General features: G+C 40.4%; 196 protein-coding genes, 2 tRNA genes, 1 pseudogene and 1 CRISPR repeat array (2 of these 200 only partly in view). Of the genes and pseudogenes, 100 read left to right on the top strand and 99 right to left on the bottom strand.

What is annotated here, in order from left to right; genetic code table 11:
- The 5 genes from FHX64_RS08975 to FHX64_RS08955 form a co-directional block, all read left to right on the top strand.
- Positions 1–783 carry the 3' portion of a metallophosphoesterase family protein gene (locus FHX64_RS08975; RefSeq protein WP_183413433.1) on the top strand. It extends 33 nt beyond the left edge of the window, so the window shows 783 of its 816 coding nt (coding positions 34–816); its start codon lies beyond the left edge, outside the window; it ends in the stop codon at positions 781–783.
- 129 nt (positions 784–912) lie between these two features.
- On the top strand, positions 913–1,623 hold the full coding sequence (gene pyrH, locus FHX64_RS08970; RefSeq protein WP_183413432.1) for a UMP kinase: 711 nt from the start codon (positions 913–915) through the stop codon (positions 1,621–1,623).
- Positions 1,624–1,688: 65 nt separating this feature from the next.
- A complete protein-coding gene (gene panC, locus FHX64_RS08965; protein ID WP_183413431.1) occupies positions 1,689–2,531 on the top strand; it encodes a pantoate--beta-alanine ligase in 843 nt (280 codons plus the stop codon).
- A 43-nt stretch (positions 2,532–2,574) separates the two neighbouring features.
- Positions 2,575–2,925, top strand: a complete 351-nt coding sequence (gene panD, locus FHX64_RS08960; protein WP_183413430.1) for an aspartate 1-decarboxylase — start codon at positions 2,575–2,577, stop codon at positions 2,923–2,925.
- Positions 2,926–2,941: 16 nt separating this feature from the next.
- The gene (locus FHX64_RS08955) at positions 2,942–3,385 is read left to right on the top strand and encodes an alanyl-tRNA editing protein (RefSeq protein ID WP_183413429.1); all 444 of its coding nucleotides are present in this window, start codon (positions 2,942–2,944) and stop codon (positions 3,383–3,385) included.
- 671 nt (positions 3,386–4,056) lie between these two features.
- Here FHX64_RS08955 and FHX64_RS08950 read toward each other — a convergent pair.
- Both FHX64_RS08950 and FHX64_RS08945 read right to left on the bottom strand, forming a co-directional pair.
- Complete coding sequence (locus FHX64_RS08950) at positions 4,057–5,220, bottom strand: IS4 family transposase (RefSeq protein ID WP_183412237.1); 1,164 nt, start codon at positions 5,218–5,220, stop codon at positions 4,057–4,059.
- A 741-nt stretch (positions 5,221–5,961) separates the two neighbouring features.
- Positions 5,962–6,852, bottom strand: coding sequence for a glycosyltransferase family 2 protein (locus tag FHX64_RS08945; protein WP_183413428.1), 891 nt, complete (start codon positions 6,850–6,852; stop codon positions 5,962–5,964).
- 268 nt (positions 6,853–7,120) lie between these two features.
- Here FHX64_RS08945 and FHX64_RS08940 point away from each other — a divergent pair, with 268 nt between their 5' ends.
- The 4 genes from FHX64_RS08940 (at position 7,121) to FHX64_RS08925 (ending at position 11,205) form a co-directional block, all read left to right on the top strand.
- Positions 7,121–8,008, top strand: coding sequence for a LysR family transcriptional regulator (locus FHX64_RS08940; RefSeq protein ID WP_183413427.1), 888 nt, complete (start codon positions 7,121–7,123; stop codon positions 8,006–8,008).
- 72 nt (positions 8,009–8,080) lie between these two features.
- Positions 8,081–9,109: a YeiH family protein gene (locus FHX64_RS08935; RefSeq protein WP_183413426.1), complete on the top strand. Its 1,029-nt coding sequence runs from the start codon at positions 8,081–8,083 to the stop codon at positions 9,107–9,109.
- Positions 9,110–9,225: 116 nt separating this feature from the next.
- Complete coding sequence (phoB, locus tag FHX64_RS08930; RefSeq protein WP_183413425.1) at positions 9,226–9,906, top strand: two-component system response regulator PhoB; 681 nt, start codon at positions 9,226–9,228, stop codon at positions 9,904–9,906.
- A gap of 39 nt (positions 9,907–9,945) precedes the next feature.
- Complete coding sequence (locus tag FHX64_RS08925; RefSeq protein ID WP_183413424.1) at positions 9,946–11,205, top strand: sensor histidine kinase; 1,260 nt, start codon at positions 9,946–9,948, stop codon at positions 11,203–11,205.
- A gap of 34 nt (positions 11,206–11,239) precedes the next feature.
- Here FHX64_RS08925 and FHX64_RS08920 read toward each other — a convergent pair whose 3' ends face one another.
- Together FHX64_RS08920 and FHX64_RS08915 are read right to left on the bottom strand one after the other, a co-directional pair.
- On the bottom strand, positions 11,240–12,064 hold the full coding sequence (locus FHX64_RS08920; protein WP_246392358.1) for a TIGR02757 family protein: 825 nt from the start codon (positions 12,062–12,064) through the stop codon (positions 11,240–11,242).
- A gap of 4 nt (positions 12,065–12,068) precedes the next feature.
- The gene (locus FHX64_RS08915) at positions 12,069–13,130 is read right to left on the bottom strand and encodes an SGNH/GDSL hydrolase family protein (protein WP_183413423.1); all 1,062 of its coding nucleotides are present in this window, start codon (positions 13,128–13,130) and stop codon (positions 12,069–12,071) included.
- A gap of 546 nt (positions 13,131–13,676) precedes the next feature.
- Between FHX64_RS08915 and cls the strand changes: the two genes are divergently transcribed.
- The 4 genes from cls to murC all read left to right on the top strand — a co-directional run bounded on the left by cls (position 13,677) and on the right by murC (position 18,237).
- The gene (gene cls, locus FHX64_RS08910) at positions 13,677–15,119 is read left to right on the top strand and encodes a cardiolipin synthase (protein WP_183413422.1); all 1,443 of its coding nucleotides are present in this window, start codon (positions 13,677–13,679) and stop codon (positions 15,117–15,119) included.
- A gap of 105 nt (positions 15,120–15,224) precedes the next feature.
- Positions 15,225–16,229, top strand: a complete 1,005-nt coding sequence (locus FHX64_RS08905) for an NAD-dependent epimerase/dehydratase family protein (protein WP_183413421.1) — start codon at positions 15,225–15,227, stop codon at positions 16,227–16,229.
- Between the two features lie 95 nt (positions 16,230–16,324).
- Positions 16,325–16,828, top strand: a complete 504-nt coding sequence (locus FHX64_RS08900; RefSeq protein ID WP_183413420.1) for a DUF4251 domain-containing protein — start codon at positions 16,325–16,327, stop codon at positions 16,826–16,828.
- 20 nt (positions 16,829–16,848) lie between these two features.
- Positions 16,849–18,237 carry a UDP-N-acetylmuramate--L-alanine ligase gene (gene murC, locus FHX64_RS08895; RefSeq protein ID WP_183413419.1) on the top strand — a complete coding sequence of 463 codons (1,389 nt, stop codon included), beginning with the start codon at positions 16,849–16,851 and terminating at the stop codon, positions 18,235–18,237.
- 27 nt (positions 18,238–18,264) lie between these two features.
- On the opposite strand, the gene FHX64_RS08890 is transcribed toward murC, so the two are convergent.
- The 4 genes from FHX64_RS08890 to FHX64_RS08875 all read right to left on the bottom strand — a co-directional run bounded on the left by FHX64_RS08890 (position 18,265) and on the right by FHX64_RS08875 (position 21,719).
- A complete protein-coding gene (locus tag FHX64_RS08890; RefSeq protein ID WP_183413418.1) occupies positions 18,265–19,218 on the bottom strand; it encodes a DUF4435 domain-containing protein in 954 nt (317 codons plus the stop codon).
- Between the two features lie 3 nt (positions 19,219–19,221).
- A complete protein-coding gene (locus FHX64_RS08885; protein WP_183413417.1) occupies positions 19,222–20,055 on the bottom strand; it encodes an AAA family ATPase in 834 nt (277 codons plus the stop codon).
- Positions 20,056–20,202: 147 nt separating this feature from the next.
- The gene (locus tag FHX64_RS08880) at positions 20,203–20,802 is read right to left on the bottom strand and encodes an exosortase/archaeosortase family protein (protein WP_183413416.1); all 600 of its coding nucleotides are present in this window, start codon (positions 20,800–20,802) and stop codon (positions 20,203–20,205) included.
- An 8-nt stretch (positions 20,803–20,810) separates the two neighbouring features.
- The gene (locus tag FHX64_RS08875; protein WP_183413415.1) at positions 20,811–21,719 is read right to left on the bottom strand and encodes an ATP-binding cassette domain-containing protein; all 909 of its coding nucleotides are present in this window, start codon (positions 21,717–21,719) and stop codon (positions 20,811–20,813) included.
- 162 nt (positions 21,720–21,881) lie between these two features.
- Between FHX64_RS08875 and FHX64_RS08870 the strand changes: the two genes are divergently transcribed.
- A complete protein-coding gene (locus tag FHX64_RS08870; RefSeq protein WP_183413414.1) occupies positions 21,882–22,796 on the top strand; it encodes a YitT family protein in 915 nt (304 codons plus the stop codon).
- Positions 22,797–22,893: 97 nt separating this feature from the next.
- Here FHX64_RS08870 and FHX64_RS08865 read toward each other — a convergent pair whose 3' ends face one another.
- The 3 genes from FHX64_RS08865 to FHX64_RS08855 all read right to left on the bottom strand — a co-directional run bounded on the left by FHX64_RS08865 (position 22,894) and on the right by FHX64_RS08855 (position 27,612).
- Positions 22,894–24,282: an aminopeptidase P family protein gene (locus tag FHX64_RS08865; RefSeq protein WP_183413413.1), complete on the bottom strand. Its 1,389-nt coding sequence runs from the start codon at positions 24,280–24,282 to the stop codon at positions 22,894–22,896.
- Between the two features lie 114 nt (positions 24,283–24,396).
- Complete coding sequence (gene hypD / locus FHX64_RS08860) at positions 24,397–26,760, bottom strand: trans-4-hydroxy-L-proline dehydratase (protein WP_183413412.1); 2,364 nt, start codon at positions 26,758–26,760, stop codon at positions 24,397–24,399.
- Between the two features lie 57 nt (positions 26,761–26,817).
- Entirely contained in the window at positions 26,818–27,612 is a 795-nt protein-coding gene (locus FHX64_RS08855) for a glycyl-radical enzyme activating protein (RefSeq protein ID WP_221202173.1), read from the bottom strand.
- A gap of 907 nt (positions 27,613–28,519) precedes the next feature.
- Between FHX64_RS08855 and FHX64_RS08850 the strand changes: the two genes are divergently transcribed.
- The 6 genes from FHX64_RS08850 to FHX64_RS08825 all read left to right on the top strand — a co-directional run bounded on the left by FHX64_RS08850 (position 28,520) and on the right by FHX64_RS08825 (position 33,467).
- A complete protein-coding gene (locus tag FHX64_RS08850) occupies positions 28,520–29,791 on the top strand; it encodes an IS256 family transposase (protein WP_246392280.1) in 1,272 nt (423 codons plus the stop codon).
- A 518-nt stretch (positions 29,792–30,309) separates the two neighbouring features.
- Positions 30,310–30,612: an ArsR/SmtB family transcription factor gene (locus FHX64_RS08845; RefSeq protein WP_183413411.1), complete on the top strand. Its 303-nt coding sequence runs from the start codon at positions 30,310–30,312 to the stop codon at positions 30,610–30,612.
- A 21-nt stretch (positions 30,613–30,633) separates the two neighbouring features.
- On the top strand, positions 30,634–30,876 hold the full coding sequence (locus FHX64_RS08840) for a thioredoxin family protein (protein WP_246392356.1): 243 nt from the start codon (positions 30,634–30,636) through the stop codon (positions 30,874–30,876).
- Between the two features lie 18 nt (positions 30,877–30,894).
- Positions 30,895–31,923 carry a permease gene (locus tag FHX64_RS08835; RefSeq protein WP_183413410.1) on the top strand — a complete coding sequence of 343 codons (1,029 nt, stop codon included), beginning with the start codon at positions 30,895–30,897 and terminating at the stop codon, positions 31,921–31,923.
- A 62-nt stretch (positions 31,924–31,985) separates the two neighbouring features.
- Positions 31,986–32,900, top strand: coding sequence for a cation diffusion facilitator family transporter (locus FHX64_RS08830; protein ID WP_183413409.1), 915 nt, complete (start codon positions 31,986–31,988; stop codon positions 32,898–32,900).
- Between the two features lie 117 nt (positions 32,901–33,017).
- Positions 33,018–33,467 carry an OsmC family protein gene (locus tag FHX64_RS08825; protein ID WP_183413408.1) on the top strand — a complete coding sequence of 150 codons (450 nt, stop codon included), beginning with the start codon at positions 33,018–33,020 and terminating at the stop codon, positions 33,465–33,467.
- 87 nt (positions 33,468–33,554) lie between these two features.
- Here the strand turns inward: FHX64_RS08825 and FHX64_RS08820 are convergent, their stop codons facing one another.
- From FHX64_RS08820 to FHX64_RS08810, 3 genes are all read right to left on the bottom strand, one after another.
- Positions 33,555–34,388, bottom strand: a complete 834-nt coding sequence (locus tag FHX64_RS08820) for a SecDF P1 head subdomain-containing protein (RefSeq protein WP_183413407.1) — start codon at positions 34,386–34,388, stop codon at positions 33,555–33,557.
- A 79-nt stretch (positions 34,389–34,467) separates the two neighbouring features.
- A complete protein-coding gene (locus FHX64_RS08815) occupies positions 34,468–34,866 on the bottom strand; it encodes a hypothetical protein (RefSeq protein ID WP_183413406.1) in 399 nt (132 codons plus the stop codon).
- Between the two features lie 108 nt (positions 34,867–34,974).
- The gene (locus FHX64_RS08810) at positions 34,975–36,231 is read right to left on the bottom strand and encodes an aminotransferase class I/II-fold pyridoxal phosphate-dependent enzyme (RefSeq protein WP_183413405.1); all 1,257 of its coding nucleotides are present in this window, start codon (positions 36,229–36,231) and stop codon (positions 34,975–34,977) included.
- A gap of 545 nt (positions 36,232–36,776) precedes the next feature.
- Between FHX64_RS08810 and FHX64_RS08805 the strand changes: the two genes are divergently transcribed.
- Positions 36,777–37,550, top strand: coding sequence for a class I SAM-dependent methyltransferase (locus tag FHX64_RS08805; RefSeq protein ID WP_183413404.1), 774 nt, complete (start codon positions 36,777–36,779; stop codon positions 37,548–37,550).
- A gap of 51 nt (positions 37,551–37,601) precedes the next feature.
- Here FHX64_RS08805 and FHX64_RS08800 read toward each other — a convergent pair whose 3' ends face one another.
- The 3 genes from FHX64_RS08800 to FHX64_RS08790 all read right to left on the bottom strand — a co-directional run bounded on the left by FHX64_RS08800 (position 37,602) and on the right by FHX64_RS08790 (position 41,456).
- Positions 37,602–38,453, bottom strand: a complete 852-nt coding sequence (locus FHX64_RS08800) for a class I SAM-dependent methyltransferase (protein ID WP_183413403.1) — start codon at positions 38,451–38,453, stop codon at positions 37,602–37,604.
- Positions 38,454–38,507: 54 nt separating this feature from the next.
- Positions 38,508–40,325 (bottom strand): MutS-related protein, encoded by a 1,818-nt coding sequence (locus FHX64_RS08795; RefSeq protein WP_183413402.1) that lies wholly within the window; start codon positions 40,323–40,325, stop codon positions 38,508–38,510.
- 327 nt (positions 40,326–40,652) lie between these two features.
- Entirely contained in the window at positions 40,653–41,456 is an 804-nt protein-coding gene (locus FHX64_RS08790; RefSeq protein WP_183413401.1) for a DUF4382 domain-containing protein, read from the bottom strand.
- A gap of 404 nt (positions 41,457–41,860) precedes the next feature.
- On the opposite strand from FHX64_RS08790, the gene FHX64_RS08785 reads away from it, so the two are divergent.
- The gene (locus tag FHX64_RS08785; RefSeq protein WP_183413400.1) at positions 41,861–42,856 is read left to right on the top strand and encodes a GlxA family transcriptional regulator; all 996 of its coding nucleotides are present in this window, start codon (positions 41,861–41,863) and stop codon (positions 42,854–42,856) included.
- Between the two features lie 52 nt (positions 42,857–42,908).
- Here the strand turns inward: FHX64_RS08785 and FHX64_RS08780 are convergent, their stop codons facing one another.
- The 9 genes from FHX64_RS08780 to FHX64_RS08740 all read right to left on the bottom strand — a co-directional run bounded on the left by FHX64_RS08780 (position 42,909) and on the right by FHX64_RS08740 (position 52,798).
- Positions 42,909–43,364: a cupin domain-containing protein gene (locus FHX64_RS08780; protein WP_183413399.1), complete on the bottom strand. Its 456-nt coding sequence runs from the start codon at positions 43,362–43,364 to the stop codon at positions 42,909–42,911.
- Positions 43,365–43,566: 202 nt separating this feature from the next.
- Positions 43,567–44,565 carry a type I glyceraldehyde-3-phosphate dehydrogenase gene (gene gap, locus FHX64_RS08775; protein WP_183413398.1) on the bottom strand — a complete coding sequence of 333 codons (999 nt, stop codon included), beginning with the start codon at positions 44,563–44,565 and terminating at the stop codon, positions 43,567–43,569.
- A 185-nt stretch (positions 44,566–44,750) separates the two neighbouring features.
- Positions 44,751–45,329: a YdeI/OmpD-associated family protein gene (locus FHX64_RS08770; RefSeq protein ID WP_183413397.1), complete on the bottom strand. Its 579-nt coding sequence runs from the start codon at positions 45,327–45,329 to the stop codon at positions 44,751–44,753.
- Between the two features lie 1,069 nt (positions 45,330–46,398).
- Positions 46,399–47,556 (bottom strand): pyridoxal phosphate-dependent aminotransferase, encoded by a 1,158-nt coding sequence (locus FHX64_RS08765; RefSeq protein ID WP_183413396.1) that lies wholly within the window; start codon positions 47,554–47,556, stop codon positions 46,399–46,401.
- Between the two features lie 104 nt (positions 47,557–47,660).
- The gene (locus FHX64_RS08760) at positions 47,661–48,359 is read right to left on the bottom strand and encodes an ABC transporter ATP-binding protein (protein ID WP_183413395.1); all 699 of its coding nucleotides are present in this window, start codon (positions 48,357–48,359) and stop codon (positions 47,661–47,663) included.
- Between the two features lie 15 nt (positions 48,360–48,374).
- A complete protein-coding gene (locus tag FHX64_RS08755) occupies positions 48,375–49,829 on the bottom strand; it encodes a DUF5687 family protein (RefSeq protein ID WP_183413394.1) in 1,455 nt (484 codons plus the stop codon).
- A gap of 106 nt (positions 49,830–49,935) precedes the next feature.
- Positions 49,936–50,295, bottom strand: a complete 360-nt coding sequence (locus tag FHX64_RS08750; RefSeq protein ID WP_221202172.1) for a hypothetical protein — start codon at positions 50,293–50,295, stop codon at positions 49,936–49,938.
- A gap of 1,284 nt (positions 50,296–51,579) precedes the next feature.
- Complete coding sequence (locus tag FHX64_RS08745; RefSeq protein WP_183413392.1) at positions 51,580–52,053, bottom strand: hypothetical protein; 474 nt, start codon at positions 52,051–52,053, stop codon at positions 51,580–51,582.
- 427 nt (positions 52,054–52,480) lie between these two features.
- Positions 52,481–52,798 carry a hypothetical protein gene (locus FHX64_RS08740; protein ID WP_183413391.1) on the bottom strand — a complete coding sequence of 106 codons (318 nt, stop codon included), beginning with the start codon at positions 52,796–52,798 and terminating at the stop codon, positions 52,481–52,483.
- 241 nt (positions 52,799–53,039) lie between these two features.
- Here FHX64_RS08740 and FHX64_RS08735 point away from each other — a divergent pair, with 241 nt between their 5' ends.
- The 4 genes from FHX64_RS08735 (at position 53,040) to dapF (ending at position 57,249) form a co-directional block, all read left to right on the top strand.
- Positions 53,040–53,810, top strand: a complete 771-nt coding sequence (locus FHX64_RS08735; RefSeq protein ID WP_183413390.1) for a methyltransferase domain-containing protein — start codon at positions 53,040–53,042, stop codon at positions 53,808–53,810.
- Between the two features lie 63 nt (positions 53,811–53,873).
- A complete protein-coding gene (locus tag FHX64_RS08730) occupies positions 53,874–54,608 on the top strand; it encodes a lysophospholipid acyltransferase family protein (protein WP_183413389.1) in 735 nt (244 codons plus the stop codon).
- A gap of 145 nt (positions 54,609–54,753) precedes the next feature.
- Positions 54,754–56,229, top strand: a complete 1,476-nt coding sequence (locus tag FHX64_RS08725) for a S41 family peptidase (RefSeq protein WP_183413388.1) — start codon at positions 54,754–54,756, stop codon at positions 56,227–56,229.
- A 141-nt stretch (positions 56,230–56,370) separates the two neighbouring features.
- Complete coding sequence (dapF, locus tag FHX64_RS08720; RefSeq protein WP_183413387.1) at positions 56,371–57,249, top strand: diaminopimelate epimerase; 879 nt, start codon at positions 56,371–56,373, stop codon at positions 57,247–57,249.
- 94 nt (positions 57,250–57,343) lie between these two features.
- On the opposite strand, the gene FHX64_RS08715 is transcribed toward dapF, so the two are convergent.
- Both FHX64_RS08715 and FHX64_RS08710 read right to left on the bottom strand, forming a co-directional pair.
- On the bottom strand, positions 57,344–57,718 hold the full coding sequence (locus tag FHX64_RS08715) for a hypothetical protein (protein ID WP_183413386.1): 375 nt from the start codon (positions 57,716–57,718) through the stop codon (positions 57,344–57,346).
- Positions 57,715–58,260, bottom strand: coding sequence for an RNA polymerase sigma factor (locus FHX64_RS08710; protein WP_183413385.1), 546 nt, complete (start codon positions 58,258–58,260; stop codon positions 57,715–57,717). The genes FHX64_RS08715 and FHX64_RS08710 overlap by 4 nt, the downstream gene beginning before the upstream one ends.
- 259 nt (positions 58,261–58,519) lie before the next feature.
- On the opposite strand from FHX64_RS08710, the gene FHX64_RS08705 reads away from it, so the two are divergent.
- On the top strand, positions 58,520–58,972 hold the full coding sequence (locus FHX64_RS08705) for a DUF6249 domain-containing protein (protein ID WP_183413384.1): 453 nt from the start codon (positions 58,520–58,522) through the stop codon (positions 58,970–58,972).
- A 658-nt stretch (positions 58,973–59,630) separates the two neighbouring features.
- Here the strand turns inward: FHX64_RS08705 and FHX64_RS08700 are convergent.
- From FHX64_RS08700 to FHX64_RS08670, 7 genes are read right to left on the bottom strand one after another with little or no spacing between them, the layout of a single operon-like run.
- Positions 59,631–60,683 (bottom strand): 4Fe-4S dicluster domain-containing protein, encoded by a 1,053-nt coding sequence (locus tag FHX64_RS08700; RefSeq protein WP_183413383.1) that lies wholly within the window; start codon positions 60,681–60,683, stop codon positions 59,631–59,633.
- A gap of 3 nt (positions 60,684–60,686) precedes the next feature.
- The gene (locus FHX64_RS08695) at positions 60,687–60,965 is read right to left on the bottom strand and encodes a hypothetical protein (protein WP_183413382.1); all 279 of its coding nucleotides are present in this window, start codon (positions 60,963–60,965) and stop codon (positions 60,687–60,689) included.
- A 12-nt stretch (positions 60,966–60,977) separates the two neighbouring features.
- Positions 60,978–62,918, bottom strand: coding sequence for a CoB--CoM heterodisulfide reductase iron-sulfur subunit A family protein (locus FHX64_RS08690; RefSeq protein ID WP_183413381.1), 1,941 nt, complete (start codon positions 62,916–62,918; stop codon positions 60,978–60,980).
- Positions 62,915–64,237, bottom strand: a complete 1,323-nt coding sequence (locus tag FHX64_RS08685; RefSeq protein WP_183413380.1) for a CoB--CoM heterodisulfide reductase iron-sulfur subunit A family protein — start codon at positions 64,235–64,237, stop codon at positions 62,915–62,917. The genes FHX64_RS08690 and FHX64_RS08685 overlap by 4 nt, the downstream gene beginning before the upstream one ends.
- A 2-nt stretch (positions 64,238–64,239) precedes the next feature.
- A complete protein-coding gene (locus FHX64_RS08680) occupies positions 64,240–64,632 on the bottom strand; it encodes a hydrogenase iron-sulfur subunit (RefSeq protein ID WP_183413379.1) in 393 nt (130 codons plus the stop codon).
- 7 nt (positions 64,633–64,639) lie between these two features.
- The gene (locus FHX64_RS08675) at positions 64,640–64,888 is read right to left on the bottom strand and encodes a sulfurtransferase TusA family protein (RefSeq protein ID WP_183413378.1); all 249 of its coding nucleotides are present in this window, start codon (positions 64,886–64,888) and stop codon (positions 64,640–64,642) included.
- An 18-nt stretch (positions 64,889–64,906) separates the two neighbouring features.
- A complete protein-coding gene (locus FHX64_RS08670) occupies positions 64,907–65,455 on the bottom strand; it encodes a DsrE/DsrF/DrsH-like family protein (RefSeq protein ID WP_183413377.1) in 549 nt (182 codons plus the stop codon).
- A gap of 224 nt (positions 65,456–65,679) precedes the next feature.
- Between FHX64_RS08670 and FHX64_RS08665 the strand changes: the two genes are divergently transcribed.
- Positions 65,680–66,360, top strand: coding sequence for a Crp/Fnr family transcriptional regulator (locus tag FHX64_RS08665; RefSeq protein ID WP_183413376.1), 681 nt, complete (start codon positions 65,680–65,682; stop codon positions 66,358–66,360).
- Between the two features lie 81 nt (positions 66,361–66,441).
- On the opposite strand, the gene FHX64_RS08660 is transcribed toward FHX64_RS08665, so the two are convergent.
- Genes FHX64_RS08660 through FHX64_RS08640 form a run of 5 tightly spaced genes read right to left on the bottom strand, consistent with a single transcriptional unit; the run spans position 66,442 to position 69,143 of the window.
- Positions 66,442–66,945 carry a 4Fe-4S binding protein gene (locus FHX64_RS08660; protein WP_183413375.1) on the bottom strand — a complete coding sequence of 168 codons (504 nt, stop codon included), beginning with the start codon at positions 66,943–66,945 and terminating at the stop codon, positions 66,442–66,444.
- 8 nt (positions 66,946–66,953) lie between these two features.
- Entirely contained in the window at positions 66,954–67,373 is a 420-nt protein-coding gene (gene trxA, locus FHX64_RS08655; RefSeq protein ID WP_221202171.1) for a thioredoxin, read from the bottom strand.
- Between the two features lie 19 nt (positions 67,374–67,392).
- Positions 67,393–68,337: an NAD(P)/FAD-dependent oxidoreductase gene (locus FHX64_RS08650; protein ID WP_183413374.1), complete on the bottom strand. Its 945-nt coding sequence runs from the start codon at positions 68,335–68,337 to the stop codon at positions 67,393–67,395.
- On the bottom strand, positions 68,334–68,699 hold the full coding sequence (locus FHX64_RS08645; protein WP_183413373.1) for a thioredoxin family protein: 366 nt from the start codon (positions 68,697–68,699) through the stop codon (positions 68,334–68,336). Before FHX64_RS08645 ends, FHX64_RS08650 begins: the two co-directional genes overlap by 4 nt.
- Positions 68,700–68,723: 24 nt before the next feature.
- Positions 68,724–69,143 carry an OsmC family protein gene (locus FHX64_RS08640; RefSeq protein ID WP_183413372.1) on the bottom strand — a complete coding sequence of 140 codons (420 nt, stop codon included), beginning with the start codon at positions 69,141–69,143 and terminating at the stop codon, positions 68,724–68,726.
- A gap of 193 nt (positions 69,144–69,336) precedes the next feature.
- Between FHX64_RS08640 and FHX64_RS08635 the strand changes: the two genes are divergently transcribed.
- A complete protein-coding gene (locus FHX64_RS08635; protein WP_183413371.1) occupies positions 69,337–70,032 on the top strand; it encodes a Crp/Fnr family transcriptional regulator in 696 nt (231 codons plus the stop codon).
- Between the two features lie 9 nt (positions 70,033–70,041).
- On the opposite strand, the gene FHX64_RS08630 is transcribed toward FHX64_RS08635, so the two are convergent.
- Positions 70,042–70,377 carry a winged helix-turn-helix transcriptional regulator gene (locus tag FHX64_RS08630; protein WP_183413370.1) on the bottom strand — a complete coding sequence of 112 codons (336 nt, stop codon included), beginning with the start codon at positions 70,375–70,377 and terminating at the stop codon, positions 70,042–70,044.
- 414 nt (positions 70,378–70,791) lie between these two features.
- Between FHX64_RS08630 and FHX64_RS08625 the strand changes: the two genes are divergently transcribed.
- Positions 70,792–71,229 carry a cupin domain-containing protein gene (locus FHX64_RS08625; RefSeq protein WP_183413369.1) on the top strand — a complete coding sequence of 146 codons (438 nt, stop codon included), beginning with the start codon at positions 70,792–70,794 and terminating at the stop codon, positions 71,227–71,229.
- Positions 71,230–71,335: 106 nt separating this feature from the next.
- Here FHX64_RS08625 and FHX64_RS08620 read toward each other — a convergent pair whose 3' ends face one another.
- From FHX64_RS08620 to FHX64_RS08605, 4 genes are all read right to left on the bottom strand, one after another.
- On the bottom strand, positions 71,336–72,652 hold the full coding sequence (locus tag FHX64_RS08620) for a glycoside hydrolase family 28 protein (RefSeq protein WP_183413368.1): 1,317 nt from the start codon (positions 72,650–72,652) through the stop codon (positions 71,336–71,338).
- 78 nt (positions 72,653–72,730) lie between these two features.
- The gene (locus FHX64_RS08615; protein ID WP_183413367.1) at positions 72,731–73,087 is read right to left on the bottom strand and encodes a P-II family nitrogen regulator; all 357 of its coding nucleotides are present in this window, start codon (positions 73,085–73,087) and stop codon (positions 72,731–72,733) included.
- A gap of 189 nt (positions 73,088–73,276) precedes the next feature.
- On the bottom strand, positions 73,277–74,458 hold the full coding sequence (locus tag FHX64_RS08610; RefSeq protein WP_183413366.1) for an aminotransferase-like domain-containing protein: 1,182 nt from the start codon (positions 74,456–74,458) through the stop codon (positions 73,277–73,279).
- Positions 74,459–74,741: 283 nt separating this feature from the next.
- Positions 74,742–75,665 (bottom strand): hydrogen peroxide-inducible genes activator, encoded by a 924-nt coding sequence (locus FHX64_RS08605; protein ID WP_183413365.1) that lies wholly within the window; start codon positions 75,663–75,665, stop codon positions 74,742–74,744.
- 212 nt (positions 75,666–75,877) lie between these two features.
- Here FHX64_RS08605 and ahpC point away from each other — a divergent pair, with 212 nt between their 5' ends.
- From ahpC to FHX64_RS08590, 3 genes are all read left to right on the top strand, one after another.
- Positions 75,878–76,441 carry an alkyl hydroperoxide reductase subunit C gene (gene ahpC / locus FHX64_RS08600; RefSeq protein WP_183413364.1) on the top strand — a complete coding sequence of 188 codons (564 nt, stop codon included), beginning with the start codon at positions 75,878–75,880 and terminating at the stop codon, positions 76,439–76,441.
- A gap of 256 nt (positions 76,442–76,697) precedes the next feature.
- On the top strand, positions 76,698–77,192 hold the full coding sequence (locus tag FHX64_RS08595) for a TlpA family protein disulfide reductase (RefSeq protein WP_183413363.1): 495 nt from the start codon (positions 76,698–76,700) through the stop codon (positions 77,190–77,192).
- Positions 77,193–78,061: 869 nt separating this feature from the next.
- The gene (locus FHX64_RS08590; protein WP_183413362.1) at positions 78,062–80,668 is read left to right on the top strand and encodes a SusC/RagA family TonB-linked outer membrane protein; all 2,607 of its coding nucleotides are present in this window, start codon (positions 78,062–78,064) and stop codon (positions 80,666–80,668) included.
- Positions 80,669–80,833: 165 nt separating this feature from the next.
- On the opposite strand, the gene FHX64_RS08585 is transcribed toward FHX64_RS08590, so the two are convergent.
- The 3 genes from FHX64_RS08585 to FHX64_RS08575 all read right to left on the bottom strand — a co-directional run bounded on the left by FHX64_RS08585 (position 80,834) and on the right by FHX64_RS08575 (position 82,078).
- The gene (locus tag FHX64_RS08585) at positions 80,834–81,304 is read right to left on the bottom strand and encodes a C-GCAxxG-C-C family protein (protein WP_183413361.1); all 471 of its coding nucleotides are present in this window, start codon (positions 81,302–81,304) and stop codon (positions 80,834–80,836) included.
- A complete protein-coding gene (locus FHX64_RS08580) occupies positions 81,301–81,717 on the bottom strand; it encodes an acyl-CoA thioesterase (RefSeq protein ID WP_183413360.1) in 417 nt (138 codons plus the stop codon). Before FHX64_RS08580 ends, FHX64_RS08585 begins: the two co-directional genes overlap by 4 nt.
- Before the next feature lie 169 nt (positions 81,718–81,886).
- Positions 81,887–82,078: a DUF5320 family protein gene (locus FHX64_RS08575; RefSeq protein ID WP_183413359.1), complete on the bottom strand. Its 192-nt coding sequence runs from the start codon at positions 82,076–82,078 to the stop codon at positions 81,887–81,889.
- Positions 82,079–82,493: 415 nt separating this feature from the next.
- On the opposite strand from FHX64_RS08575, the gene FHX64_RS08570 reads away from it, so the two are divergent.
- The 11 genes from FHX64_RS08570 (at position 82,494) to FHX64_RS08520 (ending at position 97,659) form a co-directional block, all read left to right on the top strand.
- The gene (locus tag FHX64_RS08570; protein WP_183413358.1) at positions 82,494–83,768 is read left to right on the top strand and encodes a carboxypeptidase-like regulatory domain-containing protein; all 1,275 of its coding nucleotides are present in this window, start codon (positions 82,494–82,496) and stop codon (positions 83,766–83,768) included.
- Between the two features lie 63 nt (positions 83,769–83,831).
- Positions 83,832–84,401, top strand: coding sequence for an RNA polymerase sigma-70 factor (locus tag FHX64_RS08565; RefSeq protein ID WP_183413357.1), 570 nt, complete (start codon positions 83,832–83,834; stop codon positions 84,399–84,401).
- Positions 84,398–85,255, top strand: coding sequence for a FecR family protein (locus FHX64_RS08560; protein ID WP_183413356.1), 858 nt, complete (start codon positions 84,398–84,400; stop codon positions 85,253–85,255). Before FHX64_RS08565 ends, FHX64_RS08560 begins: the two co-directional genes overlap by 4 nt.
- Before the next feature lie 38 nt (positions 85,256–85,293).
- Positions 85,294–86,841 carry a carboxypeptidase-like regulatory domain-containing protein gene (locus FHX64_RS08555; protein WP_183413355.1) on the top strand — a complete coding sequence of 516 codons (1,548 nt, stop codon included), beginning with the start codon at positions 85,294–85,296 and terminating at the stop codon, positions 86,839–86,841.
- A gap of 1,110 nt (positions 86,842–87,951) precedes the next feature.
- Positions 87,952–88,566: a hypothetical protein gene (locus FHX64_RS08550; protein ID WP_183413354.1), complete on the top strand. Its 615-nt coding sequence runs from the start codon at positions 87,952–87,954 to the stop codon at positions 88,564–88,566.
- 957 nt (positions 88,567–89,523) lie between these two features.
- The gene (locus FHX64_RS08545; protein WP_183413353.1) at positions 89,524–91,938 is read left to right on the top strand and encodes an outer membrane beta-barrel family protein; all 2,415 of its coding nucleotides are present in this window, start codon (positions 89,524–89,526) and stop codon (positions 91,936–91,938) included.
- Positions 91,939–91,988: 50 nt separating this feature from the next.
- Positions 91,989–94,070 (top strand): outer membrane beta-barrel family protein, encoded by a 2,082-nt coding sequence (locus tag FHX64_RS08540; protein WP_183413352.1) that lies wholly within the window; start codon positions 91,989–91,991, stop codon positions 94,068–94,070.
- Positions 94,071–94,148: 78 nt separating this feature from the next.
- Entirely contained in the window at positions 94,149–94,979 is an 831-nt protein-coding gene (locus FHX64_RS08535; protein ID WP_183411862.1) for an IS5 family transposase, read from the top strand.
- Positions 94,976–95,323: an outer membrane beta-barrel protein gene (locus tag FHX64_RS08530; RefSeq protein WP_183413351.1), complete on the top strand. Its 348-nt coding sequence runs from the start codon at positions 94,976–94,978 to the stop codon at positions 95,321–95,323. Before FHX64_RS08535 ends, FHX64_RS08530 begins: the two co-directional genes overlap by 4 nt.
- A gap of 224 nt (positions 95,324–95,547) precedes the next feature.
- Positions 95,548–96,207, top strand: a complete 660-nt coding sequence (locus FHX64_RS08525; protein ID WP_183413350.1) for a GIN domain-containing protein — start codon at positions 95,548–95,550, stop codon at positions 96,205–96,207.
- Between the two features lie 180 nt (positions 96,208–96,387).
- A complete protein-coding gene (locus tag FHX64_RS08520; protein WP_183413349.1) occupies positions 96,388–97,659 on the top strand; it encodes a M64 family metallopeptidase in 1,272 nt (423 codons plus the stop codon).
- A 16-nt stretch (positions 97,660–97,675) separates the two neighbouring features.
- On the opposite strand, the gene FHX64_RS08515 is transcribed toward FHX64_RS08520, so the two are convergent.
- From FHX64_RS08515 to FHX64_RS08460, 12 genes are all read right to left on the bottom strand, one after another.
- Positions 97,676–99,682 carry an alpha amylase C-terminal domain-containing protein gene (locus tag FHX64_RS08515; RefSeq protein WP_183413348.1) on the bottom strand — a complete coding sequence of 669 codons (2,007 nt, stop codon included), beginning with the start codon at positions 99,680–99,682 and terminating at the stop codon, positions 97,676–97,678.
- Between the two features lie 47 nt (positions 99,683–99,729).
- The gene (locus tag FHX64_RS08510) at positions 99,730–100,182 is read right to left on the bottom strand and encodes a NanQ anomerase/TabA/YiaL family protein (RefSeq protein ID WP_183413347.1); all 453 of its coding nucleotides are present in this window, start codon (positions 100,180–100,182) and stop codon (positions 99,730–99,732) included.
- Between the two features lie 251 nt (positions 100,183–100,433).
- Complete coding sequence (locus FHX64_RS08505; protein WP_183413346.1) at positions 100,434–101,105, bottom strand: DUF2461 domain-containing protein; 672 nt, start codon at positions 101,103–101,105, stop codon at positions 100,434–100,436.
- 42 nt (positions 101,106–101,147) lie between these two features.
- Positions 101,148–101,576, bottom strand: coding sequence for an EamA family transporter (locus FHX64_RS08500; RefSeq protein ID WP_183413345.1), 429 nt, complete (start codon positions 101,574–101,576; stop codon positions 101,148–101,150).
- A gap of 100 nt (positions 101,577–101,676) precedes the next feature.
- Positions 101,677–103,692, bottom strand: coding sequence for a TonB-dependent receptor (locus tag FHX64_RS08495; protein ID WP_183413344.1), 2,016 nt, complete (start codon positions 103,690–103,692; stop codon positions 101,677–101,679).
- Between the two features lie 81 nt (positions 103,693–103,773).
- Positions 103,774–105,006, bottom strand: coding sequence for a nucleoside recognition domain-containing protein (locus tag FHX64_RS08490; RefSeq protein ID WP_183413343.1), 1,233 nt, complete (start codon positions 105,004–105,006; stop codon positions 103,774–103,776).
- A gap of 174 nt (positions 105,007–105,180) precedes the next feature.
- Complete coding sequence (gene aroA / locus FHX64_RS08485; protein WP_183413342.1) at positions 105,181–106,401, bottom strand: 3-phosphoshikimate 1-carboxyvinyltransferase; 1,221 nt, start codon at positions 106,399–106,401, stop codon at positions 105,181–105,183.
- A gap of 63 nt (positions 106,402–106,464) precedes the next feature.
- Complete coding sequence (locus FHX64_RS08480; protein ID WP_183413341.1) at positions 106,465–107,802, bottom strand: DUF6242 domain-containing protein; 1,338 nt, start codon at positions 107,800–107,802, stop codon at positions 106,465–106,467.
- A gap of 225 nt (positions 107,803–108,027) precedes the next feature.
- On the bottom strand, positions 108,028–109,269 hold the full coding sequence (locus tag FHX64_RS08475; protein WP_183413340.1) for a glycoside hydrolase family 27 protein: 1,242 nt from the start codon (positions 109,267–109,269) through the stop codon (positions 108,028–108,030).
- 368 nt (positions 109,270–109,637) lie between these two features.
- Positions 109,638–110,249 (bottom strand): bifunctional nicotinamidase/pyrazinamidase, encoded by a 612-nt coding sequence (gene pncA, locus FHX64_RS08470; protein WP_183413339.1) that lies wholly within the window; start codon positions 110,247–110,249, stop codon positions 109,638–109,640.
- Complete coding sequence (locus tag FHX64_RS08465) at positions 110,246–111,649, bottom strand: nicotinate phosphoribosyltransferase (protein ID WP_183413338.1); 1,404 nt, start codon at positions 111,647–111,649, stop codon at positions 110,246–110,248. The genes pncA and FHX64_RS08465 overlap by 4 nt, the downstream gene beginning before the upstream one ends.
- 12 nt (positions 111,650–111,661) lie before the next feature.
- Positions 111,662–112,363 (bottom strand): aspartate/glutamate racemase family protein, encoded by a 702-nt coding sequence (locus tag FHX64_RS08460; RefSeq protein WP_183413337.1) that lies wholly within the window; start codon positions 112,361–112,363, stop codon positions 111,662–111,664.
- Positions 112,364–112,551: 188 nt separating this feature from the next.
- Between FHX64_RS08460 and FHX64_RS08455 the strand changes: the two genes are divergently transcribed.
- A complete protein-coding gene (locus FHX64_RS08455; protein WP_183411864.1) occupies positions 112,552–112,941 on the top strand; it encodes an ISAon1 family transposase N-terminal region protein in 390 nt (129 codons plus the stop codon).
- A 10-nt stretch (positions 112,942–112,951) separates the two neighbouring features.
- Positions 112,952–113,899, top strand: coding sequence for an ISAon1 family transposase (locus FHX64_RS08450; protein WP_425487950.1), 948 nt, complete (start codon positions 112,952–112,954; stop codon positions 113,897–113,899).
- A 103-nt stretch (positions 113,900–114,002) separates the two neighbouring features.
- On the opposite strand, the gene FHX64_RS08445 is transcribed toward FHX64_RS08450, so the two are convergent.
- From FHX64_RS08445 to FHX64_RS08435, 3 genes are all read right to left on the bottom strand, one after another.
- Positions 114,003–114,075 (bottom strand) — tRNA-Lys (locus FHX64_RS08445).
- A gap of 129 nt (positions 114,076–114,204) precedes the next feature.
- Positions 114,205–114,951 (bottom strand): phosphoglycerol geranylgeranyltransferase, encoded by a 747-nt coding sequence (locus FHX64_RS08440; protein WP_183413336.1) that lies wholly within the window; start codon positions 114,949–114,951, stop codon positions 114,205–114,207.
- A gap of 34 nt (positions 114,952–114,985) precedes the next feature.
- Positions 114,986–115,963 (bottom strand): glycosyltransferase, encoded by a 978-nt coding sequence (locus FHX64_RS08435; RefSeq protein ID WP_183413335.1) that lies wholly within the window; start codon positions 115,961–115,963, stop codon positions 114,986–114,988.
- Positions 115,964–116,317: 354 nt separating this feature from the next.
- Between FHX64_RS08435 and FHX64_RS08430 the strand changes: the two genes are divergently transcribed.
- The gene (locus FHX64_RS08430; RefSeq protein WP_183413334.1) at positions 116,318–117,712 is read left to right on the top strand and encodes a DUF3078 domain-containing protein; all 1,395 of its coding nucleotides are present in this window, start codon (positions 116,318–116,320) and stop codon (positions 117,710–117,712) included.
- Here FHX64_RS08430 and FHX64_RS08425 read toward each other — a convergent pair.
- Positions 117,656–118,234: an HD domain-containing protein gene (locus tag FHX64_RS08425; RefSeq protein ID WP_183413333.1), complete on the bottom strand. Its 579-nt coding sequence runs from the start codon at positions 118,232–118,234 to the stop codon at positions 117,656–117,658. The two genes, FHX64_RS08430 and FHX64_RS08425, sit on opposite strands and share 57 nt — an antisense overlap.
- Positions 118,235–118,372: 138 nt before the next feature.
- On the opposite strand from FHX64_RS08425, the gene FHX64_RS08420 reads away from it, so the two are divergent.
- Both FHX64_RS08420 and FHX64_RS08415 read left to right on the top strand, forming a co-directional pair.
- Entirely contained in the window at positions 118,373–119,224 is an 852-nt protein-coding gene (locus FHX64_RS08420) for a mechanosensitive ion channel family protein (protein WP_183413332.1), read from the top strand.
- A 14-nt stretch (positions 119,225–119,238) separates the two neighbouring features.
- Positions 119,239–121,065: a chloride channel protein gene (locus tag FHX64_RS08415; protein WP_183413331.1), complete on the top strand. Its 1,827-nt coding sequence runs from the start codon at positions 119,239–119,241 to the stop codon at positions 121,063–121,065.
- Positions 121,066–121,150: 85 nt separating this feature from the next.
- Here the strand turns inward: FHX64_RS08415 and FHX64_RS08410 are convergent, their stop codons facing one another.
- From FHX64_RS08410 to FHX64_RS08365, 10 genes are all read right to left on the bottom strand, one after another.
- The gene (locus tag FHX64_RS08410; protein ID WP_183413330.1) at positions 121,151–124,189 is read right to left on the bottom strand and encodes an efflux RND transporter permease subunit; all 3,039 of its coding nucleotides are present in this window, start codon (positions 124,187–124,189) and stop codon (positions 121,151–121,153) included.
- Position 124,190: 1 nt separating this feature from the next.
- Entirely contained in the window at positions 124,191–125,108 is a 918-nt protein-coding gene (locus FHX64_RS08405) for an efflux RND transporter periplasmic adaptor subunit (RefSeq protein WP_183413329.1), read from the bottom strand.
- Positions 125,109–125,154: 46 nt separating this feature from the next.
- The gene (locus tag FHX64_RS08400) at positions 125,155–126,504 is read right to left on the bottom strand and encodes a TolC family protein (protein ID WP_183413328.1); all 1,350 of its coding nucleotides are present in this window, start codon (positions 126,502–126,504) and stop codon (positions 125,155–125,157) included.
- A gap of 4 nt (positions 126,505–126,508) precedes the next feature.
- A complete protein-coding gene (locus FHX64_RS08395) occupies positions 126,509–127,756 on the bottom strand; it encodes a sensor histidine kinase (RefSeq protein ID WP_183413327.1) in 1,248 nt (415 codons plus the stop codon).
- Entirely contained in the window at positions 127,753–128,430 is a 678-nt protein-coding gene (locus tag FHX64_RS08390; RefSeq protein ID WP_183413326.1) for a response regulator transcription factor, read from the bottom strand. The genes FHX64_RS08395 and FHX64_RS08390 overlap by 4 nt, the downstream gene beginning before the upstream one ends.
- A gap of 128 nt (positions 128,431–128,558) precedes the next feature.
- Positions 128,559–130,721, bottom strand: coding sequence for a TonB-dependent receptor (locus tag FHX64_RS08385; RefSeq protein ID WP_183413325.1), 2,163 nt, complete (start codon positions 130,719–130,721; stop codon positions 128,559–128,561).
- Between the two features lie 100 nt (positions 130,722–130,821).
- Positions 130,822–131,682 (bottom strand): patatin-like phospholipase family protein, encoded by an 861-nt coding sequence (locus FHX64_RS08380; RefSeq protein ID WP_183413324.1) that lies wholly within the window; start codon positions 131,680–131,682, stop codon positions 130,822–130,824.
- Between the two features lie 97 nt (positions 131,683–131,779).
- Positions 131,780–132,772 (bottom strand): thioredoxin-disulfide reductase, encoded by a 993-nt coding sequence (gene trxB, locus FHX64_RS08375; RefSeq protein WP_183413323.1) that lies wholly within the window; start codon positions 132,770–132,772, stop codon positions 131,780–131,782.
- 32 nt (positions 132,773–132,804) lie between these two features.
- Positions 132,805–133,710: an MlaD family protein gene (locus FHX64_RS08370; RefSeq protein WP_183413322.1), complete on the bottom strand. Its 906-nt coding sequence runs from the start codon at positions 133,708–133,710 to the stop codon at positions 132,805–132,807.
- Between the two features lie 22 nt (positions 133,711–133,732).
- Entirely contained in the window at positions 133,733–135,013 is a 1,281-nt protein-coding gene (locus tag FHX64_RS08365) for an N-acetylmuramoyl-L-alanine amidase family protein (protein WP_183413321.1), read from the bottom strand.
- 714 nt (positions 135,014–135,727) lie between these two features.
- Here FHX64_RS08365 and FHX64_RS08360 point away from each other — a divergent pair.
- Positions 135,728–136,999, top strand: coding sequence for an IS256 family transposase (locus FHX64_RS08360; RefSeq protein ID WP_246392280.1), 1,272 nt, complete (start codon positions 135,728–135,730; stop codon positions 136,997–136,999).
- A gap of 207 nt (positions 137,000–137,206) precedes the next feature.
- Positions 137,207–138,478: an IS256 family transposase gene (locus tag FHX64_RS08355; RefSeq protein WP_246392280.1), complete on the top strand. Its 1,272-nt coding sequence runs from the start codon at positions 137,207–137,209 to the stop codon at positions 138,476–138,478.
- Positions 138,479–138,887: 409 nt separating this feature from the next.
- Here FHX64_RS08355 and bamJ read toward each other — a convergent pair whose 3' ends face one another.
- Positions 138,888–139,751 carry a BamJ family beta-barrel-assembly machinery protein gene (gene bamJ, locus FHX64_RS08350; RefSeq protein WP_183413320.1) on the bottom strand — a complete coding sequence of 288 codons (864 nt, stop codon included), beginning with the start codon at positions 139,749–139,751 and terminating at the stop codon, positions 138,888–138,890.
- A 242-nt stretch (positions 139,752–139,993) separates the two neighbouring features.
- Positions 139,994–142,855 carry a triple tyrosine motif-containing protein gene (locus FHX64_RS08345; RefSeq protein ID WP_183413319.1) on the bottom strand — a complete coding sequence of 954 codons (2,862 nt, stop codon included), beginning with the start codon at positions 142,853–142,855 and terminating at the stop codon, positions 139,994–139,996.
- Between the two features lie 617 nt (positions 142,856–143,472).
- On the opposite strand from FHX64_RS08345, the gene FHX64_RS08340 reads away from it, so the two are divergent.
- The 8 genes from FHX64_RS08340 to FHX64_RS08305 all read left to right on the top strand — a co-directional run bounded on the left by FHX64_RS08340 (position 143,473) and on the right by FHX64_RS08305 (position 156,369).
- Complete coding sequence (locus FHX64_RS08340) at positions 143,473–146,586, top strand: SusC/RagA family TonB-linked outer membrane protein (RefSeq protein WP_183413318.1); 3,114 nt, start codon at positions 143,473–143,475, stop codon at positions 146,584–146,586.
- 88 nt (positions 146,587–146,674) lie between these two features.
- Complete coding sequence (locus tag FHX64_RS08335; protein WP_183413317.1) at positions 146,675–148,234, top strand: RagB/SusD family nutrient uptake outer membrane protein; 1,560 nt, start codon at positions 146,675–146,677, stop codon at positions 148,232–148,234.
- Positions 148,235–148,512: 278 nt separating this feature from the next.
- Positions 148,513–149,877 carry a glycoside hydrolase family 30 protein gene (locus tag FHX64_RS08330; protein WP_183413316.1) on the top strand — a complete coding sequence of 455 codons (1,365 nt, stop codon included), beginning with the start codon at positions 148,513–148,515 and terminating at the stop codon, positions 149,875–149,877.
- Positions 149,878–149,897: 20 nt separating this feature from the next.
- Positions 149,898–151,349, top strand: a complete 1,452-nt coding sequence (locus tag FHX64_RS08325; RefSeq protein ID WP_183413315.1) for a glycoside hydrolase family 30 protein — start codon at positions 149,898–149,900, stop codon at positions 151,347–151,349.
- A gap of 18 nt (positions 151,350–151,367) precedes the next feature.
- Positions 151,368–152,771 (top strand): glycoside hydrolase family 30 protein, encoded by a 1,404-nt coding sequence (locus FHX64_RS08320; protein ID WP_183413314.1) that lies wholly within the window; start codon positions 151,368–151,370, stop codon positions 152,769–152,771.
- A 97-nt stretch (positions 152,772–152,868) separates the two neighbouring features.
- Complete coding sequence (locus FHX64_RS14265; RefSeq protein ID WP_221202169.1) at positions 152,869–153,948, top strand: glycoside hydrolase family 16 protein; 1,080 nt, start codon at positions 152,869–152,871, stop codon at positions 153,946–153,948.
- A gap of 41 nt (positions 153,949–153,989) precedes the next feature.
- Positions 153,990–155,246: a glycoside hydrolase family 5 protein gene (locus FHX64_RS08310; RefSeq protein ID WP_183413313.1), complete on the top strand. Its 1,257-nt coding sequence runs from the start codon at positions 153,990–153,992 to the stop codon at positions 155,244–155,246.
- 142 nt (positions 155,247–155,388) lie between these two features.
- Entirely contained in the window at positions 155,389–156,369 is a 981-nt protein-coding gene (locus FHX64_RS08305; RefSeq protein ID WP_183413312.1) for a Gfo/Idh/MocA family protein, read from the top strand.
- Positions 156,370–156,372: 3 nt separating this feature from the next.
- Here the strand turns inward: FHX64_RS08305 and FHX64_RS08300 are convergent, their stop codons facing one another.
- Positions 156,373–157,623 (bottom strand): Y-family DNA polymerase, encoded by a 1,251-nt coding sequence (locus FHX64_RS08300; RefSeq protein WP_183413311.1) that lies wholly within the window; start codon positions 157,621–157,623, stop codon positions 156,373–156,375.
- 303 nt (positions 157,624–157,926) lie between these two features.
- Here FHX64_RS08300 and rpmB point away from each other — a divergent pair, with 303 nt between their 5' ends.
- The 3 genes from rpmB to FHX64_RS08285 are packed head-to-tail and all read left to right on the top strand — an operon-like array spanning position 157,927 to position 158,537.
- Positions 157,927–158,166, top strand: a complete 240-nt coding sequence (rpmB, locus tag FHX64_RS08295; RefSeq protein WP_183413310.1) for a 50S ribosomal protein L28 — start codon at positions 157,927–157,929, stop codon at positions 158,164–158,166.
- 18 nt (positions 158,167–158,184) lie between these two features.
- The gene (gene rpmG, locus FHX64_RS08290; RefSeq protein WP_183413309.1) at positions 158,185–158,373 is read left to right on the top strand and encodes a 50S ribosomal protein L33; all 189 of its coding nucleotides are present in this window, start codon (positions 158,185–158,187) and stop codon (positions 158,371–158,373) included.
- Between the two features lie 11 nt (positions 158,374–158,384).
- Positions 158,385–158,537, top strand: coding sequence for a DUF4295 domain-containing protein (locus tag FHX64_RS08285; RefSeq protein ID WP_183413308.1), 153 nt, complete (start codon positions 158,385–158,387; stop codon positions 158,535–158,537).
- Positions 158,538–158,608: 71 nt separating this feature from the next.
- On the opposite strand, the gene FHX64_RS08280 is transcribed toward FHX64_RS08285, so the two are convergent.
- A complete protein-coding gene (locus FHX64_RS08280; RefSeq protein ID WP_183413307.1) occupies positions 158,609–159,721 on the bottom strand; it encodes a universal stress protein in 1,113 nt (370 codons plus the stop codon).
- Positions 159,722–159,895: 174 nt separating this feature from the next.
- Here FHX64_RS08280 and FHX64_RS08275 point away from each other — a divergent pair, with 174 nt between their 5' ends.
- The 8 genes from FHX64_RS08275 to FHX64_RS08240 all read left to right on the top strand — a co-directional run bounded on the left by FHX64_RS08275 (position 159,896) and on the right by FHX64_RS08240 (position 168,371).
- Entirely contained in the window at positions 159,896–160,258 is a 363-nt protein-coding gene (locus FHX64_RS08275; RefSeq protein ID WP_183413306.1) for a DUF3276 family protein, read from the top strand.
- 143 nt (positions 160,259–160,401) lie between these two features.
- Positions 160,402–161,439 (top strand): aminotransferase class V-fold PLP-dependent enzyme, encoded by a 1,038-nt coding sequence (locus FHX64_RS08270; protein WP_183413305.1) that lies wholly within the window; start codon positions 160,402–160,404, stop codon positions 161,437–161,439.
- A 37-nt stretch (positions 161,440–161,476) separates the two neighbouring features.
- Positions 161,477–162,598, top strand: coding sequence for a DNA polymerase III subunit delta' (holB, locus tag FHX64_RS08265; RefSeq protein ID WP_183413304.1), 1,122 nt, complete (start codon positions 161,477–161,479; stop codon positions 162,596–162,598).
- A 90-nt stretch (positions 162,599–162,688) separates the two neighbouring features.
- Entirely contained in the window at positions 162,689–163,831 is a 1,143-nt protein-coding gene (locus FHX64_RS08260) for a PSP1 domain-containing protein (protein WP_183413303.1), read from the top strand.
- Positions 163,794–164,270: a gliding motility lipoprotein GldH gene (locus FHX64_RS08255; RefSeq protein ID WP_183413302.1), complete on the top strand. Its 477-nt coding sequence runs from the start codon at positions 163,794–163,796 to the stop codon at positions 164,268–164,270. Before FHX64_RS08260 ends, FHX64_RS08255 begins: the two co-directional genes overlap by 38 nt.
- A 22-nt stretch (positions 164,271–164,292) precedes the next feature.
- The gene (gene proC / locus FHX64_RS08250) at positions 164,293–165,069 is read left to right on the top strand and encodes a pyrroline-5-carboxylate reductase (RefSeq protein WP_183413574.1); all 777 of its coding nucleotides are present in this window, start codon (positions 164,293–164,295) and stop codon (positions 165,067–165,069) included.
- 139 nt (positions 165,070–165,208) lie between these two features.
- Positions 165,209–165,994 (top strand): polysaccharide biosynthesis/export family protein, encoded by a 786-nt coding sequence (locus tag FHX64_RS08245; protein WP_183413301.1) that lies wholly within the window; start codon positions 165,209–165,211, stop codon positions 165,992–165,994.
- A 37-nt stretch (positions 165,995–166,031) separates the two neighbouring features.
- Positions 166,032–168,371 (top strand): GumC family protein, encoded by a 2,340-nt coding sequence (locus tag FHX64_RS08240; protein WP_183413300.1) that lies wholly within the window; start codon positions 166,032–166,034, stop codon positions 168,369–168,371.
- A gap of 82 nt (positions 168,372–168,453) precedes the next feature.
- Here FHX64_RS08240 and FHX64_RS08235 read toward each other — a convergent pair whose 3' ends face one another.
- Complete coding sequence (locus FHX64_RS08235; RefSeq protein WP_183413299.1) at positions 168,454–169,146, bottom strand: NAD-dependent deacylase; 693 nt, start codon at positions 169,144–169,146, stop codon at positions 168,454–168,456.
- Positions 169,147–169,157: 11 nt separating this feature from the next.
- Positions 169,158–170,309: an acyltransferase gene (locus FHX64_RS08230; protein WP_183413573.1), complete on the bottom strand. Its 1,152-nt coding sequence runs from the start codon at positions 170,307–170,309 to the stop codon at positions 169,158–169,160.
- Positions 170,310–170,490: 181 nt separating this feature from the next.
- Between FHX64_RS08230 and tsaD the strand changes: the two genes are divergently transcribed.
- Positions 170,491–171,513: a tRNA (adenosine(37)-N6)-threonylcarbamoyltransferase complex transferase subunit TsaD gene (tsaD, locus tag FHX64_RS08225; protein ID WP_183413572.1), complete on the top strand. Its 1,023-nt coding sequence runs from the start codon at positions 170,491–170,493 to the stop codon at positions 171,511–171,513.
- A gap of 86 nt (positions 171,514–171,599) precedes the next feature.
- On the opposite strand, the pseudogene nifJ reads toward tsaD, so the two are convergent.
- From nifJ to FHX64_RS08190, 7 genes and pseudogenes are all read right to left on the bottom strand, one after another.
- Positions 171,600–175,151, bottom strand: a pseudogene (nifJ, locus tag FHX64_RS08220) (pyruvate:ferredoxin (flavodoxin) oxidoreductase); the annotation flags it as partial.
- 63 nt (positions 175,152–175,214) lie between these two features.
- Positions 175,215–176,396, bottom strand: coding sequence for an AAA family ATPase (locus FHX64_RS08215; RefSeq protein WP_183413297.1), 1,182 nt, complete (start codon positions 176,394–176,396; stop codon positions 175,215–175,217).
- Positions 176,397–176,603: 207 nt separating this feature from the next.
- Entirely contained in the window at positions 176,604–177,923 is a 1,320-nt protein-coding gene (locus FHX64_RS08210; RefSeq protein ID WP_183413296.1) for a DUF4270 domain-containing protein, read from the bottom strand.
- A 213-nt stretch (positions 177,924–178,136) separates the two neighbouring features.
- Positions 178,137–178,952, bottom strand: a complete 816-nt coding sequence (locus FHX64_RS08205) for a glycogen/starch synthase (protein WP_183413295.1) — start codon at positions 178,950–178,952, stop codon at positions 178,137–178,139.
- 122 nt (positions 178,953–179,074) lie between these two features.
- The gene (locus FHX64_RS08200) at positions 179,075–180,703 is read right to left on the bottom strand and encodes an alkaline phosphatase family protein (protein WP_183413294.1); all 1,629 of its coding nucleotides are present in this window, start codon (positions 180,701–180,703) and stop codon (positions 179,075–179,077) included.
- 39 nt (positions 180,704–180,742) lie between these two features.
- Positions 180,743–181,936 (bottom strand): Lnb N-terminal periplasmic domain-containing protein, encoded by a 1,194-nt coding sequence (locus tag FHX64_RS08195; protein ID WP_183413293.1) that lies wholly within the window; start codon positions 181,934–181,936, stop codon positions 180,743–180,745.
- Between the two features lie 19 nt (positions 181,937–181,955).
- Positions 181,956–183,107, bottom strand: a complete 1,152-nt coding sequence (locus FHX64_RS08190; protein WP_183413292.1) for an iron-containing alcohol dehydrogenase — start codon at positions 183,105–183,107, stop codon at positions 181,956–181,958.
- Positions 183,108–183,290: 183 nt separating this feature from the next.
- Between FHX64_RS08190 and FHX64_RS08185 the strand changes: the two genes are divergently transcribed.
- Both FHX64_RS08185 and FHX64_RS08180 read left to right on the top strand, forming a co-directional pair.
- Positions 183,291–184,307, top strand: coding sequence for a glycoside hydrolase family protein (locus tag FHX64_RS08185; RefSeq protein ID WP_183413291.1), 1,017 nt, complete (start codon positions 183,291–183,293; stop codon positions 184,305–184,307).
- A gap of 191 nt (positions 184,308–184,498) precedes the next feature.
- Positions 184,499–184,984 carry a YajG family lipoprotein gene (locus FHX64_RS08180; RefSeq protein ID WP_183413290.1) on the top strand — a complete coding sequence of 162 codons (486 nt, stop codon included), beginning with the start codon at positions 184,499–184,501 and terminating at the stop codon, positions 184,982–184,984.
- A gap of 67 nt (positions 184,985–185,051) precedes the next feature.
- On the opposite strand, the gene FHX64_RS08175 is transcribed toward FHX64_RS08180, so the two are convergent.
- Positions 185,052–185,123 (bottom strand) — tRNA-Thr (locus FHX64_RS08175).
- 196 nt (positions 185,124–185,319) lie between these two features.
- On the opposite strand from FHX64_RS08175, the gene FHX64_RS08170 reads away from it, so the two are divergent.
- The 8 genes from FHX64_RS08170 to cas13b all read left to right on the top strand — a co-directional run bounded on the left by FHX64_RS08170 (position 185,320) and on the right by cas13b (position 198,906).
- Positions 185,320–186,636: a SpoIID/LytB domain-containing protein gene (locus FHX64_RS08170; RefSeq protein ID WP_183413289.1), complete on the top strand. Its 1,317-nt coding sequence runs from the start codon at positions 185,320–185,322 to the stop codon at positions 186,634–186,636.
- A gap of 39 nt (positions 186,637–186,675) precedes the next feature.
- A complete protein-coding gene (gene tamL, locus FHX64_RS08165) occupies positions 186,676–188,961 on the top strand; it encodes a translocation and assembly module lipoprotein TamL (RefSeq protein WP_183413288.1) in 2,286 nt (761 codons plus the stop codon).
- Between the two features lie 12 nt (positions 188,962–188,973).
- Positions 188,974–191,868 carry a PD-(D/E)XK nuclease family protein gene (locus FHX64_RS08160; RefSeq protein ID WP_183413287.1) on the top strand — a complete coding sequence of 965 codons (2,895 nt, stop codon included), beginning with the start codon at positions 188,974–188,976 and terminating at the stop codon, positions 191,866–191,868.
- A gap of 48 nt (positions 191,869–191,916) precedes the next feature.
- Positions 191,917–192,762, top strand: a complete 846-nt coding sequence (locus FHX64_RS08155) for an NAD(P)-dependent oxidoreductase (protein WP_183413286.1) — start codon at positions 191,917–191,919, stop codon at positions 192,760–192,762.
- Between the two features lie 108 nt (positions 192,763–192,870).
- Positions 192,871–193,302, top strand: a complete 432-nt coding sequence (locus FHX64_RS08150) for a MarR family winged helix-turn-helix transcriptional regulator (protein ID WP_183413285.1) — start codon at positions 192,871–192,873, stop codon at positions 193,300–193,302.
- A gap of 18 nt (positions 193,303–193,320) precedes the next feature.
- Positions 193,321–194,580: an MFS transporter gene (locus FHX64_RS08145; protein WP_183413284.1), complete on the top strand. Its 1,260-nt coding sequence runs from the start codon at positions 193,321–193,323 to the stop codon at positions 194,578–194,580.
- Positions 194,581–194,649: 69 nt separating this feature from the next.
- Entirely contained in the window at positions 194,650–195,210 is a 561-nt protein-coding gene (locus FHX64_RS08140; protein ID WP_183413283.1) for a cysteine hydrolase family protein, read from the top strand.
- Positions 195,211–195,501: 291 nt separating this feature from the next.
- On the top strand, positions 195,502–198,906 hold the full coding sequence (cas13b, locus tag FHX64_RS08135; protein WP_183413282.1) for a type VI-B CRISPR-associated RNA-guided ribonuclease Cas13b: 3,405 nt from the start codon (positions 195,502–195,504) through the stop codon (positions 198,904–198,906).
- Between the two features lie 61 nt (positions 198,907–198,967).
- Positions 198,968–200,056: a CRISPR direct-repeat array (repeat unit 36 nt; unit sequence GTTGTAAATGCTCTTAGTTTGAAGAGTAAAAACAAC).
- Positions 200,057–200,496: 440 nt separating this feature from the next.
- Here the strand turns inward: cas13b and FHX64_RS08130 are convergent.
- Positions 200,497–200,706, bottom strand: a complete 210-nt coding sequence (locus FHX64_RS08130) for a hypothetical protein (RefSeq protein ID WP_183413281.1) — start codon at positions 200,704–200,706, stop codon at positions 200,497–200,499.
- 143 nt (positions 200,707–200,849) lie between these two features.
- Between FHX64_RS08130 and FHX64_RS08125 the strand changes: the two genes are divergently transcribed.
- The 6 genes from FHX64_RS08125 to FHX64_RS08100 all read left to right on the top strand — a co-directional run bounded on the left by FHX64_RS08125 (position 200,850) and on the right by FHX64_RS08100 (position 207,176).
- Entirely contained in the window at positions 200,850–201,473 is a 624-nt protein-coding gene (locus FHX64_RS08125) for a hypothetical protein (RefSeq protein WP_183413280.1), read from the top strand.
- A gap of 75 nt (positions 201,474–201,548) precedes the next feature.
- Positions 201,549–202,193, top strand: a complete 645-nt coding sequence (locus FHX64_RS08120; protein WP_183413279.1) for a class I SAM-dependent methyltransferase — start codon at positions 201,549–201,551, stop codon at positions 202,191–202,193.
- Between the two features lie 53 nt (positions 202,194–202,246).
- Positions 202,247–202,945, top strand: a complete 699-nt coding sequence (locus FHX64_RS08115) for a CPBP family intramembrane glutamic endopeptidase (RefSeq protein WP_183413278.1) — start codon at positions 202,247–202,249, stop codon at positions 202,943–202,945.
- A 64-nt stretch (positions 202,946–203,009) separates the two neighbouring features.
- Positions 203,010–203,612 carry a hypothetical protein gene (locus tag FHX64_RS08110; protein ID WP_183413277.1) on the top strand — a complete coding sequence of 201 codons (603 nt, stop codon included), beginning with the start codon at positions 203,010–203,012 and terminating at the stop codon, positions 203,610–203,612.
- A gap of 230 nt (positions 203,613–203,842) precedes the next feature.
- Positions 203,843–204,550, top strand: coding sequence for a class I SAM-dependent methyltransferase (locus FHX64_RS08105; RefSeq protein WP_183413276.1), 708 nt, complete (start codon positions 203,843–203,845; stop codon positions 204,548–204,550).
- Between the two features lie 85 nt (positions 204,551–204,635).
- A complete protein-coding gene (locus tag FHX64_RS08100; RefSeq protein ID WP_183413275.1) occupies positions 204,636–207,176 on the top strand; it encodes a DUF5686 and carboxypeptidase-like regulatory domain-containing protein in 2,541 nt (846 codons plus the stop codon).
- Positions 207,177–207,319: 143 nt separating this feature from the next.
- On the opposite strand, the gene FHX64_RS08095 is transcribed toward FHX64_RS08100, so the two are convergent.
- The 3 genes from FHX64_RS08095 to sppA all read right to left on the bottom strand — a co-directional run bounded on the left by FHX64_RS08095 (position 207,320) and on the right by sppA (position 211,085).
- Entirely contained in the window at positions 207,320–208,132 is an 813-nt protein-coding gene (locus FHX64_RS08095) for a purine-nucleoside phosphorylase (RefSeq protein WP_183413274.1), read from the bottom strand.
- Complete coding sequence (lpxK, locus tag FHX64_RS08090; protein ID WP_183413273.1) at positions 208,116–209,198, bottom strand: tetraacyldisaccharide 4'-kinase; 1,083 nt, start codon at positions 209,196–209,198, stop codon at positions 208,116–208,118. Before lpxK ends, FHX64_RS08095 begins: the two co-directional genes overlap by 17 nt.
- A gap of 132 nt (positions 209,199–209,330) precedes the next feature.
- A complete protein-coding gene (gene sppA / locus FHX64_RS08085; protein ID WP_183413272.1) occupies positions 209,331–211,085 on the bottom strand; it encodes a signal peptide peptidase SppA in 1,755 nt (584 codons plus the stop codon).
- Positions 211,086–211,518: 433 nt separating this feature from the next.
- Between sppA and FHX64_RS08080 the strand changes: the two genes are divergently transcribed.
- The 8 genes from FHX64_RS08080 to FHX64_RS08045 all read left to right on the top strand — a co-directional run bounded on the left by FHX64_RS08080 (position 211,519) and on the right by FHX64_RS08045 (position 219,668).
- Positions 211,519–212,439: a dimethylarginine dimethylaminohydrolase family protein gene (locus FHX64_RS08080; protein ID WP_183413271.1), complete on the top strand. Its 921-nt coding sequence runs from the start codon at positions 211,519–211,521 to the stop codon at positions 212,437–212,439.
- An 11-nt stretch (positions 212,440–212,450) separates the two neighbouring features.
- On the top strand, positions 212,451–213,374 hold the full coding sequence (ctlX, locus tag FHX64_RS08075; protein ID WP_246392349.1) for a citrulline utilization hydrolase CtlX: 924 nt from the start codon (positions 212,451–212,453) through the stop codon (positions 213,372–213,374).
- A gap of 75 nt (positions 213,375–213,449) precedes the next feature.
- Positions 213,450–214,688 carry an ornithine--oxo-acid transaminase gene (gene rocD, locus FHX64_RS08070; RefSeq protein ID WP_183413270.1) on the top strand — a complete coding sequence of 413 codons (1,239 nt, stop codon included), beginning with the start codon at positions 213,450–213,452 and terminating at the stop codon, positions 214,686–214,688.
- A 305-nt stretch (positions 214,689–214,993) separates the two neighbouring features.
- Positions 214,994–215,350 (top strand): ribosome silencing factor, encoded by a 357-nt coding sequence (gene rsfS / locus FHX64_RS08065; RefSeq protein ID WP_183413269.1) that lies wholly within the window; start codon positions 214,994–214,996, stop codon positions 215,348–215,350.
- Positions 215,351–215,393: 43 nt separating this feature from the next.
- A complete protein-coding gene (ftsH, locus tag FHX64_RS08060) occupies positions 215,394–217,445 on the top strand; it encodes an ATP-dependent zinc metalloprotease FtsH (protein ID WP_183413268.1) in 2,052 nt (683 codons plus the stop codon).
- Complete coding sequence (locus tag FHX64_RS08055; RefSeq protein WP_183413267.1) at positions 217,442–218,095, top strand: LutC/YkgG family protein; 654 nt, start codon at positions 217,442–217,444, stop codon at positions 218,093–218,095. The genes ftsH and FHX64_RS08055 overlap by 4 nt, the downstream gene beginning before the upstream one ends.
- A 22-nt stretch (positions 218,096–218,117) precedes the next feature.
- Positions 218,118–218,927 (top strand): phosphatidate cytidylyltransferase, encoded by an 810-nt coding sequence (locus FHX64_RS08050; RefSeq protein WP_183413266.1) that lies wholly within the window; start codon positions 218,118–218,120, stop codon positions 218,925–218,927.
- Between the two features lie 54 nt (positions 218,928–218,981).
- A complete protein-coding gene (locus FHX64_RS08045) occupies positions 218,982–219,668 on the top strand; it encodes a phosphatidylserine decarboxylase family protein (protein WP_343053508.1) in 687 nt (228 codons plus the stop codon).
- A 4-nt stretch (positions 219,669–219,672) separates the two neighbouring features.
- On the opposite strand, the gene FHX64_RS08040 is transcribed toward FHX64_RS08045, so the two are convergent.
- Entirely contained in the window at positions 219,673–220,356 is a 684-nt protein-coding gene (locus tag FHX64_RS08040; protein ID WP_183413264.1) for a ComF family protein, read from the bottom strand.
- Between the two features lie 10 nt (positions 220,357–220,366).
- Positions 220,367–221,251: a CPBP family intramembrane glutamic endopeptidase gene (locus FHX64_RS08035; protein ID WP_183413263.1), complete on the bottom strand. Its 885-nt coding sequence runs from the start codon at positions 221,249–221,251 to the stop codon at positions 220,367–220,369.
- 277 nt (positions 221,252–221,528) lie between these two features.
- Here FHX64_RS08035 and FHX64_RS08030 point away from each other — a divergent pair, with 277 nt between their 5' ends.
- Positions 221,529–222,368: an ATP-binding cassette domain-containing protein gene (locus tag FHX64_RS08030; RefSeq protein WP_183413262.1), complete on the top strand. Its 840-nt coding sequence runs from the start codon at positions 221,529–221,531 to the stop codon at positions 222,366–222,368.
- Here the strand turns inward: FHX64_RS08030 and FHX64_RS08025 are convergent.
- The 4 genes from FHX64_RS08025 to FHX64_RS08010 form a co-directional block, all read right to left on the bottom strand.
- The gene (locus FHX64_RS08025; RefSeq protein ID WP_183413261.1) at positions 222,360–224,198 is read right to left on the bottom strand and encodes an ABC transporter transmembrane domain-containing protein; all 1,839 of its coding nucleotides are present in this window, start codon (positions 224,196–224,198) and stop codon (positions 222,360–222,362) included. The genes FHX64_RS08030 and FHX64_RS08025 overlap by 9 nt on opposite strands.
- A 44-nt stretch (positions 224,199–224,242) precedes the next feature.
- Complete coding sequence (gene purB / locus FHX64_RS08020) at positions 224,243–225,586, bottom strand: adenylosuccinate lyase (protein WP_183413259.1); 1,344 nt, start codon at positions 225,584–225,586, stop codon at positions 224,243–224,245.
- Positions 225,587–225,599: 13 nt separating this feature from the next.
- Complete coding sequence (gene kdsB / locus FHX64_RS08015; protein ID WP_183413570.1) at positions 225,600–226,355, bottom strand: 3-deoxy-manno-octulosonate cytidylyltransferase; 756 nt, start codon at positions 226,353–226,355, stop codon at positions 225,600–225,602.
- Between the two features lie 96 nt (positions 226,356–226,451).
- On the bottom strand, positions 226,452–226,919 hold the full coding sequence (locus FHX64_RS08010; RefSeq protein ID WP_183413257.1) for an HAD family hydrolase: 468 nt from the start codon (positions 226,917–226,919) through the stop codon (positions 226,452–226,454).
- Positions 226,920–227,352: 433 nt separating this feature from the next.
- Here FHX64_RS08010 and FHX64_RS08005 point away from each other — a divergent pair, with 433 nt between their 5' ends.
- The 4 genes from FHX64_RS08005 to FHX64_RS07990 all read left to right on the top strand — a co-directional run bounded on the left by FHX64_RS08005 (position 227,353) and on the right by FHX64_RS07990 (position 230,597).
- On the top strand, positions 227,353–227,934 hold the full coding sequence (locus FHX64_RS08005; protein WP_183413255.1) for a YceI family protein: 582 nt from the start codon (positions 227,353–227,355) through the stop codon (positions 227,932–227,934).
- A 28-nt stretch (positions 227,935–227,962) separates the two neighbouring features.
- Positions 227,963–229,273, top strand: coding sequence for a hypothetical protein (locus tag FHX64_RS08000; protein WP_183413253.1), 1,311 nt, complete (start codon positions 227,963–227,965; stop codon positions 229,271–229,273).
- Positions 229,274–229,425: 152 nt separating this feature from the next.
- A complete protein-coding gene (locus FHX64_RS07995; RefSeq protein WP_183413252.1) occupies positions 229,426–230,022 on the top strand; it encodes a YceI family protein in 597 nt (198 codons plus the stop codon).
- A 122-nt stretch (positions 230,023–230,144) separates the two neighbouring features.
- The gene (locus tag FHX64_RS07990; protein WP_183413250.1) at positions 230,145–230,597 is read left to right on the top strand and encodes an RrF2 family transcriptional regulator; all 453 of its coding nucleotides are present in this window, start codon (positions 230,145–230,147) and stop codon (positions 230,595–230,597) included.
- Between the two features lie 26 nt (positions 230,598–230,623).
- Here FHX64_RS07990 and FHX64_RS07985 read toward each other — a convergent pair whose 3' ends face one another.
- Positions 230,624–230,686, bottom strand: the 3' end of a protein-coding gene (locus tag FHX64_RS07985) for a MutS-related protein (protein ID WP_183413248.1). 1,257 nt of this gene lie beyond the right edge of the window; only the last 63 of its 1,320 coding nucleotides appear in the window; the start codon falls outside the window, past its right edge — the gene reads right to left on this strand; its stop codon occupies positions 230,624–230,626.

Raw genomic sequence — 230,686 nt, 5'->3', positions numbered from 1 at the left:
GTCATTGTTTATCCGCTTGCCACCTTTGCACAGGAAGCTTCCCATGCGTTTCGGTTTGCCCTGATCACCGATATGCACTTAAAGCAAAATGATCCGAAAAATACGGAAACACTCCGGGAGGCGGTGAAAGATATCAATACGGAGAAAGATCTATCCTTTGTCCTTGTGGCGGGTGACATTGCCGATAAAGGAGATCGTCCTACATTACTTACGGCTAAAAAGCTTTTCGATCAGTTGGATGTACCTTATTATGTTGTTCCGGGAAATCATGACACACGCTATTGCCGCACGGATACAACTACCTTTGATTCTGTATTCGGCTATCATCATTTTGCGTTTACCTTTCAGCATGTCCGTTTTATCGGTTTTAATACGGGACAGGGCAATGGCGTCAATACGGGATGGGTCAGCGATGGAGAGATGCGTTGGATAAAGAGCCAGTTGGAAAAGACGGACAAGACTCAACCACTCTTCTTTGTGACCCATTTCCCGCTCAATCCTTCTGATGTGGGCAACCGGGATGTTTTCCTGAGGATGGTAAAACCGTATAACGTTGAGGCGATACTCGGAGGACATTATCACCGGAATGTTTTTTTTAGCGAAGATGGTATTCCCGATGTGTTGACACGGACTTTACAAAGTAATGCCGTTTTGCCTGCCGGATATTCACGCATCGAAATAGATCACGCCATCCGTTTTTATGAAAAGAAGGTGAATGACAATCTTCCTTTTTTGTGGTTAACTTTGCCTTTCCACGCGGTGTTTGTGCAGCCGGTGAACTAAGAAATCTGAGGAATAGCATTCTCATAAAAGAGTTTCTTTTCATTTTATGCTGTCAGGTTCAATAAAAATAACGAACTTTGCACCGCAATAAATCAAAGCGGATTAACATCCGGCAATAGAATAGTGGATATGGCTACTTATAAACGTATTTTATTGAAAATCAGCGGAGAGTCGTTGATGGGAGAGCAACAGTATGGTATTGATGCCCAACGCTTGCAACAATATGCCGAACAAATCAGAGAGGTAGCTGCTCAGGGCATTCAGGTTGCCATTGTCATCGGCGGAGGAAATATCTTTCGTGGATTGAGTGGTACCAGTAAAGGTTTTGATCGCGTAAAAGGGGATCAGATGGGCATGTTGGCAACTACCATCAATAGTCTTGCATTAAGTTCCGCATTGGCATCACTGAGTGTAAAGACGCGGGTGCTAACGGCAATCCGGATGGAACCCATCGGCGAATTTTACAGCAAACAGAAAGCCATTGAATCTCTTGAAAGAGGTGAGATTGTGTTGCTGGCAGCCGGGACAGGAAATCCGTTCTTTACTACCGATACCGGATCTTCCTTACGGGCCATCGAGATCGAAGCCGACGTAATGCTGAAAGGTACGCGCGTGGATGGAATTTATACGGCAGATCCCGAAAAAGATGCCACTGCGGTGAAGTTTGATGAAATCACGTATGACGAAATTTATAAACGTGGCCTTAAAGTGATGGACCTGACTGCTACTACCATGTGTAAAGAAAATCATTTGCCCATAGTTGTGTTCAATATGGACAAATATGGAAATTTGAAGAAAGTGCTTAATGGTGAATCTATTGGTACTTTAGTGAAAGAGTAACAAATGATTTAATTCCAGCCCGCTACGATAACGATCGGAATGCGGGTATTAAAAAGAAAATCATCATGGAAGTTTTTTTAACCATTGCTGCTTTACAGGCAGCGCTTTCGGAAGCGAAAGCAAAAGGCTTCGGAGTAGGCTTGGTGCCTACAATGGGAGCATTGCATGCAGGACATCTTTCATTGGTGCAACATTGCGTAGCCGACAATGATGTAACTGTGGTTTCTGTGTTCGTGAATCCTACTCAGTTTAACGATAAAAATGACCTACTGAAATATCCGCGCACACTTGATCAGGATGTTGAATTACTTACTCAGGCAGGTTGTACCTATGTTTTCGCTCCTTCCGAAGCGGAAATCTACCCGGAGCCAGATTCACGCCAGTTTGATTTCGGACAATTGGGCGGTGTGATGGAAGGAAAGTTCCGTCCTGGTCATTTTAACGGCGTTGCGCAGGTGGTAACACGATTATTTGACATTGTAAAACCGGATCGGGCTTACTTTGGAGAAAAAGATTTTCAACAACTAGCTATTATCCGTCATTTGGTGAAGCAATTGCAAATTCCGGTGGAAATTACCGGATGTCAGATTGTACGCGAAGCGGATGGGTTGGCTTTAAGCAGCCGTAACAGCCGTTTAACCCCCAAGCAAAGGAGTAATGCTCCCATTATCGCGCAAACACTGTTCGAAAGCCGCAAGTTTGTATCTGACTGGTCGGTCTCTGATGTCAAAAAATGGGTGATCGAGACCATTAACGGAGTGGAAGAAATGAATGTGGAATATTTTGAGATTGTTAATAGTCAAACGCTTCAACCGATTGCCGACTGGAACGAGTGCGATTGCGTGGTGGGTTGTATCGCTGTCTTCTGTGGCGATGTCCGTCTGATTGATAACTTACATTATTTGTAATTTTGCAACGTGATGTTGCCTGTTTATTTAAAAATTTAGTTTCATGCAAATTGAAGTATTAAAATCCAAGATTCATCGTGTGACGGTGACGGATGCCAATCTGAATTATATCGGGAGTATAACGCTTGATGAGGATTTGATGGATGCCGCTAATATGATTGAGTTTGAAAAAGTTCAGGTTCTGAATATTAATAACGGAGCTCGTTTCGAGACGTATATCATTAAAGGGGAACGGGGTAGCGGAACCGTATGTCTTAACGGTGCTGCAGCCCGATTGGTACAACCGGGTGACGTAGTTTTGGTTGTTTCTTTTGCTCAGATGGACTTTGAAGAAGCGAAGACGTTCAAGCCCACGATTATTTTCCCTGATACCGCTACCAATAAACTGGTCTAACCCTTTGGATCTGCCTATGGAAGCTCCGAAGAAACTTTATTATGAGCCTATGCACACAGCCGAGCATATTCTGAACCAGACCATGGTCAGGATGTTTGGTTGTGGACGTTCGCGTAATGCCCATATTGAACGCAAAAAGAGCAAATGCGATTATCTTTTGCCCGAAGCGCCTACCGAAAATCAAATCACAGCTATTGAAAAGCAGGTTAATGCGGTGATTGATTCCCACCTGCCTGTCTCCATTTCTGTTATCCCGAAAGAAGAGGCCTCTTGTTTCCTTGATTTATCAAAATTACCGTCCGATGCAGGTGATACAGTACGGGTAGTTCGTGTTGGCGATTATGATGCATGTGCCTGTATCGGAATGCATGTGGAAAATACTTCCGAGATCGGCAGGTTTGTTATTTTGAGTCATGACTATCAGGATAATATTTGGCGTGTCCGGTTTAAGCTAGAGTGACATCCTTCTCAGGATCAGAATTTTCAGAGATTTAGAATGATCAGAATGTGTCTGTTACTTCTGTCATTCCCTAATTTCTGGGATTTTCCCTCTTTTGATGCAATTTATTCAACGTATATCCCTTCATTAGTTCATGTTATCGCTTTGATCAAACTTCCGTTGAAAAGAGTTGGTTGTTGTTCATCCATTTGAAATTCTAATCTCTCTATTTCACTCGTTTCTTTCTGCCAAAGCAGACGCTCTTAACCTTTATCTTCTGGTAATTTTTTTTGCATTTGCTTATTGAGACAGATTACTTCTGTCTTTCTGAGGAAGCGAAGTCTCCGATACAGAGGGAGGTTTTGTAGTTTCTATTCGTAAGCTTTTAGTGAAAGTTTCTGATATATACCAATATAGTTTTTTCGATCAAAGCTGCTCTTTACCATTATCAAGTCATCTCTTAATGTTTAAAGTTCACCTTTTTCTTCCTGTGTATTGATCTTGACAATGATGGACATAGCATAATCAGGAAACAAGCTATGTCAAAGTTGCTATGACCAGTAGCACGCTTGCTAAGAAGCTCATTTCTGTAACTTGAGTAGACACTTTAGCGTCTACAGTATTCACTGTAAAGATTAGAGTATATACTTTAGAACACTAGTGTCCACTAAAAAAACGGCACTGTATAAATATTAAAAAGCAAATAAACTTGGTTCACTTGAACCGCATCGTTCATTGAAATTGTTGAAGTTAGATTTGTTGAGCAAATCATTTATGTTGGCTTTGTCCGTTAGTGACATGCTGAGAATCTGAAGCATTTCGTAGATGGAGCATTCCATCTTCAAGTCATGATGCACAATAGCTACCAAGCAGTAGGCGGTAATAGCCGAGTAAATCTGGATCCTGACAGCATTCTCAGTTACGCCCCAAAACTTTTGGATATTGAGGTGTTGCTTCATCCACTTGAAAAACAGCTCGATCTGCCATCTGTTCTTGTAAAGCAGCACGACTTGCAAAGCATCAAGACTAAAAGCATTGGTTAGGAATGTAAACACTCGGTCTTGCTCTTCGTCGTAGAAGACAATTCTTCGTATGGGCTTCGGATAATGCCTTTCGCTCATGTAACCAGTGAATGTCACCACGGAATCTGAGAGGATGTTTTTCGGCATCCTTCTCTTCCATCTGACTGCCTTGCACTGTAGATTGTTCTTGGCTCTGACCACAAATAATGACCTGATTTCGTTGATTCTAAACAATCGTTTGAAATCGTTGTACCCGCGGTCAAACACATAAAAAGATCCTGGTTCATAGGGAATCACATCCATCGCGTTTACGTCATTTACCGCAGCAGGAGTGATATGGAAGAACATTGGGATCTGAGTTTCCAGGTCAAACAGGGTATGGATTTTAACTCCACCTTTTGTCTTTCTGAAACGAGCCCATTGATAAATGTTCATACATAAGTCAATGGTCGTTGAATCAAAGGCATAGACTTTACCTCCAAGCTTGAAGATGTTGTCCATACGTTTTGATTGAGCTTTGCCAACCATGTAATAGGCAAACTCTTCAAAAATGCGATAGTCCCGATTGGTATTTGCCTTGGAAAGATTGCTTAGCTTGACATCACTGCCAAAACCCAGATGATATCCTTTACCCCTATGCGCACCGATAGCCATCGCCAAATCTCTCAGACTCCTTCTGTTGCAAAGTTGTCCGAACATGAGAACAAGCAGCTGATTCCAACAGGTAAAAGACTTGATATAGCGGTTTCCTTGGTGCTTGTCTACAATGTGCCTGAATTTATCGGCATTAAGAAACTCGACTAATTGGGCGAAAACGAACTTCTCTTTATGCATATCGTATTGAATATCAATACAAGGATAAATTGAAATCGTCGCACCCAAGAAATCGCTGTAACTATCTAACTTTCAATATTTTCAAAGATCTTTTGCAATTTTTTAGTGGACACCAATGACTTTAGATATTAAAGTAAACACTATAAAATTCCCAAATCCAATCAATAATTCTTTGGTATATATCCAATAGATTATAAATCAATACGCGGTACAAACAATCAACACTGCACAATGCAGAAATATCCTTTAACCGATGTTGGTGAGGTTGTCATTTTGGATATTGAACTAGATTAGAATCGTATAGTAGACAGATAATTTTTCATCCCATAAGATTTGTAATTCAACAGGACATAATTCCACACAATTATATCATGCAGGAGTTGTGTTTAAGCAATATCTGAAAGCAACAAAGGCGGATGATATGCCCTATTTTACAGGATAAGCTTATTTAGATTCAGAAAAATAGAAACGAGTATTATAGTAATACGCGTTATCGTCAGATTGACATTGCCTGTTTGAGTGTTTTCAATAGCCAGTCCTTGTTGACTAATATGCTGGGAAAGCATATAAAGATTATCAAAACCAGCTATATTAGAGAATTTCAGATTGACAGTGGAGTTGATAGGTTGAATTATAAAGTGAATCGTATAGTGCTGAGCGTTGATGGGTTAAAACGATTTGCGTCTCATCTGATTTGTAAAAACGATGAGTGAAACATTAGCAGATCGCTGTTTCTGGTTTCTACGAAAGGCGTCTTTTCAGGCTATTTCCAATTTTTTTTGCGGTATAATGGAGCGAATCTTTTGGTTCGCTACGTTCTCCTTCAAATGGTTTTCCAATAGAGAGGAAATGATAGTAGAAAGTACGCGCTGTCATTTGCCATTTATCCAGAAACTCTTTCTTTCCGTCTTTATTAGCTTCTTGAGGGAGTTTTCCTGTCGACTTTGACATGAAGTGGTACACGCGGCTGGCCGATATTCCTTTGAAAAGTCGTACGCCTGCCTGCCATAGTTTCATCGAAAAGTCCGGATCAGAATACATACCCGGCGAAAATTCGATGCTATATCCTCCTACCAGATGCCAGATATTCCTGTGTACTACGTTTGGAGGCCATGATGCACCGTTCCAGTCGTGAAATTGGAAGGACTTATATTCTTTTAGCAATCGTGCTTCGTCAAAATGGGCAGGAGATGTACCGTAATTTGCCGGAGCAATCATGCAATGACAACGTGTTTTATGTGGTTCGATCAGCGTAGACGAAAAGAAGAAATATTCCGTTTGGCATGCCTGTATTTCATCGTAAAGATATTTATCCCAATCAGGACAAACATACATGTCATCATTCATATAAGCAATATAATCGGTAACGGCTAATGCTGCAGCGGCATTCAGTGCATAACAAACGCCTATGTTCTCGGTGCTGTGAGTGTAGGCGAGCTGTTGTTGCTGCACCCATTCCAGTGTTCCATCATGACCTTCGTTGATATGAATGATGATTTGATGTTCAAATCTGCTGTTTTTCCGGATACTCTCCACACAAAGTTTTAGGAACGGCAGATTATTCCATGAAGGAATCAGAATGGAAAAGAGCGGCTTGCCTGTGACAGGAAAAGATTGCCGGGTAATGTTCATAAGAATAAAGTGTGAGTTGAAATGATATGTTCCGGATTAGCCTTTTTTAGGGAAAGATATTCGACATACATTTTGCGTGTGCAAAACTACAAAAAAGTCGTGATTACCTAAATGCCTTGAAACCGGAGGAATCTTCTCATTTTGAAATTTTACGGACTTCATTTATGCAACAAAAAGGTTACTTTTGTCTTTGTCATTTGTGGAATTCCATTAACTTCTTAAACTACCATCTACTCTTAATGATGCGTTTTTTCTCAAACTGAATGGTATGGACTATCGTGAACGTGTTTTTATGACGGTTGCTGAGCATCTTAGTTTTTCCAATGCTGCTTCCGTGTTGTTCATTTCGCAGCCGGCAGTCACAAAGCATGTGAAAGAACTGGAGCAAAAATTCGGTATTGCGCTGTTTGAGCGAAAGGGAAACCATGTATTCCTGACCAAAGCAGGAGCTTTGCTGTATGATCATTTGCAAAAAATTGATCAATTATATTCTGAATTGAATGATGAAATCAGCTCACTCAAAGGAGAAAGCGAAGGCACATTGCATTTGGGTGCAAGTTCTACGATAGCACAATACGTTCTTCCGAAAATATTGGCCGACTTTCAGCGAAGGCATTCAAAACTGCATATCTCGGTCGTTTCGGGTAACTCTCTGGCCATGGAACGATTGCTTCTCGACCGTGAAATTGATATCGCCCTTGTTGAAAACGGATCGGGGAACGCTGCCTTGCATTATTTACCCTTTATGGAAGATCGTATTGTCCCTGTAGCCGGCACAACCAGTGTTTACGGTAGAAGAGGACGCCTTTCCGTGCAGGATTTGCAATCGGTTCCCCTGATTCTCAGGGAGCAGGGCTCCGGTACGCTGCAAACCCTGATGCAGTCGTTTAATCAATTGGGTATCCAAACAGATCAACTGAATGTATTGATCCGTCTGGACGCAACGGAAGCGATTAAAGATTTCCTACGCCATGCAGAAGGCATTGCTTTTACCTCTGAACGTGCTATTGTGCAGGAGCTTCAATGGGGATTTCTCAGAAAAATAGAGATAAAAAACGTAGTTATCAAACGTTTCTTTCGTATTGCACAATTACCTGAACCAGCGTTTAGTTATCAACATAAATTTATTGATTTTGTTATTAGCTATAACTTGTAGTTATTGATAATAACAAAAAAGAATGGGTTGGATTGCTGTGCAAAAGCTACCTTTGCGCAAAAATTAACAGATATGGAAGCAATTTCAACCCATGCAAAAAAAGCAGTACGTAAGCGTCGTGCTCATTTTTACACAGCCTTGGGGCATGTGTTTGTCATTTCATTAGCCGCTCTGGCAATCGGTCAGATCAAGTGGATCACCGCTGCTGCCATCTCCCCGCTGATCATCGGAACATTGATAGGGATCGTGGTTGGCCCTTATTACCACAAAAGAAAACGAATGGCAAAAGGGATCAATTATGCCGCCAAACAATTATTGCGTTTGGGGATTATCCTTTTTGGGTTTCGTGTCAGTGTCAATGGTATTGCCAGTCTGGGAATACATGGCGTATTGATGGGCGTCATCGTAGTGGCTGGCATTTTCCTCCTCGGGACATGGCTGGGGAAGAAAGTTTTTAAACTGGATAGCGAAACCAGTATGCTAGTATCGTGTGGAAGCGCTGTTTGTGGCGCTGCCGCCGTGTTGGCTTTGGAATCGACCTTACGTTCGGCGCCTACCAAAAGCTCTATTGCCGTAGGAACCGTCATTGTGTTTGGTATTTTGTCGATGTTCCTCTATCCTATTGTCTATCGGTTCGGATGGGTTCCGTTCAATCATTACTGGGAAGGATTTTATGTCGGGGGTACGTTGCATGAAGTTGCCATGGTGGTAGGAGCCGGAAGCGCTATCGCTCCAACGACGTTGAAAGTGGGCGTTGTGGTGAAGATGATTCGGGTGATTTTGCTTGTTCCCCTGTTGTTTGGAGTATCATTATTTGGAATGAAAGGCAAAGGAGGTAAAATTACCGTGCCCTGGTTTGCCTTGGGCTTCCTGGCATGTATCGGTTTGAACTATTATATTCCTTTTCCTCATGTCATTCAACAAATCATCACATGGGTGGATACGCTTTTATTGACAATGGCAATGACCGCACTGGGACTCGAGATGAAATGGAGCAAATTCAAAGAAGCCGGAGGAAAATCGTTTGCTTTGGCAGGAGTGCTTTGGGTTGTACTTATCATTGGCGGTGCATTTCTGGTATGGGGCATCAGCCATTTATAAGAAATCTTTTCATATAGTCCGGACGGCAGAAGATATGCATATTCTTTCTGCCGTTTTTTATTTATAGTTTAAAGATTCTTGGTTATCTTTGCATCAACAAGTTAAACATTATCGGTATGCAAAATACTTACTCGTTACTGGTTGTGGAAGATGAACCTGATTTGTGTGAGATTCTTCAGTTTAACTTGGAAAATGAGGGATACCATGTTGAAGTGGCCTATTCGGCAGAAGAAGCCCTGAAAAAAGATTTAAGCGGCTTTCATCTTTTTCTGCTGGACATCATGATGGGGCAGATGAGCGGACTGAAGCTGGCTCAGATACTCAAAAGCAAGGACGAAACCAAGGATATCCCGATTATTTTCCTGACTGCCCGTGTTACCGAACAGGATATGTTGCGCGGATTTGAAGCCGGTGCTGACGATTATATCGTAAAGCCTTTCTCTGTCAAAGTGGTTGCTGCCCGTGTGAAGGCAGTTATTAACCGTTCCGTGAAAATTTCAGAAGATAACATTGTTACATTCAAAACATTATCCGTTGATCTGACTAGCAAGAAAGTGAAGATTGATGATATCGAAATTGTTTTAACCAAGACGGAATTTGAACTTCTGGGATTGTTTATCCAGAATCCTGCCAAAGTCTTTTCACGGGATGTTATTTTACAGGAAGTATGGGCAGATGATGTTTTCGTGACGGATAGGACGGTTGATGTACACATTACCCGGCTTCGTAAAAAAATTGCTCCTTATGGAAGGAACATTGTGACTCGTTCCGGTTATGGCTATTGCTTTTTGGAATAACTGGTGAAACACTGTTGCCCCGATAAATCTCCTCTATCCTTGAAAAAAAAGATACTTATATATTATCTTCTTCTTTTTCTGGTTTTTGCCATTACGATACTGGCGTTTCAGTATCACCGGGAAAAGCTTTACAAGGCTGACTTGCTGAATACCGTTTTAAATGACACCAATGAAATGGTGTTCCATTCCATTGCTGAACACAAAGGTTCGTTGTCACATCTTGATTCATTAGTTGTGTTGCTACCTTATACTGATCAACGGGTAACAGTTATTAGCTTGAAAGGTAATGTTTTGTATGATAATGTGGTGAAAAATGTATCTCGCATGGAGAACCACTTTGAACGTCCTGAAATTGTCTTAGCCCGCGAACAGGGGAATGGATCCGACATTCGGACGTCACACACGACAGGGAAACGGTATTATTATCACGCGACATTGTTTAGCACCTGCTATGTACGTTCTGCATTACCCTATGATGTAACGGTCTCTTCCTTGTTATCGCCCGATAACCTTTATTTTTATTTTTGGTTGCTGCTAACCTTTGTCGTGACAGCCGTGCTGTTTTATTTCTCCAATCGATTTAATGAGCAATTGCAACAATCACAACTGGAACATGATGCTACTATCCGGCGAAGGTTAACACACCAAGTGGCACACGAGCTGAAGACCCCTTTAAGCAGTATTATCGGTTATATGGAGACGTTGCATGAGAACCCGACGCTTCCTCTTGAACGACAGCAGTTCTTTATTAACCGAAGTTTTGCCCAAGCACAGCGATTGAATCAGTTGTTACAGGATATTCTGTTGCTCAATGAGCTGAATGAAGCTCCCCAAATGGTCGACATGGAAGCAGTCTGCCTGAATCCCCTTGTAGATCAGGTATTGGAAGACGTGGCATTGCGGCTGCAGCAAAAGACCATTCATGTGGAGACGTCATTGGGAGGAGAAATCTGGCTTAAAGGGAACTCCATGCTGCTTTATTCCATCTTTCGTAATCTATTAGACAATGTGATTGCATATGCCGGTGAAGGAGTGTCGGTGCGTATTGCACGTACCGAAGAGAATACATCCCATTTCTTTTTTGTTGTTTCCGATAATGGAACAGGAGTGGCAGAGGAGCATTTACGCCATCTGTTCGATCGTTTCTACCGTGTTGATAAAGGCCGTTCCCGCAAAACCGGCGGAACAGGACTGGGACTTTCTATAGTCAAAAATGCCGTTGAATTGCATCATGGCGTTATTTCAGTCCATAACCGCGTTGGAGGTGGACTTGAATTTCATTTTTCATTGCATAAATAATACATCCTACTCCTGTTGATAGATAGGTCTGGAATTATTTCGTTATGAAAGGTATCCCTTCAAAGGCTTCAATGCCAAACAGGGCATAATCATATTTTATCGGATCTGTGCAATCGAAGGTACGCAGGATGGAGGTTACCTCTTCGACAGCTTTCCAATCGTTTTGTTTCCGGGTAAGAAGTCCAAGCGCCCTTGCAACATTACCTGTGTGTACATCCAGGGGAAGCATCAGTGCTGAAGTTGGAATGTGCTTCCATAATCCGAAGTCAACTTCATTTTCATCGTGCCGCACCATCCAACGAAGGAACATATTAAGTCTCTTGGCGCTTGAATTGGCAGATACATCTGCAATATGCTTGCGGACACGTGGTTCATGTGGGATTGATAAGAAGCGGGTACGAAAAGCCTGTAACGTTCCCTCTATGGCTTCTTCCTGCTGGAATCCTTCATTGAAAACATGCTCCATCCCACCGTGATTTCTATAGATATTTTGCAGAGAATGAATAAAAAACAGGCAGTCGTCCCCATTGAAGGTTCGGTGCACAAACTGTGCAATCCTTGACAGATCGTTGTCCCCGGCATAATATAAAAAATCATGAGGAGCATTATCCATCATCTCTATCAGACGTTTGGCATTCCTGATGATATTTGTCCGTTGCCCCCATGATAACGTCGCCGTGAAGAATGCTGCAATTTCAATATCTTCTTTTTTGGTAAACTGATGTGGCACCTGAATGGGATCAGTTTCGATAAACTCTTGCCGGTTATAGCATGCTACTCTTTCGTCGAGAAAAAGTTTGATTTTCTGCAGGTCGGTGGTTTTGGTCATATGGTTGCTTCTTCGAAATGTTACCATCATGGCGTTACCAGTGCATCAATTTTTTGAGATACTGCGTCAATTCATGTGCCATTAACTGGTGTTGCATTAAAGTGGGATGCGAGGCGCAACCACCGTGATAGCGTTTGCTGAAAAAGAATTTGGAGACTCGTTTATCTCCACTTGCATTCAGCCTTTCAGCTACCATACTGATATATCCTTTCAGCACAGGAGATAATGTTGAGTCTGCCATAGGACTTGAAAGCAATACAATATGAGCTTTTGGATAATCTTTACGCAGGGTATGGATGAAATCGATATAGGCATTGCAAAATTTAGTGGCATCTTGTATTCCGTCGTTTTGTCCAAGACAGATTGTAACGACATCCGGTTGATATTTTTCAAAATTCCATTGGAGTGAATCATCCAGCAGGTCGATTTTGTCAAATATTTGGGGCATGACAAATTTCAAGCCGCAGCAACTATGAATTAATCCTATTCCTGAATAGGAAGTAAGGTGATATTGAGCATCTAATGTTCTGGCTGTAACCGGTCCGTAGCTTAAATAGGAATTGTGCTCGTCGTACCATTCCCCTTTGCCGCAAGGGATTTCACTCTGGTCGCTGCCGGTACCGCATGTGATGGAGTTTCCTATGAATTCGATTTTTCGTTTTGGAGGAACGGGATGTGGCAACAATTCATGGCATGTGGCACCGTTGAATTGTAAATACCCTATATTTGATTCGGTCGTTTTACAGATAATCACCGTGTGGACGGTATCTTTCAGATGATCTCCCACGGAAAGTTCATTTTGGGCGGATGATAATTTGAATCTAGAGTAATGTCCGTCGACAATAAATTGTACATAATTGAAAAAACGGTCATACAAATGTTCGTCAGTCAGGTTGACCGTACAGGCATTCCCCTTAAATCTGAAAATGATTTGAGCTCCGGGAACCCAAAAAGTAGGATGATCGGGATTAGAGAAATCTCCGCGTCCCATATAGAAAAACCGAGGATCAGAAGCTTTGTAAAACGTCATACTTTCGGACGCAAAAGTAAACAATGTGCTGCAAAAAAGAAGCATAGAAAGAAGTAATGCTTTCATGAGATTATAATTTATTTTTGATTACTATTTGTGATTTTGGCTAAGACGCTGAATAATAAACAACCGGAAGTTAAAGAAGTTCCGAAGTTAAGGAACACGAATGCAATGAACAATTGAAAATGAAGATTTGCAGTTAAAAAGTTCTGGAGATAACTATATAATAAATAACAGGTTGGTAGATAATAGAAATCTGAAATTAAGAAAACCACGAAGTTAAAGAAGAACTACCGGGTAATAGTGAGAGTTCTTCTTTAACTTCTGATCTTCCTTTAACTTCTCTAACGTCATGTTTCTTCTAGCGTACAAATGTATAGATGAATATTCTGATTTCATAATATTATTCCTGCAATGAATGATACTTTCTCTTCAGCAAACACAATGTGCGGGAAGAACAGGCTGAACAAAAGGGTAAAACAACCTGCGATAATATTATGAAATAAAGTTCCATTGGAAACTTTCGTCTTTCTCTTATTGAAATTCCATGAAATAACCTTATTTTTGTTGTCACTACATTAGAAGTCAATCTTCTATAACCACAAATCGACCATGTTGTATTTTGATACTGTATCAGGTTGGCTTTTGGTGGCAATTTATCTTTTTACGGTGATACCCACTATCTCAGTGATTTTATTGGAGAACAGAAATCCGGTAAAATCACTTTCCTGGATATTGGTGTTGCTTTTTTTGCCATGGTTGGGCTTTGTTTTGTATCTTTATTTCGGACAGGATTATCGACGGCAGAAAATTGTTTCCAGAAAAAGTATCCGTCGCCTGGGAGAAATACCGAAAATTAGGGCGGAAGAGGCTGATCTGGAAAATAAAACGCTCCCTGTTCATCATCAATTGCTGATTCGTTTGTTACAAAAGAACAGTGATGCTTTCCCTTTTTGCGGTAATAAGCTTGTTGCTTACGGCGATGAGAGAGAAACGTTCAAAAGGCTGTTCAGTGTGATTGCCAATGCCAAACATGAGATTAATGCCGAGTTTTATATTATTGAAAATGATGTCGTCGGGAAGCAATTCCTTAACCTGTTAATGCAAAAGGCGCTTGAAGGGGTTAAGGTGAGATTGATTTTCGATTATGTAGGAAGTTTTCATTTCAAAAGATCCCTGCAACGGACCCTCCGGAAAGCAGGTATTGAGATTTTTCCTTTTCTACCTGTTCATTTTAAGGTTACCTTGCGCCGTAACAGGGTGAATTATCGTAATCACCGTAAGATTATTATTATTGATGGCGAGGTTGGCTTTACAGGCGGCATCAACATGGCAGCCCGTTATCTGGTTGGAAACAAATTGGGACGTTGGCGCGATACTTTTCTCGAAGTTGACGGACCTGCTGTCTATGGATTGCTTAATGCATTCCTTATCGATTGGTATTTTGTGAGTAGGGAGCTGCTGAATATCGAAAATCTGTATAGTAATATTCGAATACACGATAACCTGAATGTTGTACAGATTGTTACGAGCGGGCCTGACTCCGATTGGGAGAGCATTATGCAGGGCATTGTCTCTGCCATCAACACAGCTACAAAATATGTCTATGTGCAGACTCCATACTTTATGCCGACCGAGGTTGTTATTTCCGCTCTTCAGATTGCAGCGATGGGAGGAGTGGATGTGCGCGTGATGCTTCCTGAACGTACCGATACCTGGATGACACAGTCGAGCAGTTATTCCTATATCACGCAATCGCTTGAGGCAGGCGTGAAGATTTACCTTTACCGAAATGCCTTTTTACACAGTAAAACTATTGTTATTGACGATCATTTTTCTACTGTAGGATCAGCTAACATGGATTTTCGTAGTTATGAACAAAACTTTGAGCTCAATGCTTTTGTTTTTGATCACGAAACCGCTGTAACGCTTCGCGAGTTTTTTGTTGCCGATCAGCAACAATGTTCCGAGATCACGCTTGAGCATTGGCAGCAACGTCCTCTTTCCACTCGTATCAAAGAATCTTTCGCACGGTTGTTTAGTCCGCTGTTGTAAGGAAAATTCTTTCTCTCCTGTTTCATTTTGATAAAAAATTGCGGCAAAACCCTGTCGAAAAGATGTACCTTTGCAATACTCAAGTAAAGAATAATTATATTACCTATGAAAGTCCTTTTTATCGGGGGAACCGGCAATATCAGCACGTCTGTTTCTCAGGCAGCTTTAGCTAATCATATCGAACTATTTCATCTTAATCGCGGATCAAAACATATGGATGGCGTCACCTCGCTACGAGCCGATATCCGAGATGTGGAGGCTGTGAAAACAGTGTTGAAATCGCACACGTGGGATTGCGTGGTTGATTGGATAGCTTTTACTCCTGACGAAGTGGAACGCGATTTTCAGCTTTTTCACGGGAAGACACGCCAATATATCTTTATCAGTTCGGCGTCGGCGTATCAAAAACCGCTTTTAATGTCTGTCATTACGGAATCAACTCCGCTGAAAAATCCTTTTTGGGATTATTCCCGGAATAAGATTGCATGTGAGGATTTGCTGGCCAAACATTACCGGGAGGATGATTTTCCGGTAACTATCGTTCGTCCTTCGCATACGTACCGCAATATTATTCCTGCAACATTGGGAGGTTCTGCCGAATATACTGTTGTAGACCGCATCCGGAAAGGTTTACCTATTGTTGTACATGGTGACGGCACCTCACCCTGGACGTTAACGCATGCGGATGATTTCGCCAAAGCTTTTATCGGGCTTATAGGCAATGATTATGCTATTGGGGAAGCGTTTCATATTACCTCCAACGAGGCATTGAGTTGGGATCGCATTCACCATTATCTGGCTGAAGCGGTGGGTTGTGAAGCAAACATTGTACATGCGACTTCCGAAGCTATTGCAGCGATAGCCGATGCAGAAGGGATTCCTACAGTAAGAGGATCATTATTGGGTGACAAGTCCTATCCTGCTGTCTTTGATAACACAAAGATCAAACGGTTTGTCCCTTCGTTTAGGGCTTCCATCCCTTTTGCGCAGGGCATCCGCCAAACGATTGCCTGGTTTGAAGCCGACCCTGCACGTATGATTGTCAATGAGAGATCAAACCACCTGATCGACCGGATTGTAGAGTCTTGCCGGATAAGGGCTGATCAGTAGTTTGTATTTTATCAATAAGTTACATTTGAAATATCACCTGTCATGGAGTGCCATGAATCCCCGTATATTCTTAGTCTAAACAATAAAAATGAAACATGAAAGCAACAATTTTGATGCTGGGCGGCCTGTTGCTTTTTTCTCCTTTTGCAACAGGACAACATAAAACCAGTGTAACGAAAAAAGAAGCAAAGGCGATGCGTATTGAACAGGCAGTGAATCATCGCCATCTAACGATTAGTGTTAATCAGGCTATCCCGATGGGACACCCGTCTATTAACCTGACTTCCGATTATTGGGTGCGATTAAAGAATGATTCCGTCTGGGTTTATTTGCCTTATTATGGCCGTGCTTATTCGGTTCCTTACAATGGAGGTGGGGGATTTGACTTTAAAGGTATACGCAAGAACGATCAAATTACCCAAAAAAAGAAGCAAGGCTATACATGGCAGTTTTCGGTACAGACAACCGAAGATAATTATCAGTTCGACTTGTGGATTTCTCTCGATGGATATGCTTCTATTTCGGTAAACTCCAACAACAGACAACCGATCAGTTATTATGGAGAATGCACTTTGCCTGACAAGGCTTCTACCAGATAAAAATCACTCACAACAAGCAAATGACTTATCAGCACTATTATTTTATTGGAATCGGCGGTATCGGAATGAGCGCTTTGGCTCGTTATTTTCACGCCAAAGGGTGTGATGTCGCCGGCTATGATCGTACAAAGACTCCTCTAACGGAACAACTAGCACAGGAAGGGATTGTCATTCACTATTATGATGATGTGAAGGCAATTCCTTTTCTTTTTCTGGATAAAACAACAACATTGGTTGTCTTTACCCCTGCCATTCCTGCAGAACATTCCGAAAAATGTTTCTTTGAACAGCATGGTTTTACGTTGATGAAACGTGCTGCTGTTCTGGGAGAGATTACACGCAGCCAGAAGGGTGTTTGCATTGCAGGAACTCACGGTAAAACGACAACCTCGACCATGACGGCGCATTTACTACACCAGTCTGGGATTGATTGTAGTGCCTTCCTTGGCGGCATTTCCAAAAACTATGATTCCAATCTTATGTTATCTCCTGATAGCGATTATGTGGTGATTGAGGCTGATGAATTCGACCGTTCTTTTCATCATTTGTCTCCTTATCTGGCTGCTATCACGGCTGCCGATCCCGATCATCTGGATATTTACGGTACTCCTGCCGCTTTCCGTGAAAGTTTTGAACACTTCACTTCCCTTATTCAACCTAATGGGGCTTTGGTGATGAAAAAAGGGCTTCCACTTACTCCTCGTTTGCAAAGCTCAGCCCGTCTCTATACCTATGCGGTAGAAGAAGAGGCCGATTTCTTTGCCGATAATATCCGAATTGATAATGGTGAAATATGGTTTGATTTTCATGCTCCAGGTGAAGTCATTCCTGATATTTTGTTGGGCGTTCCTGTTCCCATCAACATTGAGAATGGCACCGCTGCCATGTCGCTAGCCTGGCTGGCAGGTGCCAAAGCTGAGGAGTTACGTGCGGGAATGGCCTCATATGCTGGCATTCGTCGTCGTTTCGATATTTTATTTAAGAATGAAAAAGTTGTTTTTATCGATGATTATGCGCATCATCCCACTGAATTGAATGCCAGTATCCGCTCTTTGAAAAAAGTTTACAAAGGGCGTACGGTATGTGGCATTTTTCAGCCGCACCTTTATACCCGTACGCGTGATTTTGCAGACGAGTTTGCCAAAGCATTATCCCAATTGGATGAGGTGATTTTACTGGATATCTATCCTGCCCGTGAGTTGCCTATTGAAGGGGTTTCTTCACAAGTTATTTTTGATCAGATTACAGCTCCTCACAAGACTTTATGTTCAAAGGAAGAGTTGTTGCCCTTGTTGGAAAAGAAAGATTCATTTGATGTGTTGGCTACCTTTGGTGCTGGAAATATTGACCAGTTATTACCGGGGATTCAGCAGATGCTGCAAAGACGTTATAAACATGTAGAATGCTAATAAAAAACAATTAGGACTATTCGTATATTACTCAAAAAACTCACGAATTTCTTTCCCAATTTTTTGAATTTCAGGATATTCATCAAACATTATGTGATTTAATAATGCTACTTTAAAACAAACTGTTCTGTCATATAGTTTTTGTATAGCTTTTGTGTCATTGAGCTTCTTTTTTTCTAAACTCAATAATTGTTCATCAACGGCATTCCCTATTACGCAAATAAGATTGTACAAATTGTGTCCACGAACGTATAAATAAGCATTGTCTGAGTGTAATCCCAAATTTTTATAATAGGCTTTTGTATTTTCTATATCAGTGTTCGGATATAGCGTAATAAGTTGTTGAACTTTTTGTTGGTATCTTTTATTAAGTTCTTCAATAATAGCTTGTCCGTTATGATTAATATCATAATTATCAATGCTTTGTTGTAAGGATATTAATCGAATGAATTCAGTTTTTGAAAATAGAGATTTTTCATGTTTAAGAAAATACAGATGCCATATTAAAGTTTCATAAAGAACGTGGGAATACGACAGTAAGAATGCATCAAAGTCAAAAATGTTATTTTTTAGTTGAGTTGCATTTTCACAAATAGCATTTAACTCTTTAGGATAACAATAATGATTTTCAATAGAATATGTATAAGTCTGAAAAATAAAATGGCTAGGATTGATATTTGGTTCTTGCATTAAATAGCGATAATCACTGTCAATGCAGATAAAAAATTGTTTATTCAGATAAGGTACGTATTGCAGGCAGTGATTCACTCCAGTTGCCTCTTTACCTGCAGGAGTCTTCGAATGATATATGAAATTAAACTTCTTTGTGTTAGATGTATAATGATCGAATAATACTTCCCAGAAACTAGCATCGTCAAAATCTTCTACATGTATACTCGCTACGCAATGTAATTGAAGTGCTTCTCCGGCAAAGTGTATGGCCCAATATTGATAATGATTTGCAGGACTAACTGGAATCATATTTTATTTTTGAAATAATTGTTCCATAAAAGTTATTTTATCTCCCCATCCTTTCCCAAAAAGACTTGGAGAATGAGTAGCAATAATTAACTGACAATTTGGATTCAATTCACGTAGTATTTTTATTAAATCTTGTTGCCAACTAATATGTAAAGAAATCTCAGGTTCATCCATTAATAATACATAAGGTCTGTTGTCCATGAGAAATACTTTGAAAAGAATTAACAGCAATTGCTTTTCTCCTGATGAAAGTTGTTCTAAATAAATTGTCCCAGTATCGCTTTTGAAAACAATATTGTTTTTGTCATCTATTTCGATTTGCTTGCCAGTATAATTAAACAACGTATCTATCAATGAAAAAAATCTTTTTATCCTTTCGGTAATTTCTTTTGCTTTGCTGCTGGAAGTCGTTGCCATTAAGCGATAATCATTAAAAGAATGCCCTCCCGTTTGAAGGATAAGTTGTTTAAGTTCAATAGTTAATGGACTTTCGTCTTGTTTGAGCTTATTTTTGTTTACTGGTATATCAAAAGTATTGATGGTGGTAAATAAGCGTTGAACAGAGCTTGTGTTTGTGATAGAATTGTTTTCATAAGTTATTGAAAAATCGTCACATTCAATACTGACTGTTTCGATACCCATTTTTTTTAATGCATTTTTATCAAGAGAAAAAACAGAATTGACTATATTTAATAGAGTTGATTTTCCACTCCCATTAATACCAACCAGAATATTGACATCAGGATGCAAGTTATCCCAAATAACATTGTGTAACCCCCAGAAATTGTGGATTTCTATTTTTTTGATGTGGTAATTTGGTAAAGTATAGTTTTTCATCAGTAAAAATACATTTATAGTACAAATATACTTATTTCAATGAAATATTTCTGTTTTTGTTATGATTATATCTCTAATTTCTGGGATGGAAGAGTAAAACGCTCATCGTCTCTGTTGATGTGTAGATACGTAATTAATTTGTTGTATCTATTGTGAGGCGCTGTTTTTTTTCAGAGGACGAAGACGAAATACTTCCTCCCACAATACCCACAACAGGAAAATAAGGAAATAGAAGGAGTATTTGAAGATAATCTTGTGTGCCAGGTAGAAATAGTGAGGATGATAGGCTAAAACCATTCCGATAGCACTGATGCGGATCACGTTGAAAGTATGCAGGATAGGAAATGCCGCTAAAATGTACCACCATTTATGTTTCCAGGGACCACGACTGAATGCAATGATGCACGTATAGATAAATGCCTGCTTCACGGCGGTACAACCCCACGCTACATCGCTTGCCGTCCCGTTGCTAAAGGTAAACTCGGTTGCATGCCGGATTCCGAAAGGTAGATCAAAGAGTACATAAACGAGGCTTACCACTCTTACCACTTCATGCTGTATTTTTATAAAAGGCCATGAGATGTTATATCCAAAAAGAGATACATAAGAATCATAGTCTCCGTCATGTACGAAGGTTTTCCATGTCCAGTTGGCCAGCATCATGATAACAAAAAACAAAATAACCCCTTGATAAGGAGCTATGCCGTCCCAGCGGTTTCTGAATTTGGTCAATTTGAAGAATGCCATAGTACTTTTTATTTCAATGTCAATTCTTTAAATACTTCTTCCATGCTGTGTTCCTGCTGCTTCAATGTCAGGATCACATATCCGTAGGCTACTGCAAACCGGAATAAATCGGCGCGTACATCTGCAGCGCTTTGTACATGATAGAGCGTCGGGGAGAGTGCTTTGGCATCTGATACGTTATCGATGCTCCGTAATGCCTCTGTGCTGACCGGACGATCAAACTCCACTATTGTTTCATAATGTCCGTCGTTTATATCGTGCGTAAGCATCTGTTCGGTTCCATCGGCTACGATATGTCCCTGATGAATAATGATTACCCTTTGGCAAAGCGCTTTTACCTCTTGCATAATATGCGTTGAAAACAAAACCGTTTTCTCCTGTCCCACCTCCCGGATCAACTGACGGATCTCTTCAAGTTGATTGGGATCAAGTCCGGTAGTCGGTTCATCCAGAATCAATACATTGGGATCATGGATCAATGCCTGAGCAAGTCCTACCCGTTGCCGGTATCCTTTAGATAACTCTCCGATCCGTTTTTTATACTCATGTGTTAATCCGGTTCGCTCAATCATTTCGTCAACACGCGGTTTTGTACGGCGACCCAGATGATACATTCCGGCTACGAAGCGCAGGTATTCTTTTACATACAGATCAGGATAAAGCGGGTTGTGTTCGGGCAAATAGCCAATCATGCGGCGAACTTCCACGTTCATTTCATTCATTCGTTGCCCATTAACTTCGGCAAATCCATGGTCGGCTGCCAGAAATCCCGTAGCAATTTTCATCAATGTTGATTTTCCGGCTCCGTTCGGTCCCAGGAAACCTGCAATTTCTCCCCCGTTCAGGCGAAAGGAGACGTTCTCCAGGGCAGCCTGCTTCCCATAATATTTACTTACCTGATGAATGGCCAAAGACATGATTTACACCTTTAATTGTTGTATCTTTGCAGTCGCAAACAAAACAATCTTAACTTGCTGTTTTACCGAACAAAAGTAGTAATTATTTTGAAGTTTGGTACTTATTTCAGGGATAGGATTAGCAAACGGCTATAAAACAATTTTTGGAAACAGATTTTATTCATGCAACTTCAAAACATTAAAGGAATACGCATCCCGGAGCATGTAAATAAATTACGTCCGACCCGCGAGTCTGTTCGCGATCATTTGCTTATTGTGATTGGTCTGGCTATTTATGCTTTTGCGTGGAAGGGGCTATTGTTGCCCCATCAAATTACGGGTGGTGGTGTTACTGGTATCAGTGCATTGCTTTATTACGCTTTCGGTACCCCGATTTCAATTTCCTATTTTATTCTCAATTCTATTTTATTGGTTATCTCTATTAGATCCATTGGCCTCACTTTTAGTCTGCGTACCATCTTTGGTGTTGGAGTGTTAACCTTGCTTTTTTCGATTATCCCGATTGTTCCCAAAGGAACTTTTATCAATGCGAATGATTCATTCATGGCATGTGTAGTGGGAGGAATTCTTTCGGGGATTGGTATTGGCATGGTTTTTATGTCGAACGGAAGTTCGGGGGGAACCGACATCATTGTAAAGATGCTGCATAAATACCGTAATGTTACCTTGGGTCGCGCCATGGTCTATTGCGACGTATTGATCATCTCTTCGTCCTATCTTATCTTTGGAAGTATCGAAAAGGTGGTGTATGGTCTGGTTACCATGGCGGTCTATTCCATTACGGTGGATACTATGATCAACGGGGTGCGCCAATCGGTACAGTTTTTCATCATCTCCCGCGAATATGAAAAGATTGCCGACCGTATCAATACTGATATTCACCGCGGTGTTACCATTTTGAACGGTGAGGGATGGTACTCGCACGAACCGGTAAAGGTGATTATGCTTATTGCACGCAAAAATCAGTCTCTTGCTATTTTTCGCTTAATCAAAGAGATTGACCCTGATGCTTTTGTCTCCCAGGGATCTGTTATTGGTGTGTACGGGGAAGGCTTTGATGCATTTAAGGTAAAATAGGAAGCTTTTTGTCTCCTGTTTTTTGGACCCCCCTTTTTCCAAATCTCGTCTTTTCCCTCTTTGCAAAGCGACTGATTATGTTTCTTTTTTTATATCACTATTGGTTTCGTATGGCTTCCACCTCTTCCACTGTTTTGGGTTTTACTTTGGTGCCAAGACGGCGAGCTCCGGTTGATGTCATCATGTAATTTTCTTCATTCCGAATGCCCCCAAATGTTCTAAACTTTTGTACTTCCTGCCAATTGATGAATTCCGTAAATTTTTCTTCGTCCTGCCATTTATCCATCAACTCCGGAATGAAATAGATGCCCGGTTCGATGGTAAATACATGCCCTGCCTGTAACGGCTTTGCCAGTCGGAGTGATTTCAAACCAAACTGTGTGCTTTTGGGCTCGCCGTCATAACCCACCCAAACTTCTCCGAGATTTTCCATGTCGTGTACATCAAGCCCCATCATGTGTCCCGTTCCGCAAGGGATGAACAGGGCATGTGCTCCGGCTGCCACGGCTTCATCAGTGTCGCCTTTCATTAGTCCCAGCTCTTTCATGCTTTCGGTAATGGAGCGACAGGCGGCAAGATGCACATTTTTGAAAGGAGCATTGAATGCTAAAGCGTCAATAGCAGCCTGATGTGCCTTCAAACTCATTTCGTAAACCAGTTTCTGCTGGCTTGTGAAAGTTTTATCTACTGGGAAGGTACTTGACAAATCGCCTGCATAATGACTTCCCGCTTCTGCTCCTGCGTCAAGCAGGAAGAGATCGCCACTTTTAAGGATGTTGCCATGATAATGGTTGTGTAACGTCTGCCCATTAATGGTGGCAATGATAGGAAATGATATTTCACAGTTAGCCGAATGGGCGATTTCATAGACCCGTGCAGCAATTTGTGCTTCCGTCATTCCGGGACGGGCTATTTGCATGGCTGCGGTGTGCATATCTACCGATAAATCGACTGCTTTTTCGATTTCAGCTATTTCTTCGTCGGTTTTTATCTCACGCTGGCTAATGACAGCCCGGACTAATTCCAGCGATGCCTTTTGATCAATAGTTTTGGGATGCAAACCCAACAGTTGATGAAATAGCAACATGTGTTCCGAACGATAGGGGGGAAGAAAATGTACTTTATGTCCTTTCCGAATGACTTCTGTGACGACATGTGTCAGTTCTTTCACCGGTCTGACATCTGTAATCCCCCCTAAAGAAGCTCTTTCGGAAATGGTGGGTTGCGGCCCCATCCACACGATATCATCTATGGTATAATCATCCCCAAATATAATCTCCCGATCGTTGTCAATGTCGATTATAGCTACCAACGAGGGAAAATCAATGCCAAAATAGTACAGGAAAGTACTGTCCTGCCGGAAATGATAGCCGTTGTCGGCATAATTCATCGGACTCTCATCGTTTCCGGGAAGCAGTATCACGCCGGATCCGATGATTCCGGCCAATGTCTTGCGTCGTTGAATGTACGTTTCTTTGTTGAACATAATATTTTGTTTTTAGTCCCTTGCGGGAATTGTATTACTGATCACTGAAAATGTATTGACATCTTCCATTGATGTCTTCCTATCTTTAAATTTACGGCAAAGTTTTTTCAAGGATTACATGGCTTCGTGTTCGGTTCGTGCGATGATTTCGTTCTGCAGGTCAGTTCCCAGATCGTTGAAATAATCGCTATATCCGGCTACACGAACAATCAGATCCTGATGCTGCTCCGGGTGTTTCTGTGCATCGCGTAATGTATCCGCATCTACTACGTTGAACTGGATGTGATGCCCGTTCATGCGGAAGTAACTGCGCACCAAACCGGATACCTTGCGGATCGCTGTTTCGTCTTCAAAGAATCCCGGACTGAATTTTTGATTCAACAGCGTACCTCCAGTGTGTAAATGATCGATTTTTGCCGCGGATTTTATAACTGATGTCGGCCCTTTCCTGTCAGCTCCCTGTACCGGTGATATTCCTTCCGAAACAGGCAATCCTGCTTTTCGTCCATCGGCGCTTGCATGCATCACGCTTCCGAAATAAACGTGACTGGTTGTGGGCAACAGGTTTATCCTATATTGCGCGCCGCGCGGACTAATATGACCTTTTACTGCATTATAATAGATCATAAAGACGTCCATGAGCTGGCTGTCGGCAGCGTCATCATCGTTTCCGTATTTTGGCGTTTTGTACAGTAGTTGATAAAGCAACGCGTCATGTCCTTCAAAATTATCTTCCAATGCTTTGACAAACTCTGCCAAAGTTAATGATTTATCAATGAAAACATGTTTGTTCAATGCGGTAAGCGCGTCGGTCATTGTGCCCATTCCCACTCCCTGGATATAGTTGGTGTTATAGCGCGCTCCTCCCTGAATGTAGTCCATTCCGCGTGCTACGCAATTGTCTATGATCAGCGACAGGAAAGGTGTTGGAATATGTGACATGAAAATCTTTTCAATGATATCGTTTCCTGTAATTTTGATGCGGATAAAATGTTCTACCTGTACTCTGAAAGCTTCCAACAGTTGTATATATGCGTCAAATGTCGAAACATCGCCTGTCTTCGGGCCGATTTGTTTTTTGGTACGTGGATCGAACCCATTGTGCAGGGTTATTTCCAAAATCTTCGGCAGATTGAAATAGCCGCAAAGGATATAGCTTTCGGTTCCAAAAGCTCCTGCTTCCACACATCCGCTGCATCCTCCATTCCGTGCATCTGTGATATCTTTTCCCTGAATCACTAATTCCTGGATAATAGCATCGGTATTAAAAATAGAAGGTTGTCCGAAACCTGTTTTTGTGATTTCTATTGCCCGGTCAATAAATTTGTCGGGATTCAGCCTGCTGAGTTGAACCATTGAACTTGGTTGTAGCAATCGCATTTCTTCAATCACATCCAGCAGGATATAGGACATTTCATTCACGGCATCACTTCCGTCCGGTTTCACTCCTCCAAGGTTGATGAGGCAAAAATCCGTGTATGTGCTGCTTTCTTCAGCCGTAACCCCGATTTTTGGAGGAGATGGATGATTGTTGAACTTCACCCAGAAGGATTCGAGCAGTTCTATGGCTTTATCCCGACTAAGTGTCCCCGCTTCGGTTTCCGTTTTATAAAACGGATAAAGATGTTGATCGAGCCGTCCGGGGTTAAACGAATCCCATGGGTTTACTTCGGTAACGACTCCCAAATGAACGAACCAATAGTGTTGCAACACTTCATGAAATGTAGCAGGCGCGTGTGCCGGGACGCGGCGGCAGATACGTGCCATTTCATGCAACTCGTTTCTTCGCTCTGTATTGGCTTCGTTAATTGCCATTTGATCGAGTTTTTCAGCGTGCCGGTTGGCATACACGATCAGTGCATTGGCCGAAATCTTCATCGCTTTCAACTCCTCCAATTTATTGCATGCCTGAGGATCGTTAATGAAGTCGAGCGACTGCATACTCTCTTCCACATCTTCGATAATATCAAGCATTCCTTTACGGAAAATTTGATACCCTGCTACGGTGTGCCCCGGAGCGCGTTGTTCCATAAATTCAGTAAAAATGCCAGCTTCATAAGCATCATGCCATTCGCTACTCATGGCGTTCATAATACGATCGCGATTGGAGCGTCCTTCCCAGAAAGGAATAATGGTTTTAGCGTAAGCTTCGCGTGTCTCTTCATCCACACGAAACCAAACCTTTTCACGGGAGTTCAGAATCTCCAGATCATGTAGTGAGTGAAGGGTGATTTCGGGATATGTTGGCGTCGCTTTTGGCGCAGGTCCCCGTTCTCCTACAATCAGTTCCGGATCATTGATGCAAATGCTTTTATGTAACAATAGATATTCGAATGCTTTTGCCCGTTGTACGGGGATGGAATCGCCAGGTGCCACATGGTCTTTATAAAATTCTGTTATCAACAAAGCTCTCTCGGCGGAGATGCGATTGATGGCATTCAGGCTTTGTTCCCGTAATTGTTTTATTCTTGGAGTCATCGTTTCTTTTTTTATCATTGCATTGTCCGAATCGGTTTCATCGGAGGTATCTTATGCTTATCCTCCGATTTTTACGTCAAATCCGGCTTCTTCAAATCGTTGTTTTGTCGCTTCCAGATCACTTTTATTCATTGATTTGACCCCGGTAAGCATATTCATTATTCCGAACCGTTCATATTTGTGTGTGGCAGTATTATGGTATGGCAACAGATCCACACTTTCCGGTCGATTGGGTATGGAAGATAGGAAACGAATAATCTTTTCAATATTTCCTTCCGTATGCGTGATTTCCGGGACCATAGGGACTCTTACGCGGACTTTTTTCCCGATGGATAGGAGCTGTTTCAGATTTTCAAGAATCGTTTTATTGGAGACGCCGGTATATTTCCGGTGTTGTTCTTCATCCATCAATTTCAGATCGTACAGAAACAGATCTGTCCACTGCATTGTCTCTTCAAACCAGTTCCACTGTGCATACCCCGACGTATCCACTGCGGTATGCATGCCATGCGCTTTACAGGCCGCCAGAGCTTCGTTGAGAAACAGATGCTGCAGCATAGGTTCTCCTCCTGAAAATGTCACTCCGCCGCCCGATTCATCCATGAAAATTTTTTCTTTCAATAGTTCCTTCATCAATGTTTCCACAGACATATTGTTCCCTGCGGTTTCATTTTCAATAAAGGTTTTTTGCCCGATTCGTATGGTCTTTGGAACCGTACATATGTCGCCATTGATGCTTTCGGGGTTGTGGCACCAGATACATGATAGCGGACATCCTTTCATAAAGACTGTTGTCCGTATTCCCGGGCCGTCATGTACCGCAAAGCGTTTAATATCAAATATAATACCCATGATAAGAATGCCCTGAAAAGGCAATACAATGAAAAACTAAAACTGAAAAAGCAATACGAGGAAAAGAATAGATGAAAGAAAGTTTGCAGGAGCTTAAATCATCCAGCATTCGAACAAACCCTTGCCGGATTTATGTAGAAGATTTCCCATGTGTTTGGATGAATAGTGCATGGATTTTGATTTCTTTCTTTGCAAAGGTATGGATATTTGAGAAGAAATAGTTTTGAATGAAAAAGATTTGCTCTTTTTCTATGTTGCTAAATTACCCCAAAAAATGATGAAGTGTTGAAAGTCTTCCTGACAATGGCCATCGCTTTCACATTCAGATCGCTATCCGTGTAGCAGTGTGATAAAAAATCAGATGAGATTGTTGCCATAAGAACTTGTTTTAAGATTACAATAAAAATATAGGCACAATAAAAAACCTGGATTCGGTTGAATATGCTTTGTGGTGTATTCACAATGAGGTATTGTTGACATGATTTAATGTAAATGATGGCCGATTTATGCTGTTTTGTCTGGAAACGGGCTATTGTGGGTAAACAATAAGTTATTGTGTACACACAATGATGTTTTTCATGTCCACAAAAATCCATTTCGTACACGAAATGATGCATATCGTGTACGAAATGACATTTTTCATGTATGAAATGCCTTTTTCGCCTAAAAAATGAGGCATATTGTATGTTAAAAACATTATTTCGTGTACGAAATGCTCCGTTTCGTGTAAGCAATTTTCTGTTTCGTGTACGAAATGAACAAATGTGTGTACGAAATGAAGCGTTGTTTGTCCACAATTGAAGGAATCTGCCCGATATGCAATGTGATATGCAAAAGCCATTGAGACCGTCCAAAAAACTGTGTAAATAGAAATAAATGCTTATTTTTATAACAGAAAAAAAAGGACATGAAAAAGCAGAAATCAGTATTATCAAAATTGAGTGCAGAAGATGAGGCACTTTTCTCCCAGTTACCAACAGATTTTTTCAAGGGTTTCAAGACCATGCAAGACATAAATGGTTTTATGGATAAGCTATTTAAGCGGGGAGTAGAAAAGATGTTAGAAAGTGAGTTGAGCGAACATCTTGGCTACGACAAGCACTCAGTCAAAGGAAATGGCAGTGGGAACTCTCGTAATGGAAAAACCCGCAAGTTAGTAAAGAGCAGTAGTGGAGAAATAATTATAGAGGTTCCCCGCGATCGTCAGGGTGAGTTTAATCCCATCGTTTTGCCCAAGCGTCAAAAAGTAATAGACAAGATAGAAAGCGTTGTGATTTCTTTGTATGCACGAGGCATGTCGACTCGTGACATAGAAGCTCAGATAAAAGACATTTATGGTGTCACTATCAGTTCTTCGTCCATATCCAATATCACAGATCAGGTAATGAGCGATGTAGAAGCCTGGCAAACCCGTCCATTGGATGATACTTATCTGATTGTTTGGTTAGATGGTATTCGTATCAAAGTTCGTTCAGGAGGTAAGATAATAAGTAAAAGCGTTTATCTGATTATCGGTTTAAATACCAATGGACATAGAGAAGTTATTAGTATGTGGATCAATGAAACTGAATCGGCTTCATTTTGGATGAACGTGTTGGATGATTTGAAGAAACGAGGGGTGAAAGATATTTTAATTGCCTGTTCAGATAATCTGAAAGGGCTAACCCAGGCTATTCAGGCTGTGTTTCCGGAAACAGTAACACAATTATGTATTGTTCATCAGATAAGAAACACGATGAACTATATTGGGACAAAGGAAAAACGGAGTTTTATGCATGATCTTCAACAAGTGTATCAGGCCCGAAACTTAGATGCTGCTGGGGAAGCTTTTGCTGAATTGGAAACTAAATGGGGAGAGAAATATCCTTATGCCATTAAATCCTGGATTGCAAATTGGGAAAATCTGACAGCCTATTTTACCTATCCAGCCGAAATACGAAAGATTATCTATACCACTAATGTGATTGAAAATCTAAATCGAAGCATACGCAAATACACCAAAAATAAATTGATGTTTCCTGATGATCAGGCAATGAAAAAAGCAGTGTATCTGGCGATCCAACAAGCCTCAATATCTTGGAGTGCAAAAGTTTCCAACTGGCCATTGATTGCCAATCAGTTTATGATTTTATATCCTGATAGAGCAAATATTAGTGACACTAGTTTAAGAATAAAATAAAAACGGAAGTTTTTTCTTTTCAAACCCCTCAAAAATTTTGAGAGGGGATTCGAAAAGAAAAAATAATAATAAATGAGATAAGAATGCGTTTACACAAATTTTTGGACACTACCAAGCCATTTCTTTTTGTGTCTGAATAACTGTTTGTTATCTAGGAATATATAAAATAGTAATATTTATGCGCTGAAATATTATGGTTATTTATGTATAAATGCAAGCTTGTTGTTGGGTCGTAAGGTAATTATTCCGAATTTTTCCATTCCATCCGATTTTCAATCCACAAAAATCCTATGCTACCTGTTTTTATTTTCAATACACTATGCATAAAGATCAGCCGGGTGAAAATTGCAATCTATTCCATGATTGTTATGAAAATAAGTAGTTCCAAACGCGACATTATCGGGTTCAAATTACGTATCTTCTCTATCTCCGGCTTTTTGACCCGCCCAAGGTAGATTATTTGCAAAAACACTGTATCTTTGTTTCGTTATTTTACGAAATACGAAATGCGATTCATCATGTCACAAGAAACCATTCTTTCCGACCAACAAATCCGTTTGGCACGTTATGCAAAAGCGCTGGGGCATCCCATCCGGGTTTACATTATGGAGTATCTGGTGAAAAATGCTAACCGTTGTTGCTACAGCGGTGATCTTTCGATGGAATTACCAATTGCACGCTCCACGCTGTCGCAGCATTTGAGTGAATTGAAAGATGCCGGCCTGATTCAGGGCGAAATAACTTCTCCTTATATCCGTTACTGCATTCATCAGGAACATTGGGAAGAAGCCCGGCAGCTTTTTGAAGGACTTTTTGTTTAATAATGAAATGATATTACCGTTATGATGGATATTAAAATTTTAGGGACAGGTTGTCCCAAATGTAAAGCGTTGGAAAAGCTGACGCGTGAAGTAGTAGCAAAAGCTTCTATTGAGGCTACAATCTCCAAAGTAGAGAATGTTATTGATATTATGCGTTATAATGTGATGATGACGCCTGCCTTGGTAGTCAATGAAAAGGTATTGATGAAAGGCAGAATTCCTTCTGCGGACGAATTGCAACGATTACTGACCAATATCGCATAACTTCTGTTTGATAGTACGATGCATAAGACAGATTTTGCACGCATTGGATGGATTTCCGGAGGAGTGATCGTTTGGTTGATCGTCTATCATTTTCTGCAACCAGTAGCCGATTGGTTTGTCGATTCTCTTTTGCGGATGACGCCGGGAGCTCGACTGGCTGAAGCAGTACGCTTTTTTGTGTTCGAATATCCCAAAGTGATGATGTTGCTGCTGCTGATCATTTTTTTTGTGGGTATAATCCGTACTTTTTTTACGCCAGAGCGTACGCGTAAAGCTTTGGAAGGCCGCAGAACATTCACAGGTAACATAATGGCGTCATTGCTTGGTGTTGTCACCCCGTTTTGTTCCTGTTCAGCCATTCCTCTGTTTTTGGGTTTTGTAGAGTCGGGAGTTCCGTTAGGAGTTACCTTCTCTTTTCTCATTGCTTCGCCCATGATTAACGAGGTCGCTATCATTTTACTGTATGGCCTCTTTGGCTGGGAAACGGTATTTATTTATATCAGCACCGGACTTGTTATTGCCATGCTGGCGGGAGCGGTCATCGGGTGGTTGAAGTTGGAGAAATGGGTCGAACCATGGGTGTTTGACATTCATCCCGAACAACAAGAGGAAGAAAAAACGTTAGGTATAACTCTTGCTTTGCGTATGCAGGCAGGATGGGATGCCGTGAAAGAAATTATCGGGAAAGTATGGATTTATGTAGCATTGGGAATTGCTGTCGGAGCCGGTGCTCATGGTTATGTTCCTCAGGGATTCATGATTTCACTGATGGGTAGCAGCGCCTGGTATTCGGTCCCTTTATCGGTACTTATCGGTATTCCTTTATACTCCAATGCAGCAGGTATTGTACCCATTGTTTCGGTGTTAATTGAAAAAGGTGCATCACTTGGTACCTCTTTGGCTTTCATGATGTCTGTCATTGCACTATCTTTGCCGGAAATGATTATCCTGCGAAAAGTGCTGAGGCTACCTCTTATTTTTACCTTTATCGGAGTGGTTGGAACCGGCATTATGATTGTGGGTTATCTGTTCAACTGGATCTTTTAGTCCTTGGCTATCATGTAGGAAATGATTTATGACTGATTTACTTTTTCAAATGATGAATTGACATGGAAGAACATCATCATCACCACCATCACCACGAAGCGCCTCAGATCACACATCTTAACAGGGCTTTTATTGTGGGTATTTCTCTGAATATTCTCTATGTATTTGTAGAATTCGGGGCGGGATTCCGTTTTAATTCCCTATCGCTGATTTCCGATGCAGGGCATAACGTGAGCGATGTGGCGGCATTGGCATTGTCATTGCTGGCATTCCGCCTGATGAAAGTGAAAGCAAATGATAAATTTACATACGGTTATCGTAAATCGACCATTTTGGTATCGCTGATCAATTCGGTAGTGCTGTTCATCGTGATCGGAGGGATTATTGCCGAGAGTATTGCCCGTTTGCATCATCCTGTTGTGGTGCCTGGTATGCCTGTATCTATCGTTGCAGGACTGGGAATTGTGATTAATGCCGTGTCGGCTTTGCTTTTCTTTCGCGATAGGGAAAAAGACCTGAATGTGAAAGGGGCTTACCTTCACCTGATGTCTGACGCCATTGTATCCCTTGGTGTCGTTATTTCGGGAGCTTTGATGGTTGTCTGGCATATCTACTGGCTTGATATGGTGATGAGCCTCATTATTGTGGTGGTGATTTTTTATTCCACATGGAATCTTTTCCGCGACAGCCTTTCCCTGACACTCGACGGCGTTCCAAAAGGCGTTGATATGTCCGTTGTTATTGATGCCATGAAAAGCGTCGAAGGCGTTGAGGATGTACATCACGTGCATGTATGGGCGATGAGTACGACACAAAACGCTTTGACTGCCCATGTGCTTGTGCTTTGCAATACAACCATCGAACAACAGGCCACCTTAAAACATGTTATTAAAGAGCGATTGGCATCTGTCAATATTCATCATGCCACGCTTGAATTTGAAACCCTGGAAGAAAAATGCCATGATTTGCACCCGTAAGGCTTCGCATGCGGCAACATCAAGGAGTCGATATGCTTGGAGTTAGATAACCAGGATATATAAACCCGTCATCCGCTCTTTTAGAGATAAACATCCGGGTGACATAAATATGAAATAATGGAAACTACAAACAAACAAATCAGAGTTGTAATTGAGGGGCAGAGTGAAAGTGAAACGAAAATTAATCTGCGCGCCGGGAAGTTTAACCTGATTATTGATGAACCTGCTGCCATGGGTGGTAGTGACGAAGGTCCTACTCCTGTACAGGTTCTGTTAATGTCGCTGGCAGGCTGTCTCAGTATTACCGGTCATGCCGTGGCACAACAACGCGGGATGAAACTCAAAGACCTGAAGATAAAGATCGACGGAACGATGAATCCTTGTGCTTTTATGGGCGTTTCCTTTGAAGAGCGTCCCGGATTTCAGATGATAAATGTTAATGTTGAGGCTGATTTCGAGGGCGCCACGCAGGAAGAGAAAGATGCCTGGCTTGAAGAAACGGAGAAACGCTGTCCTGTGACGGATAATATCAAAGAAAGCACGCACATTACATTGACTTCTAAATAAAGAATTGCCAGGATTCTCTGCGCATTGAAACAAAGAATAACCCGGGGCTTACATTGTCCCGGGTTATGTTTACTTGCACATCAATGTTTACTTGACTACCTGAAGATTTAAAGGTAACACTCCGTTGTCACCAATAGCTTTAAACGACCTGACTTCAGGTTGTTTGAATTTTCCTGAAATGGAACAACGTCCATTGTCAATCTCAGTTTTTATTACCGGAGCATACAGCACCTGGTTGTCTAATACTATGGCAATGGGTTGATGAATGGATGCTTTTGTTGTAGCCTTCCATTTCTCAATTGCTGATTTATGCAAAACAATATTCAGATTGTAGCCTGATACATCTTGCTTGTACTGAATTGTTTTAATGTCATTCTTTGTAATGACAGGTTCTGCAGTAAGTGCATAAAGTGTAACTACGGAATCACGCTTCACGGTTCCCCACACAAAACGGCATTGTTGCACCGTATTATGTGTATTCAAATAATGATCAATTGCGTTAACTTCAGTGTAAGGAGCATACCCTATCCCTCCATCCATCTTGTCTCTTTTTAATAAAGAATCCAGATAACGGTCTCCATGAATAAATTCCAATACATCATTACCCGGGTAGACGGTGTAAAAAGCAAGAACGCCTTTTTGCGTTGCTAGTTGTTCGATGATTTTGATGTCATCATTACCGGGCCATGAAATTTTTATCTCTTTCGTTTTGTCCATTATGCTTACTTTAAAATGATCCGGACAAAAACTATTCAATCTTTTTGAGATAATGTTGGCAGATTGTAAAAGAGCTGTTGGTGTTGCCTGCTTATTCAAGGATCGTATGATGATGTTTTCCGGAGAATGCTTCTGTGCCGGACATCCTAATGCAAATATGCCTGATATGCAAATTGCAATAAATAAATATATTATAGTTTTCATTTGTTTGAATTTTTAAGTTGTAAAATATCTGCCTCTTGCCATGGACAAAAGATTGTAATAATGCGAATATGATAAATGATCAACTTAAAATCGGGACTTCCCCGCTTTCCTTGGGGAATAGATGATTATAAAAGCGGTAAACTAGGGAAAATGGAATTAATCGACGTTCGTTTTGGAGAACGGTGACAACATGACTAGCCTTTTGGTTGTCTGCCTGGCAAATCATTTCCCAATCAGAGAGATTGAGATGCAATTGATCAACAATCTTAATCGCTTTTGGGAAAAATGAAGGCAGTTGAGCGGAATTGACAACAAGTGCATTGACCTGATCCGGATGAATATTCTGCGTTATTGCCTGTTGGTGTGTAGAGGATGCAGCTTCCGATTTATTGGAAAAAGCAACAACAAACAAGAGGAATAGCGCCATCAACACCATTCGCTCTATAAAGTGCATCATATTTTCTCCATCCTTTTGCATGTTGCAAATATACATTGTTTTAATACAATATATATACGATGGCCAAGTGAATGAGCATTATTTCTTGTCCGCTACTCTTCTTGTTTGTGTTTTGCTGAATAGAAAGCATTAGGGATTTGAATCAATAGTCTCTTTGATAATAGCAACGCATTTATCCATTTGTTCCTGCGTATGATAGGATGACATCGACAAGCGCAACCGGGTTCGTTTGCTGGATACAGCAGGGTATGTGACAACGCCGGTATATAATCCTTTGTCATAAATGATTTTGCTTATCTTCCTTAGTTTCTTGTCGCTTCCAATAATTACGGGTATGATCTGTGATTCGGTGCCTCCGGTATCCAGTCCGGCTTCTTTGAGTTTCGACTGCATATAAGAGGTATTTTTCCATAGCTGGTCACGATGCGATTTATCATGCTGATAAAGTTCTATAATCTTCAGGATACCTGCTGCCGTATGGGGGGCTATTGCGCAGGAAAAAACGTAAGAACGGGCAAACATTCTAAGATAGGTGATAAGTTTTTTATCGCCGGCTGCAAAACCGCCTAACGCCCCGAATGACTTACTGAATGTCCCGATAGAAATATCTATTTGATCTTCAAGTCCGAAATGTTCGGCTACTCCTCTTCCGTTTTCTCCAAATATAAGCGTTGAGTGCGCTTCATCTAATAAGATTCTGGCTCCATACTTTTTGCAAACGGCGACGATATCGGGGAGATTTACCATGTCCCCATCCATACTATAGATGCCCTCTATGCAAACAATCGCTCTTTTGGTATTAATACTTTGCAATATTCTTTCAAGATGTTCTGCATTATTGTGGCTGAAAATCTTTATTTCAGCGCCGGCCAACCGTGCTCCATCATGAATGGATGCATGCGAAAGGATATCCAGGACAGCTATATCGCCCGGTTTTAGCAGACACGAAAGTGTTCCCAGATTTGCTCCGTAGCCGGTTGAGAATACTATGGCATCTTCTTTATCTTTGAATCGGGCAATAGCATTCTCTAACTTTTTTGTCAGGTCATAGTATCCGCTGAGCAGAGGGGCTGACACTGCTCCTGTTCCATAGCGAGCCAATGTCTCTTGTACGGTTTTTATTACTTCAGGATGGAACGAATAGCCTAAGTAGTTGTACGAACAAAAGTTCAGAAATTTTCTTTCGTGATCCTGAAAGCGATCGTACGCATTGAATTCAGCAACAGGAGCTGAACTGATAGGGTTGCCGTAAATCATGTACCCTTTTGCAATGGCGTCCTGATAGAAATTCCAGAATGCCTCTTTTACTTCAAATAAATCTTCACCTTTATAACCTGCAAAATCTGCTAAGCTATAATCATCACTGTTAATGTTATTAATGTCCATGTCAATTAAATTTGTTGGTTTTATATTATAAGTGCACGGAAGATTGCTACAATTGAAAATCAGATAAAAACAACAATCAGTAATCTATTAGATGATCGATAGTTTTCGAGACATGAAGTGGTTGATTTGACCATACAAAAGTACATAAGTTTTGATAAATAATATGTGGTTATTTTTATATAACCCAATTGATTATGTTGTTCATTGAATGACTGTTGTGCATGGGAATGATATCCTTAAAGTGCTTGTCTGGATTTTTGTCTGTCGAATATTTCGAAATCGACTGCATTGAGGTTAAATCAATCTGTTGGATAAATATATTCACTGAGAAATTCCTATCTTTGCTCCACTTAAAATAGTTGGATGTTTAAATTTAATGCGGATTTGGTAAAGTAAATAACCTCTGGTATTTTGCCAAAGGTTATCCCTCCTGATTTTAACTCGGCATCTCTTTGTCCGGGTCATTTTTCCTATATCTATTTAATAACAAATTGAGGTTTGGCAAATGTTCTTTGTCATGGGCTCAATATATAAATTTAAACATCATGAGCAACGAAAATAAATCGATTCACGAATTCGACTTCAATTTAATCTGTGAATATTTTTCAGGTATCGAGCGGCAAGGTCCGGGCAGTCCTGAAGCAACCCTTAAAGCATTAAGCTTTATCGAAAATCTTACCGATAAATCGCTTATTGCCGATCTTGGTTGCGGAACCGGAGGCCAAACCATGATGCTGGCACAACATGCTCCCGGATATATTACGGGGATTGATCTGTTCCCTGCTTTTATCGATCTGTTCAATGCGAATGCCTGCAAGTTGAATTTGCAAAGCAGGGTGCAGGGTATTGTCGGATCCATGGATAACCTTCCTTTTCAACGGGAGGAATTAGACCTTATCTGGTCGGAAGGAGCTATTGCCAATATTGGCTTTGAAAAAGGCCTGAATTATTGGAAGGAGTTCCTCAAAACAGATGGCTATATTGCCGTAACATATGAGTCATGGTTTACTGATGAACGTCCCGTTGAAATTGAAAAGTTCTGGGTTGATGCTGTTCCGGAAATTGACACAATAGGGCATAATATTTCAATAATGCAAAAAGCCGGTTATCATCTTGTTGCCGCGTTTACATTGCCTGAAGCGTGCTGGACGGAACATTTCTATCTGCCGCAACGAAAGGCACAGGAAATTTTCCTGAAGAAATATGCAGGGAACCCGATGGCGGAAGACCTTATAGCCTACCAGCAATATGAAGCTCAATTGTATGATAAATACAAGGCTTATTACGGTTATGTGTTCTATATCGGGAAGAAATTGTAGCGGATGAATCAGGAAGGGTTGCCGTGAAAAACAGCGGCAAGCCTTCTTTTATTATGTCGTTGCCAACAGGAATAGTTCTCCGCTGGCAGGCAAAAGATTGTCGGTTCTGTTTGTAAAATACAATTGTTCCATATCTCTGGTGGATATTGTTTTTACCTCTTTAAACCCTGTTTCATGAACTAAAGCTACGATTTCATCAGGTGTAAAGAAGCTGATCATCGGTGTTCCTGCTTCACGGGCGCCTTTCTCTGCTATCTCCTGCATGGGCTTGTCTTCTTCGTCAAGGATTTCCAGAGGTAAATAAAATGTCATGGCAAGTTTTGATCCCGGTGCAAACGCTGCAATTTGTTTCAACAAAATTATAATGGCCTCTTTAGTCAGGTACAAGCTCACTCCCGTGCAGGCAACCACCGCAGGCTTGTCGGGATTGAATCCTGCTTTCAACAGTTGATTTTGCCAGGAAGATATTTCAAAGTCAACGGCCACAAAATGGAGCCATTCAGGGATGCCGAACCCAAGATCAGTTAATCGCTGTTGTTTCCAGGCTTGCGTATCGGGTTGATCAATTTCGTATACCTGAAGTCCGGATGCAATATCAGGCCTGCGTTGGGCGAAGGTGTCGAGTCCTGCTCCGAGAATGACATACTGGCCGATTCCCTCTTTGTTTTCTTCAATAACGAAATCTTCAATAAAGCGGGAGCGGGCTACCATGGATGCCCGTAGCCGTTTTGTAAATTTCATGTCAGGGCGTTGTTGCCAGTCATCAGGCGGCGCTATTAATTGCAGCCCAATATCATCTTCCAGGATATAGGGTTTTGCATCCACCTGCATGTGTAGTGCCCTCCATAAAGCTGTCCGTACCGCTGTATTATCCGGTTCTGGTATTTTTTTGTTTTGTTCCATAGGTCTGTTTTACTTTTATCATGTTTGCTGAAGAACTTCTTTAAATTCGCCATGTCAGCTCTTCTTTTTTTCTTCATAATCAGTAATAATTCCCATTTTCTGCATTAGAAAAGAGGCGTTTAGTTTTTTGCTGATTCCCTTTTTAAGCTTGTAATCGAAAAATAGCTGATCATTGGTAAGTTCTACTTCAAAGCAGGAATTGTTGACGACTCCAGAATATTTTGTTTCCAATTCTCCTATTGACAGGTCATGCGTAGCGATAATGACCATTGCATGCAGGCTGATCAGTTTTTCAAGCAACCCTAATGAGCCTGTTTGTTTGTCTTTTGTGTTGGTTCCCCGTAGTATCTCGTCCAGAATCACCAGGGTGTGGGGATGGGATGCTACATGCTCAAGTATCTCTTTCAGCCGTAGCAGTTCTGCGTAAAAGTAGGATTCATTATTGGATAGCGAATCCTGTATTTTTATACTTGAAAGAATGTCGCAGGGAGTGAACTCAAACTGTTGCGCAATAACCGGCGCTCCATTCATGGCCAGCAATAGATTTACGGCAACAGTGCGCAAGAAAGTGCTTTTTCCTGCCATATTGGCTCCGGTAATAATCAAAACCGAAGGTGTATTGGTAATCCTGAACGTGTTATTAACCCTTACTTTAGGATGCAGCAGGGGATGTCCCATCTCTATTGCTTCGATGACAAAACTGTCTTCACGAATCGTTGGATATGCTGTAGTTTCGCTGTTATTAAAAGCAAAAGTGGCAAAGCTAATCAGGACTTCCATCTCCGAAAGGGATGAAAACCATATCCTGATGCTTTTTTTATGCCTATTTTTCCATGACAAAAGGCGATGATAAGTCTGTATGTCAAGTAGGAATAGTGCATTTAAGATAAAAGATATCAAAAGGTTGTCCCGTATCTCAAGAATGGAAAGAATTCTGAACAATGATTTTAAGGCAATGCTCGCTTTCATTTCGCCTTGCAGTAGTTGTTGCTGTAACTTTTGCAGGTGAGCGGCTGTGAAATGTTCTTCCTCTATGAGTTGGAACAATGCGGTATATTTTACAAAAATGTCGGACACATCCCTGAGGTGCGAATGAGCTTTTGCGATTTTTTTATTTTGCCGGCCCACCACAACCAACGAAACCATGACAGGCCACAAGATCGACGTCCAGGTCAAGAGTTGTACGGCTGCCAGAATAATCCACACTATATTGATACAGGCCAGAATCAATGATAAAGTTCTTATTCTTGTACTGTTTTCATCTGCTGCGTCTATCCATGCTTGCAGGGAAGCGATCTCATGCCCGTTTTCAGGAATGGCTTTCCCGTTTGCCTGCAAGTCATGCATAAAATCGGGTTTTCCACGCAATTCATCAATAGCTTTTTGCTTTGCACGTATGACGGCAGTCTCTTTCTCCGGATTGCAAAGATTCTCTGCCAGCCGCATCCTCCCGATACGTGTAGAGCAGCGGTTGAGATATTGAAACAAAGATCCTTTGCCGAACAGATCAAAATCATTGGCCAGAAATGAATTGATGGGAGTATAGGATTGTCCCGTATCGCGATGAATGTAATCGTGGTCGAGAAAAAGTAGCTCTTCCTTCAGGATTTGGAGCTTAAAAATGACGATTCTTATTTCAGCCTCGAGTTTGGCATGCCTGTTGACAAGCATCGTGAAAGGGGCTAACGATAAGAGCGATAAAACAAGAAAGAGAGAATATCTTCCTGTTGAAAAAAAGAGGATCAGGAATCCGGCAAAAGCTAGAAAAGACAGCAGCCGCATCCATGAGAATTGCTTGCTTTTCCGTTTTAATGCAGTAAGTTCCCTTTCAAGCAACGCTATTTTATGTTGATAATAATCAAATGGTGACATGAATGGTTATGATTGGGTACTCAGAGGAAAATCTGAAGCCCGATAATTCCGTGGAGGATTGCAGACTCTAACTTCCTGTTTCTTCTTTAATTTCGTGCTTTTTTATCAGTCATTCTGTTACTCTGTTATTCAGTTATTTGATTTCCAACCCCGCCCGCTTCGCTCGTCCCCTTTAACCAAAGGGGACAGCACTTGAACATCATGTTTTGGCAACCATGGTAGCCTTAGCTTGTTTGACAGATTACTTCTTCCCTTGTTTTGAAGGGAAGCACCTGCAGGGGGATGGGTTAGATGTTCCTGTAACTTTTGCTTTTCAGATCTTCTTTCCTACTGTGTTATTCTGATCGTATCCAGACTGACATTGCTACCGGACTGTACAGTTGCGGAAGCTGTGTTGGTAACTACCGTCGTATCTGTGGGCATAAACTGTACGGTATAGGTGCCGGGTATCAGACCGGAAATCCGGAAATAATTTTTATTTGTAGTATCTGCCACGGTCCATAGCGTGTCACTGCCGGTTACGACAAATACTTTTGTTAGTAATTTGGCCGGAGTTATATTCCCTTTGATATAGGAGGTAACATCGGCTATATACGATCGCAATGTCGGGTTTAACGTATAGGTATTATTCCCTGTGGAAAAGATAGATTTCCCTACATTAAAATCAATAATGACAGAATAACTGCTTAATGTTGAAGGGGCAGTTTCATCCACATTGATGGTAACCCCCGATTGTATCCCGCCTGAAATTGTTAGTGGTACTATCGTTCCGTTTTTCAATGTACCGTAGTTGTCGCCTCCAAAAACTACATGGATTTGTTTGATCGTGACACTTTTGGATAAAGTGATCTGCGATAACAAGACGCTATTTCCATTCATGAGCGATTTTAAATTATAGACGGAATCGGTGAGCGCCACTTTGGTGATACTTGAATCGGATGCCACATAATCAAGTTCTTTTATGTCAACATTCACTCTGGTGAAGTTTAATTGAAAATCCTGCGTAGCCGGGTCATCTGCCAAAAGAAAAAATACATTCTGTGTAGTAGCCGAGGGAGCCGGCGTGTTAGTACCGCATGACACCAAAGAGATGAAGCCCAAAGTAATAAGAAGGATTTTCCAGGAATTCATTTGATTGTATTTCAGTATTTATTTACGCTGTAAAGTTATCTCCGGCAATCGTCAAGGATCATAAAATATGTGGAAACTACATTAATTGAACTGATCTTCTATCTGTAACACCTTTGCTTGAAATTACCTCCTCATATCGTGTTTGTTGCTGCGGGACGAATCTTACTTGGCATTACCTTATTTTTTCGCAAATATATTGTTTTTTATTTACAAACTATCTGATCATATTTTTTAAGGGGGATGATTAAAAACAGGACGATGGCATGAAGAGAATGTGTCGGGCTGCAACAGTTGTTTTGTATGATTCAAAACGTTTAATATGAAAATTTATGGCTTGAATGTGTGATTTCTTGCAATTTCTGCCAATGAAAATTATCTTTGTCTTTCAATAAAACATTACGATTATGGGAGAAACAAAACATATTGTCATTATTGTACCGCCGATGACTTCTATCCTTGACATTGCAGGTCCGCTCGAAGTTTTTACAAAAACGATCGAGTATATCCATGATAACGTTTCGGCTTCAACGCAATCTTACACAACGCATGTAGTCTCCGCTACTACTTCTACCTATGTTGCAACCACAGCAGGGTTACCTGTTGTGTGTGAAGGCAATTTAAGCTCTATTCATTACGAAATAGATACCGTTATTCTTGCCGGAAAAGGGGATTTGGATCCTGATGATACCGAATTGAAGCCTCTGGTAAACTGGCTAACGGAAAACGCCGGTCATTTCCGTCGTATTTGTTCCATATGTGCCGGGGCTTATATGTTGGCTGAAGCGGGCTTGCTTAATGGACGAAGAGCTACAACCCACTGGAGAAATTGCGATAATATGGCTAAACGCTATCCGGCAATCATAATGGAAAAAGATCCCATTTACATCAAAGACGGAAACATATATACGTCGGCTGGTATTTCTACCGGTATGGATTTGTCGTTGGCATTGGTGGAAGAAGATTTTGGACGCGATATTGCAGTGAACGTAGCCAGAATCCTGGTTTTGTATCTGAAACGCCCTGGCAATCAGTCCCAATTCAGTAATATTTTGATGTATCAAAAAGTCGATTACGAACCTATACAACATATTCAGGAGTGGATCCTTGAACATTTGTATGAAGACCTTTCCGTAGAGATGCTGGCAGAGAAAGCGCTGATGAGTCCGCGAAACTTTGCCCGTGTCTTTTTGCGTGAAACAGGTATCACACCTGCCAAATACATAGAAAAGATGAGGTTGGAAACGGCCCGCCGCCGGTTGGAAGAAACCCGCCTGACGATAGACGAAATATCCAGTGAATGCGGTATAGGGAATGCGGATGGTTTGAGGCGTTTATTCCTGCGTCATATGAAAACTACACCGAGCGATTACCGCAAAAGTTTTTCTACGGCTTTAAACTAAAATCAGGGCTTCACTTAGTGAAACCCTGACTACAAATCATAGCGAATTAAGCCTATTTCCATTTAGCCTGATAGGGAACCTTTTCTCCATCGTCGGTTGTGTATTCTTCCAGTGAGTTTTGTTTCGATTGAATCACGATATAAATCATTTCTTCATTGGATGCGTTGTAAATGCCTCTCACGCCTTTGGGAGCAACACGGATCACACTCCCTTCTTTTATCCCGAAACAATCATCATCCACCTGAAAAGATCCGTATCCTTTCAGGATAATGTAAGTTTCTTCATTTTTTCGGTGTAAGTGAAAATAAGGTTGCTCTGTATGTGCCTGCAAGGAATTGAATGAGATTTCAGTACCGGTAGCCCCGGTAATATTTTTCAAAAAGACCTTGCCTTCAATTTCCTTCTTACTGATAGGGTGGATTAGTGAATAATCCCTGATGCCATTTAACTCGTTCAGATTTACGGCACAATAATTTGAATTTTCTGATATTTTTTCTATTTGTTTCATCTGTATATGATTTTATTGTTGTTGGGTGGAATGAATTCCCGTTAATTGGTGGTTTTGTGATTTCATGTTGCTCAAATCATCTCCATTCTTATTGGTATTGTGAAGCAACATGTTTATCTCATCTGTTACGTTATTTTGTCGGATCATTTTAGTTTGTTAGTCAGAAACTTCTTTCCTGAAGTCCTGGCTACCAAAACTAATATTACAATCCTCCGAAATAAATGGCAGTACGAACCATTTGAGAAACAAAGGACATTTCGTTGTCGTACCAGGAAACGGTTTTCACTAGTTGCTTATCGCCTACGCTAACAACTTTCGTTTGTGTGGCATCGAAGAGAGAACCATAATGCATCCCGATCACGTCGCTTGACACAATAGGATCTTCTGTATATCCGTATGATTCGTTGGACGCTGCTTTCATCGTTGCATTGATCTCATCAACGCTTACCGCTTTGCCCAGCAACGTAAATAACTCTACTACAGAACCTGAATGTACCGGAACACGTTGTGATGAACCATCAAGTTTTCCTTTCAGTTCCGGAATTACCAATCCGATGGCTTTTGCAGCACCGGTAGTGTAGGGGACAATGCTATCTCCTGCTGCACGTGACTTGCGGTAATTCACTTTCGGATCGGGAGTATCCATCAATGGTTGTGAGTTGGTATAAGCATGGATGGTAGTCATTTGTCCGGCTGCGATACCGAAAGTATCGTTCAGTACTTTAGCCATAGGAGCCAGGCAATTGGTAGTACACGAAGCACAACTGATCAGTTTATCCTCCGAATTCAATATGCCATGGTTTACATTAAAGACAATGGTCTTTACATCTTTATCGGAAGGAGCAGAGATAATCACTTTTTTAGCTCCGGCAGTCAAATGGGCAGAAGCTTTTTCACGCGATTCGAAAATGCCGGTACATTCCAGTACCAGATCAACCTGTAAACTGGCCCAAGGTAGTTTTGCCGGATCTCGTTCTGCATAAACTTCAATTTCTTTTCCTTCCACAATCAGTGTCTTATCGGTATGGCTGATTGTTTTTTGGAATGTTCCCTGTACCGAATCATATTTCAGCAGGTAAGCCAGCATCGAAGGCGCACTTAAGTCGTTGATCGCAACAACTTCCAGTTTGTCACTGGCCATAATTTCGCGGAAGGCTAAACGCCCAATCCGACCGAATCCATTGATAGCAACTTTGATCATAACTTTACTTTTTTGTGGTTACTTGTTCGTAATTGTTTTACGCTGCAAAGTTACAATCAAACATGGGTGTCTGAAATGACAATTATCCGTCGATTCCTGCCAGAATGAATAGTTCTGTTTTATGTTTCGTTTTCTAAGTTCAAACTGTCCTTTACTGTCCGATTGGCAATTCCGGCAGGGTGCATTTAATCATTCATTCCCTTTCCATCGAGAATTTGAGGTATCCATTTCTCAATTCTCGACTCCCGTGTTTTCGATTGTTTCGGTGCAGCAAAAAAGAGCAGGTAGGCTCTTTGCCGTCCTGGTGTTAATGCGTCGAAGGCCATCTTCAGGGCAGGTATTTCCTCCAGCTTCTTTTGAAACTCTTCCGGAATTTCGTAATCAGCTGTCTTTTTCAGTTCTACCTTCAGTCCTGCTTTCTCTACTTCAATGGCTTCATAAATATAGGCTTTCAGGATGGATGCCACAGTTGCAATCTCCCGGACACTGGTGAAGCGCACCTGACGCCCTGCCTGGGTGTTCTCTCCTGTCCTGATCAGAATACCGTTGGCATCGTGCAATAAAGCTCCTTTGAAAAACAGGAGCGCACAGTATTCTTTAAATCCCTGTATGATCACAATGTTGCTTTTCTGAAAAGCATAGCAGGGCTTCCCCCATTTCAACTCTTCGGTCAGGCCGCAATCCAGAACAATCGCTCTCAGTTGTTCAAACTCTTCCTGCCACTTTGTGGCTTTACTTAGAAAGATGTCTACTTTAGGATCCATGTTGTTATTTCTTTATTATGCCTTCATCCGGACATTCGGATTTTTTACTGTTTACTGGTTAATTTGTTAGAGTTCTTCTTTAACTTCAGATTTTCATTGTCCGTTGTCAATTAAATCGGTTACTCTGTTATTCAGTTATTCTCTTTCCAACCCCGCCCGCTTCGCTCGTCCCCTTTAACCAAAGGGGACAGCACGTGAATATCATATTTTGGTAACCATGGCAGTTTTAGCTTGTTTGACAGATTAATTCTGCTGTTTTATCAGTCACTCAGTCATTCTATCATTCAGTCATTTGATTGGGGGATGGGTTAGGCATTGTGTTACTTCTTTTCCTTCTTGTATTCTATTTTTCAATTACTCTGTCATTTAAGTAAGATGTCAGGGCTACGCCCCTTTTCCCCAGCATTGTATATTTCGTTCTACCAAGATGTCAGAGCTAACGCTCCTTTAGATTGAAGGTTTGTAACTTCTTTAACTTCAGATTTTCATTATCCATTGTCAATTAAATCGGTTACTCTGTTATTCAGTTATTCTCTTTCCAACCCCGCCCGCTTGGCTCGTCCCCTTTAACCAATGGGGACAGCACGTGAATATCATGTTTTGGTAACCATGGCAGCCTTAGCTTGTTTGACAGATTAATTCTGCTGTTTTATCAGTCACTCAGTCATTCTATCATTCAGTCATTTGATTGGGGGATGGGTTAGGCATTGTATTACTTCTTTTCCTTCTTGTATTCTATTTTTCAATTACTCTGTCATTTAAGTAAGATGTCAGGGCTACGCCCCTTTTCCCCAGCATTGTATATTTCGTTCTACCAAGGTGTCAGAGCTAACGCTCCTTTAGATTGAAGGTTTGTAACTTCTTTAACTTCAGATTTTCATTGTCCGTTGTCAATTAAATTGGTTACTCTGTTATTCAGTTATTCTCTTTCCAACCCCGCCGGCTTCGCTCGTCCCCTTTAACCAAAGGGGACAGCACGTGAATATCATGTTTGGGTAACCATGGCAGCCTTAGCTTGTTTGACAGATGGCAGATTGAAGGACAGAAGGATTGTAACTTCCTTAACTTCTTATTCTTTTGTCTTCAGCTTATGCAGATATTTTTCCAATCGTTCGAGTCCTTCGGCAATGTTTTCAAGCGAATTGGCATAGGAGAAACGGACAAAGCCTTCTCCCCTGGTTCCGAAATCAACGCCTGGAGTGATGCCGACATGTGCATTTTCAAGTACATCAAACGCAAAATGATAGGAATCGTCCGTAAACTTCCGGGCATCTGCCAACACATAAAAAGCGCCCTGCGGTTCGATCTTTATTTCAAAACCAATCTCCCGTAACCGGCGGATCATAAACACTCTTCTTTCATCGTAAACAGTCCGCATCCTGACCACATCGGGATCAGCTTGTTCAAGCGCTGCAATACCTGCGGCCTGAGCCGTGGAAGGAGCACAAATGAAAAGGTTCTGTTGCAGAATCTGCAATGTACGCATATATTGCGGCGGAGCAATCAGGTATCCGAGCCGAAGCCCGGTCATGGCAAACCGCTTCGAAAAACCATTCACCACAAAGGCATTGTCGGTAAACTCAAGAATGGAGCGTGCCCGGCCATTGTAAACAAGCCCATGGTAAATTTCATCGGAGATAACAGGGAAATCCAGTTGAGCCAACGCTTCAAATACTTTATCTTCCACCAATATACCCGAAGGATTCATTGGCGAATTGATAAACAGCGTACGTGTGCGGGGAGTGATCGTTTTTCTCAGCAGATCCATCTCATACTGGAATCCTGTTTCGGCACGCACCTCCACATCAACAGGAACAGCACGGCAGGCTAACACAAAATTGCGGTAACAGGCATAACCCGGATTGGTCATAATCACTTCATCGCCGGCATTGCACAACGCCATAAGAATCATTAGGATGGCAGGCGAACTTCCCGAAGTAACCAACACGCGATCGGGTGTAACGGAAACGCCATATTCTTTCTGATAAAACCGGCAGATGGCTTCCCGTAAATCAGGTGCACCAAGCGAATGGGTATAATGGGTTTTACCTTGTTGTTGAGCCAGGGTGGCTGCAGTGGCAACACATGGGGGAACATCAAAGTCAGGTTCTCCCACTTCAAGATGGATAACGGAGATTCCCTGCTTTTCGAGTTCGGATGCACGCTCCAATACCTCCATTACGATGAAGGGCGTCATCTTTTCGGCATCGGGATTTATGGAAATCATGATGGCTTCGTTTTATAAGCCAAAGTTCGGCAAAAAAGATGAATCTGCCATAGAATACTTTTACCCTGTCCTGTTAGATTTAAAAATTCGATGAGATGGAAAAGTTATTTTTCAAAATACCGGAAAATAGCAGCTATATTCTCCGGGGTATTGTTCTTAACATCTTGAATGATATCTCCTCTTTCCATTAAAAGAATACGCGATGAGACATCGCTTACATAATTCAAATTATGGCTGGATAGTATGATCGTTGTCCCACATTGGGCATTCAACGATTGAAGCAAATGTTTCATCTCAATTTGCGAAGAAGGGTCGAGGAAATTAAAAGGCTCGTCCAGGATTAAGATTTCAGGATGTATCATCATAGCGGCTATAATCCCTATTTTCTGCCTGTTTCCTGATGAAAAATGACGGATATACTTCTTTTGGTTCAGTATCTCTCCACTTGCGAACTTCTCAAACATTGCCACCCGCTCTTTTATTTCATTGTTTTTCAATTTATACACTTTACCGATAAAGCCGAAGTATTCATCCGGTGTAAAGAAATCGATCAGGAAATTGCTGTCGATAAAAGAACCTGTATAGGTTTTCCACTCTTCATCTTTTGACACATCCTTCCCTTTCATCAGCACATTTCCTCTGTCGGCTTCCAGCAGATCAAGCATTAAACGGAACGTCGTGGTTTTCCCCGCTCCGTTATTACCAATCAGTCCTACTATTTCGCCTTTTTCGATTTTTAATTCCGGGATATTTACTGCCGTGTAAACACCGAATTTCTTTGTTAATTTGTTAATTTCTATCATACGGTTGTTGAGTGATTACGTATTTCTAAATCCATTTATATTCTGATATTTGCGGGCTAAAAAGCGGTTGTAGATATTCTTTAACCATAAAGGACTGGTTAATGTAAAGATCAGCCCTGTTATCAGCATGAAATAACAAGCCGCTCTTTCCGATACCAGCCAGTCTATTAGCAACACAATCCCAAAAGATAGCAAAGTAAATCCCATAGATAAAAAAGAATAGATATTTGAGTCGGAAATTTTTCGAAGTGACCCTAAGATATCAAACCGCTGTTTGTTATACACAGCATTTTGAAAAATAAAGAACAACAGAATTCCACATTCAAAGAAAAAAACAGACACCCAAAATAATATTGATATTTTATTGTAATACAATATGATAGATAATATCATACAAAAAGCAGCAAATAGAAGACAAATCACATACTTATTTATCAGGATAAGATAAGGTGTATTCTGGGGAGAGGTGATTAATCTATCAAAGAATGTCGATTCGGTGCTAAACGATAATTCACCCAAAGATGCCCCAACCATTATTAATGGTAAAATTGCAAAACATATTTTTCCTATGAAATGTGTATTATTAAGATTGTAGATAAATAAATAGTAGAATAGAAATAAGAGAGAAATTAAAACAGTTCGTTTTAATTGACTTCGCATCATTTCTTTTAAACAAAGTTTCATAATCTCTCCATTGACACCGAAACTGTCAATCCATTTAAAAGGAAGGGGAATGGCTTGTTTATTTTTACCCGTAAGTTGCGCATAGATTTCATGCTTGCTGCTTCTTAAAAAAGTAACATACAAGACCAATAACAGGAGGAGTATGCCTGCCAATACATACAGCTCATATTTTGAAAATACCAGGTCGATGTTTATTAATAATCCGGATTGAATGGAGATGTAGTAAGCGGCATATCCTAATCCTATAACCAATAAGGCTGGAATAAAACCATAAACAAAAGATCGTTGCACCATAACTATATTCGTGTAACGGATAAGGAAACTGATGGCTGCGCTTATCAGGAAAAAAGAAGATAGCAACAGGCATGTGCCCGATAAATGATGGACAGGATAAAATGTTTTAAACAAGAAAGGAGTCAGTATTACTACCCAAATAAAATTCCAGGCCGACAGCAATTCTTTAACAAACAGGAGAGAAAATATTTTCTTTTGTTTGATAGGCAATGTCACATAAGGCAATATATTAACGTGATTGCTGGCCTTGCTGAAATATTTGAGAATAATCTCCATGACAAACAAGTAGATAAAAAACCGGCTGAAAGTATCCATAGGACTGCTTCCCGGTCTTAATGTGACAAGTGTTTTGTCAAGAAAAAAACCGATAACAACAAGATTGGCGAATAAATAGCAAATGCCTATCAGTGATAAAATCTTTTTGATCAGCTTGGCCTCAAATAAGGGATGCCGCTTAATGGACAAAAAATAAATGCGGAATAGGGTTAGCATGTCCCGAAAATGGTTGTTTGATATAATTTATAAGCTTCTTCTTTATCAATAATTGGCTGTCTCAATTCAAAAACAGCTTCTTCTCCTTCATCGTCCATGGAATAGATTATTCAGCCTTTTGCTTCTTAAATGAAAAAACGATGATCCAGAATAAGATGACACATATACCAAATAAGCTTATTCCTATCCATTTGAAATAAGGAATGTTTGTTCTAAGTGCAACAGCAAGTATGCCGAACATGAGACATGGAACAATAAAACTTAATGCTACATCCCCTGTTTTGGTAAACGTATTACTGTTAATTGCCAGCCCATGTTTTTTCAGGAACAGTTGGCCAAGGATTACCAGAAAATAGGCATCTGATGGCGCTAAAAGTCCTGGGAAATGAGGATAAAATATAACAAGTGCCAGCACAATAACTGATGCCGTAATATTCGTCCAATAATATAAACTTACTTTTTTCATAGCCATATTTGAACTGTTTAATGTACAGAGAAACTACAGGTTAGCGTCTGTCTTGCTTTCCTCCCTTATTAAAATACCGAAGCATACTATATGAAAAAAGAGAAAGGAATAAATCGACAAACCAAATATCATACTCAGCAAAACCGACTTTAAAATGTTTTACGCATATCATAATACTACTTAGTATAAAAAGTATAATTCCATAAACTAGTAAGATTCTGAATATTAATATTTTGGTTGGCACTGTAATATGTCTCCTCCTAAAAAACAGAAAGACAAGGTACCCGATAGCAGAAGATGCCAATAATAAACAGGGTATCATGTTATTATGAAAGGTAAGAGGAGCCTTCAAAAACAACAATGCAATAATCCCAATAATCAGGAATGTATATTCTATTTTGTATTTCATTCGTGTCTTTTTTATACTAGGGATGTAGGGGAACTCGCAGAAAACGTCCTCTACTTGAGTGTAAGTTATTCTAGGACTCATTTCAGAGTTTGAGTTTAGTCCTATTATTGTAAATTAGGAGCATGATTATTGATAAGGCTGCAAAGCCATAGATGACTTTTTCTATAGCCTTATCAATAGATATAATATTGAATATGCTTAATAGTAAAACAATAAATACGATCAAACTTAATATTATCATTGCTACTCTAACTATTTTCATAATCTTCATTTCAAAACGGTTAATACTATTGTTGTTATTTAGTGGAATGCACAAGAAATATTCCTATCATAAAGATTGATCTCATCCTATATCATGGATATGCTTTTCAAAATTGGGATTCAGAGTTCCATAATAAAATCTGATCATTTTTCCGTGAGTTAAATATATAATTTAGAATTCAGCTAAAGGTACAAAATAAAATAATATACAATGCAAAATTCTTCTAATCATGAATTTTGCATTGTGTATTTTAAATATTATATATCATTGTATATTAGCATGCTATAAATAGTCGTCTTAGGGAGAACTTTACAGTAGCAAAAAAGAGGCTATTTTGATTAAAAAGTGGGTTGTTTTTTTGCGTAAAAAGAAGCACAAATTATTATTTTATTGATCATCCAGTAATGCTCTTTCATGACTATTTATTACCCCATTTGATACTATAACACGATAGTATTTTTTCATCCTTGTGTTTACAAAACATTGTTTTACTGATAGAGGGACGTTAGTCATGCGATCTTTATCTGTTATTATTTGTTGTCTTGACGGCAGGGCTAACGCTTTCTGATCTGGTATGGACGATTCTGTCTGCATGTCCCGCCAAATTCCCAATCTAAAAATTATTTATTTCTCCGTCCTCATCCTTTGCAGTCAACTCTGAGTCTGCCATATTATTGATTGTTTCTGCAACCTTTTGCTGCTTAAAATATAATCGTGTTTCTTTACTTATTGCCAAGATGAAAATTATAATAGATACCCATGGAGCATGTTGCCCTAATGTAACCACAAAATCAATTCCAAAAACGATCCAGAATCCAATTTTCTTTTTCTTTACCAAGAATATGTATTCTAAGAGTATGATCATCATGGAAATGCTATATTGACCTATGATATATGCAAAAGTATTTTCCGGATTATCTTTTATATTGACTCTTTCTAAAATTGGGTCGGCAAATCCGGTAAGAAATCCTTTCTCAGGATGCTTCATTAGTACAATATAGACAATAATCAGCATCACTATTATCATTATAAATCTAAATAGTAATAATCCTTTGATGTAATGGACAGTTGTTAGTTTCTTAGTCATAGCTTTACTGCTTTATAAGAGAGTGTTATATTATTAAGTTTTTCCAACCACGGGTGATTACAAATTATCGGCCAATAAAACCAAACTGTATATAAAGCGGGATATGTGTATTTCCCATTATTTATATGCCAGAGCTAACGCTCCTTATTGTTTCTGCACGACGATTGCATTACATAGTCATTGAAGCGTTCCATTTCACATTTTTCCCTTCGCAAATATATTGTTTTTTATTTACAAAACTGCTGATAATATTTAATAGCAGAGCGGGCATCTCCCATCTGGGAAGGTGCATTTTTTGTCATGCAAGTTAGTTGCACATTAAAGATCATCGAAATGCTATGGGAACAATCGATTTTTAGACCCTGTTCTTTGGATTATCTGGAGTAAATGATGCAAAATGCACTATATTAGATGAATAAGATGCATGCTATCTGGATTTGTTTGCAAATAAACTGTCTTCTTTTGCAAAAGAAATGGATTTAATGACAAAAAGATCGTCTTCTTTTGCAAATATATTCTCTTCTTTTGCAAACATATTCTCTTCTTTTGCAAACATATCGTCTTTGTTTGCAAATATATCGTCTTCTTTTGCAAACATATTGTCTTCTTTTGCAAAAAGATCGTCTTCTTTTATCAAAGAAACCGGTTTTTTTGGAAGAAAATGGAGTTTATTCAGTAAAAAATCGGATTTACGGAAGCAAAATGAACCTCTTTTGGCGCCTAAAATGCCATTTTTTACTCCCAAATCGGGTCTGTTTACTCAAAATTTCATTTTGATTCTTTATGAGTATTATATAAAATACACATTGCCATGTGTGTACATTCAATGCTATGCACTAATTAAAATGCGTTCTGTCAACCCTGTGTTTTTAGGGAATAGTGAATTTCATATGATTCTATTTTGTACCTTTATCTGTCCAATCCATTAGACTTATCAACCCAATAGGACAGACGACAAGAGTCGTAGAACCAATAACATAACGATTATGGCTGAATGGGATTCAACACAGTACTTAAAGTTCAACAACGAAAGGACACAGCCGTCTGTTGATTTGGCAAATCATATCATCAAGGAGAAGCCGTTGAAGATGATTGATATCGGTTGCGGGCCGGGCAATAGTACCAATGTGTTGGCACAACGTTTCCCGGATGCATATATCCTTGGCGTGGATAATTCCCCGAATATGATCGAAGCGGCAAAAAAGAACTATCCGAATCTTCATTTCATGTTGTGCGACGCCAGCAAAGAGTTAGGTAGCCTGGAGAGGGACTTTGATGTGGTGTTTTCCAATGCGTGCATACAATGGATTCCCAATCATAAAGTGTTATTGAGCAACATGCTGGGGTTGCTGAAAGATAATGGCGTGCTTGCCATACAAACTCCCATGAATGATGAAGAGCCAATCCATCAGATCATAGGCGAAGTGGCCACAAGCGACAAATGGCGTCACCATTTCCCTAACCCGCGGATATTCTACAACCTGAAGCAGGGTGAATATTATGACCTCTTATCGGATATAGCTTCTGATTTTTCCATGTGGCAAACTACATACTTTCATAAGATGAAATCGCACCATGATATTATGGAATGGTACCGTGGAACCGGATTGCGTCCTTACCTTGATGTGCTGGACGAAGCCGATAGGGTGGCATTTGAAAAGGAGATTTATGATAAGCTTGTCATAGCTTACCCGAAACAGAGAAACGGGGATATTATTTTTCGCTTCCCACGCTTCTTTTTCATTGCCATCAAGTGATTTCTGCACTGAAGCAATTTTGCCATTCCAACGAAAGGAAACTACCAAACAAACAATTTATATATGCAACGAATCATTTCCATCCCGCTTTCATTGATTGCCTACCTTCTCTTCTTTTTCTTTATTTGCCTGTTTCATCCCATCCAGTACCTTTGCCTTCATCTGTTTGGATATGAAGCACACAAACGGAGCGTTGATTTGCTGAATTTCTGCCTGTTGCAAATCCTGTGGGTAACATTTACAACAGCCAAAGCAGAGTTCAAAGCTCAGTTGCCCGAAGGAAAACCCCTTATCTTTGTGGCCAATCACCAGGGATTGTATGATATCATCGGCATAGGTTGGTTTATGCGCAAATACCATCCGAAGTATGTGAGTAAAGTAGAGTTGGGAAAAGGAATCCCCAGTGTTTCGTACAACCTGAATCATGGCGGATCGGTGCTTATCGACCGGAAAGATCCGAAACAGGCTTTGCCGGCTTTGAAGAAAATGGCCGAATACATTCAGGCAAACAATCGTTCGACGGTAATCTATCCCGAAGGCACACGTTCCCGCGATGGAAAGCCAGGCACCTTTGCAGCAAACGGATTGAAGATCTTGTGTAAATATGCTCCGGATGCATGGGTGGTTCCTGTCACCATCAACAATTCATGGAAAGTGTTTCGGTATGGCGGCTTTTTGTTAGGCCTTGGCAACCGGCTCAAATTTACCGTTCATCCGCCCCTTGCAGTAAAGGAATATGATTTCAATACCCTTTTTGAAAAAACCAGGGATGCCATCGTGAGTGAAATTGAACACTGATGAAGGATGGGAATCTTTATTTATGAGAGGCGCGATTTAAAGTTGCACTATTGCTTATGACAGACAGGGTAAACATAAAATTACAATAGTGGAACATAGTATGAAAATAGATCTATTATAAGCAGGATTTTCTAAACATCGCATTATGAAACAAACAAATCAGCAAAACCGGATGATAAAACGGTACTGCATATTATGCGTCATTTTTGTATGTATGTGGAATATTCCCTCTTATGGGCAAATGCTCACCAAAGCACAAATGCTCGCAGATCTTAACTTTCTTCAGGGGCATGTGAATGAGTATTGCTATTTTGTTCCATTATTGGAACAGCGTACAGGGGTTTCTGTTAATGCAGAATTCGATCAATTGAAGCAGACTATCACAGGACCAGAACCGATAGATAAGTTTATTTACACAGTCCGTACAGGATTGAACTTTCTTAATGACTGGCATACCGGCATAGCAAACAAATGGCAAATCTTAATGTGCTGTACTCCGAATTACTATCTCAGTCCATTAAGTAATGCGACAGTGGCTGATACCTTACATGCAACATACTATCAGCGTTTGATAACAGACAGTATCTATGGAAAGGTAAAATGCGGCATCTGGATAAAATACCTCAATGGTAAATATTACAATATACGATCATTTACATATAAAGGCATTCCCGTACAATCAGGAGAAAAAATTAGTGCTATTGATGGAATACCCATCAACCGTTTTATCAATAAATACCGTAATCAGATGCTTTTCCCATTATGGGATCCTGTTCATAAACAATGGTATGAAGAATCGTTTATATACGCATTACCGGAAATGGGGATGCAAAAGTTTTCACTCACCATCGGGAATAAAAAAATAAACATTGACTGTGCTAAACCTATGGATAACCTGCAGAAAATACATGCACAATCTCATGGCCCTAAAATGTTATTGATAAACAATGATATTCTTTACATTGATATGCCATCGATGTTCAATGCCAATTGGTATATCAATGAATTTCTCCATATATACATATCAAGTATAAAGAAGATTATAATTGATATACGTAACAATGGAGGAGGATCAGATGGAGTATGGCAGGATTTGCTGAAAAAGATCATTGACAAACCCCTGAAATACCGCTATTGTGTAGGTATGAAACATAATGCAATCCTGGAAAAGGCAGTCAGTTCATTTGGCACAATCAAAGTAGAAGGAAGCAATGCCATACTTACGCAAGACGTAACGCTACGACCCGATAGCAATAGCGTACATTTCAATGGGAAAATATATGTGCTGCAAAATCAACATGTCTATTCTGCAGCCGCTGCACTATCCTCTGTAGCGCTACAAGAACGTAATATGGTATTAGTAGGAGAACCAATACCTGTTATTGCCGGATACACACTTCCTCCTATCCTGTTTAAATTACCCAATTCCGGTATTGCTTTTGAGCTGGCCTTTTCTGCTGATCTGAGCGGAGGTAAAAAGAATCCATATATGGATAAAGTAGAAGTTCCCGTCAATCTGAGTCTCAAAGAGTATCTTGATATGATTTTCCATAACGATTATCATAGTGATGACTTCCTCCGAAATAAGGATAAGTTGATACAATATGTAAAAGAGCATTAGATATCATTTATCACTATTTTCTCCGAGGACAGAAAGCAAAGATAACCCATTTGGAAATAAAGATACAGAACTTGATCGATTAAAACTGATCGGACGCCCCGGAGTCATCTGATCAGTAAAAATAAAAAACTACACCTACAGATGAAAGATAATTTTTTTGTAAAATCACATGGGCTTGGGAATGAATATCTTGTTTTAGACAGTGATGCAATAACATTCGAGCTGTCGGCTCAGGCTATCCGGAGGCTTTGTAACACCAATTACGGATTGGGCACAGACGGCATCCTGTTAAAAACAAACTCAACCAAAGCAGATGTAGGATTGCTGATTTTCAATCCGGACGGTTCCGAAGCAGAGAAGAGTGGCAATGGTATCCGGATCTTTTGCAAATATGTATTTGATTACAAGATTATTCAAACCCCCGAATTCACGGTAGAGACAAAAGGCGGCATTGTTCACGCCAACATATTGGAAACCCATCAGGGAAAAGCCAAAGTAATCCGTATTGACATTGGAAAAGCCATTTTTCAATCAAAGCTGATCCCCACGCTATACGATACCGAAGAAGTGCAAGATGTAAAAGCCCGGATTCATGGAAAAGAATTTGAAATAAATTGTGTCTCGGTGGGTAATCCCCATTGTGTTATTCTGAAGGAGACACTGGACGCTGCGGAAATAAAAGAGTTCGGAACATATATTGAACATTTTCATATGTTTCCCAATCGCATCAATACACAATTCGTTAAGATCATCAACCGGGAAAGGGCTGAAATATTGATTTGGGAAAGAGGAGCAGGATTTACACTGGCTTCGGGAACATCTTCATGTGCGGTAGCCAGCGTACTGAAAAAGAAAGGACTGATTGATTCGAAAGTCACCGTGCAAATGATCGGAGGAGAACTGACCGTAGAAGTTGATGATGACTTCAATATCCGTTTAACCGGAGAAGTGAGACAGATCTGTGAAGGCATCCTTAATCCGGAACTGTTAGAAGATATACATCTGCCTATCCCAAAATGATGTAGAGGCGGGCATGCAATGATTTGAAAATCTGAAGTTCCGAAGCGAAGGAAGCCGGGGGCAATTTACCATGAAAAAACGCTTCGCCATCCCATTATTCAGCAGATGATTTGCTGTGCCGTTTTTGGCGTAACTTTCTGAAGTAAGCATCCATGCCCAACAAAAGGAGGATCAGGAGTGCTATATAGCTACAGGCCACAAAGAGGGATTTTGCCTCGGATGATACGACAAGATCGGGCATGCTGACATGCATGCTGAACGAAAGGTAATATTTCAGAACATAAACCGTTGCTGCAATCATTGCGGCTGAGATAAAAGAGATCGCGCCCAAACCCATTACAAAAGCACGCTTCTTCCTCTTTTCAGCCTCCATCGTGATCCGGCGCATCATCCGCTGCTCAAATCCATAAGGCAGGTTTGTTGTTTGCCTGTTATGCAATGCGTTTTTAAACGCTTTATTCGAACTCATACATCGTTACTTTTAATCCATCCATACAATTTCTTCCGCACGCGAAACAGTTTTACTTTGGTATTATCCACGCTCAAACCAAGAATAGAGGCTACGTCGCCAACCGATTTCTCATCCAGGTAATACAGCGTGATCAATGCCTTTTCTTCCGGATTCAGATAGTCAATGGCCTTTTCCAGCTTTTGCAGCATCTCTTCGTCATCATTTTCAAAAAAGGCATCCACCGTTTCATCGGGAATATTCCCAAGCATTGCTTCATCTAAAGCGGGAAACACCATTCTCTTTTTCCGTGTTGCCGAAATGGCCGTGTTGTAAGCAATGCGGTACAACCATGTTGAAAAGCTGCAATCGTATTTAAAAGTATCCAGCTTTCTGAAAGCTTTCATAAAGGTATCCTGCGTCAACTCTTCGGCATCCTCATGATTGGAAACCAACTGGATAATCAACGAATAAACAGGCCGGCTATAACGATCGAGGAAGTAGGAAAACAACCGGGTCTCCCCATCGATCATACGTCGTATGTAGTCTGTTTCATCGATCATGCATGCGTTGATAACTTGTTTTTTAAGACCAGATGGAATTCATACTCCCTCTTTACGCATGTGTTGAGTAGCCAAACATGTTCATTCTATCCCGGGATTCCATAACGTAAAGTTAGACGCCATTCTCCGGATTTGGTTACACTCTGAAACTATTCTGCCTGCAAAAAAATATTTTTCATGGCTATTCTGTAACCATTCTCAGGTTACTGCGTCAAACTATGCAAAGAAACAAAATTATTCACCTCAAAAAACAACACTTATGATGGATTTTATTACCATCCCTCTGGTTGTCGGCATGATAACACTGGGAATTTACAAATTATTTGAACTTTTCGTACGGAAAAGAGAACGTCTGATCATGATTGAGAAGATGAGCGATAAACTCAATCCCCCAATGCTTGAAGAACAGACTATGTTTGCACCCAAATTTTTCAACAACATCTCTTTCGGATCATTGAAGATAGGATGCCTGCTCATCGGTGTAGGATTAGGATTGCTGATCGGCTTCTTTATCACCATGTATGCCTTCGGCAGTTACAATTTGCTCTCCGTCAGCTTTATGCCGGGAGACATGGATTGGAACCGCATCAATCAGGTAAAAGAAATGTCAGGCATCGTGTATGGAGCATCCGTATTCATTTTCGGAGGGCTTGGCCTGTTGACTGCCTTCCTCCTGGAAATGAGATACACGGCTAAAAACAAAAAAAATTAAAAGGATCCGGCATCATTACCTGATCCGGTTTGTCAGCAATGAAATTAGAAAAAAGCTATCCATTCCTGTTAAGCTGTAATGCGTTCAAATTAAAAATGATATGATTGCATTAGTAAAAACCTTATTTTGGAAGGAACTAAACCTTAGTAGAAAAATATCACATTAAGGACAGACAAACCTTATTCCCTTATTGATATAATATCTAGAGCCTATAAATATATCTTGAATTAAAAGGCACATCATCGTAGGCATACTTTGAATACTAGAAATAAGGGAATAAGGTCAATTGTTGTGTGGGCTTATTTTCTACTAAGGGGAACCCATACAATAAGGTTCAGGCATAAGTTTGTCAGCAATGAAATTAGAAAAAAGCTATCCATTCCTGTTAAGCTGTAATGCGTTCAAATTAAAAATGATGTGATTGCATTAGTAAAAACCTTATTTTGGAAGGAACTAAACCTTAGTAGAAAAATATCACATTAAGGACAGACAAACCTTATTCCCTTATTGATGATCTGGAGCCTGCAAATATATCTTGAATCAAAGGCACATCATCGTAGGCATACATTATAATGGAGCTCTCCTTTTATAATAAAAAACGCCTCTATGACTTTCTACAGATCATGGAGGCGTTTTGCATATAAAGAGTATGATGCTTCTACTTGGCCAATTCTTCAATTTTAGCGAAATACATGCCAAAAGAGCGGTACAGGAAGTGTGTCCATTTCCCGAAAGGAACAATGATCAATGCCCATTGTCCGAGAATCATCAGGTGGAACAGGTAAATCCAGCTATTGGTTTCGATAAGGTTCAGGTCGATAAACAGGCGAACAACGAAAGCAGTGACTCCCATAAAGAAGAGCCAGATCACAAAGAACCAGTCGGAAGGTTGTGAACGTTTGTTCATCTCTTTATTTTTCTTGATACGGCTCAGCACGAAATCAAATGTCACCACAAAGATGACAATACTTTCCACGTAGCCCAGAATGTTGATAAACAAATTGTTGGTTTCAAACCAATTCAGGAAAACCGTGGTGAAAAGCAAGCTTAGATAACCCAGTACCAGGACAAAGTGTTCAAGCCAGCGGAATTTGTTGTCTTCGCAATCCAATGAACGCTTTTGCGTAAACATATGTACGAACAAATCGGAGATCGCTGTATAGTATGCTTTGAGAGGCGCCTTGATCTTCCGTTTGAGAATGGTGAAATACCACATCCGGATAATATTCGGCAACAAAATAACAGTAAATACGCCTAAAATAGAAAACATCTCGAAATAATGGCCATAATGCATGATGCGGTCGATATGGAAATGCAAACGGGCGGCAAATCCAATCTCAGCAGCAAGGATCAAAATAAAACCAAGTACGGTAAGCGGCCATGATTTATAGAATAGTCCCGATAAGCCTGTCCAGTCATACTTTGCAGTCAACCAACGGCGCAGTGACATCATCAGTTCGCCGGGAGCAGCTTCCTGCGGGCAGTTTGTGGTACATTGTCCACAATAGTAACAAAGCCAGGGTTTCAGTGACGATTTCAGATCGTCTTCAAGCCCTAACACACTGTATCGAACCATTTCGCGGGGAAATGAGTTATCCTCAGAAGAGAGGGAACAGACGGAGGTACATGTTCCACAATTATAGCAAGCATCCAGATCAGAGGCTCCGTATTTTTTGAGTTCTTTCGTCAGTTCCGGTTGTATCAATGCCATGACTTATTTCTTTTTCAATTCATAAAAATAATACTCATCCATATCGTCTAAGCTCTCTACGACAATGTCGCCAAACTTGAATAACACCATCATAAAATAGGTAGTGTCAGGCAAAGACAGCTTTGTTTCGGCGGCTACCTGGGGAATGGTCTTCGGGCCTTCCTTCAACACTTCCATGATTGCCTTGCGGTTTCTGCTATAGATCTTCCGCTCTTCCAGCACCTCGGCAGAGACTTTTCGCTCCTGCTTAATGATATCTATTGTTCTTTCTTTCTTTTCCATTGCATCATCGTTTTATAATTCTGCTAATGCATCAATCATCGCTCCAATCTGTGCGTTGGTATAGCCGGCCAAATCAATGGCATCAGTCGGGCACACAGGAGTACACATGCCACACCCTTTACAGTTAGACTCATTAACCTTGGCCACCAACTTCCCGTCATTATCCACCTGGACAATAGCATCAAAAGGACATGCTTCGGCACATTTGCCACACCATGTACAAGCGCCGGGATTCACCATAGCCAACGTAGGCTCGAGCGCCATTTCACCTTTGGTAAGTACCGAGTTTACTTTTGCAGCAGCAGCCATTGACGAATTCAATGTCTCAAGAATGTTTTTCGGTGCCTGGCAGGTTCCTGCAATCATCACTCCATCAATCACCGTTTCCACCGGTTTCAGTTTCATGTGAATCTCGTTGAAGAAATGATCACGCCCTTCAGGAATCTTCAGCAAATGGCCAAGCTCCTCATTTTCGCGCGGAACCATTGCCGTTACCAATACAACCAGGTCAGCGTCTGTTTCAATTATCTTTCCGGCAGTAAGAATATCCTTGACTTTTACATACGTCTTGTTATTCCTCCGTTCAACCTGAGGAATACTATCAAGCGTAAACTGCAGGAAGACATCGCCCTGACGCGAAGCCTGACCATAAATCAGTTCGGCTTTCCCATAAGTACGAATGCCACGGTTGAAATGATAATTGAGAACATCCTTATATTTATTCTTCACCGTCACACCCGTGTGTGTTGCTGAGGTACAGCAATAACGCGAGCAATATTTATTGTTTCCTTCATCATCATCCTGACGGCTTCCGACACAATAGATATAGGCAATTTTCTTTACCTTCTTTCCTTTGAACACCAATTCTTTATCGTTCAACTCAATCAAACGTTTGAATTGGGGCAACGTAATGACATTCTCGATTTCACCATAGCCATATTCTCCTTTAGGAGGTTCATAAGGATCGAAACCGGTATTGGCAACAAATCCACCGATGTGCAATGTCAGCACTTCTTCTGCTGTCGAGGCAGGTTGAAATGCCGGATTGATTTTTGAACATGCGCCGCATTGGTTACAAAGTGCTTCGTCAATAGCAGGCTGTTGCGGGAATTGTCCCTTTTGTGGAATAAAGATTGCCTTGCGTTGGGTAAGTCCAAAATTAAACTCGTCGGCTGTTGATACCGGACATGCTTTGACAGCGCTTTCTATTTCGCTGGTAGTAGCATTGCCCTGAAAACCACGGGGACGAATCCTGATTTTAATATCAAAATTGCCCACACTGCCGCTTTTCTCGATCAACTCGGCTCCGGTAAACAATTTGATGTTGCTTCTTTTTTGGATTTCGGCAAACAAACCGGCTGTTAAAACATCTCCCTTGTCGTTGTTGGGAGCAACTGTTCCCCATTGAGCCGTACGTCCGCCTACAAAGAATGATTTCTCAATCAGATAGACTTCGGTTCCCATATCTGCTAATCCCAAAGCTGTACGCATTCCCCCGATACCCGCACCAATAACAGCTACAGCATTGGTAGTAGGAATCTTCATGGAGGTCAACGCTTCAGATTCTTTTGCTCTGGCGATGCCGGCTTTGACCAATTGAATGGCTTTCTCGGTAGCGCCTGCGGGATTGTCGGAGTGTGCCCATGAATTTTGTTCACGGATATTTACCTGAACATAATTATACGGGTTCAATCCTGCACGGCTTGCAACCCCACGGAACGTATTCAGGTGGAGTTTTGGCGAGCATGATGCAACCACCATGGCATCCAACCCTTGCGCCTTGATATCGTCTTCCATCATCTTCTGGGAAGAGTCGGCACAGGCAAACAGCGTGTTTTTGACTAAAAACACATCTGCTTCGTCCTTAACGGCTGCTTTGACCTTTTCAATATCTACATAATCGGATATGTTGCCTCCGCAATGGCACACATAAACACCTATCTTTTTCTTCATGACAATCTGGTTAAATAGCTTGATGTTTCAGTAGCTGCGGCGCCTGCCGACATAATCGTATCGGGAATATCCATCGGCCCCGTTGCCGTTCCGGCGACAAATACGCCTTCGATGGAGGTCTGTGCGGGACTTTGAAGCATGTTCGGCTGTTGAACGTAATTGATGGCGTCCAACTCAAGCTTCTCATCTTTGAACGCTTTGACAATAGCCGGATTAGCCAGTAAACCTACCGACAAAACGACCAGGTCGTGTTCTCTTTCAGTGACTTTTCCCGTTGCAATATCTTCGAAACGGAGAATCAGGTTCCCGTTTTCTTTTTCAGTAATCTTTCCTATTTTTCCTTTTACATAGTTAGCCCCCATGTCTTTGGCTTGCAGGTAAAACTCGTTGTAGCCTTTGCCGAAAGCACGGATATTGATGTAATAAAGGGAGATGTCGGCCATAGGCAATGCCCCCATCAGCAATTGTGCCTGCTTGGTGGAGTACATGCAACAAACCTGGGAGCATATCGGATTGCCAACCGTGTGGTCACGTGACCCGGTACAGAAAACATAAGCAATCTTGTCAGGGATTTTTCCGTCTGACGGACGCAATACGTTATTGAAAGGCCGGGTAGGAGCTAACTCACGTTCCATTTGCATGGATGTGATCACGTTTTTATAGCGTCCGTATCCATACCGTTCGATGGAGATCGGATCAAAAAGTTTGAATCCTGTGGCTACAATGATGGATTTAGCGGTGATTTGCAGTTGTTGTTCCTTTTGGGTAAAATCGATACATCCTGACGGGCAGGCTTTCTCGCAAGCACCGCAAAGCATACAGTTGTCAATATCAATCAAAGCAATACGCGGATTGGCAATATTAAAGGGGATATAAACAGCTTTACGGGCTGTCAGATTGAACTGAAACTGATCTTTGGTGATGACCGGACAAACTGCTTCACACTCCTGGCAACCGGTACAATCTTTTTCAACAACATAGCGTGGTTTCTTTTTCAATTGAACCGAAAAATGACGATCGCCATTGCGATGAATCGTCTCTACCTCAGTCAGGGTATGGATGGTGATGTTCGGGTGTCTGGCTGTTTCCGATACTTTCGGAGTAGTGATACAAGCAGCGCAATCCAGTGTGGGGAATACTTTGCTCAACAGGATCATTTTCCCGCCGATTGAAGGTTCTTTTTCCACTAAAAGAACTTTATATCCCATGTCGCCAAGTTTAAGCGCCGATTCAGCCCCTGCAATCCCGGCCCCAATCACCATGACGTCAAAGCGTGTCTCGTCCAGGCAGGTTGCGGCAGCATTCTGATTATCTGTCATAATTAATTATCTTTATTGGCAAGTTCTTTCATGAAATTTTTAATGTGTGCAACGAAAGGATCGGCACACACCGAGCATAGAGCCGCCATTTTCAATTGCGATGGCTTCAGCCCTTTTTCCTTCATCATTTGATGTGTTACCGCAATGATAGCGGATGTCTTATCCACACATGACTCCCCATAAGGGCAATCTGTACCGTCGGCGGCGATAAACACGCCGTCAAATCCTTTTTCATAAGCCTGCATGATCCATCTCGGTTTGATGCCGCTCGAGCAGGGAACACTTATGGTATAAACGGTATTGGGATAGTGTTTTTTTAATAATCCCGCGAGGTCTATCGCGGGATCAGAGATTTTTTCGGTCGAGAAAACCAAAATCTTTGGTTTAGTGCTCATACGTACGTTACTTTTTTAAGAATAAGCGGAACATGCCATCTTCGTCAATCGAACCCAGATATTCGAAGCTTTGTTTCTTAGCCCACTTTGGAATATCGCTCTTGGTTCCTTCGTCAGCCGAAAGGATTTCCATAACTTGTCCGGCCTGAATATCACCAATGGCTTTTTTTGCTGCCAAAAGCGGACCCGGGCAGGCTGTCCCACGTGCATCAACTACTTTGTCACTCTTCAGTGCTTTTAATTCTTCTACTGTCATAGCTTTATCTCCTTGTTTTTAAATGAATAACTGTATTTTGCTTTCTTGTGCATCCGAAAGATAGGTGCCAACTCCCACGTAGGATAAATAAGGATAGTCGATCATTTCATCTTTTTTGAATCCCATCAGATCCATACTCATTTGGCAAATGGCAATTTCAACGCCCAGCTCTCCGGCTGTTTCTATCAATGACTCCAGCGAGGCAACATTTTTCTTTTTCATCACCGATTTCAGCATGTTGGTTCCCATGCCACACATGTTCAGTTTTGAAAGTTTTGTCTGTGTGCTTCCTTTAGGCAGCATGCATCCAAGCATGGATGACATGAAATCTTTCTTGCCTCCTTTTTTGTTTTTTGCACGTAATACTGGTGTAGCCCAGAAGGTAAAAAACATTTTTACTTCCATATCCATTGCGCGGGCTCCGGTAGCAATGATAAATGCAGCAAGAACTTTATCCAAATCGCCGGAAAAGACAATCATCGAGAGCTGATCTTTCGGTTGTCCTTCCTGTAGCGCTTTTAATTGTGCCTCAAGTTGTTTAACTTGCGCTTCTAAATCGTTTGCCATAATAAATGTGTTTATAGATTGATATTTAAGCTATTAATAAAGATAACCAGAGCAACTCCGGGTATGGGTTATGCATAAATTATCCTAACCTTTTTCGACAACAAAAGTATGCTGAAATAATTATTTAATTAATGGAATAAATGTGAGATTTTATAACGATATTTGTGATATGTATCACATTATACCTATGATCCATTTTGACTATTCGAAACCAAGAATCTGCAATGCAAAAAACAGCGTGTCAACAATGTGTTTTACAATCAGACTCCTCCGTTAAGCTGATAAAAAATCAACTGGACGAGTTAACGGATCATTGTTCTCAGGTGGAGTTCAAACCGGGTGAGATCATTTTTAAAGAAAATGCAATCTCTACCAATGTGGTTTATCTACGACGCGGTTTAGTGAAGATTCATACCGATAATTTCTCAAAAGACCGTATTCTGAGACTCACAAAGGCTCCCTCCTATTTATGCCTGCCGGGAGTTTTGGGAAATTCAATCAACCGGTTTTCGGCTACAGCCATCGAACCGACAGTTGCATGCTTCATTGACATCCATGTTTTCAAAAAATTCATTCTGGAAAACGGCGACTTCGCCTACAAGATTATTCTGGAGCTAAGTCAAAACGAGATTAAGAGCTTTCAGGTGTCGCTGAATCTGGCCCAAAAACAAGCCAACGGCAGGGTTGCCGACGCCCTTCTCTATTTCTCCCATGAGATTTACAACGCTCAGACATTTGTCCTTCCATTCTCCCGTCAGGAATTAGGCGACTGGATGGGGATTTCACGCGAAAGCGTCAGCCGCATTTTAGGCGAATTCCATTCAGCGCATATTATCGATCAAAGCGGAAAAGAAATCACCATCCTGAACGAAGAACTTCTGCAGCAAATCAGCCAGAAAGGCTAACGACCGGAAATAAAAAGGGAGAAGACAACGAATCATCTCCTCCCTCGGCTCATATCTATAAACACAACTTCCGAAAGAATATCATTTTCTGACTTTGTACTTCAGGCTTCCGTTGGGGCAAGCTGCCACACACTGCAAACATTTTGAACAGGTATAGCTGTTGCCCGGATTAATCTTATCCGGTTTATACAGACTGTATTTTGTCGGTTCCATGGCCACAATGTAGCATTTCTTATCGCACAGGCCACAACTCTTGCAACTGTCTGTCTTTAAGTTGATATGAAACAGAGACATCCGGTTCAGCCATCCCGAAATCCATGCGATAGGACATCCGATCTTGTGGTATTGATACATCTGCTGCACTTTCGTGTCGGGACTGAAACTCATCAGTAACTCCATGATCAATCCCATCGGACAGACCCATCGACAGAACACCTTGCCAAAGATGACGCCGAGCAAAACGCCTGCTCCCACTACATACCACAACGAGATATGAAGCATTGAAACAGTCAGATAGACGCCAATACCCAATGCAATGAGGATGTAAAACCGTTTGTTGATTAATGCTTTAGCAACTTTATTCATGGTAAAAACTATTTCACCTTGGCAATTTCCTTCAAAACAAAGTCTTTCGACTTGACACCTACAATACGGGTTACCTCTTTTCCGTCCTTAAACAATATCATGGTTGGGATACTCCGCACTTTATATTTTGTTGCCGTAGCCTGGTTGTGCTCTACATTCAATTTGCCGATCGTTACGCCTGAGGTGGCTTGTTCGGCCACTTCATTCAGGATCGGAGCCATCATCTTACAAGGCATACACCATGAAGCCCAGAAATCAACCAGCACCACGTTGTTCTTTATTTGAGTTGCAAATGTCTTATCAGACAATACCTTTATCTTCTCACTATTCGGCACATCAGGCGTGTTACGCATCTTTTGTGTTTTGTAAAAGCCGTAGCCGAATATCAGGATAAGCAATCCAACCAGTACAAGAAAAAATATGGTCATAAAAATTCTGATTAATAGATTATGAATGTGATTGTTTTCTGCGGTGCAGGTAATTGGATGCAGCCAACGCAGCCACGGTTCCTTCGCCTACAGCAGTTGTCACCTGTCGGTAGCGCTTGGCGATGCAATCGCCTGCAGCAAACACACCGGGCAGATTTGTTTCCAAATCGCTGTTCACCACAATCTCTCCCCAATCGTTCAGGGCAACCATACCTTTCAGGTTTTCAGTGTTGGCCACATAACCGATAAAAATAAAGACACCATCTGTTTTGAACGGAGTGACGGCGTTGGTTTTCAGATTCAGGATATCGACGCTTTCCAATCCGTTTTCACCGTGAAATGCCGAAATGGTAGATTCCATGATGAAACTGATTTTTGGATGCTTCTTCGCTTCTTCAATAGCATGTTCAAATGCCTGGAAATGGTCGAATTGGTGTACGATGGTCACTTTAGATGCATACTTGGTTAAAGAGACGGCTTCTTCGAGCGCTGAATTTCCGCCACCGACCACCACAATTTCCTTATCTGTAAAAAAATCTCCGTCGCATGTTGCGCAATAGGATATACCACGTCCCTTGAATTTCCCTTCTCCGGGAACTCCCAATGTACGGGGTCTTCCACCCGGAGAAAGAATCACCGCAGGAGCGCTGAAGCTTTTTCCGTCACTGAGAGTAATGGTCTTGATATCATCACCGAGACTCATCGACGCAATGTTGATGTTGGCCAGAAGATCACAACCGAAACTCTTCGCCTGCTTCTTCATGATATTTGCCAACTGGAATCCATTGATGCTTTCCACTCCGGGATAGTTGGCAATTTCATGCGTGAGAATCATTTGCCCTCCCAGGGTTCCTTCATTCAGGATAAGTGTCTTTACTCGTGCCCGCGACAAATAGATGCCTGCGGTCAGTCCGGCAGGGCCGCCACCGACCACGATGGCATCATATTGTTGTACCTCATTCATAATGTCTTCTTATTTGCAGGTGCTCCGAATTCCTTGTTTAAAATAGTCGTTACCTGCTCTTTGGTTTGAATGCTGGATGTAGCCTTTACTACTTTCCCATTTTTGTAATAGATCGTAAAAGGAATCCCCATAAAGCCTCTTACCTCAGGCAAACGGCGGATAACCACTGCTTCGGGATTATCAAACTCCATGTCAAAGAATTGTACATGTTTGTATTCGTCTTCAATATCTTCGGCAATGCCGTAAACCGGAATACACATAGGGCCCATACGGCCACAAACTACCATTACATTTTCGTTATCACTAATTGCTTTTTCCAGCTGAGCAGCTGTTTCAATGTGTTTTAAATTTGTGTACAACATAAATTTGAATATCTAATTGGTTTATTATTCGCTAATCTGAATTTCATACGTCAATGTGAGTGCCTTGCGATACGCTGCGGAAACACCACAATATTTCTCCTGCGACAGGTCGACGGCTTTTTTTACTTTTTCGGGATCGATATTTTTCCCTTTCAGTTTATAAATGATATGCATTGCTGTGTAATGTTTCGGATGTTCCTCCGTAATATCGGCAACAATATCCATATCGAATGCTTCGACCTCAACGCGCATTTTTTTCAGGATAGAAATAACATCCATTCCTGTACATCCTGCTAATGAAGCCAGCATCAGTTCTTTGGGACGAGGCCCGCTATCTTCGCCTCCTACATCCGGAAGCGCGTCCATAACAACATGATGATGACCGCTTACCAAAGCGTCAAATTTCATGTTGCCTTTCCAGCTTGTTGAAAGTGTTTGTTTCATTGTGTTTGTGTTTATAGATTATATAACCGTTGTGTTGAGTCTTACGAATTATTTACGTTGGCAAAGGTAGTAATTGCGAAAAGCGAATAAAAGCGATCCGGCAGCGGATGTTTTAACCACACAATTGAAATAGATCAATGTTTTTATTGATTTATGCCTTATCTTTGTGCGTTTTTGAAAGAAATAGAAAGAGATGAAACCGTTAATCGAAACAGACAGGGAGTTTATTTGCGACATCCAGGCGCCATGTTTTCAGATGCTTTCGGAAGAAGAAGCCGCCATGATCCGGGCCAGCAAAACGCAGGTGGTTTTTCGCAAAGGAGAGAACCTGACCAAACAGGGAACATTTGCATCGTACGTTTTGTTTATCATGAGCGGATTGGTGAAACAGTACGTTGAAGGAGACAGCACACACAATTACAACCTGCAGATTGTCCAGTCGGGCGAATTTCTTGGGCTTTCGGCAGTGTTCGGAGAGTCCGTCTATCCCTATTCGGCAACTGCGTTGACCGAAACGCAGGTGTACCTCATCGAAAAGGAGGCGTTGAGCAAAGTGGTGAAACAAAACGGAGCGTTCGCCTACACCATTATCAGACGCTATTGCGAACAAAATACCCGTTTTTTTAGCGTTGTCCGCAACCTGATCTATAAACAAATGAACGGACACATGGCCGATGCCTTGCTCTATCTTACTTCTGAAAACTTCAACGGCATAGATGTCACCGCCTACCTTACCCGTAAGGAGATTGCCGATTTCGCAGGAATCTCCACCGAAAGTGCCGTGAAGATTCTGAAGAACCTTGAAAAAGAAGGTATTGTCGATCTGACCGATAAAAGCGTCGTTATCCTCCATCGCGAACGACTGGAAGAGATCAGCAAGCACGGATAAACCGGTAGGTCATCTTGTCACTTCTTCAAAATGAGCCAGCGACCAGTCAATCAACGACTGGATGACAGGCATCAGACTTTTGCCCATCTCGCTTAACGAATACTCTACCCGGGGAGGAATCTCGGCATAAGCTTCCCGGACAATCAAATGATCTTCTTCCAAATGTTTCAGGGTACTGGAAAGCATCTTCTGCGATATATCAGGAATCGCATTCCCTATCTCCTTATACCGCATTTTCCCGTTCCGCTCAATATTCCGCAAAGTCAGCAATGACCATTTATCACTGAATCGGATCAAAACATTCCGGACGGGACAATTGGGATACCTTAAATCGAGCTCTTGCATCTTGCTTTGTTTTTAATACCCCAAAAATACAAAATATCTCCAAAAGAGAGTAGCATCCGCAACAAAGAGCAACTTTCCGGCTAAAAAAGATTAATTCTTTACTTTCCAGAGATTGATAATCAATTGATAATAAACAATTCTAACAAAATAAGTGCGTTACTAACCCGTTTGCATGAAGGGGGTTACGGATTATATATTTGTATTCTAGTTATTGATACACTGTTCGATATCTATTGAACGGAAAAAAAGGGAAAACGAAGATAAACCCTGTAAAAGTGTGCATTGCCTTATATGTATATGAATTACTAAACAGGGAGAAAAATAAGTATGAAACAAGCATATAAATTATTCACCTCTAAGAATATGATAATAAGACATGCGGGTTCCATACATTCTTAATTAAAAAACAAACGTATGAAAGAAGTAAGTGTAAAAAATTACCACACAGCGGAAGGCGAAACAATCAACAGAGGAGCCGGGAACGAATTTACCGTTAAGCCGGTGGTTTCATCCGATTATTTTACCAAATGCAAAGCCAGTTTTGTTGAAGTGGAGCCGGGTAATCAGGCTTTCGGTTACCACTATCACGAAATGAATGAAGAGGTGTTTTATATCATCAACGGCACCGGCATTGTGCGCACGGTCAAAGGAGAAATCACAGTGAAGGCAGGTGATGCCATATCATTCCCTACCGGCCCGGAAGGCACTCATGTGATCCGCAACGGTTCCGACACCGAGAAGTTGATCTATATTGATTTCGATGCTGTTAATGTTCCGGAAATCGTTCATCTCCCCGATGCCCACAAAGTAAAGTATGTTGGTCCCTATTCCAACAGTATGTTTGATGAATAACAACGAATCATCTGTTTGAGTCATAAAACAAAAGAGACTTTCATTAAGGGTGAAAGTCTCTTTTGTTTTTCTCCAGGAGGATGCAGTAATGCAATATCTTTCCGGATTATTTTATCTCTTTCCCATCGAGGAGAACCTGCGAATGGGTAACGGCGAGTTTGTTTTTTCCTTGGTTTGTTATGATTTGGCAATTCTCCATCCGGACATTGTTGGCAAAGAAGATGCCGAAAGGTTTATCAGCAACAATATGGACATTTTGCATCAGGACATTGGAAACCGGTGCTTCCGGCAATCCCCATATTAATCCGGCACGATTACCCTTTTGAGCTGTAGCCGTGATATTCTGGAAGATAATATTACGGTACACCGGAGTACGATCGGTAACAGGAGCCGAAGGATACGTTCCGGCTATCTCCGGTGTTATTTTCTGCAAGTTGCGGTATTCGCGATCCTTCGCATTATAAGAGGCATAAATCAGAATGGGAATACCCACATTCTTCATTGTGAGATTCCGGTAAATCAGGTCCTTAACTTCCCCGCCGCGATCACGGTCAGACTTAATGCGAATGCCGCAGTCGGTATTCGTAAACGTGCAATTTTCCACCGTTATATTGGAGATGCCTCCAAATGTAGGACTACCGATTGAAACCCCGTGACCATTGCCATACTTGCAGTTGATGATCAGTACATCCGATGTCCCGCCGCCACAGGTGTAATCATCGTCACCGGTACTGATATCGCAGTTTTTGATCAGAATGTGCTTTCCGGTAACATCACAGGCATCGGTGTTATGACTCGGATTGACAGGATCGGTCGATGCCGGGGCGCGAACCGTTACACCGCTCACGGTTACATTGGACGATTTCCCGCTAATGGCAATATGAAACATCGGTGAGTTCATCAGGGTGACATTTTCAATTAAAACCTTGTCACAACTATGGAGCACAATCATCCGCGGGCGTCTTGCCCCTTTGACCTTGGCATAAGGCCACCACGGACTTCCCTGCCCGTCGATGGTACCTTTCCCAGTAATGGCAATATCATGAAGTCTGGAGCCGCTGATAAAACTCCTGCCCTCTTTTAATCCGCCGGGATACCTGTCGAAAGGTAAGAATCGCAATACAGCAGCAGAATCCAGATGAAAATTCAGGTTACTGATAAATTGTAGTGGACCGCACAAATAGGTTCCTGAAGGAATCACCACGCATCCTCCCCCTGCTTTACCTGCCGCGTCAATAGCATCCTGAACCGCCTGAGTATTGTCGGTTTTATTGTCACTGACAGCCCCGTACGCTTTAATATTAAATTCCTTAGCAGGAATTGACGGCAATGTTGGAGCTACGTAGCCCGATTGAGCTTGCAGGGTCTGCCCAGTCGTAAGCAACAACCCCAACCCGATGAATAATGAATAACGAAAGTTCATGTGATTATTATTTGATTTGAAGATGAATTGATTTCTGTGATTTTACGGATTAAAACGCAAGACTGGTTATCTTAACCGTTATTCCTCCTTGTTGTATAAGGAAGTGTCTCCTTTTTCAGCATTCCTGATACGGTATGATTCAATGATATCTGATATGAAGATCTTCCCGTCGCCAATCACTCCTGTCTGTGCTGACTTGAGAATAGCATCGACTGTTTTCTGTAAATTGACATCACGTACAACAATCGTGAGTAACTGCCGGGGAATAAAACTTGTGTCATAAACTGTCCCGCGATATGAATGTTCTCCTCTTGTTATTTCATTCCCAACGCCGGTTACATCCCAGTATGAGAAGAAATCAATGCCTGCTTCACGTAAAGCTTCCTTTACTTCTCCAAACTTGGAGGTGCGAATAATCGCTTCAATCTTTTTCATAGGATAATAATTTTGAAAAGAATAGATGAAACGCCCATAACCGGAATTAAAACCTACAGCCCCATAATTAAACCTCTGTCATGCCCGTTTCATGTCAACAAAAATAGCACTTATTCTTTTGAGGTATGTATCCCTTGAAAGAATAAAAATGAGAATGGGTTCATGACTGCATAATAAACACTTAATTTGTTACATTTCCAGAACCTTTGCTAACCGGCGAACTCCTTCTTCAATCTCCGGTTCATTGGAGCAGGAGAAGTTGAGACGACAGGTATTGACATCCTCCTTATCGACATAAAAAGGATTCCCCGGCACAAAAGCCACATTTTCACGTATGGCTCTTTCAAATAAACGCATAGAACTGTGTCCTTCAGGCAAGGTGACCCATAGAAACATACCTCCTTCGGGACGGGTAAAGTGTACTTCTTTGGGGAAGCAATGCTCAAGAGCAGCCATCATGGCCTTGGCCTGTTTTCCATATGAATGACAGATCAGCGCAATATGTTCATCGATATCATAATCGGTAAGATATTGATAAATCAGCCGTTGTGTAAAGTAATCGGTATGCAGATCAGCAGCCTGCTTGGCAATCACCAGACGTTCCATCACTTCATCGGGAGCTACAATCCAACCCATACGAAAAGCCGGAACAACAGTCTTCGAAAAAGTACCCAGCAGAATGGTCTGCTCCGGCAGATAGTGATGCAACGAATGTTTAGGCGCTCCTTCGAAACGGATATCTCCATAAGGATCGTCCTCGACAAGGTAAAGCATCCTCCTTCTGCAGATATCCGATACTTTATGCCGTGTCTCTTCCGAATAGCTGATGCCAGAGGGATTCTGGAAATTGGGAATCAGGTAAGCCAACCGGGGGTTGTTGTTGTCGATTGCCTGCTCCATCCACTCTGTATCGATCCCTTCGTGTGTCATCGGAACTGTGACGAAACGGGGCCTGAAAAGTGAGAAAGCCTGGATAGCGCCCAGATAGCCTGGTTCTTCAATCAACACAGCGTCTCCTTCGTTGATAAAAATCTTTCCCAGCAAATCGAGCCCTTGTTGCGAACCGTTGGTGATCAGGATATTTTCCGGATTCACTTGAATACCCTTTCGTGCATAGCGTCCGGCGATTTTCTCACGCAGAGGCAGATATCCTTCGGTATTAGCATATTGAAGGATATTACGGTCGGAACCTGACATTAATTTGTCAGCGCTCGCCCGTAGCTCTTCTAAAGGAAACAGTTCTTTATTCGGAAGACCTCCTGCAAATGAAATCACATCCGGCGAAATAGCTACTTTCAGTATTTCACGGATAAACGATCGTGGAACTCCTTCCATACGATGGGAAAAACGGCTTGTTACAGTGGCATTCATACGACAAAAGTTATTAAAGTGAATAAAAAAAGAAGCCCCCTCCCGGCATCTGCCGAAAGGGGGTTGAAATATCTTGCACAGCAACAATAGTATCACCTTCGGCAAATCCAGGGGATTCCGACGACGGCAATAATCGCTGCAATAATGGATAAATTTATTCTCATCTGATAATCTGTTTTATGCCCGAAAGCATGGTGCAAAGATAACTGTTTTGGTTTATAAACAAAATCTTTTAGCCATTGTTGTCTTAAATCTCCAACCCTCATCTTCCAAATTCCTGCCTTTATAGTTTTATGGCAAATTTCTTCAATCTCTCGTCCAGCATATGAGTGGGAATCAATTGCTTCACACTATTGGCAACAGCATTCATCAACCCCTCGCGGACATAGTCCTGGCGGATAATCATTGATATTTCGCGCGTAGCCTCAGGACGCACAATGTTGCGGAGGTTTTTTTTCTGTTCTTCACTCAAAAAGTTGATATGTAATTCAGGAATCACGGTGTACCCTTCATTGATATCCACAATCTTCACCAAGGTGTCAATGCTTCCGGCTTCGATGGTCGATGTCTGCACCTTGTGATCACAGAAATTAAGCACCTGGTTGCGCAGGCAATGTCCCTCTTCGAGTATCCACAGGTTCTCTGTCGGCATTTCGGCAAGTGTCAGTTCTTCCTTATTATAAATGGGTTCGTTGGGAGATATATATGCGATAAACTTTTCATAGTAAAGCGGTACCTCCAATATTTTCGGATCATCCAGTGGTGTGGCAAGAATCGCCATATCGATTTCGGCATCGTGTAGCTTCTGGATGATGGTCTCTGTTCTTAACTCGGTAACCTGAAGTGCAATATCAGGATAATCCCTGCGAAATACAGAAATAAATCCCGGCAACAGGTAAGGCGCCACCGTTGGGATCATGGCCAGCATCAGCGATCCGGTCAATCCATTCTTTTGTGACACGACATTTTCTTTCAGTTGCCGAATGTTGAACAACACGATCTGGGCCTGCTGGATGATGAGTTTCCCTGCCTCAGTCGGTTCGATGGGTTGCACCGCACGGTTGAAAACAGGACATCCCAACTCGTCTTCCAGTTTCTGCACCATTGTGCTCAATGTCGGTTGTGTAACGGAACACATTTCCGCTGCGCGTACAAAATGCCTTGTCTTGTCAAGGGCAACAATATATTCGAGTTGTTGAAGCGTCATAACCAGTTATTATTTGAATAGTAGAACCAACGCCGTTGCAAAAAGTTCATTATCGCTAAGTTGTCTCTTTATGCAAAGATATATAGAAAATATCAATAACGGTATAGAAATTATCTGTTTGATTTATGATCCCCGGGGCCATACCTTTGCATCAACAAAACAGCACAAACAGTACAACTCTATATTTTTTAACCACACAAAACATTACAACTATGTCACAAATTGGAAAGCAGATTGTAGATTTCAAAGTTCAGGCTTATGTTAACGACAGTTTCAAAGAAGTAACCAAACAAGACGTTCTGGGAAAGTGGTCTATCTTCTTTTTTTATCCGGCAGACTTCACCTTTGTATGTCCTACCGAATTGGAAGATCTTGCCGACACATATGCCCAATTCCAGGCAGCCGGAGCTGAAGTCTATTCTGTATCATGCGACACCCATTTCGTTCACAAAGCATGGCATGATGCTTCGGGCACCATCAAGAAAATCAAATATCCGATGCTTGCCGATCCCACCGGCGCACTTGCCAGAAGTTTTGATGTAATGATTGAATCAGACGGGATAGCCGAACGCGGAACATTTGTTGTAAATCCAAAAGGTGAAATAGTAGCTTATGAAGTAGTAGCCGGCAACATCGGACGTAATGCAGAAGAGCTTCTGCGCCGCCTGCAAGCCTTGCAATTTGTTGCAAGCAATCCAGCCGATGTTTGTCCCGCAAAATGGAAACAAGGAGCAAAGACATTAAAGCCCGGTATTGAGTTAGTGGGCAAACTCTAACGATTCCTTTATATATTTCCCCGGGGAGAGCTGCTGGTCGGTTCTCCCCGGTTTATTTTAAAAAGATGTGCTTTGTTCAATCCTAATGAAGAATATAGTGCTTTGAAGATGGAGAATATCCGGGAATTAAGAGGTTAGAGACAGATCGGAAGTTGAGAGAGTTTTGTTATTTGGTTATTCTGTTACTCCGTCATGCAGTTATTAAAAAGGATGATGTACATTTGCATTTTGCCGTTAAATGATAAAATTCACAGCAATGACACACAGAATTCGCTATATATTGTTGATCACGTTAAGCCTCCTCTGGATCGGAAGTGTAAACCTGCATGCCGAGCAGGCAAAGATTCCTCCTTTCCGGATTACCCAAACCAACGGGGATGTTTTTTATGCCAAAGATCTTCCAGCCGGAAAACCATTGATCATTATCTATTTTTCTCCCGATTGTGCCGATTGCCTGGATTTCATGCATTCTTTTTTCCCGAAGATTCATCATTTTGACAATGCCAACATCGCCATGATCTCCTATCTGCCCCTGCAGGAAGTACAACGGTTTGCCAAACGTTTCAATGTAAAACAATACAGCAACGTAGTGATTGGCACTGAAGCTCCCGCTCTCTTTATCCGCGATTACTTCCACATTGTGGAAATACCTTTCCTGGCGTTGTATGATAAGGAGGGGAATAAAATCTGTACCTATCAGGGCAGTATCCCCCTGCATACAGTGATGACGTTGTTCAGGAAATTGAAATAAACGAACAGAAATTAATGAAGATGGGAAATTAATCCAAATTTCTCATCTTCAGATCTTCATTATCAATTATCCACGTGTCTTCTTCCCCGTATGCTTCAATGTGATTGGTCCGTTTTGAGCAAATGCGTAATGAGCAGCTACAAATAAGAATAGAACAGCAACGCATTTTGCATACGATTAATGGTTAAGCTTCAAGTAGGACGTATGGGACTTGCATGTAAAAATATCACCTTTCCCTGGTCGTAAATCTATTTACAATTATGTTTCCTCACCTGATGACTCCAAGTTTTCGGATGACTTGGAGTCAATCGATCAGAATTCAGCTAAAAGTACAAAATAAAAGAATAGAAAATTCAAAACTGGGGAGGACACAAACTTGACAGCATGTATATTTATTATACATTGTTGAATATATGTGTGTTGTAAAACATGTGTTCAAAAAAACTTGACCGTAGCACAAAAGAAGGTGTTTTGGATAAAGGGAAGATAATATGTTGGCGTAAAAAGTTTGAAAAAAGAGAGCCTGCTTTATTTCATGTGGAATCCGCAGAAAATAGAAGCAATTGACTCAATTCCTTATAGAATCCGCGGACAGCATATTGAATTCGCTTTGTCAGATATTCTATTCGTCGTATCCAATGTTTGATACGCTCTGTCAAATGTTCAGCACGTCATGTTGAATATAGAATTCGCCTGTTTACTCTTTGACAAGAGCAATGATGAGTTGCAAAAAAGGGATGAAATATGTTGTAAGAGAAAAATAAAACAGCGATCTTTGGAGAGAAAATAAACCAAATGTTAATTGCTAACGTCAGCGCCAGATCTGTTCTTCTACTTTCAAAATCGTTGGCACAAAAACTCCTATTTCTATGAGACATTTTTCGGAATATTTTTTTGTGTTTGTGATGTTATTTCTGGTTTCCGTTCACTATACAGACGGACAATCCCTGATGGTTAATGATTCGATTTCCAATACCGGGATGGTCTATCGGGTGGATGCAAAAGATTCCCCCAAAGGTGTCAATATTTCTCCTGAAGAATTGATACAAGGTCAAATACCGGGATTGCAAATAACATCCAACAGCGGTAGTCCTGAGAGTGATTTCACCATTATAAACCGGGGCATTGGTTCTTTATCAACCAGTACATCCCCTCTGGTCATTGTTGACGGCATGTTTCAATATGACAACATGATATCCCTGAATCCGGAAGATATAGAAAGCATTGTCATGGTAAAAGATGCCTCTGCCCTGCAATGCTTTGGCGATATGGCAGCCAATGGCGCTTTGATTATTACCACAAAAAAAGGGAGTGCAACATTTCATATCCGTTATTCAGGTAATGTATCCGTTTCGGAGATAGCAAAAAAAGCCGGTGTGCTTTCAGCATCAGCCTTTCGTACGCTACTAAGTCAGCAATATGCAGGCAATAAAGATGTTATTGGTCTGATGGGGAATGCCAGTACCGATTGGCAAAATGAAATTTATCAGACTGCAGTGGGGCAGGATCATCACCTGAGTTTGTCAGGAACATATAAAGGGTTGCCCTATCGGGTTTCTTTGGGTCAAACCAATCAGGAAGGTATTCTGAAAACCGATAATTACCGGCGTACGACAACTACCCTGTCGCTCACTCCTTCTTTGTTGGACAATACGTTGAAAATTCATTTGAATGTCAATGCTTCGTTTAATAATAATACCATTGCCAATACGAATGCCATTGGCAGCGCAATTGCATTCGATCCAACACAACCGGTGATGAATGGTAGTAAGTATGGGGGATATTTTACATGGATGAGTTACGGAGCTCCTCTTATGGCAGCCACAAAAAACCCTGTTGCCCTTTTGAATCAGGTGCATCAAACAGATAAAACCACACGCATTGAAGGTAATCTGGGCGCTGATTACGCTTTGCCTTTTCTTCCCGGCTTGCATATTGAAGGTAACTACGCATACGGTTATTTCAGGGAGAATTATCAGGAAACCAATGATTCGGATGCCGCATGGTATCAAACGTACGCTCCAACAGGGACAGATCATATCACGCAGAGAAATCGTCAGTTCAACCTTCAGTTGGGTTATTCAAAATCGCTGGAAGCCATTGACGGGAAACTAAATGTATTCTTTGGCTATTCTCATATGTCTTATCGATCAACAAACGATTCATATTACACTATATATCCTGCTTCAACCTCTCCCAATGCAAATTTTTCGCAACAGATCGACGAATCACATTTTACTTCGTTTACGGGAGGAGTGGATTTCACCCTGAAAGATACCTACTCGCTTTCGGCTCATGTACAAAAACATCTGGACAGTCAATTCCCCACTCATTCAAAATCTGATTGGATGTCTTCAGGCAGCTTAGCCTGGAATATGAAACATGAATCCTTTTTGCAGCATGCTGACTGGCTTAGCGATTTACAATTACGATTGAGTTACAGCAATACATGGAGTCTGAATCCACTGAATGCTTCTGCTTTATATGATTTTGTTGTATCAAATTCCACTTCCGGTGGGTTGGTACGACCTTACAATTTTGATCCAAATGTCAATCCCGAAACTGTATTGACTTATGATGCCGGAGTGGGGTTTGGAATGCTCAATCAGCGTATAACCGGAGGTGTGAATGTATATCAGCGAACTACGAATAATATAATACTCTATGTTCCTATAAGCGGCGGTTATGGGTCAACTACATACCTGTATGCCAATGATGGTAAGCTAACCAACAAAGGGATAGAACTCCATTTGGGCATCAAGCCTATTGTTTCCAAACAAATGACGTGGACTCTCAACTATTCCTTCAGTTATAACCAAAACAGACGAACGGATGCGAAATATAGCTCGGCAGGACTCTTATATGGTGCTATTTACGGAGGAACAGGAAATTATATTTTGATCATCAAAAACAATTTTCCTGTCGGATCTTTTGATGCATACCAACAAATATATGATGCCAATCATAAACCTATTGAGGGAGATTATGCTACTAATGACAATCCAATGGGCTTTCATATTGAACATCAGATATATCCAACGATCCTGATGGGGTTATCATCCAACTTCACATATAAGAAGTGGTTTCTCAATTGCTCTTTGCATGCGAATATCGGGAATTACGTATATAACAATATAGATGCCAGTGGAGGTAATTTGAGTATATTATACAACAGTTCCGGATTTCTTGAGAATGCGTCGCGTAACGTATTGGTTACGCACTTCCGGACATATCAACCTTATTCCGATTATTACATACAAAACGCTTCATTTGTGAGTATGGACAATATTTCAGCCGGTTATACCTTCGATAAGCTGTTGGATACAAAGTTAGGTGCAACCCTGTATGTTGCCGTGCAAAATGCTTTTGTTATTACCGGTTACAAGGGACAGGATCCTGAGCAGGCGACAGGTATTGAGCAAGCTTCTTATCCGCGTGCAAGAACTTTTGTGGTAGGACTTTCTGTTGATTTATAAGCGTAAAACAGGCAGTTGTCTGTTGCTGTAAAGCGCGGGGCGCTATTGCATTTGCCGCATAGCGGGTTTTTGATCAGCATGTCAGGGATGCGCGATTCGAAGCTGCCTTTTTTGCAAAAGCATATGGTTAGAAAGGAAAGACGCCGGTTTAGTCCGGGCTTTATCTCACTCACTTTCCGATGCAATCTCTTCGCCTAGAATAGTAGCTGCCACAGCAACGCACCGGCTGCATGGACGGAGTGCATAATAATGAGCATTACGATCGGAAGGCGTGATTTTGTCCGGTTGGCGTTTTATTTTCAATAGATCGGCGCAAATGTAAGATCCCATCTCCTGTTGAAATCTTTTGGCTGTGCGTTGCACTGCTTCATAATTGGCAATCTTGGCTTTTTTGTTGCTGACATCCGTCGAGGGATAATGCAATCCCAACACCATAAACATTCCGCTTACTGCTCCGCACACTTCGCGCAATCTTCCCATACCGCCACCAAATGAGGTGGCGATGCTTGCGGCTGTTTCCATATCCAGTTTATAGACATCAGCATAGGCCATCAAAACAGCCTGGGAACAGGTATAGCCGCTTTCAAAAATCTCAACTGCGCGTGCAACCCGTGCAGGTATTTCATCTTTATTCATTTGTCAGATCCGGTTTTTGCCTGAATGGCTTTTACGAGAAAGTCGGGAGGAGGACAGGGCTTCCAGTTGTCGCGTCCCACGAAAGCGAGTTCGGTTTCTGCTTCATTAATCAGTTCATTCTTTTCGTTGAAAAGCTCATAAGTAAACCACATACGTACGCCTTTCAGTTTTTTCAGGGTGGTCTTTACGGTTAACAGCTCATCATACCGGGTAGGTTTGATAAATCGGAAGTGCATCGTAATCACAGGACACATGACTCCCTGTTTTTCTACGGAATCGTAAGAGACGCCGATATTTCTCAATAGTTCCCAGCGGGCTAATTCATAATATTTTACATAGTTGGCATGATGCATGGTTCCCATCTGGTCAGTGTCGGGATACGCTACCCGGAATTGATAGTTGTAGGTAATCATAATGGTTACTGTACTGTTTGTTTTGGTTTTGAATTTATAAATATTGAGTCAATGAGTTGAATAATTGCTTTTGCGTATTGAATAGATGTTTTTTAAAGGATGATAGAAAAAGAAATTCATGCTCCGATAGCAATGGCCTACTAATTACACCAAAATTCTTTTGATGTAATTAGTACAGGTTACCAGCGCTTTTTAAGCGTTTTCCTTTTCCGGTGCCGTTTCCTGATTTACGTCGCATGCCCATACCGGTGCCAAGATGGTATGAAGTTTCTTCTCCAGCTGTGTCACGATGACATGCTCCTAAATTGCGTCCTGTTTGTTTTCCCTTTCCTTCAGGACCTGTTCCGTTCATGTGAGGCATGGTGAGTTGTTTTATTGTGATTTAACGATACAAAGGTACAATTTATTTTGAGCATTTGTTCAAAACAAAAAGAAGAATGATCGTGAATTTTTTTGTTTGTAAGCTATAGGGTACTTCTTTCCTGAAAGGTCATAATAATAGAAGTAAATGGTAGATGGAAGGAATCTGGAATTTAGCAGTTAAAGAAGTTACGGAAGTTCAGAAGTTAGAGAATCTGGAAAATTAATTCAAAATTCCCATAACAGACTGGCTTTAGACATTAGACCTTCAACTTTCGACTCTTGATTCTGTCCTTCAATCCTTCAATCTTGAACAATATTGGGCATTAAAGATGTGTAGTGTATTTTGAGAATCTTTCAGGGGTGTATGAAATATGAGTTTCCTATATCCTTTGTAACAACAAAATTATTATCTTATGAAAACAACTGATTTTGCCAGAATCGTCGGCATTGTATTGATGCTGGTTTTGGGAAGCGGGCTGCAAGCGCCTGCTCAGAACGACGACAGTTTCTTTACGGTTAGCGGAGTTGTGAAAGATGGCCATAACAAAAAGAAACTGAATTATGTAATGGTGTCCGTTCCTGGAACTAATGTGGGAACAGTGACAAACTCAGAGGGGCAGTTTACTCTGAAAATTAAACATTCATTGCAGGCAAAAGAGATCGAATTTTCGCATCTTGGTTACCTGAATGCTCATTTCGAGGCTACGGATAATGTGGAAGGGGTAACTATTTTCATGGAGCCAACATCTAAATTGCTGACCGAGGTAACAGTAAGACCCGACAATGCACGCCGCTTAGTGGAGGAGGCGATTGACCGTATCGGCGATAACTATAGCAAGAAGCCTGATCTCTTTTCGGCATTCTACCGCGAAACTGTTCAGAAAGGACGTCGTTACATTCAGGTGGCTGAAGCTGTGATCAATGTGTATAAGACCGGTTATACCCAGGGAATTGATCGAGACAGGGTGCGTATCTTTAGAGGGAGGAAGCTATTGTCGCCGCAAAAGAACGACACCTTGGCTGTGAAGCTGATGGGTGGCCCTTATTTTGCTGTATTACTGGATGTGGTGAAAAATCCTGATATACTGCTGGATAAAGAGACGCTGGGAATGTATGACTTCACAATGGAAGAGCCGGTTTCGATCAATAACCGACTGCAATATGTGATCAGTTTCAAACCTCGTGTGACAATGCCTTATGCCCTCTATTACGGCTATTTCTACATTGACCGTGAAACGCTCGCATTTACCCAGATCTCTTTCAACCTTGACATGTCCGACCTGAACAAGGCTACGGAAGTAATGTTGGTAAAGAAACCTTTCGGACTGCATTTCAGGCCTTATGAGTTTTCGTTTCTGGTCACTTACAAACAGGATCAGGGAGTCAGTTACCTGAATTATATCCGTACGGAAGCTGTCTTTAAGTGCGACTGGAAGCGCCGACTCTTCTCAAGTAAATACACGGTGGTGTCGGAAATGGTGATGACCGACCGCGATGATAGAGACGTGAAACCGTTCCCGTTTAGGGAAGCATTTACCAAGAACGAGGCATTTAGTGACAAAGTAGGGGCTTTCTTCGATCCCGATTTTTGGGGAGCTTACAATATTATCGAACCCACTGAATCGCTCGAGAACGCCGTAAGCAAGCTGAAAAAAGCAGTTTTAAAGAACAGTGAGACAAAAAAATAGCTTATCTTTGAATGATTTTTGTTCTTTCTGAAACGAAATATTAGCTTTAATTGTAATACTTGTATGCTTGATGACCTGTTCCTGATAAAACGGATAAAAAATGACGACATAGAGGCCTTTGAAAAGCTGTTTCGGCTTTACTACGCGCCTCTGTGCCGTTATGCAGATTCTTTTATCAATGACATGCCGTCAGCGGAAGAACTGGTACAGGATCTTTTTTATTATGTCTGGAAAGAACGGGAGCAGGTATCCATAGGCATTTCCGCCAAAGCTTATCTATATAGGGCAACACGCAACAGAGCATTTCATTATCTGCACCACCAGCAGATCACAGAGAACTACCGGGATGCTTTGCTCGCAGTTGCTTCCGAAACAGATCCGGTAACACCCGAAAGCGAACTGGAATATAAAGAATTGGAACAACAGTTGTTTGAAGCTTTGCAACGATTACCCGAACGTCAGCGAAGAGTTTTTTGCATGAACCGGTTTGACGGAAAGACCTACAATGAAATTGCCCCTGAATTGTCTATTTCAGTAAAAACTGTGGAAGCTGACATGACCAAGGTCTTGACTATTCTCCGAAAAGAATTGAAACATTTTTCGAATCATAACGCCTATTTTAATCCGACATGATGACCTCATCAAAACATAAGAATCAGATTCCCGATACGGATGCTGCATGGCATCTTTTGCACGACCGTCTTCACAGGGATGGATTGCTCGAAGAACAGGCAGTTGTGGTGTCGTATGCCCGGCGCTATATTGCTTTGCGATGGGTTGCGGCTGCATTTATTGCCTTATGTATTGGCACGTTTTTTCTGATCTACCTGACGCACCGTTCCGGTTCAGTACCTTTGCTTGCTGTACAGAACGGAGAAACGGAAGGGGTTCTGGTGAAAACACTTGAAGATGGGTCAACGGTATATTTGGGAAAGAATGCGTTGCTTCATTATCCTTCCCACTTTGGAACCCAAAAACGGGAAGTTTCATTGACAGGGAATGCCGTGTTTGATATTGCCCGAAATCCTGCAAAGCCTTTTGTTATTGAGACACAAAATGTTCAGGTGGAGGTTCTTGGTACTGCGTTCAATCTGGATGCGGCTTCAAACGGACAGTTCCGTCTCACCGTGCTGAGAGGGAAGGTGAAAGTGAGCGACAGGAAGAATGGAGAAACGGTATTTGTTACGGCAGGAGAATGTGTGAATGAGCAAGGATCACGTTTCTACAAAACGTTTAACCAGGATCCCTTGTTGTTTAGTCGTTTTACATCCAACCTGCGATTCAAGGATGAGCCACTGGTCAATGTTATTCGGGTGATCAATCAGATTTCAAATCATCCTGTTGTGCTTGAAGATACGTCGATGCAGGATGAAAAACTCAATGTACATTTTTATAACAACAACGTGGAGTCGATGACACGTGTCATTTGCCTGGCATTGCACCTGCAACGGGAGTTCAGGCAGGATACGATTTTCCTACGTCAGTAATCAGACTGATGCCTTTGCGTTTTTAAGATTGGATGGCCATGAAATCCCTGACGGTTTTTTTGATGACGTTCTGTTTTTGTTTCCACCTTTGGGCGGCAGATAGGGCAGACCCTCTGGAACGCATCATTCATTTGCCTAAACAAAAGACTACCGTTTATAACTGGCTTAATGAGATCGGCGATATGGCCGGATATAACTTCATTTACGACAGTAAACTGGTTGCCAATGATCGTCCGGTGAAATTGCCGGCAGAGGATTGTTCCGTGCGGGATGCCGTTTATAAGGTGTTGGGTAGTACTGTTTTTTTACTGAAAGTAGTAGAAAAATATATCGTTATCGACAGGCCTGCTTCTCCCAAAGAATCAGTAACCGTCCCTGTACAGGAGAAAGATACATTGCAACCCATTGTAGTGAGCGGAGCAGTCTATGATAAACTGGATAATATGCCGGTTGCCGATTGTGCTGTTACTATTTATGGAACAGGAATTGGAACAGTGGCTAATAGCAACGGGCAGTTTATGCTGAAGATTCCCTATGACATGCGAAGGGAACAGTTGCGCATTTCGCATCTTGGTTATGAAACCCAGCAGCTTCCGATATTGTTATTTCATTCAAATCCGCGTAATATTTATCTTACCGAACGCATTATTCCCATGCAGGAAGTGATTGTGCGCATGGTGAACCCCCGCAAAATTGTGGACGAAGTGTTGCAATTTCGTGCCCAAAACTATCCGGTGAAACCTTATTACCTTACCACATTTTATCGCGAAGGCATCGAAAAACGTAAAACTTTACTTACGTTGACCGAATCTGTTTTTAAGGTTTACAAAACCTCTTGCTTGAATCCTCCTGCAAGTGATCAGATGAAGTTGCTGAAAATGCGCAAAATAACCAACGAATCGGTGCGGGATACTTTTCTCCTGAAAATGAAAGCCGGCCCTGACGCTACATTACTGTTGGATATCATTAAGAGCGTTCCCGATTTTTTGCAGATTGATGATGACAATCAGTTTAATTACAGCAAAATAGATATGACAGTGTATGATTCTCATCTGGCTCATGTGGTGGCATTTGAGCAAAAAGAGAATGAAGATGAACCGCTATATACCGGCAAATTATATATTGATGCTCAGAATGCTGCTCTCCTTCATGCAGAGTTTGAAATTAATCCCAAATATATCAACAAAGCAGAATATCTGTTTATCGCTCATCGTGGACGGAATGTCAGGATTCATCCGCAACAGGTGATTTATAATGTTTCCTACAAGGAACTGAACGGAAAGTATTATATCAACTACATACGGGGCGATTTGTATTTTAAAATGAAGACTAAACACCAGCTTTTCTATAGTCCATTCCATATTTTTCTGGAGATGGCAACATGTTCTATCGATACGCTTAATGCTAAGCCATTTCCCCGAAGCGAACGCCTGAAAACTACCAATATCTTTTCGGATACCGATTTTCAATACGATGCCGGATTCTGGGGTAATTTCAATATTATCCTGCCTAATGAACAGCTAAATGAAGCTATTTCTAAAATTGCAGCCAAGGTAGAAGAGGCAGATGAGGGAACAATCAAATAAAAGAATGGCCGAGTAACAGGATAACTGAATAACAGAACAGCAAGAAGTTAAAGAAGTCGTATGCAATTGACAATGAGAATCAATATACACGCTTAGCTGTTAATGGTTAAAGGTTAAAGAACTCCTGCCTTTAGGCCTTAGGCAGCTGTTTACCCTTCAATCTTTTCTATTCTTAAGAAAGAAAATCTACAGGCACTACTATTTTAATCGTTCCATTTAATTTTCAGATTAATATTTTCAACAATCTGAAACGCTATCTATGGCTGTTGTCTTCTTAATTCCTGTTTTCCCATTAACTTCGCACCTTCTTCATTTTTTTATGTTACTTAGCAAGAGTTCTTTGATAAACAGAACAGGATTCCCGGGATATTACATATGCCTTCAGCAAAACGGTATCATTACGCTACCAGGGAGTATCGTTTCTTTGATAATGCAGGAAAGAAGGCAAACCGCAGGAAGATGTCTTGTACCTTATGAAATTCGCTGATCACAGAAGGAATATGCATGATTCCTTGTAGATTCGGCGGAAAATAAAAGCAATTTGCTCTGTTTCCTGTGAAATCCGCGGAAAGCATATGTAATTCGATCTGTTCCATATACTATCGGCGAAAAGCACAAGGAATACATATTGTTCCTTATAGAATCGGCGGATAGCATAAAGAATATATCTTATTCCATATAGAATCCGCGGAAAGCATATGTAATTCGATCTGTTCCATATACTATCGGCGAAAAGCATAAGGAATACATATTATTCCTTATAGAATCGGCGGATAGCATAAAGAATATATCTTATTCCATATAGAATCCGCGAAAAGCATATGTAATTCGATCTATCCCATATACTATCGGCGAAAAGCACATGGAATACATATTATTCCTTATAGAATCGGCGGATAGCATAAAGAACAGACATTATTCCATATAGAATCCGCGGAAAGCATATGTAATTCGATCTATTCCATATACTATCGGCGGAAAGAAGAAGGAATCCATCCTGTACAACATTATACAGACAATATGCAGGTTATATTTTGAAAGATAGTACATAGCTAAAACAAGGACAGCGTTTCTATATATCCATTATTATTCATCTAAATCTCAATGCGTATGAAAAAAGTAAGAGCTCTTTTTGATTTTGTCAAATTTCCTGTTCCGGTAAAGATTGCATTTTACAACAACGTGGTTGAAAAACTCACCGGAAATACCAAGTTCCCGGAACCTGATGTTCTCCTCGCTGAAGCCAAAACAAAGGTGGATAAGTTAAATACTACCTACCTGGCATCCAAAGACGGGAGTCATACGGCAGTCTCGGCCATGCATGACGCAGAAAAAGAGGTCGATTATGATTTCCGCATTTTGGTTGCTTATGTGAACCGGATTGCCGATGGGGATGAAACAGCGATTTTAAGTGCTGGTTTCCATACGCTCAAACAACCATCTTCCGTACAAAAGCTGCCTTTATCGGTCAGGAACGGGGAAACTTCAGGAAGTGTGGTTCTGGTAGCCAAGGCAGTTAACACCGCCCGTGCCTACATCTGGCAGATGGCGAAAGACAAACTACCCGAAATGGAGAGCGGATGGGATATCATAGGGCATAGCACCCAGACTAATTTCAAGATGTCAGACCTGGAAATTACCGGTTGGTATTATTTCAGGGTAGCTGCCATCACTCCCAGTGGAACCACCGGCTATACTCCTGCCGTAATGAAAGTGGTGGTGTAAAGAACGTTCTTCTTACTGATTGGATGACCCAAAGTCATCCGGTCAGTTTGCTTAAAGCCTTTTGTTTATTTTCTTCCTTTTTTTTACCCCTCAAAATAGCCTACTACACTACAAAAGAAGCAGACTTAAGGTATAAAAGCTATTATTTTTGACATAAACCACTGTTATTTAGTTGTCTGTGTAATGCTAATATTCTTAAAACTAAGGTCTTTTCTTGTTGCAATTTGGTAGCATTCCGATTTTTTTTATATTACTTTGAATGGAGCAATGAAATAAATTGTTGATGTAATGAAGAAAACATTCCTTCATGACACCAAACAGAAGAATTGATTTCCTATTGCTCTTTCCTACACTGCTCACCCGATATAAAAGATAGAAAAAGAGCCATATACAGCGCATGGATCCATCTGAATTATTGAAATTGGGAATGGAATAGATGCTTCCTAAGATAAACGACAAAAAAGCAGAGAATTGCTCTTTTTATGCCGAAAAAACAGCCTGTTTTGTATTAAAACCTTCCTTTTTATCGTGTTGTCAAGTTTTATTTAAAACGGGCATTTGCAGAGTCTTGATAATTAAAGAGATACAATGGTTAAAATACGTAATGTCAAGTTCGTGTTTGTGGGAATATCGTATTTCCTATTTCTCTTTTGTGTAACTTTAGCAAGAGCAAGGAATAAATTGCAAGAGAAATATTTCATTAGGGTATAAAAATAAAGATTTGTATCAATAGAGAGTTCATCATGATCTATGCCAACATTAAATATCAAAAGGCGTTCTATAAACGAGCATGTTGACAACAATGAATCGATTCATGCAAGAACCAAATATATACATGTTGTATGTCTATGGCAAGAAACACCAACTTTGATATTCAGGAAAGCGATCATTTTTAGCAAGAAGTTTTAAGTGATCGATTTGAGGATAAAGTATTTAATTGTTTTATATTCCCATATTATGCATAATCCATTGACCAATCATTCCTGCAGGCGCTGTTTGCTACTGCTCTTTGTATTCAATAGCCTGGTGATCTGGAGTCAGGTGGAGTTGCGGGGCAAAGTCGTAACCCCAAACCACCAGGGCGTCGATTTCGCAGAGATCGACCTGTTGAAAGACAGCACCTTTGTCAAACAGGCCCTGTCCGATACCGATGGAACCTTCACGATAGCCATTAAAAAAGGACGATATGACCTGCAGGTCAGGCAATGGGGAAAGCTATTAAAAGATACCACACTACTATTGGAGCACAATATCAACCTAGGCGACATCTTCATAGACCCCACCCAAATGCTGCACGAAGTGATAGTAGAAGGTCACCAAAACCTGTTTGAACGCAAGCCTGACCGGCTGGTCTTCAATGTCGCCAATTCCATCATCAGCACAGGCGGCGACGCCCTGGACGCTTTACGCGTCACGCCCATGCTGCAAGTGACAGACGACCAGATCAGCATGATAGCCAAAAGTAACCTGATGGTTATGGTAGACGACCGCGTTATCCCCCTCAGCGGCCAAGACCTGATCAGCTACCTGAAAACCATCCCTTCATCCAGCATCAAAAGCATAGAAGTCATCACGACCCCGCCGGCCAAATACGAAGCAGAAGGCAACAGCGGGATCATCAACATTGTGCTGAAGAAAAACCGGACGGATTCCTGGAACCTTAATCTGCGGGGCACCTATACACAAGCTACCTATTCAAACGGCAATGCCGGGGCTGACTTTAACTACAAGAAGGGGAGGATGTCCATGTACGCTAATGTTACAATTGGAGATGGGATTTTTTTTCACCAGATAAACAACAAAATCTATTATCCTACTGAAATATGGGCGATTACAATGCCCTATCATGACATTGTCAAATATGCGAATGCAGACATGGGAATTAATTATAGAATGAGCAATCGATGGGAAATCGGGGCCATGTATTTCGGAACACTTTCGACAGATCATTTTAACAACAACGCTATCATGACTACGGTTTATAATAATACGGATAATTCGATAAAAGAATTTATGCCTGCCATAATAAACAAAGATAACCCAAGCAGCCTCCATGCTGTGAATCTGAACAGTACGATCAAACTCGATACGCTGGGAAAGAAAATAACGGTTGACATGGATTATTTTATCAACCACAGCCGTGATTCCATCAGCAATTGGGGAAACAGCCTCTATCCGGACCAAAGTATGATCCCCGGTTCCTATTATGCCAATATGAACCGGAATAAAGGGAACGTAATTAACTATTCGGCCAAGATCGATGTGACGTTACCCTATTCATGGGCCAGCCTTGACTTTGGCGGAGAAGCATCCTTTACCAACAACAATAACGACTATATTTTTTACGACAACACGACAGGACAGCCGGTGGTGGACAACACCCAAACCAATACCTTCCGCTATCGGGAGAACATCCAGGCAGCCTATCTGTCAGCCAGCAAGAAGCTCTCTAAGGCATTGAGCGCCCAGGCCGGACTACGGCTGGAAAACACGGAGACCCAGGGCTATTCCCAAACGTTAAACCAGACAAACAACCATAATTACCTCAAGCTGTTCCCCACCTGCTACCTGACCTACCAACTGGGTGGTGACAAATCTATCGCATTAAGTTACAGCCGCAGGATTAGCCGGCCTTCCTATAATGCCCTGAATCCTTTCAGGTTTTATATCAATTCCTATGATTATGCCGAGGGAAATCCCTTCCTGCTTCCTTCTTTTTCCAATAATGTAGACCTGTCGGTCACGACGGATCATTTCGTGCATGATTTTTGGTATAGCAATTTCACAGGAGATATAACCCAATTCCCTTTTATTGATCCTACCACCCAAGTGATACGTTATTATCCGGAGAATTGCATTAATTACTACAGCACAGGTGTTTCCGAATCCTTCACGTATAATAAATTATGGTGGTGGAACTCGTACAACAATGCCGTCTGTTATTATATCCGGAAGAGGGCGACGATACCCGAGGCCACTATGCCATTGCTCCACAAGGTAAGCGGAAACTTCACTACCAATAACGATTTTATACTCAATAAAAAAAGAACCCTGATGCTCAATCTCGGTTTCTATTATGAATTCCCTTATTTAGAGGCTTACGATAACGTGGACGCCACCTGGTATGCCTATGCAGGGATTAAGATGCTTCTATTAAAGGAGAAACTGACTCTGTCATTAACGGCAAACGATATATTCAGGACAGATTATATAAAAACTACTATCATCTCAAATAATCTCCAATGTGTGTATGACCATTATAATGATACGCAGTATTTACGTTTGGCGGTAAGCTACAGATTCGGGAATAAGCTTGTCCGGGTAGAAAAGCGTAATGTAAGCAATGAAGATGAACGGGAAAGAGCAAGATAACATTGCTTAGAGAGCACGATAAAGATCATATAATCATTAATTTTTTATTTATGACCCCATTAACCAATCATTCCTGCAAGCGCTGTTTGCTACTGCTCTTCGTATTCAATAGCCTGATGATCTGGAGCCAGGTTGAGTTACGGGGCAAAGTCGTAACTACCCATCACCAGGGCGTCGATTTCGCAGAGATCGACCTGTTGAAAGACAGCACCTTTGTCAAACAGGCCCTGTCCGATACCGATGGAACCTTCACGATAGCCATTAAAAAAGGACGATATGACCTGCAGGTCAGGCAATGGGGAAAGCTATTGAAAGACACCACGCTACTATTGGAGCACAATGTCAATATAGGCGACATCTTCATAGATCCCACCCAAATGCTGCACGAAGTCGTAGTAGAAGGTCACCAAAACCTGTTTGAACGTAAGCCTGACCGACTGGTCTTCAATGTCGCCAATTCCATCATCAGCACAGGCGGCGACGCCCTGGACGCTTTACGCGTCACGCCCATGCTGCAAGTGACAGACGACCAGATCAGCATGATAGCCAAAAGTAACCTGATGGTTATGGTAGACGACCGCGTTATCCCCCTCAGCGGCCAAGACCTGATCAGCTACCTGAAAACCATCCCTTCATCCAGCATCAAAAGCATAGAAGTCATCACGACCCCGCCGGCCAAATACGAAGCAGAAGGCAACAGCGGGATCATCAACATTGTGCTGAAGAAAAACCGGACGGATTCCTGGAACCTTAATTTACAGGGAGCTTACACTCAGGCTACTTACCCGGCTGGCAATATCGGAGCTGACTTTAACTATAAGAAGGGTAAGCTGTCCCTCTATTCAAATGTTACAACAGGCTTAGGAAAAGGAGTTGACAAAATGAAAAATATCATTTACTATCCCAATGAGACATGGGTGTTAACAGCACCTCTTAAAGGAAGCTATAAGTATGTTGGTGAAGACATCGGCATTGATTATGCTATGACAAAAATGTGGACAATAGGAGCAGACTATTTTGGCCATATCTCTACCAATCCACTTATGAAGAACAATGTTTTAACGACTGTTTATAATCCTGATAATACGATAGATGAATTGATGAATAGTACACGAAGCAGATATGGTACCCATAATTTAAATGCAATAAATGTTCATAGTATACATCGTCTGGATACATTAGGCAAAAAGATATCCTTTGATTTTGATTACTTTGTATATAATAGTACTGATTCAATGAGTAATATCGGAAATAGCAGTTATGCAAACCAAGCTATAATCCCTGATTCCTATTACGCCATAATGAACCGGAATAAAGGGAACGTAATCAACTATTCGGCTAAGATCGATGTGACGTTACCCTATTCATGGATTAACCTTGATTTTGGCGGAGAGGCATCCTTTACCAATAACAATAACGACTATATTTTTTATGACAATACGACAGGACAGCCGGTGGTGGATAACACCCAGACCAATACCTTCCACTATCGGGAGAACATTCAGGCAGCCTATCTGTCAGCCAGCAAAAAGCTCTCTAAGGTATTGAACGCCCAGGCCGGGTTACGGCTTGAAAACACAGAGACCCAGGGCTATTCCCAAACGCTGAACCAGACAAACAACCATAACTACCTCAAGCTGTTCCCCACCTGCTACCTGACCTACCAACTGGACGGTGACAAGTCTATTGCATTAAGTTACAGCCGCAGAATTAATCGACCAGATTATTATCTTTTGAATCCCTACAAGTCATATTTCAGTGCATATGATTATAGTGAGGGAAATCCTTTTCTGCTCCCTTCGTTTTCCAACAATGTAGACCTGTCGGTCACAACGGATCATTTCGTGCATGACTTGTGGTACAGCAGTTTCGCAGGGGACATCTACACATTCCCTTTTGTTGATCCAACCACCCAAATGATACGTAACTACCCCGTAAATTGTATTAATTACTACAGTACGGGTATTTCCGAGTCCTTCACATTTAATAAGTTATGGTGGTGGAACTCGTACAACAATGCCGTCTGTTATTATATCCGGAAGAGGGCGACGATACCCGAGGCCATGCCATTACTCCACAAGGTGAGCGGAAATTTTACCACCAACAACGATTTCATACTGAATTCGTCTTGACTTTTACAAGCTTTAAATACTAAAAAAAGGGAAGAGCCGTTTTATGAAAAGCAAAACTATAAAACACCACTCTTCCCCATGTACTTAGTACTCGACAAAGATACAATAAATAAAGAAATAGTGCCATTCATCCCTGTACCCAAGAGAGGGTTCAGGACAAAGTGTGATATCGCCGAGATTGTTAACTGCATATTGTACAAATTAAAAACAGGTTGTCAATGGCATATGTTGCCCGTTAAAAGTTTATTTTCTAATGTCGTATTGCATTATAAGACTGTTTTCGGTTATTTTCGTACATGGTGTAAATCAGGAGTGTTACAACAAATCTGGTTTGGTTTATTGAATAAATACAGAGCCTCATTGGACATGTCCAGTGTTGATTTGGATGGCAGCCATACCCCCGCATTACGTGGAGGAGAACAGGTTGCTTATCAGGGTCGGAAGAAAAGGAAGACTACCAATGCTCTTTATCTTACAGACAGACAAGGTATCCCATTGGCCATATCAGACCCGATAGAAGGGAATCACAATGATTTACATCAAATTAAAGAACGTTTTACCGACATTATTGATTCGCTGAATAACTCCGATATAAGAGTTGATGGTCTTTTTCTTAATGCCGATGCAGGTTTTGACTCTGCGGAGTTCAGAGAATTCTGTTCTTCCCATGAAATAATACCCAACATCGCTATTAACTGGCGTAACGCAGCACATACGGATGATATATTCTTCGATGAATTGCTCTATCAGCAACGCTATTGCATAGAAAGAACCAATGCATGGATGGATAGTTTCAGATCTCTATTGAACAGATTTGATGTTACTTGCTCCAGTTGGCAAAGCTTTAACCTTATCGCTTTTATCGTGATACTACTTAAGAAAATTACTAAACAGAAAAAGTCAAGATGACTTCACTAAATAAAAAAAGGAATATAATATTCAACCTGGGTTTTTACTATGAATTTCCTCACATTGACGGATATAATACGATACAAGCTACTTATTATGTATATTCCGGCATTAAGATGCTTTTGTTAAAGGAAAAATTAATTCTGTCATTAACAGCAAACGATCTGTTCAGGACAGATCATGCAAAATCTACTGTTCTCTCAAATAATATTAGATATACATTTGATAATTATGGTGATACGCAGTATTTACGTCTGGCGGTAAGCTACAGATTTGGGAATAAGCTTGTCCGGGTAGAAAAGCGTAATGTAAGCAATGAAGATGAACGGGAAAGAGTAAGATAAGATGGTAGGAAGAAGATTTGCTTCATCATCAAAGCCTTGCTGTCATGCTATAGTGTTGGTAGATTAAATCTGACAACCAGTTTGTTGGGAAATGAAGGATTAAATAAATGTAATTAAATACGTATGTGTAATATTAATACGAAAGTTTCGTATGTTTGCGTCAAGATCATAATGCTTGTTATTATGGTTACGTTTAATTCAATCTCTCTTTAAATTATTTACTTATGAAACATTTAATTATCAGTGCATTTGTATTGGCAACCACCATGCATATGCAAGCTCAGATCGTAAAAGAATTACGTGTGAATACTGCTGGTATTATCCATACAGTCAAAATTAACGACGTTGCCGCCGTCTGTTTTTTAGCGGGCAGCACCTACAAGGTGGAAATTGAAACAGAAAAAGCAAATCAGCCCAATGTTACAGTTACAGAAACCAACCATCAGCTTACGATAGACGCGATCCACAAACAAAACTCCAAGCGCTGCATAGCCTATATTACGATACCCAATAAACCGGTAACCATCATAGCCAGGAACGTAGCCAGTTGTTATACAAGTCCAAACAGCATCCTTGAACTCGATAACTTACAGTTTGACGCCCGATCGGTAGCCAGTATCAAAATGAATCTTATATCTAATGTTTTTAACTGCACGTTCAATGCCGTTGCCTATGCAGAGATGACAGGCTCTGCCAACCGGTGCAAATTTGATTTCACCTCCACCACGGATATAAAAATGGGGAAATTTAAGATCAAGGATCTGGATTTAACGGCCCACAGTGGTATTTCTATGAGTCTTTATGTAAGCAGGCAATTGAAGTCCGATGTAAATAATGTTATGCATTTTGACCTTGCAGGACATCCTCTTATTGTCAAAGAGTAACTTTCTAGTCCCATACAGTCATGTTGATTGATATAAAGCAGGCATTAGTTCTTTATGCAAAGCGATGGGAACAGGGCGGCGTGATGCCGCTCTTTCCCTTTTTCAAGACAATTCTTTGAAAAGCAATATTTTGTCTTCTCTCTTCTATGATGTACATTTGTGCATCAAAACTAAAAGAGTATGAAACACATCTTCTTTTTCTTCGTCCTGTTACTGTCAACACTGACCGTTCAGGCACAGTTTAGCAAATACTTCGAAAACAAAACCTTACGCATGGATTATTATCATAGTGGTAACGATACGAGCGAATGTTACACCTTTGATGAATTGATCCAGGAACCATACTGGGGCGGATCGCATGTCAATCTGGTCGATACCATGAACTATGGCGATTATTATGTCAAGGTGTTTAATGTCAGCAATGATTCGCTACTTTATTCAAGGGGTTATTCCACGCTTTTTCGTGAGTGGCAGACAACATCTGAAGCAAAAAAGATCAGCCGGACTTTCTCCGAGACGGTGGTGATGCCTTACCCTAAGGAAGATGTGCGCATTGAGCTCTACAGTCGCGACTGGAACGGCATTTTTCATAAAAAGTTTACCTATGTTGTCGATACGGGCAATTATTTTATCAAGCACGACCGCCGTCTGGTCTATCCGTCGTTTGATGTACAGGTGAAGGGTGATCCGGCCCATAAGGTGGATGTGGTGATTTTACCCGAAGGATATACAAAAGCGCAGATGGGTGAATTCATCAATGATTGCCGCAAATTTGTCAAAGATTTTTTCACGGTGGCTCCTTATACAACGAATGAGGATAAGTTTAATTTTCGTGCGATACTGGCTCCCTCGCAACAATCGGGCTCCGATATTCCGGCTCAAGGCGTTTGGGTAAATACCATTTTGAATACCAGTTATTATACGTTCGATAGCGAACGCTATTTGATGACCATGGATGATAAAAGTGTCCGCGATCTTGCTGCGAATGCTCCCTATGATCAGATTTACATTCTGGTCAACAGTCCGAAATATGGAGGAGGGGCTATTTACAACGACTATAGTGTAGCGGTGAATAGCAATAAGAAATCGGCTAAAATCCTGATTCATGAATTCGGGCATGGCTTTGCCGGGCTTGCCGACGAATATTATAATGACACCACAACCTACGGCGCATTTTATAACCTGAGTATTGAACCGTGGGAACCGAATATCACTACGTTGAAACACTTCAACCGGAAATGGGAACATCTGGTGAAACCCGGGACTCCAATTCCCACGCCGGCTACAAAAGCTTACATCAACACGGTTGGCGCTTTTCAGGGAGCCGGATATGAACCCAGGGGAATGTATCGTGCGTCGCAAGATTGCCTGATGAAGACATTCAATGGCGATACGTTTTGCCCTGCTTGTCAGGAAGCAATCCAAAAAATGATTGATTTCTGTACCAAATAATGCCAGATTATAAACTTCAGGATTCCCGTTTTAGCACTAAAGCAGTTCGCGATGGGAGATAAACCTTAAGCCATTCCTTGTTTTGGTCTTTGTAAAGAGGGTCGAATTGGGTGAGGTGAGGGATGGTTTCGTCTACCAGTTCAAATCCCCCGAAACGTTTTGCATCACTGTTGAGCACCACCAAGTAGCGTCCAGGTGTGGTTAATATTCCGTATCCGGTAAAGGAACGGACAGGATTGAAGTTGTAGATAAATACTAAATTATTGCGTTGATATGCCAGTACTTGGTCGTCGCTCTTATCCCACAATAAAGAGATATTACCTAAATTAAACTGAGGTGTTTGTCTTATGAGATGAATCATGGCTTGGTCGAAATCGTTCAGGCAATGGTAGAATAACCTTTTATTGTCGAGCAATCCCCATTGTCGGCGGGCAAATTTGTATGACCATCCATTCCCAGCACGCGGAAAGTCAATCCATTCCGGATGCCCGAATTCATTCCCCATAAAGTTGAGGTAAGCGCCATTCATGGTAGTTGCCGTGATGAGCCGTATCATTTTGTGCAGAGCAATGCCTCTGTTTACAGTTAGCGTAGCGTCGCCGATCTGCATATGCCAGTACATGTCGGAATCGATCAATCTGAAGATGATGGTCTTGTCTCCAACCAAAGCCTGATCGTGGCTTTCGGCATAGCTTACCGTCTTTTCGTTAATCCGTCGGTTGGTCAATTCCCAGAATATTTCTCCCGGACTCCACTCTTCGTCACGTTTTTCTTTGATCAGTTTAATCCAGAAATCAGGAATTCCCATCGCCATGCGGTAGTCGAATCCCATACCACCGTGTTCAAACGATGTCGAAAGCTCTGGTAATCCGCTCATTTCTTCTGCAATGGTGATGGCACTGGGATTAACCTGATGGATGACTTTGTTGGCTAAAGTGAGATAGCAAATAGCGTTGTCATCCTGATGACCATTGTAATAGTCATTATAGTTTGTAAAGGATTCTCCAAGTCCGTGACTGTAATAGAGCATGGATGTAACACCGTCGAAACGGAATCCGTCGAAATGATATTCATCAAGCCAGTATTTGCAGTTGGAAAGCAAAAAATGAAGCACTTCATTTTTGCCGTAATCAAAACATAATGAATCCCAGGCTGGATGTTCACGTTTACTACCGGAGTAGAAGTAAAGATCGGGAGTCCCGTCAAACAAAGCTAATCCTTCTACTTCATTCTTAACAGCATGTGAATGAACGATGTCCATAATTACAGCTATGCCTGCTTGGTGAGCCTCGTCGATAAGTTGTTTAAGCTCGTCTGGAGTGCCAAAACGTGAAGAGGAGGCAAAAAAGCTCGATACATGGTACCCGAACGATCCATAGTAAGGATGCTCCTGAATAGCCATGATTTGTAGGCAATTGTATCCCAATGATATTACGCGGGGCAATATCTTTTCCCGGAAATCGTTGTACGTAGCAATCGATTCTGATTCTCCCGACATGCCTATATGACATTCGTAAATCAATAATGGATCGAGAGTTGGTTTGAACTGGATATGCTTAAATTCATAAGGCTCGGCGGGTTCCCACACCTGAGCGCTGAAAATCTTGGTATGTTCATCCTGAATTACACGTCGTGCCCATGCAGGCACCCGTTCTCCCGAACCGCCATCCCAATGTATCATCAATTTGTACAGTTGCCCGTGATGAATGGCTTCTAATGGGAGGTTGATTTCCCAGATACCATGTTCGCGAGGTTCCAGCTTAAATTCATGATGTTGTTGCCAGTTATTGAAATCCCCGATGAGGTAAATAGCAGTAGCGTGAGGCGCCCATTCACGGAAAATCCAACCGGAAGGAGTGTGATGCAATCCGAAATAAAGATATCCGGAAGCAAAATCAGCCAGGGAAGTTTTCCCTCCTGTAAGTTCCTGCTCTTTATCGATAGCCTGTTGATGCCGGCCTTCAATAGCTTTTTCAAATGGTTGAAGCCAAGGGTCTTGTTGTATAATCGTGAGTGGAGGCATAAGTGCTTAAGTTAAGTTCTCGTCAGCATGCAAGCAATACAAGGCTGTTAAAGTTCAACGCGTACCTTGACAATAAGTTTCTTCAGTGTGCCCTTGGTAATGCCCGGTGCATGTCCATCCTGAGGAAAGAAGATTGCATATTGTCCCGGCTTCAATGTCACGTATGTGGTAGGTCTATCCTCAAAAAAAGCAATATCCTTTGTTGTATCATATGCCTGGGACACATGAGAGCATTCTGTTTCAGCAATCCATCCGATAGTTTCAGGTGCTGAGAGCGGCATTTGAATATCGATATATTTTTGATGTGTTTCGGTGCGTGCGGCCTGCATTTCTTTTCCTTCCATTTCAGCTACTGAAATGAATAAATTTTCTCCGTCAAGCACTATTTTGCCTACGGGGGCATCACTTAAATCATGTTGTTTGAGATAATCAAAAGCTTGTTTGAAGCGTGGATGTAATATTTCGTAAAGCGAAGTATCTGCCAATGTAGCGACGATCATAATGTGAAAAATATAAGCGGTTTCTTTATGTCATTTATTGTCACAAAAATAACCCTTTAAGCTTATTTCTGCAATAGTAAATGATAAAATCGTGGCATTATTTTTCTTTAATAGCCATTTTGACTGACAGATTGAAAGAAAAATGAGATTTTTGCCTACATAAAAAAGGCAATATTAAAGTCGTTTTTAAAGACAGACTCCCATTTTTGACAAGGTGATATTCCAAAAAAACTCCTTTTCTTCTGTAAGGCTTATCGATTGTGGAGCTCATCAATCGTAAAATTGATAAATTGGTTCAATTTTACGGAATGTTGAAAGAGTGCAAGTAGCTCTGGAATTATATCCTTTTTTTCGTAGAATGTATCCGCTAACGGATGGCTAAAGGTGTAATGTTTGTATTTAAGCCAATCAGCACCCGGCACATCGGAAGGAAATCCCTGCGGCACTTTCTTTAATTTCTCTTCTTCGAATTGATTTGGAAAATATTGCATTATATTTCCGGTAATCTCCTCCCATTCGTCCATGTTTTCCAATATTGCCTGACGAATGGCTTTCAGGATATCTTTGTCCGGGCAATAAATGCCATTGCTTATGAAACATCCATCAGGTTCCATGTGCAGATAATACCCCGCACGTTCGCTTTTTCTTCCACCCGCGGCAGCCATGTAAGCTCCAAAATGGGTTTTATAGGGTGTTTTATCAGGAGAGAACCGAATGTCGCGATAGATGCGGAAAACGCAATTTTTGGCGTCAACTCCTTTCATTTCAGGATCGAATAAAGCGATACCGTCGATGATCTGTTGTGTGAACCGGAGAAATTCCCGTTGCAGACCGGAGACATGTTCTTTGTTGGCTGTAAACCATTCCCTATTGTTGTTTTCCTGTAATTCCCGTAAAAAAGGGATAATTGCTGATATAGACATATGTAGAAATATTTTTGTATGAATTGTTGAATAAATGCCTGCTTACAAAATTAGCACTATTGTGCCACTAATGATCAGCAAAGCTCCCAACGCAATCTTCCAGGTAATCACCTCTTTTAAAAAAACAGCAGAGAGGAGAAGAGTAATGGCTACGCTCATTTTATCGACAGGGGCCACTTGTGACACTTTTCCCATTTGGAGCGCTTTGAGATAGAACATCCATGAGAGCCCGGTTGCAAAGCCTGACAACCCTAAAAAAATCCAGTTCGACTTATTTAACTGGGTAATCCCAATGTTTTCTCCACGTGCGAACACAATTCCCCAAGCGATGAACAGAATGAAAACTGTCCGGATTGCCGTAGCTAAATTGGAATTAATCCCCCGGATGCCAAGTTTTGCCAGGATTGCAGTTAATGCTGCAAATGTGGCGGCCAGTAATGCGAAAAACCACCACGTATTGAGCCATTTCATTTTTTGTGAGTTGTTTGAAAGAACCGTCGTTTCCTTGACAAAGGTAAAAAAAAGCCCTTACACATGGAAGGGCTTTTGGAAAATTCTGGGGAGCAAAACATTAGATTTTAACCGTTAGTCCCACTTTAATCCAACGTCTGGGCTGGGGTAGATTGCCATAGTCGAAATATGTCGTGTTGAACAGATTGTCGGCTTCTGCAGATATCTGGTAACCAGGTCTCTCCCACATCAGCTTCAAATCGCACAACCAATACGGATTGAACGGTGTTTCCTGGTTTGTTGTAGCGTCAAGATATGTCCCGGCACGGTCATGATAGCTTAGCTGCCAGGCAGCTTCCAATGATTTCCAGATAGGGTTGACGAGTCGTATCCGTAATTCATTCCTTAAATAATCCGTTGCGTAGAGAGAGACATAATTACTGCTGCTCTTGGTTACATCGAGATAGGTGTAGTCGACATGAATTGTCTTCACCCACGGGAGCTGAGGACGATAGTCAATTGCCAATTCGGTACCCATTGATTGAACATTGGTCAGATTTTGGCTGTGCCATACGGTCTCTGAAGGCAAACGAACCCAGTCAATGATGCGATGTCCGTCACGCTGGAAGAATGCTGCGCGGATAGTCCAGTTACGGGGTGTCCAAAGCAAGTGTACGTCGGTATTGAACGCTTCTTCGGGTTTGAGTTGCGCATTCCCTATCTGAGTGGGGCTGGTATAGTAAAGATCTGTAAATGTTGGTAACCGGTAGGAATTATGCAACCAGAATCCCAATGTTATATTTTGGGTGAAAGCATAATCGACATTTCCTCCGGCATAAACATGAAACCCGAAATCATTGTTCCCGCTGCCGAGGATACCGGCACCAAGCGTCCATTTGTTAATGTTTTTCACCTGCTTTAATGAGAAAGAGGCATATTGACGCAATGCGCCCCGAGTAAACACATCTTTTCCGCTGTAAGGGTCGTATACGGGATGAGGCAGCGGATTGCCAAGGGCATTGCTGAAAATATGTTCCGAGCGTAAATCTCCTGCTAATGTTGTGGTTCCGGCTATCCATGAATAAGAAGCCTGAAGGGATGCTCCGAAAATATCAGTCAAATGATAATTTGGTCCGATGAACAAAAGAGTATCCTGATCCGGATACCGGAACAAGGTAAACATGTCATGGTGCCGGCGATAGTAGGCATTGGCAGAAAGGAGCCAATGTTGCCATTGTTTTTTATATTGCAAAGAAGCTATCAGTGTCCGGGTTTGTTCATATTGATCGGGAAAACTTGGAGAGTAGAAGCTGTTGGCTCCAAAGTCTTTGCTTTGTGCTCCGAGCTGCATCATCCATTGTCCCGAATGTTGTGTGAGATACCGGATATTGGAATAGGCATTGAATATTCTGAAGTCGGTATTTGGTGCATAGCCACTGCTTTGTGTTCCATTGATTCCTGCAGCGATGCGCCATTTGCCACTGTTCACAAAGCCATATGCATCAGTCTGTTGGTAGTTGTGAGCTCCTGTTGAAAGGTGGGCAAACAAGGAGGTTGGAAAAACCTGCCGGGTTATAATATCGATTGCACCGCTGAAAGATATGGAACCAGCCGTCCAGGCGCCCGGGCCATAAAGAATTTCGATGCGTTCGATGAGATGAATGTCGATAGGAATGTCTAAATCGAAGTGTCCTGTTTGGGGATCGGTGAGATTTACACCATTGAGAAGAACGGCGGTTTGATCGAAAGTGCCACCGCGAAGGCTTATATCCGCCTGTACATTATCCGTTCCGCGGGTTCGCAAGTCTATGCCTTGCACATAATTCAATAATCCTTGCAGATCTTGTACTGCCGCTTGCTCAATGTCTTTACGGGTTAAGACGGCAACTACTTTGACCAATTGTTGGGTAGTTGGCGGTAAATCGCTGTTCACCTGCACCTCCTGTAATTGTACGGCAGAGTTGTTGTCTGTCTTCTGGTAGGCTTGCGATAAAACAGGTTGATTACTTGCCGTAAGCATAGCAGCGCCTAAAACACCAATTTTGACAACAATGTTTAAACTGTTGAACACAGCGTAAGGCGTTCGTGTCCATCGTCGAAAGCAAGGAAGTGCTTTCATTTTTTTCATTTTTTTCATGATCATATTATTTTAATTAAACAAAAAAGCAAGCTCGTTGTTGAGCTTGTTAGCGATTGTGTTTTTTACAAAAGGGGTTAATTATCTAAAGAAAAGATAGGCAACAATAATAGCCGTGATGGCTCCTGCCAGGTCGGCAAGCAAACCGGCGGAAATAGCATAGCGGGTTTTGTTGATACCTACAGAACCAAAATAAAGGGCTACAATATAGAAAGTTGTATCTGCAGCTCCCTGGAAAATGCATGATAAATGGCCGGGGAAAGAATCTGCTCCATATGTTTTCATCGTTTCAACCATTAATGCTTTTGCTCCGCTTCCGCTTAAAGGTTTCATCAAAGCATTCGGTAATGCGGCTACAAAATCAGTATTCAGATGCATGGAGTGAAATATCCAGGCAATCCCGTTGATGAGTAAATCCATGGCTCCTGAAGCTCTGAAGGCGCCAATGGCCACCAACATCCCGACTAAATAGGGAATGGTTTTCAATGCGGTTTCAAAGCCCTGTTTTGCTCCTTGAATAAAAGCTTCGTAAACATTGATTTTCTTGATCAGCCCTCCGATCATGAAAGCAGCGATGATAGAAATCAGCAAAACATTTCCCACAATGCTCGAGACCATCGTCATTTGTTGTGGAGTTAGTCGTGAAAATCCATAAACAAGAAGGCCGATCCCTATCGTTAAAGTTCCCAGCCAACCCATAACAGTACGATTCCATAAGTTAAGGCGTTGCCGGATGCCTACATATAAAATGGCTGTTAATGTTGCGGCGTAAGTGGCAATTAAAATGGGGAGTAAAACGTCCGTGGGATTTTTAGCTCCCAAAATGGCGCGTTGTGCCATGATGGAGATGGGCAAAAGTGTCAGTCCTGCCGTGTTCAATGCCAGAAACATGATTTGGGCATTGGAGGCAGTTTCTTTGTTTGGGTTCAGTTCCTGCAGACTTTGCATAGCTTTCAAGCCAATAGGAGTAGCAGCATTATCGAGGCCAAGCATATTGGCTGAAAAGTTCATCACTAACTGACCACTTGCCGGGTGACCCTTCGGAATTTCAGGAAAAAGTTTTTCAAAAAATGGAGCGACAAGACGGGATAAAAAACGAATGGCGCCGGCGCGCTCCCCTATATTCATCAAGCCCAGCCAAAGCGTCATTACTCCGGCCAAAGGTAACGCAATATCCATGACTGAGAATTTTGCCATGTCGAATGTGGCGTTTACAATACGTTCAAAAACCGTATAGTCACCAGTGAAAATAAACTGGATGCCAGCAACAAGAAAGGCAATCAAGAAAAACCCAATCCAAATGTAGTTTAACATAGATAGCGTTTACAGGGTTTACTGTAACGACGTTATAATTGATCAAAATGCCGCTACTCTGTAGAATAAAATGCAAAAGTAACGTTTGTTTTTTGTAGCGGCAATATCCCAAGGTTATTGTCCTTTACAAACAAATGACAATTTACGGCAAAAGATAAAAAGAAATGCTATTTGCTATTTAGGTTGAATTAAAAATCCAACTTGCTCTACGTCTTTCCAAAAGTTTGGATATGATTTGCTTACTACTTCAGGATGAGCAATGATGATCTGATGTTTTAGTGCCGCGATAGCAAGTGACATGGCCATCCTGTGATCGTCATAAGTCTCAATCACAGCAGGCACATTAAATGAAGTTTTTGTTCCATTCCATTCTAAAACGCCTTCTTCAGGATCATTGATGATATATCCTATTTTCAATAATTCGGCCTTTAGAGCAGCGATCCGGTTTGTTTCCTTGATAATCAAACTTTTCAAGCCTTCAAAACGAAAAGGAATATCCAGCAGACAACATGTAACCGCAAATGTTTGTGCTATGTCAGGCTGATTGACAAAATCGTAAGAGAGGAATGTTATTTTTTCTCCTGTTGAAAAGATATGAACGCTGTGCTCCGTAAATTCTGAGTGAACGCCTAGTAATTGAAATAATTCAACTACTTTTGAATCGCCTTGCATGCTGTCTTTTTGCAGACCTATAAGGGTCATATCACTATCGGGCATCAAAGCTGCCATACCATACCAGTAAGAAGCAGCCGACCAATCGGATTCAACAACAAAAGATGTTGGATGATAAGGCTGAGGTTTTATAATAATATGTTGAGTCTCCCATTCAGCTTTTACTCCAAATGATTCCATCATTTTCAGCGTCATATGAATGTATGGCTGCGAAATAATTTCTCCATTCAATGTGAGCGACAAGCCTTGTTGCATTGTGGGGGCAATCATCAGCAAGGCTGAAATAAACTGGCTGCTAACGTTACCTTCCAGTGTGAGATTTCCCCCTTGAAGGGCTTTCCCTGTAATTTTCAAAGGAGGAAATCCTGTTTTTTCAAGATAACGGATATCTGCTCCAATGGCATTAAGCGCTTCGACCAACAATCTGATTGGCCGTTGTTTCATACGTGCGCTTCCTGTTAATGTCCAGACCCCTTCCTGAGTCGCAAAGTAAGCAGATAAAAAACGCATGGCAGTTCCTGCTGCTCCGATATCTATTGTGTGGTGGTCTTTTTGCAAGGCTTTTTGCATTACCGTTGTGTCGTCACAAGTAGCAATTTTGGAGAGGGGTAATGTATTTCCAGCCAAAGACGACAAAAGCAACGCACGATTGCTTATGCTTTTGGAAGTTGGTAAATCAATGGTTCCCCGAAGCCGGGTAGGAGGGGTAAGTGCGTACATCATGCCAAAATAAAACACAAACTGCTCTATAAAAGAGCAGATTGTGTTGATTTATTTATTGCTTTTTTACATGGGTGGCAGTCCGAATCCAAGGCTGTTAAGCCGGCCTACCCATACCTCTTTCAAGAAATTATCATTAGCGTCTTTGCCTCCGATAATCCAGATGCGATAATTATTATCTACAACTACCGACTGTTTATAACGATATACATAATGAAGTGGCTTTGGAATCATGGTAAGCGAATCGGCTTTTGTCCAGAACAAACCATCGCTTTTTGACCATAACAGGGTGTCATCTTTCAATTGATTGCTTGCCAGCTTTCCTCCCAAGAGTAATACTTTTCCGTTATACCCTGTCAAGGATGCATTACGAATTGCAGGGAAGGATGAAGTTGTCAGTGCAGCTTCAGAGGAGAAGTCTGCCCAACTACTGCCAAGCATATAGCTGAAAATGGAATTTACAATCTGGCCTGAAGCATTGATTCCTCCAACAACCAGAACTTTTGAACTTCCTACAGTTGGCTGGTATGAAGTAGCAGCGAAATCACTTATCGGGAAATTTGCCATGCTACCGGTCAGTGCTTCTCCTGTCAGCCAGTTTGTGCCGTCATTTGAATAACACAGATAATATGTTCCGTTATACTGTTGGATTCCTATTAATTCCGTTCCAATAGCGCTTACTAGTGTGACCAAGGGATAAGAGCTGTTTACGGCGACTGTTTGCCAGGTCAATCCATCTGTGGACTCTAACATCATTTGTCCATTTTCAACAAGGCAAAGCATATTGTTGTATACCACCATTTGCTGTAGATTGACAGTGGCCGGTAATCCACTAAGTGTTTGGGTCGTCCATGATTTTCCATCGGTAGAAGTAAATAGGTGCATCTGTGAACCGTCATTCACATATAACATAACTTCTTCATTGAAATAAACAGCCTTTTGGTCAATAGTTTGGAATGAATAGGAGGGATAGGTACGTTCTTCCCACGTAATTGAATCAGGATCTACCTTGTGGACATTGACCGTTACAACATATTGTCGAATTGTAACCCCGTCCTGAGCATAATTTTTTAGTATCACTGGCCGACTGAAATCAACTGTATCTGATCCGGTGTAAACGCTATCATTAAAATACATACCTGCAGTGGAATAGGCCGTAACTACCGGAATAGCTTGTTTTACGTTCGTTCCATATGGAAGGGAATCAACATTGTATATTGTTCCGTTTGTCTGGTCAATTGTAAAAACAGCTTTTGCCAATGCGGGTACACTGTCACTTTTCAATGAAAAGCTAATAACGTGTCCATCAGTTGAGTAGGTTGGAGTCGTCGTGCTAAGGCATGAATGAAGAAGCAAAAAGCCGAGAATAGCGAATGGAATGAAAAGATATTTTTTGATGGTCATTCGAAAATCATTTTGTACTTCAAGGTTGTTTTGAAACTTATTCCATCCAAACGAGGACTATAACAAGCTACGTTGTGTGTTGGAAATATTATTGTGCAAATGTAGTAACAATTTTTGAGATGAGCGTTTTTCCTTCAAATTTCAAGGTTTTTAACCCTGAATCAAATTGGTATAGATTAGAGAAGCTCTGCGGACACACAAACCGCAAAGCTTCTCCATAAAATATCATCTACGTTTTTTGTATTTCTCGTTTTTTATTTGTTTTGAAAGATATACCATCAGAACATCATGGGAAGGAACCGTGCCTTTTAATGCTTTCTGGGTTGTTCCCATCGCTTTGTTGGTCCATAAATCCACAATAGCATACCGTTGTGTATTGGCATTTAGTTCCCGGTTGGATAGCGTGTCTTTTACTACGTTTGCTTTCCAGGCAAAATCGATAGCTTTAGGTTCAGCCGCCCGGTTCAGGAAACAGATAGCCCAGTCTCCACCTTCCAACGGTTTCATCCATGTTTCCACGCTGTCTTTAACTTCATAGCGCAATGCCTGTATCCCCAATGAATCCTGGTCGACGGCAATGACACCCCGGTTGGTTAAGATCTCACGGGTCTCTTCGCTCATGTGGCGCAGGTCATTTCCTGCGATAAGGGGAGCGGCAAGCATAGCCCACATGGAAAAATGGGCACGGTCTTCATTAACCGGCATACCGTTGCCCACTTCGAGCATGTCCGGATCATTCCAATGTCCCGGCCCTGCATATTGGCGCAAGTTGACTTCTTTGTCGATGATTTGTGTAAATCCCAGCGGAGTCCATTCATGAGGTTTGGGTTTAATGTACCAGCCACGTCCGATATCGGTGGTAGTACGCCATAATTCGGCAATGGGAGCTCCCCATAGCCAGGGCTGGTTGGTTCCCCATTCACACATGCTGAATACAATTGGACGGTGTGTGGCAGCCAATGCTTTGCTCATCGTGGTGTAGGCTTCCCTGGCATTGATTCCTTCCGTGTTGCACCAGTCGTATTTTAAATAATCTACTCCCCATGAAGCATACGTAAGTGCATCCTGGTATTCATGCCCCCGGGTTCCAGGGTATCCGGCACAGGTTTTCGTACCGGCACAGTTGTAAATACCAAACTTTAATCCTTTGGAATGGATGTAATCGCCGAGGGCTTTCATCCCATCGGGAAACTTTTTTGGATCTGCCTGGAGGTTCTGGAGTGAATCACGTGTTGGAGAGAGCCAGCAATCATCAAGTACCAGATACTTGTATCCGGCATCGCGCATGCCGGAAGAGACCATGGCATCGGCCATCTCTTTGATCATTTTTTCGTTGATGTTACAAGCAAATGTATTCCAACTGTTCCAACCCATGGGCGGCGTCAGGGCAAGCCCGGGGTATTTCTGTGCCAAAGCTGCTGAGGCAACTGCTGCAAAAAATAAAAATGTAAATGTGAGTTTTTTCATAATTGATAAGATAAAGATTAAAGAATGTCGATTGTTATGTGGAATCTATTGATGCGATAATCCTTTTAAAGAAAATCTGAATATTGATCTTTTCGTCCAAGCAGCATGTTTGAATTTTGTTTTTGTTGTGTTGCAAATGTATTGATTATTATCATAATCGCTTAATACTATTCTTACAATGAATGATACTTTGTCTGCATGAAGAAGATGGAAAATACTTGTGCAATTAGATGTTTATTTTATATCGGTTTTTTTTCCTACTTTTCTTTATTGATTTATTGTTCGTAATACTGGAATCTCGGTATTAATATGAAAGTGCTTTTGTAACGGAATCGGATAATAAAAAAGATATGAGAATAGCTTTGAAATTATTTTATTATCTGATTAGAGTGAATTATTTGAACTTTCTTTTGTTGAAGTTCTGCTTTAATACGTTTAAATTTTGTACTATCTAACGGTTGTGATGCATTTTCTATCAAGAAGCATGAAAATTCTTCATCTACAGCGTCTGAAATAGTATAATAAACACATATGTCGGCAGCCACGCCGCAAAAATAAAGTTCTGTGATTTTTTTATCTTTTAGATAACCAGTCATGCCAGTATTAATTGCATGATGATTGTCGTAAAATCCGCTGTAACTGTCAACATTGGGGTTCATTCCTTTACGAAAAACAGCAGCGACCAGATTGGTATTGAGTGTAGCACAGAAGGCTGCTCCAGATGTACCTTGTATGCAATGATCGGGCCATAAGACTTCGTTATATCCACCAAGATTTATTGTTTCATATGGTTTCTTATCTGGATGATTCGAAGCAAAACTGATATGGTTTTTCGGATGCCAGTCTTGCGTCGCCACTACGAGGTCAAATGCATGTTGAATATGATTAATAACGGGAATGATTTTGTCAGCTTGTGCTACTGGTAGTGTTCCGCCCGGCATAAAATCATTTTGTACATCGACAATGACAAGGGCTTTCATTTTCTGTATTTTGTTATTAATTTCTCTCTTTCTTTCAATAGGTTATGGCTTAATCCTACTTTGTAAAGATGTGGAAAGTCGAATCGTTTATACTCCTCAGGAAGCTTCTGTATTTGTTCATTGCTGTAGCGGGCTATTTCGGAAAGCGATTGACTTTTTGTGAGCCGGATTCCATTTTCCATTACCTTTTCAAGCAGAGGCTCTTTGTGAAATTTTTCCAGAGAAAGAAATTTATGCGGATAAATAGGATGATACATCATTTTTATATCTTGTTCAGAATCAAGAGTTATTGCATCACATCCTGCAAATTTTCCTTCGTCGTCTGACATTCTGAAAACCTGTTTGCGATGAGGTAAGGTGATTTTACTTACATTTTCGGAGAGTTTAATGCGAGGTTTATCGTTGGCACAAGCCAACTTGTAAACGCCGTCTAATGCTGCATCGGGATGGCCTGTTACCAGATTTGTGCCAACTCCAAATGCGTCTATCGGAGCATGTTGATCCTGAAGACTTTTAATGATATGCTCGTCCAATTGATTTGAGACGGAAATTTTCACATAGTCCAATCCAGCTTCATCAAGCATTTTACGGCTTGCTTTTGATAAATACGCTAAGTCTCCACTGTCTAAGCGAATTCCGTTTATTTTTTTTCCCTGCAACTCCATTTTTTTTGCAACGCGAATGGCATTCGGTATTCCGCTCTTTAGCGTGTCATACGTATCCACCAAAAGAATGCAATTATCAGGATGTACTTCTGCGAAATCCATAAAAGCTTCGAATTCATTATCGTATGTCTCGATATAAGAGTGTGCCATTGTGCCTGATAGAGGAATATCATAGTCGCGTCCTGTACGCATATTACTGGTTGCATCAACCCCTCCAATAAAAGCGGCTCGGCTTGCATAGTAGCCAGCTGCTCCCTGTGCTCGCCGAAGTCCGAAATCAATCAGTCTCTTACTCCCGGCTGCCTGACGCATTCTGCTCGATTTGGTTGCAATAAGAGTTTGAAAATTAAGGATATTAAGTAACAGCGTTTCAATGATTTGTGCTTCAATGATATTCCCTTCTACTTGCAGGATGGGTCTTGTTGGGAATACGAGATCTCCTTCACGGGAACTGTAAATGGTTCCTTTGAATCGATAGTCTTTCAGAAAATGAGTAAAATCGGGATGAAATCCTTTTTCGCGTAAAAAATCCAGATCAAATTGATCAAATTTTAAAGTTTCCAACGTTTCGAGTAAATCTTCCAGCCCCGCAAACACAGCGTATCCTGAATTAAACGGTAAATTTCGAAAGAAATAATCGAATATAACGTGCGTGTCTTTGTGTCCTTTCAGGAAATAAACCTGAGACATTGTCAATTGATATTGATCCGTATATGTAGCGGAATAATTAATCATACGTTTTGTTGTTTATAAATCTGAATTGCAGTAGTCTACAATTGATTTGACGTGGATTTTCGTTGTGTTCAGTATCGGAATGCCTGCATACGAGGTTTCGGCCAGAATTAAAGGAAGTTCTGTGCATCCCAGAATTAAGGAATCGATTTGGTTTGTTTTGACCATCCTCTCGATGATTTTAATCAGAATTTGGCGTGTGTCGTCTCTAAATATTCCCAATTCTATTTCAGTAAATAGTTTTTGATGTATTATTTGTTTGTCGTTATCACAGGGCATAATCACTTCAATACCACGTTTCCTGAAAACATCAGAGTAAAAAGTTGCGTTCATTGTGAATGCTGTCCCAAGCAATCCACAGCGCTTGAATCCTTTCTTTTGAGCTTCGTCACATGTTACTTCGATAATACTGATAAGAGGGATCGGTGATTTTGCCTGGACTTGGTCAAAAACCTGATGCGGTGTATTGGCTGTTATAGCAGCAAAATCTGCTCCTGCATAGTGCAGCCTTTTAATTCGGTCGACCAAATATGTCGTGGCTTCATCAAATTTCTTAGAGTCCATCAAGGTTAAGAAATTTGACATGTTTACACTGATAAGAATGATTTCAGGATAGTTTAATGCTCTGTCTTCAGCTTTGTATGCATTGATGATTTCTTTGTAGTAATCTACTGTGGCTTCGGGGCCTAATCCTCCGATAATTCCTATCTTTTTCATTTTATTGGGGTTTGAGAGCATTTAGGCTTCTTAGTTGTGTTGGCAAAAGGAGCTAAACGACAAATTATGCATTCCGTGCCTGCAGTGACGGAACTATTTATAAGTGGACAAAATTACCGCTTTTTTGGGGGAATTGGGGATCAATCGGAAAAGTTGTGTTAGAGGATAAAAAATGATAATTTTGTTTCATGGAAAAAGAGACAGAATTAAAGTCAGCGGAACATCAGTTGTTGGAGTTAATATTGCCAGAAGGGATTCTGGAGTATTTTGAAATAAAATCAGTTAGGAACATTGGGATAGGTTATGCGGTTTATCTTGAAGAAAAGCCTGATATTCCTTCAGAGTATGCAGGAGAACCTCTTCGTTGTCATGGCTTTCATCAGGAACAAACCATACATGATTTTCCAATACGAGGAAAGGTATTTGATTTGAAGATTAAGTGTCGAAGGTGGTTGAATGCCAATACAAACCAAGTGGTTAGCCGAAATTGGGAACTTACGGCAAAAGGAACGCGATTTACACAGGAATTCGCGGCTTTTTTAAAAGAATTACCTGGATACTCATCCCATAAGTGCTAAATCCCTTGCAGTGCATTATTATCTGGATGGCAAGCAGTTGCAAGAGCAATACAAGGACTATCTGAGTGATTATCATCAGTGGGATCAAAAATCTCATGCTCACCAATGGCTGCTTTATCCGGATAATGTAGGCCGCTTCTTAAGTATAGATGAAACCAGCTTGTCTAACGGAGAACTATATACTATTGTCACCAACAAAGCGGCAAAAGGAGGTAAAGGAACCATTGTGGCTATGGTTCGGGGAACTAAGGCAGAGGATATTGTCGCGGTTCTCAACAAGCTGCCAAAGCGTGTCAGGTGGAAAGTCCGGGAAGTTACCATGGATATGGCAGCCAATATGGAATACGTGATCAAAATTTGCTTTCCCCAAGCCAGTAGAGTGACCGACAGGTTTCATGTTCAACAGTTGGCTTATGATGCCGTTCAGGAGCTCAGAATTAAACATCGTTGGAATGCACTGGACAGGGAAACGATCGATATGGCATTAGCGAAAGCCTGCGGAAGGAAATACAATCCACCGGTTCTGGCAAACGGAGACACTCTCAAGCAACTACTGGCGCGTAGCAGATATTTGTTGTTTAAGAAACCCACAGCATGGACATATTCTCAGAAAACAAGAGCTGAAATTCTTTTTGAACTGTATCCTGACCTAAAGAAAGCATATCATTTTTCCTTGCAATTGGGGGCTATTTACCATCAAACAAAAGACAAAGGAGTAGCTTTTGCTAAACTGGCACAGTGGTATGATAGGGTTGATAACTCAGGTATTTTGTCATTTGGAAGCATCACCAGAACCATTCAATCACATTATTTGACGATCCTGAATTATTTTAATCACAGAAGTACAAATGCTTCTGCAGAATCATTCAATGCCAAAATCAAAGCTTTTAGGGCATCTTTCAGAGGCGTGAGAGATGTGAATTTTTTCCTTTTCAGACTAACAAAAATTTATGCTTAATCAACAAAAACACAACTTTCCCGATTGATCCGGAATTGGTTCTGATCTATCCTAAGTTTTGCGAAAATAAAAAAACCTTGTAAATGAATTACAAGGTTTTATGTGATCCAGCTGGGGCTCGAACCCAGGACCCCATCCTTAAAAGGGATGTGCTCTACCTGCTGAGCTACTGAATCAAAATGCTTTGATTGTCTTTGGCAAAAGCGGTGCAAAGGTAATGCTTTTTTTAGATTCCACAAAGCTTTGTCTTATATTTGCCGCTAAATTCTTTTCTGTTTATGCTTATGTTGTTTGTTTTTAGTTGTTTATTGATTAAAACGATGAACTAGGTGTGCAAAATGAATCATGAGCTCAGGGTTTTTTTCCAGCGCATTGCCAACGACAATGGCATCTGCTCCGGCTGTCAATGCATCAAGAATAGCTGATTCCCTCCGTAATCCTCCACCAACAATCAGCGGTACTTCTATGGATTTTTTTACTTCTGTAATCATTTCGGTAGGTACAGGTTGTTTTGCACCACTACCTGCTTCCAAATAGATTAGTTGATTGCCTAGCAGGGTTCCTGCTATTGCTGTGGCAGCTGCTATTTGGGGCTTTGAATGAGGTAATGGACGCGTGTTACTAATATATTCTACGGTTGTTGTTTGGTCACTTTCTACTAGCATATACCCCGTTGAAATAGCCTCAATTCCAGATTTTTTAATGGTTTGAGCCATTGCAACATGCTGTCCGATCAATAATTCCGGGTTTCTACCTGAAATGAGTGATAGCAGCAAAAGTGCATCAGCCTCGGTCGTAAATTGGAAAATATTGCCCGGAAATAATACCAGAGGGAGCGTGCATAGTCTCTTGATCTGCTTAATAAGCGTGCCTGTTGCTTGTGTTGTTAGGCTTCCACCAATTAAAATCATATCCGGATGTGCCTGTTTGACATAAGTAATATATTGTGTGATTTGTTCCTGGTGAATAAAATGATCTGGATCCATTAGGACGAGGAATAGTTTTTCCTTTTTGTGCATCGCATCCACGAATTTTTGGCAGACAGGTCTCATAGTCAATATGGAGAAAGATTTAAAAACAAAGGTACTATAAATGTTTTTTAGATGGATTGTTCCATTGCATTAAATAGATTTGCTCTGTTTGACCTGGGGTTGGAATAAGTTCTGTTGCGTTCTTGTTTAATACTTTTAGGTCCATTAATGTGGAGTATCCCGACCGGCAAATCAAGTCAGGTGTGTCGATGATATAGGTTTGCATTTCGGTAGTGTCCAGATGAGAAACAATATCAATATTGCCTATTGATTGCCAGTGTTGCTCAATAGAAGGTTTCCCTTGAACAATTAATGTTGGCGTATTTTGGCTTTGAAACCGATAAATTAAAGATTGTTCAAGTAACGTTCTATGCGGTTCCGGCCCCGATATCAGACACAGCGTATGGTAGTGCTTCTTGATGGTGATTCGTTTGTCGACAGGGAAACGTGACAGCCAGCCAATAAAATGAGCATGCTTGGGCAGTGGATATCTATGTGACAAATCTCCTGACAAATTGTCTTGGGAAGCAATATCGGGAATCCAGCATTCATCATACTGTATAATAATCCAATGATGAATCTTCCAAAGCAAAGGTTCTGCCCATTGCATCGGCTGAGGAACTTTAATCATTAACTGGTGGGTGATATAAATTGATTTGATATGGCGATGCCACAGTCCGAAACGATTATCGGACACAATCAATGATATGTGATACTTTTTGACAATTTTGCGTAACTTCCAATGTTCAATGATATTGGAAACCAATAAAGCCGGAAGCTGCCATAGAAGGCTAAAAATTTGAGAACGATTTGAAGAATAGCGAATTTTCCATTCCGGCAACTTGACAAAAGATAGTGCGGGAAATTCTTTGTGTAAAAGAGAGGCAGCCTCTCCATTTGCGGATAAAATGATGCGATGCCCCTCAATGTTCCATTTTTTTATTAATGGAATGCATCGGGAAGCATGTCCCAGACCCCAGTTAAGTGGAGCCACGAGAATAATTTGTGGTTTGTCAAATTCAGTATCGTGCATTTTACAATAAGCAAGCTGCTGATAAAGTTGTGAGGCAAAGATACGGCGTCTACATAATAAAGAGATGGAAATATGTTGCGGTATATGTCATACTTTTGGTGATATTGTATTTATACAACACACATCAGTGCGAGCATTAAAACGTTGTAAAAATAATAAAACTATCTCATTATGGCTGTCCTAACATGCAATTCGGTTATGATGCTTCTTGTTTCTGTTCTAAAATGCTTATTTTTGTGACGAAGTTAGTTAAAATAGGAGGAGGCGGGATTTTCTTTGTTGTGGTCTGTTTTAACGAATTTATTTTCAGTAGTTTTCGCTCTTTTATTCTTATCTTTCAAAATCTATATAGTCATGGTGAAAAAGATTTGGATCACTTTTTTGTTTGCAACCTTTGCGTGGGTTTGTTTCGCTCAACGACAAGATACCATTGTTCTTAATCATAATTCTTTGCAAAATACATTGAATGCTAACATCGTCGATTCGTTGGCAATTAATTTATTGCAAAAGAATCAACAGCCAGAGCTTGACACGGTTAGTGGCATTAATTATGCTATTTTGCCTGACAGGTCATTTTTTATGGCCAATCCGTTGTTTATAGACTTGGTTTTTACCGGTCTGAATGTGAAATTTACCCCTCCTCCAGCTCCGGTTGTTGCTCAGATGGAGAAAAAATATCTTTCTTTTGGGGAGCCTGTGGCATCTTATTTTAACCCTGCATTTTCTGTTATTCGCTATACGGATAGCCTTCGAAATTGGGAGAAGAACCAACTCATGATGGCTAATCCTGCTTATTTTAAATATGATATTGAGTCATTACCAAACCCAGAACAATTTACAGCACATGTAATTAACATTCCTAGAAAAGAAAGATTGAAGTTGGAACATAGGTATGAATTGAATGTTCCGGATAATATGAAAGTGGCTAAGCTTATAAAATCTCCATGGATGACAAGCGGAAGCGTTTTGGGGCAATTGTCTCAAAACTTAACTTCTTCAAACTGGTATCAGGGGGGCCAAAGTAATGTGGCAGGACTTTTTATTTTGACAGCAGATGCAAATTATGACCAGAAAAATATTCAATTTGATAATGATTTCACCTATCATATGGGAATTCAAAGTGAAGCTGCTGATTCCATCAGAGGTTATTCTGTTACCGATAATCTAATCCGTTTGTCCAGTAAGTTTGGTGTAAAGGCTTTTGATAATTGGTATTACAGCTTATCAGGACAGCTTACAACTTATTCCTTAACTTCGTTTTCTGCGCTTAATTCCATAACAAAAATGAATGGATTTTTTTCTCCCTATCAGCTTGATTTAGGTGTAGGTATGAATTACAATAAAAATAAACTTTCTTTTTTGATCACGCCTCTTACCTATCGGTATATTCATGTTGCGAACACGACAAACTTTAATTTAGCCTTGTATGGAATTAAACCGGGACAGAACAGCCTACGTGAGTTTGGTAGCTCATTTCTTGTAAACTACGAAAAACAGCTTTCAAATTACGTTGATGTGAGTACCCGTTTATATTACTTTACCAATTATCATTCAATGCAACTGGATTGGGAAACTATTGCCAATGTTACAATAAACCGTTTCTTCTCTGCCCGGATTTCGATACATCCCCGCTTTGATAATAGCTCGCTTTCTACCAATGGAGTTTATCCCAAACCATGGCAATTTAAGGAATTACTTAGTTTCGGATTTGCTTACCAGTTTACCAACCTCTATGCCAAGAAACAATGATGTCCATTTGTCAAATTGCTGGATTACTTGAGGGCCATACTTAGTAAGAGATATTCGGACTTCATCAATGGAAAATTCTTTGTTATTTTGAGATTTGGAAAAGAATTTATCGGCATAACAAATGATTTGCTCTTCCAGAGTGAGAGGAATCATATTGCGGTGGGGTAATGGTAAATTTTTTTCTACAATTTCCTGTATACTTAATCCCATGCCGGTATGACGTTCACACACCAACGCATGCCGTGGGAGTCCCTCTGCTTTTAGAATATTAGATCCCAAGTAGCCATGTTCAATGTATTGATGTTTACCAAAGCAGCCAATAGCAGGAGCATTCGTTAGAAAGATTCCGATATCATGTAACATAGCTGCTTCCTTGATAAACGAAATATCAGGATTCCATTCCGGATGTGATTCTGCTATGGCGATTGCTTTTTGTGTGACAGAATAACTATGCTTGACTAAAATCGTGTATGCGAGAGAAGAAGGGTCGAAATATTTCTGCAATAGTGTGAGAGTTTCCATTTTTTATAGTAATTTTGGACTTCAAATTTACAACATAAATACTAGTTCGTGTAATCTCCTTGATTTAAAAGGACAATCAATTCCTGTATTTTCTAATGTATTTTGATTGCTTGATGACATAATTCATTGATGTAAAATATGGAACATCCACCGATGGGACATTTGGAAGAGATAATCTGGATTGCAGGGGCTATCATTGGGACTTTCCTGTTAGTCAAACTTTCTTCGTATGTGTTGAAGCGCGTTTTTCACAGAGCGGCACAGACGATGAAGATGGATCCTACCAATTATACTTTTTTGAAGAATACGATTAATTTCTTCGTGGTGATTGTCGGGATGCTCATCCTGTTCAATAAAATTCCTGAGTTAAAACGGATTGGATCGGCTTTGTTAGCTGGGGCAGCCATTGTGACGGCTGCTATTGGTTTTGCTGCACAACAAGCTGTGGGTAATATTATTAGCGGCATTTTCATTATTCTTTTCAAACCTTTCCGGGTAGGTGATTTTGTGGTGTTGTCAGATGGTAATCAAGGCAATGTAGAGGATATTACTTTACGGCATACCGTGTTACGAAATCCTGAAAATAAAAGTATTATTGTCCCCAATTCAACCATTAATTCTGCGACTATCGTAAACGCCAGTTTTATAGATCAACCTGTTTGTGCATTTGTGGAAGTTGGCATTAGCTATGCCGCAAATATTGATAAAGCAATAGCTTCCATGCAGGATGAAGCAATGAAACATCCTTTACTTATAGATCATCGTAGCGAGAGCGACAAAGAACAAGGGAAACCGCAGGTTATTGTACGGGTGATGGCTTTAGGCGATTCATCTATCACCTTGCGGGCTTGGGTATGGGCATCTAACAGTGGCAATGCATTTGTGATAAAATGTGATTTGCTGAAGGCTATCAAGGAGCGCTATGACCGGGAGGGGATTGAAATTCCATATCCTTATCAAAATGTATTATACAAAAAGATTGACGATTAATTTTATATTGAAGCATGAGTTTTCAAAAAAGCAGGGCAATTCATATTAAGTTTCCACATTCAATTCTTGGTACTAAGAACCACATTCAATTAATCCATTGGCGAGAAGAACATATCAAAGAACGCCACTTTATCCTGTTATTAAGTTTTGTTGTCGGTTTATTAGCCGGGCTGGCTGCTTTTATTCTTAAATCGGTTATCCATATTATAGAGCAATTACTGACTGAGCATTTCTCACTTGATCAGGCGAACTACTGGTATCTTGTTTTACCTATCGTTGGTATCGCTATTTCCGGGTGGTTCGTGCGTAGAATTGTTCGGGATGATATCAGTCATGGAGTAACCCGAATATTGCATGCTATTTCACAACGCAAAGCTATCATTAAACTTCACAATACCTGGAGTTCAATGGTGGGAGGTGCAATCACCATAGGATTTGGAGGATCTGTGGGAGCAGAAGCGCCTGTCGTGTTAACCGGTTCTGCCATTGGATCAAACTTGGGAAAATTTTTCAAGATGAGCCAGAAAACATTGATGTTAATGGTAGGTTGTGGGGCTGCCGGTGCTATTAGTGGTATTTTTCGGGCGCCTATTACCGGAGTATTGTTCACGCTTGAAGTACTGATGCTTGACATGACTATGGCTTCTGTCATCCCTCTGCTCATTTCTTCGGCAACAGCAGCTGCATTGACTTATTTGTTGATGGGAGACCGCTTTATGTTCCAGTTTTCTCACTTTGCTCCGTTTACAGTACAACGAATTCCTTATTTAATTGTTCTGGGAATCACTTGCGGATTTGTTTCTCTCTACTTTACCCGTATGACAAACCGCATGGAAGCAATGTTTGCTAAACTAAAGGTTACACAAAAGAAATTGCTCGTTGGCGGATTGATATTAAGCGCGCTCATATTCCTTTTTCCGCCATTATATGGTGAAGGATATTCAACCATCAGTGCCTTGTTGTCGGGCAGTACACCGGATATCTTGTTCAATCGAAGTCTTTTTTATCATTTCCGCAATGAAGAGGTTGCTGTAATTATCTATCTCGTCTGTATCGTTTTTTTTAAGGTGATTGCAACAACAGCTACGAATGGTGGTGGCGGAGTTGGAGGCCTTTTTGCTCCAAGTTTGTTTGTAGGTGGTCTTACCGGTTATGTGCTCGCTTATGCCATGAATTTCTTTTTAGGATTTCACTTACCACTTAAAAACTTTGCTTTTGCTGGTATGGCTGGGGTTATGTCGGGAGTAATGTTTGCACCGCTGACGGCAATCTTCCTGATAGCAGAGGTTACAGGAGGATATGATCTGTTCATGACTTTGATGATTACTTCCACAGTGGCCTATTTGACGATGAATGTATTTGAAACCCATAGTATTTATGCTATGCGTTTAGCGAAAGCTGGCGAATTGATGACACATAATAAAGATCGTGCGGTGTTGGGTTTTATGAGAATGCAACATGTTATTGAAACCGACTTAGACATTGTCCATCCGGATGATTTATTGGGCGATCTGGTCAATATCATTTCTTCTTCTAAACGTAATATTTTCCCTGTTGTCGATTCAAATAACAAATTGCTTGGTATTATAACATTGGATGAGGTACGGAATATTATGTTCCGTTCGGATTTATATAATCGTTTCCGTATGCGTGAATTAATGATTTCCCCTCCTGCAGTTATCTCTGCCGATGATTCAATGGAATCTGTAATGAAAATTTTTGAAAGGACAGGAGCTTGGAATCTTCCAGTTGTTGAAAATGGAAAATATATTGGATTTGTTTCAAAATCAGCTATTTTTAACGTGTATCGCCGAATGTTAGTTCATTTCTCCGACGAATAGGAAGGTCTTCCCTATACCAAATAAAATAAAAACCACCTCTGGATAAACTGTTGCTTTCAGAGGTGGTTTTTTATGTGTCTATCTTTTATTTGTTAGCTTGATATACGATTGGATTCTCTTTGATGATTATTTTTAGAATACTTGGCAACACAATCAGCAGCAGCGGTAGTGCAATGATAAATCCTCCAATAACCGCGATGGCTAAAGGTTGGTGCATCTGCGCTCCGGTTCCTATTCCTAATGCCAGAGGGAATAGTGCTGCAATTGCACCTAAAGCAGTCATCAAATTAGGGCGTAACCTGACAGAAAGAGCCTTAACTAATGCATTGCTGGTGTCAGTGTGTTTTAGTTCTGAAAGGAATTGCTGAATGGTAAAAATGGAGTTTTCCCCGATAATACCGATAATCATGATTAGGCCGGTATAGCTGCCGACATTCAAAGGTGTTTTAGTGAGAAGCAGGGCAACCACACTGCCAGATATACCTAAAATGCTTATGAATATGACAGTTAACGACAACTTCAAGCTCTTAAACATGAAAAGGACAACCGTGAAAACCAATAACCCACCAAGAATAAGGATTTTCAACAACTCCGAAAATGACTTCTGTTGTTGTGCATAAGAGCCACCATACACAATCTGGTAGGAAGGGGGTAAACTAATTTGGCTTAACTTAGATCGAATTCCTTTCATGACGCTACCTAAATCTTTTCCATTCAAGCGCGCCGTAACAACACCCATTGTTTGCAGGTTTTCACGATTGATTTCGGTGACCCCACTTTGGATGCTAAATGAAGCAAACTGGCTCAAGGGGAGATAAACACCGGTTGGTGTGCAAATCTTCATCTGTTTGTATTGATCAATTGGTGTTTGATTATTCAATGGGAAAATCATTCGAATATTAGTCAGCTGTTCCTTTTCAGGAATGGTTCCAATCACCGTTCCGTTAATATAAGTTTGGATCTGTTCTTGCAAATAAGCAGCTGTCATCCCGTATTGTTCCAATTTTGCTTCGTTCGGAATCACACTGAGCATAGGGCCGGCGATAACAATCCCATCAAAGACATCAGCCGTACCTGGTACTGTCTGAATGCTATCGGCCACTTGTTTTGAAAGAGACATCAGTTTATTGTGGTCATTTCCAAATATCTTAATTTGGATAGGTTGTACACTTGACATCAAATCGCCGAGCATATCCGTGATTACTTGTCCGAAGTCGACAGTGAGTGCAGGAATCGTATGTTCAATTTGTTTTCTGATTTCATCTGAAACTTCGACCGTTGTTTTTGTCCGATGGTTATGAAGCTGAATTAAGTAATCGCCCGTATTGGGCTCAGTAATAAAGAATCCCATTTGCGTACCGGTTCGTCTTGAATAGGCTTTTACCTCAGGAGTTTTCTCTAATATTTTATCCACTTCATTGAGCATTCGGTTGGTTTCTTCCAACGATGTGCCGGGAGGGGAGTTATAATCGAGCACAATGGACCCTTCGTCCATGTCAGGTAGAAATCCTGATTTTAATTTTGGCACACTAAACACAATGGCAGCAATTAATATAGCAATAATGCCAAAACTCAAATAAGGTTTTCCTACAAAAAAAGACATCCAGCGATAACTTTTAGCATGATAATGAATAGCCGTTTCTGATTTTGGTTTATTCCTTGAAAGTAAAAGATAGATGACCGGAAGACCAATCCATGTGATAAAGAAGGAGCAAACCAATGTGACAATCATCGTTTTGGTTAAAATTGTAAAATATGCTCCGGCTACGCCTGACATTAATTCAAATGGGATAAGAATGACAATGGTACTCAAGGATGAACTGACCATAGCCGGGAAAAGGTATTGAATTGATTTCCCGATCAAATCCTTGGTTTTACGTTCAGGAAATTGTTCGTGGGTTCGATGAAGTTGTTCCACTACAATAATGGCGTCATCAATAATCAAGCCGATGGCGGCTGCAATAGCGCCGATTGTCATGATATTGAAATCGAACCCGATGGCATATAACACTAAGAAGGTCAACGACAGTGTTAGCGGAATGGTGATTAAGATCACGCTGCTGGCTTTGATTGACCTTAGGAAGATAATAGCAATGACAATAGCTAACAATAGCCCTATCCAGAGCACATCCATGATGCTTTTGATGCTATTTTTTACAAATTCAGCCTGATTATAATAAGGGACTAATTTCACCCCTTTAGGTAGGATTTTGTTTAGGATATCGACTTGTTTTGTAACTTGGCTTGCAACATCAATTAAGTTGCTGTTGGGTTGTTTCACAACAGCAATCAACGGGACATCCTTCCCGTCAGCCTTTATTTTGACATATTCTGTTTGGGCAGCGACTTCCACATGTGCAATGTCTGAAACTTTGATCTGCCGACCTGTGTTATTGAACAATGTCAAGTTTTTGAGCTCATTAATTGTTCGTAATGTGGCATCAGTTACCGTTAAATAAAGTCTTCGGTAGTCAATCGTGTAACCATTCGACTGAATAAAATCGGTTTGTTGCAGTGCATTGGCAACATCCTGAGGGCTGATTTTCAAAAGCTCCATTTTTTGTCGATCTAATACAATTCGGTATTCTTTGGTTTTGCCGCCAATAACATCCACTGCCGAAACTCCTTCTATGCGGGATAAGAATGGTTTGACCGTATATTCGGCAATCATTTTTAATTCAATGGGATTCTTGGTGGATGATTGCAATGAATATCCCATTACCGGAAGAATGGAAGGATTCATTTTTTCCACAGTAATCTTGACCCCCGGTGGTAATGAACTTTTAATTTGTGCAATACGTGATTCAACCTGTTGTTGGTCGTGGTAAATGTTTGAACCCCAATCCATGAAAGCAGATATTTCGCAGCTTCCCATACTGGTGGTGCTTTGAATCATTCGCAAATTTTCAACCTGTTTGATGGCATTTTCAAGAGGTTTTGTCACGGTCACCATCATTTTATCGACGGGTTGTTCTCCATTATCGGCAATGATTTTGATTTTTGGAAAAGTGACGTTTGGGAACAAAGAGGTTTTCATTGAAGTGTACGAATAAGCACCTCCAATCAGGATTAATAACAAAATAACTGCGATAGGGCTTTTGAAACGGATATATAGCTTTTCCATTTTAGCGAACTATTTTAACGGTTGTGCTATCTGTCAAGCCATACCCTCCATCAGTGATAATCGGGTCGGAGGGAGAAATAACCGGATTGAGGATTTCGATAGTACTATCATTTTCTATCCCTTTTATGACAGGCACCTTAATGGCCAGCGTATCATGAACGACTTTCATTACCCAGAAATGATCCTGTGTTTCATTGGTTTGAATGGCTGATTTAGGGAGCAGCAATGTATGATGATGTTGAAGATCAATAAACCGGATAATAACATTCAGGTTCTCGGGTAGAGGTTCATTTGTTAAGGGTTTGACGAAGACGGTTTGAGTTTGTGAAACAGGATCGATAGTAGGCAAAATATTACTGATTAATCCCTGTGCATTTGTGCCGTCAGGAAGCTGTATGGAACATAGTTCATTGAGTCGAATTAGGTTATGATATTCAAAAGGTACATTCATCTGGATTGTTGTTTGCCTGTTTTGTACTACGTTACCCAGGACGGTTCCCTCTGTTACATAAGTTCCCGGTGCCGAAACAGCAAGATCGCTAATGAATCCAGCTACAGGAGAAGCTATTTTTATTCTGCCGGCATTGGAAGTTAATCCGGGAGAAGAAGCGAGCGCCTGGTTTTCTTTTGTTTCTAAAATAAATAACGGTTGGACGTTCCGTACCCTATCGCCCAAGTGGATGAATACCCTTGTAATGTATCCGGAGAAAGGAGCGATGATGGCATTCTTCTTCAGGTAAATTGTTTTTCCGTTTACGGTGATGTAATTTGAAATATTGCCATCCGTCGGGTAGACTATTTTGACCGAAACAACAGGAGAAGACTGGTCATCCTGTGCTTCTTTCGATTTATTGCCCGAACAGGCAGCCATGGTGATGCCAATAAGAAGTACGATCCAGATATTAAAATGCTTTTTCATTGTTTTGCACGATTTGTGTTTATGTTTGATGATGTGACTAAGGAAATCAATAATTCCAGTAATTGAAAGAACAGATCAGCGATTCTTTTTCGATGTGGGCAAGGGTAGCTTCCTGCTGCTTGGCAGCGACATCCCTCAAAAGGTTTTTATAATCCATGATGGACATGTTTCCGTGGGCAAGCTGCAATTCGTAAGCAGTAACCAGTTTTTTATAGGTGTTCAATTGATCATCCAGGTTTTGAATCCTTTCGTTGAGCGCATTAATCTGATGGATGATTTTGCTCTTATTCATATCCTGTTGCGTAATGAAATTATGCTTATCGAAGGCAATGTTTTCCAACCCATAGTGCGTTTTTTCCTGTTCTATCTTACGTTGATGCCCATCGTACAGTGTCCAGCTAAATGTTATGCCGGCACTTATTCCCAAACGGTTGGGAGTAGGCAGATAAGAAGCATTCAATCCACCGTCAGCGAAAAGATTAACTTGCGGGAGATATTTGAGGTTGTTGATTTTGAGATCCGAAAGCAATGCCATGCTATCCAGTTTGTAAGCGGTTAGAAAATAAGATTGTTTTGTGGGGAGTTGATTCATCACCAGATGCGCAGGTTCCAAAGTGACAACAGACGTATCCTGAATGCCACATAAAGCATTTAAATCGTACAGGTTGGCAACATATGCGGCACGCTGGGCAGTATAGGCATCCTGATAGTTTTTGTATTCGATTTGCAACAACATTTCATCGGTTTGTTTATAGATGGCATTTGCAACCAAAGGTGTCATAATGCGGAGTTGATTCCCAATCTCGTTGACCAATTTGTTGGACGTTTCCATTTGCATAGCGCTATTGAGACACAATAAATATTGGTGGCTAACAAGCTGTTGGATATCATGCCTGGTTAGGCGGATTGTGTTTTTGTTGATATCCTGATTAATATTCGATTTTTCTTCATAAGCGCGATAAGAAGGCTGTGTGAAGAGAGGTTGCTGAACAGCCAGCAGAGCCTGATATTGACCGCCATTCGTGATAGCCAGGTCATATCCGTTATATTTAGTTGCGTTATTGGAAGCAAGCTGCAACTGAGTCCCGTTGTCATGGGAGATAATCGGGGCAAGCATCACGGCAGCATTAAGATTGATTTGCGGATCGCGAAGAATCTTTTTTACTTCCTGTAAATTTAATGCGACAACCCTATTGTCATTGAGTGTTTTATTGATCAGGGGACTATTCTTTTCGGCCTGTTGCAAATAGAAGTCCAATGTCCGGGAAGTTTCAGCAAAGAGATTTTGACTACAGAAGCAAAGAAGCAGCAAGGCAAGGAATGTGCCGGGTAGACTTTTCCGATGAAGCCTCCGATCCGTTTTCTGAAAACGAAATAGTTTCACGAATGTGTGCATAATCTTATTCTATTGGTAATGTAAGTTTGAAGCAATGATTTTCTCCCTGCTCATAATGAATGGTTGCGTTGTGAGTTTCGCATATTTGTTTGACGATGGCTAATCCCAAGCCATGCGATTTAGAATCTCCCTTTACAAAACGATTGAAAATGGTTTCGTCGTTTAAAGGACTCTTCACACCGGTATTGCAAATAGCCAATTCGTGCTTTGTTATACGGATTGAAATAGATCCTTTTGGAGTGTTATGATTCAAAGCATTGGATAGTAAATTGCTGATTAATATCTCTGCAAGATAAGGATTGATTTGCCAGTAGCATGATGTTTTTTCTTTCCATTCCACAGCAATTTTCTTTGCATGGATCAACGGTTCAAATTCTTTGAGTTTGCGTTCTATGATTTCTAGTAAATCAATGTCTTCTGTGGCTGCAAACTGATTGTTTTCAATTTTAGCTAACAGCAAAAGGCTCTGGTTAAGGTGTGAGAGTTTTTTTAGAGCATTAATGGAGGTGACTACCTTTTTAAAATCTTCTTCATTAAGCGGTTGCTGTAAGAGTTCTTCCAGGTTAAACAATACGATGGACAGCGGAGTTTGCAGTTCATGGGATGCGTTTTCTGTGAATTCTTTCAATGAACTATAATCTGTTTGAATTTTCTTTGTCAGCCCATAAATGATTTCATTCAGGCGATCAAATTCGTCAATGTTCGTTGCTTCAAGGTGTATGGGAGTTTTTCTGGCCAGATTAAACCCTTCTATTTCATGCAGGTTGTTTTCAAAACCTTTCCAGATCGTCTTGTTCATTTTCCGGTTCACAAAAAAGGAAACAGAGAAAGTGATCAAAAGCAGCAAAAATAAAGTAGTCCCAATGGAAAGAATGAGGTCGTCTTTTTCAAGCATTTTTTGCCGTAACTGAATATTATAGTAAACGCCATTAACGTATACTTCGCGATTATATTCGGCATAGGGTTCCATTTCTTGCTCGTGGGTGTTGTATAAATCAATTTCTTTAATTGAGGATTTGAGTTTTCCCGAAGGTTTTTGAATGACTGTGACTTTTGTCAACGGGTCGAATAATGGAAGCTCTTTTGTGTTTTCTATTTGGTGCTTGATAATCATTGCGTTTCGTAGCATTCCTTCACGGGCATTTTCCAGAAACATGGCATCAAGAATAAAATAATCTGCAATGCTGATGACCAGAAGCATTGCTCCAAATAATATGAAGAAATTACGGTTTATTTTAGTGAGGAACTTCATTGATCCGTGAATTGATAGCCCATACCGTAAAGCGTTTTTATATAGTCATTTTCACCACATCTTTTAATTTTCTTGCGTAAGTTATTCATATGGGTGTAAATGAAATCAAAGTTATCTGACAAATCGATATTGTCTTCCCAAAGATGTTCGGCAATAGCTTCTTTGGTTAAAACGCGATTTTTGTTAACCATAAGATAAAGCAATAACTCGTATTCCTTTCGCGTCAGCACAATATGTTGTTGATTAACGCTAACAGATTTGCTGTCTGTATCCAAAATTATTTCATTAAATGTAACCAAATGGTTCCCTTCAAACCTTCGCCTTCTCAGCAATGCTTTAATACGAGAATTTAATTCGGTAAGCTGAAAAGGCTTGGTCATATAATCGTCCGCACCCAGATCGAGGCCATTGATTTTATCATCCAAAGAATTTTTTGCTGAAACAATAATAATACCGGCCTGAACATTATGTTTTTTAATGATTTTCAGCAAATCCAGACCATTCCCATCTCCCAGTGTAATGTCTAGCAAAATGATGTCATATTCGTATAAGTGGATTTTTTCTTCCGCTTTACGAAAGCTGTCAGCCAATTCGCAAAGATAATTTTCTTTGGTCAGATAATTACTGATGGCAATTAATAAATCTACTTCATCTTCGACGATTAACAGTTTCATAAGCAGATTTTTGATACAGACTATTTTGCTACAAATAAACAACAACAATCTAAAGCAAAACTAAAGATTTTATTCCGATATTATTTGATTTTGTAAGATTTTTCGTGACACAATAGTTTGGTTGTTTGTTATACATGAACTTGGATGCCCAGATTAATCATTCGTCCTTCTAATGGAGCGTATACATCTTCAAAGACCGGATGGGTAATGGATCCTGTATAAAGATTAGTTTGCCGTACATTAGCCAGGTCTTCCACATTCATAAATATATTGAAGTGTTTCCACATCTTTTCGGCAAGGAGACTTGTGATAAATGTTTGTTTTCCCATAGTTCCATCCATAAGCTGTTGATTGCTGGTGTAATCAGCTTCGATGCCGACACGGAAGTTTCCTTCATCTTCGTAAGCAAAATCGAGATAAAGCAGATTTTTTGGCGTGAGTGGTTGCCAGGTAACCTGGTTATTAAAATGTTGTTGTGCTAATGTATAAGTATATCCTGCAAAAAGGTTAAGATCGCCGATGATCATGGACGCATTGGTCGCGCTTCCTTGTGACAGAACATATCCATTGGCATTGGTCAGTGAATTGTTGTTTTGTTCAACGAGAGGATGATTCACCCGGGTTGCAAAAAGCATTTCGTCAAGACTGAACGTAATTCCATCTCCACTGGTCTGATAGATAAAATCCCAGTTACCGCCATAACTGCGTTCGGCTAATGTTTGGGCAACATTTAACGGTTGAAGGGTTGCATAATTATATTGATCATTTTCAAAGCCAAATGGCGATGGCATTTTATATCCTAATCCTCCTCCAAGACGTGTACTCCAATGCGTATTTACCTTGAATAAGGCATGGATTTCGGGGAGGACAAAAAATTCGTTTTTCTGTGTATTTATCGATACATTACTTTCATCTAAACGGAGCCCACTCTCAAACGTAAACCAGGGACACGGCGTTAATGTGTTTTGGGCGAAAGCGCTGACTGTAGTAAGCTGATAGTCGGGTTGTGTAGAATGGATCGTCTGATAATGATCTGTCCAAAGATTGGCACCGACAACCCATTCGGAAACAGGCGCTGAATATTGATAATTAACTTCACTGAATGAAGCGACTTCCCGTCCGGTTGAATTGAAAGCCGGTTGTTGAAGATTATTGCCAAAAAAACTGATGCTATTTTTTACATTCAATTGGCTTTTATCACTGAATTGATGATTCAATGAAAATTGAGTTGATAGCCGGGTTGAATTATTTCGTTGAAAATATTGATGTGTACTATCCGCATTTCCTGCAATTACGTTCATATCACCACCTAAACGCTTTTCAAAAGATGTATTAATGCCAAACCAGGCAGTAGTGTTTTTGTCGAGATAAAGGAATAATTTAGGATTGACAGTAACCCGACCGTTTTGCGGTATTGCTGAAAAACCGGTATGGAAGGGATCATAGGCAGAAGAATGATCGTATGTGGAAAACAGTGTGACGCCTATTTTATTCCATCGTTGTGCATAATATTCACTCCCGTCGAATCCTTTTCCGGAAGTACCATTGAAGAGAAATGAAAGTTTTCGTTGTTTTTCAGGTTGTTTTGTTATCAGATCGACTACGCCGCCTATAGCTCCGCCACCATAAAGAGTAGATGCACTTCCTTTGATAAATTCTACTTGTTGCAAATTCATCGGTGGTATTTGTACGATACTTAATCCTCCTGAAAAACCATCATAAAGTGGCATGCCGTCATTTAATATCGTGGTGTATCGACCGTCCAACCCTTGCATACGAAGTGATGTTGCTCCAGTTATGGCTGAAGTTTGTTGTGCCATCACTCCAGTCGTTTCATTAAATAATAACGCAATATTCGAGGGCTGCATCATCCCTTTTTCACCCAAGTCATCTGCGGCAACAACATCCACTTTGGTGGGGATATCCTCAATACTCCGGTTACTTCGCGTGATGGAGACGACAACCTCATCCATTTCATTCGTAGAAGGTTCCAAATCAATGTCAAAAACCTTATTGCGTGATGCTAACGGGAAGTGCAATGTTTTAGTTTTTGTAGAATATCCCATTGATTTGAATTTAATCTGAAAATTGCCATTCGGAATATGTGTAAGCGTTACCAGTCCGGTTGTATCGGTCACAGCGCCGAGTTTCAACGAATCAATAGTGACAGCCGCTCCAATAATAGGTTCTTCCGTAGCGTCATCTTTTAGAATAGCTTTAAAAGTGTTTTGGGCGTTTACGATAACGAAAGAAGAAAGCATGAAAAACAATGTCAATAGGCCAGTTTTCATTTGCAAGTGAAATTAAAGATTAGAGTTCAGTTTGATCACCATAACTTTATGATGAATCATTTTTCAGCTTACAAATGTCGAACGGAAAACTAAAGCGAAACTAAAGAATAGCTGTCATGGATTTTTCTGACAATTTTTTGTCCTCAAGATATTTATCCAGCGCTTTCATTCCGGCATCATATCCGAGATCAAATACTTTTTGACTGTCACTCACGTCAAATAATCCATATTTACGCACTTTGGTAGGTTCAATTACCAGATTGCAAACCTTTTTTTCATCGAGAGTATTTGCTTCCAGCGTAATTTGGTAAGCACGTTCAGCAATTTCCCAAATCGAACGTAAAGGGGGTGAAGTAGGAATGTGATTGACATGCACACCAATCAATTCCTGACAACGTGGACGGATGATTTTGGCAGGCAGATTACAGGTTAATCCTCCGTCAACATATTGTTTCCCGCCAATTTCAATCGGATTAAAAATAATGGGGATGCTTGAAGAGGCAATAATAATGTCGAGTAACGGACCGCTTTCCACAAATACTGGCTTGCCATTCGTAAAGTCCGTCATGCTGATAACGAGAGGGAGACTCAATTCTTCGAATGTTTCGGCATGAAGTAGTTCCCCGACTGCTTTGTATAATTTTTCAGAAGATATCAGGCTTTGTTTTGGCAAAGCAACTTTAGCCCATTGAAAAAATTTTGATTCCTGGAAAAACCGGGCAATTTCCTTTGGTGAATATCCGTCCGCATATAGGGCTCCCACAATTGATCCGGCGCTTGTGCCTGATAAAATGTCAGGTTTAAGGCCATGTTCCTCTAATGCCTGGATAATGCCCAGGTGAGCTAAGCCGCGAATTCCACCGCCACTCAATGCCAGTCCAAGTTTATAAGGAGGAATTTGTGATTCGCTACGAAATGCGCGAAGTTTTGTGATGGCTGTACTGACAAAGTCTGTTTTCATTTGTAATAGATTTATTGTTGTCTTCTTTGCCAATAGTATTAAATGAAACATCCGGATACAGTGAGCATGTATCCGGATGTTTACCTGTATCGAAAAATTAAGAATGACTTGACAGGTAACGCTCTGTTTCGATGGCAGCCTGGCAACCGCTTCCGGCAGCAGTGATGGCTTGCCTGTAATGCGGATCGGCTACATCCCCTGCTGCAAATACACCGGGTAGATTTGTCATCGGTGTTCCCGGCTGAGTCATGATATATCCGTTTTCATCGAGCTTTATATATTCTTTGAACAATTCTGTGTTAGGTTGATGCCCGATCGCCAGGAAAAATCCGTCAATGGCAATCTTAATGGCTTCTTCGTCTGGCGTACCTCTTTTCTTAAGCAAAGTAACACCTTCAACGGCTCCTTCTCCAAATAAACCTAAGGTTTCGTGCTCAAAAAGGATTTCAATGTTGGATGCTTTTTTTACACGCTCCTGCATGATGATGGATGCTCTCAGGAAAGGCTTGCGCACGATCATATAGACTTTCTTACATAAACCGGCAAGGTAAACAGCTTCTTCACAAGCTGTATCACCACCTCCAACTACTGCAACCACTTTATTCCGGTAAAAAAATCCGTCACAGGTTGCACATGCTGATACGCCGCTTCCTGCATATTTTTGTTCGTCGGGAATTCCCAGATATTTTGCTTTAGCACCTGTGGCAATGATCAAAGCATCTGCTTCGATGACCAATTCATCGTCGATAGTGATTTTGTAAGGAGTTGCTGATAAATCAGCCGAGGTGGCAATACCAAAGCGAATGTCAGCTCCAAACCGTTCAGCCTGTTTTTGAAGATCTTCCATCATTTGTGTGCCGGTTGTTCCTTCCGGATAACCTGGAAAGTTTTCGATTTCAGTCGTTGTGGTCAATTGACCTCCCGGTTCCATCCCCTGATAAAGGATTGGAGCGAGATTGGCACGTCCCGCGTAAATAGCGGCAGTATAACCGGCTGGTCCGGAACCGATAATCAGACAGCGTGTTTTTTCTGTCCTGGCAGGCGACGTATCGCTTGCTTTTTTGCTGAGATTTAATGATCCAAATTGCATATAGTCTTTATTTATTGATTATTATTTCATGTTTAGAAACTGATCAGAGAGAAATGTACATAACGTTTTGGATGAGCTTTAAGATCAACCATCAGATTATTTGTACTCTGTGTCAGATGCGTAAGTGAAACGTATAGGGTAGTATCATTCAGCAGCATGCCTAATGTCCCATTTTTACTGTTAATCTTATTGGTTATGGATTGAACATTATCCAATGTTTGATTGACACTATTAATCGTCTTCTGGAAATCTATGCTGCGTAAATTCTGGCTCACCGCGTCAAAATTATCTGCCATGATGTTGACTTTGTTCAGCACATTGGGAACATCATGAGCCATCAATAGTTTCAGTTGGTTTGATGTTTGACTCAGGTTATCTGTTGTTTGCGCAATAGAAGCTAAGCTCTTTTGAATATCGGGATTGGCTGCCACTGCATGCAATGCGTCGAGTAAGGAATCAACTTTTGGGATGATTGCCTGTAATTTGGGCATTACCTGATTGTTGATTGTGGCCATTAATCCTTGTTGTATAGTTGATGGAAGTGTATCTCCGGAGGCATAATATCCTGCATATATCGTTTTGGGATATATTAATTCAATCTCTTCCCCGGCTACTAACCCGGCATCCTTAAGTTCCGCATAAGTTCCTTTAGGAAGTTTTATGTCTTTGTTTATACGGATAAACACCTGGAAAGCGCTGTCTTTTGAGAAATCATATGCTATTTCGTGCACCTGTCCTATCTGGTAACCCTGGATGGTTACGGGATTTGCAATGGCAAGTCCATTTAAATTTTTGAATTTTACGATGTAATAATTTGCGGGTTTAAATAAATTGACTCCTTTCAGAAAATTGATTCCAAAATAGAGAATAGCTATGGCAGCTACTATCATTAAACCAATTTTCATTTCCCTGGATTGGGTAGGTGATAACTTTTTCATCTTTAAATATGGTGTTTGAGTTTTATTTTTGTTGATTTGCCCTCCAGAGCCGGATAGCTTCCTCTAATGGAATCTTATGATCATTCACAAATGCAATCACAAATGCGGTAGGATACAATTTTTTGATTTTTTGATGTTCTGCAATGATCTGACGATAGTTGGAAGTATCTCCGGCAGTGTATTTATACCAATGATCTTCCTGATAAAAGCTGACATGGTGCAAATGCCTGAACTGCGAATTGTTTAAAGATAGCTTCTTACTGGATAGCAGAAACTGGATCTTAAAGATTGGGGCATCCTGCGTCTTTCTTTCCTGTGAAACCAGTGTTTGGGAATGAGTTACCTGCGGCGTTGCTACCTGTTTTTGTGCTGGAGTTTCATGTTTGGGCGCTTGTGCAGGCTCTTCTTTGATTTCTTTTTGAGGTTTTACCGTGTCAACCTTTATGGTCTGGTTTTGTGAAGCCGTATCATTGTTATTGCTGGTATCTGCCGCCACGCTGGGAGAACTTTCTTCTGTTGAGGCAACAAAATGATTGTTTGTTTTGCGGTCATATTCATGTTTGAATTCAAGAAACGCTTTGAATATGGATTCAGCCAAATGATTCTGTCCCTTGTTTGATGTCAGGTAAGTCTCTTCCTTTTCATTCGTGATATACCCCAATTCGATCAGAACAGCCGGCATTGAAGTTTGATGAAGAACCCAAAAACCTGCCTGCCTGACGCCACGATTAGAGCGGTTCGCGTTGGCTGTAAGTTCATTTTCTACATCTGATGCGAATTGTATACTGCGATCAATATATTTATCCTGCATATATTCAAACATAATGTACGAATCAATCGAGTTCGGGTTAAATCCCTGATATTTCTCCTTATAATTGTTTTCGAGTAAAATAACTGAGTTTTCGCGTCGGGCCACATCCATATTGGCTTTCGTTTTGGCTAATCCGAGAGCGTATGTTTCAGCTCCTGTCACATGCGGATTTGGCGATGAATTGGTGTGAATGCAAATAAAAAGATTTGAATGCGCATTATTTGCAATCATAGCCCGTTCTTCCAAAGGAATAAAAATGTCTGTCTTCCGGGTGTAAACCACACGCACGTCGGGACAATTCTTTTGAATCAATTTTCCCAATTTTAATGCTACGGCCAGATTAATATTTTTTTCCTGTGCAAAAGATCCGATAGCTCCCGGATCTTTTCCTCCATGTCCTGCATCAATTGTTACGGTGAAGGGATGAGCAAAAAGTATGCCAGCATAGAAGTTGAACAAGAGGAACCCAAATGTTATTAGTAAACGTCTCATCTATTAAAATTTATGTTCCGTCTGAACGTTATTGGAGATAACTTGCAACAAATTTAGTGTTGTAGAGTTTTAATGTACAAAAGTAACGAATTAATTTCTGAAGTAAAAATATCAGCTTGTTACGTTGAAATCATTCCGGTTTTTTATCCTCCGAGCCCCAAAGTAAAAAAAGCAGATAGCTGAAAACTACTCATGGCATACAATTTATGGCTTTTGTTTGTTCTTTAAGAATGAATATATATACAATGCTGGGCATGTTATATCTGAAATCGTTTAGTTCTTGTCCAAAATAACGATTTTTTGGCATACATAGTCTATATTCCTGACAATAAATAAAATATTGTGTTTGATTTTTTGTATTTTCTCCAAACAACGTTCCATTGCTTTAATGAAATGGATAATTTCATGCACACAATGATCCTTTTCTTGTCCACATTCGTTCATTTCGTACACGAAATGATGCATATCGTGTACGAAATAAGCTATTTCATGTACGTAATGACCAATTGGTATACGAAAATGATTCATTTCTTGCCAACATTTTCCGTTTCGTATACGCAATGACGCATTTCTTGTACGAAATGCTTTATTTCGTGTATGAAATAATTCATTTCTTGACCGAAATGACTCGATGTTTGTACGAAATTCAGAGACCGTCCAAAAAACTGTGTAAATAGAAATAAATGCTTATTTTTATAACAGAAAAAAAAGGACATGAAAAAGCAGAAATCAGTATTATCAAAATTGAGTGCAGAAGATGAGGCACTTTTCTCCCAGTTACCAACAGATTTTTTCAAGGGTTTCAAGACCATGCAAGACATAAATGGTTTTATGGATAAGCTATTTAAGCGGGGAGTAGAAAAGATGTTAGAAAGTGAGTTGAGCGAACATCTTGGCTACGACAAGCACTCAGTCAAAGGAAATGGCAGTGGGAACTCTCGTAATGGAAAAACCCGCAAGTTAGTAAAGAGCAGTAGTGGAGAAATAATTATAGAGGTTCCCCGCGATCGTCAGGGTGAGTTTAATCCCATCGTTTTGCCCAAGCGTCAAAAAGTAATAGACAAGATAGAAAGCGTTGTGATTTCTTTGTATGCACGAGGCATGTCGACTCGTGACATAGAAGCTCAGATAAAAGACATTTATGGTGTCACTATCAGTTCTTCGTCCATATCCAATATCACAGATCAGGTAATGAGCGATGTAGAAGCCTGGCAAACCCGTCCATTGGATGATACTTATCTGATTGTTTGGTTAGATGGTATTCGTATCAAAGTTCGTTCAGGAGGTAAGATAATAAGTAAAAGCGTTTATCTGATTATCGGTTTAAATACCAATGGACATAGAGAAGTTATTAGTATGTGGATCAATGAAACTGAATCGGCTTCATTTTGGATGAACGTGTTGGATGATTTGAAGAAACGAGGGGTGAAAGATATTTTAATTGCCTGTTCAGATAATCTGAAAGGGCTAACCCAGGCTATTCAGGCTGTGTTTCCGGAAACAGTAACACAATTATGTATTGTTCATCAGATAAGAAACACGATGAACTATATTGGGACAAAGGAAAAACGGAGTTTTATGCATGATCTTCAACAAGTGTATCAGGCCCGAAACTTAGATGCTGCTGGGGAAGCTTTTGCTGAATTGGAAACTAAATGGGGAGAGAAATATCCTTATGCCATTAAATCCTGGATTGCAAATTGGGAAAATCTGACAGCCTATTTTACCTATCCAGCCGAAATACGAAAGATTATCTATACCACTAATGTGATTGAAAATCTAAATCGAAGCATACGCAAATACACCAAAAATAAATTGATGTTTCCTGATGATCAGGCAATGAAAAAAGCAGTGTATCTGGCGATCCAACAAGCCTCAATATCTTGGAGTGCAAAAGTTTCCAACTGGCCATTGATTGCCAATCAGTTTATGATTTTATATCCTGATAGAGCAAATATTAGTGACACTAGTTTAAGAATAAAATAAAAACGGAAGTTTTTTCTTTTCAAACCCCTCAAAAATTTTGAGAGGGGATTCGAAAAGAAAAAATAATAATAAATGAGATAAGAATGCGTTTACACAAATTTTTGGACACTACCCGAAATTCATCAATGTTTGTAAGCATTTTGAGACCGTCCAAAAAACTGTGTAAATAGAAATAAATGCTTATTTTTATAACAGAAAAAAAAGGACATGAAAAAGCAGAAATCAGTATTATCAAAATTGAGTGCAGAAGATGAGGCACTTTTCTCCCAGTTACCAACAGATTTTTTCAAGGGTTTCAAGACCATGCAAGACATAAATGGTTTTATGGATAAGCTATTTAAGCGGGGAGTAGAAAAGATGTTAGAAAGTGAGTTGAGCGAACATCTTGGCTACGACAAGCACTCAGTCAAAGGAAATGGCAGTGGGAACTCTCGTAATGGAAAAACCCGCAAGTTAGTAAAGAGCAGTAGTGGAGAAATAATTATAGAGGTTCCCCGCGATCGTCAGGGTGAGTTTAATCCCATCGTTTTGCCCAAGCGTCAAAAAGTAATAGACAAGATAGAAAGCGTTGTGATTTCTTTGTATGCACGAGGCATGTCGACTCGTGACATAGAAGCTCAGATAAAAGACATTTATGGTGTCACTATCAGTTCTTCGTCCATATCCAATATCACAGATCAGGTAATGAGCGATGTAGAAGCCTGGCAAACCCGTCCATTGGATGATACTTATCTGATTGTTTGGTTAGATGGTATTCGTATCAAAGTTCGTTCAGGAGGTAAGATAATAAGTAAAAGCGTTTATCTGATTATCGGTTTAAATACCAATGGACATAGAGAAGTTATTAGTATGTGGATCAATGAAACTGAATCGGCTTCATTTTGGATGAACGTGTTGGATGATTTGAAGAAACGAGGGGTGAAAGATATTTTAATTGCCTGTTCAGATAATCTGAAAGGGCTAACCCAGGCTATTCAGGCTGTGTTTCCGGAAACAGTAACACAATTATGTATTGTTCATCAGATAAGAAACACGATGAACTATATTGGGACAAAGGAAAAACGGAGTTTTATGCATGATCTTCAACAAGTGTATCAGGCCCGAAACTTAGATGCTGCTGGGGAAGCTTTTGCTGAATTGGAAACTAAATGGGGAGAGAAATATCCTTATGCCATTAAATCCTGGATTGCAAATTGGGAAAATCTGACAGCCTATTTTACCTATCCAGCCGAAATACGAAAGATTATCTATACCACTAATGTGATTGAAAATCTAAATCGAAGCATACGCAAATACACCAAAAATAAATTGATGTTTCCTGATGATCAGGCAATGAAAAAAGCAGTGTATCTGGCGATCCAACAAGCCTCAATATCTTGGAGTGCAAAAGTTTCCAACTGGCCATTGATTGCCAATCAGTTTATGATTTTATATCCTGATAGAGCAAATATTAGTGACACTAGTTTAAGAATAAAATAAAAACGGAAGTTTTTTCTTTTCAAACCCCTCAAAAATTTTGAGAGGGGATTCGAAAAGAAAAAATAATAATAAATGAGATAAGAATGCGTTTACACAAATTTTTGGACACTACCAGCATTTTTGTGTATAAAACTCTGATATGCGATTTATATACAATCATGGTTTTGCTTTTTTGTATGTTTTTTTGTTGGCAACGCAATGGACAAAGGCATGTTTTAGCACTCGGAGCATGGACCTTAATTCAGACTGGAGAATGGACCAAGGGAAGAATCCGGAAATCATGCATCGGTTCCCTTCATATACAATGTCATGATGGCAGCCTCCTGCTTTTTTCGAAAATAATTCCGCCGGACATAAAAAAAGCCGGTTCGAATTGTTCGAACCGGCTTTTGATGAAAATCAAAGATTTTTATTTTGCAGTTTGTGGTTGAGCAATACCAACCAATTCAATGTCAAAAATCAAAGTTGAGAAAGGTTTGATAACGCCTCTGTCCTGATCTTGGTATGCTAAATCCTGAGGTACAAAGAGTCTCCATTTTGAGCCTACAGGCATCAGTTGTAATGCTTCTGTCCAGCCTTTGATCACCTGATCAACCTCGAATGATACAGGAGCTTTGCCATCGTTGCTGTCAAATACAGTTCCGTCAATCAAAGTGCCTTTGTAGTTAACCTGTACCCGATCAGTTGCTTTTGGAGTAGGGCCATTGCCTTTTTTCAGAATTTGATATTGCAAACCGTCAGGTAAAGTGATTACACCCGGTTTTGTTTTGTTGTCAGCCAGGAATTTTTGACCGGCTGCCAGGTTTGCACCAAATTGTTTTTTCATTTTTTCCTGATGGTATTTTTCCATTGTAGCGCGGAAAAATGCTTCAGCAACTTCAGGTTTCATTTGTACGCCTTTTTCTTTCATTGCAGCGAACAAACCAGCCTTGATTAAGTCAAGATTCATGGTCAATGTGCTGTCTCCGAGTAGACCGGCTTTTGCTTGTTTTCTTAATGCAGCGCCAATATTCAAACCGGTTGCATATTGTGCAAGATGTTTGTCTTTTGAACCTAAACCTTTTTCAAATCCTTCGATAAAGGCATCGACAGCTTTAGTAGATGTATCTCCCTGCAAAGAATATGCTTTTACTTGCGGTCCGTTAAGTACCCCAAAAGCGTAATTTAAACTGTCCAATTGGGTTTTTAATGTAACAGTTTTCTGGTTTTGACATGACGACATGGTAAGGATTAAAGCCAAACCGATGGACATTACGATACTGATTTTTTTCATTTTTTCTTGTTTTAGATTAAACACTATCCATAAATATACAGCTCATTAGCTCTGAAAATTGAATTGCAAAGATAATGAATTTTATCTATTATGCCTGTGGCTCAATATTTTTTATCCAAAGCATGGATCAACTCTGGCGTGATATTTGCATATAGTTTATAAATGACAGGTATATAATGTATTATGTTTTTGTGTGTCCTGTTTTTAATATAACGTCTCAGGATGATTAGCCATAAATTGTTCTATAAACTCATAAGAAATTCTGTCAGGTTTTGATCATGAGGAAGATTTAGCTTCCGGCGTAAACGATAGCGTCCCATTTCGACACTTTTCCCGGATACATTTAATAATCCTGCAATTTCTTTAGTGCTAATATTCATTCGGATATAAGCGGCCAGTTTAAGATCCCCCGTGGTTAGTCCCGGGAAGCGATTACTGAGTTTTACTAGATAGTTGTCGTATGTTTTGTTGAAACTCATCTCAAACATTTCCCATTCTTTTTCCGGATTCCTATTCTTTTCGACAATCATTTTCAATCCCCGCAGATGTGTTGTCGGAACAGCCTGATCGGCAGCCAGTTTTTCAATTTCTGCATCCACTTTATTGATAAGCCTGCTTTTTTGTAGCATATGTTTTGTGATACGGGAAAGCTCTTCGTTCTGTTTTTCTACCTTTTCCTGTAGTAGCTTTGTTTCCACAATGGCTATTTCCTTTTCATGTTGTTCTGAAATACGTTGATGCTGTTTCATAAGTTTCCACTGGATATAGGAATAAAGCCCGTAGGCTAAGAGGGCTAAAAGAATTAATAAAATAATAAATCCAATCCAACTGAAATACCAGGGAGGAAGAATGGTGATTTTCAGCAATTGCGAATAAAAGACCTGATTGGTGCCTTTGACGGTTGCCTTAACCTGAAAAACATAGTCACCTGATGGGAGGTTAGAAAGTGTGGCGATGTTATTTTGCGATGGAATGGAGAAATTATTATTGCTTCCTTTGCCCGATAGCCGGTAGCTATATTCGATTTCACCGGTGTTTTCATAATCGGGCAATGTGAATCGAATATAAATGGTATTGGCGCTATGGGGAAACTCTATGAAATGCGAAGCATAATATGCTATGGGATGAGGCAACGACTTGGAAACCATTTTATTGGAGAATTCTCCAATGTCCCTGATATATACCTGGTTTTCCTTCATGTTGGATATCGCATAATTGATGTTGACCACAGAAAAACTATTGGATGTGCATATCAGATAGTTGTCGGCATCTAATTTTTTGATAGCTTCATAGTTACTTATGACTTCCGGGTACAATGTTTCCAGATTTTTAGAAATCAGATAGGGTCTTGAAGTATTATAGTTCCGGATACAGTAGAATTGTTTTGATCCAAAGCACCACAGGTCATTCCCTGAAAATTGCAATCTGTAAAGGGAATTATGCGTAGGGAGCAACCGGTTGACAGCCTGCATGGGTTCAAAGTGGTTTTGTGCGTAATCGAACTGCATTATTCCCATGGTATCGAGTAAATAGAGATTATTGTCATAAGAATACATCCTTTGGACGGTTGAATTATGTATTCCTAAACTTTCCAGATGATTGCTTGCATAAATGACGTGATTAAAAGTGGAATCAAATTGAATACGATAAACTCCGCTGGCGTAATTCCCGATGAAAAGATCGTTTTTTCTGTCTTTTGCAGCATATGCTGCATTGTATGGATAAACAGCTTCAGGTTGAACATTAAATTGGGTTCCGTTCATCTTCAACATGCATAATCCATCATATGAAAGCAACATTACCACATGGCTATTCATTTCAAGCATGTTCGAAATACCGCTGCCTGTATACACAAATCGTCCTGTGTTTCCGCTTACAACATACAAGCCCTGATTGTGTGCACAAAGCAATTGATTATTTATTTTGAGTAAACTCCATACTTGTCCCTGTGTGTTCGGCATAATATGGAACTCAACTTCACGATCGGGATAATTAAAATCCTTGAGACTGCAATAGACTAATCCCTGATTTGTGGCAAAGAAAAGATTTCCATTGTATTGTTCAACCTGATATACCGATCCTAATTCGCCTTTAGGATCAGGAAAGGTTCGGATCCGGCTGTTTAATTGGATGTGGTCAATGCCACGATCAAGTCCCAGCCAGATATTATTACTATGATCCAGAAAAATACTCAGAACTGTATTGTTGGGTAATCCTTTCAGTTTGTTGATATTGGATAGTATGTTTCCTGTGTGGTCGGTAATCAGTAATCCATTGAGAATGGTGCCAAAAGCATATCTTCCGTCGGGAAGCATAGTCATACTGAAGATTTGATTCCGGATTAAAAAATCATTACATGCCCAGTTGTTTTTTGTTACTTTTCCGTTAACAAGCTGGTAAAGTCCTTTGTCAATCGTTGCTATTAAAATGTCATTATCATTCAGGGGAGCCATTCCATAAACACAATCTCCTTTGAGAACAGCTCCACCGGCAACCGGCGTTAGGATTCCATCTTTCAACTCCATCAATCCCAATGTCTTATCCTGGGCAAAAAAACGATTGTTTACGGCAAAGGCAAATTGAAACCGGGTTGGAGCTTTGATAATGGTTACCTGATTGGTGGTCGGAGAATATTTATAGATGTTCTGGAAGCAGTTGAAATAAATATCGCCCTGGAAAGGTATTATTTTCCAGAAATCATTTTCATCTGTAAAACGAATATTGTGTTCGGTCGAAATGGATGTGTAAAGTAGCTTACGCGTATAGGGATCTCTTTCCCAAAAGCCGAATTCATTCTGCATGCCTACGTAAATGCGTTGGTCATTTGTTATTAACACGCTTCGGACTGCAGATGAATTGTGAGGAATCTGATAAAGAGTCCATTCACTACCATCATATTCTAATAGTCCCCCGGAGTTTGCGAAATAAAGGTATCCTTTCTCATTTTGTGCAATTGCCCAGGTTTGATTGGATGCATTATAAACGGTTTTGTCAAAATAGGTTAGCTTTGGAATACATTGGTTGACTATTTGCGAAATATCTGCTTTTGCTGTTACCCACAGAGCTAAAAACAGCATGATAAAAGAAAAAGAAACGTATTTCATGGCAAGTTATTTGTTAAAAAGTAGACATCAAAAGAGGATTCGACATTGAAAATACCTTTTTTCAAAGAATAATAAAAAATATGGATAATATGATTTGCAGTATATTGATATACATAATTTTATTAGATACATTGTAGAGGTTTAATAGAGGTATTTTACATCAAAAATAGAGGTTTTGTAGATTTGGAATATTTGACTTTGAGAGAAACTCTCGTTTATCTTTGTTCCGTCAATTTTTAGAGCCCTTATGTCTAAACTTAAGTTTATCATGAAACGACACATCATTTTCAGCGTTGTTGTTTCGAAGCAAAGGTAATGCTCTTTTTGTAAAAAAACAGCGCACATGAAAATACTTTACACTGATCTATCCTTTCTTATATCAAAGGCATTGTTCGATCCGAACAGCCGGATATGTATTTTAATCAAAAAGAAAATCAATGATATAGAGATATACAATCCCCTTAATGGAAGTATCTCTTTGTTGTGTAGGAACGCAAGCATTGTTTGTGTTTCTATGTTCTCATATTGTGTTTATACTTTCAACGAAAAAAGAGCGAGCTTTATTTAATATGTTTAACCGCCGAGCTGTAAAAAGAGCGAGGCATAAAAATGTAACTATGAAGAAACGAGTGATGTTTGTTTTGATTATTTTGTTTTCTATAAGCAAAATAATGGCGCAAAGCGTTTCAGGTGTAGTGGTGGATGCCCAAAATCAACCTTTACCTGGAGTAGCTGTGTTAGTTAAAGGTACTTCATTGGGGACTATTACCAATGTAGATGGAAAATTTACATTGAGAGACATTTCTGATGCGCGTACAAAGACCCTGGTGTTTAGTTTTATTGGTTATCAAAAACAGGAAAAAGAGATAGGGCAGGCAACCTATATGCATGTTGTGCTGCAGGAGAGTACCAAACAGATGGATGAAGTTGTCGTTGTCGGGTATGGTGTTCAAAAGAAAAGCTTGATTACCGGTGCAATTTCTTCCGTTTCTGCAAAAGAAATTGATAACAAACAATTAACCCGTTTGGATGATGCGTTACAGGGGCTGACTTCCGGTGTTACTGTAGCACAAAGTTCAGGAGCACCGGGAAGTGCACCTACCATTCGGATTCGGGGTATTACTTCTATTAATAACAGCGACCCTTTATATGTTGTTGATGGAGTTGTTATGAATGGAGGGTTGGAATATCTGAATCCAAATGATATTGCATCGATTGAAGTTTTGAAAGATGCTGCTTCTTGTGCAATTTACGGCACACGCGCCTCCAATGGGGTTGTTTTGGTTACTACTAAAAAAGGGAAAATTGGAGAACCGATGAGAGTGAATTACAACATGCAAATGGGAATTCAGGATGCAATTAAGAAGGTTCAACTTACAAATGCAACCCAATATGCAGAATTACGGAACGAATCGGTTATGAATGACGGAAGTGCTCCTGTATTTGCAAATCCAACTTCTTATGGTGCAGGTACAGACTGGCAAAATGAATTGTTTAGCAGTGCTCCTTATCAAAGCCATAGCTTAAGCGTATCAGGAGGTGGCGATAAATCTACCTATTATGTGTCATTGGGTTATATTGCCCAGAAAGGTATTGTTGCTCCTTCAATTGCTTATGATAACAGGTTTTCTTTGACAACCAACACCAGCTACAAAATTGGGAAATATGTAACGATCGGTGAAAATCTGAGTTATACCTACGAAAAGAATCAAACTGGATTAAATACCAATAGTGAATTTGGAGGGCCGTTAAGTTCTGCATTAAATTTAGACCCTTTGACGCCTGTTTATGTAAGCGCTTCAACGGTTGCGAACGATCCGAATAATACTTACGCATCTCCGTACATACTTCAAGCTCCTAATGGAATGTACTATGGTATTTCCAATATTGTAGGACAAGAAATGACCAATCCACTTGCTTATGAACAAGTACAAAAAGGAAATTATGGGTGGTCGGATAATATGGTTGGTAATGCCTATATTAATGTAAATCCTATCAAAGGTTTGAATTTACGTTCGCAAATGAACGTCAAAAAGGCATTTTGGGGGAATGAATCATTTACTCCTCTTTATTATCTCAATCCGAATAATAATAATACCAATATGGTAAGTCAGTATCGTGAAAGCGATCAAAACCTGACCTGGAACTGGGATAATACTGTATCTTATACTGATCAGATAGGGCTTCACAACTTTTCTATTATGATGGGGATGAGTGCTGAAAAACAAACTGAAGATGGATTGAATGTTACCTATCAGGGAGAACCTGTAACTAACTATCAGGATGCTTCGTTCAACTTTTCCTTACCTACCACGCAGCGTATCGCAAATGCATATGATAGACAGGAATACGCATTAAGCTCCTATTTTGGACGTCTAACCTATAATTATGATGAAAAATATTTGTTCTCAGGCATAGTTCGTCGTGACGGATCTTCTAAATTTGGGACAAATAACCATTATGGAACTTTCCCTTCTGCTCAGATAGGATGGGTAATAACTCGGGAAAAATTTTTCCCGCAAAATACATTCCTTGATAACCTTAAACTTCGTGCTTCTTATGGAGTTGTGGGGAATGATATGTCTTTAAATGATTTTCAATATGAATCCATCATCTCCGGTGGTGGCGGAAGTAATTATGTCTTTGGTACTGATGGCTTGGCAATCGGTTATTCAACTACCACTCCTGCCAATCCAAATCTTAAATGGGAGCAAACAAGTTCGCTTGATGCAGGTTTTGATGCTGTGTTATTGAAAAGTCTTACGGTTACTTTCGATTATTACAATAAAAAGACAACCGGGATGTTAGCGACAGTTCAAATTCCTGGATTTTCGGGGTACACTTCTGACCCGTGGGCAAATATTGACGATTTGACAAACAAGGGATTTGAATTGGAAATTGGGTACAATAAAAGTTTTGGTAAGGTTAGACTAGGTGTTCAAGGAAATATTGCTTATAACAAGAATACAATTACCTATTTAGGTCAAGGCAAACAATATTTAGATGGTGGGGCAACATTTCAAAATTCTCAGTATCCACTCTCTCGTACAGCCGTTGGTCATCCATTTAATGCATTCTATGGATTCAAAGAATTAGGAGTGTTCCATTCACAAGCCGAAATAGATAACTACAAAGATAAAAATGGAAATTTAATCCAGCCAAATGCAAAACCTGGAGATTTCAAATGGGAAGATGTTAATGGCGACGGCGTGATTAATTCAAATGACCGTACATGGTTGGGAGATCCATATCCACACTATACATATGGGTTGACTGTGAATTTAGGCTGGAGAAATTGGGACTTTATGGTATTTGGGCAAGGCGTTTGGGGAAACAAAATATTCCAGGCATATCGCCGATTGGACATTACTACCGCCAATTACCCAATTGCTGCACTGAATGCTTGGACAACTACAAATTCAAATAGTAATTATCCAAGATTATCAGATCTTGATCCAAATCATAATTTTGGCAATCCTTCGAACTTCTATTTGCAAAATGGAGCTTATTTCCGTATCAAAACCATTCAGTTAGGTTATACATTACCGAAACCGTGGATGACAGCTATTGGATTCCAATCAGTCAGAGTTTTTGCCAGTGTTAGCAATTTATTTACGATTACTCAATACACAGGTTATGATCCTGAGGTTGGTGGTAGCAGCTATGGCATTGATCGTGGTATCTATCCACAAGCAAGAACTTATATGTTTGGCCTTAACGTAGGAATTTAATAGGGACTTTCATAAACTTAAAACCTTATCAAATGCGATTTGATTCATGAAATCGCACTGTCGAAATAAATAATAAAAATATAAAGAAATGAAACACAATAAATTATTAAGCGGACTCATCATAGCAATAAGTGCCGTAGTAATTACATCCTGTTCCGACTCTTTTTTGAATATTACGCCTAAGGGAGAATCGCTCGAATCAAACTATTATTCAAATCCGAGTGAAGCGTATGCAGGATTGGTAGCCGCCTATAGTGCTTTAAATACAGAAACTGGGAATACCTATTGTAGCCCTCTTGGAGTAGCAAATTCAGCTTCGGATGATTGCTATGCCGGAGGAGGAGGTCCTTCTGATATGAGCCAATGGCAGGCCATGAATGATATGACTCAATTGACTCCGGCTAATATGCCTGTTGATATGTGGAATGTCAATTTTGTTGGCGTTAAACAATGTAATTTGATTCTTTCTAAGATTAATGGAGTGCCTGGATTAAGCGATGCTGATAAGACTCGCTATACGGCAGAAGCCAAATTCTTAAGAGCTCATTATTATTTTAATTTGGTAATTTGGTTTGGAAATGTCCCATTATTTACCACTCCGCAAACAACAGATGAAATTTATGCAGCTAAACAAGCTACGGCTTCTGAGGTATATGCACAAATAGAAAAGGATTTGACAGACGCAATTCCGGATTTACCCGTAACTGTTCCTTCGTCAGAAAATGGGCGCGCAACACAAGGTGCTGCTGAAGCTCTTCTGGGCAAAGTTTATTTGTATGAAAAGAAATGGGCTGATGCTGCTAACATTTTGAAAGATGTTAATGGAGATACTCCTGGAGGAACAAGTCGTTTCGGATATCATTTGCTGGCAAATTACGGAGATATTTTCAATCCGAATAATAAGTTTAACGCAGAGTCGATTTTTGAAATTCAAAAAACCGGAAGTCAAAATTACGGATGGGGAAACTGGGGTCAATACAAATCGAATGTCTATAGCATTATGGTAGGGCCGAGAGGTTACTCTCAGTCTGGAAGTAACAGTACGGCTCCAAATTTCTTGTCCGGTTGGAGTTTTGATCCGATTACTCCTGATCTCGTTAATGCAATGGTTCAGAATGGAAAGTATGATCCTCGCTATAAATATACGATTATCAATCTGGATAGTCTGGTTCAGGCAGGCCAATGTAGTTATGCAAAGAGTCAGTGTTATGCTGCTACCGGATATTTTATGGCTAAATATGCTCCTTTACTCCAATATACAAGTAGTGCAGGAACAAAAGAATTAAATTTTGATCAGGATTATATTGAAATTCGTTTAGCTGACACTTATTTGATGGAAGCAGAAGCTTTGGTTATGTCGAATACTAACTTGTCCCGTGCTCAGGCGTTACTTGATGCGGTTAGGGCCAGAGTCGGTTTACCATCTGTTCCGGTATCAATGACAGCTATCAAATTTGAACGTCGCATGGAGCTGGCTACTGAAGGTGAACGCTACTTCGATTTGGTACGTTGGGGAGATGCTCCAAGTGTGTTGGATAATATGGCAAATGGATTTTCAAAACATTTTGTAGCAGGTAAAAATGAAATATTACCTATTCCATTGTCAGAACTGACTAATACGCAAATGGTTCAAAATCCTCAATATTAATGTCCCAGACATGTTTTTCAAAAATATATAATATTGTGCTGATAACTAAAAAGGCACATTTCTGATAGGTATTAGTTGATTTATGTAGTTTTCAGACATCCGGAGTGTAAAAAGCTTCGGATGTCTATTGTAAAATTTTCATACTTAGTGATTTTGTCTTTCTTGTAGTAAAAAATATGGTAAACAGGTTCAAAAAAAAATATTTATGGCTGTTTCTTATATTGCCGTTTGTCAGTATAATTTCAGGATGTAAGAATAACAACCACATTGATGAAATTATGCCGAACACAGGTGATACAATACAAACGCCTGTTAAGACTGATGTCACATTTTGGATGACGCGTGCTGATAAGTCGGTTTTGTTCCAGAAACAAACAAATACGAGCCTTATTTTTACTTCGTCAACCAACAATAATCCAACCATTGATATTGATACGACACAAACCTATCAGACAATTGATGGCTTTGGTTTTGCTTTAACCGGAGTTAGCGCTTCATTGATCAACAGTCTCCCGGAAACAACAAAAGACGCGTTATTAAAAGAGCTGTTTTTGACCGATTCGACTGACATTGGAGTAAGCTATTTGCGGATAAGCATTGGTGCATCTGATTTAAGCGTGGCTCCGTTTACGTATGATGAAGTTCCAGCAGGTCAAACAGATACTACATTACAGAACTTTAGTATCAATCAGGAGGAAACGGATTTAATCCCTATCCTTCAGAAAATCGTTGCCCTTGAACCTTCAATTAAGATTATTGCAACACCATGGACGGCTCCAACATGGATGAAAACGAATGGAAGCTTTGTGGGTGGAAGCTTAAAACCAGAATATTATAATGTGTATGCGCGTTATTTTGTGAAATATATAGAGGCTATGCAGGCTGCCGGCATCAACATTACAGCAGTGACGCCTCAAAATGAGCCATTAAATGCATATAATAACCCTGCAATGGTTATGCAATCCAATGAAGAAGATGATTTTGTGAAAAATTATCTTGGACCTCAGTTTAAAGCAAATCATATCACGACTAAGATTATTATATACGATCATAACTTGGATCATCCGGAATATGCCACTGATATTTTAAGTGATACCGCAGCGTATCCTTATATTGATGGTTCTGCATTTCATTTATATGCTGGAGATATTAATACTATGTCCAGTGTACATGATTTATTTCCTAATAAAAACGTTTATTTTACCGAACAATACACTTCTTCTACAGGTAATTTCCACGATGATCTTGATTGGCATATTCAGAATTTAATTATTGGCGCAACGCGTAACTGGAGTAAAAATGTCCTGGAATGGAATCTGGCATCCGATCCTAATTTGCAATTACATACTAACGGAGGATGCTCAACCTGTTTGGGAGCCCTTACCATTGGAACAACGGTGACCCGAAATGTCAGCTATTACATTATTGCACATGCAGCCAAGTTTGTGCGACCAGGTTCGGTACGTATTGCCTCTTCTGTTGTTGATAATCTGCCCAATGTGGCATTTAAGACGCCGGATGGGAAGAAGGTGTTAATAGTACTGAATACGGGTTTGTCAACAACCACTTTCAATATTCGTTTTAATGGAAAGATTGTTTCGCCAACATTAATGGCCGGAGCAGTAGGAACATTTATTTGGTAATTACAAAACTATAATTTTATATGAGAGCAAAATTTGCTATACCACTATTTGCAGCTTTATTTGTGTTGTTTGCAACGTTCGCATGGGGGCAGACAACTACTTTCTCCGGCAAAAAGGTAGAGGTTTATACTACTGCAAAAAATACAACTTTACGGTTGTCGGATGCAGGTTCGTTGCAATTACAGCCTACGTCTCAGGAGATGAATAAAGGCAACTGGATATTTGTCGATCCGACAAAAACGTTTCAATCAGTGCTGGGCATTGGAGGCGCTTTGACCGATGCTTCGGCAGAAACTTTTGCCAAATTGCCTGAAAAATCGCAGGAAGAATTTCTGACTGCATATTATAATCCTGAAAAAGGAATTGGATATACCCTGGGCAGAACCAATATCAATAGTTGTGATTTTTCCAGTGACAGTTATACCTATGTGGCCAATCATGACTCTTTGCTTAAAACATTTAGCATAGCGCATGATGAAAAATACCGTATTCCATTTATTAAAAAAATTATTGCAGCTACCGATGGGAACCTGACACTTTTTATCAGTCCGTGGAGTCCTCCGGCTTGGATGAAGAGCAATGATGACATGTTGCACGGAGGTAAATTGCTTCCTCGCTATCGTCAGGCGTGGGCAAATTATTTTGTGAAGTTTATTCGTGCCTATCAGGCTCAGGGAATTCACATCTGGGGAATGACAGTACAAAACGAACCGTTAGCCACACAAATTTGGGAATCATGTATTTACACTGCTCAAGACGAACGGGATTTTATTAAAAATTATCTTGGTCCTACTTTGGAGCGTGATGGATTGGGTAGCAAAAAAATTATTGCATGGGATCATAACCGGGATTTGCTCTATTATCGTGCCAGTGTTGTTTTGAATGACCCTCAAGCCGCTAAATATGTTTGGGGTATTGGTTATCATTGGTATGAATCCTGGTCTGGAGGAAAGATGATGTTTAACAATGAAAGACGGGTTCAGGAAGCTTTCCCGAATACCCATCTTCTATTTACGGAAGGATGTGTTGATCGCTTTAATTTCAATCAGGTACATGACTGGAGCCTTGGCGAAAAATATGGACGTTCCATGATTCATGATTTTAATGCCGGTACAGTAGGTTGGACAGACTGGAATGTATTGCTTAACGAAAAAGGGGGGCCAAATCATGTTGGAAATTATTGTTTTGCTCCTATTATTGCCGATACCAGAACGGGGCAACTTATTTACACGAATATTTACTATTACATTGGTCAGTTTTCAAAATTTGTCCGTCCGGGAGCGAAGCGGATTATCAGCTCCTCCAGCAGCAGTCAACTACTTACGACCGCGTTTATCAATAAAGATGGCAAACTTGCTGTTATTGTCATGAATCCGACGGATACCAAAATCACTTATCATCTTTGGGTGGGAGGTAGCGCAGCCGGTACAGCCAGTCTGCCACATTCCATTTCGACTTTAATTGTTGAATAGGATATAAATAAAGAGAAGATGAAAAAAAAATCGGGATATGTTATTCTTAGCTTTTTATTGATTTGTTTTGGGCGAACAACGATGTCTCAGAATGTCCAAATGTGGCTTACAAATACCGATAAGACAGTTTTGTTTCAGCAGCAACATGGATCTTTGAATTTTGGCAAAGCCAATGATCTTGGTAACACACCATTGATTTGTGTGGAAGATAACCGAACTTTTCAGACGATAGATGGCTTCGGATTTGCTTTGACTGGGGGAAGTGCCATGCTGATTCAACAAATGAGTCCTGTTGCACGCCATGCCTTGCTGGAAGAATTGTTTACTGATAAGGAGAATAATATCGGAACAAGTTATTTACGTATCAGTATTGGTTCGTCCGATTTGAATGATCATGCGTTTTCATACGATGATGTTCCGGCAGGACAGACTGATCCTCAACTGAAAAATTTTAGCTTTGGGCCGGATAAATATGATGTTATTCCTATTCTGAAAGAAATTATCTCGATTAATCCTAAAATAAAAATTCTGGGTTCTCCTTGGTCTGCTCCTGCATGGATGAAAACGAACCAAGATACGCGTGGTGGTAGTTTAAAGTCTGAATATTATGCTGTTTATGCCAAATATTTGGTACATTATATTATTGCCATGCAAAAAGAAGGAATTCATATTGATGCTATTACCGTACAAAATGAACCGCTTCATCCTGGCAATAATCCAAGTATGCTCATGTATGCACCTCAGGAAGACCTTTTTGTGAAAAAATATCTTGGGCCTGCTTTTCAGACTGCAAAATTGACCACCAAAATTATTATTTATGACCATAACGCAGATCGGCCAGACTATCCGATATCAATTCTTAATGATCCCGAAGCCCGTAAGTATATTGATGGTTCAGCGTTTCATTTATATGGAGGAAGTATTCAAGCATTATCTGATGTACATAACGCTTTCCCTGAGAAGAATCTCTATTTTACGGAACAATGGGTTGGAGCTCCCGGATATTTTTCAAAGGACATCCCTGAACATATCAATAAGTTGATTATTGGCGCTACCCGCAATTGGTGTAAAAATGTCATAGAATGGAATCTTGCTTCTGATACACAATATACGCCACATACCGATAGGGGAGGTTGTAATATTTGTCTTGGGGCAATAACCATTCAGGGAGACTCCGTTACACGCAATCCTGCTTATTATGTTATTGCCCATGCTGCCAAGTTTGTTCGTCCTGGTTCGGTTCGCATTGCTTCCAATCGTGTTTTGGAATTAAACGATGTAGCATTCAAACGACCCGATGGGAAAATAGTACTTATTGTGATTAATAATGGAGATGGGGTGCAAAATTTTGACATATGGTATCTTGGCCGGATATTTCAAACCAGCTTAAATGCCGGATCTGTTGCAACTTATATATGGTGATTCTAATTATAAATGTCAGTGTTGATGGGATTATTTAGTTGACAAATAATGTGCTGATGGACGTTTTGTGTTGTGCTTAGAAATAAATAATTATTATATGAAGACCAAAGTGTTGAAATATTTTTTGTTTGTAGGTGTTTTTCTGGCCTTTTTGGGCTGTGGGAAAAAAAGTGTCGCCTCCGTAATTAATTATGGGTCTCCTACGGTGGACTTTAGTTTTAATCTTAAAAATACAACGGACAGTACAAATTATCTTGTGTTCCATTCTAAAGCTACAGGTAACTATAGTTATCTGGAATGGTCACTAGAAGGGGAGACTCTTCAGCAGGATACTACATTTGTCTATTATTTTCCCAAGAAAGGAACGTATACAGTGTCATTGACAATTTTTTTGCCTAGTGGAGATGCTGTGACTGCTTCAAAAACGATAACCATTGCTGCCGATGATCCGGCGTATGTTCCAAATAAACTCATATGGAGTGACGAATTCGACAGTACGGCTCTGAATATGAACAATTGGAATTATGAAACCGGAGATAGCGGTTGGGGCAATAATGAATGGGAAAACTATACCACGCAGAATGCCATTGTAAGCAATGGAATGTTATCTATTGTTGCCAGGTTGGTTGGCCCGGGACAACATGTTGGAGATTATACTTCGTCCCGGATAACCACAAATGGTAAGAAAGAATTCCTTTATGGACGTATAGAAGTCAGGGCAAAACTGCCAACCGGAAAGGGAACGTGGCCGGCATTTTGGTTACTTGGTGCCGATATTGGATCTGTGGGCTGGCCTGCTTGCGGAGAACTTGATGTTATGGAAAATGTCGGTTATGACCCAACATGGGTTCAAGGCTCGATACATACTCCGTCGAGTTATGGTAATACCGTCAATTTTGGGCGCGTCCAAGTGCCTGATTGTGATACTACTTTTCATATCTATGGGATGACATGGACTCCAAGTAAGATAGAATATTACATAGACGATCCGTCAAAACCTTATTATACATATAGTCCTGCAGTAAAAACGGCTTCAAACTGGCCATTCAACAAGCCTTGTTTTATCATTCTTAATCTGGCTATCGGAGGTAATTGGGGAGGAGCTCAGGGAGTGGATGATTCTATTTTTCCACAGACGTATTATATTGATTATGTGAGAGTATATTCATACCAATAAGTATTTGTTCTTGAGTTATAACATTAAACTATGGAATCCGGATGGCAACACATTATTTAAAATCGTTCATAACAGGCGTTATATCATTGTTTTTAACGATAACAATAACATCTGCCAAACCCATTGGTCAGGTAGAGCATCATTTCTTTCATGTAGAACATCAAAATCTGATAGCACCCAATGGAAAATCGTTTTTGATTCAAGGTATTAATTTGGGAAACTGGCTTAATCCTGAAGGATATATGTTTCTTTTTAATAAAACCAGTTGTTTCCGTTCTATAGACGAGGCATTTAAAGAAATGGTAGGGCCGCAGTTTGTAAATCATTTCTGGCAACAATTTCAGGATACATATATTACCCGTCAAGATATTCATTTCATCCGTGAAACAGGAATGAATACAGTTCGAATACCTTTTCATTACAAGCTCTTTACGTATGAAGATTATATGGGAGCTAATAATCCAAAGCGTGGTTTTGAATTACTTGATAAAGTAATTGCTTGGTGTCATGCCGAGGGGTTGTATGTGATTTTGGATATGCACGATGCTCCGGGCGGGCAGACAGGAGATAATATTGATGATAGCTATGGCTATCCCTGGTTGATGGTGAATACACAGGAACAACAGAAATATTGCGCCATTTGGCAAAAGATTGCACTCCACTATGCCAATAATCCGACGGTGTTAGGCTATGACTTATTAAACGAGCCCATTGCTCCCTATTTCCCTGATCTTGCAATGTTGAATCAACAGTTGGAACCTCTTTATAAAAAGGTTGTAGCATCTATTCGCCAAGTGGATAAAAATCATATTGTAATACTTGGTGGGGCTCAGTGGGATGGTAATTTTAAGGTGTTTAATGATTCCAAGTTTGATAACAATATGATGTATACGTGTCATCGCTATGGATGTGACACGGTACAAAATGCGATTCAGGATTTTCTGGACTTTCGCGCTAAAGTTAATCTGCCTCTTTATATGGGAGAGACAGGTGAAAATAGTGATGCCTGGATAGGTGGATTCCGTCGTTTACTTGAACAAAATCATATGGGATGGACATTTTGGCCATATAAAAAGATGCAAAATACCCGATGCATGGTTTCCATTCAAAAACCGAGAAATTGGGATGAGATTATCGCATTTACCGAAAAGGATCACTCTGTATTTGATCAAATCCGCAAAAACAGGCCATCACAAGAAGTGGTGAAAACTGCACTAAATGAATTACTTGACAATATAAAGTTTGTACATTGTTCTATTAATAAAGGATATATAGAAGCATTAGGGATGAACCCCTAACTTTTAAGTAAATCAGGTTAACTCAATTTTTCTATCACTCTAGTTAATTCCGATGCATAGGCGGCATAAAACAAACTGTTTCAACATTTGTTTTTGTCGCTTATGTTTTATCTTTGTGTTTCTATCTACAAAACAATAGACAATGGAAACTGTTCGATGGGGAATTATTGGTGCCGGAGATGTGTGTGAAGTGAAAAGTGGACCGGCATTTTACAAAATTGAGCATTCTGAATTAATTGCAGTAATGCGCCGAAACATAGTCAAAGCAGCCGATTTTGCAAAAAGACATGGAGCCAAGCGTTGGTATGACGATGCGGAGGCTTTGTTGACTGATTCAGAAGTGGATATTGTCTATGTGGCAACTCCTCCGCAGGCGCATGCTGAATATGCTATTCGGGCAATGAGGGCGGGAAAGGCTGTTTATGTGGAGAAACCGATGGCAATGAATTATACTGAATGCCAGACTATGATTGCTGTTTCTGAAGAGACGCACATGCCTTTATTTGTGGCGCATTATCGCCGGAGCTTACCTTATTTTATCAAAATAAAATCGTTACTTGATGCCGGTCGTTTAGGAAAAATTATTTCGGTGCTAGTCCGTCAGTTTCGGGCCCCTATGGTTGTTGATCTAAATCCAGGCGAGCACACATGGCGTGTGGATCCTACCGTCTCCGGAGGTGGCTATCTGTTTGATTTGGCTCCTCATACAGTCGATATTCTTGATTTTTTATTGGGGAGAATAATCCAGGTGCAGGGCTTTAAAGCGAATCGTGGTGGATTTTATAATGCAGAAGATAGTGTGACCGCCACCTTTACATTTGAATCTGGAGTGTTGGGTAATGCTTTGTGGAGTTTCGTATCTGCTCCTGTAGCTGATAGCGATCGGGTAGAGATTGTTGGAACGGAGGGGACATTGACTTTTTCTGTTTTTGGATTTACTCCGATTGTTTTGGAAAATGGTCAAGGTTCGCATTTGTTTACTACCGAGCAACCTCAGCATATCCAACTTCCTTTTATTCAAACCATAGTCAATGAACTGCGCGGCGTGGGCAACGCTCCTTGTCACGGAGAAATTGGTTCACGTCCTAATTGGTTTATGGATCAGTTGGTTTGCATTGATTGAAGATTATGCTTTCTTTGATTTTCCTGTTTGTGAAGTAGGTATAGTGGAAAGTCGTTCTTGTCGTGAAGGGCTAGTTGTTGCTTGCACAGCCAACCGAAGGTGATTTTTACCGTATGTTTGATTAATAGAGTCCATTATATCGCTGATTTTTTGATTTTTAGAATGATTAGTTGTGTCGAAAAGATTAGTCTGGATTCCTTCTCTTCGGGTAAGAGAACGCAGAATGATACCTGCTTTTTTATATTTTATTCCTTTTTGTGCGATCTTGTGTAGCCCTTGTAATGCAGCGTCAGTTATTTCTATCGTGTTGCTAATAGGAGTTGCAAAAGATACAGTAGTTGATTGCCATATCTTTTGTTCGTTAGCTGAAGGAAAACGCCCGTTGGAAAGGAATATTTCGATTTGCGAAGTTACCATGTTTTGCTGACGTAGTTTATAAGCTGCTGAGGCTGCAAATAAAGCCATTGGCCCCCGTAATTCTTCATAGGAGGTTATCGGTGACGCAAAACTGCGCGATACCATAATTTGTTGCCGTTTATCGGGAGATCTGTTGTATTCAAAACAAGCTTCTCCCTGTAGCTCACGCCAGGTTTTTTCGCCCACGATAGAGAAATAATGGCGTACCCACTGTTGGGGTTTATCTACAAAATCTTTTGCAGTGAAAATGCTATTGCTAGTTAAAAATCGTGCATGACGATTCCCAATGCCCCATATATCCCCAATAGGCAAGATAGTTTGTAGTTTGACTATTTTTTCGGGCGTGTCAATACATGCTACTCCTTTGTACCGCGCATCTTTTTTTGCTATATCGGCAGCGGCTTTTGCCAATGTTTTGGAAGGTGCAATGCCAACGCTTACGGGTATTCCGATTTGTCTGTGAATAGTATTAACAATATCATATCCTATCTGACGAAAATGAGGAATATCGTCTGGTAGATTTAAAAAAGCTTCGTCAATTGAGTAAACCTCCGGATTGGGTGTAAACTCTTCCAGTACTTGCATGACTTGCCGTGAAACTTCTTCGTACAGAACGAAATTTGCAGAGAAACAAGCAATATTGTATTGCTGTACTAATTTCTTAGTTTGAAAAAATGGTTGTCCCATTCTAATACCAATTGCTTTTACTTCATTACTTCGGGAAATGATACATCCATCGTTATTGGATAGTACCAATACAGGTTTTTCTTGTAAATCAGGACGAAGAATTCGTTCACATGATACAAAGAAATTGTTACAATCCATTAGGGCTATCATACCTATACCGAAATTTATTTGCAAAGATACTGTGATTCATATTTCTTTGAAAGAGGACGATGATTTATCTTGATTATTCGGATAATGAATGTGTAATGATGTTTTTTAAGTGTTTGCTGTATAGAGAAATGTATACTATTTTAGCCAAAACCAGAGAACTGAATCTGATCTGTCTCCTTAGGTTTTTGTATGCGTGAAAATATTCTTGGAAAAAAATGGGCAGACAATTGGTGGTTCATGAAAAATTAGTTACCTTTGCGCTCCCATTCTGTGAGAGAATAAATTATAAAATAAGCATACGCTATGGCAAAGACATGTCAAATAACAGGGAAAAAAGCAATGACCGGCAACAATGTTTCGCACTCGAAACGCCGTACAAAGCGAGTTTTTGATGTAAACTTATTTACACGAAAATTTTATTGGGTAGAACAGGATATGTGGATTAGTCTTAAAGTATCTGCAGCTGGTCTTCGTACTATTAATAAATTAGGCCTGAATGAAGCTATCCGTAGAGCAGCAGAAAAAGGATATTTATACATTTAATTCGAAGGAGACAGTATCATGGCAAAGAAATCAAAAGAAAGCAGAATTCAAGTCATTTTGGAATGTACGGAGCATAAGGATAGTGGTATGCCAGGTACATCTCGTTACATTACAACCAAGAACCGTAAAAATACTCCGGGTCGGTTAGAATTGAAAAAATACAATCCTATTCTGAAAAAAGTAACAGTTCATAAAGAAATTAAATAAACTAGATAACTATGGCAAAGAAAGCAGTTGCATCATTGCAAACAGGAGAAGGTCGTGCGTATGCCAAAGTGATTAAAATGGTAAAGTCTCCTAAAACTGGAGCTTATATATTTAAAGAAGAAATGGTACATAACGACGAAGTAAAAGCGTTTTTTTCGAAGTAAATATTAATTGTTAAAAAATAAGCCGTATGAGATGTGTTTTCATACGGCTTATTTTTTTATTGCGTTTGATATTACGAATGAAAAACTAATAAAGGTGTGTCTGAATGAAAAATCATTTTGTGGGCTATGCTGGGGTTAAACAGGTGAGTGAAAATATTACGTTTGTGTGAATTGATCACCATTAATCCAATGCGTTGTTCGTGGATATATGACTCTAATTCTGCTAATAGATCAGCCTCTTTGATGGTGCCATATTCGGTCTTGAATAACGGATAATGGTGTTTGATATAGTCATGTAGTCTGGCAATGAGTTTTTCATTCCCGGGATTTTCCTTGCGTGGCAATATTTGAGTAAAGAAAATCTTTTTCTTGAAGGTAGTCAATAATTGCATCATTTTTTCGAAAGCCAACAGGTCTTTTTCGTCGATGCTATTCACAAATGCAACGTTTAATTCCTCTTCAAATGCGGCAAGTGGTACGTTTTCAGGCACAGCTAAAACCGGATGCCTGCTTCTGTCAATGATTTCGGCAGTGACGCTTCCTATAAGATCCGATTCTTTTTGATCTTTCCCTCTTGTTCCCATTATGATTAATATTGGATCATGTTCTTTGGCGTAAGTCAGGATGACATCTTCCGGAATACCTTCGCGAATTTCTGTTGTGATCGGTACTTTGGGTAATTCCCCTTGCGTCATTTTGCGTTTTAGCAGATTAAACAGGTTGTGCATGTCTTCTTCCGCTTTTCGCACGAGCTCTTTAATAGTTTCGTTTTCATAAATATCATAAGATAAAGTTTCTGTGAGCTGCATCATGGAAAAATTCATGCTGTAGTAGCTATGTAAAAGCACAACGCGAGCTTTCATAGATGCTGCCATTTTGACTCCCAGATCACAGGTGCGGATTGAATAATCAGAGAAATCAACCGGAATGAGAATCTCTTTCTGATTTTTTTTGTTCAAAATATTTTCTCCTTGATGTTGAGCGTACTCCATTTCCTCTACAATTAATAATGCATGAGAAAGTTCATTCTCAGGAATTCTAACCCGAACGCCAGGCGTAATTTCAGTGGTTGATTCGTTGACAGGATGGAGTTGTACCTCAATGCCATCTTGTTCTAATAAAGTTTTTAGTACCTGGGCTCGCTCTGGTGTGTGAATGGCAATGGTCACAAAATTGGGTTCCATAATGATGTGTTTTTTTAATCGAATGCTGAATATCTTATTGCAAATATAAATCAAAAAAAATGGTTTTGTTCGACCTATTTTCTTTTGACAATTATTTGTGTTATTTGTTTGACAAATAAAAATATTATTCGCATATTTGGCAAAAATATTACAAACATCAAAGTGAATCTTGTTATGAAGGAATCTAATTCTCAAAATGAAGATATGCCTAATGACCGAGATATTTATTATTCCCAACGAATCAAAGCGGGTAAGCGAATTTATTATTTCGATATGAAGAAGAGTCGTTTTGGCGATTATTATCTGGTAATTACCGAAAGTAAAAAGGAAGTAATTGTTAATGATGCTGACAATCCTATTGTTTCGTTTGAAAGACATAGAATATTTCTATATCAGGAAGATTTTGATGAATTTCTGAGGGGATTACACGAATTGATTGATCTGATTAATATTAAAAATGATACGATTGCCCTTGTAGAAGAGCCTGTGCCAGATCATACCCCCGAAAAATTGAAGAAAGTAGGAGATAGCGCTTGATTTATTGTTGTAATAAACGCTACTCGATAAGCATAAGTAGGTGGTTGTTTTTAATAAAATGGCTATCTTTGTAGACAACTCGACCGTTATCGGGAATGATGAGTATGTAAGTTTAATGTTGTTATTTTTTTTCTTTCATTGTTGTGAAAAGTTTTGCAAGTGATAATTATTCTGGAGTTCATCCGACCATTTTTGAAGCCTTAATAGAAGCAAATGAGGATCATGCTTCTTCCTATGGGAATGATATGTATACGGAAAAGGCTGAAGCTAAATTTAAATCTTTATTCGGAGACGATACACAAGTGCTTTTTGTTTTCAATGGCACAGGTGCTAACGTGGTATGTTTGCAATGTGCTGTGCATTCATTTGAATCGATCATATGCGCTGAGACGGCTCATATTTGTTCTGATGAGTGTGGGGCTCCCGTTAAAGCAACCGGAAGCATGTTGCAGCCTATAGTTACTCCTGATGGAAAACTAACGCCTGAGCTCATTGACCCATATATAAAAGGCATAGGGAATATGCACAATGTACAACCACGAGTGATTTCTATTTCTCAAACTACTGAAGTGGGAACTTTATATCAGGTAGAGGAACTGTCACGTCTTTGTGAATATGCTCATGTCCACGGCTTGCTGGTACATTTGGATGGAGCCCGAATAGCTAATGCTGTAGCTTCTTTAGGAGTGAATGTAAAGGCCTGCACTGTGGATTGCGGTGTTGATATTATGAGTTTTGGTGGAACTAAAAATGGATTATTAATGGGAGAAGCCATTCTGATTTTTAATCCTGAATTGGCTAGAAATGCTCAATATGTCCGAAAACAAGCTACTCAACTCTTTTCGAAAATGAGATTTATTTCAGCTCAGTTTGTAGCTTTATTCGAAAATGATTTGTGGTTAACGATGGCACGTCATTCCAATCATATGGCAAAATTACTTGAACAAGAGATTAAAGATTTGCCTTTTATTGAATTTACACAACCTGTTGAAGCAAATGCTTTATTTGTTCGTTTGCCTGAGGCTATGGTAAAACCGTTACAACAAGAATTCCCGTTTTATTTATGGGATGAACAGCAGTTTGAAGCTCGTTGGATGTGCTCTTTTGATACAACAGAAGATGATATTCGTCTGTTTGTACAACACATAAAGATGCTGGCTGAATTCCAACACCTCGCTTAAATTTATTTGGGTGTCTGAAAATAATTGATTTATTATTGTGTTGTTCAGGGATATAATAGGACAAGAGACCACTAAACAAAGATTGAAGAATTTGGTTCATGAAGAACGAATTCCACATGCTTTGTTAATCAATGGTTCGGCTGGTATTGGAAAACTGTCTTTGGCATTGGCATTCGCCCAATATATTAATTGCAAACATCCAACTACCGATGATGCTTGTGGCACATGTCCTTCGTGTGTCAAATTTGCAAAACTGGAACATCCTGATCTTCACTTCGTATTTCCGATTGTTAAGCTTGAAAAATCTAAAGTTGCGATTTGCGATGATTTTGTTTCAGATTTTAGACATTTCTTACTTCAAAATCCATATGGGAGTAATAATGATTGGATGAGTCAGATTGCTTCCGAAAAGCAAGGAATGATTTATGAGGCTGAAAGTAATGAGATTGTCCGGAAATTAAGTCTAAAAACATACGAATCTGAATATAAAGTAATGGCCATTTGGCAACCGGAGCGTATGAATGCTGTGTGTGCCAATAAATTACTGAAAATTTTGGAAGAACCACCTGCAAAGACGCTATTCCTTTTGGTGTCAGAGCAGCCCGATGCTTTGTTGACAACAATTCAGTCTCGTACGCAACGAATTAATGTTCCATTAATTCATAATATTGATTTAGCAGAAGCAGTTCAAAGTCGATTTAACCTCTCTGAAGAACATGCCCGGTATGTAGCTCGTATTGCTAACGGAAATTTTCGCAAAGCCCTTGAAATAATAGAATTAAACGAAGAACAAAAATTTAATTTTGAACAATTTGTCTATTTTATGCGTCAATCATATCAGCGTAATGTGTTTGAACTAAAAAGCTGGTCAGAAATGATGGCCAAAATAGGCAGAGAAAGGCAAAAGAGCTTCATAAGCTATGTGCAAAAGATGTTGCGTGAGAATTTTATCTTGAATCTTAAACAAGAAGAATTGAATTATCTGAATCAGGACGAAATGCAATTCTCTCAAAAATTTTCACCCTTTGTGAATGAACGTAATATTGAAGCAATGATGGATCAGGTTGATCTGGCTGAATTACATATAGAGGGTAATGTTCAGGCAAAAATGGTATTTTTGGACTTATCATTGCAATTTAGTCATTTGTTGAAAAAATAGTACCTTTGTCAATTACTGATTTCGTATGATTTATTATCTCGATGAAGAATACTTTGGAGATTTTAAATTGTTTATTATATTTGTCGATCAATGGATTATATATTACTCCCCGGAGGATTCCGGATAAATAAAAAAGGAACAAATCGTACTACTGATAAAAAATTAAGTGCTGTAGATTGGATGTGCGATTTGCCAGAGACACACGACGATTGTCCTTTTGTTGAGGTTCAATTTAAAAATACACGAAAAGGATATTATCTGAATAGCAATCAATTAAAGCTCGAAAAAGGAGACATGGTTGCTGTGGAAGCTACTCCTGGTCATGATATTGGAGAAGTAACGCTTACCGGTCGTTTGGTGGAAGTCCAAATGCAAAAAAATGGGATTAATACTAAGAAAACGGAAATTCGTAGAGTTTACCGCAAAGCCCGTCCGATTGATATTGAGAAATATGAAGAGGCTAAAGCAAAGGAACATGATACGATGATCAGAACCCGACGCATTGCCGCTGATCTTAATCTTAATATGAAAATTGGAGATGTGGAATACCAAGGAGATGGTAATAAAGCCATTTTCTATTATATTGCTGACGAACGAGTAGATTTTCGTCAATTAATCAAGGTCTTAGCGGAGGAATTCGGTATTCGTATTGAAATGCGTCAGATAGGAGCGCGTCAGGAAGCGGGTCGCATTGGTGGTATTGGACCTTGTGGGCGGGAACTTTGTTGTTCAACATGGATGGGCAATTTTGTGTCAGTAGCTACTAATGCTGCTCGTTACCAAGATTTATCAACTAATCCGCAAAAGCTTGCTGGCCAGTGTGCAAAACTGAAATGTTGTATTAATTACGAGTTGGATTCGTATATGGATGTTCAGAAAGACTTTCCATCCAAAGATATTCCTCTTGAAGCACTTACAGGTACCTATTATCACTTTAAAACAGACGTATTTAAACGCCAGATGACTTATTCGTCTGCTCCTGGAATAGCTGCCAATTTGGTTGTCCTTTCAGTCGATCGCGTTAAAGAAATTCTTGCGTTGAATCGTAAAGGGGAGAAAGTTGGTTCTCTGGAAGAAAAACGCGAAGAAAAGTCCAATGTAGTTAATGTGGATTTTCAAAATGTGGTAGGACAAGACAGCGTAACTCGTTTTGATCCAGCAAAAAAGAAAAAACATAAATCTCGAAATAAAAAACATGGGCCTGCAAATCGTCCGCAAAGCGCTAATTCATAGCTTTTGGTTGGGATGCGGAGTTTTACTCCTTGGGTGTAACTCAAATGCTCTCTATAATCATTTCCATTCGCTGCCTTCAACCGGGTGGAGTAAAGATAGCATTGTGTATTTTGTTGTACCAGTGCATGATACAACTGCTCAATATAATGTGATTGTTAATCTAAGGCATCAATCATCGTATCCATATCAAAATTTCTGGATGTTTATTGATGAGCAATCCCCAAAAGGGATTGTTTCAAAAGACACTGTAGAATGTTATTTGGCTGATGATCGTGGCAAATGGTTGGGAAGCGGATTTAGTGTCTATTCAATGCCTGTATTAATAGCGCACAATAAAAGATTTAAATCTCATGGAAATTATATTTTTACAATTCGACAAGGCATGCGTGATGATGCCTTGCCGGGTATAGATGCAATTGGATTGGAAATAGATAAATGAAGTTATAAAAATGGGAACAACTATGCAAATTACTATTATTGGAGCCGGTAATATGGGTGGCGCCATTGCAAAAGGGCTATTTCAACATAAAAAGGATTTTGATAGTTTGAAAATCTGTTTGGCTGATGTAAGCCAGGAGAAACTGGAGAAATCTTCTTCCTATTGCGATCACATATTTACAGATAATGTGGAAGCTGTTGCAAATGCGGATATTATTATCATCGCGGTAAAACCTTGGTTGGTAGAGATTGTCCTTGAGGAAATTAATGCATCACTTAATCCTGATCGTCATATTTTGGTGTCCATTGCGGCAGGAATTACCTTAGAATCTATTAACAGAAAATTGCAATATGTTTTTCCAGTGTATCGTTTAATTCCAAACACAGCAATTGCTTTAGGTGAAAGTATGACTTTAATTGCTTCTCAGAATACTACAGATGAGCAAGATATAATGATAAGCAGTTTAATGGAAAAGTTAGGGAAGGTGATGTTTATTCCAGAAACATTAATGAGTGCAGCAACTTCACTGACATCTTGTGGTATAGCATATGCGCTACGATATGTCAGAGCGGCCACTGAAGGTGGCGTGGAAATGGGATTTTCTCCGATGCAGGCTCAGCAAATGATAGCGCAAACTTTAATTGGAGCTGCAACTTTGTTGTTAGATGATAGTGCTCATGCGGAAGTCGAAATAGACAAAGTAACTACTCCTGGTGGATTAACTATAAAGGGCTTAAATGCTATGGAAGAAGCCGGATTTACCCGTGCTGTGATTGCAGGGCTTAAAGCAAGTCGCTAATTGAAACCAGATGTTTACCATATAGTGAGTTGTTTTACCTTTATCTAAATAAGACTACTTATTTAGATAAAGAAAGAGATTTATTCTGTGTCCTAGATTGACTGATCCAATACAAATATTATAGTACAAAGGTAATCGGATGAAAAAGCTATTATTATTGATTGTAATCCCAACTTTGTTACTCTCGTGTGCTTCCAATAAGAACATTCCTTATTTTAGGGATATTCCATTGAATGCACATTTAATGTCTGATACCACTTTGCTACCTCCTGATGTTCATATTGTGATTGGAGATGCTCTTTCTATCACTGTTGCTACCATAGATCCAACCGCCTCTCTACCTTTTAATCTCCCTATTGCATCATATGTAGCACCTGGTTCGGAGCAATTGTATTCTACTCCAAATTTTCAACCCTATATTGTGGATAACTCAGGTATGATTACTTTTCCTGTAATAGGGAAAATCCACGTAGCAGGGTTAAATAAAGATGAAGTTGTACATCTTCTGAAGCAAAAATTATTGCCTTACTTGAAAAATCCTGTGGTTGTTTTACAAATTATGAATTTTAAAGTGACTGTTTTGGGAGAAGTAAATCATCCCGGAACTTATACTATTCCCAATAATCAGGTTACCATTTTGCAAGCGTTAGGATATGCAGGTGATATGACAGTGTTTGGCAAGCGGAGTAATGTGCTATTAGTTCGTGACTATGACGGGAAAAAAGAATATGTGCGCATTAACTTTAATAAATCAGCATTATTGAATTCCCCATATTATTATCTACACCAGAACGACGTGCTATATGTGGAACCTAATAGTACTAAGATAATTAATGCTGATAACCAGAATACTTCCTTGTATATTTCTGTTATTTCAACATTAGTGACAACCATAGCTGTGTTAGTCTCATTGTTTAGAAAATAAGCATTTTATTTGATTTGTCAAGATTAAATTTGTTTGTATGCAATTCCAACAGCCTAATCAAAAATCTGAAAATCAAAAAGAAGAGATTGATATTATCGAATTATTATTTTTTTATGTAACAAAGTGGCGTTATTTTGTTGTTGTTATTGCAGCATCTTTGTTATTAGCTTTCCTATATTTAAAGATTGCAGCACCTAAATATCAAGTAACAGGAGCTATTTTATTAAGAAGTGATGATAAAAGTGATCTTGCATCAAAACTATCTCAATTAGGCGATTTTGGATTGTCCCTTGGGAAAAAACAAGCTGATGATGAGATTTATGTAATTAAATCAGAGCGGTTGATTGGTAAAATGATTGGACAACTTGGATTGCAAAAACAATATTATTTGAAGCAAGGTTTTAAGTATCAGGAACAATACCCTGTTTCTCCGATAAGTGTATCCATTCCACAATCACTACAAGATAGTTTATTGGGTACGATTGAGATGTATATTACCAGAAACAATAATGTTTATAAAGTAAATGCCGTTTATAACAAGGATAATAAAGAAGATTTTAGTTGTATCATTCATAAAATAGATGGAACATATGTAACGCCATGGGGCAATTTTACTTTTCATCAAAATCGATCTTTTAAAAATGGAGAAAAATTAAAGATCAATATTATTCCCTTACCTAACCAAATTGAATCATACGAGAAGTTGCTTTCTGTTACATTGGCACGTAAAGAATCGAATGTTATTGACCTTTCTCTTGTGGTTGCCAATAAACAAAAAGGGAGAGACATTATTAATACAATGATTTCATTGTATAATGCAGATGCTCTTAATGACAAAAGTTTAATGGCCGCCAGAACTGCTGAATTTGTAGAAGAGAGATTGAACAAAATTTCGGTAGAGTTATCTGAGGTGGAAAGTCAGATTGAAGAATATAAAATGGCTCATAATATCGCAGATATCCCAGATCAAACTAAGATTATTCTGGCTTCATCGAATGAGTATCGGAAACAACTTACAACATTAGAAATTCAGCTTAATGGAGTGAAGTGGGTAGAACAACAACTTAAAACGCCAGTGGATCAGTATGCTTTAATACCTTCTGATCTTGGTATTCAAGATAAAGGACTGGTTGATATTATTGGGGATTATGATGTTTTGTTGCTACAAAGATTAAGACTTTTGCAATCTACAAACGAAAGGAATCCTGTATTACAACAACTGGAGACAAAAATTAAGATGGTCCAAAAGAATATTTTATCCAGTGTTATAAATATTCATTCTACTTTAGTAATTGCCAAGAATAGTTTGATTAAAAAAAATGAGGCTTGTCTTGCTCAAATTGATCAAATTCCAGTTATTGAACGTCAATATACAGAAATAAAACGACAACAAGAGATAAAGCAGAATCTATATCTTTTCCTCCTACAGAAGAGAGAAGAAAATGCTCTTTCATTGGCTGCTGCTGTTACTTCAACTAAGATTGTTGATCCGGCTTTTGTATCTCCTTTCCCTATATTCCCTAAAAAGAAAGTAATTTTAATTGTAGCATTTCTACTAGCGATTTTTCTGACCATAGCTTATTTGTATATCTATGAGATAATGCATAACAAGATATCATCAAGGAAAGAAATTGAAAAGATGACATCTTTGCCTATTTTGGGTGAAATCGGGATATTTAGAGGTGAAGAGAGAATTCTGATTCAAGAAGGAGATAATTCCAACTTCTCAGAAATGTTCCGAATGATTCGGTCTAATTTAAGTTTTCTTTTGGCGGCTAAGCAGGGAAAACGAGTGCTTGTGACTTCTAGCGTGTCAAACGAAGGGAAAAGCGTGGTAGCTATTAATCTTGCTTTAGCAATGGCAATGCTTGGCAAGAAAACGATAATAGTTGGGATGGATATAAGAGTTCCTCGCTTAGCAGAATATACCCACATGGATGTAAAAGCAGGAGTTACTGATTTTTTGGCTAATTCATCTGCCTCTCTTGAAAAATTGATCTTTCCTTCATCATTGCATCCATATTTGTCGATTTTACAATCGGGAGTTGTACCACCAAATCCAACTGAATTGCTTTTAACTTCAAGAGTAGAAGAATTATTTGAACAATTAGATGCCTTATTTGATTATATTATTATTGATTCAGCTCCTGTTGGGCTAGTTGCCGATACGTTGGCATTAAACCGAATTGCTGATGCAGTAGTGTATGTTTGTAGGCAAGATGTTACTCCTAAGCATTCTGTACAACATTTACAGAACTTAGTTCAGGAGAAGCATCTTTCCAATGTAGGAGTTATTCTTAACGGCGTAGATATGAAATCTGGCTATTACCGATATGGTTATGGCGTGGTTGGGTATGCGGATAAAAAGAAAAGATGATTCCCGCTCTCCAAAACAATAATTTAAAATTGATAGGAGAGTATCGTGGGTGTAGTGGTCAAATACCCTTTTTTATGTTGTGTTATCTTGATTTTAATAAGTCTTCTAAGATAGGTATCCCCAAGGAAGCTGGCTGCTGTATGAAATGGATTTCCTGATTTTTTGAAGTTTCTACTGGCTGTGGATCAATTAAATAAATTGGAGTTCCCGAAGATAAATAATGAATCAGACCTGCTGCTGGGTAGACATTCATTGAGGTACCTACAATGGCAAAAATATCTGCCTGTTGTGTTATGTCTATCGCTTGTTCTATGGCCGGAACTGACTCTCCGAACCAAACCACAAAAGGACGTAATTGACATCCAAGCGGGCATTTGTCTCCTAATTTGATATATGGTGCTTCTTCTGGTAATGTAATGATATAAGATGGATTGCAGGATGAGCAAACTTTATTTAATTCTCCATGAAGGTGCAGAACATGTGTGCTCCCTGCTTTTTCATGCAAATTATCGATGTTTTGCGTAATAATGTCAACTTTGAAGAATTCTTCGAGTCGAACCAAGCCTTTGTGCCCATCATTAGGCGAGGCAGTTAATAATTCTGCTCTTCGTTTGGCATAAAAATTGAGCACTAATGTGGGGTTTGTAGCCCAACCTTCAGGGCTGGCAACATCTTCTACACGATAAGATTCCCATAAGCCACCTGAATCACGAAAGGTGCGAATTCCGCTTTCTGCACTAATTCCTGCCCCAGTAAGTACTACCAGCCTTTTCATGAGACGAAAGATTATTTAATAGCTTCTCTATAGTTAATTAAGGGATTTGCGTAAATCTCCAGAAGTTTTTGTTTCAAAAAAGCTTCATCCTTGTGTTCTAAATCAATTTTTGCAATTTGTGCTTGGATATAATAGTCGAATTGTTGTTGTTCTTCAAGGGTGTATTCTCCAACCTTTTGATCAGGAAACAACTGATCAAATGCTACTTTATTTGAGTTGTAAATTTGATAATTTTGATGTATCTCCTGATCGATTAGCTTTGCAATGGTACTGAATTGTTCTGATCTTGGTAAAGCATGCAATCGATCAACAGGAAGACTTAGTTGTTTCCCAATTTTATAGACTACTTTTCCTTTGAAACCGGTAATCCCCGTTTCCATACTTATTAGATCGTCTTTGGGGCTTTTTTGAAAACAAGGATCATCCCTCCTTTGTTGTAATTCTTTCGCTTTTAGAAAATCACACGGATCATATTCATATGATATGATGAGAGGACGTATCGCAAGAGATGCCAAGTTTTCAACAGGTGATTGATCTCCTGACATGGCAAGCATTTTTAGTAAACTTTCCTGGGTGCGGTCATTACTGTCTTTGGCTCTTCCTTCCCGTTGTGCAAGCCAAACTGATTGATGTTTGTTTTTGATTGCATAATGGATATAATCGGACAAATGACGGGAAGCCTCTAATTGGGCTCGGCCTCGTAGCCCTCTTTGCACGATAAAACTTTTATTTAGTCTGACTAAGGTTTCGATCCAGCTTTCAAGCAGTAGATTATTACCAACTGCAACTTCTACCGTATCAAACCCTTTTTCTAATAGTTTTACACATAAATAAGAAGCATCTAATGTTATATCTCTATGATTAGAAAGGAAAAGGTAATTTTGAGTTACTGAAAGTTGTTCTGTCCCCAACAAATAGATTCCGTTGCTCGTTTGTGCTTCTAGGTCTCTTAAAAATGGGCGTGCTATTTTTTGTTGAAAGTCTCCGACTGTCGTAATACTGCGAAATTGTGCCTTGACAACTTCTATGGGAAGCGTAGGGAACGAAACGGTAAGGATACGAACAAATTTTGGCTCTTCAAGCAATTGTTGAATAGCATTTGGAATATCCTGTTCATTTAGTGGAGCAATGTCATCAAAGTTACTAGAAGGCGTGAGTTTCATTGTCAACAAAAATCGTTAATTTGATATTATGCAAAGATACGATTTTATCATGATTCGTACAGATAAATCACTGCAATTAACATACATAGTTTGGAGAGTTTTAATTAAATACATCCGCGTTGAAAAAAGCAGTACCTTTGTTTTCTGGAATCGTGAATTTAAGTTTGATTTTATTCTTTCAATGAGAACAATTATTTTAGGTATTGAATCGTCTTGTGACGATACTTCTGCTGCTGTCATTGCAGATGGTATTTTATTGTCGAATGTTATTGCAAATCAGGATGTGCACAAGGCTTATGGAGGAGTTGTCCCGGAATTAGCGTCACGTGCCCATCAGCAAAATATTATTCCGGTGGTTTACGAAGCTTTAGAGCGTGCAGGAATAACTTCAGATCAGTTAAATGCTGTTGCCTTTACACGGGGACCTGGTTTAATGGGATCTTTATTGGTCGGAACCTCTTTTGCTAAAGGATTAGCTTTGTCACTAAATCTTCCATTAATCGATGTTAATCATTTGCAGGGACACGTTCTTGCTCATTTTATTCAGGAAAAAGACCATGATTTCGCCCCTCCGGCTTTCCCTTTCCTTTGTTTGCTTGTATCTGGAGGTAATTCTCAAATTGTTCTGGTGAAGTCCTATTATGACATGGAAATCATTGGACAAACAATTGATGATGCTGCTGGTGAGGCTTTTGATAAGTGCGCGAAAGTGATGGGCTTACCTTATCCGGGAGGGCCTGTTGTCGATCGATTGGCTAAAGAGGGAGCTCCAGATGCTTTTGTGTTTAGCAAACCTCAAATTAAAGGTTATGATTATAGTTTTAGCGGGTTAAAGACATCTTTCCTGTATACAATCCGGGATCACCTTAAAGAAGATCCATTTTTTATTCAAAGGCATACTAACGATCTGTGCGCTTCATTGCAAAACACGATTATTGAAATCTTGATGGAGAAATTGCGTAAAGCTGCTTTTGATCTAAATATCCGTGACGTTGCTGTGGCTGGTGGAGTTTCTGCAAATTCTGGCTTACGGAAGGCTTTTGTCGAACATGGAGAAAAATATCATTGGAATGTGTTTATTCCTAAATTTGCTTTTACTACCGATAATGCCGCAATGATTGCAATAACAGGATATTATAAATATTTGAATAAGCAGTTTTGTGATATTGACTTACCTCCTTTTTCCAAAACAACGATTGCCTAATAATATTTCCATTACTTTTTAAAACGATAAACCCGCCTATATCACTATACGCGGGTTTATTATTGGTTTCAATTAAAGAGAGTTTCCTATTCAGTAACGTATACTTCTGCAGCAAGGCGTTTGTAAGAATTGTAACGCCATTTTGCATTGACTTCTGCTGCTTTAAACAATTCTACTGCTTCAGTTGGGAATTGTTTCATAAGTGATGTGTAACGAACTTCACCTTGCAGGAATGCTTGGAAATTATCCCAATTAGGTTCTTTAGAATCAAGAGTAAACGGATTCTTACCTTCTTCTGCTAATGCAGGATTATAGCGCCATAGGTGCCAGTATCCACAAGCTACAGCATTTTCTTCTTCTTGTTGTGTTTTGCCCATACCACTTGCTAATCCATGACTAATACACGGTGAATATGCAATAATCAGTGAAGGCCCATCGTACGCTTCTGCTTCGCGAATAGCTTTTAATGTTTGTGCTTCATTCGCGCCCATGGCTATTTGTGCAACATAGACATAACCATAAGTAGTCGCCATTAATCCAAGATCTTTTTTGCGGATACGTTTGCCTGATGCTGCAAATTTAGCAACTGCTCCCACTGGAGTAGATTTTGAGGATTGTCCTCCTGTATTCGAATATACTTCAGTATCAAGAACCAGAATATTAACATTTTCGCCACTTGCAATAACATGATCTAATCCTCCATACCCGATGTCATATGCCCATCCGTCACCACCAATAATCCATTGTGATTTTTTGATCAGATATTGTTTTAATGTAAGAATGGTTTTGCAGATTTCGCAATCACATTGTTCGAGTAAGGGTAATATTTTTGCTGTTAATAATATTGTTGCATCAGCGTCATTATATTTTGCCAGCCATTCCTGACTCAAGGCTTTAAATTCTTCTGAGCAATTTGTGCAGGAAGGCACTTCTTTCATTAATTCAATTAAGCGTTCACGGATTTTGCGTGTTGCGATTGCCATTCCCATTCCATATTCTGCGTTGTCTTCAAACAATGAGTTGGCCCAAACGGGTCCGTGTCCATTTTCATCAGTTGTGTAAGGCGTTGATGGAGCTGATCCTGAATAAATGGATGAACAGCCAGTTGCGTTTGCAATCATCTGCCGTGATCCAAAGAGTTGAGAAACTAATTTTACATAAGGGGTTTCTCCACAACCAGCACATGCTCCTGAGAATTCAAAGAGAGGAGTCGCAAATTGTGAGTTTTTGACATTCATCTTAATGTCAACAAGAGATGCTTTGGATTTTACTTCATTGCGTAAGAATGTCCAGTTAGCTTGTTCGTGTAATTGGCCTTCCAATGGAACCATTTCGAGGGCTTTACCGTTTTTGTTTCCAGGACAAACATCAGCACAGTTTCCACAGCCAGTACAGTCAAGTACGTCAACTTGAATACGGAACTGCATATTTTCGAATTGCTTTCCGTTTGCTTTTAGCGTAGCAAATTGAGGTGCTTTTGCCTGCTCTTCGGTATCCAAAACAAATGGACGAATTACAGCGTGAGGACAAACATACGCACATTGATTACATTGAATGCAATTTTCAGATTTCCAGATTGGTACATGTGTTGCAACGCCACGTTTTTCGTATGCGGAAGTTCCCATATCCCACGTCCCATCTTCACGACCGACGAAAGCAGAAACAGGAAGATCGTTCCCTATTTGGGCGTTGATTGGACGAACAATATTGTTGATGAAAGCAGGAGCATCGAGTGTTGGCAATGTGAATGTTCCTTCGAGTGCAGCCCATTCTGTAGGAACTTCAATTTTGGTAACTTCACTTCCACGATCTACTGCGGCATAGTTCATATTGATTACTTTTTCTCCTTTTTTGCCATAGGTTTTTACAATGAATTTCTTCATTTGTTCGACTGCCATGTCATAAGGAATAACGCCAGTAATTTTGAAAAATGCAGATTGTAAAATCGTATTGGTACGGTTACCTAACCCAATCTCCTGAGCAATCTTAGTAGCATCAATGATATAGAATGTAATATTATTTTTTGCCAGATAGGCTTTTACACTATCTGGGAGATGTTTTTTTGTTTCTTCTGCATTCCAGATTGAATTAAGCAAGAAAGTTCCTCCTTTTTTCAATCCACGTAAAACATCGTATAAACGCAGGTAAGCTGAAACATGGCAAGCTACGAAATCCGGTGTGTTTACCATGTAGGTAGAGCGAATAGGATTGTCCCCAAATCGTAAATGAGAACAAGTGAATCCTCCAGATTTTTTTGAATCGTATTCAAAGTAAGCTTGGCAATATTTGTTTGTGCTCTCGCCAATAATTTTAATTGAGTTTTTATTTGCACCAACTGTTCCGTCAGCACCCAGTCCATAAAATTTTGCTTCGAAAGGACCATTTTCAAATACAATTTCTTCCTTTTTAGGTAGCGACGTAAACGTTACATCATCCACAATACCAATGGTAAAACCATCCTTGGGTTCTTGTCTGCTTAAATTTTCATAAACAGCTAAAATCTGTGCAGGAGTTGTATCTTTGGAAGATAAGCCATAGCGACCTCCTACAATAACAGGAGCGTTAGGTGTACCGTAGAATGCGTCCTTTACATCTAAGTAAAGAGGTTCGCCAACTGAGCCTGGTTCTTTTGTGCGATCGAGTACTGCAATGTTTTTAGCTGTAGAAGGAATTGCAGCTAATAAATGTTTGGTGGAGAACGGACGGAATAAGTGAACAGCTACTAACCCAACTTTTTCTCCTTGTGCTGTCAGATAGTCAATAGTTTCACGGATTGCTTCGGTTACAGAACCCATTGCGATGATTACACGATCAGCATCTGCTGCGCCATAATAATCAAATAAATGATAACGGCGTCCGGTTACGCTTGCTAGTTTTTCCATGTACTCATCCACAATACCAGGAACTGCTTCATAGAAAGGATTGCATGCTTCTCTTGCCTGAAAGTAAATATCGCCGTTTTGAGCTGTGCCTCGTGTTACAGGATTTTCTGGATTCAATGCACGCTTGCGGAAAGCACTTAAAGCATCCTGATCAATAAATTGAGCAAGATCTTCGTTTGATAAAGCTTCAATTTTTTGAATTTCGTGAGATGTACGGAAGCCGTCAAAAAAATGAACAAAAGGTACTCTTGATTTTATGGTAGCTAAATGGGTAACACCTGCCAAATCCATTACTTCTTGTACTGATCCTGTTGCCAACATGGCAAATCCTGTTTGACGAACAGCCATAACGTCCTGATGATCTCCGAAAATAGATAGGGCATGAGCGGCTATCGCACGTGCAGAGACGTGGAATACGCTTGGTAATAACTCGCCTGCAATCTTATACATATTTGGGATCATCAGCAAAAGACCTTGCGAAGCTGTGAAGGTTGTTGTCAACGCTCCGGCTTGTAATGATCCATGTACCGCACCGGCCGCTCCTGCTTCCGATTGCATTTCTTGGACTAAGACAGTTTCGTTGAAAATATTTTTTCTTCCATTAGCGGCCCATTCATCTACATATTCAGCCATAGTTGAAGATGGTGTAATAGGATAAATGGCAGCCACTTCGCTAAACATATATGCAATATGTGCAGCAGCTTGATTCCCATCACAGGTCAAAAATTTTTTTTCTTTTGCCATAATTGTAAGATTTATTGATAATTACTTTTCCTTGTTTTTCTTTTGCGTTAGTCACTGTATTTTTTCTCTCTTGGTTTAGTATAAAAAGCCAAACAACCATAATGGAATAACATTACTTTGTCCCACTTCGATTTTATCGGTTGCATAGTAATTTTCAGGCTTTATCTTTTGTCTATATGTTGTATCATTAATTACAAAAGGCATTTTTCCATCGATTAAAAATTGAGCTTCTTTTTTTCCTTTGTATACTTGATGGTCTTTATAAAGAGAATTATAGAAAAATGTTTCTCTTTGTGCCTGAACATTGACATTTCCCGGGCTAATGGCATGCATTAGATTTGTGTTTTGCATATATACCATAGCTGGTTTTTTGGGAAAAGATTCTCCTTCGTTATAAAGCAGATTTAAAAGCCTTGCCTCACTTAAGTATTTTATATAGTGCATTATAGTAGCTCGTGATATATTGATTTCGCTACTAAGCTGACTAACATTTAATACCGTTGGAGAGTCTTGAGCTACTAAATAAAGGAGTTTCCGGATTTTAGGTAAATATTTAAGCTCTATTTGTTTGATAAATAGGACATCTACTTCCAGCATCATATTCATGGTTTTCAATAGATTTTCCGAAAAATTACGTTTCTCGAGAAAATAAGGAGCAAATCCATGATGTAAATAGTTTTGGAAATAGGCTAATGGCTTCACTTTCGAAGTAATTTCAGTTGCAATCTGGCGATGATTGTTGAGAATGTCATTTAACGAATACGCCTGAAATTGCTTTTCTGTCATCAGGTTTAAAAATTCACGAAATGAAAATCCTCGTAAATTATATGGCTGAACGATATCACGAATAGGAGAATTTTCATCTTTCAACCGCATAACGGAAGAGCCTGAAAATATAATATTTAAATCAGGAACACGATCGTAGCATTCCCGCAATGCAGCTGCCCAGTTGGGTAGTTTAAATACCTGATCGATAAGTAAGGTTCGTCCTCCGATTTTTGCAAATTCATCTGCAAAATCAGCTAACGAATGAGTTGTGAAGTAAAAGTTATTCAGATTGATATAAAGGCAAGAGCGATCATCGGGGCCAAAGTGTTGTTTTGCGTATTCGAGTAAAAATGTTGTTTTGCCGACTCCGCGACATCCTTTGATGCCAATTAAACGATAATTCCAGTCAATCTCGTTCATTAATAATCTTTGAACTGGAGACTTGACGTGTTCTACTAAATATTTGTGTGTTCTAAAAAATGCTTCCACCTCAATTATTTTGGGGCAAAGATAAGTCTATTTTGACAAATTGACAACTCGACATTGCAATTATAATTATTTTTTACTCTTTTGTCCTGCAGATAAAACCTTAATCAATGAGGCAAATGGGAACAAAATAATGCTAGACGGTTATTTCCCCGAATGTAAAAAAACAGCCACGTTCAATAGTTTTATCTTATGCGTGTCTGTTAAAGACTAAAATCCATTATAAACAACTTCTAAGCGTAAAGGAGAAACGCTCTTGCTAGTGCGTAAGACTACTGCATTTAAATTTACTTTTGGGGCTAAACCTGCAATATAACCTGCCGCCGATCTTGAAGTTATACTTACGGGAATAACTAACAATTGGTCAGTAGCAGGTGGGTTCGAGCTGCGGAGTTCTCGGGTCAGATAACTTGACAGATCAAAACTATAATAATGATCGGTTGAGTTATATGCAGCCGTAATCAACGTGGTATCTCCAACCCGGAAGGAGTTGATTTTTGTCTTTGGAACCAATACTAAATAGCTTGGAATGTGCATTACGTATGCATCAACTGTGTCCCGTTCAGTAACTTCCATCCGTAGTTCAGCATGGTTAATGCTATTGACTTTGCCACTCCAACGAGCTTTAATCCGATTGACAATGCGTGCGACGGGAATATTCACTTGGGTATAGATTCCTGCCGGTGCACAGATATAAGTAACACTATCCGGCACAGCTGGTATTTGTGAGATATCGGGGTGTGTGATTCGATTTATCTGTCGAACGTCTTTGCTGGCTGGAAATACTAATCCTGAGGTTAACGTTGTGTCTTTGTTGTTTATAAAAGCATTATAATGGAAATAAAGTTCCATGTATAAGCGATTTACATACCAAACCGCTCCATTCCCATAATCAGATGTCAGATAAATGCCTTTAAAATAATTGGTGAAAGTGCTTTGACTATCAAACGCACCATTGCTTGCTGCATTATAAAATTTCTGCACTTCTGCTTGGGAGAATTTGTATGTAAGATGGGGTTGGTATGTAGCAGAATCAGCAACTGTATCGGGAATTGCAGCCATGATACGATTCCCTAAAAGAATATTCTTGCTACAGTAGTCTGCAATGTTTAGATCTGTATAATACGTTGTATTATAACTCAAAGGAGTACCATCCATTTCGTATGCACTAATTCGCAAAGGAGACTGTGAAGCTCCAAACCAATTATTGAATAGGATGTATAATGACAACGAATCCGGATGTGCTCCTGCTGGAAATTGAAATCCAATCGGACAGGTGAATTGAGCCAGTATTTCACCTTTAGTTGTTCCATACTTAGGGTCATAGTAGTTGCCTAATAAGAAAGTATCGTTTGGGGAAACCATATTGGGAACGATGTAATTGGAAGTGCTAATACCAAAGGTATCTGTTCCCACAGCAATTAAATCTCCTGAGGGACGTATGGATAGACCTAAATCACTTGATGAATCAGTACATGATGATACAATCACCATGGCAACAATTGCTATAACAGAAAGAAAATATTTCATCTGAAAGTAATTTATTTGTTTAATAGCCTGATTCTAATATGTATTCTATCTTATTTATTTGGAGATAGAATAAGCTTATATCATGGCAAATGTATTTTTAAGTTTAAAACTCGCTTGTAACGTGCATATGTTTTGGAGGTCTATTGTTATACTCCTGAAATATGCTATGGTTTTGATTGTGATTTAGATCCTTGTGAATTATCTGGAACTGCATTATAAAATTGACTTATAGAGCTCGATGTAAGCGTCTGTATAGTTATCAGGTGCTTGGTATGGTAAAAAAGGACGATTTGTTTTTAAGGTAATATAGTTGACTAAATTTTCTTGTATGGTTTGACTTCCCTGAATAACAGCATCTGAAAAGTCAATAGCCAGTTTAGTAACAGCGTTGAAATCTATAGGATTATTTTTAATTGCGCTCAAATACTCTTCTTTTACTCCATCAATACGTAGTATTTCTCCATAGTTTTTCTGAAATGGAGTGTTGAATTCATCGTTATATATGGAATAAACCATCTTTGCATTGCGAAAACATGGATCGTCCGAATAAGCATGTTTGATATATAGTGGGACGAGTGCAGTCATCCAGCCGTGGCAGTGAATAACATCAGGTGTCCAGCGTAATTTTTTTATAGTTTCCAATACTCCTCTGGCGAAAAAAATAGTGCGCTCGCCATTGTCTTTATATTCGATGCCATTTTCATCCGCCAAAATATTCCGACGGTGGAAATAATCTTCATTGTCAATAAAATAAACTTGCATACGCGCAGCTTGCAAAGAGGCTACTTTGATAATTAACGGATGGTCAGTGTCGTCAATAATAATGTTCATCCCGGAAAGCCGTTGTACTTCATGTAATTGGTTCCTTCTTTCGTTAATTGTTACGAATTTTGGCATGAAAGCTCGAATTTCGTTTCCTCGATCTTGTACTGCTTGTGGTAAATAACGACAAAGTGTGGCAATTTCCGATTCAGGAAGAAAAGGTGTAATCTCCTGTGTAATAAACAATACCTTGATAGCTTCCCTCATGTGTTTAATTTAGCGTGATGTTAGTCAAAAAAATCAATACAAAGGTAGATAAAAAAATTTATTTTACCACACAAGCTTTTGAGCTGGGAAAATCACCCTTTGGACTATTTTCTATGTTAGAACTATTTACTATGGTTCCAGCTTTCAGAAGGTTCATCTTTGCGTTTTAGCATAATGGGAAGACCGATGTTGGCATTCGGTGCTTGAGTCTGCAAGAGCCAGCTAAGGGTTGGTGCCAAATCAGTAATTGATTGACTATTTATAGTTTGAGGCAATATGCCATCTCCAAAAAATAACAAGGGCGTATAGGATGATTTATCATTGTCAATGGGTAGAATATGTCCCTGATTGTCAGCTTCGACCCATCCTGGCATGAGTGTGAATACAACATCTCCGGAACGATGTTTATTGAAAGAATTTTTCATGCGGGACGCTTCGTCGTTTCCGTTACTATTGGCAGCCATAATTTGTGTCGCTGTCAGTGCCGTTTGTATGCCTTGTAAGTCGAGCATGAAATTGGCACAACGTTGTTCTATCTCGTTCAATGAAATTCTTTTTTGTTCAATAGCGGCATGATCGAGATATATGTTTTTGTCATGACAACCTAACACCCACTGGTGCTGTCCATAGATAGCCATCAGATAAAGATTAAGAAGTGCCATAGATCTTACTGGGACAAACTGTCCTGATGGGATGTTGTAATTTTGTAGCGTTTGTTGTTGATGCGGTTCGCCCTGAGTTCCGGTCAATATGATTACAGTATGATTTACTCCTACATAACTGTCTATTTGATTAATTAAATCAGCCAGATTATTGTCTAAGCGGAGGTACATATCCTCTTTTTCCGCTGAAGCCAGTTCATGAGAGGGGTCTCCTGCCACTTGTACGGTATATTCAAGCCCCAAAAAATCAGGATAGTCGTCTTGTCCCAGATGTTCTTCTGTCATCGCTTTAAGTGCTAAATTAGTAACTAACGTATTTACAAAGGGAGATTCTTTATAGTTAGCAATATTTTCAGTCATGGAGGAACTGTTATTCGTATAATCAAATCCATGAGTTGAATTCGGATGTTTAGCTGGGAAAAAATAGGTAGAGATGTTGTATAACGGTTGCCATTCTGTTTTAATTCCGTCTTCAACCCAGTGATCCATATTAGCCTGATCAGCCCAATGGGGCAATCCTGCAACAAAATAATTGCTGGTAGCTAAATTTGGTGTTGTATTATTAATCCAGACAGCGCCATCACCGGCATGACCGGCGAGCATCATGGTCTCTGCCGAGTGAATTCCAATGGCAAATACTTTTGATTTTCCTCCGGTATTCATCTTCAATTCATCAGTACATGTTGATGCTAGTAGCGGCTGTAGCGAGAGTGCGTCACTTGTTCCGATGCCATTATAATTGTTGTCTTCCAGGCAGGGTTGGGTGTCGTTGGTCGCTTTGTTATAAAAGGTATTTCCTACGATGCCGTGATAAAAAGGTGTTGATCCTGTTACCAAAGAGGCATAATCGGCTGCCATTCCGGTAGATAAAATCGGATAATAAGCATGATTGCAAACAGCTCCTTGTGTATACAACCGTTTGAATCCTCCTTTATTCAGGTCGTTCCAGATGGTCATGACGTGTTCTGACTGGAGACCGTCTATCACAATGAAGACAACTAGACGGGGCTTATCGGGTTGATTAGCGGCTGTTAAGGGGAAAGCGATAAGTTGCAACAAAATTACGAAAGGCAGAAAAAGCTTAGTCATTTGATGGTTTGAATTGAAATACAACAGTAAAACGCGAAATTAAGCGGATTTGATTTTTGGCCTGATATATTCTTTTCGCAAACGTAAGTACATTGCAGATCGAAGTCCTAATGTTCCAATCCATAGGATTTGACTGAACAGAAACGTTTGTGGTAAATAAAACAGTCCCCCAAAGATAAAAATTACACACGCCAAAAATAGATATTGTAAATAGAAAGCGAATCTTCGCAATGATTTGAAAGGCAGGAATAATACAAACATCAGATCAAGTGGATTTGCCCACACGAGGTTCCAGTTATGTGAGACAAATGGATGTAGGGAAAAGAAATTCATATAAAACAGGACGATGCCTACTATTCCCGTTAAACCGAACAAAATAGCATCAAACCAAAATGAGATTCGTTGTCTGCGTTTATCGATCGATGAAAGATACAAAGCAAAAAGCAGTAATATTCCAAAGATCCAGGGAATATAGTCGAAGGGTGGATTATGTTGATGTCCGACAATTTTCACGGGTTGCGAAGTTGCAATTACCAATGGAACTTCTATACTGTCCCTTTTAATCATTGCGGTGGCATAGGCTTGCATTAATCGTTCAGGCAGAAAAAAGCTTTGTTGAAGGGTCGCCACCTGATCTGCCTGAGCTCCGAATAGCAAATGAATTCCGAACGAAATAGCAGGCTCATCTGCAGTGTATTGATCAATCATTTGCTGGAATGTTTCATGATCTTTGTCTATGGAAGGAGCAAAAATTAACTGTCCATCAATCGACCTGGCAATCATATCCCGGGGGCGGGTGGCACAATTGTCGAAAGCAAAATTGTAGCGGTAATAGCGATTTTGTGGTTCATAATTGACCAGTAATGCATCGAAAAGAGCCTGTTTCTCAGTTTGCTTTAGATTTAACACCTGTTCCCACATGTTGATATGCAACATCCGGTATTCCAGCATAAAATCGGGAGTATCAACAGCGCCAATCTGATAGTCAGTTTCTCCACGGACGAATTTATAATAAAATCCGGGAGTGTTATAATCAAAATAACCGTAGTTAAAGCTTACATCAATATGATTGACAGGATCATAAATTCGAATAGCAGAATGACCAAATTTGGAATATAATTCTTCTCCCGGACCACATGTAAGGAGGCTAATACGGGCAGAATCTGATAAAGTAATGGCTGTTGCCTGCGAAGCAAGCAACAGCAAGAAAAAGGATATTAAAACATTACGCATTTGTTATCCACAATTCAAATTACAGGCATCCATTGAGTATCTCGCGGATCACATCAGGCGTAATCAGTTGTTTTTCTCCAAGTTTCCATCCTCTTTTGGCAAACCGGTCAACAATAGTGTCAAAAGATTTATTGTCAATGTTATATTCGTGAAGTTTGGTCTTAATGCCAAGGTTTCGGTAAAATGCCTCTGTTTTGTCAATTGCAGCTTCAATGCGTTCTTCTTCAGTCCCATGTTTGATACTCCAGACGCGATCTGCATATTGTAAAAGTTTGGTTTTTTTATATTCTTTAGTTGCACGGAGCAAAGAAGGTTCTATGATGGCTAACGTCACTCCGTGGTCAAGACCAAACAGGGCGGTCAATTCATGCCCAATCATATGTGTAGCCCAATCTTGTGGAACTCCCATGGAAATGAATCCGTTGAGAGCCATAGTGGCGCTTAGCATAAAATTGGCACGTAAGTCATAATCCGGCTCGTCATTAACCACTTTTTCTCCAATTTCGATCAATGTTGATAGAATACCTTCCGCAAACCGGTCCTGAATCATTGATTCGGACGGGTAGGTGAGGTATTGTTCCATTACATGTACATAAGCATCAACTACTCCATTGGCCAATTGACGCTTGGGAAGAGAAAAGGTTACTTCAGGATCGAGGATGGAGAATTGCGGGTATGTTTCAGCAATAGCAAAAGCCAGTTTTTCCTGAGTTGCTTTTTTTGAAATGACTGAGCCGTTATTCATCTCCGAACCGGTTGCAGGCAAGGTGAGCACTGATGCAAAAGGCATTGCATGCTGTGCTTTTGATGGGTTGAGCATAAATTCCCAAGGATCGCCATTGTATAGCATAGCGGTGACAATGAATTTTGTACCGTCAATTACAGAACCTCCTCCGACAGCCAGAAAGAAATCAATGTGATGTTCTTTTGCTAAAGCAACTGCCTGCATTAAGGTTTCATAAGTTGGGTTGGGTTCGATACCTCCGAATTCGATGACGCTAAACTGGCTGAGCGCGGCTTTTACCTGATCGTAAACACCATTTTTTTTGATACTTCCACCCCCGTAGGTCATCATGATTCTTCTTCCGGCAGGAATTTCGGCAGCTAATGATGAAATGGTTCCTTTCCCAAAAATAAGCTTTGTGGAATTTTTGAAAACGAAGTTATTCATATGTATACTATTTAAAGGATTATATTGTTTACTGATTTTTGTGGTGGGCTAATTTTTGATAGCGTCATTCATTATCACGATACATCAGCTCTCTTGGTTTGAGTGCAAAGATACATTATTTTTCATGGTGGCTGTTCGTAAAAAAGCGATACTTTTGTAGTTCCAAATTTTATTACTTGAAAGATGCCACGTCAACATACTGATGAGCACGTATACTATTCTGAAGAGGGTATGCCTCTTTTCTGGACTTGGATTGAAGATTCCCCCTATGAAAATTATGACCGGCTTTTTAAACTTTATGCAGCCCATGGTGTGCGGGGAATCCAGTTTAAAGGTTCTGTCCCTGCCATAGAAAAAGTTATTCCGGTTGCTCAAAAATATAACATCGATTTGTATGTTTGGTGGTGGGTGATGAATCAACCTGAAGTTGCCAAGCAGCATCCGGAATGGCTTGATGTGAATGCTGAAGGATTTTCTTTGTCTGAGAAAAAGGCTTATGTAGATCATTATAAATTTTTGAATCCCGCTATTGATGATGTACGAAACGAACTGTACCGTCAGGTGAAATATATTTGCCAACTGGATGGTATAAAAGGAGTCAGCCTTGATTTTGCGCGCTATGTGGATGTGATTCTTCCTGTGAAATTGCAGCCAAAGTATGGCATTGTGCAAGATAGGGTATATCCGCAATGGGATTATGGATATCACCCGGTGGCTATTGAGAAGTTCAGAACTTTACATGGATATGATCCGCGTATGCTGCCTGATCCTTCCCTGGATGAACAATGGCTCTCATTTCGGTTGGAGCAGGTGGCCGAATGTGTAAAGGGAATTGCTGAAATTGTACGTGATAATCAGCTGAAAATATGTGCGTCTCCGTTTCCTACGCCATCAGTTGCGAAACACCTTGTGATGCAGGATTGGCAAAGTTGGCAACTGGATTTTTACTTGCCAATGGTTTATTATAAGTTTTATAATCAAACTACAGATTGGGTTTATGTTACTACGCAGGAAAATGTGTTGGCAGTTCAGCCTGCATCTGTTATCACCGCAATATACGTGGAAGATATCTTACAAGACGAAGTCGATGTTCGAACAATGATTCGGAATGTAATGGACAGCGGATCGTCCGGTCTTGCCTTTTTTGGCATTCCCGATCCTGGTTTTTTAAATGCATTGGCAACGTTCAGAAAAAAGTAACTTGACCAGATTAAAACAAAGCTAACAAGTTTTTGTTCAATATAAATAATTCAAAATAATAACCGGATTATTCGGAATATTCAGGTTTTGAGTGAAGAATGGCTATCTTTGTGGATGAGCATTTGTGTATTTATTCCTTCATCTTTTTGGCACTTTTTTTATTATAAGTATTCATTTTTAAATCGCATTCAATGAAAAAACTACTATTTGCTGCTGCCATTTTAGGCATTGTTATGCTCAACTCGTGTATGCAAACAAACACTCAGAATGATATAGCACCTCAAATTCAATATGCTAGTAATCCTACGCTTAACGGAGTTGCTATTTCCAATCTGGATACATTGACCGTAGGCGATACGCTCTTGCTACCGCTTGCTCTTTATGGCTATTACAATCCGTTAGCCAGTCTAAAGGTGACGAATGATACTGCCGTATCCAAGATATCATTCCCAGGGATTTCAGCTTTAGGAAGTATCATTCTTTCGAACGATTCTACTAATTTAGCTAACGGATATCTTTATTTTGGAGCAGGAACTTTTTCTTCGGTGCAGCTCGTCCTGCAATATGTTCCGACTAAACCAAGCACGACAGCTACGCTGAAGTTTATATTATCATCGACTTCGACCTATTCACCGGCTACAGCCCAATTGTCATTACCAGCTAAGGCAAAATCGTGAATTTGCAGGATACAATTGATTAAAAAAATCCAGGAATACATGTTTATGATTCCTGGATTTTTTTTTGAGCCTCTCAAGGGATTTGAACCCTCGACCTGCTCATTACGAGTGAGCTGCTCTACCGCTGAGCTAAAGAGGCAAAATTGGAGCACAAAAGTAGTTCAAAAAATAATAGCTGCCAAATTTTATCCACTTTCACTTTTATGTTTGTTGTTTAGATTTCGTTGCGCTAATGTCTGTGATTGTTGATCTGTTACACAAATATTGTCATTTCTCTGTTTCTCAGCCTTCCAAAAATCGCTATCTTTGTTCCTTTCAAATTTATACTTACTTCTATGTCCGAGCCGATTGTAAATGTAGGAATTCTGGAACAACCTGTATTAGAGTTTGCCTTCCATGGCGATTTTGAGTGTTTATCCACAGAGAACAAAGTTTATGGAAAATCCAGAGCTTCGTTTCGGGACGGTAAGATTGAATGGGAAGGCGCTCTTTACAATGAGCTGGTCTTTGCTCCTGTGTCGGATTCTACTTCATTTTTTGAGATTAAGAATGTGATTATTGGCATCAATTTTCATTGGGAACGTAAAGAGGATCAACAATTCAAGGGAGGGTTGAAGATCGTGACAGATGGGGATAAGTTAGTTGCCATCAATCAGATTGGAGTCGAAACATATCTTACCAGTGTCATTTCATCCGAGATGAGCGCTACCAGTTCGCTTGAACTGCTTAAGGCACATGCTGTGATTTCCCGTAGCTGGCTTTTGGCGCAAATAGAGAAAGCCAAAGAGATGCAAACTCAAGCAGTACATTATGACGCTTGTGTGCGAACGGAAGAAAGCCTGATCCGGTGGTATGACCGCGAAGATCATACACTTTTTGATGTATGCGCAGATGACCATTGCCAGCGTTATCAGGGAATGACGCGTCAAAATAAGGTGGTTGCCCAGGCAGTGGAAGCTACTTGGGGCGAAATTCTGGAATATGACGGGAAAATTTGCGATGCCCGTTTTTCGAAATCATGCGGGGGCATTACCGAGTTATTTGAAAATTGCTGGGAACCGGTATCTCATCCCTATTTGACGGTATTGCGTGATGTCGCTGATGAAGATAAAATGACAGATCTGACAGTTGAAGCCAATGCTGAACAATGGATCAGAAGTGCGCCAACGGCATTTTGCAATACAAATGATCCTGATATTTTGAATCAGGTATTGAATAATTACGATCAGGAAACAACAGATTTTTACCGTTGGACGGTTTTGTATTCGCAGGAAGAGATTTCTCAATTAATTACCCGGCGTACCGGCATTGATTTCGGGGTTATTCTGGAGTTGATTCCTGTCGAACGGGGAACTTCCGGGCGGCTGATTCGCCTGAAGATTATCGGATCAAAAAAGACGTTGATTATTGGTAAAGAGCTGGAAATACGCAAGGCACTTTCTACATCGCATCTTTACAGTTCGGCGTTTGTGGTTGATACCTTTGATCGGGTGGATGGAGTTCCGCAACGGTTTGTCCTGACGGGGGCAGGATGGGGACACGGCGTAGGCCTTTGTCAAATCGGAGCTGCGGTAATGGGTGCAAAAGGGTATACATATAATGATATTTTACTGCACTATTTCAGAGGAGCTTCATTGGTGAAAAAATATTAGCAGGTTTTTGTAAATGGTTGAAAAAGAGAAAAGGCTAGAATGAAGAATGTTCAGAAGTTGATTTTTTGTGTTTTGTCGATGCTGATGATTGCCTGTAGTAGCACAAAATATGTGCCTGAAGGTGATTATTTGCTGAATCAGGAGCATATAAAGGTGCATTCGAAGCAGGTTACTGCTGAAACGTTGGCTCCTTTTTTGAGGCAAACACCTAATCAACGTATATTCAGTGTTTTTCGCCTGCAATTGGGAGTCTACGATCTTTCCGGAAAGGATACTACGAAATGGATAAACCGATGGCTGAGACGTGCTGGCGAAAAACCGGTGATTTATGATTCTCTCGCCATGGAGGTTTCGCGCCAGGAGATGAAGAAAGAGTTGCAAAATGAAGGATATCAGCATGCCATAGTCGACGTCATCACCAAAAAGAAAAAGAAAAAAATCAATGTTACCTACAAAATAACACTTGGAAGTCCCTACATAATCAGTGATTTTAATGTCTCTCCTAAGCTTGATTCCCTCATAGCAATTCATGTCCCGCCTAAAGGAGGTTTCGATTACTCCATACAAAAGGGAATGAATTTTAACGTCAATGATCTGGATCAGGAAAGGACAGATCTCTCTACGTATCTACGCAATAATGGCTTTTATAATATCACGCGTGAAGTATTTCATTATAGGGCAGATACGACATTGGGGAAAAACAAAGCGATTGTTGAGTTGGGTTTGCGGCGGGATTTGCTGGCCAATGATACATTGTTACAAAAAACCTTTTCCAGAAAGAAAATCGGAAGTATCACGTTTGAAACCATGCAACCGATGCCAGGGACAAATACTTCATCGGCTCAAAAGGATACAGTTGCTTATGAAGGCTATACAATGATTTATCATGGGACTCCATTTCTGCGGATAAAGCCGTTGGTTTTTAACACGTTTGTGACACCGGGAGGATATTATAGCGAGAAGGATGTCCGCTCCACGTTTGCTGCTCTCAATGCTTTACCTCCAGTGAAATATGTTAACCTCCAGTTTAAAGAACAATCTGACAGTATGTTAAGTTGCAATGTGCAGATAACTCCGGATAAGTTACAATCTTTTACCAACGACATAGAAGGCACTAATTCAGGCGGAAACTTTGGTGTCGCCGAAGACTTCTCTTACCAGCACCGTAATTTATTCAGGGGAGCAGAGCTTTTGAAATTTCATGCTAGGGCATCTTATGAATCGTTAGGAAGCTTATCAAACATATTTTCATACAATGCGACTGAATTAGCCGGTGATGTTTCGCTGAAATATCCGACTTTTCTATTCCCTTTTTTAAGTCATGATTTTAAGAGGAGTCTGCATGGTTCTACCACTTTTTCTTTAGGATACAATTATCAGGTGCGACCTGAATTTGTGCGAAATCTGGCGAATGCCGGTGTGAAATATATCTGGAGTTTATCCAGGAATACCACCTTCACGTTTGACCTGCTTGATCTGAGTTATATCTATTTACCCCGTATAGATTCTTCTTTCAGAGCAACTTATTTGAGTAATTCTTCTCCTTTGCGATTTAGTTATGAGAATCAAATGATTCTGAAAACGGGGTTTTCGATGCAACACATTGAGCAAGGCATGAATAATGCTCATCTTAGCTATGTTAATTGGAGGTGGGATGTCTCGGAAGCGGGAAATTTACTGGACGGAATGTTACATCTTTTCAAGGCAACACCTGATCCGGATGGAGTCTATCGTCTGTTTCATATCCGGTTTGCGCAGTATATAAAAGGAGATTATGATATATCTTACAACCAGTATCTGAGTCCGGACAACCGAATGGTTTATCATTTTAATGCAGGATTGGTCTGTCCTTTGGGGAATGCGGATGTAGTTCCTTTCGAAGAACGTTATTATGCCGGAGGAGCTGATGGTGTGAGAGGTTGGTCATCCTACACGCTGGGCCCTGGCGGGTACCCCTATTCGAGTGGCGTAATTGACTTTGTAAACCATACCGGTGATATAAAATTGCAGGGTAATATAGAATATCGTTTCAAGTTATTCTGGCAATTTGATGGTGCTCTGTTTTATGATGCGGGCAATATATGGACCATTCGGAATTACAGTACGCAACCCAACGGCGTCTTCAATTTTTCTACCTTCTATAAACAGATAGCCATGAGCTATGGATTAGGGGTTCGCTTTAATCTGAACTATTTTGTCCTGCGTATGGATCTGGGGCATCAGTTGTACAATCCTGCTTTCCGGGGAAATAGCGCATGGATACCTGCTCTAAAGGGATTTTCCAAAAGATCAGCGCTTTTCTTTGCTATCGGTTATCCGTTCTAATTTGGTTTTATCATGGTTTTTCTGGAGAAAATTGCATCGGTTTATTACCAATATCATGCTGCTGAGCTGGCAGATGTGATTTTCGTTTTCCCCAACCGGCGTGCAGGTGTCTTCTTTCAGCATTACCTGAAAAAAATGGTGGACAAACCCGTATTTGCTCCCGAAGCCATTACGGTCGACGAATTATTTTCTCGCCTTTCTTCTCTTCAGACAGCTGACAAAACAGGGCTTTTGTTCCGTTTGTATTCAATTTATTGTAAGATAAATGATAAAGCAGAATCATTCGATCATTTTGTCTACTGGGGAGAGATGCTGATCAACGATTTTGATGATGTGGATAAATATCTGGTTGATGCAAAGCAACTGTTTACCAATGTAACCGAGCTGAAGGAAATTGATACGCTTTTTGGATACCTCAATGAAAACCAGATAGAAGCCATTCGTCGATTCTGGTCAACATTTGAGCCCATGCAGGAAAGCTCAAAGCAAAAAGATTTCCGTGCTACCTGGGAAGTGCTTTATCCGCTTTATGAAACCTTGCGAAACGAATTGCTGCAACAAAACGAAGGTTACCAGGGAATGATCTTCCGAGACGTCGCTGAACGGATCAAAAATCATGAATCGCTTGATATTGAAGGTAAACAAATCGTTTTTGTTGGATTTAATGCTTTGACTCCGGCAGAACGGGCGTTGTTCCGTTTCTTCAAGTATCGTGGGATAGCTGATTTTTATTGGGATTATGATATCCCGGAATTAAAAGATAGGGTAAATAGGGGTAGTGATTTCATTCAGGAGAACTTATTGGAATTTCCGTCAAGGTACACATTGGAAAGTGATGAGCCGGAGGAACGAAAAATTTCTCTGGCAGGTATTCCTTCGGCTGTGGGGCAGGCCAAGTATGTTTCCAGGTTGCTTCGGGATAATTACTCCTGTCAGGACGGGGAACAACCAGACGATACCCTGATGCAGACGGTTGTTTTATTGCCTGACGAAAATTTGTTGCTGCCTGTCGTGAATTCTTTGCCGGAGTGTGTTTCAACCGTGAATGTCACCATGGGTTATCCTGTGGCGATATCTTCTGCGGCTGTCTTTATTGATCAGTTGCTTTTGTTGCAACGCAATGCCAGGGTTAATGGCGACAATACATTATTCTATTATCGTTCCGTGCAACAAATTCTGCATCATCCCTATCTGCTTTTTCTGATGAACGATACGGTGAATGAGTTGTCGCAACAAATTTTACGTTACAATAAGGTGTTCATTGATAAGCAGGATTTGGCGGAGAATGAATTGCTCGACGCCATGTTTACCTTTTGCCGGACGCCTAAAGAAACTATGGCTTATTTGGTTGCTGTCGTCAAACTGCTATTGCAGGCGATGCAGCCTGCGGAAGATGAACCTGTGGAGCGGCAAATGGAGCAGGAACTATTGTTTAGCCTGTATGGCATGCTGAATCGCGCGCAGGGATTGTTCGATCAGTTCGCTGTGGAGATGACCACCGAAACCTTCCGCCGGTTATTGAAACAATTGATGGACGGATTGATCCTCCCGTTTGAAGGCGAGCCTTTATCAGGCTTGCAGATTATGGGTTTACTGGAAACACGTGCACTCGATTTTGCCAATGTCATTGTTTTGTCGTTCAATGAGGGGGTTTTCCCTACAAAACAATCTGCCCTTTCGTTTATTCCTTATCATTTGCGGAGAGGTTTTGGCCTGCCCACCGGTGAGCATCAGGACGCCGTATTTGCATATCATTTCTATCGTCTGCTCCATCGGGCAAAGACAGTGCATTTGCTTTACGATACCCGTTCGGATGGCATGCAGTCGGGTGAGGTGAGCCGTTATTTGTACCAGTTGCGCTATCATTACCGTCTCCCGATCAGGGAAGCAGTCGCCTCGTTTTCCGTGACTCCACGTAAAAGCGCACGTATTGAAGTGGCTAAAGAAGGCATCATTGCCGAAAAACTGGCAAAATACATAATGCCCCACGAAGGAAAAGCTTTGTCTGCAAGCTCGCTGAATACTTATCTGGAGTGTCCGTTGCATTTTTATTTTACAACCATCGAAGGACTTAACGAAGAAAAAGAAGTGGAGGAAACCATCGAGGCCAACACCTTTGGATTGTTGTTTCATGAAACCATGCAGGAACTCTACAAACCCTTTGTCGGGCAAATGGTGACAGCTACCGCCATTGACGGAGTATTGAAAAACGTCAGCGCCATTGACGAATTGATCGCCTTGAAATACACCCGGCTTTACCTGCAAAAAGATACGGGTATTGTTCACCCCGAAGGGCAGCATCTTATTCTGGCTACGGTGATTCGTCATTATGTCATGCAATTGCTCCGGCACGACCGTGCTTATGCCCCTTTTGAATATGTCGCCTCTGAGAAAGCTTTCCATGTTTCCATGCCTTTATCCGACGGGAAGAGGAAGGTAAACCTGAAAGGTTTTATTGATCGTATTGATCGAAAGGAAGGCGTATTGCGTATCTTGGATTATAAATCGGGGAGCGATCAAACAACATTCTCTTCGATTGAAAAGCTGTTTCATACAGAATCAGTCTCAAAGCGGTCGAAAGCGGTATTTCAGGTCTTTTTTTATGCCATGGCCTATCTGCTGCAACAAAATGATGCAACGGTAGTGGAACCTGGAATTGTACTGTTAAGCTCGTTGTTTAAATCAGATTTTGTCACACACATTACACGTAAGGAAAATCGTCAACAGAAAATTGTGTCTGATTTTGCCACGATACAGGAAGAATTTGCTTCATCACTGACGCAGGTGCTGGATGAAATCTTTAATCCGGATATTCCTTTCCGTCAGACGGATGACCCCGCACGTTGTACGTATTGTCCGTTTACAGTTATTTGCAGAAAGGAAAATGAACCGATAGACAGCGAATAAGCAGTTGATGGAGAAGTTTTACTATACAAAAAATAAAATAATTTACATATGAAAATAGGATGGATTGGTTTGGGAAACATGGGAAACCCTATGTCCCAACGCCTGATAAAAGCAGGTTATGACGTAACGGTTTACAATCGCTCGAAAGACAAAACGGATTATTTCAGGCAACAGGATGTCTTAGTGGTTGATTCTCCGCGTGAGTTGATCAATGCAACGGATATGGTCTTTGTGATGGTGTCGGACGATGCCGCCATCCGGGCGCTTTTTACGGGGAAGGAAGGTCTGCTCGAAGGAGCTGCAAATGGTAAGATTATTATTAATATGAGTACCGTCTCTCCTTCCATTAGTCGTGAGATGTCGGCTTTGTGTTCTGCGCGTGGGTGCGATTATATGGATGCTCCGGTGTCGGGCAGCGTGAAACCTGCTGAAGATGGAACCCTGGTGATTATTGCCGGAGGTGATAAGGATGTGTTTGACAAGGTGAAACCGTTGTTTGACCACTTGGGTCGCCTTTCGGTGCATGTGGGCGGCTGTGGGGCAGGGAATACGGCGAAATTGGCGGTCAACACACTGCTTGGCATCATTACGCAGGGACTGGCTGAAGTAACTTTGTTTGCCGGTCAGAAAGGCATATGCGAGGAAGACCTGTTTATGATTATAGCCAACAGCGCTCTTGCCAGTCCGTTTATTAAAATGAAGAGCGACGCAATTTTGCAGGACAATTTTAAGGCGGCTTTTGCCTTGCGTCATATGTCAAAAGATCTCAGGCTTGCCAAAGCCGAAGGAATGGATGAACCACTGGGAAATGTAGCTTATCAATCTTTTCAGGATGCCGAAAGGGCTGGTCTTGCCGATGAGGACATCATCGCCATCATTAAGCATCTGGAATAAGAGATACAAACTAACCCGTAGCTTCCCATCTTCCGAATTTTCTTCTATTGGTTCCTAAAGAAATTATGCGTAATTTTGTAAGGTAAACTTACAAGTTATATTACGCATATGGATCCTTCATCATTATCTTCTTCGTTACGTGTAGTGATTTCGGCATTACACAAAGGTTTGCGCAAACAAATGTATTCTGTTGACGCCTATTCGATGACCGAAATAGATACAATCAGGCACCTGCTACGCAATGAAATGTTGCTCCCTTCGGAACTTGCTGCCCTGACCCGCGTGAAGACGCAATCCATGTCCCAGATCTTAAAGAAACTCGAAGATCAGGGTGTTATTGTCCGCACTCCTTCCCAAAGCGATAAACGCAAAGTGTATATTTCCATTACCCCGTTCGGACGCGAAATGGTGAATCAGACCAAGTATGACCGCGAAGAATGGTTGAAAGGTGTGATCACCCAATCTCTTACCGAAGAGGAGAGAGCATTGCTCGAAAAAGCATTACCCGTATTGCATAAATTGGTAGAATATAAAGGTTAGCGAACAGACTTCAACATTATGGCAGGAGCAAAACAGATCAGCACTTTCAGGGCATTCCGGAACCGAAACTATGCCTTGTTTTTCACGGGGCAGACGATTTCGCAGGTCGGTACCTGGATGCAGGGTACGGGCATCAGTTGGGTGATCTATACCATGACCCATTCAACTTTTATGCTGGGCTTGGCCGTCTTCGCGACGCTCTTTCCAAGATTCCTTTTTTCGCTGGCCGGTGGCATTGTGGCCGACCGTTACAATCGTTACACCATTCTCCTGATCACGCAGTCGGCATCGATGGTGCAGGCGGTGTTGCTCACGGTGGTGACGCTTGCCACAAATTATGCAGTGTGGGAATTGCTGACGCTGAGCGTATTGCTTGGTGTTATCAATGCTTTCGATTCTCCCGCCCGGCAACCGATGGTGCATCTGATGATCAACGACAAGGAAGATCTCCCCAACGCGCTGGCATTGAACTCCTCCATGGTAAATTTCGCGCGGATTGTAGGTCCTGCCCTGGCTGGGATCATTCTCGAAAAACTGGGAGTAGGCATCTGTTTCCTGGTGAATGCCCTGAGTTTTGTTGCCGTGATCACCTCGTTGTTGCTGATGAAATTACCGAAAGAGGAACTGCCGGTTGTCTCTAAAGGAATTTTGTCCGGGTTGACAAGCGGATTTGCCTATTTAAAGCGAACACCTTCGATCAGTATGATACTGTTGATGGTGAGCCTGATGAATTTCCTGGTGATGCCCTATGACACACTGCTTCCGGTGTTTGCTAAAGTGGTGTTCAGGGGTGATGCCACAACCTTCGGGTATATCCGTAGTTTTATCGGTGTAGGGGCTATTGCCGGTGCTTTCTTCCTGGCCTCTTTGAAGCCGAACGTGAACCTCCGTACTGTTTTGTTGATCAATACCGCCGTGTTTGGCATCGGACTTATGTCGTTTTCGCACCTTGGCTATTTCCCATTGGCAATGGTTTTTGCTGTTCTGGTGGGCTTCGGAGCGATGTCACAGACTACCATCTGCCTTACGATTACACAGATGGATGCCATCCCCGAGATGCGGGGGAGGGTGATGAGCTACCTCATTATGGCTATGGCGGGTATGATGCCGCTGGGGAGTTTGCTCATCGGCGGTTTGTCACAACACATAGGAGCACGTAATACACTTTTTATTCAGGGAATAATTGCCCTGGCGATTGCTGCTGTCTTTATCCGGATTCTGAAAAGGAACCAGGCCGGAATCTCCTCTGTTGATAATGCAGGGGAGACGACCCATTGATCTGCTTTTTATTTATAACTCACAACAATTCATATCAAACCAACCATTTATTCTTACAAAACATTCGTTATGGAAACCAACAACAACGACACCGCTCTTCTCGTGATGGATATGCAGGTCGCCATTCTCCGCAACCTGCCGGACGCTTTCTCTTTTACCTCCAAAGTGGCGCAGGCCATCGCACATGCCCGTGCAAAAAGTATTCCCGTGATTTATGTCATTGTCGGCTTCCGTCCAGGCATGCCCGAAGTCAGCGTGAACAACAAACGTTTTGAGGCTATGCGCGAACGGCTCTCCCATGTGGGCATGGACGAATGGATGGCTATTGAACCTGCCATTGCTCCGTTGGCGGAAGAGGTGGTGGTGACCAAACACCGCGTAAGCGCCTTCACAGGAAGTGATCTTGAAGTGATTTTGCGGGCACAGGGCATCCATCGCCTGATTCTGACCGGCATTGCCACCAGCGGCGTGGTGCTTTCCACGTTGCGCGAAGCTGCCGATAAGGACTACCAACTTACCGTGCTCTCTGACGGTTGTGCCGATGGCGACCCGGAAGTGCACCATGTGCTTACAACCAAGGTGTTTCCCCGCCAGGCCGAAGTGATAACGGTGGATGAATGGGAAGCGTAATCAAACTGCATAATAACCCAATATCTGCACTGTGATTTGTATGATGAATAGATTGTATTGAGTGTCCATTCATCGGTTGTTTTATTTTCGTGAAGAAACAATTCAAATTGTATTTCCACTCAGATAAATGCTTCCCTTTTTCATCAAGAGAAATCCTCGAACAGGACTCTTGTAAAAAGAATATGGCATTTTAATAAAAATAATTTGTACGTTTGTAGTGGACTCAATAATAAATTGAAGTCTTGAGCTATACGAACTATTTGTTGCAAGTAAATCTAACATATATGCATTATGGAAATACATGAAAACACAACTGACGAAAACAGACGCCGTACTTTAACAGACGATCCTCAGTATTTTGGAGCTTACCTGAATTTAGCCCGTCTGAATATTTTCAGTATCAATAATTATCTGGCTAAGGAATTTAAGAAACGAGAGTTACGGGAAGATGGTCAAATTAAAAATTGTTTTATTGCGCAAAAGGGATTGTCAGACATAAGCTATAATTGGTTATATGAAAGGCTCATTCGTTTTATGCCAGTGATTAAACAATTTGATGCGGAACGTTTGCCTGAAGATGAAAAGAAAAACACTTCTGCCGAGGGAAAAGACTTAGAAGGTATGTCCGATATGTTGAAGTCAGTTTGGGAAGACATACAGGAGTTTCGTAATGACTATACCCATTATTATTCAACCGAAAAAGGAGATCAGAGAAAGCTGACAGTATCAGACGCGACTGCTGCTTTTCTGAAGCTGAGTTTTGAACGGGCGATTCAATACACGAAGAAGCGTTTTGAGAATGTGCTGGATAGTGCAGATTTCGAACTGGTAGCATCAAAACAGATGATAGCAGACGGAAATACGATTACAACCGAAGGATTTGTATTTCTGATTGCTATGTTTCTTGACCGCGAGAATGCTTTTCAGTTTATTGGTAAGGTAAAAGGATTGAAAGGGACGCAATTCAAACCATTTATTGCTACCCGCGAAGTATTGATGACTTACTGTGTAAAGCTTCCTCATGATAAGTTGTTGAGTGATAACCCTGGGCAGGCATTGTTGCTCGACATGATTAACGATCTTACCCGTTGCCCGAAAGTATTATATAATGTATTGAGCGAAGAAGGGAAAAAAGAGTTTCGTCCTTTACTGACAGATCAAAAAATAGAAAAGGTGCTTGCCAATAGCATAAGCGATGAAGAGCGTGAGAATATCCTTGATTCAATCGATTATGAGCAATATATTGAGAACCTCACCGTTCGGGTTCGCCACAGCAACCGGTTCCCCTATTTCGCCATGCGGTTTATTGAAGAGAAAAATCTTTGGCCAGAAATATACTTTCAGATAGACCTTGGCAAATATCAGTTAGCTGAATATTCCAAGAAGGTATTAGGCGAAAATATCCCGCGAACCATAATTGAAAACGCTAAAGCGTTTGGACGCCTCAATTCTTTTAATGATGAAGACTCCGTTCAAAAGCAAATAGATTTGAATGGGTTAACACCCGGGTTTGAACAATTTGCACCTCATTACAATACGGATATCAATAAGATTGGATTGTCCTTCGCGCCAGCAATGCCAGCAATGCCAGCAGTAATACCATTACAAAACAAACCTGACAACAAGGTACAGGTCAATCTGGAACAACCGCAACCTGACGCGTTCCTTAGCCTGCATGAACTTTCAAAAATCATTTTACTGGAATACCTGCAACCCGGAGCATCCAGGAAATTAATTCATCAATTTTGCAGCCTTGCTTCCAAAAAACTGTTCAGTTATTCATTTATTGAAGAGGTTAAAGGCAAACTGCCCAACCAGTGGTCTGAATTTCAGAAACAATGCGATACGAAAAAGAGCCGGGCCTACTCAGGCAGAGCGAGCTTCTACCCACACGATCGAAAAGATGAACTAAACCGGATACTTGCTCCTTATGGGCTTAATGACAAACAGATCCCGGAGAAAATCATCAACTATTGGTTGAATATAAATGATGTGAATGATACAAAGACAGTTTCCGAGCGCATCAAACGGATGAATCGGGATGGACGGAAGCGCCTTAAGCAATTAACAAAGCATTATGACGATCCGGAAATAAAAATACCCAAGATTGGAGAGATGGCCACATTTATTGCCCGCGACATTGTGGACATGATCGTCTCTGGGGATAAGAAAAAGAAAATTACCTCTGTCTATTATGATAAGATGCAGGAGTGCCTGGCATTGTATGCTAATGCCGACAAAAAACAACAGTTTATAGCGTTGGTTCGTGAGCTGAACATGAATGCGCCCGGTGGGCATCCTTTCCTGAAGAAGCTCAATCTTGAACAAATCAACAGTACTTCTGAATTTTATAAATTGTATCTCAAAGAAAAGGTGGATAAACAAATCCCCGACGGTTATACAAAAGCAGGAAAACAAAAACACAAAAATGGCTCCTGGATGAGTAGTACTTTCGAGACGATAGAGTGGAATGAAAAGGTAAAGAAAAATATTACGGTTATTAAAATACCGGATAACAGGGAGAATATTCCCTATACAATTCGGCAATGGGAAGAGAAAGAACAATATGATCTGAAAGCATGGCTGAAGAACATAAATGAAGGACGGAATGAGAACGACCGCAAACGTCCGGTAGATTTGCCGACCAATCTTTTTGACGGAAAACTTTGCGAACTGTTGAAAAGCAAACTAACCGAAACAGGGGTACCCATACCGGTGAATGCAAAATACAATGAATTGCTGAAGATGTGGTGGACAATGCGGGACGACAGCATACAACCGTTCTATGGTGGCGAGCGTTGTTACGAAATCAAGGGAGAAAAGATACGTTTTATTTCCGGTTCTGCGTCGAGGTTTTCTGATTATTACCACTATCCGTTATCTCTGGCTTTCGAGCGATTATCCGCTGAAAGACGGAGCGCTATGCAAAAAGACAGACGACTGCAACCATTAACCATGGCCGAAGTTGAAAAAGTATTCAAACGTACCCTGCACGGAACTGAACAGGAGATCAGGGTAACGGCTGAAGATGATCGTATGTTGTTGTTGATGGCCGAAAAACTGAGCCCGGGAGATGAACAACTGAAACTTGCAACCATTGACAAAGAACTGACAAAACTCCGCCATATTACACACATCTTTTCTTATAACCTCAATTATGACACACAGGGAAATAAGGCAGGAGAAGCACAATCGTTAAAAGCAAATCTGACTGTCACGGCTACAATGCAGCTTAAAAATATCAATGACTTGCATCGCTTTGCATACGACCGCCGGTTGCCCGAACTTGTAGCCTATATACCCGATGCCACCATCGACGTTGAGGCTTTGCGCTATGAGCTTGCCGATTACAACCGGGCCCGGCAGGAGGTGTTCGATGCGGTGTTCCGTCTTGAAAAAGCGATTATTGAAAAAGATGCCGAGAGTATCAGAAACCTCTTTACGGATATGGAAGGAAATTACAAAACAGGTAATATCCAACATCGGCCCTATTTACAATGGCTGACCAACAAAGGGAAGATTACAGAAGAAGAGCGATGGTGCCTTAATATGGTACGTAAAAGTTTTTCACACAATCAATTTCCCCATAGAGAAGTAGCTGTAAAATGGAATCTGAACATTGAACCAAAAGGAATCGCAAGCCAATTGGCTGCTGTATTTAAACGCAAAACAGAGGCTATAGTTGACAGCTTCTGATCATACGCTATTTGAAAATACGACTTAACATATTCAATGATAAGAGTATAAACAACACTATGTTGTAAATGCTCTTAGTTTGAAGAGTAAAAACAACTAGGTAATGGAATCAAATCTGTCTCGAATTGTTGTAAATGCTCTTAGTTTGAAGAGTAAAAACAACATCTGTGATCTTGTATTTATCACCGACAACGTTGTAAATGCTCTTAGTTTGAAGAGTAAAAACAACAGTGCGTTGCCCTCTTTTATATTCATATCGTTGTAAATGCTCTTAGTTTGAAGAGTAAAAACAACAATGTTAAAGCCTAGTATTTTCATAGATAAGTTGTAAATGCTCTTAGTTTGAAGAGTAAAAACAACTTTTTGCATATTCCTCCCCGCATTGCCAGAGTTGTAAATGCTCTTAGTTTGAAGAGTAAAAACAACTGTCTTAAATGTAGTTCCATTAAGTATCATGTTGTAAATGCTCTTAGTTTGAAGAGTAAAAACAACAATACATTAATCGTTGTAAGATTGCTAATTGTTGTAAATGCTCTTAGTTTGAAGAGTAAAAACAACAGAAGGTCGCAGAGGTACTCAAAGAGCTCGGTTGTAAATGCTCTTGGTTTGAAGAGTAAAAACAACTCATGTAGTAGCATCCAGTGCCAAGCTAATGTTGTAAATGCTCTTAGTTTGAAGAGTAAAAACAACCCTTTTGGAATTGTTACCGTAACGCGGCCTGTTGTAAATGCTCTTAGTTTGAAGAGTAAAAACAACACTAAACGACCGATTCGCCATTCTTTCGACGTTGTAAATGCTCTTAGTTTGAAGGGTAAAAACAACCTTCTCTACCATGTATTTCACAGAAAGTTTGTTGTATATGCTCTTGGTTTGAAGAGTAAAAACAACAATTGTCCGTAAGATTTTATGAGATTTATGTTGTAAATGCTCTTAGTTTGAAGAGTAAAAACAACTAGAGCGAAGGACTTTTGCAATGTGTTTTGTTGTAAATGCTCTTAGTTTGAAGAGTAAAAACAACGTTGAATCAATTGTAACTAAGTAACTTCCAGTTGTAAATGCTCTTAGTTTGAAGAGTAAAAACAACAGAAGGTCGCAGAGGTACTCAAAGAGCTCGGTTGTAAATGCCCTTAGTTTGAAGGGTAAAAGCAACATTATCCGAAGTGAGTGTGTGGTAGAACCGCACCTTCGCTTTGGATTTTTAATCCAACCCTCAACCTGACACGATGTGCTGAATAAAAACGACAATGCATGAATCCATTGCAGAAAGTTGCCTGCATAAACTACTGTTGAAGCTGTTGAAGGAGAAAAAGATGCCACAAAAAGATAATTAGCGTCCGCTAAAGGAAATAGGATATCTTCGCAAAATAGCTTAGCCTCCGCTAAAGGAAATTGGATATCTTCACAAAATGATTTAGCGTCCGCTAAAGAAAATGGTAGACCTTTGCAAAATGTTTTAGCACCCGCTAAAGAGAACAGGAGGCCTTCGCAAAATTATTTAGTGCCCGCTTAAGGAAATAGGATATCTTCGCAAAATAATTTAGCCCCAGCTAAAGAGAATGGTAGGCCTTTGCAAAATAGTATAGCGCCCGCTTAAGGAAATTGGAGGCCTTCGCAAAATGTTTTAGCGTCTGCTAAATATAAATTAGCATCCGCTAACAGTGAAGGGATGCCAGCACAAAAAGTTTTAGCGTCCGCTAAAAGGAAATCATCTCCTATCGGATAATTTAATGAGGCAGGGAAACCCATTTGTACACTACCACCTGGTAAAGGATTATAATCCTTTACCAACTTAGTTGCCAAAAATTTGCAGAGAAACGCCTTATTCTGTAGTTTTGTAGTTTGTTTATGTCAAGTCTGATGAAGTGCTCATTCTTGCGATTCGCTCCGAAGAATAACCGGTCTTGTACATTTCAAAATGATTAACCCTGAAAAATGAATATGGCATGATAACCTACGCCGCAGTATTGCATCTCAGAAACAAAAACCCCCAGGCAGTTGCCGAGTTGGGTGGAAGAGTAGCTGCCCATCTGGAAGCACATAAAGATATTTTCCCTGCCCCCGATCCTGCCCCGGCATTGCTGGAGGCTGAAGCTGAGAAGTTGTCAGCCTCTATAGCAGCGAAAAATGGCAGCAGGTTAATAAATCTGAATGTAAAAAACCAGGCAGTTGTCGTACGAGCCCTGCTGAAGGCAGAAATCTTTTATGTCAACAAGGTTGCACAGGGAGACCGGAAGACCATCCTGCTTTCGGGTTTCGATTGCAACAATGATCCTGTTTTGCGGTCAATCCCTGGCAAAGCGGTGATTAGGAGGGTGAAAGATGGCAACACGGCATGCAGTGTAAAGATCTTTGTGGAGCCTCTGGCCGATGCCGACCATTACAAGGTGGAGATCACCACGACTCCTGACGATCCGGATAGCTGGAGAGCCGTTTTCGACTACGTATCGCTAAAAAAGCTGGAACTCAGGGATCTTCCCCGCGCAAAGGAAATCTGTATCCGCGTAAGCGGTGGCAACATCTATGGATGGGGAACTCCCAGTGAAATGGTAAGCTTTCTTCCAAGGTGAGGAAGGCAAAACTTTGGCACTGTGATGGCAATATCCAATAGTTTGCCTTAAAGAATATTAGCGGGTATAAAAGAAATGGACATTGAAAATCAAACCGATTACTGGAACAAAGTATCGAATGATAAGGAGTTTACAACCAGGCTTGATATGAGTCTGATTGATAAGTTTGTTGATAAAGAGGCGCTCATCGTTGATTATGGTTGTGGATACGGACGTACATTGAACGAGCTTTACCTGCATGGATACCGGAATCTGCTTGGATTTGACTATGCTTCCGCTATGATTCAGCGTGGACAACGGGAATATCCCTATCTGAATTTACAAACCTGCCAGGACAACAAGATAGCCTGCGAAGCGGACTCCGTCTCTTTGGTGATTCTTTTTGCCGTGCTGACCTGCATCATTGACAACGATAAGCAGGAAGAACTGATCAATGAAATCATACGGGTGCTGAAACCGGGCGGCATGATTTATATCAATGATTTTCTGATTAATTCCGATGATAGGAATCTTGAGCGATATAGAATGTATGCCGGTAAATATAACACATACGGCGTCTTTGAACTGCCGGAAGGTGCAGTGTTACGGCATCATGAAGAGTCATGGATCACGACGTTGACGGAACAATTTAAGAAGGAGCATTACCAACGGATAACGTTTCAGACCATGAATGGCCATACATCCAATGGATTTATTTTTATGGGCCGGAAAAAGGGATAGGAGATGTAATAAGAATAATCGAAGCATAGTAAATCATCATAATATCAAACCCAATGGGAAACAGTCAGCGACTCTGGTACGGATTTGCGATTACAGCGGTAATATTCGCAGTGGCAAACATCATTGGCGTACATACGCATCTTCACAGCCACTTCTTCATCAATGCGTTTGCGGTTGATACGGTTATGATTGTATTATCCATAGGGGTTATTCTGGCTCTGAAAAGAAATCTGCACTTTGCCTTGTCATGGCCAAAATTGAGGTATCTCCCCAAGCCTCTCCTGATAGGGATGGCTGTCTCTTTGGTATTTAATATTTTGATAGCCATTGTCACTAGGCATACGGGTGTCAGTAAGGAAACCGCTTCACTCCTGAACGGAATGACTCCTTTGCAGGTTTTCGTTTTTGTGTTTATCTATGCAAGCATTGCGGAGGAGCTCTTATTTCGTGGTTTCCTATTGAATCTGTTAAGTCCGTTGAAAGGTAAAGGAGTTGCCTGTCTTAAACGGAAGCTTAGTTTGCCGGTGATACTTAGTGCCCTGGTATTTGGACTGGCACACCTCATTTTAATTACCACCGGGGCAGGTGCGGCAATATTGATTATGTTGGTAATCTCGGCAACATGCCTGGGATTAGTAGCCGGTTATTATCAGGAGAAGCACAACAATCATTCCTATGCCATCATAGTGCACATGGCCGGAAACCTGATTCCGTTCTTGGGTATATTACTTATGTCTGCCAGCCACGCCTAACCTTATGCAAGGAGCGTGAAGCTTGTGATTGTTTGTATCTTTACAGGTAAGATCCATTCTCCTTATGAATCAGACGTCACTGATCAATATGCTACCGGTTCCGTTCCGGTTCAACCCGTGGAAGCATCATCTTCATTGGGTGGAAGATATATTGCAGGGTTTGCTTTATAACTCCTCCGGTATGCCCGACATGCAGGATGCTGTTGATCATATTCGGGCAATCAACAACAATTATGTGGATGTTTACACGGGAAGTCTTACATTCACGCAATTACTCGACGAAGTGAATGCAATCATCAAGCATGCTGGCATCGAAAGCAGCGCCGATTTTTTATCATGGCTGGACGGCAAGGAGTTCCGGGTGGTGACTCTTTCCGACAAATCGGCATGGGTGTTGCGCGAAGGAGCAGAAGAGGAGTTTTATCTCCACCTGCATCCCGCCCGTAGCGCGCCACATATTATCCGCCTGCATGGTAACTCGTGGAAGACGGCCATTGTAGCACGGCTTTTTTATCCTCATCAGGAAGAAATAGAACTGGGGATGATCAATGAGCTACGCAAAAACAAACTGAATCTTTCCCCTATTAAAAACATGGAGCACAGTCAACGCCTGAGGGAAGCGCTGAGGCTGCTGGGAGGGATGAAAGTGGGATTCAATGGACAGTGAACAATTAAAATCAGAAGCTAAAGCAGTGCTGAAAACCAGAAGTTAGAAATGAACCTTCACGGTTGATAATAAAAAATCAATTAAAGCTATTGGTTATGAAAGGCATAGAGTGGACTGCCGTATGTGTGCTTAACTGCTAAATCACCATCATCAATTGAAATATGGCAATTATCATGTATATTTGACGAAAATGAACAACGTGGTTAAACAGGAAAAAATGAATTGATGACATGAACAAAGCAACTGTAGAGGAAATCAGGGAACGGTTTGACCATGATGTGGAACGGTTTTCGAATCTGGATACGGGACAAGTTTCGACGGTAGATGCCACCTTATCGCTGGAACTTATCACAGAAGCAGCCAAAAGGATCAATCCGAAGGCAGTCCATTTGCTGGATATCGGTTGCGGGGCGGGCAACTATACATTAAAGATGCTTTCGAAATTGCCTGACCTAAACTGTACATTGGTTGATTTGAGCGCGCCGATGCTGGAGAGGGCACTTGAGCGCGTTTCAGGAGCGACTTCAGGCCAGGTGAATACTATACAGGGGGATATCCGTGAAGTTGACTTACCGGACAACACATATGACATTGTACTTGCCGGCGCGGTGCTCCACCACCTGCGCGACGACAACGACTGGGAACGTACCTTTGCCAGAATATACCAGATGGTTGCACCCGGCGGTTGCTTTATGATTTCGGATCTGATTGCCCAAGACACGACAGTGGTAGATGATTATATCCGGGAACAGTATGGTGATTACCTGGAAAGCTATGGTGGAGAAACCTATAGAAACAAAGTGATGGATTATATCGCGAAGGAAGATTCACCCCGCTCATTAAACTTCCAGCTTGAGTTGTTGAAAAAGACAGGTTTCCGTGAGACGGAAATTCTGCACAAGCATTTATGTTTTGCTGCATATGGAGGCATAAAATAAAACGCAACAGTTTCAGTTTAGATTTCCTTTAAAATTACCTGTTACCTTTATACAGGATAACCATATCTTATTTTGACCGATAGCAATGAGATTCTATATTTTATACCTGCTTGCTTTTTCTGTTATTTACGGATTGTCATGCGTTGACTCAAAAGCGCAGCGAACAATCAGGGGCGTTGTGCTGGATTCCATCAACGGCAAGCCACTCTCTTTTGTTCCGGTCTATCTGAAGGGTACCACTATTGGCGTTTTGACCAATGATGCAGGCGGATTTACGCTTAAGAATCCTTCGTCGGCACAGATTCTGATTGTTTCGTCGGTAGGATACAACCGAAAAGTAATTCTGCTGGAAAACAGGGCTAAACGGTTTTATAAAATATTACTTTCGCCTTCATCCTACGCCATGTCGGAAGTGGTTGTCAAACCACGAAAAGAGAAATACCGTAAAAAGGGAAATCCGGCGGTGGAATTGATCCGGCAGGTGATTGAAAATAAGGAAAAACATGATCCGTTGCAAAAACCTTTTTACCAGTATGATCATTACCAGAAAATTGTTGTTGCACTGAATGATGTCGATTCAACGGAAAGAAAGAAGAATGTCTTGTTTCAGCAATTCAAATTTCTTGATGCTTATGTGGATACATCCGGCATTACGGGCAAGCCTATCCTCCCTGTTATCCTGAGGCAACGGCTTGACAGGGTTTATTATCAAAAGTCGCCTTACAGGAAAGAACGGGTAGTGCTTGCCGATCATAATATAGGTCTGGATAGGGGAATACTTTCCCTGCAAGGGGTGAATACTTTTCTGGAGGAAATATTCAAACCGGTTGATTTATATGTCAATGATATTCCTCTTTTCCTGAAACGTTTTGTCAGCCCGTTGTCGACCGGAGCAATTGGTTTTTATAAATATTATTTGATGGATACAGTGTCCGTAGATGGAGATAGGTGTTCCGATGTGGTTTTCGTTCCTTTCTCTTCCGAATCGACAGGTTTTGTGGGACATTTGTATATCACGACCGATTCGACTCATTTTGTCAAAAAGGTAAAATTAAGCATTCCGAAGAATATCAATCTGAATTATGTCAGAAGCTTATGGATTGATCAACGATACAGGCGAACGCCGGATGGCACCAGGCTTCTCACATATGATGATATGACGGTGGAGTTTTCGGTTCTTTCCCGGGGAGGCAACTTCTATGCGCGGCGAACAAACGTCTATTTGCATCCTTCGTTTGCACCTCCACCAGCCTTTGCTTCCACCACGGTGAGACAGGGAGACGTTTTGAAACCGGATACTACTTTGCAGTTGGCTGAATATATGTCAGCGAATAAGCTGAATACGATAGGTCCAAATGCATTGCAAGTGCACAATATGGTGCGCCGGCTTCACGAAGCGCGTCTTTATCATTATGCAGAAAAAACTGCATCTATTATTATCAACGATTTTATTGAGACATCGCCTCACCAAAGCAAAGTAGACATAGGCCCGGTTTTTAATTTTGTCAGTAAGAATTCAGCGGAAGGTGTGCGGCTGAGGGTTGGCGGACTCACAACAGCTGCATTAAATGATCATTGGTTTGGAAAAGGATACCTTGCGTATGGCACAAAAGATCACCGGTGGAAATACCTGGCCCAGGCGGAATATTCATTTAATAAAAAACAGCATCAGGCGAATGAATTTCCTGTGCATTCACTTCGCATGTTTTATCAATATGATGTCAATTGGCTGGGACAAAACATGCTGTATGCGGATAACTTCTTCTTCTCCTGGAAGCGGCGGCAAAGCAATAACCTTACCTATCAACGCAAATGGGGGCTGAGTTATAATCAGGAATTTTATTCCCACTTTTCATACGGGCTTGATTTCCTACTCCGCCGCGAGTATGCATCTACGCTTATGCCATTTATTGACAACACAACCAATACCCCTGTCAATGCATATTCCCTGGGAGAAGCGACGGTTCGTTTGCGGTATGCACCCGGCGAAAAGTTTTATCAAACCATGGTCTATCGTCGTGCAATATCCCACGATGCCCCTGTTTTTACCTTTTCGCATGCCATGGCATTAAAAGGTGTGTTTGGTTCTAATTATAACTATAGTTATACCGAACTGGGATTTCGAAAAAAATTCTGGTTCTCAGCTTATGGTGATGCCAATGTGGTTTTGCAAGCCGGTAAGATTTGGACAAAAGACCCGTTCCCTTTGCTGCAAATCCCTGTTGCAAACCTTGCCTATACGATCCATCCCGGAGCATTTACGTTAATGAACCCGATGGAGTTTATCAATGATCACTATGTGGCCTGGTATTTGAATTATAATATGAATGGTTTGATACTAAACAGGATTCCATTAATCCGGTATCTGAAGTGGAGGGAGATTATCTCTTTTCGTGGTATCTATGGCGGACTGGATAAAAAAAATAACCCGGCCTTGAGCAACGGATTATTTGATTTTCCTGCCGGTTCGTATGCCATGGGAAAGGCTCCTTATATGGAAGCCGGCGTGGGTATCGATAATATTTTTAATCTGTTTCGGGTTGATTATGTCTGGCGGTTGAATTACCTGAATCATCCGCATATCGATAAAAGCGGCATCCGCGTTACTGTAGACCTCGGTTTTTAGATCTGGTTTCAGAAAGATAAGACGTAACTATCCGATCCGGGCAGTTCGAAAGAAGGTAATGAAGTTCTGAAAATGAGAAGTTAAAGGGGTTGTTCATTCACTTCCCAGACTTCTCATCTTCTTTAACTTCTCCTGCCTGCAGATTAGAGCTGATTGATAATTTCTTTAATAATCAACGTCATGAGCGGCTGTACCTGATTGGCGATATGCTGCACTTCTTCATGTGTCACTTCGACAATTTTGCCCGGAACGCCTAAATCGGTAATAATGGAAATAGCAAAGCAACGCATGTTCATGTGACGTGCCACAATGATTTCCGGAACCGTGGACATTCCTACTGCATCGCCACCAATAGCGCGGAAGTAGTGATATTCAGCCGGAGTTTCAAAGGTAGGGCCCTGGGTTCCTACATACACTCCCTTTTGCAGTTTGATATGATGTTTTTCAGCTATACCAAATGCCATATGAATCAATTCCTTATCATAAGGAACACTCATGTCCGGGAAACGAGGCCCAAGTTCTTCGTAGTTTTTACCTCTCAACGGATGTTCAGGAAAAAGATTGATATGATCGTTGATCACCATTAAATCGCCGATTTCAAAGGCGCTATTCATCCCTCCGGCTGCATTCGAGACAAAAAGTGATTTGATTCCAAATGCATGCATGACGCGTACCGGAAATGTTACTTTTTGCATGTCATACCCTTCGTAGAAATGGAAGCGGCCCTGCATGGCCAATACTTCTTTATTGCCTAATCTACCGAAAATAAGTTTTCCGCTATGCCCTTCCACAGTTGAGATAGGGAAATGAGGAATTTCGTTGTACGGGATTTCTTCTTTATCGGTAATTTGTGTGGCTAAATTTCCCAGGCCCGTCCCAAGGATGATGCCTACTTTGGGGCGACGCGATGTGCGCTCTTGTAGAAAGAGGGCTGTTTCTTCAATTTTTGCTAACATAACTTATAATTTGATGGTTAAATACTTGATCTTGATTATTGATAAATTCTACTGCAATCGGTAATGCGTAGATATAGGGTTTCAATTCCTCCGGCAGTAATGGATCACTGTACAATCGGGCGGCATCTTTTTCAGTCACTACCACGTATTTGTCATGATTGAGCTCTTCGAATGCTTTCTGAATAGTGTCATAATCCTTCTTTTTAAAAGCATAATGATCAAGAAAGGAGATCGTTTCAAGCGTTTTGGCATGAGATGAAAGAAATTCGATCATGAAGTCAGGGTTGGCGATACCTGATACTATCAGGAGATTCTTCGATGCCAACTCGTCAGGAGTAATGGCTGCAATTGTGACATACTGGGGGAAAACCGGATACAGTGCTTCGTAACCATATGTTGTATAGTAAAGCGTTTGATACGGGAATAGTGAAAGCTTTTTTTGAATTAAGCGGTAATCGATGGGTTGCAGGGATCGATCACATTTAGTTACGATGACGATATTCGCCCTTTTTTTGTTGGAAGCCGGTTCGCGGAGCCTTCCGTAGGGCATCAGGGCATCCTCCGTGATCAACCGGTGACTATCTACAAGAAGAATATTAACCGTTGGTTTTACAAAACGATGCTGAAATGCATCATCAAGCACAATAGCTCCGATTGGATCTTCCGTGTGGATACGGAGTAAATTTCGTATTCCGCGCCGCCTGTTGGCATCAACTGCCACAGTGACCTGTGGAAATTTACGAAACATCTGAAAAGGTTCATCACCTAACAGGGTGGCTGTTGCATGTTCGTCACCCAGTTGAAATCCTTTCGATTTCCGTTTATATCCCCGGCTTAATACAGCAACATGCATTTGCTGGCTAAGCATTTTCAATACATATTCTGTGTGGGGCGTTTTTCCTGTGCCGCCTACCGTAATGTTCCCAATGGCAATGACCGGGACATTGAATGTTTCGCTAGGAAGTAAATTGTAATCGAAAAGTATATTCCGAACTTTCACTCCCAGCTCGAACAACAAAGCAAGAAGAAAGCGGATCGGTTTGGATAGTAAAAGCAGAGTTTCCATAGTTTACGGATGAATTAGTACCGCTTTTCGATAAAACCAGAAAGAAGAATTACATCGGGATGAAAAACCTCCGGAAGTTGCTGTTCATCCGAAGGTTTTTGTTGCCTGCCGAATATACGGCTTTATAACGTCTTATTTTATTTCAATATACATAGGCATTAATGCTTGCACGCCTTGCATACGAACAATCTCGTGTAATTGTTTGAAGTAGGGATAGAATTCTCCGAGTTGCGCTTTTTGTACACGTGTTTCAACATCGGAATTCAAACCTTCCATCAGTTTGTCAAAGAAATTCTTTTGTTTAGGATAAACGGCGATATTGTATTTTGTCAGATGAGCACGTTTGGCTATTAAATTGACAGCATCATTCAAATTTCCTAAAAGATCTACCAATCCGTTTTGTTTAGCCTGTGCTCCTGTCCAGACGCGTCCCTGTGCTATTTTCTTGATTGCATCGGGAGTTGTATGGCGCCCCTGTGCCACATGGTCGACAAATGTTTCGTATGTGTTGTTTACATAAGCCTGCATCAGATCGCGTTCTTCAGGAGTAAATGGACGGGTGATGCTTGGCATATCGCTCATCTTGTTGGTTTTGACGTCATCAAAGCTGATGCCGATCTTTTTGGTAAGTCCCTGAACGTCGGGGATTAGCCCAAATACTCCAATAGAACCGGTTATTGTATTGGGTTGAGCCATGATGGTGTCGGCATCACACGAAATGTAATATCCACCGGAAGCGGCATAATCACCCATCGAAACAAAAATGGGTTTCTTGGCTTTAATCAGGGAAACTTCCCGCCAGATCAATTCCGAACCCAGTGCGCTTCCACCGGGAGAGTTTACCCGTAAAATGACCGCTTTCACATTGTCATCATTTCTTACTTTTGCCAATGTTTTTACCAGCTCTTCCGAATTGATACCATCGGTACTTCCGCCATCAATTTCTCCGGCAGCATAAACAATGGCAATCTTATCCTTGGCATATGTTTGGTCATCAGGAGCATTTTTCATAGCGCTCAGTTTTACAATCGGAATATCATCAGATTCTCCGATATCTAACTTTTTCCGTAAGATTGATTTGATGCCGTCATCATACAACAATGAATCCACTAAATGATCAGAAACAGCCTGTGATGCCGGTTGGAATGCCAGATCCTGATCGGCAAAAGCGTTAAGTTGATCGACAGGGATATGGCGCGATGAAGAAACATCCTGTAGCAAGGTTTGCCAGATAGAACCAAGAAAAGAGGTGACTTGCAGGCGGTTGGCGTCACTCATTTTGGTGTCGATGAAAGGTTCTACAGCTGATTTGAAGGCGCCTACGCGTACCACCTGAACATTAACGCCCAACTTGTCGAGTGCTCCCTTGTAGAATGTAGTTTGGGCGGATAGTCCCTGCCAATTGAGCATTCCAGCAGGATTGAGATAGATTTTGTCCGCCACGCTGGCCACATAATAAGAACCTTGTGTATAGACGTTTCCATATGCATAGATGAATTTTCCCGATTGCTTGAAGTCAATCAATGCCTGCCGTATTTCGCGTAAAGTTGCCGGAGCAGCCAACAAAGCCCCTGCCTTGATATAAATACCCTTGATGTTTTTGTCGGTTTTTGCTTTGTGAATAGCCGTCAGAATATCATTTAATCCCATGGAAAGATCCTGATTGGTATAGGTTCCGATGATTGTATTAAATGGATTATCCTGTGCCCGTTCTACGATTTGTCCGCTTAATGAAAGCTGGAAAACACTATTGGGTTTGATATCCGTTTGACTTTCGGATGCTGTCGTAATGGCCGTGACAATACCGATACCTATCAAGAAAATAATAAGTGTAGCCGCAATGATAGCAACAAATGTTGCTAAAACCATTTTGAAGAAACTTTTCATCTGTGTAAAATTTTAGTATGGATGATAAACAGCGTGCTATTTGGTGGTATTCGTAAAATAATCAACTTCTTAACGATGCTTTATTTACGCATGAATAACGAAATACACGAACAAATGTAGTTATAATAGTTCAAATTTCTCTTTCTTCTTGTTGTGTTTTTTGTGATTTATGATTAAATTAAAGATAATGAGATTTTTATAGTATGATTTTTTCGATCTCCGGTTGTCCGGTAATTTCTCATTTCCTTTATTACATGCCTTTCCTATGATTGCAGGGATGAACAGCGAAGAAGCATGTAGTCTGTCTTTCCTTAACAAAACAAATCATTCATCAATACTAAATAGTAATATTTATGCACAAAACAATCATTTTTTGCTGATTCCCTTTCGAAAATGACCAGTGGCATTGTATCTTTGTCAAAAATCTAATGATATGAATCTGAACGTCAAAAACGAAACATCCACACTTCGTACGGTTGTTTTGGGACAGCCTGGATCCATTGGAGGAGTACCTGCACTTGAAAAAACCTTTGATGCAAAATCCTATGAATCGGTTTTAAAAGGAGTCTATCCTGCAGAAGAAGCCATTTATAAGGAAATGAGTCTGTTTGAAAAGGTTTTACTGAAATACAATGTTCAGGTATTCAGACCGTGGACACTTGAAAATTGTAATCAGGTTTTTGCGCGTGATGTTGCTTTTGTCATTGATGATAAAATCATTAATTCCAATATTATTCCCGACCGTGAAGACGAGAAAGAGGCTTATGAGGTGATTTATGATCAAATCGCTTATAACAAGATTTTCAACTTACCCGAAAAGGCTCATGTAGAAGGCGGTGATGTGGTGTTATTTAATGATATCGTTTTTGTAGGGCTTTACACAAAACCTGATTATCCACAATTGAAAACCGCCCGGACGAACACATATGCCTTTCATTTTCTGAAAGAGCTTTTTCCACATAAGACATTTATTCCCCTTGAATTGAAAAAGCATGACACAGATCCGCGAAAGGGAGTTTTACATTTGGATTGCGCTTTTATGCCGGTAGGCAAAGACAAGGCTTTAATATATAAAGATGGATTTGCTCATGTCAGGGATTATCATATGCTGATGGATATGTTTGGCCGTGAAAATGTGTTCGAGATTACACGCGAAGAAATGTATTTCATGACTACCAATATTTTGTCAATTTCTCCGAATGTCATTGTTTCCGAGACGCACTTCACCCGCTTGAATGATCATCTTGAAACACGTTGGGGATTTATCGTTGAACGGGTGCCTTATTTTGAGATATCCAAAATGGGTGGGTTGTTGCGCTGCTCTACGTTGCCACTGATAAGAAGCGATGATTAAAGATTTATACTATGCCTGCTCAAAATACAGATACTTTTTTGATGGTTTCCCCTGTTGCTTTTGGATTCAATACCCAGACATCAGTGAATAACTATTTTCAGCAGAAAGACCATCAGACGGAAGCTGAAATTCAATATTGTGCTTTAGCTGAGTTTGAAAATATGGTCATACAATTACGTTCCGTTGGGCTCACGGTATTTGTCGTACAAGATACTTTGCAGCCGTATACGCCGGATTCAATCTTTCCAAATAACTGGATCTCTTTTCATGAAGGAGGGAAAGTGTTTCTCTATCCCATGTTTGCACAAAACAGAAGACAGGAGCGCCGGAACGATATTATACAATATATTCAGGATTATGGTATTAAAGTAAATAGAATCGATGATCTGAGCCATTGGGAAAATCAGGGCCATTTTTTGGAAGGAACAGGCAGTATGGTTTTTGACCGGGTGAATTGCATTGCTTATGCTGCTTTATCGGAACGCACCGAAAAAAGCCTATTTTTACACTTTTGTTCCGAATTCAACTTTAAACCGGTCTGTTTTTCTGCTTTTCAGGTGGTTGGGAAAAAGCGTCTGCCTGTGTATCATACAAATGTTGTGATGAGCGTGGCTGATGCATATGCGGTTATTTGCCTCGATTGCATTGACGATGCAGAAGAAAGGAGGCGGGTTGTTCGTTCATTGAAAGAAACAGGGAAAGAGATTATCTCTATTTCGGAAGAACAAATGCATTATTTTGCAGGGAACATGTTACAAGTGAGGAACCTGCAAAATAAAAAGTTTATGGTTTTGTCTTCAACAGCTTTCCAATCGTTAGAGCCGGATCAAATAGAACGATTGAAAAGCTTTAATGAATTACTTGTCATAGATATTCCAACGATTGAAAAAATCGGAGGGGGAAGCGTCAGGTGCATGATGGCAGAAATTTTTTAGAGCAGTAAATGCGATTTCTCATTTAAACAATACAATAAACATTCAACTTGTTTGAGTTGAGTTAGAAAACAGATTATGAACAACACGAAACAAACATCCAAAGATCTGATGGCACTTGAAAATCAATATGGTGCACATAATTATCATCCGCTTCCGGTAGTTCTCGACCGGGGAGAAGGTGTATTTGTATGGGATGTGGACGGTAAGCGGTATTATGATTTTCTTTCCGCTTATTCTGCTGTAAACCAAGGCCATTGTCATCCAAAGATTATTCAGACATTAATGGAACAGGCGCAAAAGCTGACGTTAACCTCGAGGGCTTTCTACAATAGCCAGCTGGGTCGTTATGAGGAATTTGTAACAAAATATTTTGGCTATGAGAATGTGCTCCCCATGAATACCGGAGCAGAAGCAGTGGAAACCGCCATCAAGTTATGCCGGAAGTGGGCTTATGAAAAGAAGGGGCTACCAGATAATACCGCTCAAATTGTAGTGTGTGAAAATAATTTTCATGGGCGTACCACAACGATTGTTTCCTTTTCTGTTGATCCGGATGCGTATAATCATTACGGTCCATTTACTCCTGGATTTATTATCATTCCCTACAACGATGCTTCTACTCTTGAAAAAGTGTTGGATGAAAATTCCAATATTGCAGGCTTCCTGGTGGAACCCATTCAGGGTGAAGCAGGTGCATTTGTTCCTGATGATGGTTACTTGAAAAAATGCTATGATCTTTGCCGGAAACATGACGTCCTGTTTATTGCCGATGAAGTGCAAACTGGCATTGCCCGGACGGGTAAATTACTTGCCTGCGATTATGAGGCCATCCATCCAGATATATTAATCCTTGGAAAAGCCTTATCCGGAGGTACTTATCCAGTGTCGGCTATTTTAGCCAGTCGAGCCATTATGGAAGTTTTCAAGCCAGGACAACATGGTTCTACTTTTGGCGGGAATCCTTTAGCGACAGCAGTTTCTATTGCTGCATTGGAAGTGATCCGGGATGAAGAACTTGCTGATAATGCCTTTCAGTTAGGTGAAATCTTCCGTAGCGAAATGCACAAACTTTGTGAAACATCAGAAGTAGCTTCGTTTGTTCGGGGGAAAGGGCTTCTAAATGCATTGATTATTAACAATAGAAGTCATCAAAATCTGGCTTGGGAGATTTGTCTGACACTCGCTGAGAACGGTTTGTTGGCAAAACCAACCCATACCAACATCATTCGTTTTGCACCTCCTTTGGTAATAACAGAAACACAATTGCATGAATGTATTGATATTATTAAAAGTACATTAGCCGGAGTTGAGTAGAAATCCGGGTATACTGTGGGCTTGTTGGTTTATATAATGGATTTTCTTTATGTTAAGTGCCGGATGTGAAATGATTATCCGGCATTGTTTGTATATAACACTCCTGTAACTCCTTGCAATTCTATCATATTTAGTCGTTTTTTTGATTATGTAATGTTATTATTTAGCATTATCTTTGCATCTTGATTTTATCCTCTCTATAAGCTAATTCTCACATTCCAAGACTATTTTGTGCGGAAAACTGTAGGTTGCTATGCCCAAAGAGGTTAAGTCATAAGAAATGAGGTTTATTTAATGTTCATTGGATGGATAACAAGCACTTAGTTAAATCAATTGTTGAGGGAATTCAAGAAAAAAAAGGGAAGAATATTGTTGTGGTTGACTTGACAAAGTTTGAAAACGCAGCATGTAGTTTCTTCGTCATTTGTGAAGGTGATTCTAATACGCATATCTCCGCGATTACTCGTTCCGTGAAAGAATATGTGCATAAAAAAGCAGAGGCAAAACCGGTAGCCATTGATGGGACTGACAATGCACAATGGGTAGCAATGGATTATCTTCAGGCTATTGTTCATATTTTCCAACGCGAACCACGTCGTTTTTATGATATTGAGCATTTATGGGCCGATGCGGAAATTACTCAAATTGCTGATTTGGCATAACGCATTATAATTCAATTAGATATTTTATTTTGATATAATTTTTATGGAACCAAATAATAATATTGGACGTTCTCCCAATTCTCCCAGGCGGCAGCCAAATCGACAAAATTTGCTGTATATTTTTTATGCTCTTATTGGGATTGGATTGATCGCCATGACCTTTTTTTCACAAACATCGAGCTCAAAGGAAGTCCCTTTTTCTGATTTTCAAACTTACATTGCCAACAATTATATTAGCAAAGTGACGGTTACTTCGAACCAAAACTATGCTACGGCTATTGTCAAAAAAGGTTCTTTGGGAATTGTATTTGGACAGGATTCCGCCAAGTACACTCAGAATCCACAAATTACCGTACATTTCGGATCGTCGGAAGCCATTGAAAAATTCTTATCGCAAGAACGAGATAATAAGCAGTTTACGGGTGCAGTTTATTACCAGAAAGAAAATGATTATTTCAATACCTTTTTATATTCCATTTTGCCAATCGTTTTGATGATTGCATTTTTCATTTTTCTTTCCCGTCGTATGAGCGGGGGAGGAAGTGGTGGCGCAGGCGGTATTTTTTCAGTTGGAAAATCCAAAGCACAATTATTTGATAAATCTTCTACGGATAATAAAGTTACTTTCAGAGATGTGGCAGGCTTGGATGGCGCAAAACAGGAAGTAGAAGAGATTGTGGCCTTTTTGCGTAATCCGTCGCGTTATACGGAATTAGGAGGTAAGATTCCCAAAGGTGCTCTATTGGTGGGCCCTCCGGGAACCGGGAAAACATTATTGGCCAAAGCAGTTGCCGGCGAAGCAGATGTGCCATTTTTCTCCATGTCGGGTTCTGATTTTGTTGAAATGTTCGTAGGAGTAGGCGCTTCGCGTGTCAGAGACTTATTCCGTCAGGCAAAAGAAAAATCACCGTGTATTATTTTTATCGACGAAATTGATGCTATCGGTAGAGCCAGAGGCCGTAACCCGAATATGGGGGCTAATGATGAACGTGAGAACACCCTTAATCAGTTGCTTACTGAAATGGATGGGTTTGGAACCAACAGCGGAGTGATCATTCTAGGTGCTACAAACCGGGCTGATATTCTAGACAAAGCTTTACTTCGTGCCGGACGTTTTGATCGTCAAATTCACGTTGAACTTCCTGATTTACATGAACGGATAGATATTTTTAGAGTGCATTTGCGTCCTGTTAAAATTGATTCCAGTTTAGATATTGACTTCCTTGCACGTCAAACCCCAGGATTTTCCGGAGCTGACATTGCAAATGTATGTAACGAAGCTGCCCTGATTGCTGCGCGCAAAGGGAAACGTACTGTTGAAAAGCAGGATTTTATTGATGCAGTAGACCGTATTGTTGGAGGTTTGGAGAGAAAGACAAAACTGACAACGCTTTCCGAAAAGAAATCGATTGCCTTTCATGAAGCAGGACACGCTACAGTAAGCTGGATGCTTCAATTTGCTAATCCTTTGGTTAAAGTGACTATCGTGCCCCGTGGAGAAGCATTAGGAGCTGCATGGTATTTGCCGGAGGAGCGAAAACTTACTACTCAGGAGCACATGCTGGATCAAATGTGCGCTACCTTGGGAGGTCGTGCTGCTGAAGAATTATTCTTTGGGACGCCTTCTACCGGAGCATTAAACGATCTGGAACAAGTGACCAAACAAGCTTATGCTATGGTCGCCTATTATGGCATGAGTGATAAATTACCCAATCTCAGTTATTACGATTCAACAGGTAGTTACGAATATGGATTTTCAAAACCATATAGTGACGAAACGGCTAATTTGATTGATGCGGAGGCTAAACGAATCATTAATGAACAGTTTGAACGGGCAAAACAAATCCTGACGGAACACACGGAAGGACATCATCAATTGGCTCAGCAATTGATTGAACGTGAGGTTATTTTTACCGAAGACCTAGAGCACATTTTTGGCAAACGACCGTGGGCATCACGGGCTGATGAATTAATGTCCGAACTTGATGTTAATGAACAAGAGAATAAAGAACAAGCTACACATAACGACGGGACAGAATCAAATGAAGAGGATAGTTTCCTTGAAAATAAAACCATGAATGACGAAACCGAATGAATGCCAATAAGAATGCACGGGAAGCTATATTGTCCCGTATCCGCCAGGCGAAACGACATCAGCCTGTTATTCTTCCGCCGGAGCCTGATTGGGGAATGGAACCCTACAAAACGCCTTTGAATCCTTTAGATCAATGTTTTGCTCATGAGCTTGAAGCAGTTGACGGCAAGTGTACTATTGTTAGTTCGGAGATAAAAGCGATGAACGCGATTCGTACAATGCTCGCTGAACAGTCTATTTCTTCTCTGTTTTGCCGGGATGCCGAGTTGCAATCATTATTGCAACATAACAGTATCGAGACTCAGTCTAATCCGGATGATTTTAATCAGATGCAAGCTGGCATTACGCGATGCGATTATTTAATTGCACGCACCGGGAGCGTCTTAGTATCATCAGCCCATCCGTCTGGCAGGCAGATGAATGTTTTTCCCCCGGTACATATTGTTTTAGCGTATAAATCACAACTTAGACCGTTTCTGGAAGATGCATATGTCGATATGATAGTTACTTACAATAAACGGTTACCGTCGATGATCACTTTGATTACAGGGCCAAGCAGAACTGCTGATATTGAGAAAACGTTGGTATTAGGTGCTCATGGACCTAAGACGCTGTGGGTTATTATTGTGGACGACAATACTCGGTGGTAAGATTTACTCGTTTATTTTGCAAATGAATAATCTTATAAAAAGAGCCATAACAGGCATATTATTTGTTGCTGTCATTGTTGGAGCAATTTTTGGAGGCTATCTGTTTTTTGCAGGTTTGTTTTTGGTAATTCTGGTCATGACGCTGTGGGAATTCTATTCCGTGGCCAATCATGGTGCAACTAATCTTGCAACACCAACTGCTGCTTGCATTGTTGGCATTGCTTTATATGTAGCTCCGCAGGCGTTTCATATATCGTTTCATTGGTTCATTGTTGCTTTGGGAGTTTATACACTTGGAAGCGTGATGATTATTGGCAGTGAATTGTTTTACAAAAATACAAACCCTCTGCATAGCTGGTCTTTGTTTATTTTAGGGCAGGCATATATCGTAGTTCCGTTTACATTGCTTAATGCATTGAGAGTGTGGTTTGATCCATACATATTATTGGCGTTTTTCGTTTTAATATGGTCTTATGATTCAGGAGCTTATATAGTAGGAATTACATTAGGGAAACATCGCCTGTTGGAAAGGGTTTCGCCAAAAAAATCATGGGAAGGAGCTATAGGTGGATGGTTGATTGCTTGTGGTGTCGCATTGATTTTTAATCATTTTGTTCCTGTCTTGTCAATTTCTGAGTGGCTTGGTTATGCATCTATTGTCGCTGTAGTTGGCACTATAGGAGATCTGGTGGAATCGTTAATGAAGCGGACGTTGCAAATTAAAGATTCCGGGAAAATTCTTCCCGGGCATGGTGGTATGCTTGATCGGTTTGACAGCCTGTTACTAGCTACACCGGTTATTTTTATTTATTTGGTATTCCTGTTGAAATAAGGGAAGAACGGTATCTCTGTTTATTATCTAACCAAAACGGATTGTGAGCTATTCATAATCCATATAAAATATGTAAGTACAATGAAAATTCACAAAGAAGGGCGTTGGATTCTTTCTTCCATATTATTTATATTGGTGCTGATCAATATTATCATCTATTTCAGCTTCTCAAAAGTATTTCTGGATGTAAATATTGTCTTGTCGGCATTTACTTTTTTCTTTTTTACTTATTTCTTTCGGAATCCTTCCCGTGCCGGTGACATAGATGATCCCAGTCTTGTCATTGCACCTGCTGATGGAACAGTCGTTGTCATCGAACCGACTGTAGAACATGAATATTTTCAGGATAAACGTATTCAAATATCCATTTTTATGTCGATATTTAATATTCATGCCAATTGGTATCCTATTGCAGGAGTTGTGAAATATGTGAAACACCATAACGGGAAGCATTTTGCAGCTTATCGCCCAAAATCGAGTCGTGAAAATGAACGATGTTCAGTGGTAATTCAAACGCCGTTAAAATCAAAAATCTTAGTACGGCAGATTGCAGGTGTGTTAGCCCGTCGTATTGTGACTTACGCCTCTCCACAAAAAAGTTGTCATCTCAATGAACATCTTGGATTTATCAAATTTGGCTCTCGCGTGGACATTTTTTTGCCTTTGGATGCAGAAGTCTATGTTGCCCACGGAGAAAAAACGGTAGGTGGAGAAACGATCATTGCCCGGCTTAAAGAGTAGTTCATCAAGCGCAGGCAAGTGCCACCACACTGATTTTAATGCTGTCGGATTTTTGCAAAGCCATGGCGCATGCTTCGATGGTAGCACCGGTTGTGATGACATCATCTACAAGCAGAATGTGTTTCCCTGTGAAGAAATCCGTGTCGATTGTGTCAAAAATACCTGCTGCATTCTCCCAACGTTCATAAACTCCTTTTCTGGTTTGTGTCGGATTTTCAATGATGCGGAGTAGATGTTTCGTGTCCATGGGTTTTTCTAAAGTATTCGCAACTCCTTTGGCAATCCATTCGCTTTGATTATAGCCTCTTTTATGTAATTTTCTGGGATGTAACGGAACAGGAACCACCACGTCTACGTCAAAATCAGGAGATGTTTTTAATCTTTCTCCTAATATTTTTCCCATCATTTCTCCCATTTCCTTTTCTCCTTTGTATTTTAACTGGTGAATTAAAAGTTGGCTGGTGGTCTCTTTCTGAAAAAAGAATAATGATGTTGCCCGATGAATAGGAAATTTGCCCCAAAATCGTTTTTCAATAGGATTGTTCGGCTCCAGATGATATGTTGTAAAAGATAATCGCGACAGGCATGAAAAACAAATGAATTGTTCGTTCCCAACCAGGGTGTTATGACAAGCCAGACAAAGATTTGGATAAATCAGATCGAGCAGAGACGTAAGTAATCGTTTCATGGAATCGTAGTTATAGAATCACTGTGTTACGGTGTTTATAAATGAACCACACCATTGGAATAAATAAACATATGCCAGCCACAGACATCCATCCATACTGAGTGGAGCCAATATGGTCCAGATAATCGTATCCAACATGGTTTGCCATCCAATAACCGACGAAGACACCTATGAAATTATTTGCAAAATGGGCAAGAACAGGAATCCAGATAGAACCCGACCACGCCAGTAAATATCCAAGATAAGCTCCAAGTAGCAAGCGGGGAATAAATCCATAAAACTCAACATGAACAGCACTGAAGATTGCTGCCGTTATCCATATGGACAGGTGAATATTCATTTTCTGTGCAAAAAGACGTTGTACAGTTCCCCTGAAGAAAAATTCTTCTGCAAATGCCGGAACAATAGCAATCAGGATAATATTAAACAAAAGGCCTTTCAGAGAATGAACAGTCAGGAAACGGTTGACAATCTGATCGCTCTCTTGCTCCATTGCTTTCATCCAATGTTCAAGACCTGAAAGCCACGCAGGCAAGATCAGTTTGGCATTCCAGTCACCTAACCAGTTGATGAAAGGTTGAGCTACTATCATACTGCAAAAAACAACGATCCACAATAATGGCTTCTTAATACGATGAAAATATAGCGTTAAAGCAACCGGTTGTTTCAGAATAAACGCCAATAAAACAGGTGGCATTAAAAACATAGAAACGGAGGTCAGTAGTTGCAATCCTTTTAGATAGTTTATGTTGTCCAGCCATTCTGATGATGAATAGTGTAAAGTAACAGCTATCCAGGGTGAAAGTAGTTGCCAGATTAGAACTGTGACGATGGTTACGCCTAATGATAATACAATGAGTAATAGACCTTGAAGACCTGGTTTCTGATAATTCATATGAATAATATACTGTAGTTTTTATCTCTCCCTAACATAGAATTTGTAAGGTTGTTTTCTTCAATTTGTTTTTCAAAAACAAAAGTAGCAAATCTTTGGTAACTAACTGCAAATATCGAGCTACTTTATAGTTATAGCGTTTCAATCATAGATGATTTTTGTAAAAATAGTGTACCTTTGTGCGGCAGTCTTGAAGAATCACGCGTGCAGATAGATTTGTTACACAGAATAATTGCCTATTTTCAAGAGAGCAAAAGATATTTCAGATATTAGATCCATGGAAGAAAATTATTTAATTAATTATCAAGGTGTTGATGTTTGTCATGGGGATTTGGTAATTCTCCATAATGTTCAATGGAAAATTGCTCAAGGCGAATTTATATATCTTTTGGGTAAGGTTGGTAGCGGAAAAAGCTCGCTATTGAAAACCTTATATGGAGAGATCCCGGTAGAAGAGGGGGAAGCTCATATTTTTGACTATAATCTGTCTAGAATAAAAAGGAGACAGATCCCTTTGCTCCGACGTAAAATAGGAATAATCTTTCAGGATTTTCAGTTGCTTGCCGATCGGTCAGTATATGATAATCTTGTATTTGTGTTGAAAGCCACTGGCTGGAAGAATAAGCAGGAAATTAGCGAGCAAGTGCTGCAGGTGTTGCAACAAGTTGGAATGGAGCATGCAAAATACAAATTCCCACACCAGCTTTCGGGGGGTGAACAGCAAAGAGTTGTTATTGCCCGTGCTTTACTTAATTCGCCAGAATTGATTTTAGCAGATGAACCGACCGGGAATGTAGACATGGAAACTGGAGAGAAACTTATGGCTCTGTTGCATGAAATTCATCGTGCGGGGACAACTGTCATTGTGGCTACTCATAATGTCCGTTGGGTGGAATTGTTCCCGGGTCGCATTTTCCATTGTACCACGCAAAAGCTTGAAGGACAAAAATCTACTGACATTGAAGATGAATCTGCTACGCAAACAGAAGAACCTTCTGAAATAGAAGAAATTGTTCCCGATGAAACAAGTAATTTACATTCAGCTCTGTCCGAATTGGAAGAACAGGCTGAATCGGACAGCGACACCAAACCTTCAGAGGAATCAATTTCAGAATGATTGCATGTCATACAACCTTTTGTAATATCCGTTAAGCGCGAGTAGTTCTTCGTGTTTCCCTCGTTCTACAATTTGTCCTTCATGCAATACGCAAATTTCATCCGCTCTCTTGACTGTTGAAAGACGGTGAGCAATGACAATGGACGTTCTGTTTTGCATCAATTGATCAATCGCATTTTGCACAAGGCGTTCTGATTCCGTATCGAGAGAAGATGTCGCTTCATCCAATACTAAAATAGGTGGATTTTTCAACACAGCCCTGGCGATGCTGATTCGTTGCCTTTGACCACCTGAAAGCTTGGTTCCCCGGTCCCCGATTCGGGTTTCATATCCTTGTTCGGACGCTAATATAAATTCGTGTGCATTGGCAATTTTTGCAGCCTCAATGATTTGTTCTTCAGTTGCATTGTCTACACCAAACTTAATGTTGTTCAGGAATGTATCGTTAAATAAAATAGGTTCCTGATTTACATATCCCATCAAAGCCCGTAATTCATACAGTTGAACATCTTTGATATTGATATTATCAATGAGTATTTCTCCCTGATCGACATCATAAAACCGGGGAAGCAAATCGGCCATGGTTGATTTGCCTGATCCTGACTGACCAACAATTGCAATTGTTTTCCCATGTTCAATAGTAAGGCTAATGTCACGTAAGACCCATTCGTTTTGATATTTAAACCATACGTTGCTATACTCTATCTTTTCATGAAAAGCAGGCAATGGCAGTGGATGTTCTGCAATCGTTAATGTGTTCTTCGCTTTGAGGATTTTATCGATCCGTTCCAGGGAAGCCATTCCTTTTTGGATACTGTAAACCGCTCTGGATAAATCTTTGGCTGGATTGATAATGCTGTAAAAAATAATGAGATAATAGATAAATGTCGGTGCAGTAACATGGCTGTGATGTGTCAGGATTAGCATACCGCCAAACCATAATAAAACGGCAATAACTACTGTTCCAAGGAATTCACTCATTGGATGCGCCAACAAATAGCGACTATCTAAACGCGTAAATGTTTTGCGAAGTTGCTCGTTGGTCTCAGCAAAGCTTTCCTTCATTTTCTTTTCTGCATTAAATGCTTTGATAATGCGAAGTCCACCTAAGGTCTCCTCAATACGGATCAACAATTGACCGAGTTGCTGTTGTCCGGTTAGTGATCTTGACTTCAGTTTTTTTCCTACCAACCCAATAAAATATCCACTCACCGGTAGCAACACCATTACAAACAGAGATAATTGCCAGCTTATGAGGAATAAAGTCAGGACATAGATCAAAATAATAATAGGATTTTTGAATAACATATCGAGGGAACTGATTACCGAATTTTCAATTTCCGCCACATCGCCTGTCATTCTTGAAATGATGTCACCTTTTCGTTCCTCGGTAAAGAACGCCAGCGGCAAACTTAATACTTTAGCGTAAATGTCACGGCGTAAATCCCGTAATACACCAGTTCGTATCGGAACGATACAATAGTTTGCTAAAAATGAAAGTCCGGTTTTGAAGAATGTTGTAACAACTAAAAACAAACCCAGAAACGCTAATGTGGCAATTGCTCCTTGTTCGTGAATTGTACTGGTTATAAACCAGAATATATTATTTTTCCATGCTGAGGTGATATGTCCCAGCGACTCAGTCCATGACCATGCCTGGTAACTATAAGAAGCTGTTTCAATCCCGAAAAGGATTTGTAAAATCGGAATAATCGCACCAAACGAAAAAAGACTGAATAGTGTCGACAGGACATTGCTTAAAAGACTGCCGGCTACATATTTCTTATAAGGAGGAACAAATCGTTTGAGGATTTTGAAAAAACTATTCACAAGATAGGGGTTTATAGGGTTTCTGGATTTTTATTTGATAGCGTTTATTCTCCTGTATAATTTTCCGGAGTAATAGCCATTAATTCATTTTTTACAGACTCATTTACATCCAGCTGATTAATGAATGCTTGTATTGACGCTTCTGTAATAGCCTCATTTGTGCGGGTCAAGGCTTTTAATGCTTCATATGGTGCAGGGTAACCTTCTCGACGTAAAATAGTTTGAATTCCTTCGGCAACAACCGCCCAGTTCTTTTGCAGGTCACCAATGATGGAAGTTTCGTGAAGCACCAGTTTTCCCAGTCCTTTCTTTAAACTTTCAATGGCAATAATGGTATGGGCAAACGGAATTCCGATGTTGCGCAATACGGTAGAATCTGTCAGATCCCTTTGCAACCGCGAGATTGGTAACTTGGAAGCTAAATATTCGAACAACGTATTTGCGATACCAAGATTACCTTCCGCATTTTCAAAATCAATAGGATTTACCTTGTGAGGCATGGCCGAAGAGCCGACCTCTCCTGCCTTGATACGTTGTTTGAAATAATCCATCGAGATATACATCCAGATATCACGGCTTAAATCAATCAAAACGGTATTGATGCGTTTGACTGCATCACAAATGGCTGCCAAATGATCATAATTAGAAATTTGCGTAGTCCATTGTTCGCGCTGAAGTCCCAACGTTTCACCGACGAATTCATTGGCAAATTGTTTCCAGTTGTATTCGGGGAAAGCCACATGATGCGCATTAAAATTACCGGTAGCTCCTCCGAATTTTGCCGACACAGGAGTTTGCCTTAATAATTGCAATTGTTCTTCAGCACGATATACGAAGACCATTAATTCTTTTCCAAGGCGGGTAGGCGATGCTGGTTGTCCGTGTGTTTTAGCCAGCATGGGAATTGACATCCATTGCTCAGCTAAGCCACGTAATTGTTGAATCAATTCTTCGAGTTGCCGGTTAAAAATATCGTCCATCGCTTCCTTTAACGATAGAGGAATGGCTGTGTTGTTTATGTCCTGAGAGGTCAATCCGAAGTGAATGAATTCTTTATATTCATCTAACCGAAGATTATCAAACTTTTCCTTTATAAAGTATTCAACTGCTTTTACGTCATGATTGGTGGTTCGTTCAATCTCTTTAATACGTTCTGCATCACCTTCGGCGAATTCTGTATAAATTCTTCTTAGTGAAGGGAAAACAGAAGCATCGATTTTAGCCAACGGAGCCAAAGGAATGTTGCAGAGTGCAATGAAATATTCGATTTCGACACGGACACGATAGCGTATTAATGCAAACTCAGAAAAATAACCATCTAATGATTCTGTTTTGGAACGATAACGACCATCTACCGGAGAAATAGCGGTAAGCGTAGATAAGTTCATATTAAATATTTAATTATAAAGAGTGTAATGCGTAATATTCGCGAGCCTTTTCCAGATCTTCTGGTGTGTCAACGGCTATGGTTTCAAAGTTGACAATGCCGACCTGGATGCGAAATCCATTTTCCAGCCAGCGTAATTGTTCCAGCGATTCAGCTATTTCGAGAGATGATTGGGTAAGCTGGGTAATTTTTTCCAATACGTCTGCCTTATAAGCATACATTCCAATATGTTTATAAAATATCTGATTTTTCAACCATTCTGTATGGGGAAAGTTCCGGATATAAGGAATGACGGAACGACTAAAGTAGAGAGCTTCCTGTTGATGATTCAAAACTACTTTAGGAGAATTGGAGTTAAACAACAGCTCAAAGTTATCATCAGAAGAGAACGGCTTCACCAATGTTGCGATCTGAGTGCTGGGCTTCTGAAAACATTCTTTCAGTGATTCAATGTGTTCTGGTTTTACAAAAGGTTCATCTCCCTGAATATTGATAATGACATCAAAGGGTTGTTTCAGGTTTGTAAAAGCCTCAAAGCACCGGTCTGTGCCGCTTTTGTGCCGATCAGAGGTCATGATGGCTTCTCCTCTAAATGCTTTAACAGCATCGAAAATCCGATTGTCATCGGTTGCCACAACTACCCTGTCAAGTGTCTTCTTTGCTTGCTCATACACATGCTGAATCATTGGCTTACCACCAATGTCGGCTAATGGTTTACCCGGAAATCTTGTAGAAGCGTAACGTGCAGGAATAATACCTAAAAACGATATGTGATTGTTGGCGGAAATCATATTAACCTGAAATTGTGTTTGAAATACAAAGGTACGAAATTATCATCAACCGTTCATATAGCTCCTGCCGTATGTTTAATTACGTAAAGTGGCAACCAGCCGCAAGGGGTTAGTTAGTAATGCCAATGCGTCTATGATGGATAAACAGATAACATCTGCTGTTGAAAGCATAGAAGCATGAGCTCCTTCCCGTTGCAAGACGGCAATGCCCAACATTGCTGTTTGTAACATTAATGAGTCATTGCGTCCATTTCCTATTGCCACTACACTTTCTTTCCCTAATCGAGTCACATAGTCGGCTTTTTGTTGAGATTGATTCATTGGCTCAATGATATGCATCTGGCATGGAATATTCTTTATTTCCCTACCTACTGTTCCAAAAGTGTCAGCAGTTATCACATGAATTTGCAAGTTTTCGCTTAAAGTATGTAGTAGTTGCGATACCCCATCAATGAGTACTCCGTCTATTGCTATTGTCCCGTTAAAGTCGAGTACAAGATGATGAAGCTGTAGAGCCTCCTGACCTGGAATTTCTATTTTCATAGGATAAAATGTTGATTGGGTTAAAGTCCGGGTATATTTATTTTGTTAATTTGTAGTTGCTTGCTATAAAAGACAGGTTGATTTCATGGCAAAGTTCCATGATGATGATTAAATAATTCAAATTTCAGACAGGATACTTATAAATAATCTTGTCCAAAATTGAATCCTCCAGATAAAAAATAGTTTTTTCCCCAGCTATTTTTCTTCTGTTTTGATCCATCGGTTCAATCAAGATTACCAATAAAATAAGGAATTATTTCATCAATGAAATCTTACAAAGATAATGAAATTCCATCGAAAAATCGATTGTCTTTATTGCTGTTGCTTTTCCTTTTTTCTTTTCTGTTAACAATGTCAATACAATACATATTGTTCCGAGACAGGAATAGTTCTACTTTTGTCCTACTAATTCAATAGGATAAAAGAGTAAATTATGAACACAAAAAACAAATTAGTTTTATTTGCAATTGTATTATTTACAATGTCTTTCAGCGTTGCTCATGCTGAAGATACCTACGACATTGTTCCGTCTATGAGTTCAATGGAAGTGCTTGGAACGTCTACGCTTCACAATTGGCACATGAATGCGAGCAACATTATTTCAACGGCAAAAGTAGTCAATAACACCCAAATTGTTAGTTCGCTCTTCAAAGTTGAAGTCAACAGCTTGAAAAGCAGTGAAGGCACAATGATGGATAATATTGCTCATAAGTCATTGAAAATGAAAAATTATCCTGAAATAATCTTTAGCATTCAATCTGCAAAGGTTAATAGCACCAACAAAACTGGCTTTGAAGGAACGGTTACAGGAAATTTGATGATCGCAGGCGTTACACGGGCAGTAGCAATTCCTGTGAATGTTACCTATCTGGTAAATAATATGATTAAAGTTGCAGGAAGTATTCCTCTTACAATGACTGAGTTTGGAATTAAACCTCCTACTGCCATGTTGGGGATGGTTAAGTCGGGAGATCAAATACGCGTTGCATTTGTGCTCATATTCAAAAAACAATAATGCTATTATTAATTTAAATTAGATGAAGATGAAGAAATTTCTTTTCTTGCCATTGTTAGCAATTACGATGGCTGTAAGTGGACAACAAATTGAATTGCCAGGGCAACAATTTGAGCAGCCTAAATTAAACAGCAATGATTTTACAAAGCTCAAGGTGCATATTGGTGGTGACTTTGCTTTACAATATCAGGATCTTCAAAATGTAGGGTCTCCTATTGTTTCAGTAAACGGAGTGCCGACTGAAGTTGGATTTATGCCTATTGGTTCAGGCGTCAATCTTCCTTCTGCTAACATGGTCATCAAAGCTGATGTTGCTCCTGGGATGCGTGTCGTTTTGACTACCTATTTAGCTTCACGTCACCACAATGATACATGGGTGAAAGGTGGGTATTTGCAAATGGATGCTCTCCCATTTATTAAAAGTGACTTACTTAGCGAAATCATGAAATATGTTACGATTAAGGTTGGTGATATGGAAGTGAACTACGGTGATGCTCATCTCCGCCGTTCAGATAACGGGAATGTTACAAGAAATGCTTTCGCTGAAAACTACATTATGGAAGCTTTCATGACAGCTCCTGCTGCTGAATTTATGTTCCGTAACAACGGTTGGATCGGCATGGTTGGTGTAACCGGTGGTTCGATGGATCCTTCCCTCGTTGGTTTTAAGAATAACACATTTGTGCCTTATTACATGGGCGAACACTTGGCCTTCTATGGCAAAGTTGGCTTTGACAAACAATTCAATAAGGATTTCAGGCTCCGTTTCACAGTGTCTCCATATTTAGCAGAACCAAATCCACAAGGAGGTTCGTTGTATAACTCTGATCGTGCAGGAGCAAGATATTATTCCATTTTGGTGCCTGCTCAGGTTGTCAGCGGAACCGCTCCTAATCAGGTATTGGCAATGAACTCCACAGGAACTGATATTACTACCAACCAATCCTTAGGTCACTGGGGCCCTGGAATGACATATACAGATAATTCATTGATGGTAAACCTTTTTGCAGCATATCAAAGAGCTGAATTGTTTACGACATATGAAGTTGCAAGCGGAACAAATGTACAAAACGGTCCTCATTACACCTACAATCAATTTGCTGTTGAAGGTATCTATCATATGGGTGACAAAGATCAATATTATTTGGGCGCACGCTACAACGAAGTATCTAACCAGTTATCGCAATCGGTTAACCGTGTTCAACTTGCTGCCGGATGGTATTTGACTAAAAATATTTTGTTGAAGGCTGAATATGTAGATCAAAAATATCATGTACCTGCTTATACTGCCAACGCCGGTTTCAAAGGCCTAATGGTAGAGTCTGGTATTTCTTTCTGATGGCGTAGTGTAGATTAGATTGAGTTTTTCAATCAGACGAAAAGGGGTTAACCTTATTGAATTATAGAGACTGTGCAGTCTGAGATTTCAAAAAGGTTAACCTCTTTTCCCTTTCCTATTGAGAATGGAATTTTTGAAATAATTTTGCCCGTATGATTGTTCGTCGACGAAAATATAGTTTTACGGTTTTATTGTTGGCTTTTGTTCTGGTTGTACCGGTCAGAGCGGCAACTTCGCATATGGCGCTTTGTTTTTCACTACAGCAACTTTCCATCGACGGGCATACCAATGTAAATACCTTTTGGCTTAAATATGCCAGGAATAATTCTCCCTTGATTTCCAGCGATTTTTCAACGCAACAGGAAAGTTTATTTGCTGTGAGCATCCCGGTGAATGAATTTGTATTTAGCAATCATTTGATGAAACATGATTTTTTATCAATGATTCATGCCGATCAATATCCCGATATCCGGATACAACTAAAAGATTTGCAGAAAATAGCTTCTTTTCAGAAAGATTCTACGGATGTGGTGAATGTGGATATTACGTTGGCCGGCATAAAACGGTCCGTAAGCGTTGTCTGCAATATCGATAAGGGAGACGAATGCCATTTTGACGTCACTGGGACGAAAGCGATGAAATTATCTGATTTTGAATTGATTCCACCTGCAAAGTTTTTTGGGCTAGTTAAAGTGAATGACGACATTGTGATCCATTTTGAAATAAGATTGATTTTGCATAATAATTAGCTTCTTCTGTTGAATATTGCATAAAACATTGCATAAAATATGCTACCTTTGTCAGCAAGATAGCAAACAATTAAAGCAGGATGAGATAAAATAAGCTTTTCATTTTTAGAAATTATTTATCCATGAAAATAAGCACTCGAACACGTTACGGCATCAGGGCAATGGCAGAAATCGCCCAAGCGTTACCAGGCCATGGTGTATATCAAAAAGACATTGCTTTCAGGCAACAAATCTCTGTAAAATACCTGGATAGTATTATTCAGGCATTGAAAACCTCTAATTTGATTGTCAATATAAGAGGTAAAAAAAGCGGATATATATTGACACGTGCTCCGGAACAGATTACCATGCTTGACATTCACAATGCATTTGAAAACGGAATTTGCATTATTGAATGTTTATCGCCTGCAGTACGCTGCGACAGGGTACCTGATTGCAAAGCTTACCAGTTTTGGAATAATCTCAATTCCATTATTGTTGATTATTTCAAATCGATCACGTTGAAGGATGTTATTGACAAACAAATTGTCGATTTGGACAGGCTGAATTTTCCCAGCACTTCATTTTTGTGCTAACCAGATTGCATACAGTCTCAAACTGCCTATGGCATTTTCCTTACAAGTAATTGATTGATGCCTTCATTTTCTATGATCTTCATTCCTAG

The sequence above is a fragment of the Microbacter margulisiae genome, from assembly GCF_014192515.1.
GTDB classification, from domain to species: Bacteria; Bacteroidota; Bacteroidia; order Bacteroidales; family Paludibacteraceae; genus Microbacter; species Microbacter margulisiae.
Note: the sequence above shows the minus strand (reverse complement) of the source record. Positions and strands in the feature narration are given on the sequence as shown.

Bases quoted from the DNA above. Each gene is read 5' to 3' on its own strand.
- FHX64_RS08415 (WP_183413331.1), top strand. From the start codon at position 119,239: ATGAGTTTTCAAAAAAGCAGGGCAATTCATATTAAGTTTCCACATTCA.
- proC (WP_183413574.1), top strand. From the start codon at position 164,293: ATGCAAATTACTATTATTGGAGCCGGTAATATGGGTGGCGCCATTGCA.
- trxB (WP_183413323.1), bottom strand. From the start codon at position 132,772: ATGCAATTTGGATCATTAAATCTCAGCAAAAAAGCAAGCGATACGTCG.
- rpmG (WP_183413309.1), top strand. From the start codon at position 158,185: ATGGCAAAGAAATCAAAAGAAAGCAGAATTCAAGTCATTTTGGAATGT.
- FHX64_RS08110 (WP_183413277.1), top strand. From the start codon at position 203,010: ATGAATCAGACGTCACTGATCAATATGCTACCGGTTCCGTTCCGGTTC.
- FHX64_RS08370 (WP_183413322.1), bottom strand. From the start codon at position 133,710: ATGAAAAAGTTATCACCTACCCAATCCAGGGAAATGAAAATTGGTTTA.
- FHX64_RS08880 (WP_183413416.1), bottom strand. From the start codon at position 20,802: ATGGCATTCTTCAAATTGACCAAATTCAGAAACCGCTGGGACGGCATA.
- FHX64_RS08705 (WP_183413384.1), top strand. From the start codon at position 58,520: ATGATGGATTTTATTACCATCCCTCTGGTTGTCGGCATGATAACACTG.
- pncA (WP_183413339.1), bottom strand. From the start codon at position 110,249: ATGAAAGCCCTTGTCATTGTCGATGTACAAAATGATTTTATGCCGGGC.
- FHX64_RS08180 (WP_183413290.1), top strand. From the start codon at position 184,499: ATGAAAAAACTACTATTTGCTGCTGCCATTTTAGGCATTGTTATGCTC.
- FHX64_RS08140 (WP_183413283.1), top strand. From the start codon at position 194,650: ATGGAAACCAACAACAACGACACCGCTCTTCTCGTGATGGATATGCAG.
- FHX64_RS08340 (WP_183413318.1), top strand. From the start codon at position 143,473: ATGAAGAAACGAGTGATGTTTGTTTTGATTATTTTGTTTTCTATAAGC.
- FHX64_RS08285 (WP_183413308.1), top strand. From the start codon at position 158,385: ATGGCAAAGAAAGCAGTTGCATCATTGCAAACAGGAGAAGGTCGTGCG.
- trxA (WP_221202171.1), bottom strand. From the start codon at position 67,373: ATGACCATATTTTTTCTTGTACTGGTTGGATTGCTTATCCTGATATTC.
- FHX64_RS08505 (WP_183413346.1), bottom strand. From the start codon at position 101,105: ATGTCTATATCAGCAATTATCCCTTTTTTACGGGAATTACAGGAAAAC.
- FHX64_RS08670 (WP_183413377.1), bottom strand. From the start codon at position 65,455: ATGGCAAACGATTTAGAAGCGCAAGTTAAACAACTTGAGGCACAATTA.
- FHX64_RS08010 (WP_183413257.1), bottom strand. From the start codon at position 226,919: ATGAAAATAGAAATTCCAGGTCAGGAGGCTCTACAGCTTCATCATCTT.
- pyrH (WP_183413432.1), top strand. From the start codon at position 913: ATGGCTACTTATAAACGTATTTTATTGAAAATCAGCGGAGAGTCGTTG.
- FHX64_RS08200 (WP_183413294.1), bottom strand. From the start codon at position 180,703: ATGACTAAGCTTTTTCTGCCTTTCGTAATTTTGTTGCAACTTATCGCT.
- FHX64_RS08560 (WP_183413356.1), top strand. From the start codon at position 84,398: ATGATGACCTCATCAAAACATAAGAATCAGATTCCCGATACGGATGCT.
- FHX64_RS08885 (WP_183413417.1), bottom strand. From the start codon at position 20,055: ATGAAAAACTATACTTTACCAAATTACCACATCAAAAAAATAGAAATC.
- gap (WP_183413398.1), bottom strand. From the start codon at position 44,565: ATGATCAAAGTTGCTATCAATGGATTCGGTCGGATTGGGCGTTTAGCC.
- FHX64_RS08330 (WP_183413316.1), top strand. From the start codon at position 148,513: ATGCCGAACACAGGTGATACAATACAAACGCCTGTTAAGACTGATGTC.
- FHX64_RS08760 (WP_183413395.1), bottom strand. From the start codon at position 48,359: ATGATAGAAATTAACAAATTAACAAAGAAATTCGGTGTTTACACGGCA.
- FHX64_RS08170 (WP_183413289.1), top strand. From the start codon at position 185,320: ATGTCCGAGCCGATTGTAAATGTAGGAATTCTGGAACAACCTGTATTA.
- FHX64_RS08525 (WP_183413350.1), top strand. From the start codon at position 95,548: ATGAAACATTTAATTATCAGTGCATTTGTATTGGCAACCACCATGCAT.
- tsaD (WP_183413572.1), top strand. From the start codon at position 170,491: ATGAGAACAATTATTTTAGGTATTGAATCGTCTTGTGACGATACTTCT.
- ctlX (WP_246392349.1), top strand. From the start codon at position 212,451: ATGCCTGCTCAAAATACAGATACTTTTTTGATGGTTTCCCCTGTTGCT.
- FHX64_RS08660 (WP_183413375.1), bottom strand. From the start codon at position 66,945: ATGAATAAAGTTGCTAAAGCATTAATCAACAAACGGTTTTACATCCTC.
- FHX64_RS08665 (WP_183413376.1), top strand. From the start codon at position 65,680: ATGCAAAAAACAGCGTGTCAACAATGTGTTTTACAATCAGACTCCTCC.
- FHX64_RS08430 (WP_183413334.1), top strand. From the start codon at position 116,318: ATGGTGAAAAAGATTTGGATCACTTTTTTGTTTGCAACCTTTGCGTGG.
- FHX64_RS08050 (WP_183413266.1), top strand. From the start codon at position 218,118: ATGAATAATCTTATAAAAAGAGCCATAACAGGCATATTATTTGTTGCT.
- FHX64_RS08395 (WP_183413327.1), bottom strand. From the start codon at position 127,756: ATGAAGTTCCTCACTAAAATAAACCGTAATTTCTTCATATTATTTGGA.
- FHX64_RS08545 (WP_183413353.1), top strand. From the start codon at position 89,524: ATGCATAATCCATTGACCAATCATTCCTGCAGGCGCTGTTTGCTACTG.
- FHX64_RS08580 (WP_183413360.1), bottom strand. From the start codon at position 81,717: ATGATTACCTACAACTATCAATTCCGGGTAGCGTATCCCGACACTGAC.
- FHX64_RS08185 (WP_183413291.1), top strand. From the start codon at position 183,291: ATGCCACGTCAACATACTGATGAGCACGTATACTATTCTGAAGAGGGT.
- FHX64_RS08905 (WP_183413421.1), top strand. From the start codon at position 15,225: ATGAAAGTCCTTTTTATCGGGGGAACCGGCAATATCAGCACGTCTGTT.
- FHX64_RS08500 (WP_183413345.1), bottom strand. From the start codon at position 101,576: ATGAAATGGCTCAATACGTGGTGGTTTTTCGCATTACTGGCCGCCACA.
- FHX64_RS08640 (WP_183413372.1), bottom strand. From the start codon at position 69,143: ATGAAACAAACACTTTCAACAAGCTGGAAAGGCAACATGAAATTTGAC.
- FHX64_RS08820 (WP_183413407.1), bottom strand. From the start codon at position 34,388: ATGAAAACTATAATATATTTATTTATTGCAATTTGCATATCAGGCATA.
- FHX64_RS08155 (WP_183413286.1), top strand. From the start codon at position 191,917: ATGAAAATAGGATGGATTGGTTTGGGAAACATGGGAAACCCTATGTCC.
- FHX64_RS08510 (WP_183413347.1), bottom strand. From the start codon at position 100,182: ATGATCGTCGCTACATTGGCAGATACTTCGCTTTACGAAATATTACAT.
- FHX64_RS08635 (WP_183413371.1), top strand. From the start codon at position 69,337: ATGAAACCGTTAATCGAAACAGACAGGGAGTTTATTTGCGACATCCAG.
- FHX64_RS08615 (WP_183413367.1), bottom strand. From the start codon at position 73,087: ATGAAAAAGATTGAAGCGATTATTCGCACCTCCAAGTTTGGAGAAGTA.
- purB (WP_183413259.1), bottom strand. From the start codon at position 225,586: ATGAACTTATCTACGCTTACCGCTATTTCTCCGGTAGATGGTCGTTAT.
- FHX64_RS08570 (WP_183413358.1), top strand. From the start codon at position 82,494: ATGAAAACAACTGATTTTGCCAGAATCGTCGGCATTGTATTGATGCTG.
- ahpC (WP_183413364.1), top strand. From the start codon at position 75,878: ATGTCACAAATTGGAAAGCAGATTGTAGATTTCAAAGTTCAGGCTTAT.
- FHX64_RS08305 (WP_183413312.1), top strand. From the start codon at position 155,389: ATGGAAACTGTTCGATGGGGAATTATTGGTGCCGGAGATGTGTGTGAA.
- FHX64_RS08830 (WP_183413409.1), top strand. From the start codon at position 31,986: ATGGAAGAACATCATCATCACCACCATCACCACGAAGCGCCTCAGATC.
- FHX64_RS08540 (WP_183413352.1), top strand. From the start codon at position 91,989: ATGACCCCATTAACCAATCATTCCTGCAAGCGCTGTTTGCTACTGCTC.
- FHX64_RS08770 (WP_183413397.1), bottom strand. From the start codon at position 45,329: ATGGATCCTAAAGTAGACATCTTTCTAAGTAAAGCCACAAAGTGGCAG.
- FHX64_RS08000 (WP_183413253.1), top strand. From the start codon at position 227,963: ATGAAGAAATTTCTTTTCTTGCCATTGTTAGCAATTACGATGGCTGTA.
- cls (WP_183413422.1), top strand. From the start codon at position 13,677: ATGTTGTATTTTGATACTGTATCAGGTTGGCTTTTGGTGGCAATTTAT.
- FHX64_RS08900 (WP_183413420.1), top strand. From the start codon at position 16,325: ATGAAAGCAACAATTTTGATGCTGGGCGGCCTGTTGCTTTTTTCTCCT.
- hypD (WP_183413412.1), bottom strand. From the start codon at position 26,760: ATGACTCCAAGAATAAAACAATTACGGGAACAAAGCCTGAATGCCATC.
- FHX64_RS08115 (WP_183413278.1), top strand. From the start codon at position 202,247: ATGGGAAACAGTCAGCGACTCTGGTACGGATTTGCGATTACAGCGGTA.
- FHX64_RS08710 (WP_183413385.1), bottom strand. From the start codon at position 58,260: ATGATCGATGAAACAGACTACATACGACGTATGATCGATGGGGAGACC.
- FHX64_RS08695 (WP_183413382.1), bottom strand. From the start codon at position 60,965: ATGGAAAAGAAAGAAAGAACAATAGATATCATTAAGCAGGAGCGAAAA.
- FHX64_RS08480 (WP_183413341.1), bottom strand. From the start codon at position 107,802: ATGACCATCAAAAAATATCTTTTCATTCCATTCGCTATTCTCGGCTTT.
- FHX64_RS08935 (WP_183413426.1), top strand. From the start codon at position 8,081: ATGGAAGCAATTTCAACCCATGCAAAAAAAGCAGTACGTAAGCGTCGT.
- FHX64_RS08805 (WP_183413404.1), top strand. From the start codon at position 36,777: ATGAGCAACGAAAATAAATCGATTCACGAATTCGACTTCAATTTAATC.
- FHX64_RS08300 (WP_183413311.1), bottom strand. From the start codon at position 157,623: ATGATAGCCCTAATGGATTGTAACAATTTCTTTGTATCATGTGAACGA.
- FHX64_RS08460 (WP_183413337.1), bottom strand. From the start codon at position 112,363: ATGAAAAAGATAGGAATTATCGGAGGATTAGGCCCCGAAGCCACAGTA.
- FHX64_RS08725 (WP_183413388.1), top strand. From the start codon at position 54,754: ATGAAACAAACAAATCAGCAAAACCGGATGATAAAACGGTACTGCATA.
- FHX64_RS08585 (WP_183413361.1), bottom strand. From the start codon at position 81,304: ATGAATAAAGATGAAATACCTGCACGGGTTGCACGCGCAGTTGAGATT.
- FHX64_RS08365 (WP_183413321.1), bottom strand. From the start codon at position 135,013: ATGAGACGTTTACTAATAACATTTGGGTTCCTCTTGTTCAACTTCTAT.
- FHX64_RS08835 (WP_183413410.1), top strand. From the start codon at position 30,895: ATGCATAAGACAGATTTTGCACGCATTGGATGGATTTCCGGAGGAGTG.
- FHX64_RS08890 (WP_183413418.1), bottom strand. From the start codon at position 19,218: ATGATTCCAGTTAGTCCTGCAAATCATTATCAATATTGGGCCATACAC.
- FHX64_RS08005 (WP_183413255.1), top strand. From the start codon at position 227,353: ATGAACACAAAAAACAAATTAGTTTTATTTGCAATTGTATTATTTACA.
- FHX64_RS08190 (WP_183413292.1), bottom strand. From the start codon at position 183,107: ATGAATAACTTCGTTTTCAAAAATTCCACAAAGCTTATTTTTGGGAAA.
- FHX64_RS08320 (WP_183413314.1), top strand. From the start codon at position 151,368: ATGAAAAAAAAATCGGGATATGTTATTCTTAGCTTTTTATTGATTTGT.
- FHX64_RS08390 (WP_183413326.1), bottom strand. From the start codon at position 128,430: ATGAAACTGTTAATCGTCGAAGATGAAGTAGATTTATTAATTGCCATC.
- FHX64_RS08355 (WP_246392280.1), top strand. From the start codon at position 137,207: ATGAAAAAGCAGAAATCAGTATTATCAAAATTGAGTGCAGAAGATGAG.
- FHX64_RS07990 (WP_183413250.1), top strand. From the start codon at position 230,145: ATGAAAATAAGCACTCGAACACGTTACGGCATCAGGGCAATGGCAGAA.
- FHX64_RS08730 (WP_183413389.1), top strand. From the start codon at position 53,874: ATGCAACGAATCATTTCCATCCCGCTTTCATTGATTGCCTACCTTCTC.
- FHX64_RS08675 (WP_183413378.1), bottom strand. From the start codon at position 64,888: ATGACAGTAGAAGAATTAAAAGCACTGAAGAGTGACAAAGTAGTTGAT.
- FHX64_RS08855 (WP_221202173.1), bottom strand. From the start codon at position 27,612: ATGGGTATTATATTTGATATTAAACGCTTTGCGGTACATGACGGCCCG.
- lpxK (WP_183413273.1), bottom strand. From the start codon at position 209,198: ATGGAAACTCTGCTTTTACTATCCAAACCGATCCGCTTTCTTCTTGCT.
- FHX64_RS08755 (WP_183413394.1), bottom strand. From the start codon at position 49,829: ATGCTAACCCTATTCCGCATTTATTTTTTGTCCATTAAGCGGCATCCC.
- FHX64_RS08465 (WP_183413338.1), bottom strand. From the start codon at position 111,649: ATGATTAATTATTCCGCTACATATACGGATCAATATCAATTGACAATG.
- FHX64_RS08235 (WP_183413299.1), bottom strand. From the start codon at position 169,146: ATGAAAAGGCTGGTAGTACTTACTGGGGCAGGAATTAGTGCAGAAAGC.
- FHX64_RS08475 (WP_183413340.1), bottom strand. From the start codon at position 109,269: ATGAAAAAACTCACATTTACATTTTTATTTTTTGCAGCAGTTGCCTCA.
- FHX64_RS08575 (WP_183413359.1), bottom strand. From the start codon at position 82,078: ATGCCTCACATGAACGGAACAGGTCCTGAAGGAAAGGGAAAACAAACA.
- murC (WP_183413419.1), top strand. From the start codon at position 16,849: ATGACTTATCAGCACTATTATTTTATTGGAATCGGCGGTATCGGAATG.
- FHX64_RS08810 (WP_183413405.1), bottom strand. From the start codon at position 36,231: ATGGACATTAATAACATTAACAGTGATGATTATAGCTTAGCAGATTTT.
- rocD (WP_183413270.1), top strand. From the start codon at position 213,450: ATGAACAACACGAAACAAACATCCAAAGATCTGATGGCACTTGAAAAT.
- panC (WP_183413431.1), top strand. From the start codon at position 1,689: ATGGAAGTTTTTTTAACCATTGCTGCTTTACAGGCAGCGCTTTCGGAA.
- FHX64_RS08205 (WP_183413295.1), bottom strand. From the start codon at position 178,952: ATGAGGGAAGCTATCAAGGTATTGTTTATTACACAGGAGATTACACCT.
- FHX64_RS08565 (WP_183413357.1), top strand. From the start codon at position 83,832: ATGCTTGATGACCTGTTCCTGATAAAACGGATAAAAAATGACGACATA.
- FHX64_RS08845 (WP_183413411.1), top strand. From the start codon at position 30,310: ATGTCACAAGAAACCATTCTTTCCGACCAACAAATCCGTTTGGCACGT.
- FHX64_RS08815 (WP_183413406.1), bottom strand. From the start codon at position 34,866: ATGCAAAAGGATGGAGAAAATATGATGCACTTTATAGAGCGAATGGTG.
- rpmB (WP_183413310.1), top strand. From the start codon at position 157,927: ATGGCAAAGACATGTCAAATAACAGGGAAAAAAGCAATGACCGGCAAC.
- FHX64_RS08595 (WP_183413363.1), top strand. From the start codon at position 76,698: ATGACACACAGAATTCGCTATATATTGTTGATCACGTTAAGCCTCCTC.
- FHX64_RS08380 (WP_183413324.1), bottom strand. From the start codon at position 131,682: ATGAAAACAGACTTTGTCAGTACAGCCATCACAAAACTTCGCGCATTT.
- FHX64_RS08125 (WP_183413280.1), top strand. From the start codon at position 200,850: ATGATAACCTACGCCGCAGTATTGCATCTCAGAAACAAAAACCCCCAG.
- panD (WP_183413430.1), top strand. From the start codon at position 2,575: ATGCAAATTGAAGTATTAAAATCCAAGATTCATCGTGTGACGGTGACG.
- FHX64_RS08275 (WP_183413306.1), top strand. From the start codon at position 159,896: ATGAAGGAATCTAATTCTCAAAATGAAGATATGCCTAATGACCGAGAT.
- FHX64_RS08915 (WP_183413423.1), bottom strand. From the start codon at position 13,130: ATGAAAGCATTACTTCTTTCTATGCTTCTTTTTTGCAGCACATTGTTT.
- FHX64_RS08700 (WP_183413383.1), bottom strand. From the start codon at position 60,683: ATGGCATTGATACAACCGGAACTGACGAAAGAACTCAAAAAATACGGA.
- FHX64_RS08535 (WP_183411862.1), top strand. From the start codon at position 94,149: ATGTACTTAGTACTCGACAAAGATACAATAAATAAAGAAATAGTGCCA.
- bamJ (WP_183413320.1), bottom strand. From the start codon at position 139,751: ATGAAAAAAATCAGTATCGTAATGTCCATCGGTTTGGCTTTAATCCTT.
- FHX64_RS08400 (WP_183413328.1), bottom strand. From the start codon at position 126,504: ATGCACACATTCGTGAAACTATTTCGTTTTCAGAAAACGGATCGGAGG.
- FHX64_RS08100 (WP_183413275.1), top strand. From the start codon at position 204,636: ATGAGATTCTATATTTTATACCTGCTTGCTTTTTCTGTTATTTACGGA.
- FHX64_RS08645 (WP_183413373.1), bottom strand. From the start codon at position 68,699: ATGTTGTACACAAATTTAAAACACATTGAAACAGCTGCTCAGCTGGAA.
- FHX64_RS08325 (WP_183413315.1), top strand. From the start codon at position 149,898: ATGAGAGCAAAATTTGCTATACCACTATTTGCAGCTTTATTTGTGTTG.
- FHX64_RS08605 (WP_183413365.1), bottom strand. From the start codon at position 75,665: ATGACGCTTCAACAACTCGAATATATTGTTGCCCTTGACAAGACAAGG.
- FHX64_RS08335 (WP_183413317.1), top strand. From the start codon at position 146,675: ATGAAACACAATAAATTATTAAGCGGACTCATCATAGCAATAAGTGCC.
- cas13b (WP_183413282.1), top strand. From the start codon at position 195,502: ATGGAAATACATGAAAACACAACTGACGAAAACAGACGCCGTACTTTA.
- FHX64_RS08040 (WP_183413264.1), bottom strand. From the start codon at position 220,356: ATGAAACGATTACTTACGTCTCTGCTCGATCTGATTTATCCAAATCTT.
- FHX64_RS08690 (WP_183413381.1), bottom strand. From the start codon at position 62,918: ATGAAGAAAAAGATAGGTGTTTATGTGTGCCATTGCGGAGGCAACATA.
- aroA (WP_183413342.1), bottom strand. From the start codon at position 106,401: ATGATGTACGCACTTACCCCTCCTACCCGGCTTCGGGGAACCATTGAT.
- FHX64_RS08920 (WP_246392358.1), bottom strand. From the start codon at position 12,064: ATGATGGTAACATTTCGAAGAAGCAACCATATGACCAAAACCACCGAC.
- FHX64_RS08515 (WP_183413348.1), bottom strand. From the start codon at position 99,682: ATGCCTCCACTCACGATTATACAACAAGACCCTTGGCTTCAACCATTT.
- rsfS (WP_183413269.1), top strand. From the start codon at position 214,994: ATGGATAACAAGCACTTAGTTAAATCAATTGTTGAGGGAATTCAAGAA.
- FHX64_RS08765 (WP_183413396.1), bottom strand. From the start codon at position 47,556: ATGATTTCCATAAATCCCGATGCCGAAAAGATGACGCCCTTCATCGTA.
- FHX64_RS08255 (WP_183413302.1), top strand. From the start codon at position 163,794: ATGGGCCTGCAAATCGTCCGCAAAGCGCTAATTCATAGCTTTTGGTTG.
- FHX64_RS08790 (WP_183413401.1), bottom strand. From the start codon at position 41,456: ATGAATTCCTGGAAAATCCTTCTTATTACTTTGGGCTTCATCTCTTTG.
- FHX64_RS08210 (WP_183413296.1), bottom strand. From the start codon at position 177,923: ATGAAATATTTTCTTTCTGTTATAGCAATTGTTGCCATGGTGATTGTA.
- ftsH (WP_183413268.1), top strand. From the start codon at position 215,394: ATGGAACCAAATAATAATATTGGACGTTCTCCCAATTCTCCCAGGCGG.
- FHX64_RS08105 (WP_183413276.1), top strand. From the start codon at position 203,843: ATGAACAAAGCAACTGTAGAGGAAATCAGGGAACGGTTTGACCATGAT.
- tamL (WP_183413288.1), top strand. From the start codon at position 186,676: ATGAAGAATGTTCAGAAGTTGATTTTTTGTGTTTTGTCGATGCTGATG.
- FHX64_RS08080 (WP_183413271.1), top strand. From the start codon at position 211,519: ATGAATCTGAACGTCAAAAACGAAACATCCACACTTCGTACGGTTGTT.
- FHX64_RS08310 (WP_183413313.1), top strand. From the start codon at position 153,990: ATGGCAACACATTATTTAAAATCGTTCATAACAGGCGTTATATCATTG.
- FHX64_RS08195 (WP_183413293.1), bottom strand. From the start codon at position 181,936: ATGCGTAATGTTTTAATATCCTTTTTCTTGCTGTTGCTTGCTTCGCAG.
- FHX64_RS08685 (WP_183413380.1), bottom strand. From the start codon at position 64,237: ATGACAGATAATCAGAATGCTGCCGCAACCTGCCTGGACGAGACACGC.
- FHX64_RS08680 (WP_183413379.1), bottom strand. From the start codon at position 64,632: ATGAGCACTAAACCAAAGATTTTGGTTTTCTCGACCGAAAAAATCTCT.
- FHX64_RS08420 (WP_183413332.1), top strand. From the start codon at position 118,373: ATGGAACATCCACCGATGGGACATTTGGAAGAGATAATCTGGATTGCA.
- FHX64_RS08750 (WP_221202172.1), bottom strand. From the start codon at position 50,295: ATGAAAAAAGTAAGTTTATATTATTGGACGAATATTACGGCATCAGTT.
- FHX64_RS08620 (WP_183413368.1), bottom strand. From the start codon at position 72,652: ATGAACTTTCGTTATTCATTATTCATCGGGTTGGGGTTGTTGCTTACG.
- FHX64_RS08120 (WP_183413279.1), top strand. From the start codon at position 201,549: ATGGACATTGAAAATCAAACCGATTACTGGAACAAAGTATCGAATGAT.
- dapF (WP_183413387.1), top strand. From the start codon at position 56,371: ATGAAAGATAATTTTTTTGTAAAATCACATGGGCTTGGGAATGAATAT.
- FHX64_RS08650 (WP_183413374.1), bottom strand. From the start codon at position 68,337: ATGAATGAGGTACAACAATATGATGCCATCGTGGTCGGTGGCGGCCCT.
- FHX64_RS08715 (WP_183413386.1), bottom strand. From the start codon at position 57,718: ATGAGTTCGAATAAAGCGTTTAAAAACGCATTGCATAACAGGCAAACA.
- FHX64_RS08865 (WP_183413413.1), bottom strand. From the start codon at position 24,282: ATGTTCAACAAAGAAACGTACATTCAACGACGCAAGACATTGGCCGGA.
- FHX64_RS08280 (WP_183413307.1), bottom strand. From the start codon at position 159,721: ATGGAACCCAATTTTGTGACCATTGCCATTCACACACCAGAGCGAGCC.
- FHX64_RS08495 (WP_183413344.1), bottom strand. From the start codon at position 103,692: ATGAAAAAAATGAAAAAAATGAAAGCACTTCCTTGCTTTCGACGATGG.
- FHX64_RS08385 (WP_183413325.1), bottom strand. From the start codon at position 130,721: ATGAAAACTGGCCTATTGACATTGTTTTTCATGCTTTCTTCTTTCGTT.
- FHX64_RS08610 (WP_183413366.1), bottom strand. From the start codon at position 74,458: ATGAATGCCACTGTAACAAGCCGTTTTTCCCATCGTATGGAAGGAGTT.
- phoB (WP_183413425.1), top strand. From the start codon at position 9,226: ATGCAAAATACTTACTCGTTACTGGTTGTGGAAGATGAACCTGATTTG.
- FHX64_RS08055 (WP_183413267.1), top strand. From the start codon at position 217,442: ATGAATGCCAATAAGAATGCACGGGAAGCTATATTGTCCCGTATCCGC.
- FHX64_RS08825 (WP_183413408.1), top strand. From the start codon at position 33,018: ATGGAAACTACAAACAAACAAATCAGAGTTGTAATTGAGGGGCAGAGT.
- FHX64_RS08800 (WP_183413403.1), bottom strand. From the start codon at position 38,453: ATGGAACAAAACAAAAAAATACCAGAACCGGATAATACAGCGGTACGG.
- FHX64_RS08520 (WP_183413349.1), top strand. From the start codon at position 96,388: ATGAAACACATCTTCTTTTTCTTCGTCCTGTTACTGTCAACACTGACC.
- FHX64_RS14265 (WP_221202169.1), top strand. From the start codon at position 152,869: ATGAAGACCAAAGTGTTGAAATATTTTTTGTTTGTAGGTGTTTTTCTG.
- FHX64_RS07995 (WP_183413252.1), top strand. From the start codon at position 229,426: ATGATTGTTCGTCGACGAAAATATAGTTTTACGGTTTTATTGTTGGCT.
- FHX64_RS08230 (WP_183413573.1), bottom strand. From the start codon at position 170,309: ATGAAACTCACGCCTTCTAGTAACTTTGATGACATTGCTCCACTAAAT.
- FHX64_RS08095 (WP_183413274.1), bottom strand. From the start codon at position 208,132: ATGTTAGCAAAAATTGAAGAAACAGCCCTCTTTCTACAAGAGCGCACA.
- FHX64_RS08440 (WP_183413336.1), bottom strand. From the start codon at position 114,951: ATGAGACCTGTCTGCCAAAAATTCGTGGATGCGATGCACAAAAAGGAA.
- FHX64_RS08260 (WP_183413303.1), top strand. From the start codon at position 162,689: ATGGATTATATATTACTCCCCGGAGGATTCCGGATAAATAAAAAAGGA.
- FHX64_RS08405 (WP_183413329.1), bottom strand. From the start codon at position 125,108: ATGAAAAAGCATTTTAATATCTGGATCGTACTTCTTATTGGCATCACC.
- FHX64_RS08490 (WP_183413343.1), bottom strand. From the start codon at position 105,006: ATGTTAAACTACATTTGGATTGGGTTTTTCTTGATTGCCTTTCTTGTT.
- FHX64_RS08455 (WP_183411864.1), top strand. From the start codon at position 112,552: ATGGAAAAAGAGACAGAATTAAAGTCAGCGGAACATCAGTTGTTGGAG.
- FHX64_RS08035 (WP_183413263.1), bottom strand. From the start codon at position 221,251: ATGAATTATCAGAAACCAGGTCTTCAAGGTCTATTACTCATTGTATTA.
- FHX64_RS08780 (WP_183413399.1), bottom strand. From the start codon at position 43,364: ATGAAACAAATAGAAAAAATATCAGAAAATTCAAATTATTGTGCCGTA.
- FHX64_RS08735 (WP_183413390.1), top strand. From the start codon at position 53,040: ATGGCTGAATGGGATTCAACACAGTACTTAAAGTTCAACAACGAAAGG.
- FHX64_RS08795 (WP_183413402.1), bottom strand. From the start codon at position 40,325: ATGTCACCATTTGATTATTATCAACATAAAATAGCGTTGCTTGAAAGG.
- FHX64_RS08875 (WP_183413415.1), bottom strand. From the start codon at position 21,719: ATGTCTTTGGCCATTCATCAGGTAAGTAAATATTATGGGAAGCAGGCT.
- FHX64_RS08530 (WP_183413351.1), top strand. From the start codon at position 94,976: ATGACTTCACTAAATAAAAAAAGGAATATAATATTCAACCTGGGTTTT.
- sppA (WP_183413272.1), bottom strand. From the start codon at position 211,085: ATGAAAAGTTTCTTCAAAATGGTTTTAGCAACATTTGTTGCTATCATT.
- FHX64_RS08955 (WP_183413429.1), top strand. From the start codon at position 2,942: ATGGAAGCTCCGAAGAAACTTTATTATGAGCCTATGCACACAGCCGAG.
- FHX64_RS08360 (WP_246392280.1), top strand. From the start codon at position 135,728: ATGAAAAAGCAGAAATCAGTATTATCAAAATTGAGTGCAGAAGATGAG.
- FHX64_RS08870 (WP_183413414.1), top strand. From the start codon at position 21,882: ATGCAACTTCAAAACATTAAAGGAATACGCATCCCGGAGCATGTAAAT.
- FHX64_RS08410 (WP_183413330.1), bottom strand. From the start codon at position 124,189: ATGGAAAAGCTATATATCCGTTTCAAAAGCCCTATCGCAGTTATTTTG.
- FHX64_RS08240 (WP_183413300.1), top strand. From the start codon at position 166,032: ATGCAATTCCAACAGCCTAATCAAAAATCTGAAAATCAAAAAGAAGAG.
- FHX64_RS08145 (WP_183413284.1), top strand. From the start codon at position 193,321: ATGGCAGGAGCAAAACAGATCAGCACTTTCAGGGCATTCCGGAACCGA.
- FHX64_RS08840 (WP_246392356.1), top strand. From the start codon at position 30,634: ATGATGGATATTAAAATTTTAGGGACAGGTTGTCCCAAATGTAAAGCG.
- FHX64_RS08785 (WP_183413400.1), top strand. From the start codon at position 41,861: ATGGGAGAAACAAAACATATTGTCATTATTGTACCGCCGATGACTTCT.
- FHX64_RS08625 (WP_183413369.1), top strand. From the start codon at position 70,792: ATGAAAGAAGTAAGTGTAAAAAATTACCACACAGCGGAAGGCGAAACA.
- FHX64_RS08550 (WP_183413354.1), top strand. From the start codon at position 87,952: ATGAAAAAAGTAAGAGCTCTTTTTGATTTTGTCAAATTTCCTGTTCCG.
- FHX64_RS08630 (WP_183413370.1), bottom strand. From the start codon at position 70,377: ATGCAAGAGCTCGATTTAAGGTATCCCAATTGTCCCGTCCGGAATGTT.
- FHX64_RS08950 (WP_183412237.1), bottom strand. From the start codon at position 5,220: ATGCATAAAGAGAAGTTCGTTTTCGCCCAATTAGTCGAGTTTCTTAAT.
- FHX64_RS08850 (WP_246392280.1), top strand. From the start codon at position 28,520: ATGAAAAAGCAGAAATCAGTATTATCAAAATTGAGTGCAGAAGATGAG.
- FHX64_RS08435 (WP_183413335.1), bottom strand. From the start codon at position 115,963: ATGCACGATACTGAATTTGACAAACCACAAATTATTCTCGTGGCTCCA.
- FHX64_RS08590 (WP_183413362.1), top strand. From the start codon at position 78,062: ATGAGACATTTTTCGGAATATTTTTTTGTGTTTGTGATGTTATTTCTG.
- FHX64_RS08425 (WP_183413333.1), bottom strand. From the start codon at position 118,234: ATGGAAACTCTCACACTATTGCAGAAATATTTCGACCCTTCTTCTCTC.
- FHX64_RS08940 (WP_183413427.1), top strand. From the start codon at position 7,121: ATGGACTATCGTGAACGTGTTTTTATGACGGTTGCTGAGCATCTTAGT.
- FHX64_RS08945 (WP_183413428.1), bottom strand. From the start codon at position 6,852: ATGAACATTACCCGGCAATCTTTTCCTGTCACAGGCAAGCCGCTCTTT.
- FHX64_RS08160 (WP_183413287.1), top strand. From the start codon at position 188,974: ATGGTTTTTCTGGAGAAAATTGCATCGGTTTATTACCAATATCATGCT.
- FHX64_RS08555 (WP_183413355.1), top strand. From the start codon at position 85,294: ATGAAATCCCTGACGGTTTTTTTGATGACGTTCTGTTTTTGTTTCCAC.
- FHX64_RS08030 (WP_183413262.1), top strand. From the start codon at position 221,529: ATGGAAGAAAATTATTTAATTAATTATCAAGGTGTTGATGTTTGTCAT.
- FHX64_RS08345 (WP_183413319.1), bottom strand. From the start codon at position 142,855: ATGAAATACGTTTCTTTTTCTTTTATCATGCTGTTTTTAGCTCTGTGG.
- FHX64_RS08150 (WP_183413285.1), top strand. From the start codon at position 192,871: ATGGATCCTTCATCATTATCTTCTTCGTTACGTGTAGTGATTTCGGCA.
- FHX64_RS08245 (WP_183413301.1), top strand. From the start codon at position 165,209: ATGAAAAAGCTATTATTATTGATTGTAATCCCAACTTTGTTACTCTCG.
- FHX64_RS08745 (WP_183413392.1), bottom strand. From the start codon at position 52,053: ATGACTAAGAAACTAACAACTGTCCATTACATCAAAGGATTATTACTA.